The following is a 230,686-nucleotide window of genomic DNA, read 5'->3' as shown; positions in this document are numbered from 1 at the left end:
GGTATCTCTAAACTATAATCTGCTTTAAATTTAGAATTCCCGCAGGCACCTAGCACAGTCACACAGGCTAAAAGCAATACTAGCCCCATTCGTTTATGTTTCATGTTAACACTCTCCCTAACCTACACTATCCTCATCCTAACTTAGGCTGTAAGCGTTGACAAGAACCTCTAGGTGACAGCTTTCGTACATATTTGTGAAATTAATTTCATTTTAAGGAAACAAGTGCCTCATGAATCGCATCTAGCTTTACCTCGACACGGTGTAATAAATAAAAGGACACTAAAATCGGAAAACCAATATCCGATATCATGTTTAACCACTGTTCCATTGCTATGCCCCCTCTCACTAGGTAAAAATGGCCTTTGCAGTTCTCTTAGCAAAGACCATTTTTTCATTATTCTGTTGCTACATCGAATTCTATTACCTTTCGTTCTACAATGCGTGCACCTTTGATAGCTGTCAATGCTCCAGCTTGTCCAGAAAATACATTTTTAGCCATAATAGTTTTCATGACCTGTTGAATGTCAGCTGCTGTTACTGTTGGCTTTGGAGCATCAATCGTAAGCATGGATGTTTTACCATCCGCTGTAACAAATTGTAACTCTAAAACTTGTGTCATTTTGTCATCCCCCCTTAAGATAATTCGCTTGTCTCTTGCTTTTCAATACCGGCTAATGCTTGTGATGAGAGACTGGCCATCGCTTGGGCGACAGCTACTAAATCTTCTACGCTATGTGTCTTAGCGATATTACGATACGATTTAGTAGTGTATGTTGGCTCGTTTTGCTCATTGTAGCCTTCCACATATTTCAGACGCAGTGTAGCTTGTAAAAAATTCACGTTCGCCATCCATCGTCACCTCCCTTCATACACTATATAAAGACGAATTGCTAAAAAAGGGACATTATAGGATGAATTTTTTTTCAGAAGCTTTTATAATAGAGTCAGAGAAGGCAAAGAGGTGAACGATTTGTTACAAGGTTGGTTTTTATGGTTTATTTTATTTTGGGTGGTTGTCCTCATTTCATTGATGGCGATTGGCGGCTTTTTCATGTTCCGCAAGTTTTTAAAAGCACTCCCAAAGCAGGATGGAAAGTCTGATTTAGATTGGCAGGAATTTTATTTAGATAAAACAATCCATTTATGGGGACAAGCTGAAAAAGAGTTACTCTATGAGCTTGTAAGTCCTGTCCCTGAGCTCTTTAGACAAGTAGCAAAGGAGAAGATTGCAGGGAAAATTGGCGAGCTTGCTTTAGAGGAAAAAGCACCTGCCATTAACAATGACCTCATTATTCGTGGCTACATCCAAGCAACACCTAAACGCGATCACAAATTTTTACGCAAAAAATTAGAGCAAATGCAAATTGACATCGCCCCCTACGAACATTTATTTGAATAAAGAAAACTACGCAGCACACAAGCTTGTGCTGCGTTTTTTAGGGGTACTGCTTTGAGCGGACCATCCTCATTTGGCGTTCTATCCACCCTTTTGCAACCTATCCGTCAATTCGAGCGTTCTATCCGTCACTTTGGCGTTCTATCCACCACTTCTGCAACCTATCCGTCAATTCGAGCGTTCTATCCACCTCTTTTGCAATCCTATCCATCAATTCGAGCAGCGTTCTATCCACCTCTTTTGCAGTTCTATCCGTCACTTTGGGCGTTCTATCCGCCACTTTTGCAACCTATCCGTCTATTCGAGCGTTCTATCCACCTCTTTTGCAATCCTATCCGTCAATTCGAGCGTTCTATCCACCATTTCTGCAGTTCTATCCGTCACTTTGGGCGTTCTATCCACCACTTTTGCAACCTATCCGTCAATTCGAGCGTTCTATCCGCCTCTTTTGCAATCCTATCCGTCACTTTGGGCGTTCTATCCACCACTTCTGCAACCTATCCGTCAATTCGAGCGTTCTATCCACCTCTTTTGCAATCCTAGCCGTCTATTCGAGCGTTCTATCCGCCTCTTTTGCAGTTCTATCCGTCACTTTGGGCGTTCTATCCACCTCTTTTGCAGTTCTATCCGTCACTTCGGGCGTTCTATCCACCACTTCTGCAACCTATCCGTCAATTCGAGCGTTCTATCCACCACTTTTGCAATCCTATCCGTCAATTCGAGCGTTCTATCCACCACTTCTGCAACCTATCCGTCAATTCGAGCGTTTCACCCTCCACGATGCATAACAAATTCGCCCCACCTCCCGAATTTAAAGCATAAAAAAACTACACTAGTTTGAGCACTAGTGTAGCTGGGGAATCGTTTTTTTGATTTTTTTAAACTGGATTAACATGGCAATTCGCCAAGGTACTAACATGGCGAAGGCTAGGATCCAGAACATGCCTGCTAATTCACCAACATCGATGGAGCTGCTTAGAACCATTTTAGCCACTACTCGGAATATTAATAAACCAAATAATATAAAAACGAATGCTTTTGAACGTTTTAAATAAATATCTCGACCTTTCACTTCAAATTTGGAAGTGGCAATTAAAATTGTCGAGAACACCATTCCTACAGCGGCTGCTTCTAATATTTGCATCGGTGGTACTCGGAATTGTTCAAATAAAAACATGAGTGCACCAGAAGACATCGCGATGGGCGGAATAATAATTTTCTTCTCATTTGTTGGCATTTTGGAAGCTCTCATACGTATAACCATGACAAAGCTACCCATTAGAATGGCCATAATGGTCGACCCAATAACATAATAGTGAGAAGGGATATTGCTCAACATAAAAGATCCTCCTCTAATGTCAAATTAGCAATTTTGACCAAGTAATTGGTCAGCCACGGCTCTTAATCTTTCTGGCTCAAAGGGCTTGGTAATAAAATCTTTCGCCCCACTTTCAATCGCTTCTACAATTAACTTTTGTTGGCCTAATGCTGTTACCATAATTATTTTTGCATTTGGAAATTCTGGGATAATTTTTTTTACCGCCGCAATACCAGTCATAACGGGCATCGTTACATCCATTGTTACTAAATCTGGTTGTAACTCTCGATACATAGCCACAGCTTCTTTACCATTTGCTGCCTTACCTACTACGTCATAACCCCATTCTGAAAACATATTACTGATTGCAACACGCATAAATAGCGTATCATCCACTACTAAAACTGTAGGCACATGTTCATCTCCCTCCACGTTAAAGTACGGTATGCCTCTTTAGTTTAACAAATTAAAAGCCTGTAAATCCACCGAAAATAGGCTGTAATATACGAGTAATATACGTTAATCCATCAAAGAATAACAAGATACCCACGGCAATCATGATATAACCACCGATTTTCACGATTTTTTGGCTATGTGTGCGAATCCAAGTCATTCGTGAAATAAAGAACGATAACACAAAGAATGGGATTGCGAACCCTAAATAATAGGCGAACATATAGCTAAAGCCCGCGCCTGGGTTTGTACTAGCCAACATTATAATAGAAGCTAAAATTGGTCCTGTACATGGTGTCCATCCTGCCGCAAAGGCAATACCAATTAAAACAGATCCCAAATAGCCAGATGGTCGATTTTTAAATTGAAACTTCCGATCCTTCATGAGGAAATCAATTTGTAGCAATCCAACAATCATTAAACCAAATACTACGATTAAAATGGCACCAACCTGACGTAGTAAAGTTTGATAATTCAGGAAAAACTCTGCCGCATAGGAGGCACTTAGTCCGATAATAATAAAAATAATTGAAAATCCTAGTAAAAAGAATAGTGTGTGGAAAATGGCACGCTTTTGTAGCATCCCTTTTTCTGATTTTAGCTCATCTAATGTCATACCAGTTATGTACGATAAAAATGCTGGATACAATGGGAGGGTACATGGTGAAATAAAACTTAGAAACCCTGCACCAAAAGCTAAAAATACGTTAATATCTGTTCCCATATTTTTCGATCGCTCCTTACAGTTACTGCAACCATCGTACCAAAAAAACTGATAAATTGCGCCCTTCCTGATTGTGAACGTTTCATGGCAAAATGATGAGATTTCTGAAAAGTCCTCCCAAACATATAAAAAGCTTAATAAGCTACTTCTGCATTATGCGCCGCTGTTGATTTTCTGTCAACAAAATTCGCCATTATTCTACATTTTTAAATAAGCTTACCTATCTCATTTTTTTAGCCAATGCACCGTTTTTTATACACTATTCAGGAGTAATTATCTGATCTTCATGTATAATATTCATAACAAACGCGCATTTGATTGAAAAAAGAGGTGTAGCTCCTTGGAATTAAAAAAAATAAAACCTAAAAAAATCTATGAAGAAGTGTCCGAAGTTTTGCATGAAAAAATAAGAGGTGGTGTTTTAAAGCCGGGTGATCGACTGGACTCGGTTGAACAGCTTGCTGAACAATTGCAAGTTAGCCGTTCCGCTGTGCGAGAGGCGCTTTCTGCCTTAAAGGCAATGGGATTGATTGAAATCAAACAAGGCTCAGGGACTTTTGTAAAGAGTGTGCCTCCAAACAGACTCGATTTTCCATTATCTACAGCCATGTTATCGAATAAACTTGATATTGCCCGTTTATTAGAAGTTCGCAAAATCATTGAGGTAGGCGCAGCTGCGAGTGCCGCAAACAACCGTACAGAACAGGATATTCAAGTAATGGTTCAAATCTTAGATAATATGAAGCAAGCCCATGGGGATGGTGAACTTGGTGAAAAAGTGGATTATCAATTTCATGTGGCAATTGCAACTGCCTCCCAAAACCCCCTACTTGCTACCATTCTAGATCAAATTTCTGGGCTGATGATTGATACAATGAAAGAAACACGCCGCATTTGGTTGTACTCTAAAAAAACAACAAGCGAGCAACTATATGAGGAACATATGAAAATCTTCCTTGCTATTCAACAGCAAAATGAAGAATTGGCCAAACAGGCGATGACCTCTCATTTAAGCAATGTTGAAAAGGTTCTATTACAATATTTTGAAACAACGGAATCCAACCTGCTTTAAAACAGCCTAGCTCTCGACTAGGTTGTTTTATTTTTTCTGAAAATTCCATCAAAACATCTTCTTTCTTTGAAAAGTTTGTAGTATGATACATATAACCAAAAGTCATCTGATGACCTGTTGTTTATAAAAAGGAGCGATGCATATGAAAGTAACTCTCTTTGCTACTTGCCTAGTGGATATGTTTCAGGGAGATATAGGGAAATCTGTTGTGGAAGTGTTAGAAAGACTTGGCTGTGAAATTGATTTTCCTGAGCAACAAATTTGCTGTGGACAGCCCGCCTATAATAGTGGCTATGTGAAAGAATCCAAAAATGCGATGAAAAGAATGATTACTGCCTTCGAGCATGCTGATTACGTCGTCTCCCCCTCTGGTTCTTGTGTTTATATGTTTAAGGAATATCCAGAGATTTTTAAGGGAGACCCTCTATGGGCATCAAAAGCAAAGGCATTGGCAGCCAAAACGTATGAGTTTACTGAATTTATTGTCCATGTATTAAAGATAGAGGATGTTGGAGCCCATTTAGAGGGCAAAGCTACATACCATACTTCCTGCCATATGACTCGCCTCCTTGGAGTGAATGAGGCTCCTATAAAGTTATTACAAAATGTCGATGGTTTGCAGTATGTGGAGCTCCCAGGAAAAGATAGGTGCTGTGGGTTTGGTGGCACATTCTCTGTCAAAATGGGCAATATATCTGGCGAAATGGTTCAAGAAAAGGTCCACCATGTAGAAGAGACAGGGGCGGATTATTTAATCGGAGCAGATGCTGGCTGTTTAATCAATATGGGTGGTCGTATTCATCGCCAAGGAAAGCCAATTAAAGTAATGCACATTGCAGAGGTTTTAAATTGCCGATAGAAGGAGGAACATTCATGGCCATGAAAACTAGTAATAATCGCTTTCAGGACCGTGTCACAAAAGAGCTTGAAAATCAATTTATGCGTAGCGCTGTTTCCAGAGCTCAGGACCGCTTTCAAACACGTCGTCTACAACAAACTCAGGAACTTGGAGATTGGGAGGAATGGCGTTCACATGGAGAGGAAATACGGAAACATGTTTTAGAAAATCTTGATTATTATCTATACCAATTAAGTGACAATGTTGCCAAAAGAGGCGGACATGTTTTCTTTGCTCAAACTGCACAAGAAGCAACAGCCTATATTCAAGATATTGCGAAAAAGAAAAATGCTGCTAAAATTGTGAAGTCAAAATCGATGGTAACCGAGGAAATAAACCTTAATGCTGCATTAGAGGAACTAGGCTGTGAAGTGATCGAAACGGACTTAGGTGAATACATTTTGCAAGTTGCTGATCACGAGCCCCCATCCCATATTGTAGCTCCTGCTCTGCATAAAAATAAGGAGCAAATTCGAGATGTGTTTAAAGCAAAACAGGGCTACACTCAATCGGAAAAGCCCGAGGAGCTTGCTCTTTATGTGCGTGAAAAACTACGCGATGAATATTTAACTGCCGATATCGGTATAACAGGCTGTAATTTTGCCATTGCTGAAAGTGGATCGATTACGCTAGTCACCAATGAAGGCAATGCTGATTTAGTTACGGCTCTGCCAAAAACTCAAGTCACTGTAATGGGAATGGAAAGAATTGTTCCTACCTTTGAAGAAATGGAGGTTCTCGTAAGCTTATTAACACGTAGTGCTGTAGGGCAAAAGCTGACAAGCTATATTACTACGCTTACAGGAATTAAAGACGAGGGTGATACAGATGGGCCTGAGGAATTCCATTTAGTCATAGTGGATAATGGTCGCTCAGCCATTCTTGGTGGCGAATTTCAGCCTATCTTACAATGCATTCGCTGTGCCGCCTGTGTCAATGCTTGCCCTGTTTATCGTCATGTCGGTGGGCATACGTATGGCTCTATCTACTCGGGTCCGCTTGGTGTAGTACTCTCTCCGTTATTAGGAGGCTATGATGATTTTAAAGAGCTCCCCTATGCCTCAACGCTATGTGGTGCCTGTACGGATGCTTGCCCTGTAAAAATACCTTTACATCAGCTTATTCATAGACATCGTCAGGTCATTGTTGAAAATGAAGGCAAAGCACCCGTTTCCGAAAAGCTACTAATGAAGGCATTTGGCTTAGGAGCATCCTCCCCTACCTTGTATAAGATGGCTACAAAAATGGCCGCTCCTGCAATGGCTCCCTTCACGAATGACCATACGATTACTAAAGGTCCAGGTCCTTTAAAAGCATGGACTGAAGCACGGGATTTCCCTGCACCGAATAAAAACAGTTTCCGAAATTGGATGAAGCACCGCACAAAAGGAGATGAGGAATCATGACTGGTACCATTCAGCATCGAGAGAATTTTTTAGCAAACATTGCACAGCAGTTAGGGCGTTCCCCTATTACAACGCTTCCACGCCCCACGTGGCAGTATCAACCACAAAATCGTACATTAAAAGATGCCACGAGAGACGAATTACTAGAGATTTTCATGAAACAATGCGCCAATATTCATACGAATATTGTGATTTCCAATTGTGCCAAGCTTTCTCAAGATTTGCAATCTGTTGTGGACCAATATGGCGGACAATCCATCATTAGTTCTAGGGACGAGCGATTTCAAGAATTCGGACTATCTGAATTAATGACAGAAAAATGGCCACAGTCTAATATTCAGTACTATGAATGGAATTCACAGCAACCACAGGAAAATATCCTACATGCAGAAAAAGCCAATATAGGCATTACTATTAGCGAGATGACACTTGCTGAATCTGGGACGGCTGTACTTTTTAGCAGTAGAGATCAAGGAAGAAGTATTAGCTTCTTACCAGAAAAATCGATCATTTTAATCCCAAAAAGTACAATGGTGCCTCGTATGACACAAGCAGCACGGTGGATTCGTGAAAAAATCAACAACGGAGAGAAAATTCCTTCCTGTATTAATTTCATTACAGGTCCTAGTAACTCAGCAGATATCGAAATGATTTTAATCGTTGGTGTACATGGCCCGATTCAAGCTACCTATATCGTCATTGAGGATCGTTAAGCCCATTAATAAAGTAAAGCCTTTGATCTCTACTATGGCAGGTACTTAATAATACTCCTATAGTAAAAAATGACAAAAGGTATCGAGCATTTACGTCACGATACCTTTTGTCTATAGTCAGACATGCATTTATGTTGTTGAATGAGGGACACTTTTTGTTATGCCTTCTTTTTCATAATACTCTGGATGTGCTTCTTTTAAAATGGAAGTGCGTAGCATCACAAGTGAAATGGTAATGATAATGACACTCGTAACAGGTAAAATGATTGTGGCCGGTATTGCATCATATAATACGCCATAAACAACCATACCAATTGGCATCATAGACATTGCCATTGTTTCCATTAGACCGAAAACGCGTCCGCGGAATTCTTCTGAGATGATTTTTTGCATATACACCCCTATTGGCATATTTATCCCCATTTCAAAAATGGCAAAAATAAAGTAAATGATTAGGTAGAAAATTACAATCGCGATATAGGAAAAATTCGTGACTAACGGAATGATTGCTAAGGCGAGACTACCTGCTAACAGTAATAAGCTTATTTTTGAGAAACGTAATGGCGCTTTGACTTCTGGTCTTGTTGCAAAATAAAGAGAGGCTATCAGCATACCTGCTGCTCCTGATGCCTCTATAAAACCAAAATGCGTTGATTTTACTTTCAGCAATTCAATAATAATATATGTTCCTCCAACGGCAATCGCAGAAAAAAATAGATTAATCCATAATGCCACCCACATGATTGTTTTTATAACTTTTCGTTGTTTAATATAATGGAAGCCACCTTTAAGCCCTTCCCACACCTTCTCCTTCTTCACATCTTCCCCTCTAGTACTATAGAGTTTAAAATCCATTGTTGCCTCTAAGCAAAACGCCATGATATACGCTACAATATTTACCATTAAAAATATATCAATATTGAAAAATCCATACATCATGCCGCCAATGACTGGTCCCCCAATGGCAGCCACCGACATTGATAATTGATTAAATGACATCGCGCGCTGTAAACGTTCTGGATTTACAAGTGTAGCAATTGCAGATGAAAACGTGACCCCAGAAAATGCGGAACATATTGTATTAAAGACTGTAGCTATGTAAATAGCATAAACCGACATCCCTACCGTTTCTGTATAAATCAGTAATCCCCCTACGGTCAAAATGGTTCCTGCCTGTGCTAATAAAATCGTTCGTTTTTTTGAAAAATTATCCGCTACATAACCTGCCAAGGGTGCTACAAGAGCACGAGGTAACACAGAACAAATCATATTGGTCGCAAAGCTCATGGCTGACCCTGTCATGGCTAATATATACAGGCTAAAACCAAACGCCATGACATTTGCCCCTAACATGGCAATCATTTTACTCGCTGTAAAAGTCCATAAATGATAGGTCGCCTTTCTTAATTTCTCCGTTTCATTCATCTTAAAAACCCCTCCATTTTTTAGTTGAATTAAAAAGTTTAATTTTATTAAACAAAATATACCATAGCTTCCTCTTTTCACGCAAGAAAAAGTTTAATATAATTAAACAAAAGGAGGCGAGGCAGTGAACTCTCTAGGCGCACGAATTCGCAAATTAAGGAAAGAAAAAAAATTAACATTAGAGGCGCTTGCCGGTGATCGTCTAACAAAAGGAATGCTAAGTCAAATAGAAAATGAAAAGGCCAAGCCCTCTATGGAAAGCCTGGACTATATTGCTGAACGGTTAGGTGTCAAGGCTAGTGAATTACTCGAAGAAGTAGCACCCTCATCCATTCGTTCACTTTTAGAGCAGGTGGAAATTTTATTTGCAGAGGTAAAATGGGGAGACATAGTTCGCTATCAAGAAATTGTTGATTTAATCAAGCCATCAGTCGAGGGACTTCCTCATAGTTATGAAGCAGGCCGTTTATTGTATATATACGCTGTCACACAGTATGAAGCAGGATTAACTTCATGGGAAACATCCCTCCTACAAGCGCGCACTATCTTTAAAGAAATTAATTTACTTAGCCATTGGTTCAAAACATTCATCCTGCAAATGTCCATATTAGCGGGAAAACGTCAATATGACCTGGCCTATGCCTGTATTTTACAGGCACAAGAAATTATCAAACAAGAGGATTATCAGCTTGATTCTCGTGACGCTTTATTAATGGCGTATTATACAAGCATTTTACAGCTTGCCATCGGAGAACATGAAGAAGGGAAAAAATTAATAAACGAGACGATTACGAATGCTCATAAAAATCAGCTGTTTTATAAAATTGATGATATGTATCGTATAGGAGCGTATTGCGCGATGATTGACCATGACTTTGAACAAGCAGAGCATATGTTTATGAAGCTGGAGCAATATCGGGCTTTTGCTGAGCGCGCACTAGTAGATGCTTTCATCTTTATTTTACGAGCACATTATAATAATAATTACATGTTTAATTATGAGCAGGCATTAATCGAAATTGAGAGCTTTAATAAGTTGAAGCATGAGGATTTAGATATTTTGGATTCAAACTATTATTATGCGGAAAAAGGAAAGTCCCTATATTTACTCGGTCGTTATGAGGAGGCTAGAGCTGTATTTGAGCATTTTCAAAAAGCACCTAATTTTGTCAGCCATCCATATGATATTTTAGGCTTAAATGAATGCTTTTCCTATAAGGCCCTTTGCTATGCACATTTCGGGGAACTTACAACCGCCTATGACATTGCGAAAATGGCTTACACTGATTCACTGGATTTAGTTGATTTACCTTATAAACGCAAAATTGAAGAAGTCTATATGACAATTAGGGCACAAATTGATTCTAATTCCTACTAGTAAAGGGATTGCACTACTTCGTGCAATCCCTTGTTCTTACTGCTGATGATCTTCTTTTATTTGCTTATGAATTTTGCGCAATGCTTTTTTGGAACCACGCTCTATATCATGCTGAAGCTTACGTTCTTGATAGTCGACAAATAAAGTCTCAAGATCATATCCTTCAGGGTATAGTTCGGTTGCCGGTAGCTCTAATGCAAGTCGTTTCACATGAACTTCTAGCATCTCACCCTTATAGTACACAGTGACATTATAGAACTGATTCATTTCTTGATAAACAAGCCCGACATCATCATGATCCAATAATTTCACTCGGTCCCCCTTGGCAAATTCAATGATGGCTGCCCTGCCAGCTTTCTCTACTTTCGGCTTTCGAATTTTACTATCCTGCACACGAGTCAGCTGATAATCCTTATGATTCATATAATCTTGCGCTCGTTGTAAAACCTCTGCACGGACATTCATTTTTTTAGAAATCCAAAGTGCATTACTCTCTCCAGACGTGCCAATCATTAACTGATACAAAGGCTCTAATGTTTCACTATTAAATCGCATAGCTGCATTCATAAAGTCTGGGTGCATCTCTGAAAATCGTTTAATTTCTCCGTAATGTGTTGTCGCTACTGTGATACAGCCCATTTGATAGAACTCTTCTAAAATCGCAATAGCCAGTGCTGCACCCTCATTCGGCTCAGTACCACTGCCGATCTCATCCAATATTAATAGTGTATGATTATTGGATGCTCTCATAATGTCGGAGAGATTTTTCATATGGGATGAAAACGTACTTAACGCATTTTCCATACTTTGATTGTCACCTATATCAACAAAGATATGATCGAATATAGCCAATTCAGTGCCCTCATCTGCCACAATATGAAAGCCTGACATTGTCGCCAATGTTAATAAGCCAATTGTTTTCAACACGACCGTCTTGCCACCAGCATTTGGTCCAGTAATAATTAAGCTCCTGTAATCTTTCCCTATCGTAAATTGAAGTGGTACAGCGTTTCCTGGTAATAAAGGATGTCTGCCATTGATTACTTGAATGTAGCCATAATCATTTAAGCGTGGCTCCATGCCACCAATTTGTTTACTAAATTTTGCTTTAGCAAAGACCATATCATATTGGCTAATCAACTCCATATTTATACGGAGGGCGTGAAGATGATCCATTAAAAGCCCTGATAAAGATGCTAATATCTGATACTCCTCCACCGCTTCTTCAGCCTTTAAAGTAGCTAATTCTCCATTTAATTTAGCCACAATACTTGGCTCCATAAAAACGGTTGCCCCTTTTGAGGAGATTTCCACTATCGTCCCCTGTACATGATTTTTATAGGAAGCCTTAATTGGAATCGTATAGCGATCATCCTTTTGACTAATAAAGAACTCCTGTATATACGTTTTGTTGGCACTGTTGTTGAGGAATTTTGTTAAGCGTTCTTTTATTTTTTCCTCTGTCGTTTCGATATGATGACGAATCCGCTTTAATTCTCGACTAGCAGCTGAATCGACACGATTAGCTTTTATAGCAAAGTTTATTTCTTCCTCCACATTTTTAAATTCGGCCATTGAATTCGCGTAAGATGAAAGAACTGGCGCAAAAAATTCTTTATCTAACATGAATTTTTTAATGTTACGACAGCCTCTTAAAAAGTCCGACATGCTGATGAGCTCACTGGGGTCCAAGATCATCCCTTTTGCCAGTTTGGTCATGATATGCTCAATATTGGATACACCTAAAAATGGTACATGACCCTCCGCATCTACGATTACACGGGCCTCAGTTGTTTCATTCAAGCGAGTTTTTACAATTGCTAAGTTTGAGCTGGGCATTAATTTATCTAATAACTGTTTCCCCAACCCACTTACACAATAGGATTTAACGATATCTTTTAATTCTTGGTATTGTAACTTCTCAAGAGTAGTAAAATTCATTTATTTATGCTCCTCATTCTGATTTTTATCATTCATGAAGATACCTACCCAATATTAGATAGCAATGAAGTGTTAAACAAAATAAAAAAAGCTGTGAGGAATCCCCACAGCTCTATCTTCAAAAGGCGAGTGTTCATAGCACTACAAATAAAACCTCATTTTCTGAAGTTTCATCCATATATGCACCGCTTGATAAAGTATTGTAGGTATCTACATAGGTTTTGAAATAAATCCATGACCAAATAAGGGGTCTGTTCATGACATATATCCCCTGTCGCCATATCATTTATTTCATTTAATTTTTACCTAGTTAGAACCTACCGCACTCACAAAAAGCACCTCTCATTTTATATCATTGTTATCTAATTATTGACATCATCTTACTATATGCTGACTAAATTGTAAAGGTGCGGCTCAATATTGTGCAAATAAGAAAAAAGACTTGTAGAAAATTCTACAAGTCTACTGATTTATGATGGGCTTTTCTCGTTTCTATAATCTTGGAACCTGAGAATAGTAATAATGCTGCCCAAATGATGCTAAATGCTAAAAGCTCTGTCTGACTAAATGGCTCTTTGTACAGTACAATACCCAAAATCAAAACAATGGTTGGTGAAACGTATTGGATAAAGCCCAATAAATATAATGGAATATTTTGTGCACCTTTTGCAAATAGGATGAGTGGTACAGCTGTTACTAAACCACTGAAAATCATCAAAATATCTGTTTTTACGTCAACATGTAAAAACGAAGCTTGATGGGTTGAAAATAGATAAACATAATAGCCTAAGGCAAATGGTAGGATCAATAATGTTTCAATAGCTAATCCTCTTGTAGCATCCAGTGTAATTTTCTTCTTCAATACGCCGTATATAGCAAAAGATAGCGCAATTAACAGTGCTACCCATGGCACAGAGCCATAACTAATCGTTAAAATAATAACGGCCAGAAAGGCAATTCCTGTCGCTACCCATTGTGCGCGACTTAGCGATTCTTTAAAGAAAATCACTCCAAAAATAACAGACAAGAGCGGATTTATATAATAGCCTAAGCTTGTTTCAATTAAATGGTTATGGGTAACTGCCCAAATATACAAGTACCAGTTCATTGAAATGACGAAGGAAGCACCCGCAAGCTGCCAGAAATGCTTTTGATGTGACCATAAATATTTTAAGTCCGCTATAAGGTCTTTACGCATTCGAAATACGATGACAGCCAGTACAGTAAAGACAAACGACCAAATCACTCGGGATAATAAAATCTCCATACTTGGTACATGTTCAAGTAGTTTCCAATAGAGAGGAAAGGCACCCCAAAAGGCATAGGCAAAAAATGCCGCCAAAACCCCTTTTTTCTCATTTGACATTGCCACTAACGCTCCTACTCTTAGTGAAATCAATAGCGACCTCACATAATGTTAAACTAGTTAAAGAATAGACTCATTATAGGGCTTTGAGTGGCAACTGTAAATGCCAAATTTCTTAACTACTTCTATCACCGTCCATCCTTCTGCTCTGATTCTAGCTCGGAGATATATTTGCGCACTGTACTATAGCTAATATCTGGATTGATTTGGCGTTTGATGCGTATATGAATTTCCTTTATGCCAACCCCCTGCTCTCGCATATTTTTTATCATTGACTTAAGTGGTCCTGTTAGTGACTCCCTCGACAAAGACGTATATTTACTTAATTCAATTAGTAGCTCCGTATTTTGTTGTCGTAGCACCTGCATTTCCTCTACCACGCAATTATATTCCGTTACTTTTTTTTGAAGGACTATGTTTTGCTGCTTTGATTTTTGCAAGTCCTCTGTAAGTGCTGCATTTTGTTTTTTTAATATTTTGCATTCTTGTTCTATTCCATTTTGCTTTTTATCTAAATCGGTATGTCTAGCACTGTACACTTTTTCTTTTTGCAATAACTCTAAATAACGGCTTTGTGGAATAAGCATTAAAGTTTCAGCTGCGCTAAGAGCAAGCGTTCCATCTTCAAAAGGCTCATACGACAATGTAGAGGAACTTATTTTATTGGTCATCATTTCACTCCTCCACGAATTATTTCATGTAATCGTAAAGCTTTGTATAACATCTGTTCGCTTCCTTTTTTATTTGATAATCATTCTCATTTAATTTTATCATAATCAGTATTTTACTTTTTGTCAAAGAACATATAACACATACAAATAAAAAAGCTTCTTGCAACGTTTTCTACAAGAAGCTTCCATTATTACATTTTTTTCAATTTTTCATATTCTAATTGCAAACGTTCAATACGTTTACGACCCTCTTCACGACTTCTGGCTGTTTCAGCTTGAATTTGCTTTGTTTCTTGAATACCAGTCATAATCGTTTGCCATGTTGTTTCAATTGTTTCAATTTTTATGCTTGGGCTGCCTGCAGCACGTGCAATATTCACGCTGTTTTTACTAATGTTTTCAGCATTACGCACGAGCATTTCATTCGTACGACGATCTAGCTCACTCATAGAATCGGAAATAAGCTTTTGACGCTTTAAAGTAACTGCATGAATTAAACCTTGTTTGAAAATAGGGATTGTCGTCACAAAGGCTGAGTTAATTTTCGCAATTAAATGGTTATTACCTTGTTGCATTAAACGTATTTGAGGTGCGGATTGGAATGATACTTGCTGCGCCATTTCTAAATCATAGCGACGTTGCTCTAATAATTCCACTGCACGTAGCATTGTTTCATATTCCATTGCTGCTAATTGATCGCCAGTTTGAGCCTTTTGCTCAAGGGCTGGTAATGTTGAACGAACATCTTCTATCTTTACTTCAATTGCAGCAACAAATTTACTTAAAGATTGGAAGTAATTTAAATTTTGATCATATAGATTTTCAAGATCAATTGTATTACGCTTCATTTCACCTTCATATTTTTGAATTTCACGGTAAATCACATCTACTTCCTTATTCATGCTGTCATATTTAGATAGGAATCTTTCCAATTGCTCTTTTCCTTTATTAAAGAGCTTGGAGATGAAGCCACCCTTTTTCTCCTCTGAAAAATCTTGAGGATCAAATTTATCCATAATTTTATTCAAATTATTTAATAGGACACTCGATTCTTCTAGTTTGCTGGACTTCATAGTAGCCAGCATTTTATCTGAAAAAGTAGAAATGCCACTTGCTGTTTCCTTACCAAGCTCTAGCATGGCGATTTGATCTTTAACATCAATGCGTTGAGCAAGTGCATGAACCTCTGGATCTTTCTTTAGCATAAGCTGGTTTTGCGCAATTTGTGATAGCTCTTGCTCAGAAACAAGTACCGGCTTTTGTTCAGGCTCTTGTTGCATAAGTGGATTAGGCTGTAATAAAGGATTTTCAGAAGCGAATGGGTCCTTGGATTTTAAAAGATCATTGTTGAATTCAGACATACGTTTTACCCCCTGCAATTTATCTCTACAATTTACTTACGATTACCTTGGAAAAAGGTTTCATTACGATGAAAGACAAAACCAATTTCTGCTCTTTTTTAAATTATAGCTTCTTTCTAAACAAAATTCGACTGATTACGCAAATTCCTTTACATTGTTTTCTATCATTGGTATGGAACGACCAAAAGCAGCTACATCATCGTGTAGCTGCTTAACACTTAAGTTGTTACCTTTAATACTGTTTTTATTTTTTGAATGACACCGCCTGAGCTATATGTCAGTACACTGCGTTTATAGAACGATAAACTAAATAGGTACACGACTATAATCGTTGCGATTAAAATACCTAGAGATAGCAATGGCACTATACCCCCGATATCTGTAGCACCTATCCTCATTGGCATAATCATTCCTGATGTTAACGGGATATAAGAGAATATTTTAATGATGATTGTATCTGGATTACCCATCCCTGTTAGCATGACATAGAAGCCGATAATCGTAATAATCATGGCCGGCATTAATACTTGACCTGCTTCTTCAACTTTCGATACTAATGAGCCGAATAATGCGCCAATGATAAGATATAGGATAACCGTTAGCAATAAGAATACAATGGCATAGATAACGTAACCAACTGACAGCTCTTTGACAATGTTAGCCGCCATATCCCAAACAATTCCGCCTTTTACGAGTTTAGCATAGATGAAGAATACTGCTGCAAGAATACCCATCTGTGTTAAAGCGAGTAATAATACACCTGCAATTTTTGCTTTAAAATGAGTAGTTGGCTTGACACTTACTAAAAGCATTTCCATTGCTCGTGAGCCTTTTTCAGAGGCAATTTCAGTCGTAATCATAGATAGGAATGTAGAAATAAAGAAATAAATTAAAATCCCAACTGCATAGGAAACAACTAAGCCTGATTGCTTTTCTTCTTCACTTTTCCCACCCGTTGATTCCTCATTTAAGTTTTTAGTGGAAATCGTCGTTTGAGCGGCCATAATTTGTGCTGCCTGTTCAGGTGATAGTGATAATTGCTGAACCGCATAGTGCTGACCAGCATATTGCAATAAGGATGACAATGTCGATTGATCGTTTAATTTCAATGGTGTAAACGTAGCAATTTCTGCTTGTAGCTGACCGCCTTGATCCTTAATTGTCACAATGGCATCTAGCTTGCCGTCCTTTACCTTTTTTTCAAGTGCCGGTATATCCTTTTCATCTTGGATAAAAGCCATGTCCCCATTGGAAACAAAGATACCACTTAAATCAGCGGACGTATCATTGATAATGGCAATTTGCTGTGCTTCATCATCACCTGTAAAAAGCTCTTTAATTTCAGACCAGAAAACAGCTACAGACATTACAAGTACATATAAACATGTCATTAAAATAAAGGATTTTGATTTTATTTTTGATTTATATAATTGTTTCATTAATAAATTAAACTTCGACAACATTGCCACCTACCTTATCTTTAAAGATTTCATCTAATGATAAATAATCCAAGCTGAATTTTTCGATATACTTCCCATTGGAAAGCTGCTCAAAAATACTTTGGGCATAGCTTTCATCCACTAATGTAAGAACGGTTTGTTCCTTCTCTACACGTACTTCCTTGACGCCTTCTAACGCCAATAGCTGTGTGGTTGACCAATCTGTTCTTACGGCCAGTTTTGTTTTGCCATATTGCTTCTTTAAATCTAGTAGACTACCAGAGAATAACGAAACACCTCTTTTTAATAGGCATAAGTGATCACAAAGTTCCTCAACATTATCCATTTGGTGACTAGAGAACAAAATGGTTGTACCCTGTTCCTTTAAAAGGAGAATGGCATCCTTTAATAAGTCTTTATTAACCGGGTCCAATCCACTAAACGGTTCATCTAAAATTAAAAATTCAGGTTTATGGATAAAGCTGGCAATAAGCTGTACTTTTTGCTGGTTTCCCTTTGATAGCGTTTCAGCCTTATCTTTACGTTTTTCCTCCAGCTCAAAACGTTGAATCCAAAAATCAATTTCCTTTTTCAGCTCCGCCTTTTTCATCCCACGTAACTCACCAAAAAAGTATAACTGCTCCTCGACTTTCATCGTTGGGAAAATACCTCTTTCCTCTGGTAAGTATCCTAGGACATCTCGGTTAATCGCATTAACTGGCTGACCATTCCATGTAATTGTACCTGCTGTTGTCTCCTGTAAATCTAAGATCATACGGAAAGTGGTTGTTTTCCCCGCACCATTTTGGCCAATTAGACCAAAGATTTCACCTTTTTCAATCGTAAAATCCAATCCATCTACAGCCGTAAAATCCTTATACTTCTTCGTGACATGCTGTAACTGTAAAGTCATGTTGTCATCCTCCTTACCCTTCGAATATATGTAAATTTTCCTTCAATCTTTTTTTACGGTTTGCATTTTTTAAAATAGAGATACACACCATTATGGATACGATAAAATTTAAACACCCTACACTGGTGTTGACTACTTTTAAAGATGGCCCCCACGTTCCTAACGAAAGATTATAAAGACCCGCCACTATATTGACTAGCAACAGTACGATAAAAATACGATTCATCGATTTTATATAGCTAATTTTAGAGGTAGTATCTGAGAATAATTCAAATGGCCCCTCTGCCTTTGGTTTTCGGTAATATGCCCAACCACCGAATTTGTACACACATTCTATATTCATCATCTCTAGAAACTCAAAATAATCCTTCGATTTCCTATTCACAAATTCATTTCGATAAATATATTGTTGTGGTGTTCCTTTTTCAAAAACAAAAAAACCTACAATTGCTTTTTTAAGATTCCACCCCCGATCTGCCATTTCATTGACCCACCGTTCTTCCTTTTCATAATCTACAAAAAAACGGTAAATTCTTTTTTCCATCCTCTCACCCCTTATAGGAAGTTCTTTCACTATTTTCTGATTTCCCAGAAAATAATGGACGTCCACTAATCTGAAAATATATTTAGCTCTTTCTTCAATCGATTGCGTACACGTATAAGCCTATATAATGGGAATGAGAATAATAGGACAAATGCATATGGATTAATCACTAATCGATATGTATGCATATTATTCAGCTCCTCTCGTTATACGGATACCATTGTCAAAAAGTTCCCTTAATCTTAAAATTTCGTATTCAACTACCTTTTCTCCAGTTTCTGTAATTACATATTCTTTCTTTCGACCGTCATCGTCGAGCGCCTCAATCCAGCCTCGTTCTAGCAAAGTTTTAATGGCCCCATAAATGGTACCAGCGCCTAAGCGTACTCGCCCACTGCTCATTTCCTCTACTAATTGCATAATGCCATAACCATGTCTAGGCTCATATAAAGCTAATAAAATATAATATACGCCTTCAGTTAACGGCGGATGCTCCTGTGTCATACAATCCCCCTTTATATCGTCCACCAATATATCGTCAGCCGATACAAATAAAATATATCAGTCGTCGATATAGTTGTCAATATTCTTGTTGACGATTATTTCATTGAAATGGATTATTATGTTGCAGAGAAGCATGCACTGTGTTAGCATGTAAGTGATTACTTGCATGAAAGGAAGTTTATGTTTGACAACAAAGGGAACCGCAGAACGAATCATCGAAGCTGCTCTACAATTGATTAGCGAAAAGGGCTATACTGCCGCAACAACGAAAACGATTGCTGAATTAGCAGGCGTCAATGAAGTTACACTTTTCCGCCATTTTGGCAATAAGCGTGGCCTCTTGAAAGCCATAGTTGAACAATTTTCGTATTATCCTCTTTTACAACAGGAGATCCATCAAAATGTTACGTGGGAATTAGAAAAGGATTTATTAAACTTTTCTTTAAAGCATTTTGAATTCTTAATGTCGATTAAAGATTTGGTGATGATTGGCTTTAAGGAGTCCATTCAGTTTCCTGAAATCAGTGAGGAAATTGCAAATATCCCTCTTTTGATCAAAAAGGAACTCTGCCAGTACTTTCAAGAAATGCAACAGCGAGGGAAGATAAGAGAGGTTGATTTTGAAGCTGCCGCATTATCGCTTATTGCGCTTAACTTTGGCCATTTTATGTCACGTGCACGTCTTGGTACTATGGTGTCTGACATACCAACCGAAGAACTATTACAGACAAGTGTTGCTATTTTTTCTAGGGGACTCGTTTCCTAGAAAAAATTTTTCCTTCCGATGCAAGTAAGTACTTACTTTATAAAGGGGTAGTTTAACAATGAAAGGTTTACAAACTTTATTGAGCGTTCGTGAAACATATATTGGCATTGTTGCTGCGATTGCCTTCCAATTAATTTTCTTTACAATTTGGATGACAGCCTATGACGGTGTCAATGAGCGAGCTGATGAATTATCGATAGGCTTCGTTGTGGAAGATACGGGGATGGGACAACAAATTGTAAAGGATATGGAGGACAACATTCCATTTACGGTAAAAAAATATTCCTCGTTGAAGCAAGCAGAGCATGCCCTAAATGAACGCCAAATTAATATGATTATGCAAATTCCCGCAAATTTTACGAATCAACTTCAGACTGGAGAAAAAGCAGAAATCATCTATTCGATTAATCAGGCCAATGCTAGTATGGCCAAAAACATGATGGATAGTGTCGCTAAGCAATTAACAGAAGAAATGAACCGAATGCTCTACCCATTACAACAAAATCAGGCAATCGAGGTTTTTTCCCAACAATTTGCACAGCTTCCTTTTGAGCAAAATACCTCCCAGCAAATAAACGCATCTGTCCATACAACCATGATGTCAATTAAAGATCACGCCGTCGATGCTACTATTCTTAAAACGAATGATGTGAAGGGGTTTGCTGCAAACTTTATCCCACTTATGGTCATTATATCCTCCTTTGTAGGGGCAATGGTGATGATTATGCAACATCAGCAAGCCGCACAAAAGGTACAAAGTATTCTCTCAAAATGGCAATTGTTCTTTGCACGACAGCTGCTCAATGTTGGAGTAGCTCTTACTTTACCATTCCTTACAATCGGTTTAATGCATCTATTTACTATTTCGAGCAATGAAAGCTTTCTATCCATCTATCTCTTCCAATCTGTGATGTTCCTAGCTTTCCTTTGCCTAGCCCAGGTTTTCGTCATTCTTTTTGGAAATATCGGCATGGTCTTCAATATTTGTGCCCTATCCCTCCAACTAGTAACCTCTGGAGTACTCGTTCCGAAAACCATGCTATCTGAAGGTTACAAGCAAATAGCTGCTATGCTACCCGCTTCTTACGGTGCCGATGGCTATTACACCATTATTTTCGGAGGAAGTGCCGATAATTTGCTACAAAATAGTAGCTCCTTAGGTATCATCATACTTGTCACTCTGACAATCGCTACAGTGACCGTAGCAATAAAACCCGCACTTGCTAAGAGTTCTAGTTAGTTGTATTTTATAGCCCCTAGGCTCTGTTCCTTCGGTGATGGACAGAGTGGGGGGCTATCCCTTTTGAGCATTTTATCCACCTCTTTTCATGCTCGATCCATCACTTTCTGCGTTTTATTCACCTCTTTCTGCTCTACCCACCATTTCGAACATTTTTCAGTATGGCAGCTAGCTGCTGATTTAAGACGGTCACGCTGTCGCTAAAGTCGCCACGGTACCATTGGATAATGAGTCCGATAATCGCATTTGCTTGGTAGGCGCTATAATAATCAATTGAAATCGATGCTGTCATTTGATGTTCGTGATGCAGGGTGATATCTCTCTTTAGCAATGAGTAAATTCCATCAAACAGCATGTAATAATACGTTAATGGAACGTTTTTGGAAAACACAATTCGATAAAACATTTTAAAGCGTTCAATATGGTGAAAAATACGAATTGTGTCTGGATCTAGTTGGTGTGTATCCAATGTTGTCACGGCACGGTAAGGTTCTTCGTAGGACTGGTATAAATCCTCCATAATCTCTTGAAAGTATTCTTCAAAGAGTCCTTCTTTTTGCTCGTAATGCAAATAGAATGTCCCCCTATTCACCTTGGCCTCTCTACATATTTCCGCAATAGAAATCTGCTCCAATGGCTTTTGACTAAGCAGTGTCAATAAAGCTGAGTGTAAGGCTTGCTTTGTTTTAATAACTCGTAAATCTGTTGTAGACATTTTTTTCAGCTCCTAAGTAAACAGTTTTTCCAAAAGTGTTGATTACTCAACACATCCAGATATTTTGCATATTGAAATCGCTTTCATATTTATTATATGATTTTAATGAACAGATGTTCAATATCTATAAAAAAATAGTATGAGGAGGTCTTTGAGATGAGATTAGAAGGTAAAGTAGCCATTGTCACAGGTGCAGCTTCAGGTATGGGGAAAGCTATAGCAGAGGGTTATGCAAAAGAGGGTGCTAAGGTTGTCGTTTCAGATTTAAATATAGAAGGTGCCCAAGCTGTGGTGGAAGGCATTCAAGCGGCTGGGGGTACAGCTTTTGCCATTCAAACAAATGTCGCATCAACAGAAGACTTACAACGTTTATTTGATGAAACAAAAAGGTACTTTGGTCAATTAGATATTTTAGTCAATAACGCCGGTATCATGGATGGTATGGAGCCAGTCGGGGAAATTTCTGATGAACGTTGGGATAAAGTATTTGCGGTTAATACAACAGCCGTGATGCGCTCCATGCGTATGGCAACAGACATTTTCCTCGCCCAAGGACATGGTGTCTTTGTCAATAATATTTCCGCTGGTGGCTTATATGGTGCACGAGCAGGAGCTGCTTACACTGCGTCTAAACATGCCGTTGTTGGATTAACTAAAAATACAGCCTTTATGTATGCGGATAAAAATATTCGCTGTAATGGTATTGCACCAGGGGCAGTTATGACGAATATCGCCTCTTCCATGACAAATATGAGTCAAACAGGTGCAGCACGCCAATCACTTGGTTTATCGATTAATCCTCGTGCTGGTCAACCTGAGGAAATTGCCCAATTAGCTATTTTCCTTGGCTCTGATGAAGCAAGCTTTGTGAACGGGCAAGTTATTGCGGTAGATGGTGGCTGGACAGCTTACTAATATAGTAAAACAGCACGCACAGCTATCATTTTCTGTGCGTGCTTCTTTATTATTATAGTACTTTTTTAGAAGGAATTAGAGCTCCAAGTATTGCTCCAATGATTGCTGGCAATATCCACCCTAACCCAATATCATAAAATGGTAAGATTGATGAATAAGCCTTCTCTACAGCATCCAATACACGTAATTGTGTTTCAGGTATACTTGCCACTAAAGCTTTATAGCCGTCAATTACGCTAATGAAAAATGTGAAAATCATTGCGATGGCATACACCGCTTGCTTATTGTGAAAGTACGATGAGCTAAGAGCCAGTAAAATTAAAACAATCGCAAGTGGATATAGGAACATCAGCACTGGGATGGCGAATTGTATAATATTGTTTAATCCGAAGTTGGCAATGACAAAGGATACGAGACACAATAAAAAGACAAACCATTTATAGCTTACTTTCGGAAACACTTCATGGAAGAATTCACTACATGAAGTGATTAAGCCGATACTTGTCTTTAAACAAGCGAGCACAATGATAACGGCTAATAAAATAGCACCGAACGAACCGAAATAATGATCTGCCACTGCGGAAAAAATTAATCCCCCATTATCAAAGGTACCTACCGCAGAAATACTGGAAGCGCCCATATACGTAATCAGGCCATAAATAAGCATCATTAGGGCCATTGCAAATATACCTGACGTCCATGTCGCCTTCGCTATTTCCTTTCGATCGGAAATGCCTGCACTTTTAATTGCATTAATGACCACAATCCCGAAAGCAAGGGAAGCTAAAGCATCCATCGTATTATAGCCCTCTTTAAAGCCTGTCATAAAGGCAGCATCTATATAATCGCCCATTGGTTGTTGGAAATCCCCCATTGGCTTTACGATACTCGTAATAATTAAAATGAATAATACAATTAAAAAGGCTGGTGTTAAATATTTACCAATGTAATCCATAATTTTCGCTGGATTTAACGAAAAATAATAAACGATGGCGAAAAAAATGAAGCTAAACACGGCCAGCAATAATGTAACATGCTGTGCTTGAATATAAGGCTCAAAGCCCACTACAAATGGTACGGTCGCAGTACGTGGAATGGCAAAAAACGGGCCAATTGTTAAGTAAAGGGCTAGTGAAAAGACAATACCGAAGATGGGGTGAACACGGCTCGCTAGATCGCGCAAACCGTTACTACCTGATAAGCCAATCGCTAAAATTCCTAAAAATGGTAGACCGATAGCCGTGACTAAAAATCCGATTAACCCAAGCCAAAAATTGGTCCCTGCTAGTTGACCTAATTGGATTGGAAAGATAAGGTTCCCTGCTCCAAAATACAGACCGAATAACATAGTGCCGATGACTGCATAGGTTGAGAAAGGTATTTTTTGTTGCATAATTGATGTGCTCCTTAGAAGTTTTTAACTATAGCAAATTATTTTAATCGAATGATTTTTCATTACAATTCAATTATGTTATCAAGCATTTATTATAATTACAATAGTTTTTTTGAATATAGTAAACTTAGTACAAAAAAAGAGCTGTCCTCTGACAGCCCCTCCTTAATTTGCAACTGACCACTCAATATGATCTAAAAATTTATAAACATCTTCATATACTTTATCACGTTCTTTATCCAACGTAATTATATGACCTGAATTTTCATACCAAATGATTTCTTTGTCATCAGTTTCTACAGTATTTAAAATGAAAGGTGCACTTTCCTGATAAAGCTCATCATCCAATGACCCTTGTAGTACTAATGTTGGAGCTTTAATCGTTGATAAATCATCTCGTGTTTCAGTCGTTAAACGTGTTACACCATCTAATGAATCTTTTGGAGAAATACGTAATTCATGTAATTCTGAAATAATTTGATCTTTTGATTTATTTTCGAAATGTTTATATAAACGAGCATAGTGGTACAAACGTGTAAATAAGCCTTTTGAGTTATCTCGTGTAATCGGTGCACACATCGCTACACATGCTTTTACTGGAAATGTCTCTGCAACCTTCAGTGAGAAAACACCACCAAGTGAAATGCCAACAACTGCGATCTCTTCATAGCCTTTACTTTGAAGGAAGTTATATCCTTCTACAACATCGTTCCACCAGTCTTCTGGTTTCGTTTCTAATAGTGCTTCTGGTTCTACTCCGTGCCCACTATAAATCGGTGCATGAACGGTATAACCTCGTTGAGATAAAAATTCTCCTAGCTTTTTCACATCTTTTGTGCTACCTGTGAATCCATGCAATAATAGTACGGCTTTTTTGCCTCCCTCAATTGTTAGAGGTTGTGGCTTTGTTAACTTCATTTTAGGATATCCCCTTCACGGAAATTATTAATTGTGTATTTTATGTGTCTATCTTAACACCCTTTATTCATAATGTACAATTTATAGTTTTTATCAAATCAATGTCTACCATGCATGAATGATGTCAACTTAACACCTGTACTATCACACTTTCTGCTACTTAACTTTTCCATTCTTCTAATTAAAAGCAACGTCTGTTTAAAAAGTTTTTGCCACCTATACTTCCTCTTTGTTTCCCGTTATAATGCAGTTAACTTAAAAATTACGAGAATAGAGGTGAAAAAATGGAGTGGCAACAATTAGAATATTTTGTAACCGTTGCAAAGTTAGAACATATGACACGTGCTGCCGAGGCATTGGCAATTTCACAGCCAGCGTTAAGCCGTTCAATTTCAAAGCTGGAGGAAGAACTAGGTGTCCCGCTTTTTGATAGGCAGGGGCGTTCCATAATGCTCAATCGCTATGGTGAACTTTTCTTATATCGTGTACAACGAATGCGTAAAGAATACGAGAAAGCAGTATTAGAATTACAAGAGCTTAATAATCCGGAGCTTGGGGATGTGTCACTCGGTTTTTTACACACTCTTGGGACTAGTATTGTACCAGACTTAATTCGTGCTTTTCGTCAGAAGCACCCCCATATCCGTTTTCATTTCACACAAAATTACTCACATTCTCAGTTAAAGCAATTGCTTGCTGGCGAATTAGACCTATGCTTACTAGCAGCGATTGATACAGAGCCTCCCGTTAGCTGGAAGGAGCTATGGCGAGATGAGTTATTTATTATGGTTCCGATTGACCATCCTCTTGCCCATCGCAAAAGCATAAAAATGAAAGAATTGGAACATGAGAACTTTGTGCTTATGAAAAAAGGGTATGCCCTCCGCCGCTCAGCTGATCGCTTGTTACATGCTGCGGGCATTAAGCCAAAAATCTCTTATGAAGGTGATGAGGTTTCTACCATTGCAGGTTTTGTGGGTGCAGGACTCGGGGTATCATTGCTTCCTGATGATGAGGATTTGAATCCGAAAAAAATCGTCAAAATCCATGTAGAGGATATGGTTTGTGAACGTATTATTGGCATGGCCTGGATTGACAATCGTTATTTGTCCCCATCTGCACGCCAATTCCAACAATTTGTCTTTGATTTTTATGAAAAGAAAATGTCTCCTCCCTCTCAGGAAAGCTAAAGCGGTAGGTTGCCCAATGCAGCCTACCGCTTTTTATTATACGTCTATATACTTCACCCTACAGGAATGAAAATCCGTTAAATCTCCTTCTATCTGCAAGAAGCCTTGCTCAATCATAGTCATTATTCGTTTCATCATGAATTCATCACTAATATAATCATCCAAGGCAACACTAATAGTACTGATTATAGGCATAAGTAAAAGCCATTCTTCATTATATTGTACATGCAAATCCTTCACACTGGCAATGATGAGCGTATCCAGTGCATCTTCCTCGACATGTACAATACCCTCTTTCCACAATCGGAGTGGACTTGAATGCTCTTTAAGGTCTTCCCATTCCTTGGCAAGCTGTTGACATTCCTGAACTGAAAATCGTTTTGCGTAAGGACGAAGCTTCATAAGCATTTCTGAGGAAAGCTCTCCTGTATGACGAATATCGAGATGAGGTTGAATTTGCTTCAGTCCATCTGTTACGTCAATCCCATAAACCATGCTACATTTATGAATAAACTCACTCATAACATAGCGTAGACCAATCTGTTCATGTGTATTTTGACTATACCAAACCCAAACATCCACATCACATGGCAGTTCGGCCATTTTTTTCTTCCAGCTTTCATACATATCTACGTATAATTGCTGTTCTTCATTATCCTTCAAAATATGAGTGTTTAACCATACTATGCGCTCTTCTAAGCTGTGAAGAGGTCCAAAAGAGAAATCATCATGAACACTTAAAACTGATTCATTACGTTGCAAAAGATGTTGGCGTATAGCAAGCTTCATGGAACCCTGGGTTGCTAAGCTAAAAGTTATATGTAAAATAGCCATGTGAATTCCTCCTACTGTTATGCTAATGGCAATCTGTATCCCGATAAATGTAAAGAGGATACCTTGAACCATATTAATTGCTTAGCCATCACAGGCGTTCCAATCATGACGGATCTAACTTTCCCTGCAATCATACTAAACAATAAAAATATTAATAATGCTTGTACCTAAAAATACTATACCCAAAATCAGCGTTTAAAACCCAATATGTTCAAATGATGAATTGAAGACTGTGGTAACAATGCAAAGAAAAAACTATCCCTTTTCTATATCATATAAAATAAGATTACGAGGTAAATGGGTCTCCTTTATCGAAATGACTCATTGCATCATGGAAATCTCCAATAATGCCCTTCCTTCACTGCTTTCAGCAAACTATTTTCATTATACTACATGCCGTACTTGCCTTTAGCTGTAAGTTTATGACTTTATTAAATTTTTTTCGTGAACATACGTTTCACCATTAATGCTCGCTTAAACAACACTTTTCTTCTTTATTCCATTATAATAGAAGAAACTCATGATACAATAGATGAATTCAATAAGAGGTGATTATTAGTGGCAGTTAGTGATATTGTTTCACTGTATGAAGACGAGCACGGTGAGGTGTACTATAAAATGAAGTCCCATGACATTGAGGTGAAAGCTACACAGAATACAGGCTTAGCTCCTGTAATCACTTATTGGATGAATGACATAGATATTACGGACTCTATTAGAGATTTACGCTTTAGTCCACGTCCACCATCTAGCTATATTCAAGATTACGAGGAATTTCAAGCAATGCTTTATGCGAAAGAACAACGTGCCATTAACAAGCTTTATGAACAAATGAGCATAAAGCCAAAAAACATGTCCTCGGGAAAACAAGTACTATGGAGTTTCTTTGTAATGTTGCTAGCAATGCTCCCTCTTTTCATCGCCATTTGGTGGTTTAAATAAAAAATTCATGCCCTTTCTATCTTTTTTTCTCAATTTATCAAAACTTTCAAGTAATTTCCCTCATCATCTTGACAGGCTTTTGGAAGTAGTGCATTCTTTACTCAATAGTTGAAAAACATTATGATGAGAAAACGAACGAAGATCAGTAATTAGTATCTGCTTGAACAGAGAACGATGTCCATCGGCTGCAAGACATTGTGCAAGAAAAGACTAATGAACCTACTTCGTCTATCGTCCTAGCTAAACTAGGCGCAGTCTCTAGCGTTATGAGGAAAGTGGAATGTCGCACGATATTCAATGTAGGTGGTACCGCGGAAAGCAACCCTTTTCGTCCTAATTTTTTAGGATGAAAAGGGTTTTTTATTTTTGACAATTGGAGGTAGTGTGGTGGAAAAAAAGAGAATTGTCGTCAAGATTGGGAGTAGCTCTTTAACAAATGCAAAAGGCGAAATCGATAAAGTTCGTTTAATGGATCATGTTCAGGCAATCGCGGAGTTGAAAAAACAAGGACATGATGTATTACTTGTGTCATCAGGTGCAGTAGCAGCAGGCTTTAAACAGCTTGGCTACCCGGCTCGTCCTGTTACGGTAAAGGGCAAACAGGCGGCAGCAGCAGTAGGGCAAAGCTTACTTATTCAATCGTATAGTGCATTATTTAGTATTTATGATATATTGCCTGCTCAGATTTTACTGACGCGCACTGATTTTTCTAAAAAAGAATGCTATAAAAATGCCTATGCTACTTTCGAGGAATTGCTTGAGCGCTCGATGCTACCTATCATTAATGAAAATGATACCGTTTCTATAAGTGAGCTAACCTTTGGCGACAATGATATGCTGTCTGCCCTTGTTAGTGGACTTGTTCATGCAGATCAACTCATCATATTAACAGATATTAATGGCTTATATAACGCCAACCCTAGCAAAAACCCTCAGGCAGAGCGAATTGATTATTTAACGTCCATCACGGACGACTTGTTAGACTTTGCAGACAGCACAGGTTCCAAGGTTGGAACAGGCGGCATGGCATCGAAGCTACTGGCTGCCCGTACAGCTTTACAGGCTGGAGTTAAAGTTTTTATCGGAACAGGTTATGGCGCTCAAAAGCTTGTTGATATTTTAGCAGGGCGTGGTGATGGAACTTATGTCGGACATGATGACCTAGCCGTGTTAAAGAATCATAAACAGTGGATTGCACTCGCGGAAATATCTGGTAAAATTTTTATAGATAGAGGTGCTGAACAAGCACTAATGGTCAATGGCAAAAGCTTGTTACCTGCTGGTGTTTTTCAGGTTGAAGGTGATTTTAACAATGGTGATGTAGTTGAAGTGTATTGTGAACAAGGTTTACTAGGACGTGGTGAGGTGCTGTATTCATCACAAGAACTTTTGTCCGCTATGGGCAAACGGACAAATACATTATCGAAATGCCCGATTGAGGTCATTCACAGGGATAAATGGCTGAAAATTCAAACTAAATAAGGAGGTCTGAACATGGTAAGTGAAATTCAAGAAAAGGGAAAATGTGCCAAAGCCGCTAGCTATATGTTAAATATTAAAACTACATGTGAGAAAAATGAAGCGCTGACTAAAATTGCTGAACAGCTATTGATGGACCAACAAGACATCTTAGAAGAAAATGCAAAAGACCTTATCAATGGAGAGCAACAGGGGATGCCCTCTTCTACATTAGATCGCATCATGCTCAATGAAGAACGCATAGTAGCGATGGCTGATGCCATTCATTTACTTGTCTCTCTCAAGGACCCAGTTGGCACAGTTATCGAACGTATAGATAAAGGTAATGGCCTACACATCGAAAAGCGCATGGTCCCACTTGGTGTCATTGGAATGATCTATGAGGCAAGACCAAATGTTACGGTTGATGCCGCGACACTTGCCCTAAAAACAGGAAATGCCGTCATTTTACGAGGGAGCTCATCTGCTAAGTTTTCAAATAATGCTCTCGTAGCAAGTATTCATCGTGCATTGGCGAAGACGTCTCTACCAACAGAAGCTGTCCAATTAATCGAGGATACGAGCCGTGAGACCGCTAAAGAATTATTTCATTTAAACGAGTACTTGGATGTATTAATACCTCGAGGCGGCAAGGCTCTTATTGACTTGGTCGTCCGAGAGGCTTCTGTCCCTGTATTAGAAACAGGTGCAGGCAATTGTCATATATATGTGGACCAAATGGCGGATTACATAAAAGCAGAAAAAATTTGTTTAAATGCCAAAACACAGCGTCCTTCTGTTTGTAATGCTGCGGAAAGCTTACTAATTCACCCTGTATGGTTTAAAACATATGGCACGCAACTTTTATCATCGATCCATAAAGCAGGTGTTACTATTATTGGTGATGAGCGAGTATGCGAGGCATTTTCTGGAGCGCTCCCAGCTACTGAGGAAGACTATGCGACTGAGTTCCTTGATTTAAAAATAAGCGTTAAATTAGTTGAAAATGTTTACGAGGCCATTGAGCATATTCATCATTATGGGACAAATCATTCTGAAGCCATTATAACGGAAGATCTATTGGTGGCGGAAACGTTTTTAACTAATGTTGATGCGGCTGCAGTTTATCATAACGCCTCGACCCGCTTCACGGATGGTTTTGAATTTGGCTATGGCGCAGAAATTGGTATTAGTACACAAAAGCTACATGCGCGGGGCCCTATGGGATTACCTGCTCTCACCTCTACAAAATATTTTATATATGGCAATGGGCAAATTCGCGAATAATGTCATGCTATAGCAAAAAGTATGCTGATAGGGATTATCCCCTTTCCTTTTCGCATTTACTAAAAAACAGAAAGAAGGTTTTGTATGAACATTTCAGCCATCATTAAACTAACCGTATCAATGGCACTTTTTGGCTCCATCGGCTTTTTTACTGTTCATACTGGAGTTCCTGCAACAGAGCTCGTCTTTGTTAGATGTATTTGTGCAACCCTCTTTCTAGGAGGATTGTGGCTCATCACTGGTGGACATAAAACAGAAAAATGGGAGAAGAAAGAAGTAATTCAAACTATTATTTGTGGCGTTTTCTTAGTACTAAATTGGGTATTTTTATTTAAAGCCTTTGAGGAAATGTCTATTTCGATTGCCATTTCTATTTATAATTTAGCCCCTATCTTTGTCTTAATTTTAGGTGCTATCTTTTTAAAAGAAAAAATGACCATCCAAGCACTTGTGGCAACTATTACTTGTTTTATCGGTAGTATTTTTATCATGGGTCTTCAAAACTTTGTATCTTTCTCTGAATTTATGCAATCAGGATTTGTTTGGGCTTTATTGTCAGCGGTGTTTTATGCTCTTACCATGCTGACAAGCAAGACCATTACAAAGCTTAGCTCCTATGCCTTAACGTATATACAAACAACAGTTGGCATTTTGATTCTACTGCCCTTCATCGATTTCTCACTCTTTGAAGGTTTAACTACAACCAATTGGTTCTATATACTAGGCACAGGATTTATTCATACTGGATTTGTATATTATTTATTTTTCGATAGTATTCGCAGTCTTACTACTATTCTAGTTTCCGTTTTAGTATTCGTCGACCCTGTAGTGGCCATTTTACTCGATATGCTGCTGCTTGATTTTATGCCGAACTTTATGCAAACATTGGGCATTTTATTCATCTTCGGCGGGATTTTCTACACGATCTATACCCCGAAGAAAAAACGGCTACCACAGGAGGTATCCTAATGGGCAAACTCTTTACAATTGGTGAATTGCTAATAGATTTTACGCCAACACAGCAGCATGGTGACCTAGTACAAGTCGAGCATTTCACGAAACATGCTGGTGGAGCCCCTGCAAATGTCGCAGCAGTATGTGCCAAGCTTGGTCAACAGGCAGCCCTCCTAACACAAATAGGTCAGGATGCGTTTGGTGATTTTCTGAAGAAGACTTTGCAGCAGGCAGGTGTAGACACACAATATATTCGACAAACTACTGAGGGAGAAACTAGCCTTGCTTTTGTAGCACTCTCTGAAACGGGCGAGCGAGATTTTCAATTTTATCGACGCCATGCTGCAGATTTATTGTACAAACAAGAGTATCTCCCATCACAACTATTAACTAACAAAGATATCATTCATTTTTGTTCAGTTAATCTTGTTGACAGTCCAATGAAATCAGCCCATTTAGCTTTTATCGAGCAGGCACATCAAGCAGGCAGCATCGTTTCCTTTGATCCGAATGTTCGATTGCCTTTATGGCAGGATGAGACGGCTTGTCGAGAAACGATTCTAGCTTTTTTACCAAAAGCCCATATTGTAAAGCTTTCGAATGAAGAACTGTTATTTTTAACAGCCATCGAGGAAGAATTTTCGGCTGTGCACACATTATTTCAGGGGCATCTGGAGACCATTATCATTACTCATGGAGCAGAAGGCGCAACATTATATACAAAGAAATGTCAACGTAAGGTCCATGCTGAGAATGTACAAGCAGTTGATACGACTGGTGCTGGGGACGCTTTTATTGGGGCGATATTAAGTCAATTCCTTCAACATCAATTATCTGCCGATCATTTGGTAGCCTATTGTGAACAGTATGCGATATCCCTGCTTTCTTTTGCCAATCGCTATGCAGGAATCACGACAATGAAGCACGGGGCGATTCCCTCCTATCCTGAACTACCGTTAGAATGAATCTAAAATAATTTGAAACCTTTTATTCTTATTTTCCGTATGTACTGGTGAGAAATCAATGGGAGGAGGACCTGCATGGAATCGATTACAAAAAAACGAGCTGCTGCTTTTTTAATGGATACTGCTATTTCAACGGCTGTCACATTGGGCGTGGAGTATTTTCTACGGAAGAAAGTGAAAAATGAGGTGGTTCATGCACTCGTTACACCGACAGTCATGTTATGGGCATTAGAGTACGCACAGCTTCGTAAAGGTGGACAAACCATTGGCTATAAAGCTACGGGACTAGTACTGGAAAATGCAGATGGTCATGAATTATCAGACTGTCAAATTTTAAAACGTATGGCTTATCGGGATACAATCAGTTCATTTGACTATTTAAAAAATCGCCAGGCATTTGAGCAACAGCATGGACAATGCCTTCCTCATGATAGCTTTGCCGGTACGGTTGTGAAAGAGAAATAAACGAATTGCTAAAATTAGTTGTAGATTTGCAACCCCATGACGTACGGAGCTTTATGGATCATTGAAACACATATCCAAAATTCATAACACTAATATACCTCCTCCCAAGGTCAACAGGAGGAGGTATTATTGTATGACAAAGTATTGATGTATCTGAATCCGTTATCGTTATTTGATTGAACATCATACTCACTTCAATAAAGTGTGGGTGGAAATTCTATCTGTTTTTCAATCCCTAGCACATCTACCAGTATTTCTTCATTAAAATATGGGGAATGCCACAATCCATAAACTCTTCCCCTTCACGCTTATAGCCTAATTTTTCATAAAAACCCTCTGCATATGATTGTGCATTTAATTTAGCTTTTGTGAGGCCATTGTCTCGGGCAATTTGCTCTAAGCCAATAATAATTTCTTTGCCAAGTCCAAATTTACGGAACTCTTCTACTATACAAATGCGCTCCAGTTTACCATAGCCCTCGACTACACGCAGTCTACCCGTTCCCACTGGCTGCTCCTTATAGTACACAAGAATATGATCACATGGTGCTTGCAGTGAATCAAATTCATCAAACTCTTCTACCTCTGGTACTTGTTGCTCTTCAATAAAAACTTTTCGTCTAAAATCAAATGCTAATTGTAAGTCTGCATCAGTTGTTACTTTTTTTATGCTCATGAATACTCCTCCTCGTTTCACTACCATCATCCTCTTCTCCAGGTGCAATTTTCACCCAAAGATGATACTATTAGTATAGAACGATTTTTATTGCAAATACAATAAAAATCTCAGGAGGATCGAAAATGAAAGAAATCTTACGTGAAATAGGTGCTATCGCACGGGCTTTAGACTCGATTAGTAATATAGAATTTAAGGAATTGGATTTAACGAAGGGTCAATATTTATATGTTATCCGAATTTGCGAAAATCCTGGCATTATTCAAGAAAAGGTGGCAGAGCTATTGAAGGTGGATCGCACAACTGCTTCTAGGGCCATCCAAAAATTAGAAACAAAAGGCTTTATTGAAAAACGTAGTGATCAAGGAAATAAAAAAAACAAATTACTTTTTCCAACCAATAGAAGCTTAGACATCTATCCATTTTTAAAGCGGGAAGGCGAGTATTCTAATAAACGAGCACTTGATGGTTTTTCTAGCGATGAAGTCGACAGCATCCACCATTTACTCAAGCGAGTTCTACAAAACATTGAAATTGATTGGGAATCTGTAAAAAAAGGGCAGAAGCGACACTATTAAAGGCGATTCCTGAATTCCCCTGCTCTGGAATCGCCTCGTATTAGACATGGGCGGCAAATACTCTTTTTAAAACAGCTACCATAAATTCAAGATCTTCATCGGTACAGCAAAGCGGTGGACTTAACGTAATGATAGTATTGGAGCCCTCCACTGTACCGCCATTTTTCCCAACAATTAAGCCATTCCCTTTACACTCAGCAATGATGCTTGCCACCCTTTCTTCCTTTGCAGGTCTTTGTGAGGCTTTATCTTCAACAAGCTCTATACCAACGAGCAACCCTAGCCCTTGAATATCTCCAACAAAGGGTAACTCTAATAAGTCTTGTAGGTCATGGAGTAGTTGAATTCCTAAATCTTTTGAACGCTGTACAAGTCCCTCTTCTTCAATGATCTTAATATTTTCTAATGCCACAGCACAGGCTGCCGGGTTACCACCGAACATATTCATATGTCGACAATGACTATAGCCGTCGATCTCTTTAAATTTATCATAAATATCTTTTCTTACTGCTGTAATTGATAGTGGTAAATAGGCGCTAGTAAGTCCTTTAGCCATTGTAATAACATCTGGACGAATACCGAAATGTTGATGGCCAAACAGCTTACCCGTTCGCCCGAAACCACAAATAACTTCATCGATAATAAGTAACACCCCGTACTTTCTACAAATGCGCTCTACTTCTTGAACATATGTTTGTTGTGGAATGAAGACACCCCCACCTGTTATGAATGGCTCCATAATAACAGCGGCAATCGTTTCATTTTGCTCCCCAATAATTTTTTCTTCGATGTCACGCGCTCTTGCTAAATTATATACTTCCATTGATTGACCTTTAGGACGACGATAAGGATCGGGTGGGGCAACGTGCAGGAAGCCTGGTGTTAATGGTTCATATTTATATTTACGTAATGCCTGGCCTGTAGCGGCTAATGCTCCAAGCGAGCTAGCATGATAGGCTCGATAACTAGCAATCATTTTATAGCGTGTCCCTTCCCCGTTTTGTTGATGGAATTGTCGTATTAACTTGAACGCTATTTCATTTGCATCACAACCACTATTCGAATAAAACATCATATAGTCGTCCTCTAGTAAGCTGTTGATTTTTTCAGCTAATCTAATAGCAGGCTCATGGCTCTGTGTTAAAGGGGCATAGCATAGTTTTTTTAATTGCTCGTAAGCGACCTTAGCAAGTCGCTCACGTCCATAACCCACATTGACTGCCCATAAGCCTGACATGCCATCTAAAAATCGATTGCCTAAACTGTCTTTTATCCATGCTCCTTCCCCTTGTTCAATAATGACTGGAGTATGCTCGTTATAAATGGACATATGGTGCCAAATGTTTTCACGATCTTTGTGCTGTAAGGTATGGGTGAACTGATCACTTCGTTCCTTTTCCATCTCATGACCTCCAATCGTGTATCCTAGATGTATTTTTTGCCTTTCGTCAATTTTTACTATATACACTCATTCGTGTTGAAATTTTCTGACTTCTCAAACATAATAAAAATTAGACATTGTACATTCGAAGGGCAGGTGCTAAATTATGTCCAAACATCCTCTACTCGTACGTGATGTCCTTAAGCGCAAACATTTTGAATCAGCGAAGCTTATAGCAGGACACCATGGCCTTGAACGACAAGTTCTGTGGACACATATTTTAGAAATTAAAGATTTTGATACGTTAATTAATGGTGGTGAACTCATTTTAACTACTGGGGTCGGTTTACAGTTAGAGCGTGAAACGCAAATTGCTTACTTACAAAACCTTATTCGGAACGAAGCTGCAGGGCTTTGTATTGAAATTGGAGACTATTTTGATCATGTCCCTGTGGAGCTGATTGCCATGGCGAATGCGCATCATTTTCCAATCATTGTCTTTGAAGAAATAGTTCGCTTTATCGATATTACACAAGATTTACATACGTACATAATTAACCAACACCAACAGGCACTTACACAGCTCGATACCCTTTCTAAAACATTTATGGAATTATCGTTAATGCCCAATGGGATTTTAAAAATCTTACAAGTCCTTCATCAAGATACCGAGGCATTATTTTTATTTGTCTCCGAAGATACAAAAAGCTTTTATTATCCAGTCGAAGCTAAAAAACACTTACGTATGATGGAAGAACATTGTCAGCAGTTAGAACTACAAGAGCCCTTACATCTTTTATCAATTGACAAGGACCATTTTGTCATTATCCCAGTAAATGGTCTTGGACAAGTTTGGGGCTATCTATGTATGCATTCTGAACTGCCGAAACCGAGTGATTACACCTTATTAAACTTAGAACGTGCTACGATGTCCATTGCCCAAATTTTAATGAGAAATCGCATGCTTCAGGAACGTCAGCAAAGCCGTGAGGATGAGTTCATTCTTGCATTAATTCAAGGCCAGCCTGTGGATGTCCCATACTACCAAAGCTATTTACCGATTGAAAGTCGGAATTTATTTTACCGTGTCGTCGTGTTCAATCTACATGACGAAGCCAAAGCAGTGCCAGAGGAAGAGTGGCAGGAAATACAATTACAAAATGCCATGTATGTTCGCTCCATCTTAAAGAAGCTAGGATTCTTCCCTACCGTTTCAGTACGACAGCATGAGATTATTATTTTAGCCTTCTATATAGCTGCAGATTATATGAAGGATAATCGAGATTCCTTCAATCAAGCCATATCACAAATTGTTGCTAGAAAGGCATCTCAATTTTTTGAACAGCTTACCCTTACCTGTGGGATAAGCAATGTTTATCAAACAATAGAAAGTGTCCATCTTGGCTATAAGGAGGCTAAATCGTCTATCCAAATGCAGCATCATCAATTGACTAGCTCCATTTATTATAAGGATTTAGGCGTTTTCCGGTTATTATTACAGCAAGAGCAAACCACCCTATTACAATTTGTGAAAGATTACTTGCTAGAATTATTATTACTGGATCAAAAAAACGGCCATGATTTGTTCCAAACATTAGCTGTTTATTTAGCTTGCAATGGAGCTAAAAATGATACGGCAGAGCAATTATTTATCGTCCGTCAAACGCTCTATAAACGCATTGAACGACTAGAAAGTATATTCGGTGCTGATTTTTTACAAGCGCCACATCGACTAAACATTGAAATTGCCGTCAAGGCCTATGAACTTTTGCAGAAAACAGCACCTGATTTATTACGATTTTGAACGTGGGTCCATAAAATCACGTAAAGCGTTACTAAGCATATATAAGCCAAGAACAAGAATCGTGATGGCTCCTCCAGGCGCATACGTATACCAAGGGGCACCGATTAAATAAGCCTGTGAATCTTTTAACATTCTGCCCCAGCTAGGGTTTGGTGGCTGAACACCAAGCCCTAAATAGCTTAGTGCTGCCTCTGCTAACATTGCAGTAGCAAATGTGACAGTCGCAGCGACAATAATTTGCGACGATATATTAGGTAAAATATGACGAAACATAATGCTATGAGGCTTGACACCAATTAATTTGGCTGCCAATACATACTCTGAATCACGTTGTTGGACAAATCCGCTCCGTGCAATTCTAGCAATAGCAGGGATGGCGATAATGCCTAAGGCTACGGCCGTATTGACAATCCCAGGGCCAAATACCGCTACTAGCATCAATGCTAATATAATGCCAGGAAACGCCATTAAAGCGTCCATTGTTCGCATAAATAGTTCATCAACCCAGCCACCAACATAGCCTGCAATTCCTCCTATGGTAATACCAAACAATGTCCCAATTCCTACAGTTAGTAGCCCAACGGCGAAAGCTGTTTGTGTCCCCTTCATAATCCGGCTAAAAATATCACGCCCGAATTCATCTGTCCCAAAAAGATAAGCACCACCTGGTCCACGCAATTTCTCAGGTATGTTCATGGCGTTGACATCATGTGGTGTATAAAAAAAGCTGACCAGCATGACGAGCAAAAAGCCGACAATGACGAGGAGACCAATGGATAAATTCAGTTTTTTAGTATAACGTTGTAGCGGTTTCATTGTATCCACCTCTTAATGTAATCGGATTCTAGGATCTAATACAGAATATAAAATATCGACAATAAAATTTATCATGACCACAGCGACCGTAATATACATAACGATCCCCTGTACAAGTGGAAAATCACGGTTACTAATAGCCGTTATGAGAAGCTGTCCAATACCAGGCAAAGAAAATACTTGCTCCACAATAATCGTCCCCGCTACAACTTCCGCCATAATTAGGCCAAATACGGTTAAAATCGGAATCATTGAATTTTTCAATACATGCTTATACATGACATTTTGTTCAGACATTCCCTTACTACGAATTGTCCGTACATAGTCGAGCTGAACCTGCTCTAAAATAGCGGTACGCACATAGCGGAAGTTCACAGCAATTTGTGGTATCGCAATGGTTAAGGCTGGGAGAAGGAGCGTACTAAGCGCCCCAGCAACACTTTGTGTCCATGGTATATAACCACTAATTTTAAAGAAGCTAAACTGTAAGCCAACGTAAAGAATAAGCATCATTCCTAGCCAAAAGGATGGTACAGCCATCCCAATTTGTGTCACAGTAGATAACGACACATCACTTATTTTATTTTGTCTTCTTGCCGCAAACATCCCTAAAGGTAAGGAAATGACTAAAACAATGAGTAGGGTAATCCCTGCCAACGACATAGTGACAGGAAGTCGATCAAATAATAAATCTTTTACAGGCATTGAAAAACGAATGGAATCACCTAGCTGACCTGTCAATAAGCCCTTCATCCAATCCACATATTGTTCATAAAGAGGACGATCTAAGCCGAGTTCAGATCGTAAATTTTCAATTTGTGTGGGATCCGCTTCTGTCCCCAGCATTGTTCGAACCGGATCTCCAGGTAATATTTGAAAAACACCAAATGTAATAATGGATACAAGCAGGATGGTTGTTATTAACAGGATGATTCGACGTAGAATATACATCATGGGCACTCATCCTCTCCTAGTTTGAAAATTGAACCTCTGACATATCATGGAACCAGAATGGATAGCTCTTCAGCCCCGTCACTTGTTTGTCAGAACCCCAAACAATTTGGTAATCAGCAATATAAACCGCAGTAGCCTGCTCAGCTAAAATTTCCTGTGCTCGATGGTAGTACTCAATTTGTTTGGTTTGATCTGTTTCCTTTAGCACATCAGTCATAATTTTGTCATACTCGTCATTTTTAAATAGGAAGAAGTTTTCACTATCATTTGTAGAAATATAATCATTTAAAACCTCGTAGGCTGATGCACGACCTGTTAAATCAATCGTTGTCATTTGATAGTCACGACCAAAATAAACACGGTCTAGCCAAATTCCCCACTCCACCACCTCAATTTCCACATCAACACCAATTTCTTGTAAATTCGCAACTGCAATTTGAGCTATATTCGAATACATATCATTGTGTGAAGATACCGTAATTTTTGTTTTGAAGCCATCCGGATAACCAGCCTCTGCCAATAACGCCTTTGCTTTTTCTATATCGCGTTCATACATGCTTTCTAAGCCCTTTTTTTGGAAATCGCCCATCGCTGGACTCATATTTGAACCAAGTGGGACAGCATAGCCCGCAAATACCGAATCAATAATATCGGATTTACTAATCGCGTAGTTCATAGCCTGTCTCACTTTTACGTTATCGAATGGAGCCTTTGTTTCATTAAATGTAATGATTAAGGATGAGTTATTATTTTGATGCGTTAAATGGTAGCTCCCTTCAACCTCACTCACACGATGCCATGGCACACTTGTTAAATCAACCTCATTTGCCATCAAGCTCATAATCGCTGCTTGATCATCCGATTGGAAGGTAAACGTAACTTTATTCAAATAAGGTAAGCCTTCCTGCCAGTAGTTCTCATTTTTCTTAAGTTCTAAATTTGTCCCTGGCGCGTATTTCACAAAGGCAAAAGGACCTGTTCCGATTGGATTCTCATTATGCTTCCCATCATTACTTTTAGGAATAATTGCTGATTGTCTTGCCGTTAATGAATACAGGAAGTTAGAATTAGGATTCTTTAACTTAATCACAAATGTGCTGGCATCTGGTGCCTCAGTTGATGCCACGTTATCAAAGTTATTGGACATTTTTTCACCACCGTTTTTCCCCATTAAACGGTCAAATGAATATTGAATATCTTCTATCGTTAAGTCATCACCATTATGGAATTTCACTCCTTGGCGAATCTTAAATGTATATGTTAAACCGTCCTCTGAAACCTCATAGCTCTCTGCAAGTCCTTCTTTTAAAGAACCATTTGTTTCTGGTGCCATTAATCCTTCAAATAAATTCATAATCATTTGATACGAAATGGATGCGGTTGCCTTATGTGGATCTAAAAAATCCGGATCATCATTTACACGTACTACAATTTCCTGCGGTACATCTGCTGTAGTTTGGCCATCAGAACTATTAGAGCTCGTCGATACTTTCGCTCCATCACTTGAACATGCACTTATAATGAATGCCATCACGAACATGAAGAGTATTACCCCACTATTTTTCAAATTCATTGCCGTTCCCCCTTCTCCTAAGTGCTTATCTTTTGAATGCTTGTATAGCTTTCCACCCCTGCCAATTTATCTGCCGCTTGAATACCAGCAAGAATAGCTTCCTCCATCACCTTAGTTGCTAAATGTCCCAAATAATCTAGCGCAAATGTCTGCTCTCCTGTACCTAGCACAAAAATAGTGTCGCCATCAAGCATCGTATGGACAGGATAAATCGTTCGGGCGAGTGCATTTTGTGTAAGCTGGGCAATCTTTTTTGCTTCTGCCTTTGTTAATTTTGCATTCAACGCTATTACGCCAATGGTTGTATTTGTGCCAGCAAGTGCCTCTGATTGTGCATGCTGTTCGAGATAGGCACAGCAATCCAGCCACTGTCCTGTTTGAGGATTTCTCGCTCCCGCTAAAATTTGCCGTGTATGAGGATGTTTGACATCTCCCACTGCATTAACAGCCACAATAGCCCCAGCAATAAGCCCATCCTTACCCGCAAATGATGCACTGCCAAGTCCACCCTTCATGGCAAAGTCTGGTCCTGCTAATTTACCTACCGTTGCCCCATAGCCCGCGCCAATATTGCCATTTTGAAATGAACCTACTTGCGCAGCTTGAGCCGCTTCATAGCCCATTTGTGCTGTAGGTCGAGCTTGAGGATCACCGATAAATAAATCAAAGAGGACGGCACTTGGTACAATTGGAATTTTGGCAACACCTGCATCAACCCCAATTCCTTGCTCCTCTAAAAATCGCATGACTCCTGTGGCAGCATCTAACCCAAAGGCACTGCCCCCTGACAGACAAATACCATGCACACGATCAATTTCATTAATAGGATCTAAAGCATCCGTTTCACGAGTACCTGGTGCAGACCCTCTAACATCTACCCCACACACTGCCCCGCCTTCCATTAATAGTGCCGTACAGCCTGTAATCCCCTCTTCGTTTTCACGATGCCCTACCTTGATCCCTGGAACATCGGTAATATTACCAAACATACCAACACCTCAATTATAAATAATTTAAATATTCAGATTATTCATCATATAAAAAGCAAGCGACGCGCTGATTTGCATTGTTCTCCAGAAGCTTAGGCCTCTCGTGCTGGCATCTTTCCATAACATATGGACAACGTGTATGAAACACACAGCCAACAGGTGGATTGATTGGACTAGGTAGTTCACCTTGTAAAAGTATTTCTTGTTTTGGCTCATCAAAATGGACGACTGGAATGGCAGATAGCAATGCTTGTGTATAAGGATGCAATGGATGAGCGTATAGCTCCTTCTTCGTCCCAATTTCCACAACCCGCCCTAAGTACAACACCGCCACACGGTCACTTATATGCTTCACAACACTTAAATCGTGGGAAATAAATAAATAAGTTAACTGAAATTCATCCTGTAAATCCATCATTAAGTTTAGGACTTGTGATTGCACAGACACATCTAATGCCGATACTGGCTCATCCGCAATAATGAATTCAGGGCGAATCGCAAGAGCCCTTGCAATCCCAATCCTCTGCCGCTGACCTCCTGAAAATTCATGTGGAAATTTATGCATCGCATCTTCAGGAAGTCCAACCTTTTGTAACAATTCTTTCACGCGCTCTTTGCGCTGTTCCTTCGTCAACGTTAATTGTAATTTCATTGGTTCCTCAATAATTGCTCCAATGCGCATTCTAGGATTTAGAGAGGCAAAGGGATCTTGAAAAATCATTTGCATTTGATTGCGATAAGATTGAAGCTTATTCCCTTTTAAATGCTGGATTGGTTGTCCCTTATACAATACTTCCCCAGCTGTTGGTTCAACGAGCTTTAAAATCGTTCGTCCAAATGTAGATTTTCCTGATCCAGATTCGCCTACAATACCTAGCGTCTCTCCTCGGTAGATTTCAATGGAAATATCATCGACCGCTTTGACCATTTTTTTCTCTTCTTTCATAGACTTGCGCTTCACAGGAAAGTAAGCTTTTAAATGATTAATTTCCAGTAAAACTTCTTTCTCCGTCATGTGCCAGCTCCTCCTTCTCTGTGAATAAATGACAGCGCACTTTATGTGTCTCTTGAATATGGTGTATGGTCGGACTATCCTGATGGCATTGCGCCATGGCATGCGAGCAGCGCGGTGCAAACCGACAACCTTCTGGTAAGGCATATGCTGGGGGCACAGTGCCCGGGATCGATGGCAGCCTTGTGACCTCCGTTTCAAGACTCGGCATTGTTTTTAACAGTGCTATCGTATAAGGGTGCTGGGGATTTAAAAAAAGCTCTCTTACGGGAGCTTCCTCCACTATTTGCCCTGCATACATGACCATGACACGGTCCGCTGTTTCTGCAACAACACTCATATCATGAGTAATAAATAAAATGGCTGATTGATGCTCCTCCTTCATTTTCATCATCAGCTTTAAAATTTGTGCCTGTACGGTTACATCCAATGCTGTAGTCGGTTCATCCGCAATTAATAGCTGAGGATTATTAGACATGGCAATGGCGATCATGACGCGTTGCCGCATCCCCCCCGATAATTGGTGTGGATATTCAGCGATTACCTTCTCCGCATTAGCAATCCCCACTTCCTGTAATAATTGTAGTGCTTTTTGCCAAGCATCTTTTTTTGAAACCTTTTGATGTCTTCGAATGCCCTCTACCATTTGATTACCGATAGTAAATACTGGGTCTAGGGAGGTCATGGGCTCTTGAAAAATCATACTAATTTCATTGCCACGAATATGGCTCATCTCTTTATTTTTATAGGCTAATAAATTTTTGCTGTTTAAGTGGATGCTTCCTGCTGTAATTTCCCCAGGAGGGATTGGCAGTAAACGCATAATGGCTAACGATGTAATACTTTTGCCACTGCCTGATTCTCCCACCAATGCAACCGTTTCTCCTTTATGAATGGTAAAGTTCACATCATCTACCACCTTGGCCTCTTTGCCATTCTTCAAATGGAATCGAATGGATAATTGATTGACCTCTAAGAGCACTTCTTTAACTTTTGCATGTTCCATAGGCGTCCCTCCCTGTTAGCGTTGAATAGGTGGTGCATAGCGTATGGCAATATTTTTCATTTGCGTATAGTTCCGCAGAGCAACAAAGCCCTTCTCTCGACCAATGCCACTTTTTTTATAGCCTCCGAACGGCATTTGTATACCACCAGCTGCCCCATAATTATTGATAAATACTTGTCCTGCCTGCACACGACTTGCCACATAATGAGCTGTATCAATATTCTGTGACCACACACCCGCAACTAAGCCATATTCTGTGCTATTGGCTAGAGTAATGGCTTCCTCCACGCAAGCAAATGTTAAAACCGTCAACACAGGCCCAAAAATTTCTTCCTGTGCTAAAGGATCATTCGGCTGTACTCCATCTAGTATAGTTGGCTGCACATAGAAGCCATTTTCATACCCTTTAATCGTCAATGGCTCCCCGCCAGTGATGACATAGCCGTCTTTTTTAGCTTGCTGTAATAATGTAGTGATTTTTGTATACTGACGTTCATTTAATAATGGCCCCATATCCATGTCCGCCTCACCAGGCCCCACCTGTATCGCTTGAAATTTTTGCACTAATTGTGGGAGAAATGTATCTTTTATACTTTCTTCAATGAGTAGTCGAGCCCCAGCAGAGCATGTTTGCCCTGCATTTTGAATAATAGCCCTTACAACGCCCTCTAATGCTTGCTCCATATTGGCATCCGCAAACACAATATTGGGTGATTTTCCGCCAAGCTCTAATGTTACAGGGACCACATTTTCTGCTGCCGCTCTCATCACTGCAATTCCAGTAGGAACAGAGCCCGTAAAGGTTATATGATTAATATCAGGATGTGAGGTTAAATATGGACCCACATCACGTCCCAGGCCCGTAATATGTTGAAAGATTCCTGTAGGCAGTTTCTCTGCAAGCCATTCCGTAATGGCATGTGTAGTAAGTGGTGTATCTTCTGCACTTTTCACGATAACTGCATTGCCTGTAGCAATCGCCGCAGCGACACTTCGTGCTGTAATTTGAACCGGATAGTTCCATGGCACGATATGTACCGTAATACCAACGGGTTCCAGTACTACTGCATTCAATAGTCCATCCTCAATTGGAATCGTATCCCCCATCACTTTATCAGCCGCTCCACCGTAAAATTCAAAATAACGAGCCGCCGCTTCAATATCTGCCCTTGCTTGTGTTAAAGGTTTTCCTACGTCCCGGCATTCTAGTAAACTCCATTCTTCGGCATGCTGACGAATATAATGAGCGAAGTCAATTAATAACTGACCTCGTTCAAAAGCCTTCCATTGTCGCCATTCATCACTTTCAAAGGCTCTACGTGCTGATCGCACCGCTTCTTCTACATGCGCTTGACTTGCATTACTAATTTGCGCAATGATTTCTCCGGTTGAAGGATTCTCAACATCTAGCAATACTTCTGCATCCCCATAAATCCATTCCCCATTAATCAACATAGGAATATTTTTCATCGTACCCCTCCTATAATCCACGACCACCATCTACATGTAAGGTCGTCCCAGTGACCATGCTAGCTGCATCAGACAATAAATAACTGACAGCTCCTGCTATATCAGAAGGCTTCACCAATCGCCCTAGTGGGACAGATTGCACAAACACACTTTGCTTGGTTTGCTCGACATCTGTCCCTTGTGCAGCAAATTGCCCAAGCATTTGTGTATCAGCAGGTCCAGGATGAATCGTATTAACACGAATTTGGTCTGGTGCTAGCTCAACCGCTAGCCCTCTCGTAAAGCTTTCCGCTGCACCTTTTGACGCAATATAGGCCTGTAAGCCAGGTCTTGGACGTACTGCTGAAATTGAAGCAATCGTCACAATAGAACCCTTTTGCTGTTTTTTCATAAAGGGGACAACTGCTTTTGTTGTTATAAATAAGCTTTTTACATTGACATCCATTAAGCGATTCCAATCATCCATTGTTACTTGCTCAATGGGCGTAGCAGCTTGTGCAATCCCTAGTGCATTGACAAGTCCATCCATTCTCCCATACTTATTAAAAATTTCCTGGAAGATGGCATTCACTCGCTCCTCCTGCAATACATTAACTTCAAAGCATTGCAGGGAGTCATGGGTTAAATTTGACAGCGCCGTTATGGATAAATCAAGTCCTATGACCAGATTACCCTGCTTAAGCTGCTCTTCAATAATGGCTTGTCCCATTCCGCCACCTGCTCCTGTCACAACAATCACCTTTGGCTCAGTTGCCATACTATACACCTCCCGCTGTTACAGACATATGACTGATTTCCTGACAAATCGCATCGCCCATTTGTGCCGTCGTTGCTTGTCCACCAATATCAGCCGTTTTTACGACGCCTTCTTCCAGTACTTTACTAATAGCTTGGACAATCAAATGTTCTAAATCCTTTCTTCCCTGATGTCCAAGAAGTAAGGCAAGCGACCATATTTGAGCTATTGGATTGGCAATACCCTTGCCGGCTATATCTGGCGCGGAACCATGCACAGGCTCAAACATAGACGGAAATTTCTTCTCTGGATTTAAGTTTGCAGACGGCGACAGCCCAAGCCCCCCAACAATGGCAGAGCCTAAATCAGATAAAATATCGCCAAATAAATTGGAAGCCACAACAACTTCAAATTCCTGTGGTCGTTCGACAAAATAAGCGACTAATGCATCGATATAAATGGATTCAAGCTGTAATTCTGGTGCAATTTGTGTCACTGTTTTTCTTGTATGCTCATCCCAAAATTTCATGGAATGTATGATTGCATTAGATTTTGTCGCACTTGTCAGCTTGGTTTTCCCTTGCTGCTGAGCATATTCACAGGCTGCACGAACAATTTTTTCAATTCCAATACGCGTCATAATTGTATTTTGAATCGTCATTTCTTGTGGCTGCTGTAGATACAGTCGACCACCACTATCCGAATATTCGCCCTCAGCATTTTCGCGGAAAATGACAAAGTCAATCTCGTTCTCGCCAGCTAGAGGTGAGGATATCCCAGGCAAAGATTTAATGGGACGGAAATTCACATACTGTTGGAAATTTTTACGAATCGGCATAATGAGCTCCCATACCGTGACATCATCTGGTACGCGAGCATCACCAATTGCTCCAAATAATATCGCATCATATTTTTGTAGTGTATCAAGTGCATCCTCTGGCATCATACAGCCGTGCGCTAAATAGTATTCAGAGCTCCACGGAAAAACCGTCGTTGTCATTTGTAAGGATGAATCCCGTTCTTGCACACATTTTATAACCTTTAATGCTTCCTGCATGACTTCCTTTCCAATGCCATCGCCTGGTATAACTGCCATTTTTATCGTTGTCATTGGACATCACCAGCCAAAAATTTTAATGCCGCTAAACGATAAATGGCAGTTGTTTCTGCCAATTCTTCAATATCTACATATTCATTGATTTGATGAGGAATTTCACGATCTCCTGCACCAACAGTCACTATTGGAATCCCATGGACATGAAGAAACGTACCATCTGTAGCACCAGGAACACCATTATATTTTGGCTCCTTCTCTGTCACCTCTGCTACTGCCTCGTAAATGGCCTGTACAACAGCATCTTCCTTAGCAGTTGCTGTAGCAGGTCGATTATCAAGAATCGTTAGTTCCACGTTAAAATCCGGATCATCTGCTTGTAATCGTTCAATAATGGATTCGATTCTTCCTAGTAGTTCATCATGGTCTTGGGCAGGAACCGTACGAATATCAAGTGTCGTCATGCAGTGATCAGGAATGACATTGATTTGTGCATCTCCTTTAACAGGCGCACGTAAAATCGTTGGTGTTATAGATGGCCAATTCAGCATTGGGTCACGTCCTAACCGAGCCTGCTCCTCTTTTTCTAGTTTCTCCAGCTCTACAATCAATCGTGCCATACGCCAGTTCGGATTAATGCCACTCCACGAGATTGCTCCATGTGCCATCTTACCGAAAATATCAACCTGTAAACGAATTGCCCCACGCTGTGCAATGCATACATTGTTTTCCTGTGGCTCACAAATAATAGCCCCATCTACTCCGTCTGCCCAGCCGTTTTTAATAAAATGTTTAATGCCCAGCATGAGCCCCTCTTCATCACAAGGAATACATAAAATAATCTTGCCTGTAAACTCTTCCTGATCTAGTAGTAGTGATTGACAGGCAGTAATCATACATGCGAGATTCCCCTTCGTATCATTTGTTCCCCTGCCATACATACGCCCCTCAACAATCTCTGCTCCAAACGGATCATATGCCCATGCATCTCGATTTCCTTCCGTTACAACATCTGTATGACCCTCGAAAAGTAATGTTTTCCCAGGCTTGCCCGAATCAATAATACCAATAACATTCGGCCGGCCAGGCACAACCTCCTCTACATGCGTCTCAATGCCAATATCCCGTAAATATGCCGCAACTACGTGTGCCACCTCCTCTTCATTACCCTTTGGATCATTCTCGCGGTAAACGCTTTCAATTCGTACTAGCTTTTGTGTTAACGCGATGACCGCCTGCCGATCTCGCACATACGATTTGGTTGTTTTTAAACTAGTTACTGTCATGCAAAGGACCTCCTATTTTATAGAATATTCTGAATTTATATTATTTTAACATTGACCCTTCTCTATGAAACTAGACAATATGTTAATAATTCATAGCATGACCTTAACTTTTTGTTTAGCAATAAATCGCTAAAAAACAACATTTTTTTCTACTTAATGTTATTTTTTATAATTTAAAAAGTAAACACCTTTGAAAATCAAGGATATTGAGCAACTTCATTTCTTTGGCATAAAGCTCTCACACCAAAATAAAAAAACCAGCAATTGCTGGTTTTTTTCTTCCATAATTATTGTTGGCGGGATTCGGTCATTTGCTTCCAAACCGAGCCTTTTGCTTCTTCACCTTGCTCGATACGGGCAATGGCCATTTTCACTTGTAGCTTTACTTCGAATTCTTTATCATCTTCAGCCGCTTTTAATACGGGTAATGATTGTTCTGTACCCACCTCATATAAATACATCGCTGCACGCCAACGTACCAATTTGTTCTTATCTTGTAGGGCTTGCTGCATAGCTCCTTCAAATTCTACAAAGCCAAGGTCGCTCATACAGTCACCTGCTGTACGTCGCACGGCGGCACTTTTATCTTGAAGGGCTCTCTCTAAATATGGAACTACCGTAACATCTTCGACCATCCCTAAATATACAGTTGCTAGACGACGAATAGACATTTGCTCATCCTGTAAAGCTAAATCTAACAATGGTAAATCATCCAGCTCCGGATCAGCCATTTGGTCTAACAACTGGAAGCGTTTCTCCCATTCTGGTTGTTGGAACTGTTCCACTGTTATTTTCAGCTTATTGGATGGAACGATTGCTTTTTCATCATCATTATTAATCGCAGCTACAATTTCTGCTAATCGTTCTGCAGAATATGTGACATCAATTTCCCTTTTGACCGCTTCTGCGATTTCTTCTAGTTCACCATACCGCACACCATAATCAATCCATTTACGCTGGAAAATATAGTTTTCATCTACTGCTGATTCAATAATTTGGTTAAAAGCCTCGACAAAACGATCACCACAGCTCATACGATGTTCACGTTGGTTATCAAACACTTTTACTTGTAGGGGTACTTGCTTATAGAACTGTACATGGACATAAACTTCCCCGTAAAACTCGTTAGCTACCATTGGTTCATCTTGCGTTTCAACGTCTTCACCTAATACTTGACGGATACTTGCTAAAATACCCTCCCAAGCATATTTTGCATTACGCTCCACCGCAAAGAAATCAGCTACATGATAAACGCCCTTTATCCCCTCAATAGCTAAAATAGCTGCTGCTTCGCCAGTCGCTTCATCTTTATTATCCTTTGTAAAATTATAGCTTTTCCCGAACGGTAGCTCTGTATCAACAACAATCTTCATAGAATTTGGACTTGGTGTCGGTTCAATTGTAATAATCTTCATGTCTATCGCTCCTTATCCGTTAGCAATTTCATCTAAATATGACCATCTTTCAATCAGATGCTCATACTGTGCATTTAGCTCATCAAGCTTAGCTGTTAATTCTTGTAGTTTTGTAAAATCTGAACCAGCATTAGCGATTCCCTCTTCGGTCTCCATAATAGCTGCTTCTGCTTTCTCAATATCATCTGCAATCGTTTCCCATTCTTTTTGCTCTTTAAATGATAGCTTTTTCTTGTCTGATTTTGGTTTTTCAGACTTCGGCTTTTCAGCTTTCGGTGCATCAACTTTAGCAGTTGCAGTATGCTCACGCTTCTCCAAATACTCACTATAAAGATCCAGTGTTTCCTCAACCTGCCCTTTTCCATCTAAGATCCATAGCTTTTTCGCAATACGGTCTAGGAAAAAACGGTCATGGGAAATCGTGATGACTACGCCAGGGAAATGCTCAATGAAATCCTCAAGCACACCTAATGTTTCAATATCTAAATCATTGGTTGGCTCGTCCAATAATAAAACATTAGGCTGCTCCATTAATAAACGTAATAAATGAAGGCGCTTGCGCTCACCACCTGATAATTTACCAATTGGTGTACCGTGTGCATGTAGTGGGAATAAAAATCGCTCTAGCATTTGAGCCGCGGAATAGCGTACACCCTCTGCATCTGTAATATCATTCGAAGCCTCACGTATATATTCAATCATACGCTCATTTTCATTCATTTTCGGTAAAGTTTGCTTGAAATGGGCGAGCTTCACTGTTGATCCAACAAGAATTTCACCTTGGTCTGGTGTAAGCTCTCCTGCTAGCATCTTTAATAAGGTAGATTTCCCTACGCCATTCGCACCAATTATGCCAATACGGTCACCTTGCTGGAGTAAAAATGAAAAGTTATCCAGAATCTTTTGCTGTCCAAATGCTTTCGAAATATTTTCAGCCTCGAGTACTTTGCGCCCAAGACGGGTTGTAGCGAGTCCCATTTCCAATGAAACATCCTCTGATTTACGCTCTAAATTCTCCTCCAACTTTTCAAAGCGTTGGATACGCGCTTTTTGTTTAGTAGAACGCGCCTTTGCACCGCGACGAATCCATTTCAACTCTGAACGATAACGGTTGCGATCCTTCTGAGCAGATGCCGCCTTCATTTCCTCACGGATGGCACGGGCCTCTAAAAAATCACCATAATTTCCGGTGTGTCTATACAGAGTTTGATCGGCTAGCTCGTAAATATGTGTTGATAATTCATCTAAGAAATAACGATCATGGGTAATAAAAATAACTGCACCCTTTAAGCGTAGCACCATCTCTTGAAGCCACTCCGTTGCCTCCACATCTAAATGGTTGGTCGGCTCATCTAATAAGTAGAGATCTGCTGGTTCAATTAATACTTTAGCCAATGCCACTCGTTTTTGCTGTCCGCCAGAAAGCGTTAGCACTTCTTTATCAAATGTTTCAATGCCTAGCTTTGTTAAGGCTGTTTTCGCAAGCGCATTGACATCCCATGCCTGCTCTTCATCCATACGCTGTTGCAAACCAAATAAAGTCTTTTGTAAACTTTCAGATGTTGGATTTACTGCCAGTGCAGCCACCGTTTCCTCATACTGACGATTCAGTTGTAAAACCGGTGAATCGCCAGCAAAGACTGCTTGCAAAACTGTTTCTCCTGATTGAAATGACGGTTCCTGTGGTAAATAGGCGATACGGTATTTGTTGGGGCGATCCATAGTGAGAGTATCCGCTTCGATATCCTCTGCTAAAATCGACAGCAGGGTCGATTTACCTGTACCATTAATACCGATTAAGCCAGCTCGCTCACCCTCATAAATGGTAAATTCAATATTTTCAAAAAGCGTTTTATCGCCCACAGTTTTTGTTAAATTTTGTACGATTAAATGACTCATTCCACTATTCCATCTCTTTCATGTTAGGTATTGTTCATGCCCACACTACTTTTATGTAGACGATTATTGATATCCAATATTCATCATAACATCAATTGACAGGTAAACAAAGAACAACAAACTATCAACAATTTGTCCTAATGACGTTCCCATTCTCCTGTAAATACACGGAAATTTGATGATCTTTTGTTCTAGTTCTGCTCGTTCAGCAGCTTTCCCCTTTTGATGAATTTGTTGTACAAAAGCGGTAGTATATTAGTATAAATTACCATTTGAGAAGTCTAAAACAGTAGTGTAACATACTATTCCAAGTTAATATAAAGGAGTAACATGATGAAAATTTCCAAGTTTATTGTTATGATTCCTAATTATAGAAGAGAGTTCGGACGATTCATTACGATTTACTGACTATGAAATCGCCCAATATGCAAGTATTGCAGATTTCATCGAAAAAACTTTCCATCACAATAAAATGGTTATGTCAACCACCCCACTATCATCAACTAAATGGAATTTGCTGTCGTAATTAATTTGTTTCTATATATCGAAAATTTGTATTCATTAAAGAAAAAAATATGAACAAACGCAGTGGATTGAAGGGGAAACTGTTTTTTAATTTTTATAGGGCTGAACATTCTCTTCCTATTTTTAATACTACGAAAGAAATACCCGAACATCACATAAAAGCACCTCCCTTCCATTGAGGGCGGTGCTTTATGCTATTGACCTATTTCATGTTGCAATTGCTGTAAAAAGCTTTCCATAAATTGATGACGTTCAAGTGCCATTTGCTTGCCCTTTTCCGTTACCATTAAATCCTTTAGCAGCAATAGCTTTTCGTAAAAGTGAGTGACAGATGACGTATTTTTTTGACGATATTCGGATTCTGACATATGTGTGCGTGCTTCTTCATCCTTATCATAAAGCTTGCGGTCTTTCGCACCACCATAGGCAAATGTTCGTGCGATGCCAATTGCTCCAATCGCATCTAAACGGTCTGCATCGCGAACGATTTTTGCTTCCAAAGATGTAGCCACTAGCTCATTTCCACCATTAAACGATACTTGTGCAATACAATCTCGAATATGTTGCTTTTTTTCTTCGCTAACAGGGAGCTCTGCAATGAGCTGTTCCTCCTGTTCCTTACTATCGGTATACTTTTTGTCGCTCACATCATGTAACAGCACCGCAATTTTAACAACCTCGGCATCGGCTGCTGGTTCTGTATGTAAGATCGCTAGCGCATTTTGATAGACACGCTCAATATGCTGAAAATCATGGCTGGCGTCAAACTGTTCATAAATTTCTCGTACTTTACTCATTAAATGATCCATAGTTCAAACTCATTCCCTTCCTACACGATTATACTGTATTTATAGCACTCACGAAAAATAAAAAATCAATAGCTTTTTAATTGACTAATTTTTCAGAATATTATAAGATAAACGTGCAGAACAAACAATTTGTTCTGTACCTCATATTTTTCAGCTTTGTACAAACAGCTATGTGTTTGACAGTATGAATATCAACTTCAGCGGGCTTACAATTGAATAGTATGTTTGCAAGATGACATAAGTAAAGAAAACCAATCATCAAACAAATAAAAGTGAACACTTTCCCTTAGAAATTCTTTGTTTAACCCGCATAGCACTATGTACAGCAGAAAATTGTGAACAACAAGTTAGTTGTTTTTACGACCAAAAGGTTATCATTAAATGGACGCCATGTGTAATTGTTTTTCGTTATTGGTTGTTACCTTCTTCAAGTTGTATGAACGTAGCTCCTCCCTTTAATGAAAATCGTACACGATGATGACTGCCAGTTTATGAAACCACATACATGAGTCGTACAAACACAATGAAGATTCTGTAAACCCAAATTGTAAGAAGCTATAAAGGAAGTAGGAACGATTGTGATAACATGTAATACCTTCCCGCTGAAGGACAAATAAAAGCTGCCCATCTTACAGTCATGTAGATGATGGCAGCTTTTATTATTTATTTTACTATTTAAAAGTAACTCTTACATCACACCCTTGATGACCTCATCAATTTCTTTTAACAGCTCTTGATTTTCCATCGTTGAACTTAATTTTAAATGAGATTGATCCACATGGATGACCGCTACTTGCATTCCTTCTTTTATACTCGCACTTGGAACTGGCAACATCTTTTCCGTATCGAATGTCATCATAAGATCTGGAAATTTTGATTGTAACTGCCCTTCTTTCGATAACGTCATATATTCATTCCAGAAAGTCAAATGGTAATCCCCAACGGATAATTTCCCTACATCAAAGCCATTTTCCTTCGTTAATACATAATTTTTTACCTCGCCCGAAACAATATGCTCCCCATTCAACAGTTGTAAAATATTGGACATTTTTTCATCAAAGGTTTGTCCCTTGAGGAAATGATAGCCAAGCTCAATAGCCATTGTAATAGCATTCGGTGCACCATGTTTCTGTAAATACTCTATGGTCACGGGATTCCTCGTTACGCCTACTAATCCTCCAGCTAAAATAGACGCTTGTCGGGCTGTTTTAGCCGTATTTTGTAGATGCCCCTCCACAAACCCTTGAACCGCAAAATCATCTTTGCCACCTGCGTAAAATTGTACAGATTGATAGTCTTGTTGTTCATGGAGATTTAGAGATCCCATAATACCTGTTGGATGTGCCCGCCCATTACATGGAGCATCCACGACGGGCACATGTAATAACACAGACTGCAACCAACCATTAATCGTTGTGATGGCACCATTTTCATTTGTGATGATGCCTTTTAGACGATGATTGGTATGTGCATTCATCTGGCGATAACTCCAGCAAAGCTGTTCGTTCGAAATATATTGTTCGGCTGCTGAAGGTGCGCCTACCATTGCCACACACGCTACTAAATCCTCATCATCTAATTCTGTTATATCGATTATTTGAGGTTCTCCGGCTGCAAAGATTTCCTTCACCAGTTTAAGTCCTTCCTCTAAGAGGCCACCTCCGCCTCCGCCAAGGATTGCTCCTCCATACACAGCAGCAATCCCATCCTCATACGTTAATACTTTTGTCATCGAGCATGACCCTTTCTATTTCCCTATTTTTAGAATAGAAGAGAAGAAGCTATATAAAGCATCCCCAGCAATAACACCTGCTGCAAAGACAGTCATTTCAGATTCTCTCTTACCTTTCGTTACATACGTGAAAATTACACGAAGTAAGATACCTGCTAATACTGCCCATCCAGCAATCGGATTGATCAGTAATAAACCTGTAGCAAAAAGAATACCCATTTGTCGTTTCGAGCCACCAATCAATTGGATCAATGCCCCTGGAATTGCCCAAATCATTAGTTGTTTCGCCACATCCCCTGTAACCCCAGATTGAATAGTTGCCGCATAAACATGGTTAACAGGAGCTACTAAATCTTGTGCAAAATATGATTTGTAGGATAGTAAAACAACAATAGCAGAAATGGAGAACGCCAACATACCAGCGATCATTTGCTGTTTGCGCCCTTCTTTTTCTAGTGCCGGATCACTACCATTTCCACGCAGAATAAAACCAGTTTTTAAATCATAGCCCATATCCGCAAATGCAACCCCTGTAGCTGCACTATAACCTGCTAACAAAGCAAGAGCTGGTGCAGGGAAGCCTATTAAAATACCAACAATCAATGTAATAAATGCCACTGCAAACGCTGGGAACCAACCCGCATGCATGGCCGCAATACCAACGATAAGCTCATGGACAAATGCTGCGATTGTGGCAAAGAGGATGAATCCTATTAGCATCCCAAATGACATATGTGTGATAATACCGCCTAAAACAGCGATTAATAAGGCAATGGCTAAATAAGCAATAAACCCAATACCAAAGGCTTGGCGAATTTCTTTTGCACCCTTTGAATAGATTAACTCTTCTGACTTTTTAATCGATTTTTTATTTAGTAAAGCAAAGGCTACTTGGAAAAGTGCCACAATCCCAGCACCAATCATAACCCCATGCGGAATATAATAAGCATTTAAGTCGACATTAAATAATTGAACAGAATAGCCTCTTAGTAGAAGCCCAACCCCAAACATTGTTAGTGCCCAAATATTGCCAATAAACGCTACCCCAAAAGCTGACATTGGAATTTTAAGAACAGACCCCACAATACCAATTAACACACCACCGATTAATACTTTGGCATTTTTACCACCTTTATCGCCCGCTTTAATAGCTTCAGCAGTTGCAATCCCTGGTGGCCAAGTACCTGTTGCTGGGAAAATCTTTGTATCAAAAAATTTATATAATAATAAAGCATCCACAAACATCGCTAAAATAACACCGATAAACAAAGGTAATACTAAATTTTCATAGCCCAAAACATAGGGAATACCAATTGGCAGCATTAAGCTACTCGCTGCACTAAATGTTGCGGCTGAAATGGCCGTTTGGATTATATTTTGTCTATGCACAGATTTAAATGCAATGAGCTTGCCAATTGGGATTCTTCCTAGAATCATCGCAAATATTGCCCCTACGATAGACGTATTAGCAGAAATCCCTAAAGTTGTAATCAGCTGTATCCCGATAATAGCCCCAACTACAGATGTAAAGACAATCATGAGTAGAGTCATAGGCTCCAAAGCCCGTGGGTGTAATACTTTATTATTCATACTGTCAGCTCCCCTATTGCTGTTATAGTTTTGAAATATGCGATTGTATCTGTTGAACTACTTTTACTAACTGGTCAAGCATATATTTCTCCCTTTGATCATCTATATCATATACTAATCCAGAAATTGTAAGAGATGCGATAATTTCTTTTTTATAGTTGAATAACGGTACACTGATGCCAAAAGCGTGTTCATTGTATTCACCAACGGTTATACACCATTTTTGTTGGCGTATACTTTGTAGCTCTTCCCTTAATGTCTCAAAAAATTCCATATGCTCCTCTTTCGATTGCTTGTTTTGAAAAAAAGCTATTAATTCAAGCTGTCTATCCTCTTCTAAAAAGGCGAACATGACTTTACAGGAAGCACCGATGTAAAGGGGTGTCTTAGTTCCTAAAGACACCGCATACTTTACATTTTTATTACTTTCGGCAATTTTTGTTGTGACACCATATTCATTGTCCATGTAAGTGAGAAATACCGATTCGTTTATTTCACTTGCAAGATTTTGCATTAATTCATAAATAGTCGAGTGTGGGTCCATTGTATGTGAGAGCACATCATAAAAAAGGAACATTTTGTAGCCTAATTTATACTTTTTTGTACCTTCATCCTGTAATAAATAACCCGTTTCTGTAAATGTATTAATGGCTCTTTGTACGACACTTGTCGGCATTTTCATCATGCGCGAAATTTCACGAACACCTAATGCATTTTCTGTCGTCGCAAAACACTCTAGTATATCTAATGAGTTTTTTAATGTCTTGACAGTCATATATTTCTCCCTTTAAGCGTTTTGATAACCGTAATGCTTTTTCGCTACTTCTACCGAAATATATTCATTTAACACATCACGCTCAATAGCCTCTTTACTTCTTTCAAGTGGGTTTCCATAGCCACCACCTGTTGCTGTAACAAGCTCAATACGATCGCCTTTTTGCAATTCATAATTGGCTAGTACGCCAACTGGTCCAATCGTAGAGCCATCCTTTTTATGAACGATTAAATAGTTATGAGAGCCTTCGCCTCCTCCACTTAAACCGAATGGAGCGAATTGGTGTCTCCCTAAGTTGACTGAAACCTTTTGACCATCATTATTAATTGTATAGACACGGCGTACACCAAAGCCACCTCTAAATTGGCCTGTACCTGCACCGTCACAGTTTAAGCTATATTCATCAATTTGAATGCCATATTTCGTTTCTGCAATTTCAACAGGTAAATTATAGGTTTCACCGTCTCCCATACAATATTGCCCGCTTTGACCATCTTCATCATTTGATGCTCCCCAACCACCAACAGATGGTTCAACGATAAGGAAGGACTCATCATTTTCAGGATTTTTACCTGTTAGAATAAATGTACAAACGGATTGTAAATGTCCAGCAGATAATCTTTCTGGTAAATGTGGCGCAAGTGCTTTCCAAATTAAATCAGCTGCCCCAATACGTGCCTCAAAGTTCATGGATACAGGATGTGGGCGCTTAGCCGAGACAATGGAATTTTCATCCGTTAAAATAGTTAAGCGTTTAAAGACTCCCTCATTAATGACATCTATATCACCTAGTAATGCTAGGAACATCACACGCACACTTGCCATTAAACCAAATTTGGAGCAGTTTACTGGCACATTTACCGCTGGGTGGGAGCCTCTAAAATCACAAATAAATTCTTCATCACTAATCGTTACTTTCACTTTAATCGGGTATGGTCCACCCTTTAATGGATCTCCCTCAATAAAGTCCTCTGCATAAAACTTACCTTTAGGCAAATGCTGCAGCTCTAGCTCTACAATTTTTTCTCCTTTGTCCAATAATTTTTGAATCGACAATTTCACCGATTCAGCACCAAACTTTTGACAAAGCTCTGTGATTCGCTTTTCGCCTGTTTTTAAGGCGGCCACTTGTGCAAACATATCGCCGATAGATAGCTCTGGTAAACGAACATTTGTAGAAATAATCTCATAAATGGCTTCGTTCAATTCGCCTTTATGATAAAGTTTGACACCAGGCAGTTGTAGACCTTCCTGATAAATTTCATTAGAATTACTTGTAAATGAACCAGGGTCCATGCCCCCTACCTCTGTCCAGTGTGCTTTATTGGCAGAGTAAGCAATAATTTCACCTTGATAAAAGATGGGAAGCACTAAGCCAACATCTGATAAATGCGAGCCTCCCCCTACATACGGGTCATTAATAATAATGACATCGCCCTCATGCAACCTTTGACCATTATCGAATTTTTCAATTACTCTCTGCACCATTGGACTTAGCATACCAATAAAGCTTGTAACACCATTTCCTTGGCTAATTAAGTTCCCCTGTGCATCTGTTAAACCACAAGCATAGTCTAATACTTCATAGATTACGGGACTCATAGAAGAGCGCGCTAGAGCGACAAACATTTCATCCCCTATGGCTAGCAATGAATCCTGAATAATCTCTACAGCAAAAACGTCTTTTTTCATGATTTATTTTCCCTCCATCTCTACAATCAAATTTCCATATTTATCAATTTCTATGGATTGCTTTTCATTGATCACGACTGTAGATGTTGGATTTTCAACGATAGCAGGGCCTGTAATGACATAACCCGGAGCAAGCTTTTGTTGATCATAAACATTGACCTCAACCCACCCCTTTTCTTTTACATATAAGTTGCGTTTTGTTTTAATACAAGTTGACACATCAATATGAGAGAAATCTAATTCTTTAAATTGAACAGCCTCATCTTTTCCATAGATGGTAAGATGTAGATTCACTAATTCTATTGGAGTAGTTGGTAAATCGAATGAAAATTCTTGTTTATGTTTTACATGGAACGCTTCAGCCAATTGGAGAAGCCCTTTATCATCAATTGTGATATTCGATGCGTTCAATTTAACTGCATGCTCTTGGCCTTTATAACGTAAGTCATAATTAATTTCGAAATAATAATGCTCTTTCGATAAAGGTGCGTCTGCATAGGCACTTTCAATAGCTTGATTAATATTCGCTTGAATGTCAGCAAGATGCACGTGATCAAAGTCCATTAAACTTGTTTGAATATAGTCTTGGCGATATTCTGTCATCATCATTCCTAATGCAGAAAAGACAGAAGAGCCATAAGGGATAATGACCTTTTTCATGCCTAATTCCTCTGCTAAATTAATAGCATGTAGTGGACCACCACCACCAAAGGCAACCATTGTAAAATCTTCTGGGTCATAGCCTTTACGAATGGAAATGAGCTTCAACGCATTTAACATATTAGAATTCGCAATATCTAAAATACCTTGCGCTGCTTCCTCGGCTGAGACATGAAACGGTTTCGCAATCGCTTCAATAAGTGCCTCCTCCACTTTGTCAATAGAAACTGGATTATCGAAGTTTGCTAATGATAATCTTCCCAAATAAACATTAGCATCTGTAATTGTTGGCTGTGTATTACCTAACCCATAGGCTACTGGACCTGGGTTTGCCCCAGCAGAATCTGGACCAACCTTTAAGGAACCGAACTGGTCCACACGAGCGATAGAGCCCCCACCATTGCCGATTTCCACTATATCTACAACTGGTGTTTTAATGGGATAGCCAGCAAATTTTTCATTTCTTTCAATATAGTAATCTGTCGTAACATTTACTTTGCCATCTGTAATAAGTGAGCATTTCGCTGTCGTCCCCCCCACATCAAAGGCGATAATATTGGATTCATTTAGAAGCTCACCTAATTTTGCAGCTCCAAACATTCCGGCTACAGGGCCAGATTCTACTAGATTGATTGGCAGCTCCATCGCTTTATCAAAGCTTGTTGTACCACCATTTGATTGCATAATTTTCAAATGGTCGGTAATACCAATTGTACTTAATTTTTCTTTTAAGCTTTTTAAATAAGCATGAGCAATTGGCTTTACATATGAATTTAAAACAGTTGTATTGGTTCTTTCATATTCACGATATTCTTTAATGGTTTCGCTTGAAAGCGTAATATACACCTCAGGCCAAATGTTCAATATTTCTTCTTTTAATTGCTGCTCGTGAATGGGATTTTTATAGCCATGAATTAAGGAAATGGCAATTGCCTCTACACCTAACTCCTTAAATTGACGGACAATCTTACCAACTTCATCCCTATTAAGCGCTTTCATAATATTTCCTTTAAAATCAATGCGTTCATCAATTTCTTGTCGTAAATAACGCTCTACAAAAGGTGCTGGCTTTGTATATTTAAAATTATATAAGTCTGGTCGGTTACCACGTGCAATTTCTAATACATCACGGAAGCCTTTTGTTGTAATTAATCCAACTACGCCCCCTTTTCTCTCTGTTAATGTATTGATAATAACAGTAGAACCATGAATAAATGATTCAATGAGAGAATCCTCTGTTACATGTCGTCCTAATACGTTTAATATACCATCCTCAAAATGCCCTGGCGTCGTATGCCCCTTGTCAAAATGAAGATTTCCTTTCTCATCTGTATAAACTAGGTCGGTAAAAGTACCGCCAATATCTGTTGCGATTTTCAAGACTCCATCCCTCCGCGTTCCTATAATCGGTACAGTGTTCCGAATTAGAATTAAGTAAATTATATTTAAAATAAAAAGAAAATTCAATGTATTTTTTAAATAAAAATTCATTTGACAATTGCACAGCGTTGTAAAATTCCGCTTTTCCTTTCCAATATTAGATAATTATAAATAAAAATTACCAAACACATTTATATAAGGAAGCTTCTCGAGTTTGTAATGGCATGAAAAGAAATCCTAGTTTTTAAACTAGAAACTTAAATTTTCTAAAAAAGTGATGATGAATGTTTAGACAATTTTCAACTATAAGGGGAGATGCCTATTTTAGTGGCACTGGTGGGAGAAATAGTAGTGAAATAAAAAATGTTTAGGCTCCTATCAGCCAACCAATAAAAAAAGCTGCCCCTATTTTAAAGGGCAGCCTTTCAACATTTTATTAGAACAATCCTACCGCATGTCCGTCATTGTCGACATTCATGCGTAACGCAGCAGGAGCTTTTGGTAAGCCCGGCATTGTCATAATATCGCCTGTCAGGCAAACTAGGAAACCTGCACCTAGCTTCGGTATCACCTCACGAATTGTCACTGTAAAGCCTTCAGGACGTCCAAGTAAACTTGGTTGATCGGATAAAGAGTATTGCGTTTTCGCCATGCAAATCGGCAAAGAATCCCAGCCAAATTTTTCGATTTGAGCCATTTGTTTTTTAGCTTGGTCAGTGAATTGGACATCTTTCCCACCATATACCTTTTGTACAATAGTGCGTACTTTTTCTTCAATGGATTCTGTTACATCATATAATGGTGAGAAGTTGTTTTCTTCTTCCAACACAGCTAGTACTTGTTCAGCTAAGGCTACTCCACCTTTACCGCCCTCTTCCCAGACATTTGTTCGGGCAATACGTACATGGTTTTCTTGGCACCAGTTTAGAACTGCTTCCAGCTCTGCCTCTGTGTCTGTAATGAAACGATTTAATGCAATAATCGGTTCAACACCAAATGTACGTACCGTGTCGACGTGTTTAGCTAAATTTTCAATCCCTTGGAGCAGTGCTTCCACATTTTCACCGACAAGTGATGTTTTTGGAACACCACCGTGCATTTTTAATGCACGAATCGTTGCTACAATCACAACGGCACTTGGCTTAAAGCCTGCTTTACGTGCTTTAATATTCATGAACTTTTCAGCACCTAAATCAGAGCCGAAGCCCGCTTCCGTCACCACAATATCCGCTAGTTTACGAGCAGTTTGTGTCGCCATAATGGAGTTACAGCCGTGGGCAATATTTGCAAATGGACCACCGTGTATAATTGCTGGTGTCCCTTCCAATGTTTGTACTAAGTTTGGCTTAAAGGCATCCTTTAATAATAATGTTAAGGCACCCTCTACCTGTAAATCACGCACAAAGACAGGCTCACGCTCAAAGGTATAGCCAATCACGATGCTAGCGATGCGTTCGCGCAAATCCTCAATACTTGTTGCTAAACAGAACACTGCCATAATTTCCGAGGCAACCGTAATATCAAAGCCATCTTCACGCGGCATGCCCTGAACAGGTCCACCTAATCCCACAATCACTTTACGTAATGAGCGATCATTCAAATCCATCACACGTTTCCAAATAATACGTCGTGGATCAATGTTTAAGACATTCCCTTGGTGGATATGATTATCAATAAATGCAGATAAAGCATTGTTGGCTGTTGTTATCGCATGAAGATCACCAGTGAAGTGTAAGTTAATATCCTCCATTGGTACAACCTGTGCGTAGCCCCCACCAGTTGCGCCACCTTTTACGCCCATTACTGGACCAAGCGAAGGTTCACGTAACGCTACCATCACTTTCTTATTTAATTGATGAAGGGCATCAGCTAGTCCTACAGTCACAGTTGACTTTCCTTCACCTGCTGGGGTTGGACTAATAGCTGACACTAACACAACCTTTGCGTCCTCACCTTGAGCTGTAATTTTTAATGGGTCAATCTTTGCTTTGTAGCGGCCATACTGCTCAAGTGCATCCTCTGGAATACCTGCAGCATGGGCAATTTCCGTAATAGGTTTGATTACTGCTTGACTCGCGATTTCTAAATCTGTTAATGGTTGATTTTTCGTTGTCATTTGGCATCCTACTTTCTATGTTGTTCATTTCCATTATAGTCTTAATTGTGAAAAAAAAGAAAGCCAGATATGCTCGCATTCCGACAATCAATTGACATTTTTGTTCAATTCATGTATGTTCTAAGAGAAAATGCTATTTTTTCACATTTTCTCATTGATAGCACGATTTCTTTAACTTTATTTTACTTTCAAGCGCATTGGAGGCGAATGCTTATGCAACAGGGGATCGTAAAGTGGTTCAATAATGAAAAGGGCTATGGCTTTATTGAATGTGATGATGGAGAAGATGTATTTGTACATTTTACGGGCATCCAGGAGGAAGGCTTCCGTACACTTGAAGAAGGTCAAAAGGTTTCATTTGATGTTGTGGAAGGCAATCGCGGCCCGCAAGCATCAAATGTTGTAAAATTATAAGCTAGGAAACTGAAGGTGGATGAAATATTTAAAAATAGTTCAATCCGCTTTTTGACATGTTTACACATAAAAATCCACTTCAACGATTGAAGTGGATTTTTAATTTATCTATTAATCCAATAAAAAGCACCTGGACAAACTAATGTTTCCTTGGTTCTGTGTGGATCGTTCAATGTTACACCGATAGGCCCTTCTTTTAAATGCCCGAGCGTCATGCTAGATGCTGCCGCTTCCTCATAAAAATCCAAGCGCATATTCGGTAGCTGTAGAGACACAAACTGCTCATGCTGCACAAACTTGGGTAGCTGTAATACCTTCTGCCAAAGCTGCACCGTCTTCTCCACATCCCTGACATAAAACTGAATCGATTCCATGGTAATAGCTTGCGTTTCATCAATCGCGCCACTAGCTTTTAATTGAGCAAGACGTTTCTCATCTTCATCTGCCCATTCAATTAAGAATGGGAAATCCAATGCAAGGTCAGCCCTGCCAAAATGCAATAGCTTCCATTCGATTATCGTGCCATCTGGTCTTGTTCGACTACAAGCATCGGGACCATATACATCAAAGCCCAATGCACGCAATCGTTGACCCTCTTCTTCAATATTTTGGGTGCGCAAGGCAATTCGTGAAAATCCTTGGCGCTCATGATTACGTTTAAACGTATAATGTAGGGAATATGGGTACTGGGCCGCTTGCTCAAATAAATCACGATCATAAATAGCGATTTGTTCAATATAGCTTAAGCCAAAGTAGCTTAGCGTATTGTAAGTCCCCCACATCGTGTGTTGACCACCGTTCACTGTATGGACATTTCGTTTATTGAAGAAAACCTTTATATTTTCCGGAGATTCTACTTGATGTACCAGATGATCAAAATATAAAGTCATGGCAATTCCCCTTTCTTTCCCCCATTAGCTTTACCTAGATGTGTAATTGATTTAATATTTACTTAAGAAAAGGAGTTACTAGCTGGTATGAAAAAAAGTGCAATTTCCCTACTAACTCCGTTAACTAATTTATTACTCACTATAAAGAGGTGATTTGAATGACAGATCATGTAGCTGCTTTTAAATTGGCATTAGGTAACTATCCTACAGGTGTAACGGTTGTTACAGCATGTCATGAAACGAATCCAATTGGCTTAACCGTCAATTCTTTTGCATCTGTTTCCATTGACCCACTACTTATTTTATGGTCACTGGATAAAAAATCTCAGCTCCATCCTTATTTTATGGGTGCTGGAAAATTCGCTGTTAATATTTTAGCGAGTGATCAAGAGCATTTATGTACATTATTTGCAAGTAAAGTCCCAGATCGCTTTGCTCAGGCAAAATGGTCTACTTCATCATTTGGGCTACCGATTTTACATGATACAGCAGCTATTTTACAATGTAAATCATTTCAACAGATAGATGCTGGCGATCATACTATTTTTATTGGGCAAGTACTAGATATTACAAATTCTCAAAAGGAACCGCTTCTCTACCATCGCCGTCATATCGGTCAGATTCCAAAAAGCTTTTATAGCTAATTCTCATAAAAAAAGGGCCACTTGTAAGCAACGGAAACCATGCTTATTGGTGGCCTTTTCACATCGTTCATCTGAAATGATCTTTATTTCTTTTGTGGAAATCTCTGCTTTTCAAGCCTATTAATTTGAACAATTACACCATCCTGAATCGTAATATGCACTTCACCAAATTCAAGATTTTGAATGGCCTTTGCAATAGCCTCTAATTTCTTATCTTCTACCTTTGTCGACTGAGCCATACGATACACCCCTTCTTTCTGATTCTTGTTGTACAAAAGAGGCCAATGCATCAAGCTAATTGATAGCCCCTCCTATCTCTCAGATACATCTGTTGGATTTGGCACCTATTTTTTCGGTTGCCGAGGCTTCATTGGGCCAGGTCCCTCCACCTCTCTCGATAAGAGTACTGCGTTTCTTGAAAATAATTCTATAATTCTGTTATACGATTGTCAATATAAAATATTAGAAAACCTAGCTGAATACTTTGTAATGTGTATTTTAGATTAGAAAACTGCCTATACCTAAAGTATTTTATGCCTAATCAGTAAGAAATAGATGGCTATCTACTAATTTATTTCGAACTCCATTTCCTCATCAAGGATTCAAGTGGACCGCGATGATGTTTAGCTCTCCACCAAACAGAAGTAAACACACATCCTAAAAAGTAACAGCAGGCATACAGCATGGAAAAAGCAAGCGTTTGATTCTCCAGCTTTTGGCAAACAATTAGTATCCCAATCCCTATAAAAACATGGCCAACATAATGGGTTAAAGACATTTGCCCGGTTAAGATGAAAGCTTCAATGACTTTATTTTTACATGTCTCTACAAGATAGATGGAGCCTACAATGAGGACTATAGCCGAAGCCGAATTAGATAGGACATACATCATATTTGGTGGAATCGGTCCCGTATCAAATAAATACAATGCACTCTCTACATCTAATAAATGGATGGTTGTTGTTATCTTAATAAATAATGTTGAAAAAGTCTCAGTCATTATGACTAGCAATAAACCTGTCACTAGTAAGATTTTTCTTATAGTACGATTTGTTAAATCTAATGTGCCGATTAACATCCCCATCAGAAAGAAGCAAATCCAGGGGAATAGTGGGTGATAGCCATTAAACATCAAATTTCTTATAAATCCTGCTGGTGTCCAAAAATCAAGATACTCTAGTAAGACATATGTTGGATGCCAACCAGCAAGGTAATTAAATTGAATTTGAAGCCATTGTGAAAGGATGAGGATAGCACCTATGATGAAGATCATCATTTTCTTGGATTGCGCAATCAGACATGCGGCCACAAACATATACACGCCATAATAATGTAATATATCTCCTGTCCAGCCGATCACATATAATATTAGCCCAATCGTAAATAACAAAAACGACCTTTTCCATAAAGTAAGTCGATTCTGACGAAGAAGCAGTGGGTCCTTAGTCTCTCTAGCCTGACGAGTCATTAAAGCTATCCCTATTCCTGCTAACATGACAAATACAGCGGAAGCACGCCCCTCGAAAAGATTTTGTAAGGTAATCATCCATGCTGAACCATTCGTTGTAGAACCTGTTATGACTCCAAAATTTACAATGAACATCCCTAGCATGGCGAGAGCTCTTGCAAAATCAAGACCTTCAATGCGCCGATTGTTATTGATCATTTTTGTCCCCTTGGATAACGCTATGTACTGCCTCCTTCCAAATAGCTCTATAGTTCAATTGGTTGCCTGTTAACATGAAATTACCGATATTATCATAAACCAGGGCTAGCATCTGTGCCTTTGCTTCTATATGGGGAGTATCCTCTAGCACCCCTAGCTTCACGCCATATCGTAGGACTTCAACAAAGCTTGTTAAAAAGCTAGTTTCTAGCTCCACTAATTGTTTCTTATAGTTTTCATCGCGAGCTGCTAATAGTACATATTGATTAAATATTTTATTAAAATAAGGATCCTTCCCCTGCGCTTCAATAGACTTATAGCCTAGCTCGAGTAATTTCTCCTTGAAATTCGTATGAGAAAGCTCCTTATAATTCACAGCGATATCCTGTTGAATTTCTTTATACAGTGCATCAAATAAGTAAGAAATTAATTGATCCTTTGATTGAAAATAATAGTAAATGGCTGGTTTTGATATACCGACCTCTGCAGCAATCATTGCTAAACTTGTTTTTTCAAACCCTTTAGTTGCAAACATCACATAAGCCACATCTATGATTTTTTGAAAAGTTTGTTCTTTATTCCCCATTATAATCCTCCTTTTTTACCGACCGTTAAGTAAATAATAAATGATACTCCGCTTTTAAACAAGAAAAAACTGTGTAGAAATATTTCTCTACACAGTTCATATTTATTGATTTTGCAAATACAGCATTAAAGCTTCGGCTGTTTTTTGCTTGCCCATTACTTTAGTTGGCTGTCCATCAGCAGGTACAATCCAATGGGGCTCGTCCCCGCCATATAAAGACTGAGAGCTATTGGCTACCATTAATTGAGCATGGGCTGTTTCCATTCGCAGTCGTGCACGTGCTAACAAAAACTCCTCGTCATTGGTTGCTTCTAGCTTAAACCCTACTAACGTCACATTTGGTTGCCAGCCCTTGATTTGTCCTAAGACTTTCGGCGCCTTTTTAAAATGAATAATAGGTGGCTCATCGGAAGGCATTTTCCCTGCTTCCTCCATCAAGTTGCCCGATTGATCATACACTTTATCAATGACCCAATCGGAGCCAGCAGCAGCCATAATCACAATATCAACATGTTCTTGTTGGACAGCATGACGAACTTTTTCTCCTAAATCGTCAATGCCCTCAAATTTAATCAATTTCATTTGATCGTGATTCACTGGAAGCTGTGCAAAATAGCCATGCATATATACTACATTAGCACCAGCAGCGAGTGCCGCCTCCGCTAAATAACAGCCCATTGTCCCTTTTGATAAATTCGTGTGCCCTCGTACACGATCCCATTTTTCAAGTGTTCCCCCACTTGTAATGAGTACGGTTTTACCTTGTAATGTCCCCATCCACTCACCTATTTTCTAAAATATATACACCTACTATTTTACCGTAATGCACGGATAGGCTTCAATAGATTCCATCAGACTGCACTTTTTTGTTCCATCAGCCATGCACTTAAAATCTCCGCAAATTTCTTTGTTACAGGTGATGCATTATGCTTCATGGCAATTCCGATTGTACGGTAGGCACCTTGCTTTAGTGGAATTGCTTTTAATGTAGGCGGCAAATTTTGAATGACCAATTGTGGTAAAATACTGATTCCTAGTTGATGAGAAATCATAGAAACAATACCTACCTCCTCTGAAAGTTCAAAGCGAATATTTGGCTTCACATGATATTGTTCCAACAACACTTTGACATCATTGGTCCCTTTATAGGAAGTCATAATAAAAGGCATATCTTCCAAATCAACAATATCTATCTCTGACTTATTAAATAGTGGGCTTTTATCTGAAACGATACATAATAAGGGATCCTGCTGTAATTCTGTATATTGATATTGCTCAGATTTTTGACCATTTAAAAATCCTGCCTCAATTTCCCCACTAAGTAACCATTGTTCAATTTCGTAATAATCTCCCTCGCGTAATTCCACCTGTATTCCAGGAAACTGATTGTCCATAATCCTAATAATTTCTGGCATCCAATTAGAAGATATACTTGAAATAACGCCAATACGGACGTTTCCTCTTGTCACTCCATGAATATGAGCTGCCTCTTGTTGCAATAATTCCTGTGCGTCTAAAACCTGACGCATTGCCCTTAGCATTGTTTGCCCCTCACTCGTTAGGGTGACACCGGCTCTACTTCGATGTATTAAGGCAAACCCAAATTCTTTTTCTAAACTTGATACGGCATGACTGACAGCAGACTGAGTTAATCCTAGTGCATCTGCTGCTTTTGTAAAGCTTGCGACTTCTGCTACCTTTGTTAAAATCTCATATTTTACTAAGCTCATCGGCATTCCCTCTACATACATGAATTTTTTTAATCCTAATCATTATAAACATTCGTTTTACTAATCTCAATACAACATATATAGTAATTTTTAGTATACAAACTGTTTTAGTACACAGATGGTAGGTGAACATATTGAGTATCCAAGGAAAAGCAAATGTATTGATGGTTATTGTCACAATGTTTTGGGGACTATCTTATACCTTTATGGTCATGGGGCTTGAAACATTGGCTGTTTATAATGTGGTGGCTTTACGTTGTATCATCGCATTTATAGTAGCTGGGCTTATTTTTTATAAACGGATGATAAAAGTAGATGGTAAGACTTTAAAATATGCAGCTATCCAAGGATTTTTATTATTCATTGTGTTCGCATTAAGCTTATTTGGATTACAATCCACTTCCGTTTCAAATGCAGGCTTTATTTTAAGCCTAACTGTTGTACTAGTGCCGATTTTCAGTAGCTTCATTGATAAAAAATTACCTTCCAGAGCCGTGAGCTTTGCGATTATTTGTACCATGATAGGTATTACAGTGTTAACGGCGCAAGGCTCTTTCTCCTTCCATAAAGGAGATTTGTTAGTCGCAATCGCTGCGCTATGTTATTCTATTTATTTACTTTTAAACAGTTCATTTACACGGAATGTGGAGTCCATTTCGTACGGCATTTACCAATTAGGCTTTGCGGGTATTTATGCCCTGATCTTAACCTTATTATTTGAAACACCAGCTTTACCGAATAATACGACATCCTGGATGGCTATTTTAGGACTTGGCATCATTTGTAGTGCGTTTTGTTTCGTTGGCCAAACTGTTGCACAACAGTATACTTCTGCTACACATACAGGTCTTATTTTTTCCTTAGAACCTATATTTGCAGCAATGTTTGCGATGATGTTCATCGGTGAAGGATTGACAATGAAACTAGTTATTGGTGGTAGCTTTATTTTAATTGGTAATTTATTTGCCCAATTAGAGCATTTCCATGTATTACGCTTTATTAAAAAGGATGCTCCAGAAAAAGTCATTCATTAAAAAGCAGAGTGATCCACAATGATCACTCTTCTCAGACTGTAGACAAACTCAAAAAATTTGAGAGTTTGCCTACAGTCTTTTTTCTTTTACAATGAAATAAAGTAAAGCCGTTGATTTTCACTACGGGCGGACGCTTTCCGCGGGCGGGGTCGAGCTGCTTCCCTCGCTTCGCTCAGTCCAGGATTCTCGACTTTCCCGCTTTTCCCGCAGGAGTCGCCCCCCTTCGTTCCCATCAACTTCTACATAAAGTACTCCATCTACATAGGGTGTTGAAAAGTAAATTTTTGTAACTGATATTTACTTCTAACATGCTTGGACAATACTCAAACCAATAAAATTATTCTCCTTCATCGAGAACGTACGTTCTTTTTTCTTCTTTAATATTTTTCTTAGTAATTGTAAATAAGAGTTAATAAAAATAAAAAGCACATCACTAAAATTTGTTTTTAGTAATGTGCTTTTTTATTTAATGTGTAACATTATAAATAAAATACTATTAAATAAGAATTAATGTACAATTACATGTACTTAATCTTACAGAGTAGATCACTCTGTTTTCCCTTTATAAAAATCTTCTAAGTTGCTCAGCCTCATTCATGCGCTCTTGTCTTAAACGTTCTTCCTGCTCAGCAGCTGTTTCCGGGTGTTGTGATTGTAGCGTATCATAATCATCATCACGTTCTGCAAATAATACGATACTCCCCTGCTCTACAAGATGAGCATAGTAAGCTATTTGCCCTTCGGAAAGATTAAAGCGTTTTAAGCCTTCTGTTACAGCTGAATCACCTGTAAACCAAGATTTAAATTGGTCCACCCAGTTACCAGCCTCATGTGTGTGGACATCATCATCCCATTTCACATCCTCCAACTGCTGGGAATCTTTCGCAATAATATGGATATCCTCTTTATGGAAACCTTCCGTTCGCATAGTTTCTAAAATATGAAGCATTTCATCCCTTGTATGGGCCACCTCAATTTTTGGATTTTGTTCATTCATCATATTCATGTTCATGTTCAATTCCTCCTATTTGTATGGCTTACTAAATAATTACCCTGATGATTAGGAAACAAACTCCTTTTGTCGCTTCGTTACCAAACTGTAATAATTGTTACTCTGCTTTTATACAAGTTCTCTTTTTGTCATATAGGGAAAGAAACCCTACAAAAAAAGCATCCCCACCTAGTATGGGAATGCTATTAATCCGTTTATTTGTCTAAGAAGGCTTTTAACATCCATGTATGCTTTTCAAGAGATTGGTACATCGCATTCAGTAAATCCTCTGTACGATCGTCCCCTTCCTCTGCTGCCAGTGCCATAGTAGAATTTAGAGCTTTCATGAGCTTTTGGAAATCCGAAATTGTCGTTGCTACCATTTCCTCCGTCGTCTCATTTCCTGTTGCTTCCTCTACATAGGAAAGCTCTAGATGCTCTTTTAATGTCGCCACAGGCTTGCCATCCTTTGAAAGAATACGTTCTGCAATTTCATCTAAATTTAACGTTGTTTCATTATACAATTCTTCAAATTTTGCATGTAGTGTAAAGAATGCATGCCCTGTGACATACCAATGATAATTGTGCAGCTTTGTATAAAGCACAGACCATGTTGCTACTAGCTTATTTAATTGTTTGTTTAAGTTTTGTGTCATAATAAGTTCTCCTCCAATGTATCAATTGTTCTAGCCTTTAATATGTGTTGCAAATAATGTTGGCTATACACACATTGTTCCCGACTAACAGTATTTCAAACATACCCCATACAATTGAATGAAAAAACCAAATACTTTTCTTTAAGAATATTTCTACTATTCTATTAAATTATTTCACTTTCCGAAATAGTTTCGTTATAATGAAATCACTTACATGTAAAGGGGTGTTTATAAATGGAAGTTTTACCATTAAGAAAAGATGTTGCAGTAGAAGAAACATGGGATTTAACTGATTTATTAAAAAATGATGCAGATTTTGAACCTACTTTAGCACAGCTTGTTGAAGAAGCAATTAGCTTCGAACAAACGTATAAAGGTACCATTACAGATGCGCAAAAGGTGATTGATGTATTAACAGCTTTCGAAAACTTGCAAAAAAGTATCGTTCCAATTGGTACGTATGCGAGCTTAAACCTACAAGCAGATCGCACGGATGATGTAGCCCAAATGCGTGCTGCAAAATTTAGTACAGCTATCGGTAAAATAAGTAGCGCCCTATCATTCGTAAGAAGTGAATTACTTGCTTTGGATGAAGCAGTATTACAAGAAGCGGCAACATTAAGCCCTCTTTACAAACATTATTTAGAGGAATTATTAAAACGAAAACCTCACCAGTTACATCCAGAAGTTGAAAAAGCGCTTGCTGCCTTTAGTTCTACTTTTGATGCACCTTACGAAACGTATAATACGACAAAATTAGTGGATATGAATTTTGGCGAATTTGAAGCAAATGGTGAAAAGCATCCATTAAGCTTTGTCCTTTATGAAAATGATTGGGAGTTTGAAGCCAATACAGAAGTTCGCCGTGCTGCCTTTAAAGCTTTTTCCAGCAAGTTGAGCGATTATCAACATACAACTGCACAAGTTTACAACACTCATATTCAACAAGAAAAAACCATGGCTGATCTTCGAGGATTTGATTCCATCTTTGATTATTTACTATTCGATCAAGATGTCGATCGCTCCCTTTATAATCGCCAAATCGATTTGATTTCTAAAGAACTTGCCCCCCATATGCGTCGATATGCAAAATTAATTCAAAAAGCGAATGGTATTGAGCACATGACATTTGCAGATTTAAAAATTGCTTTAGATGCTGCCTATGATCCAAAATTATCGATGGACGAGGCGAAGGAATATGTCGATAAAGCATTGGCGATTATGGGTGAAGACTACAATCACCTAATGGACAGAGCCTTCAAGGAACGCTGGATTGACTATGCACCTAATAAAGGTAAATCGACAGGGGCATTCTGTTCAAGTCCTTACGGTAGTCACCCTTATATTTTAATGTCATGGAATGAACGTATGAATGAAGTCTTCACCCTCATTCATGAGCTTGGTCATGCAGGTCATTTTGCGAATACGCATGCTCATCAATCCTATTTTAATAGTCGTCCTTCCCTATACTTTATTGAAGCACCATCTACGATGAATGAAATGCTGCTAGCAAATTATTTATTAACGCATAATGAAGATGTGCGCTTTAAACGATGGGTCATTTCAAATATTGTCTCTAAAACGTATTATCATAACTTCGTCACGCACTTACTTGAAGCCGCATACCAACGTAAAGTATATGAATTGGTGGACGCTGGTGAATCTGTCAACGCGAATATTTTAAACCAGTTAAAACGTTCTGTACTAGAAGATTTTTGGGGCGATGCAGTGGATATTACGGAAGGTGCTGAACTGACGTGGATGCGTCAGCCTCATTACTATATGGGCCTTTACCCATACACCTATAGTGCGGGCTTAACGATTTCAACACAAGTATCTCAGCGCATTTTAAAAGAAGGTGATGCAGCCGTTGAAGAATGGTTAGCAGTCCTGCAGGCTGGTGGAACAAAATCCCCAGTGGAATTGGCACAAATGGCAGGTGTAGATATTACAACGGATCAACCACTTCGAGATACGATTGCCTACATCGGTCATTTAGTAGACGAGCTAGAACGTCTCACACTCGAGATTGAGGCTGTCCAACAATCATAAATGCTCTAGAAAACGGTTCTGTTCTTGCAACGTACAGATCGTTTTCTTTTTTTAGTTCTAAGTGAAAACGTGCATACATATACTTGAATTAGGGCGTCCCTCCACACTTTTTAGATATTTCAAAATAGACAATCATTTTTCTTCATACAAAAGTACCGTTATTATTAAGAGTACGCAAATTATTTAGCAATATACGATTAACAATTGTCAAAGGAAGTGTTCTAATTATGGTAAAACGTAATGATCCATGCCCATGCGGTAGCGGCAAAAAATATAAAAAATGTTGTGAAGGTAAACAGCAAGTAACAGTGGAAACAGTACAAATCGAAGAATTAGAGCGTGTGCTACAAACATTTTATTTAGAATACCCTGAGCGTAAAGATGTTCGTGCTTATATCGAGCATGTGGGCACATGGCAACCTAAATTAGAGAGCGTGCTACAGCGTGAGCTGATTGAAGCCATCGCTTTAGACGACTTTTTCTTCCATCAAGAGCCATCGATTTGGAAAAGTTATTTAAAGAAAACGAAGAAAAAAGCAGTAAGACCTTCTACAGTAAAAGTACTTGATGACTGGTCTCACCCTGCATTATTTATTGGTACGGTATCTGTTGTTGAGGAAAATTATTTTAAAGCAAGTCATTTACTTACAAATGAAGAGCTTTATATTCGTCGTGAAAATGATAAACCAATTCCGGAAGGCATGCATGTCTTTGCCTTTATTTTACCGGATGGAACGAAGAAATTGTCACATTATTTAGCTGTGTCTACATTGATTTTCTTCCCTGAGGATCATCTAAAAGTATTTGAAGAGTTTAAGAAAAACTTTGAAGCATCTGAGAAAAAAGTTGGAGCATTCTTAAAAGAAGAACATCTTGCATTCTGGGAGCTACTGGTCTCCAACGGCTACAAAGGGGAAGAATTCACTAATTTTGAAAGCACAGTCCTATCACAAGTAAAAGAATTCTTGGAGCAAAATGATCGTGAAACAGCTCCAATGCTTGAGCTATTAGAGGACTATTTAATAGAAGGACAACCTACTGCACGCAAAGAAGCGGCCATTGTTGCTGGTGCAATCCGTTACGGGCAGGAAAAAGAGCTCTTTGAATCTCTTTCTATGACGGTAAAAGAAATTGCCGCAACTTTTGATATTTCTGCTTCTTCACTTACAAAGTATTACCAAGATTTAAATAGCTATGTCGAAACAAAATAATCCTATAAAAGAAGCTACATTTATCAGCAATTGCTAATAAATGTAGCTTTTTTCCAAACGATTCCTTATTTACTGTAAACTTTTAAAAGCTCTTCACCTAAAAACTGTAGCTTTTCTCCAATTGAACAGGCTTCAATACAGAAGCGATGAGCTCCTGGTTTACCACGTTCTTTACGTAATTGCTGAATGACTAAGCAATCTGCGCAATACGTATCATGCAGTTCGTCTATATCCTTCATAACCGTCACTTTATCCATGTGAACTCTCGCTCCTTTCACGTCCAAAATTCACTTCCTACTATTATGAAGCGTTCATTTTGAACAAGCAACTATTTTGTTTATCCACTTCAGCAATTTTTTCAAGTCCATCACTACTAGCACATAGATGTTTTACAGCGTATCCTTGTTGTACAATTATATGGAAGTCAAATAGTAAAGTAGGGATGTTATGTTAGAGGTTTATATAGATGCTGCTAGTGCAGGTAACCCTGGCCCAAGCGGTATCGGTATATTTATTAAAGGTGAAGGCCAACATATACAAATTAGTGAGTATATCGGGGAAACAAATAATCATATTGCTGAATTTACTGCTTTAGTCCGTGGCCTTGAGGAAGCACAAAAGCTTAGCTCTACGCTTGTTTCCGTTCGCTCTGATTCTAAAATCGTTGTCGCCTCTATGGAAAAAGAATATGTGAAAAACGAGGAATTTAAACCTTTTCTGGAAAAAGCATTATCGCTCTCCAACACCTTCGATTTATTTTTTATTAAATGGGTGCCTGATTCTCAAAACAAAGCTGCTGATGCCTTGGCACGAAAAGCTATCCAAAACAATAATCATTAAACAATGCATGCCAAGGGACTGTTATGGACAGTCCCTTTTCTCCCCTTCTATTCAGATACTTAATATCCCCTAATCCATTGTTTTTATGAAGTCAATTTTCTTACAAAGATCATACAAAATTAGCTCTAATACGCATAAAATTTTCTGATTAATCCAAAACGATATTGACATACATTAGACGCGGTGATATCCTTTAACACATTAGTAGTTTAGCAAACGAAAGTGATAGTTTTATATAGGGGGAAATAAGGATGAAACGTATAATAACTTTAGTGATGATGCTAACAGCTGTCATTGTTTTAGCAGCATGTGGCACATCAAAAGAAAAATCAACAGAGAAAGACCCATCTTCAGCTGATCAGGAAAAAATCATTATTGGCATTGACGATAAATTTGCACCGATGGGCTTTCGCGATGATAAAAATGAAATCGTGGGATTTGATATTGATTTAGCACGCGCGGCAGCTGAGCATATGGGCGTAGAAGCTGAATTCCAACCAATCGACTGGAAAACGAAAGAGGCTGAATTACTCAGCGGACGTATTGATTTAATTTGGAACGGTTATACCATTACAGATGAGCGCAAGGAAAAAGTATTATTTACAAAGCCTTATCTCGAAAACTCTCAAGTGGTTATGACTAAAGCAGATTCTAAGATTGTAAAATTAACTGATTTAGCAGGCACAGAAGTAGGCATTCAATCTCTTTCTTCTGCTGCAGACGCATTAAATGGTAACCCAATCCACAAAGAGATAAAAACAATTACAGAATTCTCGGATAACGTTTTAGCTTTATCAGACTTAAAGACAGGACGTGTTGATGCCGTAGTAATTGATGCTGTTGTAGCAGAATATTACATGACACAAGAGCCTGATACATTTAAATTATTAGAGGAAACACTTGCTCCAGAACAGTACGGTATTGGTGTAAAACCAGGGAATGAAGCATTATTGGAAAAATTGCAAGCTGCATTAGACAAAATGAATGAAGACGGTACAGCAGCTGATATTTCTACAAAATGGTTCGGTGAGGATAAAGTATTAAAATAAAGACAGGATATTTTTTGTAAGAGTTTCCTCTGCGAAACTCTTACTCTCTTTGGAGGGACATCACTATGACAGATTACTGGCAAACTATGATATGGCCGATGCTAGAGGGCGCGAAAATGACCGTTATCCTGTTTTTCATCGCCATTCTTATATCGATTCCATTTGGCTTTTTATTGACACTTGCAGTGAAAAGTCGCATTAAACCACTTTCTTGGCTTGCACATACGTATATTTATATCATGCGTGGTACACCACTATTGCTACAATTATTATTAATTTGCTTTGGTCTACCTATGCTGCCAGTAATCGGTGAATATTTAGTATTGGATCGTTTTGTAGCCGCGTGCCTTGGCTTTATTTTAAATTATGCTGCCTACTTTGCTGAAATTTTTCGTGGTGGACTACTCGCCATCGATAAAGGACAATATGAGGCAGCACAAGTACTCGGTTTATCAAAATGGCAAACCACAACACGTGTCATTTTGCCACAAATGTTCCGCGTAGCCTTACCAGCTTTATCGAATGAATCTGTTACGCTAATTAAGGACACAGCCCTACTCTATGCTGTAGCAGTTCCAGAATTACTACATTTTGCGCAAACAGCCGTCAATCGTGACTTTACGATTGTACCTTTCTTTATTGCTGGTGCTATTTATTTAATCATGACGCTGATCTTGACCGTATTCTTTAAATGGCTAGAAAAACGTTTTAAATTTGAATAGAGGTGATCTATATGGCATTGATGGCAGTAACCAACTTAAAAAAATCTTTTAATCAAGTCGAGGTTCTTAAACAAATTTCATTTTCTGTAGAGAAGAACGATGTCATTGCGGTAATCGGTCCCTCTGGGTCTGGTAAAAGTACCATGCTCCGAAGCTTAATTCATTTAGAGGAAATTGATGGTGGTAGCATTTTAGTAGATGGTGATTATCTTGTGCAGGACGGCGTGTATGCCAAGCCACAGGAAATCAAAAACCTGACAGCTAAAATGGGGATGGTCTTTCAACATTTTAACCTATTCCCCCACTTAACAGTGCAGCAAAACCTTGAAATGGCCCCTCGCTTATTAAAACAAGAATCAGCTGAAGCCATTTCGAGCCGTTGTCTAGATTTATTGAAAAAAATTGGGCTTTCCGAGAAGGCAAATGCCTATCCAGCTAATTTATCCGGTGGTCAAAAGCAACGAGTGGCAATTGCCCGTGCTTTAATGATGAACCCTCAAATTTTATTATTTGACGAGCCAACATCTGCCTTAGATCCTGAGCTGACAGGAGAAGTATTAAAGGTCATGAAAAGCTTAGCTGAAGACCAAATGACTATGATTGTCGTTACACATGAAATGGGCTTTGCGCGTGAAGTAGCCAATAAGGTTGTCTTTATGGATGATGGACAAATTATCGAATCTGACCACCCCGATAACTTCTTTACAAACCCACAAAACGACCGAACTAAGGCATTTTTACAAAAGAACCTAAAATAAAAAGGAGGGCGGACATATTTGCTCTCCTTTCATTTCTTTATCAAGCTAAAGTTTCTCTCTTTAGGAACAACATGCTATTGAATAAATAATCTATCTTTTAGTTTTATTTAATGGGAAATATTATTGCATAAAAGAGAGTCATTTAAGACTCTCTCAATAGTTGTGAACATTTAGTTTTGAAAAATCAATATTCTTTCATTAAAGCATTTGTTCTTCATAAAGTTCTTCATTAAAAATATATTGATTTTTAATTTCACTATCTTTGTCCTTTAAGTTATTTATTTGCTAGTATTTCAAGTAATTCTTTTGATTCTTCTTTTGATAATTTAGTATATTTCATATCATTTTCTACCAGAGTTACTTGTTCTTTTGAATTGACATAGATTAAATAATAAGAAGACTTCAACTCCTTATCAGGGTCTATAAAATCAAAAGACATTCTAAACTTTAATAGTCCAAATGACTCTTCACTTTTTTCTTTCCATTTAACTTTAGTAAGAATTTTATTTATTATTGAGACTTGATCTTTATCTAGGATTTCTAAACTTTCTTTAAAATCTCCATTTTCATCAGCCATCTCTAAAATAATTTTCTTTGTATCATTAGAACATCCCACACATAGAAAAATCAATGCAAATGAAATAATAATTATTTTTCTTAACACATAAATACCACCCTTTACTTAATTTCGTATTTTAAAGCTCATTAACTTCTAAATTAAACCCTTTAAATGAAACGAATCTTAAAGACCTTGTGTTTGTTTATCTTACAGAATAATCTTGGTTCTAGCCACATTACATCTCGTTCCACGGTGGTTACTATTTGATTAGCTATTTCTCTAAATGCTGTTTTCAGGTTTAAATCCAAACTCTACACTTGATACAGGTCTATATTTACTATTTGATTGAACACCTACAATCATTGTAAACGGATTATCTTTATAACCTAATGTATTGATAAAGAAAATATTGATTGTGAAAATTGAGAGAGTCATTGTTAAATTGTTTATTGTGATTAAACTTCAAGCAAAGTCTCGTGCCAAGTTTAAAAAAGCTTGGATGGCAGGCGAAATCCACTTTTCTTCATGCCAAAACATTTGGGTGGCAAACGATGTGGCCGACATATCCCACGGTAACGAGACTAGTTCCCCCCTACTCAATTCTGCTGTCACAGCCATTTCAGGCAAGATGGCGATGCCCATCCCTATTTTCGCACATTGTTTAATCGCCTCCGCACTGTTAAATTCCAATTCCGTAATTCCCCCCATGCCCTTTTGAGAAAGACTTCGCTCAAAAAATGTGCGATAGGAACACCCTTTCTCCGTCAGTAAAAAGGTCTCCCCATTAAAATCTTCAATGTCCAATTCAGTACGTGAAGCTAATGGATGATCAGGCGCTACCAAAATATAAAAGGACTCATCCTGCATTTTTTCTCCGCAAAACCCAATCTCGTGCTTGTCCTCATCTAGCATAAAAATAATGTCCGCGTCCCCTTCTCGCAAACTTTGTTTCAAGTTCGCATGTGACAGCGGCTTAAAAATAAGCCGAATTCCTGGATATCGTAAGCGAAACAGACGCAGTATAGCAGGCAGGCGGTACGTACACAACGTTTCATCTGCACTAATGACCAACGTCCCCGTCATTTCGCCAGATTGCTTAACCGCATGCTCCGCTTCTTCAAGTTCACTCAATATACGGACTACATAATCTAGAAAACGTCTACCCGCATCAGTCAAGATTACTTTTTTTCCTAATCTGTCCACCAGCTTTACACCTAGTTCCTCTTCCAATGCCTTCATTTGCATCGTAACCGTTGATGGAACATAGTTTTGCACCTCTGCAGCGCGGCTAAAGTTGAGTGTTGAAGCGAGTGTATAAAAGGTCTTTAATTGACGCAATTCCATTGTATAGTTCACCCCATGATTCAAAAAAAATGAATGTTTTATTCAAAAACGTTTCTTTGACTTCACAATAGCATTCTCGTAGAGTAATGACAAGAAAGACCATCTATCCCATCTTTAATGACAAAAAGGAGTTTTTCACATGAAAGATTATAAACTTTATGAACTGGGAGACATTCAGCTACAATCAGGTGACATACTGCCAAATGCTGTTCTTGCCTATCAAACATACGGGACACTAAATGCGGAAAAGAATAATGCCATTGTTTATCCTACATGGTTTGCAGGCTTGCATACTGATAATGAATGGTTAATCGGAACTGGTAAGGCACTGGACCCAGAAAAGTATTTTATCATCATACCGAATATGCTTGGCAATGGATTATCCTCTTCTCCAAGCAATACACCAGCGCCCTATCATCAAGCAAATTTCCCACTCATTTCAATTTATGATAATGTGCGACTACAGCATCAATTGGTTACTCAAAAGTTTGGTATTAGTAAAATAGCACTCGTAGTTGGCTGGTCGTTAGGGGCTGTACAAACCTTTCAATGGGGAGCAAGTTACCCTGAGATGGTCGAACGAATCGCTCCATTCGGAGGGACTGCCATGACCAGACCCCATGCCAAGGTTGTATTTGAAGGAATGATTGCTGCCCTTCAAGCTGATTCTAACTGGAAAAATGGTTTTTACACCGAGCAACCTAAAGAGGGATTGGCTGCCATGGGACGCGTCTATGCAGCTTGGGGATTCTCACAGGCTTATTATTTAGAACAGCTCTATCAGCAAGAAGGCTATGAAACGCTGGAGGAATACCTCGTGGATTACTGGGATCAAGTGTTTTTAAGCTTTGACGCCAATGATTTAATCTCCATGCTACGTACCGGCATTACTGGAAATATTAGTGCCAATTCGACGTATGATGGTGATTTCGAGCTTGCATTAAGCAAGATTACAGCTCGTGCATTGGTCATGCCAGGAAGTACTGATCTTTTTTTTCCTCCAGAGGACAATAATTATGATGCACTACATATGCCAAATGCGCGCTTCCTCCCTATTGAATCGAAGTGGGGACATTGTGCAGGGATTGGACAGCATGAGCCAGATTCTGAATTTATTGATAAAAACCTGAAAATGCTCCTGCTTGAATAAAAACCACTTTACTCTTGACTTTCCCCTGCACGGGAAACTATATACTTCCATTATGATAGAGATTGGAGGTGATATTTTGTTTAAAATTAGTGTGTTTTCTAGGCTAAGCAAAGTATCCTTAAAAACATTGCGCTACTATGATCAAATCGGCCTATTAAAGCCAAGAAAGGTGGATCACGAAACTGGCTATCGTTACTATTCGGCAGACCAGCTCCTTGAAATCAACCGAATTTTTATTTATAAGGAATTAGGATTCACTTTGCCACAAATCATTCATTTGGTCCATGAAGATATTACATTAAAGGATATTCAAGGAATGTTTAAGCTGAAAAAAAATGAAATTCAAGGCATTATCGATATGGAACAAGCCAAGCTTGCTCGAATTGAGGAACGTATGCAGCTTTTAGAAAGTGAGGGGCAAGTGGAAACCATACAAGAAATCAGAATCAAAGCTGAAAATGCCCAGCAGTTCCTTTCTTTGAAGGCGCATGGGAAAGAAGAAGACATTCCAGACCTATTTCGTACATTTAATCGAATATTATCAAAAGAAATTCGCCAATTGGCTCAAAGTCCTCAGGTCGTTTTATGGAAAGAAATAGAGGATAAAGAAGATGAATTCGAATTTGAAGTCGGTTATTTTTTAAGCCAGGAGCTTCCATTGTTTCCAGATACATTTCAATTACGAACTCTTCAACCTGAGCCAATGATGGCCACCATGACGTTTCGCTCGGATGCTAATTTTGCTAGTACAGCCTGTGTAGATTTAGCAAAATGGATTGTAAAAAATAACTATCAGATTAAGGAACTGATTAATGCTAGTAATGAAGGCGTTTCTATTGCTAATATTAAGAACACCTATTGGTAAAAATATTTCGTTGGCTATGGCCGCATATAAAAGTAAAAAACAGTTGGGGTCATCCCAACTGTTTTACTATATATTCACTACTTTTTTCGGCTTCATCTTGGCAAGACGTAGGAGATAAATAATAAAGACCACTCCTAGTAAACCGGCCCCTGATAAGTAGACAGAAGCATATCCTGCCTGTACGGCCACCATTCCTAAAATATAAGAGCCTAGAGCAATCCCAAGGTCAAACATCGTGAAATAGGTTGCTGTTGCGTAGCCGCTTCGTTGGATGGCTGTTGATTGAACCGCTAATGCTTGTAAGCTCGTTGTCACTGCTCCGTAGCCAAAGCCTACAAAAATAGCTGCACTTAAAAATAACATGGGTCCTTCAACGAAGGCTAGCATGATAAGTCCGATAGCAAAAGAGATAATACCTGGAATAATAACAAATTGAGGCCCCTTTGTATCATAAAGTTTTCCTGTATATGGACGTGTAATTAACATAGCTGCTGCAAACACGGCATAAAAAAGACTGGCAACCGCCATTAAACCTTTTTGCTGTGCATAGACCGATAAAAATGATAAAACACTAGCATACGAAAAAGCTACTAAACTAGCAATTGCTGCAACGGGCAATGCCTTTCGCTCAAATAAATCATGGAAGGTGAACGTTAATTTCCCTTTATGTGCTGGCTGCGGTAAATCGTCAGTATGAACCGTTAATGCTAAAATGCCTCCAGCTAGTATACAAAAACTCATGACAATAAATAACACGTTAAAAGTGCTATATTGAATTAATAATAGACCAATAAATGGCCCAATGACAACCGCTAGATTTGTAGACATCGTGAAATAACCTAAACCTGCCCCTTTTCGCTTGGCTGGTACAATATCTGCAGCTAATGATCCTGCGGCTGTTGTAATGATACTAAAGAAGATCCCCTGAATAAAACGAAGACCCAGTAAAAGTCCAAATGGATGAATAAATAAATATAAGACAGTACAAGCAAAATAGCCGGCTATGGATAGCACTAGCAATTTTTTCTTCCCAAACACATCTAATAATTTCCCTGAAAACGGACGTACAATTATCGCTGATAGTAAAAAACCTGACAATAACAAGCCGGCTTCCTTATCTGTTTGGTGTAGTTCACCGATGGCATAAAGCGGCAAAGTCGTTACTAGCCCATAAAAAACAAAAAAGACAGATATATTTGTTAAAAAGAGACTAATAAATCGCTTTGTCCATATTTGTGTATTCTCCCCTTGCTGCAAGTTAATCAACCTTTCATTTTTTCCAGTAATATCATAAACTGCTGCTGCTCCTCAGCAGTAAGTGATCCTACCATTTCTTCCTCAAAAGCTAAAATTGTTTCTGTAATGGCTGGTAAGCGGTCATTGGCTTGTGCAGTTAAGGTTACAATTTTTTCACGCTTATCTTCCCCGTCTAATCGTTCGACCCAGCCCAATGTCTCTAATCGTGTGATAGCTCTTGTAATGCTTGGTGCCTCTACATTTAAATATTTCCATATTTGCGTTAAGGTCATAGGCCCATTTTTATGTAAGCAATATAAAATGGTCCATTGGGAGCTATATAATTGATGCTGCTTCAACACTTCATTTAAGCAGTTCGTTAAGTACCGACTTTTTTGAAATAAAGCATGGAATATCGGATTCATATGGTCTTCCTCCTAAAAATTATTTACCTAGCTAAATAAACTATACGCTTCATTTTTTCCTTTGTAAAGCAACTAATTTGGCAAAGGTCATTCTATCTTTGCAGGGAATTTTTTGCATATGTCGAATTAAGCAAGGAGATCACAAGGAAAAGGAGATGGAATCATGGGGAAAAGGGTTTTAATACTTGCAGGAGATGCAGTAGAAGCTTTAGAAATTTTTTATCCTTATTATCGTTGTCTTGAGGCAGGTTTTGATGTCACAATCGCAGCACCATCCGCAAAGAAATTACAGACAGTATTACATGATTTTGTAGAGGGCGTCGACACATATATTGAGCGTCCTGCCTATGGCTTAGAGGCACATGCTTCTTTTGCAGATATTGATCCATCACAATTTGATGGTTTAATGATTCCAGGGGGAAGGGCGCCAGAATATATCCGTTTAAATGAATATGTACCGACCATTGTGAGTCATTTTTTTGAAACCAATAAACCGATTGCCGCTGTTTGTCATGCAGCACAAATATTCGCAACCATCCCCGAAGTACTAAAAGGACGCGAACTTACAGCCTACATTGCTTGCAAACCAGAAGTTCAAGTAGCTGGGGCCACCTATATAGATGCCAATCTTCACACAGATGGCAACTTAGTAAGCGGTCATGCTTGGCCAGATTTACCAGGGCTAATGCGTGAATTTATTAAAAAACTAGAGGGATGAGCATTAAGGATGCCTAAGCATAGGCATCCTCTTTTTTATGACTGGCTTTCCTGTAATTCAATTTTCTCTACTTCTTGCGTCGATGTAAGGTAGCTAATTCGTACATGAACTCCAAATTCTTTGTCAGGTTGCTTCACCCAAAGCTTAAATTTTTCAATGGTTGACGCTCCATGTACTTCCTTTCCCTCATGTAAATAGTCCACAATCTTTGCATGGGGATACTTCCCCTTCACTTCTTCTACCGCTAGCTTTCCCCACTTCGCATAGGCAGGTGTTTCTTGCTGTGCCAAAACTATCTCTGGAATATGTAATGGCACGGCAAACAGAAGTCCAAGCATTACATACACATTTTTCACAGAAAACCCTCCTAATTAACGGTATAAAATGATGAACGAAGTAAAAAATAAGAGCTCCAAAAGTAATTACTAATGGAGCAGTGTTGTTTATTGTTTGGGCTGTTGAGGATTATTATGAATGACTTGGTTAAACTCAGCTGAGTATTCTTCTCGATCATTCTTTTTATGTGTATCCTCTTTCTTTTTCTTTTTAAAGCTTGTTTTCCTTTTCTTCGCCATTGCTTACACCTCCAAAAAATAATTAGTTCTTTTTATTGGATTGTTGATTTTTATCATGATTGGTTTTATTGTTTTTATTTTTGGCCTTCGCATCAAACTCTGCCGCGAACTCCTCATTCAAGTTGTCATTCGGGTTGTTATTATTACTATTACTTCTATCGAGGTCTTTGCTTTTGTAGGTGCCAAAAGGATTATGCGTTCTGGCATTCATGGTTTTTTTGCTGTTTTTATTATTTCGATTGCCCACAGATATCACCTCCTACATATAATTTGCTCAGGTACTCGCGTTTATATGAGGTATTTTTTTCGGGCATTTTTGTAAAAAAAAAATGAACATCCCTAACCCAAGTTAGTCATGTTCATTCTAATCTGTCTCTAGACAATGGTATATTCCGTTATATTTAACAATGCTCCCACAGCTCCAGAAAAGCCATGATCATTAATAAAGACAGGTGTATGCTTTTTCGTGCGTGTATAATTGGCAATTACGCGGGCAAGATGTTCATTATTGCTGAGAGTCGATCCAATATAAACGATATGCTGTGTATTTTTTTCCTCAGCATATTGAATACTTAATGTTGTAATCACTTCACCAACAAGTCCCTGTACAGTTGCAATAATATCCTCAGCAGGATGCTTCATGGATTGTGTAATGCCCACTTTACCAAAATTACTCGCAGTTAAATGCCCATCAATGGGTGTATCCATTCCTTGATAAATGTCTTTGACTAATAAATCTATACCTTCTCGATGACCATTAGCAGCCATTTCACGAATTTCATTATAATCTGTAATGCCTGTTGTAAGCGCTGACAATCCTATTAATGTTCCGCCACCAACGCCTGTCCCACCAACACGTATATGTGTATTATCTTCCATATAATGTATAGAAGTACCCGTTCCGATATTAGTAATCATACTACGTTCAAACAAGTAGCCTTCCTTATTTAACAAAAAACGAACACCTTTTAATGTAGCTTCAAATTCTACTATATAATGAATCGATTTCATTGTTTTAATGACATCAAGTAATTGTTCTGTACGTCCCCCCGTAACACCAATATCCTCAATATCTGGATGATCAATAATCCAATTTTTCACAGATAGCAAATCATTTGACGGGAAGGTTGTTAGAATAAGTTCATTGTCTTCATCTAAATAAGCAACCTTTGTCAATGTGCCACCTGCATCAATACCTATAGCCTTTGGCATACAATTCTCCTTTGTGTTTATTACGTAACCTCATCTATTACGAATGATCATTACGCTAGTAGTCAGGCAACTAAATAAGTTCCATGCCTTCATTGGTGTCAAGGATTTTGCAAGGAGTTTTGGTGTGCCAAAATCCTGACTAACTAGTCATTGTCCGAAACGATAACGCCTCGTCCAGTCCCCCAAATCTTGTAATGACATTTTCGCCCTTTCTAAACTTTAACGCTGTTGAAATAATTGTGCAATAACTTCATAAACATTCATAAAAAAATCACGAAAAATATCAATTTATTTCTCATCTACAAGTGAATCTTGACGAATTATAATACTTTAACATCATTCTACTAAAAAAACAAAAAAAGTGAAAATGCACTGCTTGCAAACAGGCATTTCCACTTTCTTTTACGATGCAATTAATTAACGTGCTGAATAACCACCATCAATAACTAACTCAGCACCTGTAATATAAGAAGCTTCATCGGATGCTAAAAATAAGATTGCATTCGCTACTTCTTCTGGTTGACCAAGACGACCCATTGGCGTAGTTTTTACTAACATATCCATAGCTTCTTTTGCTTCCGATAATTTTGCTGTCATCGGTGTTTCAATAACACCTGGGAATACGGTATTGACACGAACATTGAAAGCACCAAGCTCGGAAGCCGCTGCACGAGCGATCGCACGTAAAGAGCCTTTAGATGCTGTATATGCATTGAATCCTGCACCAATAATGGCTGTGTAAGATGATGTATTAACGATTGAGCCCTTCCCTGCTTCCTTCATATATTTAGACGCATGTTTAATGCCAAGGAATGGACCAAAAGCATTGATATTGTGCATGATGGACCAGTCCGCTTGTGTAATTTGATCTGGACCTTTTTCTGAAGAAATACCAGCATTGTTAATTAAAATATCGATACGACCATATTTTTCGACAATCGCTTTTGTCACTTCTGCCCAGTTTTCGTCAGAAGAAACATCTAATTTCATGCCCTCTACATTTTCGAGCTCTGAGATTTTCGCTAGGTTCTCCTCGTTAATATCTGCTGCAATGACTGTCGCACCTTCTTGTGCAAACAACTTTGCCATCGCTGCCCCCATTCCAGATGCTCCACCTGTAATCATTGCAATTTTATTATTTAAACGTCCCATTACTTTATACTTCCTCTCACTTGAAATTTGTCTGTCGTACTAGTATAAACCGTCCCTTTTAGACCACAATAAAAGTATAGGTTTAAATAGTTTACTATTAAACTATATCATTTTTAGTAACCATTTTCAAAGAATATCTCCATATTCATGAACAATCTGTTTTATCTTTCCCCATTTTTACGATACGATATACTATAGATGTGGAACCATTTGAACGGAGGAATACAAGTGAAAGATCAAAAAAGACTTTATAAAGAAGCGATGCAGGTTTTAAAAGATACAAGTCGCACTTTTTATATACCCATCACTTTCTTAAAAAATGATTTAAAGGTATCGGTAGCAGCTGCCTATTTAGCGATGCGTGCCATTGATGAAATAGAGGATCATGAACAGCTTTCCAATGATGTAAAGTTTGATTTATTATCGGCAACTAGTGACCTTTTAAAGGACACATTTAATAATGAGGCATATCAAGAATTGGTAGCGCCTTATGCGGCACAGTTACCTGAGGTAACCCTTCGCTTAGCAGATTGGCTAGCATTCTGCCCTGAGGAATCTCGAAAAATTGTCCAAGCTTCTACAAGTGAAATGGCCTTTGGTATGGCGAAGTGGGCTAAAGCTAATTGGCAGGTGCATACACGCGAGGATTTAGATGATTATACATACTACGTAGCAGGGCTTGTTGGGACAATGCTGTCTGAGCTTTGGGCGTGGGGTGCAGACATTCAAACAGATCGCGATTTAGCAATTGGCTATGGTCGAGGTCTCCAGGCTGTCAATATTTTACGCAATCAGCATGAGGATATGGATGAGCGTGGCGTAAGTTTCGTTCCTGACGGCTGGACACGCGAGGATTTATTTACTTATGCAGAGGAAAATCTCGCGAAAGCTGATCTTTATATGAAAGATATTAATAAACGCACAGTATTATTATTCTGTCGATTACCACTTGCATTAGCGCATAAAACATTAAAAGCCATGCAAGACGGTCGTGAAAAAATAACACGTACAGAGGTTGAGCAAACCGTTGAAGAGGTACAGGCAGACTGATGGGCGGCTCTCATTTCTAGAATGACCCATTAATATGTAATACCAATAAAACCCCTGCATGAGAATTTTCTCGTTCAGGGGTTCCTTTTTGAGCAGCACTTTATAAAGGTTTGCGTTACGCAAAGGTCAATCGCTAGTTTCAGATATTTTTTAAAGCTCCATAAAAATTACGGACAATCTCCCATTGGTACGCATACTTTCTGCTTGCACAAAGCTTCAACTCAAACAAAGCTTACAAACATTACTCCCCTTAAATAAACTGCTACCTACCGGGGGGTCTTACACTTTAGTGGGTTTCTTTCCTTAATTTGTAGCAAGAAGCTGCACAATGATTTCATAGCTAAAAAAGACTGACAGCATTGTTAACAATGTAAACACTATTTTTTCCACTTTACTACCTGTTTTTGTAGTAAGCGGTAGACGCACCGAAATGGAGACTGGGAAAAATAGCTTTACACCCTTTTTGGTCCCCATATCTAATAAAACATGGCTTGCCATCCCTAATAAAATACCTATTGTAACGGACTTATAAGGTATAAATGTATGTAGTAGCATCCCAATCAAAAATAAAAACAGCAAACTATGTGTAAAGGAACGATGCCCAAACAGCGAATTAACTATTTTTGAAATGATAGGAAGCTTCCTTCCGATTTTGCTACCACCATGGCAAATATCTGGAAGTAATGCACCGATAACGCCTGCCCCTACCAAAACAAGCGGATTATCATTTGAAATTTGTGCAAAGGCTAGACTTGCTGTAATGCCCCCAACCATATGGGTATTCCCTTGCATAAAGTACTTCCACCCTTCTTACGCATTTTGCGAACCATCTTAATGTAACATAAATACGCCCAAAAGGGAACATACATTCCGAACGTACGATCTGAAATATTTTCATCCAATAATTGTATAGCCATAAAGTATATGGTTAAAAATAGGGATGGAGGTTATTTATGAAAGCTTATAGAGGACTACTTTTTATTATATTGGTAATGGGCAGTAGTGCGTGCCTTTGGTATTTTGCTATCCCCCTGGCCCCCATTCATCCACTGAACAAGCTTGCTCATATTATTGGAGGCTTAGCGATTACAGGACTCTTCCTTGTGTTTCTTTTCTCAACAAGAATGAAACTACTAGAGCGTTGGTTTAATGGGCTAGGGCGCTTAAATTTTTATCATAAAGTATTGGCCATGTTTTCACTTGGTTCTATCATGATCCATGGGCAATTGCAAAAGATGGTTCCTGATCAAGAACTCCCGCAAACATCTTTTCGTGAATGGGCGAAAGAGCTTGGAGAGCTCGGGCAATATGGATTTATCATCCTAATCGCCCTTGCATTCCTAGCAAAATTTTTAAAATATGAGCATTGGCGCTGGTTACACCGCTTTTTGCTTCTTCCTTATACATTGGGTATTTACCATACTTATTTTTCGAGCGAATATGATTTATTACAGCCCTCAGCATTGGGTATTTTCACTGCTCTTACAACAACTATTGGTTTTATGTCTGCCCTGTATATGATGACAATGTATCAAGATATGTTTTTCCGGTATAACGGTTCCATTTCCAACATTCAAAAACTAAATATCCATGTCATCGAATTAGAACTGACCCTTACGAAAAAGCTTCATTACCGACCTGGACAATTTATCTTTCTAAAAATCTTTCAGGAAGGCATTGAAAAAGCACCCCACCCTTTCACTATTTCTGGTGGGGATGGAGAAAAAATTAGGGTGACGATCAAAGCAGTCGGCGATTTTACAAAGCAGGTCTACAAACAAATACAATTGAACACCCCTGTTGCCATAGATGGTCCTTTTGGCCATTTTGACTTTGCCAAAGGAGCCAATCAACAACTTTGGGTTGCTGGTGGCATTGGCATTACGCCGTTCATAGCCTATTTACAAACAAAACCTACTAAGAAAATTGATTTATATTATTCCTTTCATGGTGTGGATAATATGGTATATAAAGATTTTTTACTGAACTATGCGCAATCCAATGATAAATTTACGGTCACCTTTATTGATACAACAGAGGAGGACAGGCTTTCCTTTGACCGGATGACCATACCAGCTCATACAAGTATTTATCTATGTGGACCCGAAAAAATGATAAAGCACTTCAAATCGTCCGCGCCTACTAGCCATATAGAATGGGAAGCATTTAAACTAAGATAGCAAGTGTTCCCCTTCGGACTATAGACAACCTCAAAAACATTTGAGTGGAACTATAGTCTTTTTTCTTTTAACCATTTAATGAAGAAAGGACGCTGTTTTCCACTATAGGAGATTGAGGAGCTGCTTTGCTTCGCACAGAAAACACCCACTCCGTTCAATCAACTTCTCCATAAAGCACTCCTCTACATTTTTTCTAAAAGATAAATTCTATCTAAAGCATGAAAAAATTCAGTTGTTTCTCCTTGCAAATTTCGAGTTTGGTGCGTCATGACATTCAGGCAATCATCCTCTCATCAGAAATCCTTCATTCAAGACTCTCTAATTCGAGCAATTTACTTGGAATTTGAGTTCATTTATCGTATAGTAAACACGCAACTTATAATGAAGGAGTCAAAATGATGACAGTGACAAAAAGCAATATAAATAAAGTTATGCATGACCGTAAATCTGTTCGTAAATACGACGAAAATTATAAAATCCCTCAAGAACAACTAGAAGAATTACTAACAGAAGCCACTTCTGCGCCATCTTCAAGTAACTTACAGCCATGGCGCTTTATCGTCATTCAAGATGAAGTAATAAAAAAAGAGTTACGTGCCATTGCTAACAATCAAGAACAAGTGGAAACTTCCTCAGCTGTTATTGCTGTGCTAGGCGATACAAAAATGTACGAAAATGCGGAGTCAATCTTTACAAAAAATTACGATCTTGGTTATATTAATGAAGCAACTAAGGATTTAATGATAACTAATTCTATGAACTTGTATTCTCAGCTTCCTCAGGAGATTTTAAAAAATATCGTTACATTTGATGCTGGTCTAATTTCCATGCAAATCATGCTTTTAGCAAAAGACATGGGCTATGATACAGTACCAATGGGTGGTTTTAACAAAGAAGCCTTCGCCAAACATTTTGAATTAGCTGACCATATCGTACCCGTTATTTTAATTGCGATTGGTAAAGCAGCAGCCCCTGCCTATAATTCTTCACGTATTGAGCTCGAGCATATCGCCAAATTCATGTAATACATGTAAAATGGTCACCTTTCTATATAGGAAGGTGACTTTTTTGTGAATAGGCTGGCATGTCAGGTACCACTACAAACATAGGATAGTAATGTTTGCGAATAGTAAACGGTGAAAAATTAAAAAAATGATTCTCCAACACTAGCACAATAATTTTCCCAGGGATATTTTTTGCATTTCTTTCCTTCATTACTCAAAAAATCATCATAAAAGAAATAATGGACATTTTCTTTCTAGTACATTTGTGTGATTGCTACTAAAAATTACATATAAATGCTTGTAGATTAAACATAATAGGATTGGTATCATTAGGAGGTATTTTCTTAAGAAGGGAGGTTTTTCTGATGGACTATAATTATTATAACTCTGATTTAGATGCAGCCATGGGAGGCTTATTTCTTATCCTAATTTTAGCATCTCTAGTTCTTGGGCTAATCGCCTACATTATTAGTGCACTAATTTATTTTATGACATCTAAAACAAATGGTTTTGGAGATGTAGCCTATATTGCTTGGATTCCTATCATTAATGTATACAGTCTTTTCCTACTGACTGCTGGTGGAGATAATCGAGAAACGATTCGTGCAACGGCTCTAAAAAATACGCTTATTTATGCAGGCTTGTTTATCGTTTCGTTTATACCAGTTATCGGTATACTCGCATCACTAGGTATGGTGGGCTTTACATTGTATTTCACATATCGCCTATTCTATCGCTGGTGTGGTGAAACTGGTAAGGCTGTACTTTTCACAATTCTAATGGTTATTACAGGCGGGCTGTTCTTTGCTATTTACGGTTTAATGCGCATGAACAAACCATTCGTAGCCTAGTTCACCATCTTAAAACCTCTTTAAGTCTTCAGACTAAAGAGGTTTTTTGGCGTAGTTTCACATAATAATGCCGCATAGATTTAGGAATTCCTTTTAATACTAGAGTGCCATTATAAACTAAATATCGGATTCTATATTCTAAATAAAAGATGTTTGGCTGTTTCTCCATGCTAGCAAGTAGCTCTAAAAGAAATGTTCCAGTTTGAATAAAATCCACATGTCCCTGCTCCTGATGCATTTCTTTTAGCTTCTTCACGATGAAAGAGTCATAAAAATTTTCAGGCACCTCTTGAATATGCTGATGCTCCCATTGACGAAGTACTGCTGTTGATTCTGCCAAACCTTCCCATTGCTGTAGAAATTTTTGACGTCCCTTTACTGATAATCTCTTTATATCATACAGATTTGGATTCCACTGACGTTCGATCACTTGCTGTCCATTTGAATGTATAAGAAATATTTCATTGTGCTGATCACGCAATACATAGAGGAAAAACCGAAGCCCACATTGTTCTTCTATATGGTCCCCACACCAAATATAGATAGGTAGGTGACTAGGGATATCACGTATCTCTCGAATGGCATCTCTTATTTTAGTAGGACCAACAAAGTCATCCATCTCATCGTTAATATTTTCCATTAACCACTTTTGGCGGAATGCTTGTCCTCTTTCTTCATCAAGCTTCCACAGCGGTCCTATAGACAAATCCTCAGGAAAGCCAATGACATATTTAGGCGGAGCAAGTTCCACTCGTAAGGAGCCAGCTGCAGATTCTGAGCAAACAATATGTGCAACTCGGGCAGTTGTCGTCATCCTGTTTCTTTGAAGCTGAATGTAATCATTAATGGTGTCTACCAAATAGCTAAGGTGTTCCGCCGCAGCCCAAAAAGACCATCCCTCTTTAGGATCACTTTGTTCATGCCGAAATGTTGTAAATGGCTCTGATGGCGGAAGCTCATACCTCTCCCATTCTCCATTTTCCACGACATTTGCTAATGTAATGGAATCGAGCGTTTGAATTGTATATACAAGCACCTGATTGTGGTCGTACAAAAAATAGATAAATGGGTAGTGCATCACTGTTTCCATATCCTTGGTCTCCTTTTCAAATGATAGCTTTATACTAACCTCTTCCATTATTTATTCAAAAAGCAGCTAGTCCCTACAAAAAGTATGTTATTATTATAGTTAGAAAATTTTGAATTTCTGTCAAGTAAAGGGGATTGATAATATGTATGAAAATATTTTAAGACATCCGGGGCCGACACCGATTCCAAAGAGAGTTCAGCTAGCGATGAGTCGGGATATTTTTAGTCATCGGAGTCAAGAATTTGTAGAATTATACCGAAAAACGATTGAGGCGGTAAAGCCTGTCTTTGGCACGACACAGGACATTTTACTCTTGCCATCGGGCGGGACAGCTGCACTAGAGGCTGCGGCAGTCAATACGGTTGCCGCTGGTGAGGAAGTTGTGGTCATTACGGTCGGGGCATTCGGTGACTATTTCGTTTCCATTTGCGAGCAATACGGCTTCCATGTACATAAGCTTGAAAAAGAGTGGGGACAAGCTTGCACACCTGAGGAGCTACGGGCATTTTTACAGCCATTACAAAATATCAAAGCGGTTTTTATCACATATAACGAAACTTCTACAGGCATTTTAAACCCTGTTGCTGAATTAGCACAAGTGATTCAAGACGAAACAGATGCACTCGTTATCGTGGATGGCGTAAGCTGCATCGGTGGCGCGCCGGCTGAAATGGATGCTTGGGGTATTGATATTCTCGTGACAGGCTCTCAAAAAGCGATGATGCTACCGCCTGGACTCTCTCTTGTCAGTGTGAGCGAAAGAGCTTGGCAAGTCATTGAAGACAATCAAACGACAGCCTATTATTTAAATCTATTAAGTTATCGTAGTTGGGCTGAAAAGGGGATGACGCCAAATACTCCTGCTATCACGCTTATTGATGGCCTGCATGAGGTTTGTCAGTTAATTGAACAGGAAGGTGGCTTCCAGCAAACAATTGCCCGTCATGAACTCATGAAAAACATGGTACGTAGCGCTATGAAAGCATTACACATCGAGCTCTTAACTGAAGATCAATATGCCTCCCCTACCATTACAGCTATTATGGCACCAAAGGGAATTGAGCTTGGTGAATTCTTAACACACCTTAAGCAGCAATATCACCTAGATTTTGCAGGTGGCCTTGGTCACCTACAAGGTAAAATTTTCAGATTTGGCCATATGGGCTACTGCTTCCCAAGTGATATCCTACAAGCTGTATCCTTATTGGAGGCCGCGCTTCAAGACTTCGCTTATGACTTCCAGCCAGGCGCAGGTGTCCTTGCCGCTCAAGAGGTATATTTAGCAGCTCAACGTAAAGCATTGCAACGTTAATAAGAAAACAGGTGAAGCATTTTTCTTCACCTGTTTTTGTGCTTTGAATAGCTTGATTTGGGTAATACCTTCTCTTTTTTAAACAAAAAGTATGGTCATTGTTAAACTAAATCTCTGCTCTTAGCTAAATACGTGGCACGCATGCTATCAGGGACCATACTCCCTCCTGTTGCCCAAATCAGATGTGTTGCCTGTTCCATTTTGTCCGCTAAGTTATGCTTTTCCAAATAGCTTTGCCCGTTTTTCATTAATCGAATCGGTCCAAACATTCCCGCATGTGCGGATGGCTCTAAAAATAATTTTTCGCTATCCATTGCTAAACCTAATGAGGTAAACAATTCTTCATCCGTCACTGTATAGCAGCCGCTTATATACGTCTCCATTACTTTTCCTACAAACTTGGAGGCGCGGCCCACTGCCAGACCATCTGCTTCGGTTTTATTGTCTAATTCAATATCCTCTACGCTAATAGCATCATGAAGTCCAGTCATTAAGCCTAGCGTCATGCAAGGAGATGCCACGGGCTCCGCAAAGAAAATATGCACATGTTCACCAAATAGTTCTCGTAATCCGTAGGCAACTCCACCTGGTCCTCCTCCTACCCCACATGGTAAATAAACAAACAATGGGTTTGTAGCACTGACTGGCACATTCATATGTTCTAATTGCCCTTTTAAACGCATTGCTGCGACTGCATAGCCAGCAAACAAATCCTTAGAGTTTTCATCATCAATGAAATGGCACATCGGATCTAATTCTGCTTCTTGGCGTCCCTGTTCAACGGCAGCACTGTAATCACCCTCATATTCAACAACCGTGGCACCTTTTTCTCTGAGTAAAGCTTTTTTCCATTCCTTGGCATCACTCGACATATGTACAACGACATTAAAGCCGAGCTTCTTGCCCATAATGCCGATACTTAAGCCTAAATTTCCTGTAGAGCCAACTGCGATGGTGTATTGCTGAAAGAAGGATTGAAACTCCGCAGATGCTAAACGCCCATAATCATCTATTTTTTGGAGCTTTCCACTCGCCAGCGCCAGCCTTTCAGCATGCTTTAAGACCTCATAAATGCCTCCACGCGCCTTGATGGAACCTGAGATAGGTAAAGCATGATCGGATTTTAAAAGTAACTGACCTTCTATAAGCACACCATATTTATTCTCAATCGCACCTTTCATAGCAGGGATTTCTTGAATACCTGATTCGATTAATCCATTACTTGCCACAAGCTCAGGGAACGCCAGCTTTAAATATGCGGAAAAGCGTTGTAACGTTTCCTCTGCCTCCTCCACTTCTTCCATAGTAAAAAGCGATGTTGCCGGATTCTTCACTCTATTTGTATTTTCCCAAAGTACAGTATCTTTTGCCGCCATCAATTTCAACTGTGGAAACTGCTCTAAAAAATCATGTTTAAGTTCATTTTTCACCTGTAGAATCCTCCATTTTTTGTGCAGAAATCGCTCGTTCACAAATTTGTCGAAATTTCATTTCAAACGAAATATTGTTTTCTTGTGTCCTTTTTTTAGGGCCCTTGGTACGTCCACCTGCCCTTCGAATTTTTTGACCGACATGACGCATATCGAGCAAACGTTCGATATTTTCATTAGACATTTCTCGTCCATTTTGATCAATAGGATACCCTCCTCTTGCTAAAACCATTGCCGCAAGCCCGTAATCCTGTGTAATGACAATATCATGTTTTGAAAGCGCGTTCACTAGCGTAAAATCAACCGAATCAGGACCTTTCGGTACAATAATTGTTATTACATTATCACGTTCCACACGGTGGGATGTATCGCAAAATAAGATAGTTTCAATCTCAAACTCAGATGATACAGATAGCGCCAAATCCACTACTGGACAGGCATCAGCATCTATAAGAACCTTCACAATAAGGCATCATTCCTTTCTCATAATTAGATGAATACTAATACAATAAATTATTTTAAAATAATATTTACATGACCCCTCTTGCTCAATTTTTCACAAACTCAAAAAGTATTTTATTGAATAGTTTGAAAAATAAATATACGATACACCTATCAACTAAATGGGGGTTTTACTATGACAATCACAACTGTTAGCAATGAACAATTAGCTAAAGAATACGTAGATGGCGTATTCGAGCAACTTAAACAACAGAACTGTCATCAAGCGGAGTTTCTACAAGCAGCTGAAGAAATTTTTATTTCATTAGTACCTGTATTCGTCCAACATCCTGAATATATTAAGGCCAATATTTTATCACGTATTGTTGAGCCTGATCGCATCATTTCCTTCCGTGTCGCTTGGCAAGATGATCATAATCAAGTCCAAGTAAATCGTGGATATCGTGTACAATATAGCAATGTCATGGGGCCTTATAAAGGCGGTCTACGCTTCCACCCTTCGGTAAATGAATCCATCATTAAATTCCTTGGCTTTGAACAAATCTTTAAAAATGCTTTAACAGGCCAACCAATCGGTGGTGGTAAAGGTGGCTCAAACTTTGATCCGAAAGGTAAATCAGATTCTGAAATCATGCGATTCTGCCAAGCGTTCATGACTGAATTATACCGTCATATTGGTCCAGATGTCGATGTTCCTGCTGGTGATATTGGTGTAGGCGCTCGTGAAGTAGGTTATTTATGGGGGCAATATAAACGTTTAACGAAAGCTAGTGAATCAGGTGTATTAACTGGGAAAACTCCTGGGTATGGTGGCTCTTTAGCACGTAAAGAGGCAACGGGTTACGGTACAGTTTATTTCGTTAATGAGATGTTAAAAGATGTGAATGATTCATTTGAAGGAAAAACTGTGGTCGTTTCTGGTTCTGGAAACGTTTCGACGTATGCAATTGAGAAAGCACAGCAATACGGCGCAAAAGTAGTTGCTTGCTCTGATTCCTCAGGCTATATTTATGACCCAGAAGGCTTAGATTTAGATGTCATTAAAGAAATCAAAGAAGTAAAAGGTGATCGTATTTCAACTTACGTAAGTTACCGACCAAACGCTACTTTTACTAATGGCTGCACTGGCATTTGGACAATTCCTTGTGACATTGCTCTACCATGTGCAACTCAAAACGAAATTAATGGTGAATCAGCTCGTACATTAATTTCTAATGGGGTCAAAGCGATTGGTGAAGGTGCCAACATGCCTTCTGATCTTGAAGCAATTAATGAATTCTTAAATGCAGGTGTATTATTCGGACCAGCAAAAGCAGCGAATGCTGGAGGAGTTGCTGTATCTGCTCTTGAAATGGCACAAGATTCAAGCCGCGTATTTTGGTCATTTGAAGAAGTAGATGCGAAACTTCATCAAATTATGAAAGATATTTATTCAGATAGTAAAGCTGCTGCTGAAAAATACGGCTTCCCTGGCAACTTAGTTATGGGTGCAAACATCGCTGGCTTTATTAAGGTGGCAGATGGAATGCTTACTGAAGGAATTTATTAATTACTGACCTAGCAATCTAGCATAAATCCACCACCCAGTTACGAAGCATTTCAAACACACAAGGTGATGACGATTATTCGTTATCACCTTGTTTTTTATTGCAAATCAGCAATAAATGATATAAATAAACACACAAAACGAACATTTTTCATATTAAATATTTAAAATATTCGTGTTATAATTTTAGAGTACTATGAATATTGGAGGGTTTTTTGTGGAATTATTGTATACAGGGAAAACGAAGAATGTGTTCAGATTAGAAGACGGTCATTATTTATTAAAATTTAAAGACGATGTAACAGGTGAAAACGGCGTGTTCGACCCAGGCGCTAATACGGTTGGCTTAACAATGGATGGTGCTGGCTTAGCGGGTTTACGCTTAACTTCTTATTTCTATTCTAAATTAAATGAACAAGGTGTTCCTACTCACTATGTAGATGCAAACTTTGATGATGCAACAATGACTGTAAAACCTGCAACAGTGTTCGGGAACGGTTTAGAAGTAATTTGCCGCTTTAAGGCAGTTGGCTCATTCCTACGACGCTACGGCGCCTATGCGCAGGAAGGCCAAGATCTTGATGCCTTTGTGGAAGTTACCATTAAAGATGATGATCGCCAAGATCCTCCAATCTCTGAAGATGCATTAGCTATGTTAAACCTGTTAACACACGAAGAATATGCCATTTTAAAACAACGTACAATTGAAATTTCTAAATTTGTAGGAACTGAGCTTGCTAAAAAGGGCTTAACGCTTTATGACATTAAATTGGAATTCGGCCGTGATGCCCAAACTAATGAAATTTTATTAATCGATGAAATTTCTGGTGGTAATATGCGTGCTTACAAAGGTGAGCAATATATTAAACCATTAGAGCTTGAAAAAATTATACTAAGTAACTAAGAAGAGTCGCCGTTATGCGGCTCTTTTGTCATGAAAATAACTTATTTTTACTTTCTACGAAACTTTTCACTGTGTCGCTCGTATACTAACTATGCGTAACATGCAATTATTCTATTATTTTGGAGGTAGTTTAATGGAAAATTTTAATGACACACAAAATGAAGAAAGGCCAAAGATGAATCCGTTTATATCCGTTTGGTTACATCCAAAGCAAACCGCTCGCTATATGATTAACGAAAAATCAATCGGCTTTGCTATTTTGATTATGTCCATCGGTTATATCGGCTCTATCATGTCAGGGCTGACGGATTCGGAGTTTTTCACTGAACTTTCCCCTTGGTTATTGGCTTTACTGTGTGTAATTTTTGCTCCAATCGCTGGTATTATTGGGACAGCTATATCCGCTCTCATCACATGGCTATTTGGTAAGCTATTTAAGGGTACTGGTACGTATTCAGACTTATTTAAAGGGCTGAGCCTTACAGCTGTACCATTTATAGTGCTTATTCCATTTTATTTAATCTGGTTAATCACTTCTCCGGAATCCTTATTAGATCCAAACTTTATGGGCTCACTGCCATGGATTTTTTGGCCAGCCATTTTAGCTTCTATTGTTGTCACTATTTGGTCTTTCGTCATTTCTGTCGGTGTGGTAGCAGAAGCACACCAAATCACTAATTGGATGGCCTTTTTCACGATCTTTATTCCAGGAATTATTTTATTCATCTTGTTCTTCGTTCTATTCTTCATTATCCTAGTTGGGGCTATCGGAGTAGGCATGATGTAAAAAATCTCCCCTCTCATTTAAGAGAGTGGGAGATTTTTTTACAGTTTAAATTGGGCAACCAATGTCTTTAATTCTATAGCCAATGTTGATAATTGGGCTGATTTCCCCGCCATAACCTCCATTGAGCTACTTGTCTGTTCTGTTGTCGCTGTCGTTTGCTCCACACCTGCTGCAGATTCTTCTGCGACCGCAGCTATTTCTTGAATAGCACTATTCATTTTTTGACCATCTTCCGTTACTTTTGATAAATTTTTGGAAATCAATTGAACACTTTCTACAACATCATTAATAGAATCACTAATCGTCGTAAACGTTTCACTCGTAGCTTTAATTTGAGTTGTCCCTTCTTTTACCTCCTGATAGCCATCCTCTAATGAGCTCGTAACAACATCAAAATCTTGCTGAATATTTGCTACAATTGTTGTAATATCATTGACTGAATAGCCTACTTGTTCAGCAAGCTTGCGTACTTCATCCGCAACCACCGCAAATCCCTTGCCATGTTCACCTGCCCTAGCAGCTTCAATCGCGGCATTTAAAGCTAATAAATTGGTTTGATTGGCAATATCTTTAATGACCACCACCAATTTAGAAATTTCCTGTGCTTGGGCATCTAAATTTTTTACTTTCTCTACTGCATTTTGTACAATACTATCAATCTTTTTCATTTGAGAATTCGAAGATGTCATGAGCTGACTTCCTTCATTGGTTAAGCCTAACACTTCAAAAGAAGATTGATGAATATGCTCACCATACTGATTTGTTTCACGCAAATCCGCAGTAAAACGTTCCATCAGGGAAGTTAATTCGTTCGAATGATGTGCTTGTCCTTCTGCCCCAGATGCTAATTCATTCATTGTTATCGCCACTTGCTCTGCACCCATATTTACTTCATTGGCCGATTGTGAAAGCTCCTTACTAGAAGTAGTAATTAAATCAGATGCTTGAGCAATATTGTGTATCATGTCCTTCAATTTAGATTGCATTTGATTCATAGCGTTTGCCAGTTTGCCAATTTCGTCTTTTGAGCGAATAGACATACTTTCTTGCGTCAAATCACCCTCTGCAAATCGCTCCATCGCTTGGACCACTCGGTTGATAGGTTTAGCCATACTACTTGCATACTGCCAAATAACTAATATCCCAATAATAATAGCGACACCAATTACAATCATCGTTAATTTCAAAATACTCTCCGCTGGTTTATTAAAGTCTGCTAAATAGGTACTGGCACCAATAACCCATCCCCAATACGGATCAGTTTCTGCATAGACCCCTTTATCCTCTAGTTGATCTGAATTTGGTAATGGCCACGAATAGGAGACAAATCCACCACCTTCATTCCCCTTGGCAATGATTTCTTGCATATACTTAACTCCATTATCATCCTGTTCATCCCAGACATTATTTCCCTCGATGTTCGGATGTGCAATAGAGGTCCCCTTTTGGTCTACAACAAAGATATAACCATTCTCACCTAGTTTAATATTTTTATTAATAGGTCGCTTTCCTTCATTATCCTTTTTCCCTAAAATAGCGACCTTCACTTTCTCTTGTGCTTCTTCTAAAGTTAAATTACCTGCCTCTACCTCTTGATTAAACTGTTCAATCATGGCAATGGTCATTTCCACACTGTTTCTTAAGTTTTCTTTTCCCACCGACTCTAAATTTGATTTACTTTGTTGATAGCTTAGATAGCCTAAAATAATCAAGGGAATCATTAAAAGCAATAAAGAGAAAGCAATCAGTTTGCCTTTAATAGATCTAAATGGAACGAATGTATTCATGTATTTTTTCTCCTCTTTAAATAGACTTAAGACCTATTTCGTTTCAAAAACATTGCAAAATTATGTATTTATACTTTTCAATCCATTGCACAAGTCATTACCTTATACTCACCAATTTTATTACATAAAAAACCAAACAACAACATTTTTCGAGCAAATTCGATAAAAAAATGTAGAAAAGCATTTCTTTACTTTTCTACATTTGCCATATTTCGATATCTGTAATTTGTTAAACTGTTAGCGCTGTAGTTTGTTGGAACAGTTCCGAGACTCCAGATTCGACCGCTGCACCGCTAACTGCACGAGAGACAATGGCAACAACACGTTCATCTAATGACTTAGGAACAATATATTCCTCCGTAAGCTCTTCATCACTAACAAGTGAAGCTATTGCTTCCACAGCAGCTAGTTTCATGGTTTCATTGATATCCGTAGCACGTACATCTAATGCGCCACGGAAAATGCCAGGGAACGCCAGGACATTGTTAATTTGATTCGGATAATCCGAACGACCCGTACCCATTACACGAACTCCCCACGCCTTGGCATTTTCATACGTAATTTCTGGATTTGGGTTAGCTAATGCAAAGACCACCGGGTTTTCATTCATAGACGCAATATGCCCCTCTGTTAATAGATTGGCAACCGAAACACCAATAAAAACATCCGCACCAACGAGCGCCTCACTCAACGTACCATGTATTTTCTCTGGATTTGTCAAATGAGCAACCGCCTCTTTAATTGGATTCATCCCCTCTTTACGTCCCTCATAAATAATACCTTTTGTATCACACATAAAAATATTTTTATAGCCCATTTGCACAAGGATTCGTAAAATAGCAATCCCTGCTGCCCCAGCGCCATTGATGACGACCTTCATTGTCGCAATATCCTTTTGCACAATACGATTCGCATTAATCATAGCGGCACCTACTACAATAGCTGTACCGTGCTGATCATCATGGAATACTGGTATATCACATTCCTGACGCAGTCGATCCTCAATTTCAAAACATCTAGGTGCTGAAATATCCTCTAAATTCACCGCCCCAAACGTCGGAGCAAGCGCCTTCACAATGCTGACGATTTCATCCGTACTTTTTGTATCTAAACATATTGGAAAAGCATCAACATTGGCAAAACGCTTTAATAAAATCGCTTTCCCTTCCATAACTGGTAATGCAGCTTTAGGACCAATATCCCCTAATCCTAAAACTGCCGTACCATCTGACACAACTGCCACCATATTCCCCTTCATTGTATAGTCATAAACCAGCGATGGGTTTCTTTCAATTTCCACACATGGTGCAGCCACTCCAGGTGAATAAGCAAGACTTAAATCATAAGAATCCTGTACTGGAACTTTTGAAATCACCTCTAATTTACCGCTATAATGTGCATGCATTTCTAAAGCTTTCTTCATGACGTCCATTCCATCCCATCCTTTTCCCTTTGTTTTTCATTATATTTTAGAATCATATTACTTTGTGAAAATATAGTCAACGAATTTTCTGTCAATTTATTTTTCATTTCGAAAACACAGCATTACAAGACTTCATACACGCCTTTCTGTCAAATTAAACTTTTCACAATCAATTATTTTAAAATAGTTAATATCATAAGGATGAATATTGGGAAATGTACAACTATCGCCTTTCAAGCTGTTCAATATTTCACATAGTATTTTTCTTGTGTAAAAGAGAATTTTTTCACAAACTTTTGTAAGCGTATCCATTGAGCCAAGTGAGTTTGTCACAATTTATTCACATTTTTTCACAAAGTTTTTTACTATTGCTGTTACCGCATTTAAGCCCAACAAAAAAAGAGCCCTATTGCAAGGACTCTTCAGTAAAATGACGAATAAATGCTCTGATTATATGCTTAGAAGACCATTGATCGCCAGACACTTTAATAATGGGATACTCTCGAGGGAAAATATTGGACGTCATCTCCTCTACTGAATAACCTTGTACAAACAAGTGACGAACCTTCTCTTCCATTTCTTCAATATACGCTATTTTTTCTAGTATTCTATTTCTGCCATCTGTTAAATAGCCTGCATGACAACAATAAACTTCGTTAAAATCATAGGTTAATAATTTTTTTAACGATGCTAAGGTATGTACAATATTTTCTTCATCGAGTACTACCTTCGTTTTCGTTTGAATGTATAAATCTCCCGTGAACACAGCACCTGATTGACGATTATAGAAGGCCAGATGATCTGTCGTATGTCCAGGTGTTTCAATAACGTCCCAGACAGCTGTTTTTGTTTGCAATGTAGTGCCTATTGGCTGCGCTAGAAAAGCTGGCCGCTCCCCCCATAATGCTTGACGGTACAAAGGATAATCACCCTTCTTCGTACAAGCCTGAAGAGATTCACGGTGAAGATAAATAGGAATATCCATTTGCTGTTGAAGCCAGGCGGCATTGCCCGCATGATCCTCATGCGAATGAGTAAGGGCAATTTGCTCCATTGGTAGCTCCTTAAAAAATGATTGAAACTCCTGTGCCAGCGAATTTGAGCCTGTATCGATTAATAAGCCATCAACAAAAAAGCTATACACACTCATACCAAACCCCTGAACAGCTACCTTTCCAAGTGCACATTGTACATCACCATGGCGTTGAACTCCTATGCTCGTCTCACGTTTAAACATCCACTTTCCCCCTTTTAAAAGAGTGTAGCATAAAATGAATGGTGAGTCATTTTGAATTCGATCGGCTTTTTTAAGGGTTGGCTATCCGTTTGTTTTGGCATTTGAGCCATAGATTCAGTAACTCTATCTATTTGTTTCGAGCGAGCTAGACGGGAGACGCTTTTTTGGCTCTATCCGTCGGTTTTGGCTTTCTATCCCCCAGTTTCAGCTTCCTATCCGCCACTTTTGGCATCCTATCCGTCACTTTCTCCTTTCTATCCGTCCGTTCCAGGATTCAGCCCTACCTACGTATATCAAGCAAGCTAGACAGCTCTTTTTCCGCTCTATCCGTCACTTTTGTTATTCTATCCCCCAGTTTCAGCTTCCTATCCGCCACTTTTGGCATCCTATCCGTCACTTTCTCCTTTCTATCCGTCCCGTCCGTTCCAGGATTCAGCTCTACCTACGTATATCAAGCAAGCTAGACAGCTCTTTTTCCGCTCTATCCGTCACTTTTGTTATCCTATCCGTCACTTTCTCCTTCCTATCCGTCACTTTCCCACTTCTATCCATCACTTTCCCCCGCACCCGATCCACCACCAAAAAAACGCCCACCAAAGTGAGCGTTTTTGCTTTAACCCTTATTCATTTGTACCTTTTTCAACCTCATATTGTGTAATCCAATCACTAAAGCTACCTACGTATAACTGAATGTTTTCATAGCCTTCATCTGCTAATACGGCATAAAGCGGGGATGCGGTTACACCACTGCCACAGTAGACAACCACATGTTCATCTTGTGCAACTTTTTGACGCAATGCATCGTTAGCCTGCAATTGTCCATCTTTCTTTAATTGCTCCCAGTCAAAGTTTTTTGCTGTTGGTATATGACCTGCTACTTTATCTAATGGCTCGAATTCCCCACGATAACGCTCAGCCGCACGAGCATCGAGTAAAGTTGCTTTCACTTCTCCGTCCACAATCGCCTTTACTGCTTGGCGTGGTGCATACAGCTCATCCTTCCAATCAAAATCAATGATTGTTGGTGGGTATTTTACGACGTCTTTTGTAAATGGCACTTTCGTTTCCAATGCCGATGCTCCCCCGTTAACAATGACAACATTTGGGAAACCAGCATACGTCAGCATCCACCAAGCACGTGGAGCGAAAGGTGCTGCTCCTTGATCATAGATAACGATTTGATCTTCATAACGTAAGCCTAATTCTTGAAATACAGATGTCAATTTTTCTTTGTTCGGCATTGGGTGACGACCGTCTTGACTGTCCATATCAGATAGCTGCTGCTCTAAATCCATATGGATTGCTCCTGTTGCATGACCTTCTTCAAATGCTTTTTTTCCAGCTTCTTTGTCTTGTAAATCAAAACGAGCATCGATAAAACGGACACCATCAAACTGAATTTCATCTACTGATTTGAATACTTTTCCCATAGGAATCACCTCATGCGTTTTGTAATTGTGCGTAAATCGCTTTCCAAGAAGCTAAACGGCTTTCTTCTTGAAGCGCCAATCGCTCTGTTTCAATTTGCTCAAGCGCTTGATGATAAATATATAAACGTAATTTTTCTGCTTCCTCTGCAATAAACGTAATGGCCCAAGTCATGAGAGAAACTTTCTGTGCATCTAAATAATCCTGGGCATCCGGCTTTGTTAATGCTTCTAACGCATCGCTCAGCTTCACTTTTTCATTCTTCTCAAAGAAAGCTTTTTGATTACGGAAGTGAGATTTTACGCTAGTATATTTCGAAATATCACCAAATGGGCCTTCAAAATCAAGTAAATTTGGCTCAGAAGATTCAAATGCTAAGAACGAGAAGCTACGGTTAAGCTCTTTTAGCTCCCGTACTTCATCCTTAAATCGGTGCTGCATTTTTTTGCTTATAAACTGTGATAAACGGAAGTTTGTCACACGCATTTCCTGTGTAAAGTCAAAACGTAAGCTTTGCATCACTTCCTTCAACGCATGCTCCAATGCCTGCTGTGCTGGCATGGCCGCAAATGTTGAAGGATTGTATCCTTCCTTAAAGAATTCAGGGTAACGATAGTAGACACGTTGTAGAACATAATAGAGAAGCTCATCAAGCTCTTGCTTTGTCTCACTTTCCAGCATACTTGTATTCAGCACACTAAACTTGGATTGCACATGCTTTTCAAGTACGGTTAATTCCTCTAAGCGCTCGTCTTTACGTTTGAGGTTTTCCTCCGTTTGTGCAATTAAATCCGCTAAGCGTTGCTCTGTTTTGTCAACTTCCTCCGCAAGAGCCTGCACTGCTAATGCACTCAATTCATCATTTAAAAATGTATGGAAGTCGTTTTCAAACGGTGGCATGCCTGATGTTAAATCTGAACCTTCCACCTTCTCCTTTAACGCTAAAAGACTCGATACACCATACAGTCTCGGGAAACGAATACCAAATCGCTGTAATTCTGAACGTACATAGCCTTTTACATCTTCCTGCTCTTCATCCGTTGTTGCTAAATCAATAGCATTCACAATAAAGAACATTTTATCAAGCTCAAAGGCATCTTTTACACGACCAAGCTGAATTAAAAACTCACGGTCAGCTTTGGCAAAAGCATGATTATAATACGTAATAAATAGGATGGCATCGGCATTCCGAATATATTCAAAGGCTACACCTGTATGACGAGCATTTATAGAGTCTGCTCCTGGAGTATCCACAAGTGTAACGCCCATGCGCGTTAATGGACTATCATAATAGAAATCGATATTGTCCACAAAGCATGATTTATTTTCTTGCGCGACAAATTTTTCAAATTCAACGCGATCCACACGAATAATAGTACCAAGCTCAGACTTAAACGTTGGATACCCTTCCTTATAAGCACGAATAAATGATTTGTGCACATTTAAACGCTCATCTGTCAACTGTACTGCAAGCCCTTCGTCAGCACGATTATACGCTTCCTCTAATGACTGGACAGATAAACCAATCGCTGCATAGGACCCTTGAATATCCTCTAACATTTGCTCAGCTGTTTTAAGCTGTACATCGGCTGTTTCATGTGGATGCTCAGGCGATACAGGACGAATTTTATTGATAGCTGCAGTTGTTGGGTTTGGGGATACAGGTAATACCTTCGCCCCCATTAATGCATTAGAAAAGGATGACTTCCCAGCACTAAAAGCCCCAAACAAAGCGATGGTAAAATCTTTTTTCTGTAATCGTTCCACTTTATTTTCAAGATATTGAGCAACTTCAGCAAAGCCTTGTACTTCTTTTACAGCATTGGCGGTATGCAGGGCACGATTAATAACGCCATCGATTGGCAAACTCGTTGCACTAACTGCTTGCTGCACTGCTTCTTCCTGAATGACTTGTTCTTTTGGTTGTAGCATGGATTCATCAAACAAACGAATCTCTGCTAAATCCTGTTTAAAGGAATTTTCCCAATTTGTTAACTGATCATTCGCTACGTTCCGGATTTCATTGCTCGCTTGATGCATAATGCTCGCACTATATTGTTGGTAACCCTCGATTTCAAGTACAGCCTTAATAGCATCCACTTTATCCTGCATGCCTGCCATTTTTAATTTCGAAGGAGCAGCTGTTTCTGTTGCCACTGCTTCTAATGTTGTCGCTTGTGCTTTTTTCCAGCTATCTGTTTCCTGAATAAAATAACGCTTTGTTGCCTCTGCCACACGATTGGCGAAGTTTAATACCGCATCACCTGTTAACAGTGCACCTGCTTGAACTTGCTGCTCAATCAATGCAAATGGTAAGTCAAACGGATAAGCATCAATAGCTGAGGCACGTTCCTCATTTAAAGCACCCACGTCCTTTAATGCTTTTTTCATAAGGCCCTTTAAATGCCCTGTAATTTGCGCATGGACGACATTTTGATAAGCACTATAAGCATCTTCTTTACGACGGTTCCGCTCTTCCTCTGTTTTTTTCTTCGCAGTAAAGAGCCCCCCTACCTTAAAGCCCTCCTGCATACTTTCTAAATAAAGACGTAAGCGATCACGCAAGTCGGCTGGCATAATCGCAGCATTGGCAAGCAATTCTTTACGTTGCTCCTCAAATGTTTCGTTCCACGCCTCAACAGAGAATAATTCAACCTGACGATTTAATTTATTGTATTGCTCTAAAATATCTTGATGGTGTGCCCAGTCATCCGCACTTAAAATTTCTTCATCAATCGCTAAACGATCCTGTCTTTCTTCTATTAAATAGTTATCATGCTCACTTTGCAATAAACGCAATGTATTTGTTGCTGTTTGGACAAGCTGGTCCTGCCAATCGTTCATACTATCCATAACAATTTTCTTTACGGCTTCAAAATCGTTATGTGGGTGCTCAGGCTCTCTCAAAGATGTGAAAAATACACCTTTCGGCACAACGCCCCATGCCGCAAAGGAATTATGAACCGTTGCTTTAAACTCTTCAAAGCTCAATTCATTTTCTTTATGCTTGTCAATCATATTAACAATCAAATAAACATTTGGATTATATTTCATTAATTGCTTCGTAAATTGGAAATTTAACTCCGATTGCACATGGTTGTAGTCCATTGTATAGAATACGATATCGGCAATATGGAGTGCAGATTCCGTCGACATGCGGTGAGCATCATCTGTTGAGTCTACTCCAGGTGTATCCATCACTGTAACACCAAACGGTAATGTTGATGCGCTATGGCCAATTTCTATTTGAGATACCAAATCCCCATTTTTACTAAGCTCTTTTACCGTTTTAAAATCATAGCCTGCCTCAAATTTAACAGGCTTTTCCTTGTGCATATAAACAACTGCAAAGTCTTCCTCTGATTTATGCACTTTAACGATATTTGCACTTGTTGGAATCGGACTTGATGCTAATAAATTCTCGCCAGACAACGCATTAATCATACTCGACTTCCCGGCGGAGAAATGGCCTGCAAAACCAATCACATACTCTTTTTGCTGAATTTTTCGAGCAAAAAGTGATGTTTTATCCATGCGCTCCGTATCACCATTATGCTGATATATTATGTATTGCAAAGCGGCTTGCTTTAGTAGCCCCTCCAATTGTTGATCAAAATCTTTCATGAAACCAGTAACCCCTTTTTCGTTAATTATTCATAATTAGTATTCTACCTTATTCAACTAGCAAAGTATAACACTAATTTACGGTAAAAGGCATGTATGCCAACGCTTCAATTTGACTAGTATTGTTAAAAAAACATGGTTATCTGAAAGAAACCTTATGGAATGATAGATGCTCAACTAGCTTGAATTTTATTTTCTTCATATTTTATAGTAAACGAATTGGGGGCAAAGGTTAATTTTACAAGAATGGAGTGTGATAACACATGGTCAACCCTAAACATGGTCGAATAAACAATGGAAGCTGTGATTGTAGCAATGAGGAGCAATTTATTTGGCCCCGTATAAAAGCCACTAACGGTCCAATCGTTCCTCCCATCGAAATTGTCCCAGAAGGTATAATAATTCCAACGATTAATAGATATTTTTACATTTTAACAAGCGATCTTGATTTAACAAACGGAGCAACCTTGCCTGCAACTCTCTTTTGGAATGATCATACAGATCCCATTACTGAATTTGTGATTTTTTCACCAAATGGCTACGTCAATCTGTATATTAATGCTGTCATGCAAGAAGGCGGTATTTATACAATATCAGCTACTGCCTTAACCATTACTCCTTACAATGGTACTCTATTTAGAGGAACACCTATCATAATTGAATCATTAGGCTTCACCATGAAATAAAGTGTGTGAATAGTTAGGTTAAAGTAATAAGTAGTTTTAACAAAAATAGATAGCTGTTCAAAGAACCGTTCAATTGATAGAATAGCAGGTTATACTGAAAACTACGACCTTTTGTCGATTAGCTTGGGCATGAAGCTTTTTTAGGGTGACTAGAAATCACAAACGGTAATAAAGCAAAAATTAGATAATCGAGAAATACGTAACTGTTGAAGGAAATCTGAAAACAGTTCGTTTTCTTTCGTTAAAGCAATGTGCTTTTCATCATCATCTATAAGATGAGAAATCATATTTTTCTCAATTTAAAAAGCACCAATACAAGTGAAAACTACAAATGTATTGGTGCTTCTATACTGTCACTTTTACTTTTATTCCCTAAATGTCAGATTGCCTGTTGGCTAACAATGGATAGTTTCTCTGTTTTTAAGGTTTATTGAAAGCTACTTTACAGGTTTACTCGCTGGACCACTCACTTTATTTTTATCTTCCTTAATGCCTAGCGCTGCATCAAGCTGCTTCATGCCTTCTTCTTTCGTTAGTGTGCCTGCCTCTACTTGGTCAAAAATAGCCTGCACCTTTTCTTTTGAGATTTCATCAAAGTTCGCTGGTTTAGTTACAGCTTTTTTATCTCCTTTTTTGCCTAGCGCTGCATCAAGTTGCTTCATGCCTTCTTCTTTCGTTAGTGTGCCTGCCTCTACTTGGTCAAAAATAGCCTGCACCTTTTCTTTTGAAATTTCATCAAAGTTCGCTGGTTTAGTTACAGCTTTTTTATCTCCTTTTATGCCTAGCGCTGCATCAAGTTGCTTCATGCCTTCTTCTTTCGTTAGTGTGCCTGCCTCTACTTGGTCAAAAATAGCCTGCACCTTTTCTTTTGAAATTTCATCAAAGTTCGCTGGTTTAGTTACAGCTTTTTTATCTCCTTTTATACCTAACGCTGCATCAAGCTGCTTCATGCCTTCTTCTTTCGTTAGTGTGCCTGCCTTTACTTGGTCAAAAATGGCTTGCACCTTTTCTTTTGAGATTTTATCAGCATTCGCTGGTTTAGTTACAGCTTTTTTATCTCCTTTTATGCCTAGCGCTGCATCAAGTTGCTTCATGCCTTCTTCTTTCGTTAGTGTGCCTGCCTCTACTTGGTCAAAAATGGCTTGCACCTTTTCTTTTGAAATTTCATCAGCATTCGCTGGTTTAGTTACAGCTTTTTTATCTCCTTTTATGCCTAGCGCTGCATCAAGCTGCTTCATGCCTTCTTCTTTCGTTAGTGTGCCTGCCTCTACTTGGTCAAAAATGGCTTGCACCTTTTCTTTTGAAATTTCATCAAAGTTCGCTGGTTTAGTTACAGCTTTTTTATCTCCTTTTATGCCTAGCGCTGCATCAAGTTGCTTCATGCCTTCTTCTTTCGTTAGTGTGCCTGCCTCTACTTGGTCAAAAATAGCCTGCACCTTTTCTTTTGAAATTTCATCAAAGTTCGCTGGTTTAGTTGCTTGCCCTACCACATATTCACTACTCACACTCACTTGAGTCGGAACTTCTGCTGCGAATGCAGACCCCAAAGTGGATAGTGCAAATACAGCACCTAAAGTAGTAGCAGCCAATCTCTTTTTCTTTTTCATGTTTTTATTCTCCTTTTAAAATGTATTTTGTCTTACAGGTTTTATAATAAAGGCATTATCTGTAGTTCATATGGGAACAGTATAGAGATTTTCTAGAGATTTCCTGAAGATAATCTGGAGTTCCCTTCTTTCTTATTCATACCTTCACCTTTTCTTGGTTTTATGAAGCAAAAAACGCAACCCCTTTCTAACATTAAGGGTATTGCGTTTTTTTATGGTATTTTTTATGTAAAAATCCCTTTTATTCTATAGAGGTTGCTTTACTTTCCTTACACTAAAAATGATCTCAATAGCCTAACTATTCTCACATATAAATTTTGTCAATTCATTTATTGTTAGAGGTTTCGATATGTAATAGCCTTGTATGGAATCATATTGGGCTTTCGATAAGGAATTAAGCTGTTCAACATTGTCGACGCCTTTTATGATTACTTCTAGACCCATAGCTTTGATAAATTTTGTCAGTAGCTCCATTACTTTTTTATTTGATTTCCCACTTATAAATAGCCTATCTAGTTTCACCCCATTCAGGGGGAACAAGGTCATATATTGAAAATTCGAGTTTCCAGTACCAAAATCATCAATAAATATACTATGACCTCGATCATGAATAATTTTTAGATTGGCTCTTGCTTCTATTCCCATTATAGTTTCTTCGGTTATTTCAAAAGCAATTCGATGATTGTTATTAAAACTAATTTCATCTAAATGTTGAATTAGCCAAGTAATATCCTTGATTAAGGGCGCTGATAAATGAATCGAAACATAAATAATTTCATTATATCTAATCAATAATTCAACAGCCTTATTTATAATGTTCTTGGTTAATTCTATCAAATTCTCTATATGTAAAATTGGAATACATATACCCGTAGACATAGAGCCCATATCTTCCGACTGCCATCTACTTAGTGCTTCAAAGGATATTTGTCTATTATTGTGTAATATCGGTTGGAAAACTATTTCAAACTCTTCCGTTGCTAAATCTTTCTGTGACATGCACTCTTTTATCTCACTACTTTTCGTGTTTTGCGAATAGACTTGTCTAACGTAATTTAACGCTGGAAGTTTTCTATCTTGGACATAAAGATACTGTATCTTCAAAAATTCAATATTCGATAATTCTTGCATAATCAACTGTGCTTGTGACTGAGCATGGCAGATTAAAATATATTCCTTATCAAATACTCTATACCATTCCACTTCTTGTTGATACAAAGTTAGCTTCCTTTCAACCACGTCTATGTGTTTAGAAGTATTCAAGTCATGCCAACTTATAATCGTAATATATACTAATGCAAAAGTTTTTTTACGTTCAATACTTTTTAATACAGATTTACGATTTGATTCAAATATCCCCGTCTCCATCCTAATTCCTCCAATAGGGTCGTTTCAACCTCCATCTTTTATTAAAAAATTACTATTTTATTGTTTTATAAAGCATATCTGTAGTTAGTATAGATGCTGTATGAAGTTTATATGAAGCATCAACAAAAGATACCATTCCGAAGCTATAAAAAAGCTAACAAATTTATGTGTTCATCATTTTGCTAGCTCTATATTCTTCGTAGCTTCGATGAGAGTATGTTTCTATTTTATAATTCTAATCAAACGCAATTATTCATTCGTTGGTTTTAAAGTTTGATACTAGATTTTGAAGCTCCTGCGACATCTCTGCTAAAGAACGAGAAGCAAATGTCATCTCAGTCATCGTAGCAGACTGTTCTTCCGCTGCTGCAACAACTTGTTGTGTGTACCTCGATGACTGATCGGTAACTTCTTTGGTTTTCAGTATTTCATTTACTAGAATCTCTGTATTCGTATTAATTTCTTGAATTTCAGTTGAGACAGATGAAAGTTTATGGTTAATCATGTCTACATCGGCTGCTATTTCTTCAAAAGTTTTTCCAGCGTTTGCCACATAACCTATACCCGTTTCAACGACACTTTTCCCTTCATTGACCATTTGTGCTGTATGCTGTGTATTAAGTTGAATTTCACCTATGAGTGAAGAAATATTGTTTGCTGCATTACCCGATTCCTCCGCTAGTTTTCTAACCTCATCCGCTACAACAGCAAAACCTTTACCTTGTTCTCCTGCACGCGCTGCTTCAATCGCTGCATTTAAAGCAAGTAAATTTGTTTGTGCTGCAATGTTAGTAATGACCGTAATAATCTCACCAATCTCTTGTGATTTACTTTCAAGCAATCGCATTGCTTCAGTTGTCACTATGTTTTGGTTATTAATGTGATTCATTTGTTCAACAGACTGATTAATAACTTCATTACCATAAAGAGAGACTTTAGAGGTTTCAACGGAAAGGTCATTTAATTCTTTAATATTTTTAGTAATGGCAGTAATGCTCGATGATATCTGCAAAACAGAATGATTTGCTTCTTCCATTCCAACTAGTTGCTTTTCTTGTCCTATAGAAATTTCCTGAATAGCCCTCGTAATTTCATCTGAAGCGGTGCTTGTCTGTTCACTACTCGCAGTGAGTTGTTCGGATGTAGCAGCAACATGTTCGGCTGAGTTCGAAACGGATTCAATAATACCTCGTAAATTTGTCGTCATCGTATTTATGCCTGTCGCTAAAATGCCTAACTCATCCTTATTTTTAACGTTTAAATATGTAAAGGTTAAATTTTGATTAGCAATGTTTTCAACACTTTCAGTAACCATTTGAACAGGAACGGCTAAGTGTCTGGAAAATAAAAATATAACGATTAAACCTATTAAAATACTAATGCCCAAGGTAATCATAATCGTATATTGGATTAAATGAATTCCATGATTAAATGATGTCATTAAGCTACTAGCGCTTACTACCCAACCCCAGTTCGGATCTAAAGCAGAGTAGGCTATTTTGTCTTCTTCGGCATCAGGGTCTTGAGGCATGGCTCTAGCATAATAGGTAAAATCCCCGCCATTTTGTGCTGCGGTTATCATATTTTGCACCATATAAACGCCATGGCTATCTACATTTTCCCAAGCATTTTCTCCTTCCGAGAAAGGATGAGCTACCCTATCTCCACTCGTTCCATAAATAGCAAAATAGCCATCTTCACCTAAATCAACGTGTGTCGTTATTTTACGGGTGCCATCACTTTGTAAATCCCCAATTAATTTTTGTTTTACTTTTTCTTGGGCTTCCTCCAAAGATATTTCTCCAGTTTGAACCGCATAATTCATTGAATCAATTAATTGCAGTGCCATTTCAACATTATTTTTTAACATCTTCTCTCCCAAATCATCCAAGTGCTCTTTAGCAGAGTGATAACTGCTAACCCCTATAATCAAACCTGGAATTAATAATAGGCTCAAAGAAATAATAATTAACTTTGTTCTTATCTTCATTTTCAGTCAATCTCCTATCTAATATAAGACTCAATAAATCTAAATTGATTATTGAGTCGTCTGTGTATTCGGTTGTAGCCTTCAAAAAACTCAATCTTTAAAGCATTTATTTACTTTTAGGAAATGTAACTAAAAATTGAATGCCATTCTCAACATTATTCACAGAATAATGAATAGAGAGTGATATAAATATTTGCTTAACGATATATAAGCCTAATCCACTCCCACCAGTATTTCTATTCCTTGATTTTTCGATTCTATAAAAAGGTTGGAATAATTGTTGTAGTTCCTCTGCTTTAATTTGTACACCCGTATTCATGACTTGAATTTGAATCTGATTTTCTTTTGAATCCTTCGTCAACCCTAAATATACTGTTTCTCCTTGTGGTGAATACATAATTGCATTATGGATAATATTTTTAAATGCTTTTTCTAGTAAAACATTTTCTGTAAATACGTACAGATTTGGGGGAATTTTATTAATAATCGTAATATCCTTTTGAGATGCAAAAAAAACGAGGTCTTTCGTTATAGTCTCAATTAAATCTGAGAGATTTGTTTCTTTCATTTGGATTTTGAATATATGTTGCTCTAGTTGGGACATACTCAAAATTTCACGAACAAGTTGTTCCATTCTTTCTATAATTTTATGGTTTTTTTCTAAATAGAAGTCACGATTTTCATAAGGTCCAATATTATAAATCATTCCTTCTATATACCCTTTCATTACAGTGAGTGGCGTTTTTAATTCATGTGCAACTGTAGCAAAAAATTCCCTCCGTTTTGTTTCGACTTTTCTTTCTCTTTCAATATCATCTTTTAATTGTTCATTTGCTATTCGTAAATCATTCATTGTCTTTTGCAAATTATTCGACATCTCATTTAAACTATTCGATAATTCCTCTAACTCATCATTAGAACGAACGATTATATTTTCTGAAAAATCGAGGTTAGCCATCTTTTGCGCTCGCTCATTTATATAAAGGAGTGGTTTTGTAATAAACCTTGAATATAAATAGGCACTTCCTAGGCTAATACATACAACAATGATGCTAATATAAGGAAGAAAACGTACTAAGACCTGTGAAGCTTCATCGATTGGTTGAAATGTCGCAAATACAGTAACTATTAAATGGTGTCCATTCAGAAATTGTATGGGCAAAGATTGATTAAACGCATTAACAGTGTCTTCATTTTGTGTTGGTGATGATGCTTTTCCAGTAATCGTCGGTGATTGTGTATTTCCCTGAAAATTAAAAGAAGGAGAGTATAAAATATGTCCGTTCTTTTCTTGTAGATAAATGATTGCATTATTTTCTAAGGAGTACTCATCCAAAAGCTCTTTCGCTTCTTTTAATGTTAAATTCTTAGATTTATCAATTATTTCCGTTATGCCAGATTGGAGCTGATTTGTTTTATATTGCTCGTAGAATGTTGGAAGGAAGAAGTATAAAGTTAAATAAATTAATACCGCAAACGATAGCAATATAAGAGAAGTAATCATAAAGAGCTTATAGGTTATTTTTTTCATCTTTAAGATGTTGACAATCCTATTCATCGATTTTGTATCCGATACCCTTTACTGTTTTAATATAGGGTAAATTTAATTTTTTTCGTAAGTTTTTTATATGAGTATCAATCATCCGTGTTTCTCCCGAATAATCATATCCCCAAACCTTTTCTACAATGATCTCTCTAGTAAGCACTTTTTTTTCATTATGGAGTAGTAGTTGTAGAATTTCGAATTCCTTTGTAGTTAATGGTATTTCTTCCTTATTTACATATGCTTTATATCCGTCGCAGTCGACATTCAGTTCATTAAAATTCAAATGATTTCCCCAACTTTTATGATTACTTCTTCTAAGAACCGCTTGCACTCGTCTGATCAACACATGAAATGAAAACGGCTTAGTTATATAATCATCAATACCAAGATCAAAGCCTTTCATTTGATCTTGTTCTTCTTCTAACGCAGTTAAAAAGATAATGGGTATATTAGAATGATTTCGTAGCATTTTGGCCACTTCAAATCCATTGAGATTGGGCATCATAACATCAAGGAGAATTAAATCAAATGATTGCGTGTTTAATCTCTTTATTCCCTCTACTCCATCAGATGCCACCTCTATATTATAATTTTGTGTCATCAAAAACTGCTTAATTAATTCTTGAATTTCTAAATCGTCTTCTACTACTAAAATATTATAGTTCATTAAGATATCCCCCCTAGTTAGCCATTATAACCACGCAATCTGTAGTTTATGTGAAGATACCTACATTATTCCTAAAAAATTTTATATGACCCTTACGCTCAAAGTCTTACATTCATTTCATAAGAAAAGGGTAATCTTCAAGTAAAAAACCCTCAAAGATCCATAGTTAGATTTACAGATCTTTGGGGGTGTTATAGTATTTTTCACTATAGTTATGAAAGAAAATTAATATGGAGATGTTGAACCCTGAATACTTTCTTCTGAATTAGATGTGGACGAATCCCATTGCTCAGGCATTTGTCCACCAGTGAATTCCTCCCATTGTTCTGGGGTCAGCTCACCTCTCGGATTTGGAGATTCCCAATCACGTTGAGCCGGATTCCTTTCATCTAAATACGAATTATAATCCTGATACATATTGCCTTCAGTGTCACCTAAGTCTCGATTGAAATCCACTAAGTTAGTAAACATACCTATTGCTATTCCAAGAGAGACTAAACCTAATGAGGTCGCTATTTTTGTCCACATTATATACCACTCCCATTTTTTTATTCCATCACATTGCACATACATTGTCAGTTAAAATAGCCTCGTTTATTTACTCAGATTTTCACAAACTAAATGGCGTTTTTTAAGATAAACTATCTGATCAGATTGTTTGGCTACTTCTTGTGAATGCGTCACAACAATGATACATTTATTTTCTTGATGAGCTAATTCCTGAAATAGTTCAACGATTTCAGCTGAGGTTTTCTCATCTAGATTACCCGTCGGCTCATCCGCAATTAATAAATCGACATTACTAGATAATGCACGAGCAATAGCGACACGTTGTTGTTGGCCACCACTAAGCTGTAAAACCTTTCTTTTTGCTTCTATTTCTGTCAAACCTACCATTCCTAATAATTCAAGCGCTCGTTTCTTTTTATCTTTTGCTTTAACTCCTGTAATTTCCATAGCCGTTACTACATTTTGTAGGGCTGTCATATAAGTAATCAGATTATAGGATTGAAAAATAATTGAAACAAATTTATTTCTATATTTATCCAATCCAATTTTTTTTATATCTTTTCCTTTATAGAGCACATGTCCTTCTTTGGGGTTATCTAAGCCACTTGCCAAACTCAGTGCTGTTGTTTTTCCTGAACCTGAAGGACCTAAAATGCTATAGAAACAGCCTTTCTCAAAGGTAAAATTAACATTCTCTAGTAAAGTATTCTTCCTGTTATTATTTACATAATAATAATATAGGTTTTTAAATTGTAATATAGTGTCCATGTATGACTCCCCCTACTCATCTTTTAAAAGTATTTCTTTTGGATTTAAGCGAAGAATTGATAGTGCTGGAAGAAGTGTCGATAAAATGGCAATTAACAGTCCTAATCCACCTAATTTCAACACATCTTGTGAAGTTATACTTACATCAATATCATCAATAGGCTTCACGTCATGATCTTGCTTATTCATCATTCCAAATGAGAATCCTAAATTATTTGATTCTTCTTGATTTTCTTGAGAGGCTATAACTTCTTGCTGTAATAAGCTATCTCCCATTTTTTGAGACACTGTTTCACCCGTAATTGTAGAAATACCAAATGCTAGTACCGCTATACACAATACTTCTACTAATAATTGACCAATTAATTTTCTCTTTTTCTCACCGATTGCTAAGAGTATGCCTAACTCTTTACGTCGCTCTTTTATTGTTAACATAATAATAAGAGCTAAAATAATTGATCCTGTAATGGATACTAAATAGACCATCCATTTTGAAGTAGCAGCAATATTCTCAATGGGACCAACCATTTTCTGATATAAAGCATCATGTGCATCTAACTTGAACAGATCAAAATCAATATTGCTTTTCTTTGCCTCCGTTTTGAAGTTTTCAATATTTTCTGGGTCGTCTAAGTAGTATATAGCTTCATTAATGACTGAACCCTCTTCATCACTATCTTTCGTCGCGTCATAATTTGTGTATAGCTTGTTAGATGGATGCATCATAGCTGGTAAATTTCCCTCGAAGTCAGAAATACTTGAGTTTTTATATATCCCTATGATTTCTAACTCTACTTCAGATGTCCCTTCCATTGATTGAACCTTTAACATATCACCAACTTGAAGCTCGTTTTGCTCTGCTAATCGTTTTTCAACTAGCGCTACTTTCTTATTTTTATCCTCAGGTGTTATTGAACGACCTTCCATTATTTCATGCGTTCCATCGGTAAATTCCTGCAATAATTCAGAACTTCTCACGCCTTGAAGAAACGTATTAGGCATTTTCATATTTCCAGAATTACTACTGCCTACCGCACCGCTTACTCCATCATCACCTTCAGCATCGTTAATAGGTGTGTAATCATCTGCTACAACCATGTCACTTTTAAGATAGTTGTAGTCTATTACATAAGGTGATTTAGCTAACAAATCTGCATCTTCTGTAAAAAGTTCAGGGTGTTGTATTTCCCCATTTGGATTTTCTTGTCTCTGCTTTGCCACGTTTTCCATAAGCTTTTCTTCGTCCATTCGAAGACTTACGTCTACACCCAATGTTTGTCTAGCATGATCATTTGCCTTTTGTGACACATTTTGTATGGCAAATCCGGCTAATACAAGATTAGAAACTACTAAAAATACAGTAAATAATATAATCGATTTCCCTTTCCTCGCTTTCACACTTAAAAATGCACGTTTGATAAAATTCATTTCCTTACCTCCTTCGTAGTTCAAATATATTTGACCTATCTGGAGTTAATATGAAGTGAGTGAAAACTTTATCTAGAGATATAAGGGAGTTTACGTGAGTCATATTCTAAAATTTCCAACATGAGCTACCACAAACGCAGTTGAAACAAAAGAAGGTCGACATAAATTTGGATTTATGACTAGGAGGATTTTCAAAAATGTTATTCCATTTTTTTCAGCATCAAACCTGTTGGAAGTAGTGAACTGACGAACATCAAGAAATATGTAAAGTGAAGACCTAAGCCATTTTTAACAAAGCAAATGTTGAGACACTTAAAGTGAAATATAAAGGAGTACTCACCTAAGACATGAACGGCTAAATACGATTTGGCCAATATGTAGAGAAATATGGTACCTTCTCTTCCAATAAAGTAATTCCAGTGAATGCAAAAAGGAATGTAGCAGATGATTTATACACATATATCGGAAGCCCAACGGTTGAAAAAGAGGATTAAGTTTAATTCTTGCCTATAGAAAATATGATTCTAGTAGTATAAAAAAAGCACCTTTACGTTGATGGGCTATGGTTCATCAACGTAAGGTGTTTTTTATGTTAACGAATGCTAAACATTGCGATAAAGCTTATGCTAAATTTTCATTTTCATTAAAGTAATTCTTCATTTTTTCGCGATCGAAACGGCCTTCCCATTTTGCCATCACTAATGACGCTAATGAGTTACCAATTACGTTAACAACTGTACGTCCCATGTCAAGGATACGGTCAATACCAGCAATAAATGCTAGTCCTTCTAATGGAATGCCAACAGTACCTAAAGTGGCTAGCAGTACGACGAAGGATACCCCCGGAACACCTGCAATCCCTTTCGAAGTAACCATCAATACAAGCATTAACGTAATTTGTTCACCAATGCTAAGGTGAATACCGTACATTTGCGCAATAAATAATGCTGCAATCGCTTGATATAGCGTTGATCCGTCTAAGTTAAAGGAGTAACCGGTAGGTATAACAAAGGATACAATATCCTTCGGAGCCCCTAATTTCTCCATTTTTAACATAATACGCGGTAATACAGCTTCAGAACTTGCTGTTGAGAATGCTAAAATAAGCTCATCTTTTAATACTTTAATTAAGAACAATATATTAACACCCGCGAATTTTGCAACAAGTGCAAGTATGACAAATATAAAGAATAGCATGGTTGCGTAAACAAGGATAGCCAATTTAGCTAATGGTATGAGAGAGGCAAAACCATATTTGGAAACGGTTACACCAATTAAACCAAATACCCCAAGTGGTGCAAATTTCATCACAAGGTTAGTTACCCAGAACATCGCATCGGCAACTCCTTGGAAGAAGTCTAAGACTGGTTTACCTCGATCACCAATAGCCGCAACACCTAAACCAAAAATAACAGCGAAGAATATGATTGCAAGCATGTCGCCTTCACCCATTGACTGAATGATATTGGTTGGTACTATGCCTACAATAATATCAAACGGTCCTTCATGCTGTACTTCTTCTGTAGTTGTCACGTATTTCGAAATATCCCCTTGAGATAATTCGTTCATGTTTATTCCAGCACCAGGCTGGAAAATATTCGCGGAAAGTAATCCAACTACGATAGCTACTGTTGTAATAATTTCAAAATAAATAATGGATTTCCCGCCTAATCGCCCAAGCTGCTTCATGTCTCCAGTACCAGCAACACCAACGATTAATGTCGAAATAATAATGGGAACAACAATCATCTTAATTAGATGCAGGAAAATATCACCTAAAGGTTGTAAATAGGTTTCAATTTTGGGGTTTCCGTAAAAAATACCCCCAACAATAATCCCTAAAATCAAACCAATTAAAATTTGACTGGCTAAACTAATTTTAAACTTCTTTTTCAATCCTTCGTACCTCCTACTATTATTTTTTGGGACTTGCCTAATAATAAGAGATACTTATAAAATCCGACAAAATCCGATGAAAAAAACTTTTTATTTTTCGAAAAGTCTGAATACAAGACCTATCCGCTTCTTACTATTAATTGCATTCTACCTAGATATATCAGCCTATCACCACCATTGAAGACACGCCAATGCGCTAATAAATCTTTTAACTAATCACATAAGGCTGCTGGTGTGATTACTTCCATATGGCCACATGATAATGGCCAAGTGTTGACAATTTGTCAACAACATTATACACTTCTGTTCAACAGTTATTTTAATGAAGAAGGGAGAATCGAATATGACGGAAAGAAAAGAAAATGTGACTCTCGGTTTATTGTTGAAAGAGCTATTGAAAGAGCGTTCGTTATCCATGCGGAAGTTTAGTGAACTGACAGGAATTGATACGGCTACGATTTCACGGATAATTAATAATAAACGAAAAGCTACACCACAACATGTAGAAAAATTTGCTGACTGCCTTGGTGTTCCATTCATTCAGCTATTTGAAGCAGCGGGATATCCAATGGAACAAAGACAGGAAGATTTACAATCTGATATTCATACCTCTGTTGATGCCATACAAACCTTTCTTAAGGCATCTAATGTGTACAACAACCAGTTTTCAGTGCAGGATGTTGAAAAGAAATTAGACGATTATGGTTTATTTTCTCAAACGGAAGAAGGCAAACATACCATTCATAAGAGTTTTAACGAAAAGATTCAAAAAGTAGGTAGTGTCGGACCATTTATCAATAAGTTAAAAGAGTTATATGAAAAATTTACTTCAGATAAAGGTACATTATTTGAATTAACAATAATTGGAAGCGCATTATTATATTTTATTATTCCTGTAGATGTAATTCCGGACTATGTATTCCCTATTGGTTATTTAGATGATGCAATAGCAGTACAACTTACCGGAAAATCTTTGTTGAAAAATAACGGATAGGTGGATTTATTAATTTATGGAAAGTAGTAAAACAAGCCGTAGATGGCTAAAAAATTCATGTTTCATATTCGCATTGATGATTGTATTGGGGATTGTTTATTGGTTTTATCAGTACAATAGTGGATTGGCCATGGCAGAAGACGACAGTAACAATGAAGCTGAAGCTGAGGAAACTTTTGAGCCATTCCAAGGCGCAGACCTACAATTTGGTGAGATTAATGTCCTATTGATAGGTAGTGATACTAGAGGTGATGAAGGTAGATCGGATGCGTTAATGATTGGTCACTATAATCAAACGACGAACCAAGTAAAAATTGTTTCCATTATGAGAGATACGTATGTGGATATCCCCGATTACGGAAAGAATAAAATAAACGCTGCGTTTGCTTTTGGAGGTCCCGAACTTGTTAGAAAAACGATTAAGCAAAACTTTAATATTGATGTTAATTACTATGCGATCGTTGATTTTGAAGGATTCCCTAAAATTGTAGATCTTTTAGCTCCCAATGGAATTGATGTGGACATCCCATATGAAATGTCCTATGGCATTGGCATGACATTATTTCCTGGAGAACAAACGTTACATGGTGACCAGTTACTAGCATATGCTCGATTCCGTCACGATCGTTTAAGCGATTTCGGACGAGTGGCACGACAGCAGGAAATTCTGACAAAGGTTAAAGAACAAATTAGTTTTCACAGCTTAATGAATTTACCAAAAATATTAGGTGTTGCAGAGGCATACATCGATACTAATGTTGACAAAAAAACAATTCTGGCGATTGGGAAAGGTTTAATGGATGGACACTCTAATGGGGTAGATACTTTACGGATTCCTGTTGCCAGTTCTTTTGAAAACAAACATGTAAATGTAGGCGCAGTTCTAGATATTGATTTGGAAAAAAATAAAAGTGAATTAGAAAAGTTTTTATCCACCGAGGATGATATACAAATGTCTAAACTAGAAGGAGTTTCCTCTTAAAGAAAACATGACAATAGACTATCAACTTTTTAAACTACTCAACCAATTTGCTGGACAATACTCTACTTTAGATCAAGTTGTCCTCTTGTTTTCAAAATATGGCCCTATCCTATTTGGATTAATATTGATATGGCTATGGTTTTCAAACGCTCAAAATCAGCATGAAAATAGAAAAATAGTCATATATGCCGTAACGATCGCTTTTCTTACACTTGGTATCGATAAAATGATAGAAATGATATATTTTCGACCACGGCCATTCGTCAATCATAGCGTCATATTATTACTTGAAAAATCAAATTTAGACCCATCTTTTCCAAGTAATCATGCGGCAGGGGCATTTGCTTTAGCATTTGCTTTGCTTTGGAAGCGAAAAAAAATCGGAGCTGTACTCCTAGTAATGGCCTGCCTCATGGCACTTTCGAGAATTTTTATCGGTGTACACTACCCTCTAGATGTGTTAGCAGGTGCTTGTATCGGATTAGGGGTAACCTACATAGTGATGTGGCTAATTCATCTTGTTGAAAACTCTAGGCATCACAGGAAAATGTATGTAAAATAATAAAGCTCTTCCAATCAAAAAAGTTCACCATTTATGCGAACTTTTTTGATGTTTCAATTGGGTATGCATGAAATCATCTACTTTATTGTTAATGTAGTTGCTGTCTAAGCGCAGCAATCTTTTTAGCAAAGTCCAAGGCATGTGGACCATCTCCATGAATACATAAGGTGTGTGCTACTATTTTTATTTTTTGAGACTGTACAGACAATACTTCTTTTACCGTTAAAATACCTTTTACATGCTTAAGCATTTCTTCTTCAGTTTGAATTAAAGCATTCGGTTCCTGTCTGCTCACTAATGTGCCATCAGAATGATAACGGCGATCTGAAAAAACCTCCTCATATACTTGAAGACCCTTATCCCTTGCGATTTCCGCCATTTGGCTTCCTGCTAAACAATATAAAATAAGCTGAGGATGGAGATCATACACCGCCTGAACAATGGCTGAAGCCTTTTCCTGATCATTCGCGCTTTGATTATAGAGTGCTCCGTGTGGCTTGACATGATGTAGGGTCCCCTTTTCGACACTGACAAATGCTTGCAGTGCCCCTACCTGATAGACCATCATATCGTAAATTTCTGCTGGACTAAACACCATATTTTTTCGTCCGAATCCTTCACGATCAGGATACCCAGGGTGTGCACCAATATGAACATGTTTACGAATCGCATTACGTACCGTTTGGTGCATAATGGAATGATCGCCCGCATGGTAGCCACACGCAATATTGATTGATGTCACATAATCTAGTATCTCTTCGTCTCTTCCCGTCAAAAAAGCTTCATAGCTTTCTCCTAGATCACAATTAATATCCATTCGTATCACATTTCCTCCAGTGTAAAATGTATTGTGTTAAACATACGCATTTGGGCTACTTTATGTAAATCATCTTCATGTACAGTTGCCATAATAGGATAGCCTCCTACTGTTTGAGCATCGGCCATTAAGATAATTGGATTCCCATTCTGAGGTACTTGAATGGAGCCAAACTGGGTTGCTTCAGATAGAATCTCCTTCATTTCTTTTAGCTGTAACACAGAGCCTTTTAAATAATAGCCCATTCGATTTCCACCGCTAAACTGGAAAGGATTTTGCATAAATTGTTGCTGACTCTCTTCCGTAAATAAATGAAAATGAGGGCCCTTGAAAATTCTAACAGTAATAGCACTGTCAAAAGTCGGACGATACGGAGCATAAAGACCTCTATTAGCTTGTAACGGAGAGGCTGTCTGTCCATATAAAATACTTCCTTTTGTCATCTCCGTACCTAGATTCCCCTGTGAGAGGTATGAGCTACTGCCCAGCTCCAATTTTGAAGTAAACCCTCCAAGCGGTGTTAAGTAAATGATAGAGCCTTGACTCACGCTCTTAATCGTCAACCTATCTCCCTTTGTTAGGTGGAATGTTTTCCACATTTCAATGGCTGCATGATTAACCATGCATACACCATGCCCCCCTGTTAAAACATAGACCCCATCAGCCAATGCCTCAAATTCAAAGCCACCCATGAACATTTCGAAAGACGTTTGATTAGGATGATTTTGTAAAATCAGTTGGGCTGCTTGAAACGATACTTGATCCATTGGTCCAGATAACGGAATACCAAATGCCCGATAGCCAAACCTGCCTTTATCTTGTAAGCTACCATAAACCCCTAGTTTTGTTATGAGCAGAAGTGGCTTCAATCGCTACACTCCTTTGCTTTTCATTTCCCAATATTGTTGCTTAGTTATTTCATAAAACTGAACTTCATCACCCAGTTCAAATAGAAAGGGCTCTTTACCATTGACATTAAATAGTTTTAATGGCGTCTTTCCAATAATATTCCAGCCACCAGGTGAATCGACAGGATAGATTCCTGTTTGTCCGCCTCCAACCCCAACAGAACTCGCAGACACAGATGCCCTCGGCTTCTCTAAACGTGGCATAAATAACTTAGAATCAAGTTCCCCAAGATAAGGAAAGCCTGGCAAAAAGCCAATTAAATAAACATAATAGCTTTTTGACATATGTAGCATTTTAATGTCCTCAAATGATAGACCCGTATAGTCCATCACTCGTTGCCTATCTAAGGCGAATTCTTCATCATAGCAAACCGGGATTTTTAATCGTCTATTTGTTCTGTCATCAACGGCTGCTGATGCTTGAATAGCAAGCCATTGCATTCTTAAAAGATCGACATCTATTCGTTGTTTCACATAGGCTGTAACTGTATGATAGCTTGCAACACTTTCGACAAGATGGTGTCGTAGCTGTTTTTTCAGAAATCGAGTAAATGTTTGTACTGCATAAAAGTTTGTGTCGGATATTTCTTCCTTAAAGGAAAAGCGAATAGTATGTTTGCTAATCCACATTGAATGAGGAAATTCAATGATTACCTGCACGTACTGTCTCCTCAATGCAAAGCTTTACAGCAGCAATTAAATCACGAATATGCCAACCTGGAATTTTGCCATGTTGAATGGCTAATTCAAAAGAAGCAGGTATATGAATAAAACCAGCACGTACCCCTTCATGTTGCTGTGCATATACAAGCCCTTCATACATTATGTTATTACACAAATAAGTACCTGCTGTGTTAGAGATTTCAGCCGGATAGCCCTCTTCTTGCAAGCGATTAATCATATGGCGAATGGGTAAATTCGTCAGATAAGCATCTGCCCCCTCCTCTTGAATGCTCTCATCAACGGGTGAGTAGCCGTTATTATCAGGCTCCCCATCTTTAATATTAATAGCAATTCGCTCAGGTGTTATTTTAAAACGCCCTCCTGCCAGTCCTAAGGAAATAATGATTTGCGGTTCTATTTCTTCTATATGTCGCTTTAGCTGCTCGGCAGATTGTTGAAAGTCGACAGATAAAATTCTTCCAATAATATGATAGTTTTCTATCTTTTCACCATCTAAATTTTCTACAATTTGCATAGTTGGATTGAGCTTGTAATCAAGAAATGGCTCAAATCCCGTTAATAAAATTTTTGTCATGTGTTCGTCACCTAATTTCTATCGGACGTTTTTTTATGTAACGTCCAGATTGTTTATATTTATTTACTGGAGTAGCTATTGCAGCTTCTAAAATTGCCCGATTAAATAATTTATGTGCTGCCATACACGAAATTAATTCTTCACCATAAACAATTTCATCTGCAACTTCGGAAATTATATCTAAAGCGATCCACTGTGGATAACGTAAAATACTAACTGATGAATACGATGGAGTTACTTCCATACTTCGATAAAAGTTAATATTCCCCATCTCCTCAATGGGGTATTTATCTGGATCCCACTTTGTTCCATATTTATAATATCGATCGCGCCAATAGTCATTTTCTTGAGCAAACGTCGATCCTTCAAACAGCCTATTAACTCTTTCGGCTACTAGCTCCAAGTTTCGGGCTTGAATTTCTTTCGTAGCATCATCATCTGCATATCGACCAATCCCATAAATCTTGGCACTCGGAAGCGTATAAGAAACTGGGAAAATCGGTGGGCAGGCGTAACCTGCGAACGGTTGAACCCATTCACGAGCAGGTATTCCATGGTCATCTACAACAATATCTGGGGCCCATTTCTTTAAGATAAGTGGTAATACATTTGCCTCACCGAACGCACTTTTCAAGAATTTCACATGCGCAAATTCTAATCCCACCGCATTAAATCGTGCCGCATGATGCTTCCACTTCGGATGTTCCTTTGTCAAATATTCCATTATTTCATAACCATCAGGGTTGGCTAAAGGGATTATAATAACATTCATTTTTTGTAATATTTCTGGATGATGACCAATAATATCCTCTATTAGCTCCAATATAGCAGGCGTGCTAGACACTTCATTTGGATGATGACCAGCTTCAAAAACAATCGTATGTTTTTCATCTGTTTTTTTTAGCCCTGAATAATATTCACTCGTAATCGGTTCAGTCACTTCAATAAAGGGAATGACATGACCCTTATAAGATATATCTCCATAATTTAATTTGACCTCTGAATATTGTTTAAAACGCTCTAACAATGGAAAAATATTTTTCATGTTGTGCTTTAAATAGATTTTTGCCTCAGTTACCTTCAGTCCATTACCTATAGACATCTCTACAGTGTCAAACTGCCCTTCTTGATTAAACAAGATTCGCTTTGTAATGGGATCAGTCATTCGTTTGTCATTCCACTGGTAAACCTTGATGACACCTTTGATAGGCTTATACAGATCTTGTTCTATATGAATATAAGGAATAACGCCACCCGGAGCTTTGTATGGCTGATTTACTAACTGACGGCCAAGCTCATGAAAATAGTCTAATGTATTAAAATATAAATCCTCGTATAGCGCCTCAAACGATGAATTCGCTTCTTGCTGAACACCGATTTCTTCTTCAATTCCAGAAGAAGTAAAATCAATTTCTATTCGATCAAACAATGGAAATAGCTGACCTTGATTAACATTATGGGTATCTATTTTTAACAATTTCACCATTTGTGGCAAAAATTCTTTCACATAAAATTTATAGAACCGTTCACGATCTGAAAATATGATATTCTCTTGCACTCTCTCCGTCTTGTTCAATAATCGATATCCAGCGGTAGTCGGATAAGCTTTTTTCTGACCGTCCACATAATCCACTTCACTCATAAGGGGATTGAGCTCAGCAATTAGTTGATCATTAACAAATACTCTATACACATGTTGTTGCGTGCTTGAAAGCTCAAATTGCACATGCTCTTTAGGTAAGCCATATTGCATTTCGATCATCTCATCTACTGGGTATAGCTCCATAATCCAGCGATTATGTTGCTCTAAACCGTCTTCACTTACCCCATCCTTACAAACTATTTTGATATTTTCAAAGCCCCCCTCGACAGATGGGAGTACTTCCTCTAATATCCAGTATAACCCTGTTTTAAAGGCAGAGCGAACTTTAATGGTTGTTAAATTAGAAAATTTTTCATATACATCTAACCTGAATTGGTCACGATTTTTTTTATCGGCTGTCATATAAATTTCAGCCTCTAACGCTGTATCTGGTTCTTCTTCCAGTGCTTTTATGATGTAAGAAGCTTCCGATTCATCAGTCCACTTTTCTTCCATTAAAATAGCCGCTTCATTCACTTGTTTTTCGTTTAACTCCCAAACTCCAAGCAGTCCACCCTCTGACACATGCTTTGCTGTTACAATCGAATGGACAACGGCTGGTAGGCTTTCTTTCGTACCACAAATTTGAATGGTGTTTTTGGCGGTCAACTCCATATAACTTTCGAGTTCTTGCTTGAAGGAAATAGATACATGTCGCTCTTCTGTTGTTATAGCTGGTAATGAAATAGATGTCGCATATAAACCTAAACGCAATGCAAAATAGCAAGCCTCTTTTAACAGAGCACTTGTCTTCAATTCTTCTTGTATATCCATTTTCACACTTACATGTTGTTGGGGATGGGCCTCATCCTTTTCACCCGTGCCATAGGCTGTCCAAAGATGACTTAAATTCTCATAATACGTGAATGAGCTGACTGTTTGGGTTTCGACTATGCCATCACTGGCTATAGTACTTAACAATGTAGAAAGTGCTGATTCACTCTCATAATAAATAATCCATGTTGACTTATTTTCTGAAATAAATGTGCTAGTATGTGGTAAAAACTTCATTGTATAGGACTGATTGGCTGGCTGAAATAAATCAAAGTCTATTTCATTTGATTCAAAGCCTAAGCGTAAACAAAAATCAATTAATCCTAATGGAATTAAATCTTTAGGTAAATCGATAAATAAAGAAGGTTTTTTTTTCGTTTCGTTCTTTTGAAATAAACTAGAAAAAATTATAGAGTTCATCATATCACCTAAACTTTCATATTTGGATCTAAGCGATCTCGCAACCAATCTCCTAATAAATTAAAGCCTAAAACCGTTAACATAATGGCAACGCCTGGGAAAACAGATATCCACCAAGCAGAGGTCATATAATTTCGACTATCCGCTAACATTCCTCCCCACGAAGGTACTGTAGGCTCCACGCCTAGCCCTAAAAATGTTAAAGAGGCCTCCAATAAAATAAACTCTGCAATACACATCGTTGCTAACACTAGAATAGAGGAAGCAACATTAGGAAGTATATGCTTCATGATTATTTTGAAATGTGTCCCACCAATTGCCTTTGCTGCTTGGATATACTCTTGTTCCTTTAAAGCTAAAATCTCTCCTCGAATTAATCGCGCAAAACTAACCCAATATGTAAGTCCAAGGATAATAATAATTTTTTCAATACCTGTTCCAAAAACACTCATAATTACGATGGCTAGTAAAATAAACGGTAACCCCATTTGAACTTCGGCTAGCCGCATAATTAAATCATCCATCCATTTCCCAAAGTAACCTGAAATAATGCCTAGAAATGTACCAAGCACTAATGAAATGATGACGCCACAAATCCCGACTAATAGAGATATACGTGCTCCGTAAATAATTCTACTTAGCAAATCACGCCCAACCTGATCTCCTCCGAGAACGTATTGAGATTTACCTGTATCATCTAGCCATTTGGGTAGGTCAAGTCGATGTCCTAAGCTAGCCGCCCCCGGATCATAGGGAGCAATATAAGGCGCGAATATAGCACACAGTATCGTAGTGACAACCAATAATAAGCCTATTATGCCCGTTGGATTATTCTTCATGAATTTCAGAACGGTTACGATTTTATTGGCTTTTTTTATTTCGATTGCTTCTGTTTCCATTATTTGAGTCATTATTGCTCACCTCTTCCAGTTCTAATTTTTGGGTTAATCAAGGAGTAGCATAAATCAACAATTAGATTTACTAAAATCATCATAAGTGCTAAAAGGATGATTCCTCCCTGGACTACTGGATAGTCTCGTTGATTAATAGAATCAACAATTAACCTTCCAATTCCAGGCCAAGAAAAGACTTGCTCGACAATAACTGCACCTCCTAATAGCCCTCCAAACTGTAAACCAACAAATGTTACAGTTGGCAATAAGGCATTGCGGAAAGCATGTCGAATGATAACTAGCCATTCTCTTATGCCTTTCGCCCGTGCAGTTGTGACATATTGCATTTTAAGTACTTCCAGCATAGACGTACGAATTAATCGAACTAAAATACCAGATAGGATGAGCCCTAAGGCAACGGATGGCAAAATTAATGAGCTAAACCCATCAAATCCGGATACTGGCAGCCACTTTAGTTGAACAGCAAAAATTAAAATTAGCATAAACGCCAACCAAAAATTAGGGAAAGAAATGCCTAACAAAGAAAAAATACGACTAAACACATCAATGGATTTTCCTTTATAAATAGCTGATAGAATACCTAGCGGAACAGCTATAAACAATGCCACTGCCATTCCACCTAAAGCAAGTGCAATTGTCGGCCACGCTCGTTCGAGTAACATCTCTAAAACTGGGCTATTGGAACGATAGGAAGTACCAAAATCAAGTGTTACTAAATCCTTCATAAATATGAAGTATTGCTCCCAAACAGGCTTATCCAAACCGAGTTTGGCTGTCAGTTCTTCTATTGCCTGCTGTGAAGGTTCACCAGCCCCAAACATGATACTTACGGGGTCACCTGTTAAACGAATGGAGAAAAATATAATTAATGAAACCGCAATAATCACGAGCACGGTATGCGACAAACGTCGTAGAATATAGGAAAGCATAATTCCATCCTCCTAATGTGAAATGAAAGAGATAGTATGCTAGCATACTATCTCATAATTTTTTACTTACTCGACAGTGACACCTGCAAAATTAAAGCGGCCATCATGTGGTGGTTGGAAACCTTTTATTCGTTTATTCACTGCGTATATTTCAACTTCCGAATATAAGTTGACTTCAGTTGCATCTTCATATAATACTTCTGTAAGCTCTTTAAAAACCTTTTGTCTTTCGTCATTATCAATAGTGGCACGCTCTGCTGCTAATAATTGTTCCACTTTTTCATTTTTATAGGATGGGTTCCAGAATTCTCCCTCGTGATACATTAAATAAGCTGTATTATCAAAGTCCAGCGTCCATCCGCCCCAGCCATTTTTATACATATGTCCCGCTTTTCCTTGAGGGATTAACTCTGATTGGAATGTCGTATTTTCCACACTATTAATAGATACTTTTAAGCCAACTTCCTCTAAGTAAAACGCTACTGCTTGAGCAATCTCTTTAAATGTTCCGTCAGTACCTGGAATATAGAAATCTAATGTAGTACCTTCTGGAACATTCGCTTCAGCCAGTAATTCTTTTGCCTTTTCAGGATCATATGGATATGGCTCTAAATCGTTATTATAGCCAAATGATAAATCACTTTGGAATGAGCTTATAAGATTCCCATAGCCACCTAAAATTTCTTTGACAATCGTTTCTTTATCGATAGCATAGTTAATAGCTTGACGAACACGTACATCATCAACTGGCTTTTGCGCCGTGTCAAAACGAATTGAATAAGCTGTAGGTGTAGATACTTCCATTAATTCAATAAAGTCAGTTCCTTCTGCTGTTGCAGCTTGGGAAACTTCCAAACGTGTCATAATATCAATATTGCCAGTTTGTAACTCTGCAAGTGCTGTTGCTGTTTCTGGGATTACTTTAAATGTAACTTTATCTAGTTTAATAGCATCTTTATTCCAATAATCTGCATAACGTTCAATCACAACTTGTTTATCTCGTTGATAATCTGTCATTTTAAACGGACCTGTACCAACAGGTTTCATATCAAAATTCTCTGCACCCTGTTCTTGAATATATTTAGGTGGCACGATTACAGCACCATACCCTGATAGTTTTGTGAGTAATACCGGATCAATAGAATTTAAGTGCATAGTTACTTCATATTCACCCGTTACTTCCACATGATCAATAGAAGTGTAATTGGAATATTGAGGACCTTTTTGACCTTCATCTCCTAGCAAACGATCAAAAGTAAATTTCACCGCTTCCGCATTAAATGGTTCACCATTATGGAAGGTAACGCCTTGGCGTAATTGAAAGACAATTGTTTTGTCATCTTTATATTCCCAAGATTCCGCTAATCCAGGTTGAATTTCTAAATCTAAAGAACGACTAACTAATCCTTCAAAGACCGATGTTGCTACCGTACTCCAAGACAGTAAAAACGTATCAATGGGATCCCAGTTTTGAGGATCTCCTGCCACACGGATAACTAATTCATTTCCTCTTGTGAGTGCTGCGTTTTCACCAGAAGATTTGCTACTATTTTTACTGTCTTCTTTTGTTGAAGTACCGCCACTACATGCTGACAAAATAATCATCATGCACACTAGTAATAGTGCTAGCCATTTTTGTTTCTTCATTATTGTTCATCCCCTTTTATATTTGTGCTATTTATATGCCATAAGGATATGGCATCGAATAACCTAGTTCAGCCGAAATTAACGCAGCAGTTTCCCACAGTCCCTCTAAAAACGTATTTATTTTTTCCTGTGGTAGTAGTGATTCTATACCAGCAATACTAATGGAGTACTCTACTTTTCGATCACTATTAAAAATCGGCACCGCTATTGATACAGTTCCTTCTTCCAATTCTGATACGCTGTAGGCATAGCCATTTTTCTTACCAAATTCAATTAATTCATCAATCTCTTTATCCGTATGAGGGGTTCCACTCGCATATTTTTTTCGAGGCTTCTGGAGGACCTCGTTAATTTTCTCTTCACATTGAAAAGATAAAAGAATACGTGAGCAGGCACCTGCGTATAGTGGTGCTCTTCTTCCAACTCTTGTATATAATAGAACCGGTTTTAGACTTTCTATTTTTTCTATATAAAGGCCATCCGTTTCATCCAATACTACTAATTGAACAGCCAAATCAAATTTCTGTTGTAACATTTTCATATACGGAATGGCTAACGAACGAATCTCTATGGAATTAGCAGCTATTGCCCCTAATTCAATTAGTTTATTCCCTAGTAAATAATGATCACTTAAAACCACCTGTCCTCCACTTTGTACATATGGTCGTTTTAATACGCCTAAATCCGTAAATGTTTTTAGAAATCTATGTAAGGTCGGTTTAGGAATATCAGTTTCTATAGCTAGTTCATCTAACCGCCAAGAAGGTTTTTCTTCTGTAAATAGCGTTAAAATATTAATTCCTTTTTCCAATGTTTTACTCATGTTAATCGCTCCATTTGTTCTTCATAAAGTAAACAAGAAACTTCATGTTGATCACTAATTTTTTTTAATTTCGGAGGTGTCACTTTACAAATCTCCATACAGCTTGGACACCGTGTATGGAAGGTACATCCTGAAGGGGGATTTGCTGGATTTGGCACATCTCCGCTAAGGACAACTCGTTCTTTAACCTTTGAAGGATGAGACTTAGGTAATGCAGATAGCAATGCTTTCGTGTAAGGGTGTTTCGGATTGTTAAACAACTCATGTTTGTCAGCCAATTCCACTAGCTTCCCTAAGTACATCACCCCTATACGATCACAGAAATGATGCACGACACTTAAATCATGGGATATAAAAATATAGGTAAGGTTCATGTCCCTTTTTAAATCTTTCATAATATTAAGCACTTGAGACTGAATGGATACATCGAGTGCAGATACAGGTTCATCTGCCACAATCAATTTCGGATTGGATACTAATGCTCTTGCAATTCCAATGCGCTGTCTTTGGCCGCCTGAAAATTCATGTGGAAAACGATCGAGCTGCTTTTCTGTAAGCCCCACCTGTTTAGCGACCTCATAAACACGTTGTTTCCGTTCTTCCTTAGTACCGATTCCAAAATTCACTAAAGGTTCTTCAATGATTTTAAAAACCTTCATACGCGGATTAAGGGACGAAAAAGGGTCCTGAAAAATGATTTGCATATCACGACGTTTTTGACGGACCTCTTTGGCGCTAAGTGTGGCTATATTTTCTCCGTTCAGCAAAATTTCGCCCTCAGTAGGTGTTAGCAGTTGAATAAGTGTTTTACCCATTGTGGATTTTCCACAACCAGATTCCCCTACAATTCCTAAAACTTCACCCTCGTTTACAAAAAATGAAACATCATCTACTGCTTTTAAATTTCCCGAACGTGATCCTTTCACTGGAAAATATTTTTTTAAGTGTTTAACTTCTAACAATGGACTGCTCATTGACATTTCCTCCTCCCACATCATCCTTTTCATATAACCAGCATCTAACCGTGCTACCAATGGACGTAGTAAATAGTTCTGGTTTACTTTTACATTTTTCAGTTGCAAATTCACATCGATCGAAAAATCTACAGCCTGCTGGCATATCGGATGGTGATGGTACCACCCCCTCAATAGACGGAAGATATTCTTGTTCTGTCTCCATATCCGGCAATGAGTTTAGTAACCCTTTCGTATAGGGATGGAGTGGATGATCAAATAATTCCAACACATTCGCTTCTTCAACTATTTCACCCGCATACATCACAATCACTTTCTCGCAGATTTCAGCCACAACGCCAAGATCATGAGTAATTAAAATAATGGACATGTCCAGTTTTTCTTGTATATCTTTCATTAACTCTAGAATTTGTGCCTGAATAGTTACATCTAATGCCGTAGTAGGCTCGTCTGCGATTAATATTTCTGGTCCACAAGCCAATGCCATGGCAATCATCACCCGTTGTCTCATCCCGCCAGATAATTGGTGTGGATATTCATTAACCACTTTATCGGGTCGAGGAATACCAACAAGGCGAAGCATATCAACCGCTCGCTCATGCGCCTCTTTTTTTGAAATATTTTCATGGCTATGAATCATTTCAATGATTTGGGAGCCTACCTTATACACTGGATTAAGGGAGCTCATTGGCTCCTGAAATATCATTGAAACTTTTTTCCCACGAATCTTGCGCCATTCCTTCTTTAATTTTTTATGAATTTGTTTTTGATCTATGTAAATCTCGCCGCTTTGCCATTCAACCCCAGATGGCAACAGCCCCATAAGAGATAATGACGTCATACTCTTTCCACAACCAGATTCCCCTACAATCCCCAATGTTTTTCCTTTTTCAAGTTGAAATGACACCCCATTCACAATGGAAATATCCTTTTTATTGTGCTGAATACCTATTTTCAAATCCTTTACTTCTAAAATATTCAATCCCATTTTCCCCCTCCGTTCCATATTATGAAACGCGATTCCATTTTTTAAAATCTTATCAGAGATTAATAGGATATTTCAATAGTTTTCAGAAAAAAATAAAAATTCTATTTACTGTAATTATTCTGAAAAAACAATTAATTTTTATTTGTAATTCCCCAAGAAATCTTCCTATCTTTCGAGAAATACAAAAAAAGCATGGCTCCGAGTGCTCGGACCATACTTATCTTTTTTTTCGTATAGTTTCTTATTTCAAATGTGCAGTCGCCTGTTTCATGACGTATTTTCCTACTCCAATATAGATCGCTACAGCTGTTCCAATCAATACGAATGTCATTGCTGACCGCTCCTTTTCATATAAATTAAGTGTTTTTCTATTGTTTTTCAGACCCATACATTGAATTTGAAAATCATTCTCACTAATATATTATAAATTTCCTGTTAATTCGTCAAGACATACTTTCATCTTACCCTTTTTACATGGTAAGATGTAGAAAAGTCGGAAAAAGGATGCGGTAATGATGAGTAATTCGAAGTACTTTCAAACTATTTTAAACGGGACTATTCACGCTTTAAAATCAATTCTTCCTATGGATATTGAAGTAAAGTCGCCTAGTATTATTTCTGAACCCTTTCAACAACAGCAAATGGGTGTATTGATTGGCTTAATAGGAGATTTAAAGGGTCGCGTTATCATTGACTCCACTCCCGAAGTATTCAGCGGAATCGGTAGTACCATGTTCGGTATGCCGCTTGAAGGAGAAATGCTAGAATCCTTTACAGGGGAATTTGGTAACATGATTGCAGGAAATTTATGTACGGCTGTTGGGCAAGAAAGCTTAGAAATTGATATCACTCCGCCAACTGTGATGGTGGGCAATACAAAATTATATGGCTTTGAAAAGGCCTTCGCTCTCCCTGTTTCCATCCCGAGCGTCGGAGCTCTAACAGTTCTATTAACCATTGAAGAAGAAGCAGAATAGAAAGCTAGGTTTAAAGTCTATGTCCAATAAGACATTATATGCAAGAGTAAATACCATATATGTTTTAATTTTGCCTTGCTCCTAGAAAAATTGGTAGGACTTCTTTAAAATCTATTTTTTTATTAAAAAAAAGCTAAATATAATAATGAAACAAGCTATCTCGATGACTTTTGAGATGGCTTGTTTTTTTCTCCCTTGAATTCTTCACACTTTCTTCACATATTTTCTATAGAAGTGTGATTTTTTTCACATCAAATTGCATCGGATTTATATATGATGTCTGTAAGAAACACCAACTATAAAAAGCGTAGGAGGAGCAAAAAATGGCAAACAAAAAGAAGTCAGATGAGAATTTAAAAGGTTCACTCTATGCAGTTTTTGGAGTAGGTATCATCATTATTTTACTTTGGGTGTACTGCTTTGATTTGTTCATTGGAAGGTTTTAATCTACGAAGAAGGGACAGAAACATATGCACATACATAAGTATGAGAAGTATTGGCTTGTGTTCGGAGTTACTACTTTAGTCGCATTCCTCATTATTCTCGGTATCGGAGCATTTCATCAAGGCTCCCACCCGAATAATGGTAAAAAAACACTAGATTACGAGAAAGTGAAAGAGACAGCACCTTTCGATAATCCAGGAGTCCATAAGGTAGAGGGCAAAGATTGGGATTACGAGGTGGTTGTCATCGCTTCTGCATTCAATTATAATCCTCCACAAATTGAGGTTCCACTGGGTGCAAAGGTCAAATTCATCGCGACAAGCGAGGATGTCATGCACGGTTTTGAGGTTGCAGGTACGAATATTAACATGATGCTTGAGCCTGGTTATATTTCAGAATATGTAACAGAAGTCAACAAAGTAGGCGAGTTTTTAATCGTTTGTAATGAATATTGTGGTACAGGACATACGATGATGCACTCTATGCTAAAGGTGGTGGATTCAAATGAGTCACACTAATTCAATGACAAAAGTAGATCGTCGCGATGCAAAGCTAGCTATGGCGCATATATATGTAGCATTTATCGCATTGTTATTAGGTGGTCTTGCAGGTTTATTACAAGTATTTGTACGTTCTGGTCAATTTACATTACCAGCGGGCATTGGCTATTATCAAGTATTAACCGTACACGGAGTATTACTCGGTCTTATTTTAACTACTTTCTTTATTTACGGTTTCCAAATTGCTAGTGTAAGTCGTACATCAGGTACATTTACGAATGGTCAACGTAGACTTGGCTGGGTCGGCTTTTGGTTAATGACAATCGGTACAGCTGCTGCGGCAACGATGGTTTTATTAAATAAAGCAACTGTTCTTTATACGTTCTATGCACCACTAAAGGCACACTGGATTTTCTATCTAGGCCTTACATTAGTCGTAGTCGGTTCTTGGGTTGGCGGCGCAGGTCAAATTTTACGCTATGCTCAATGGCGTAAAGAAAATAAAGGTAGCGGTGAACGTAGCCCATTATTATCGTTTATGGTAGTTGTCAATAATTTAATGTGGTTCGTTGCAACACTTGGTGTAGCAGCATCAGTATTAATTCAACTATTACCATGGTCATTAGGTTTAATTGAACGTGTCGATGTTGCATTATCCCGTACCCTTTTCTGGTATTTCGGTCATGCACTTGTATACTTCTGGCTATTACCTGCTTATATGGTTTGGTATGTAATTATTCCAAAAGTAATTGGTGGAAAAATTTTCTCCGATTCTTTAGCAAGACTTTCGTTTATGCTATTCTTACTGTTCTCTATTCCTGTTGGAATTCACCATCAGTTAACAGAGCCTGGTATTGATGGTACATGGAAGTTCATTCAAGTTGTTTTAACATTTGCTGTAATCGTTCCTTCTCTAATGACAGCCTTCTCGATGTTTGCCATGTTCGAATTACGTGGTCGAGAATTAGGTGGAAAAGGACTGTTCGGATGGTTCAAAAAATTACCTTGGAAGGATTCTCGTTTCTTCGTTCCATTTATCGGTATGGTGGCATTCATTCCTGGTGGTGCTGGCGGTATTGTCAATGCCTCCTATCAAATGAACCAATTAATCCATAACACTATTTGGGTGACTGGGCATTTCCATTTAACGATTGCAACTGCTGTTGTTTTAACATACTTTGGTGCGGCCTTCTGGTTAATACCACATTTAACAGGACGGACTTTAACAAAGGCTTTAAATAATCTTAGTAATTTCGCTGGTATCTTATGGGCAGTCGGTATGACTATTATGTCTTCTGCTATGCATATTGCTGGTCTTATCGGTGCACCTCGTCGTTCAGATTACTCAGAATATGGTGGTGCTTCACAGGCATATGATTGGATTCCTTATCAAATTGCACAAGCTGTGGGCGGAACGATTCTCTTTATCGCCATCCTAATCATTATTTATATCGTCGTGAAATTAGCTTGGTTTGCTCCTAAGGGTGAAGAGGAGTTCCCTATTGGGGATGTACATGAGCTTAGTGGTCCAACACCCGCTATTTTAGAAAACTTTAAAGTATGGCTTGTCATTTTAGTAGCCTTAATCTTATTCGCTTACACCGTGCCAATTTTCGATATTATTTCGAATTCACCGGCTGGCTCCAAAGGCTATCAATTGTGGTAAACATAAAAAAAGAGATTTCTCATTTCCGAGAAATCTCTTTTTTCACGTTATAATTGATACAGTTTCGTATATTTTTCTTGTAAATAATCTGCAAGATACTTGGCATTTAAGCCTTCCCCTGTTGCTTCTTTTAGCAATTCAAATGGTTTTTTCAATGCTCCATATTGATGAACTTTCTCAGTTAACCACTCTCGAATTGGCAGTAGCTCTCCCTTTTCTAGTAAGTCATCAAAATGAGGGATATCCTTGTCCATCGCATGCTTCCATTGCGCTGCATAAATCATTCCTAATGCATAGGACGGGAAGTAACCAAACATACCACCTGACCAGTGCATGTCTTGTAATACTCCCATTGCATCTGTTTCAGGACGAATGCCTAAATATTCCTCATACTTATCATTCCATACTTGCGGAAGATCCTTCGCTTGTAAATCCCCGTTGAACAAGTCACGTTCAATTTCATAGCGAATCATGATATGTAGTGGATACGTTAGTTCATCTGCTTCAATACGAATGAAGGATGGTTCTACCATATTAATGGCACGTAAAAAATCACCTAATGCAACATCGCCAAATTGAGCTGGTGAGAAGTGTTGAAGTCGCTCATAGTTATGCTCCCAGAACTTTTCATTTCTGCCGACAAAGTTTTCATAAAATAATGATTGTGATTCATGAATACCCATCGATGTACCAGTAGCTAGCGGCAAGCCTGCAAGCTTTGCATCAATGTTTTGCTCATACATGGCATGACCGCATTCATGAATGGTACCAAAAATAGCTGAACGGAAATCATTTTCATCATATTTTGTTGTAATACGAGCATCTCCGTAATTTAAACCTATCATAAATGGATGCACACTTTCATCCAAACGGCCAGCATCAAAGTCGTAACCAAGTTGAGCTAGCATCTCTAGTGATAGTTCACGCTGAGCTTCACGTGGAAAATGCTTAAATAACATGCTTGTATCTGGTTTATTCGATGAATCAGCAATTTTTTGTACAAGCGTTACAATAGATTCTCGTAAATCACCAAATACTTGGTCTAATACATCTGTCGTCATGTCAGGTTCATATAAATCGAGCAATGTATTATATGGAGATCCATTTTTAATACCCCAATATTGAATGAATTTTTTTTGCCATTGAATGATTTCCTCTAAATATGGTAGGAATAGTTCAAAATTATTGCTTTCCTTTGCTTCTTCCCAAGCCGTTTCCGCCTTCGATTGTAGAATAACAAATTCTTTATACTCTTCAGCAGGAATTTTTTTATTTTGATCGTAATTCTTTCTTACTTCTTCTACTAAACGAAGTGTCACATAATCAAGATCTGATTTTTTTGCCTCTAATGCTAATAGAAGCTCACCTAATTCTTCACTCGTTTGCATATCAAATAAGGAGGCTGATAATGTACCTATTACCTCTGAACGTTGTGCTAATCCTTTTTTAGGTGCTCCCGTTCGCATATCCCAATAAATCACATTGAGTGCTTCCTCATAATGCTGCATCTTCTTAACATAGTCAGTAAATTGTTGAATAGTCATGCTTTCATCCTCCTTGTGCTATAAGTTTATCATATTTTCGAAAATTTTGTATATTGTGGACCATTTAGTAGTTTTACTCAGATTTTTCATTTTTCACTTTATCTATTATTTTTAAATACTGAGTATCTCCAAGCCCATATTGAGGAAAGAGGCGAAATAATTGTGTTAACAATTCCTGTGGGGACTGATCAACATGTTTCTTAATATAAGAAGAAATATCATTTTCTTCTTTTAAATAGTCAAAATATAATTGAATCCCCTGATACATTACTGGTAAAAGCGTTGCCTCCGGGATACGATGGCGGATCAAAACGTCTTGATAAATCTTTAAATAGTCTCCAAGCACAATTTCCATTTCATCCACATCATAGGTCGCTTCCTGTACCATATGGAAATAAACTTTGCCTTCGTATTTTTGCTGCTCCAGAAAAGCAAGTACAGTTAGCAAGTTCATTTGACAAAACATATCATCCCCAAACCATAAAACGATACATTGGTAGTTTTTGGTCCACAATAACTTCAAAGGATTTACTGTTATATGCTCATAGTCCTGTACTGTTACTTGGTGTCCAGCGGCACGAATTTTGTTAAATTCTTCGCCCAAAATCGGGCTTGCTGTTTGATTGCTACACATGGCTTCATTGAAAGGTACATAATCACTGTTCCCCATTAATTGCTGTTTCGAAAACTCCTCGTACATCATTTGACCATTTAAAACATTCAATATCGCTTGATCATATTGCGCATGTATTTTCTCTTGCAATGCTTCAATTTTTAATTTTGAAGAAATATCCATCGTAAACCATCCTCTTTCATCCTTTAAATTCTTTTTTACAAATGTTTGCAAAGGTTGTGGGGACTTTCGGAATTCATGAGGGCTTATACCAAAGGCCTTTTTAAAGGCTCTAGAAAAGGATTCCTGTGTTGAAAAACCATAATGTAAGGCAATATCGATTATTTTTTCTTCCGACTTTTTTAACGCTTCAGAGGCCAAATATATCTTTCGTAATGAAACATATTTTTTAATGGTGATTCCCGTTATTTGGTGGAATTTAAACGAACAATAATACGGGGAATAGCCCATATGCTTCCCTAAATGTTCTAATGAAAAGCCTTCTAAGAGATGATCTTCAATCCAATCAATCATCTCCTGTATGATGTTATTCATCCTCATCCCTCCTCCTTTGATTATAGTAGAGGTGATATGGTTTGTTATGATATAGGTTGTGTTATTATCGCATTAATGTTGGAATAATATGTTCTTTGATAAACAGCCCTCTATCTGGTGCATTGACCATAAAGAGTGATGAGATAGCAACTGCTGTGTTCAGCGTTGGAATACAACAAATCACATTGCCGCCATCGCCAACTGCAGCATAAGAAACTAAATCTTCCTCCTCTTCGTTGATACACCACAATTGATCTCACACCAGTCCTTCTCCCTTTTATCTATGGCTTATATCCGTTATACACTTTCCCTTTTGGGCAAAGTCAACTTCCTTTAGCTTATTTTTAGGAAATAAAAAAACTGTAGCAAACCATGCGCTTGCTACAGTTCGTCCTCTCTTACTCAAAGTGAGGTATATATTTAGGAGAATTTTCACTAGCTTTCGAGTAATGTTCGGTTTCCAATCAAACATTTGTAGGAGCTGCCATTCATTTTCAATTTAAAGAAAGATGGGGATTCTTTCTATTCATCGTAAGTAGAGTCTGATCACTCTATGTTTTGGCAAATGGCAATTACTTGTTTAACAGCCTCGGCAGAATGCTGAAGCGCTGCTTGTTCTTCATTTGTTAGGTGCAATTCGATGACAGATTCAATGCCATTGCCTCCTAAAATTGTTGGTACCCCTAGATACAGGTTTTGGTACCCATATTCACCTTCTAATAGGGCAATAGAAGGGACTATTTTCCGTTGATCTTTGATAATGATTTCAACCATTTGCGCGCATGCAGCAGCTGGTGCATAATACGCACTACCATTTCCTAATAAACCGACAATTTCACCGCCACCTTTGCGTGTACGTTCGACGATTTGCTGGAGTCTATCCTGGGGGATGAGTTTTTCTAGCGGAATACCTCCTGCATAGGAATAACGGATTAATGGTACCATTTCATCACCATGTCCACCTAGCACAAAGCCAGAGACATCTTCAGGTGCAATTTGTAGCTCCTGTGCAACAAACGTGTTGAAGCGAGCTGTATCTAACACACCAGACTGACCAATAATACGATTTTTAGCAAAGCCTGTTTCCTTGTGACAGACATACGTCATAGCATCAACCGGATTACTTAAAACTAAGACAATACTATTTGGAGCATAGTGTTTAATTTGTCTTGAAACCTGTTGAATAATCTTCGCATTCGTTGTCACTAAATCATCACGGCTCATGCCTGGCTTACGAGGGATTCCTGCTGTTATGACTACGATGTCTGCACCAGCAATATCCTCATAATTGCTTGTTCCTTTAATAGATACATTAAACTTTTCTATTGGGCCTGTTTGTAGTAAATCCAATGCCTTCCCTTTTGTTGGGTTCTCTGCTTCGGGAATATCGACAAGAACGACATCGCCTAGTTCCTTTTGTGCTAAAAATAAACTCAATGTAGAACCGGTATGACCTGCACCAATCACAGCGATTTTATTTTTACGAAATGCCATTATGCTTCACCTCGATTATCTGTCGCTGGTGTGGCTTCGGTTGTTTTTTTAGCACGTGTTGATGTAGATGTAGAAACCGGCTTTTTCTTCGGTGCCTCTGGTCCTTTAATCATTTGGAATACCTCTTCATCAGGTCTTGGAATTACGTGAGCGCCTAATAATTCTCCAACACGCATAGCAGCCGCTTTTCCGGCTTCTACTGCTGCTTGTACAGAACCTACGTCACCTTTCACGACCACTGTCACAATGCCACCATCTACGAATTCCTGCTTGACGATTGTAACATCAGATGCTTTAATCATCGCATCAGCCGCTTCATAAGAACCTACCAATCCTTTTGTTTCAATCATGCCAATTGCACTACTCATTGTCCTCACCTCTCATCACTTCAGTAGAATCAATAATACCAATGACAACTGCATCGATTGGTAACGGATTTTCTTTCATAATATAGCGTGATGAACCACCGCTTGTTATTAGGACATCATCACCAATCCCTGCGCCGATACGATCAGCTGCTATAATTTCAGTGCGAATCGGCTGTTGATTGGAGTCAATTGGTTGAATGATTAGTAGTTTTAAACCATTCAGCCCTTCCTCTTTGCGTGTTGCCCATACACTACCTATCACTCTTCCCATTTGCATGAACTTCACCCTCTTTATGCTACACAGATTAATTTGCTACTCAGAACAGATCGTTAAAGTTTTATTTAACTCTCGCAGCTTATCATAAGCTAACGCCGTTACAATGGTTTTCTTTGGCACGACAATTTCTTGCGCATCTATTTCTAACACTTCCAATTGTGAAAGTAGCTTTTTGTCATAATGATAGATAGCTGGTTTTTCTACCTTTGCTACGACTGGAGACTGCTCTTTCACTGGGATCGGTTGCTCATTCACTTGATGCTGAACGATTTCTGCTAATGTTCCTTGCTGAATTAAACCTGCATTGGCTTCATCTGTATCAATATGCATCTCTAAACGATAACGCTCTGATACACGGATCACCACATTCGATAAAATAATTGGGCGAATACCATCTACCCTGATTTGTACAGACTGTCCATCTACTACATTGAATTTCGCACTGTCTTCAGGGGACATATGAATGTGTGCTTGTGCAATAATGAGTCCTTCATTTAGCACGACACTCCCCTTTGGACCAATCAATGTAACAGGGCTAGAGCCTTGTATATCACCTGAAATTCTTAATGGTGGTTTTATCCCTAGTTTCATGGCATCTGTCCAACTGACTTCCACTTGAGACAATGAACGAGCTGGACCCAGTATACGTACACGCTCAATCGATCCTTTTGGACCAGCAATGACCACGGTTTCCTCCGCAGCAAATTGCCCAGGTTGTGAAAGCTCAAACTTTGGTGTAAGCTGATAATTCTCACCAAAGAGCTGTTCCACTTCTGCTTGTGCAAGGTGGACATGGCGGGCAGATACACCAATTGGAATTTTACCGTCATGTGGAGGGGAAGATTGATTTTTTAAAACTTGCTGCAGAACTTCTTCTACAATTTTTTGCACTAAATTTTCTTGCATCTTGCCTCCTCCTTACGATGTTACTTTTACTATTGTTCCTTGTGCTTGTTGTTCAATAAAACCAGCGTTTGCTTCATCCGTATCTATATGCATTTCCAAACTAAAATCATTGGAAACTCGTACCACTACACCGCGAAATGTAACTGGACGGTCACTGATTACTTCTACAGAAACCAATTCATTGTTTTGAACTTCTAATGCTTTCGCATCTTCCTCAGTCATATGAATGTGTGCTTGTGCAATAATGACCCCTTGCTCGATGGCCAATTCATGATCTTGGTTAATAATTTTAATGCCTGCTGAGTTGTCAATATCTCCTGACTGTCTCAGCGGAGGAGTTACCCCAAGTTTCATCGCATCTGTTCGACTGACTTCCACTTGAGTAGCTGCTCTTACTGGACCAAGTATTCGGACATTATGAATAATGCCTTTCGGTCCCTCAATGGAGACACGCTCCTTTGCAGCAAATTGTCCTGGCTGCGATAAGTCAAAATCCTTTGTTAACGTTGCATGTGGACCAAAAAGCGCTTGTAAATCCGCTTCACTTAGATGGATATGACGAGCCGAAATGGCCACTGGAAATGTTTTTGTCGCTGTTGTCACGTTAGCCACCTCTATATTAAATGGATTGTTGTTTCTTGATGACAAGATGAGAGCTGTCCTTTAGTTGGATCAGCTCTCATTGCTGATTTATTAAGCTTCTGCTTTTGGTAAAATCATTTCTAATTCATGGTGTGGACGTGGAATTACATGAACAGATAAAAGTTCTCCTACACGTTGTGCTGCTGCTGCGCCTGCATCTGTTGCTGCTTTTACGGCACCTACATCTCCACGAACAAGAACTGTTACGATACCGCCACCAACATGTACTTTACCTACTAAATTAACGCTTGCCGCTTTTACCATTGCATCTCCTGCTTCAATTGCTCCTACTAAACCTTTTGTTTCTACCATTCCTAATGCTGTACTCATTTGTCATTCCTCCAAATTATTTATTTTGTAATGTGATTTGTTTTAATACTTGATCAACGATTTGTTGAACCATTGTTGTGTCTAAAGAAGGCTCTTGTGATACAACCGACTCAACAACAGACTGCACTTCAAACTCTGGCTTTGGCACCTCTACATCTTTAATGCCATAAGCCATACGTTTAATGTTTAAAAGATGTCTTGCAGTAATGTTATCCGACGTGATATTGCCGCCAAATGTACCACAGCCTAATGTAAAGGATGGTGCTAATCCAGTTGTGCCACCTACTGCCCCAATTGAGGATAGTGTATTTACTACAATACGAGATACTGGTAATTCAACGGAGAATTGCTCTGCTAAAGCTGCATTTTCAGTATGAATCGAGCATGTATGTCCGCGTCCGCCAATATTTAAAAGGTCAATCATCACTTGCTTAGCTTCTGTACTGTTTTCGACAATATAGAGAGCAAAAATAGGTGATAACTTTTCCAGAGAAAACGGAATATTTTTACCAATCATCGTTTCCAAGCCAACAAGTACTTTGGTTTCATCTGGGACAGTGATGCCAACAGAATCTGCTAAGCAGGATGCTGATTTGCCAACGATTTGTGGATTCACCTTTCCAGGAACTGGTGAAATTAATTTCTCCATTTTAGCTTTTTCTTCAGCATTTAATAGATAAGCACCGTTTTTCTTTAATTCTGTTTGTACCTGCTCTGCAATGGCTTTATCTACAATAATAGCCTGCTCAGTAGCACAAATTGTCCCATTATCAAACGATTTACTGTGCACCAATTGACGTACAGACTTTTGAATATTTGCTGATTTTTCGATGTAGGCTGGGACATTTCCTGGTCCTACCCCATAAGCAGGCTTTCCTGAGCTATACGCCGCCTTCACTAATGCGCCGCCACCTGTTGCTAAAATCAAATGAATATCAGGATGCTTCATTAGCTGCTGTGTTGCCTCCATTGAAGACATTGTTAAACATTGCAGTAAACCTTCTGGTGCACCTGCTTGTTCTGCAGCTACTCGGCAAACGTCTAACGCCTCTTTTGTACACTTCACAGCATATGGGTGAGGACTTAGCACTAGGGCATTCCTTGTTTTTAAAGAAATTAATGTTTTAAAAATGGCGGTAGATGTTGGATTCGTCGTTGGCACAATTCCTGCAATGACCCCAAAAGGACTTGCAATTTCCGCCACTTTTTTCATTCGATCATAGCCTACGATACCGACCGTTTTTAATTCTTTAATATCTTCATAGACATCTCGTGAAGCAACTTCATTTTTCATTTTTTTATGATTAGGGATACCCATCCCTGTTTCTTGCACAGCCATTTTTGCTAAGCGATCAGCTTCCTTAAAGGCAGCATCCGCAACAGCTTTCACGATGCTGTCTACTTGTTGCTGTGAAAATTGCATATAGGCAGCTTGTGCTGTATTAGCATGTCTAACGGCATCTCTCATTTCTTGAATAGCTAATAAGTCTTTGTCTAATGTGGCCATAAAGCCGCCTCCTTTCTAAATCACTGGGTTTCTTGCTAAATTTTCGATGGCTTCTCTAAAAGCTTGTGCCGCAGCCTCGCAGGATGATTGGCTGCCACTTAATAAAGCGCCACCAAAATTGGTTTCCGAGGGAGGGCCAAAGAAAACCTTTAGCTCTACATCTGCTGCCTTTAATGCTGCGTCTAAACCAACAACAGCCTCCAATGGCGGTGCGATTAAATACGCAAGGGGTGTGCCCACCTTTACATCTGCCAGCTCAGCAAGATACGTCCCACAGCTTGCCACGGTATGGGCAAATAAGGCATGGTTGTCATTGTTATTAATAGCTTCAAAGTACGTGTCAAACTCTATTTTTTGCTGAATGGCATCTAGAGCACTACGGATTTCATCAGGCGAGGTCCCAGCAATAATGCCAATGACCTCCCCTGACAAGGGACCAGATGCATGTGCCGCCCCCGCATAGAAACTTTTCGCATAGACAACTTCAACATCTGCCTTCTTTGTTGCTTCATCTAGTGCAACATATCCTACATCATCAATTGTGAGGGTCACGAGCCCAATACTATGATGATGCGGCTTCAAATCTAGCTGCTCTGCTAATTCACTGTTGACTCTAGGAATAGTTTGCATCGCTAAAATTTGGGCCATTATTTTTTGAGGATTCATATTACAGCCTCCTAACCTTCTTTTGCGACAAGCTCTACCCCACTTGCCTGATAATGCAAGATTTTTTGTACGATGGTTCCAAGGTACGCACCCGCCTCTAATGGAGGGATGCCGCCTTTATGGATATTAGATATGACCATGCGCTCTGCTTCTACTGTGCCGATTCTAGGTTTATAGCATAAATAAGCACTCATCGATTCAGCCGATACTAGTCCAGGTCGCTCACCAATTAAATAAACAATAACCTCTGCCTGTAACAACTCCCCGATTTCATCCATGAGAGCCACTCGGCCTTTATCAATATAGAAGGTTGTGCCTAAATCAATATTTAAATTGCTAAGACTTTGCTGAAGCGCTAAATAAACATCTTGTACATTTTCCTCAATCGCACTCGCACTTAAGCCATTGGAAATAATGACCTGTACTTTCGGCTGTTGCTTGCACTTTTGTTGAATTAATGACTTGGCTTCATCTGATAAACGACGACCTAAGTCCGGTCTTGTAATGTATTCCTCTTTATCTGTTACTTTCGTTGTCACTTGAAAGACATCAAGTTTTTGTAAAAGGTCTTCTGTCACTTCACCATACACAGCGTCCACTGCAGCCGCATGATCGAGACGGAACTTTAACCATGTTTTTGTTTTTGGTCTTGTTCCCGCTCTACCTACGCCAATCCGAGCTGGTGTATGTTTTTTAGCCGCCTGTATACTTTCTGTTAATGTGTCAGCCTCAAACTGAAAAGGCTTAATCGGGACAGCTACATTTAACGGTTGTTCAAAAGCTACAGGAGCTATATGTGCCTGCTGAGGCGTTCCGTGCTGATACAGTTGAATTAATGGTTCACTTTTTGTAGACGTAGACATAGGTTCTGCTATTTCTGTAGCTCCACTAGTAGCTGTTGTATCATAGAACTTAATAAGCGGCTCTGTTGGTGTTGTGGTTACCTCAGAAGCTTGCCCCTCCGTAGTTTTCTCCATCTTTTCCATGACAAGTTGTGTAATCATAGAGACTAATTGATCATTCACTCGACTCACCTACCTTTCAAAAATGGATAAATCGCCAGCCCTAGCTGAAAGTCGACCATTTTCATAAATGCCCATTTTCTCAAGCCACGCTAAATATTCTGGTGCTGGTTTTTTTCCAAATGTTTGTAGTAATGTAGCTACATCATGGAAGCTCATTGATTGATAATTGAGCATGACATCATCACCCATTGGCGCCGCAATAATAAAATTAACGCCAGCCGCTGTCAGTAACACACTTAAATCTTCCACATCATTTTGATCTGCCTTAATATGGTTGGTATAACAAATATCTACCCCCATAGGGATACCATGCATTTTGCCCATGAAGTGATCCTCAAGACCTGCACGTATTACTTGTTTATTGTTATATAAATACTCAGGGCCGATAAAACCAACTACCGTGTTCACGATATAAGGATTGAAATGTCTAGCAAATCCATAATTGCGAGATTCAAGTGTTACTTGGTCGATGCCCATATGAGCTTCTGCTGATAGTTCCGAGCCTTGCCCTGTTTCAAAGTAGAATAGGTTCGGACCCGTACCCGTCCCCTGCTTTTTAATGAGCTCTTCTGCTTCTCGTATTAAATCTGCTGAAATCCCAAATGAACGGTTGGCAATTTCAGTGCCAGCAATACTTTGGAAAATCATATCAGCGGGTGCGCCCTGTTTAATGGCCTTCATCTGTGTCGTAATATGGGCTAATACACAATTCTGCGTAGGAATTGACCAATCATTAATAAATTCTTTTGTGGCAGTTAATACCTTTTTGACACTTTCAACTGAATCATCCACAGGATTAATGCCAATGACAGCATCACCAATACCATAGGACAAACCTTCCTTTAGGGAAGCAATAATACCGTCTATATTGTCTGTGGGATGATTTGGCTGTAGTCGTGAAGACAGCGTACCTTTTTGACCGATAGTAATATTACATGTGGATAAAATCTCTACTTTATTGGCTGCATGAACCAAATCTAGATTTGACATTAGCTTCGTGACTGCCGCAATCACTTCAGAATTCATCCCTTTGCTTAAACGCTTTAGCTCGCGATCACCAGTATCATTCGACAAAATGTACTCGCGTAGCTGCTCAATGCTCCAGTTTTTGATTTCTCCATATATTTGCTCATTAATGTCGCCCTCAATAATGCGTGAAACCTCATCATTTTCTTGCGGCACTAATGGATTTTCTCGAATATCTTTGACTAGAAGCTCACTTAGTACAGCCTTTGCTGCTATACGCTGTTGAACGGTTTCAGCTGCAATTCCCGCTAGCTGATCACCTGATTTTTCTTCATTGGCCTTAGCCATGACATCTTTTAATGATTTAAAGTTATATTTCTCTCCACCAAATATCACCGATAAATTCACATTCATCCTCCTTACTTTGAGTGGAAGGCAAGAGTTTTCACAACAACTGGAACAACGCCTGATGGCAGAACCTCTCCAATGTCGATGTAATCCCCCGTCTCCACTTTAATTTGATCGATGCAAATAATTGGGACTGCCGGATTGATTGCTTGTATGGTTTGTCCAATAATCTTTGCATAATCTGATTGAATGACTATGATAATTGGTATGTCCTTGGAGCATCTAGTTGCCAAGTGTCGCAATACAGCCTCACACAATGCATGTACATCCTGAAAGCTTAAATACGGCAATTCACTAAAATAGAGTGCAAATGGTGCACGATTTTCCTGTATCGCAAATAAATCATCTGCTCGCTGCACCGCTGTTTTCACCGTACTATTAAAGTCGATTGCTGTTGCATCCATATGGCAGTTAAAAACAGGAACATTTTTAAGCGGTAACACCTCGGCATCCACCTGGATGGTTGCCCCACTAATTTCAGTAGTTTGTGTCCCTGCCCCAGTGACTGTCGCACGAGCAGTTTCTTTAGGCTGTAGCCATAAAAATGATTGCAGTTGCTCGTGCTGTACTAGCATTTTCGCTAATCGCTCACCAATATCATCATATTGACGAAGTGTACATTCATTTTCATAAATACAGGAGGCTACCCCTCCAGAAAAGACGATGGCATCTACTGGTTTATGCCAGTTTGGCAAGTGCCCAAGTAATAATGGATGCCTGTCATCCGTAAATTGCCCCTGCAAGATTAAAGCAAGTGTGGCGACCATTTCTTCTATACATAGCGTTACTCGAGGATCTTCTGCCGCATCACCTACGGATAATGGATTAGTCCATTTTTTCATTAGTTCCATGAGTGGCGGAGAAATTGATTGAATCCTCCCATTGTTAAATTCAATCAATCTACCACCAACATGTAAGGTACATGTACCAATGACCTCTCCAAATTGCATAACAGCAATATTGGCAGTTCCTCCACCAATATCAATATTGGCGATCACTTTAGAAGAATTTTTAGATTGCTGTAATGTACCTGACCCTTTAGCCGCAATAATGCCCTCTAAATCAGGACCCGCAGTAGCAACTAAAAAATGACCAGCGCCGTCTGCAATGGTATGGACAACCTCTCTTGCATTTTCCTTCGTGGCAGATTCACCAGTAATAATAATGGCGCCTGTTGAAATATCAGTTGGTGCGATTTGAGCCAATTGATACTGCTGAAAAATGAATTCTTCAATTTTTTTCATATCGATGATGTCTTTATTGATAAAAGGTGTCTTGATGATGGGACTTTGATGTAACACCGTCTTCTCAATAATTTCAATCCTTGGCACATGGGTTACGCCAGCCACATTCTTTAACAAAAAGCTACTAACTACCATTTTTGTCGTGCTTGTCCCAATATCAATACCAGCACTATAAATTTTTTCAGTCTTCACCCTACACCACCCTCTCGCTACTGTGAGCAATACATGAGATATGGACTATCGCAATCCTTCACGAATTGTTGAATTTCTTCGTTTGTATGAAGCTGAATAAGTGGAGCAATCCATTCAACGCCAAGCTTTTTCCACGAAGAAGTTTTCACGATAGGGCCCTGTGTCATCACATTTTTTAATAAACCTGTAGCTCTTTCAACATCTGCATCAGGTGCATCAATTTTTGTAATGACACCGATTTGTATTTTCGGAATCCCTAGACTAAATTGCGGAGGAAACACACTTCTTGAAGATGTGGCATCCTGCAAATAAATGACATGTGTTACTTCCAACGAAGTGGCCATAATGTTTCTGTAATACATGGGATTTTCAATATATTCACCAGGTGTATCGACAATCCAGTCTTCATAAACGAGTGCTTGTGTTTTATTAGCACTGCTTTCTCTGCCCAACAAAGTATTCATCAATGTTGACTTTCCTGCTTGCACACCGCCTATTATCATTACTCGATTTTTCATACGACACATCCTATGATTTTGTTATTCTTGATGGTGTATAGCCTAGTACTTCGGATAAAAAACGATTAATTTCTAACATCGCCATTTCCACCTCTGATACACTACCGACAATAACAAGACTGCCTGTAAAACGGTCTAAAAATCCTAATTTTACATTCGCAGCCTTGGTCGCTAAATCCCCTGCGATGATGACCGTTTCACTTGGAGTACACGTCATAATACCTAGCGCACCCGATTCTTGAATACCCAGCTTTTGAAACATCTCTGGGTCAGGGTTCGCAATAAGGTGACTCAATGTTAGCTGTTTACCCGGCACAAACTCCTGAATAAATCGTTTCTTTTCTTCACTCACACATCATCACCTCACTTTTTAATCCATTAAGATTTTTGATCTAAATATTCGCCTTCTTTTATAATGCCAGCCTTGCGGTCTTCTATTTCTAGCCTTAATGCCGTCGGTACAGAAAGCTTATACGCTAAAATAATCGCAATCACACCCGCTAAAAACTTACCAGCAATAACAGGTAAAATAATAGTTGGCTGGAAATTAGCTGTGAATGATAAGTGATCGCCTAATAAAAATGCTGAACAAACACCAAATGCAATATTAATCACTTTATCTTTTGGTGGCATATGACGAACAAGCGTGAACATCGCCAAGATATTAGCAATTGTTGCTAAAATTCCCGCACTACCAACAGATGATAGTCCTAATTTTTTACCAGCCGCTTCAAGTGGTTTCGAAGCATATTTTCGAATTAAATAAACCATTGGGAATGCACCAGCTAGCATAATACCTATATAACCAGCCGTTTCTAATGCTCGGAATTGATCGATCTCATCAGCCATAATCGGATCGAAGCCCCATGCACCAAATATTTTTGTAAAAATACCTGTAAAAATTTCAACAATCGAGAACACCAATACCAATTTGATTCCTGCATCCATCACACGGCCGAATAGCATGAAGCCTGCAATCATGCCGTTTGGAATAAGCTTTAAGCCTAACGCAATTAACACAACAAAGATGAACAAAGGCAGTAAATTGATTAAAATTTGTAAAACAGAAATGGCAAATACATATGTAGGCGCCTCTGTTGTACTAATCACTTCACGCACTTCTGTGTTAAATAGTACAATCATAATCGATGAAATAAATGCACCAATCGGAATTGTTAATACGCCAGCCATAATACCAAGCGCCATATATTTATGGTCACGTTTATCTAACATCGCAAGACCCATTGGAATCGAGAATACAATAGTAGCACCTGACATAAATCCAACGACTAGAGCCATTACCCATCCCTCATAAGACTCTTTTAACGCATTGGCTAATTGGTAGCCACCCATGTCCGAAGCTAAAATAGTGGTCGCTGCAATCGCAGGATCTGCACCAATTAACTCAAAAATCGGACTAATAAAATGACTAATAAACCATGTTAAGTAAGGTATAGCTGCCATGATCCCTGCTGCTGGGACGAAAATATGACCAACTGTATGGATACCATTCATAAATTCTTTACCAATTCCATACTCAGCATCTCGAATTGCTCCGATTGCCCCTAAAACAGCACAAATCATAATAATATAAACGATAATCGTTCCTATCATTGCCATCTTACTCATCACCCCTTTATGATTAATAAATTTTTTATATAAAAAAAGGCACTTTAAAGAAGAAATCTCTTTAAAGCGCCTTTGCTTCAACTATTGACTTGTAAGTTTATAATAATTTGCTCCGCAATATGCACCATTTCTTGTTGTGTTTGCATGCTTTCATTGCGAATTTTGCGATAAGCCTCGTCCTCGCTTATATTTTCAGCCTGCATCAGCAATCCTTTAGCTCGTTCAATGATTTTTCGCTTATCCAATTGTGTTTGCTTATGTAAAATCTCCCCATTGAGACGATTGAACTTATCAATTTGATGAAAAGCAACCTCTAACACAGGCAACACATTCTTTTCGGAAAACGGTTTCATAACATATCCTAATATATTATCCTGCTTCATGTATAGTAATAATTCTTTTTCACTATATGCCGAGATGAAGAGAACAGGTATGCCAAGCTGTTGTTCAATAATCTTACTTGCCTTTAAACCATCTAGTTTAGGCATTTTAATATCCATTAAAATTAATTGTGGTTTATGCAAAAAGGCTAGCTCAATGGCGGTTTCTCCATTATTAGCTTGAGCTACGACTTCGTAACCATTATCCTCTAGCATAAACTTCAAATCAATCGCAATCAATGATTCATCTTCGACAATCATAACTTTCCTAGTCATTTACGATAAATACCTCCTCACTTACAGGAAACTGAATTTGAGTATGTGTACCTTCTTCACTAGGGATAATTGAAAATGAGCCAGCTAAATCATATTCCACAAGCCTTGTGATAATTTCCATGCCAAATGATGCCTTCACCTCTTGCATTCCAACGCCGTTGTCAGAAATATGAAGTGATATACTTGAAGCCTCCTGCATGAAATGAATATCAATGGCTCCTTCATCGCGACCAACAAAAGCATACTTTAATGCATTTTGTAGTAGCTCACAAATAATGAGTGCAAGGGATACTGCCTTTTTCGAATGGCAAAATAATTGCAAATGATCGTGATGAAATGCTAGTTGAATAGTTGCTGTATTGGACGTGCCAATCATTTTATGTCCAATTTTTTTAGCCAATGCAATAACGTCTACTTTTTCTTCAGCGTTATCCTCATTTTCTAAAATAAGCTCATATACAGATGAAATGCTATATATTCGATTTAACGCCTCCTGAAAAGCACTTGCATTGACAGCAGACAATTCATTGCGCATTTGCAAACGCAACAGACTTGTCACTGTTTGAAGATTATTTTTCACACGGTGGTGAATTTCTCGTATCGCAAATGTTTTCATCATAAGTTCATTTTCTTTCAGCTTTAACTCTGTTAGATCATGAATAATGAGAAGTGTGACCTTGTCACTATGACTGCGAATTGGAATTTTCTTCACGATAAAGGATTTACGTTCAATTGTAATTTCTAGGAAAAAGACATCATCGCCTTTATCATAGACCTCCTGTAAAAACGGTAAGATTTTATCCAATGCAACATTGTCAAAGTTTTCTAATCCCGAAAGTTCCGAAATAAAATGATAGCCAGCGGGATTACTGTAGATTACTTTGTTCTCGTGATTGGTAAGAATAATTGACTCTACAAGTAAATCAGAAACAACTGGTATCGGTTGAGAATTAGGTTCTACAATATGTTCAATTAATGCAAAAGGCATATTTTGAAAGTCATCTTTTGGTGTCGTTTGCATCTTCACCATCTTTTCCTGAATCAATACAGCAATTACTCGCTGTTGTTCATTGAAGATCGGAATCACATTTTGTTCGACTGTAATGCCTTCTTGTGTAACGGCTCTGGAAATCGATGATTTTTCTTTTTGCTTAAACGCAGTGAATACAGCTGGTTCAAAACTTTCAAAAACAAATTTTCCAATTACCGATTTTTCATATAAACCTTTTTCCTTTTTAGGGAACGCTTCTGCCACGACAATTGCATGTGATAAATTATCCATCATACAATCTATGAACATATAACAATCAGTAAGCTCTGCATAATACTTTAGCGTCGCTTCTATTTCTATTAACTTGTCAATATCCGTTGCCGATAGATTGGTATAGTTTCTACACAATGATTGAATGTTCGACAGGTTAAAGCCCCCTATCACTGAATAATCAACAATCAGTTTGACTATTCTTAAAAATTCTTGTCATTATTATAAACCTTTTGTGAAATTATTTTCAATACAAAAAATATTTTCTTTCATCAAAATTCGTTGCATTACAAAGAACTATATAGCTTAAAAGAGAAATATTCAACAGTTTTTTATTATTACATTATACAGCAACAGAAAAATAATTATTTTAATATATCAAAAAAGAGAGCTTGCTGATTCAGCAAACTCTCTTTTTTCTACTTTATTTCAGGTGCAACAGCTAATATATTTTCAAAGGCTGCGCGTTGTTTTTGTTCTTCCTCATTCAACAAAATATGAATATCACCATGATCGTTTGACGTCCTAATTAAACGACCCATTCCTTGCTGCAAGCGTAATTGCATAAACGGTAACTCCACTTCTTCAAATGGATTTTCAGCAAACGTACGCTTCGCATCAAATAACGGATCCTTTGGAGGAAACGGTAAATCATAAATAATAACACGTGTTAATGCTTCTTCAGGTAAATCTAAGCCTTCCCATAAATGATATGAGCATAATGTTTTAACGGTTCCCTGCTGGAAATCTCGAACAATGGCTGATAGCTCTCGATCACCTTCGAATGCGACATGCATACGCTCCATTAATGGCAATTCTGCTTTAAATTTTAACATGGCTTGCTTGGATTTAAATAGAATTAATGTTTGCTCACCATCTCGCAGTAATTGCTGTACACGTGCGGTTTTATCGTGTTGATGAAGCTCATGTAAATAGATTTTCATTACTTCCTCATAATCAAATGGCGAAGGGACTGAAAATGATTGGGACTCTCGAATACCTAAACTATACGCGATATAAGAAAAGTCTTTATTGACGGATAAAGTGGCAGACGAAAAAACGATTGGAAGCTTTTTAGAGAATAGTTTTTCTGCTAAAACTTCTGTTATCAATCGAGGCATTATCACCAACGTTTCCTCACCGTCTGTTTCCTCAAGCCAATCCACTGCATCTCCTTGTGCTATGAAAATACGTAAAGAAGCCTCATATTGTTCTAAATATTCTTCTGCCATATTTAACTCATATTCAGGAATCATATACATTTCAGATTCAAAAACAAATTCCTCCATCAATACTTCCACATCATTTATTAATTGTTTGCCATAAGCAAGCAATGTTTTGGATTTATTGATACGTTTACGATCCTCATCAGAAGCAACGATATCATCACGAAGTTGATCAAAAAATAGCTCGTGATCATCTTGTAATTTTTCCATGGCATACAATGTCCGTTCTCGTACACCATCCACCATTAATCGCTCTAAAAGTTGGACAATTGTTGTTGCCTGTACTTTATAAGTCATAGCCTTTTGCGCAGCGTATTCTAACAGATGTCCTTCATCTAAAACCATCATAGATACTTCTGGCAGTAAGGCAAGCTGTCCTTCACGCTCACGAGATTCCTTGGTAGCTAAATGTTCCATTAAAAAGTCTTGGGAACAAATAACTAGATCCGTTGATTTGCGGTAATGGGAACGATGCAAAGTTTGCCCACAACGATTACGGAGATCACAAACAGAACATTGCATAATCGAGTTGTAATTAACTTTTTGCCAATCCTCATCACTGACAGTTGGATAATTACTACGTTCTCCATATGGATGAATAGCAATCATGGAACCTTGGGCATACACACCATCCGGAATGGAGAACGAAATATCATCGATCCATTCATCTGATTCAACTTTTTCAGCTTCCTCAAAGCGTTTTAAGCATAAATATTGGTCCCGTGATTTGGCTAAGCGAACATCAATTTCCAGACCAAGCGTTTTTTGTAGCTTATAGATGTCTCCGCCCTCTTTAACGAGCTGATCGATTAATGTTTCATCAGCACATGCAATAAGTGCCGGTTTCCCTGTATAGCGTGCATAAGAAATAGCCGGAAGTAAATAGGCTATTGTTTTCCCAGTTCCAACACCCGCTTCTGCAAAGAGTACGTTTTTTTCTTTTAGCGCCTGTTCTATTTGATAAGCCATAAAGATTTGCTCATCACGACATTCAAAGCCTTTTTCAGGCAATTCATCATAAAGGACGTCACCCATCCAGTCACCTAGTGAATCGAAAAATGATCGGTCCTTTGATAATGCAAATGGTAAAGATTTACGCAATTGATGTTCCCCCTCTTACTATCTGGTGCTATTATACGCGACGAAACGGAAGATAAGAAAAAATCTTATCTTCCGTTACTATTCGTTAATCTCTTTTAGACTTTTGTCCCCAGAACTGATAATAATTTGTTTCGATAAACCCATTAAATAATTTCCGTTTTTTCGTCGCTTGGCGTCCATATAATTCTTCAAAATTTTTCATGGAGGATAGCATATATACAGACCAGGTTGGATAGTTTTTCATAACTTTTCCTAAATCACGGATAACCTGTTCTACAACGTCCACATCACCAATACGTTCTCCGTATGGTGGGTTACCGATCATGACACCATCTGTTAACTGAGTCGTGAAATCACGTGCTTGCATTTGCTTAAATGTAATCAGCTCTCCAAATCCTGCTTCTGTAGCATTTTCTTGTGCAATGCTTACCATGCGATGGTCAATATCAGAACCTACTATTTCTAACGGTTGGTCATAATTGGCCAAACTTTCTGCCTCATCTCGGACTGCATCCCAGATTTGCGCTTTCATCCATGGCCAGTCTTCAGAAATAAACTCACGATTATAGCCTGGTGCTATATTTTGTCCAAACATGGCTGCCTCTAAAGCAATTGTCCCCGAACCACAGAATGGATCAACAAACGGACGATTTGGATTCCACTTTGAAATTTGTATAAGTGCAGCCGCTAATGTTTCTTTTAACGGCGCCTCCCCTTGTGCTTGACGATAGCCACGTTTATGAAGACCAGCGCCTGATGTATCAATCGTTAGTGTCGCCACATCTTTTAAAATCGAAACCTCAATTTTGTAAGTGGCACCTGATTCATCTAAAAAGCCAAGTCGCTTATAATGCTGCTTCATTCGTTCAACAATCGCTTTTTTAGTAATAGCTTGGCAATCCGGCACACTAAATAATTTCGATTTAACCGATTTCCCTGAAACAGGAAAGGCAGCATCCACAGGTAAATATTTTTCCCAAGGTAAAGCTTTTACACTTTCAAATAATTGTTCAAATGATTTTGCAGGGAATTGTCCAACGACAATTTTGACACGATCGGCTACTCGTAGCCACAGATTAGCACGCGCAATCGCTGTTTCATCACCCTGAAAATATACTTTACCATTGTCAACTGTTGTTTCATAACCAAGTGCTTTTACTTCTTGGGCTACAATTGCCTCTAAACCCATTGCTGAAGTTGCTACTAATTGATAATTTGCCATAGATTATTTCCTTCCTTGATGCTCAATTTCCCAATATTCCATAAACTCCATGAGGTCGTTTAATGGTAATGGTTTGCTGTAATAATAGCCCTGAATAATATCACAGTTCATTTTACGTAGTATATCCACTTGTTGTGCCTGTTCTACACCTTCTGCCACAACTTTCATTTTTAGGCGATGGGACATTTGAATAATAGCATCTACAACTGCCTGTTTTTCATCGAGCGAGCCAATATGTTGAATAAAGCTTCGATCAATTTTTAAACAATCGAGTGGAAAGCGCACTAAATAGCTCAAGGACGAATAACCTGTCCCAAAATCATCTATGGAGATTTTAAAGCCTAATTGTTTCAAACGAACTAACTTACTAACAGTTTCGTTAGCACTATTCATCACTGTTCGTTCCGTCACTTCTATTTCAAAATTGTTTGCTGGCATATTATAGCGTTCTAATATTGTTTGTATCGAATCTAAAAAATTATGCTGTTTAAAGTGAATGCTTGATATGTTAATGGCCACTGGTATTTTCCACCCATATTTTTGCATTTGAATAACTGCCTCGCACGCCTTTTCCAGAATGACTTCACTTAAAGGTATTATTAACCCTGTTTCCTCTGCATAAGGAATAAACTCTCCAGGTGAGACAAAGCCAAGTCTTTCATTATTCCAGCGGACCAATGCCTCTAACCCCTGAATTTGTTCATTGTCCATACAAATTTTCGGTTGGAAATGCAGTTCAAACTCACGATTATCAATGGCTCTTCTTAACTCTGAATCTAGCAATAAGACACGCTGTGCATCTGTTTGCAGCTCATCAAAATAAAAAGAATAGCCGTTCAATCCATTCTTCTTAGAGTAAGTCATGGCTCTATCAGCACAATTAATCAGTTCTTCTGTATTTCTTCCATCTACTGGATAGACACTAACGCCAATACTTGTAGAAATAAAAACTTCCTGACCGTTTATCATCATTGGCTTTTCTATATTACTTATTATTTGTTCAGCAAATTTTGCAGCTTCTTTTACATTTTTTACATTCGTTAATGTAATGACGAATTCATCTCCGCCATATCTTGCAATAATATCTTTGTTTTTCAGTAACTGTTTTAGTCGTTTGGCAACTTCTATTAAAATTGAATCTCCAACAGCATGACCCAATGTATCATTAATTTGCTTAAATCTATCCAAATCTAAAAAATAGACCGCATGCTGTACTGAATGAGAAATAGCAGAAGTTGATTCTAAAAGATTATCCATTCTCTCGATATAAGCAAAACGATTAGATACTTCTGTTAAGGAATCAGTCAGTAAACGTTTTTCTAATTCGTTTTCTACTATTTTTCTTTCAGACAAATCTGTGAAAATACCACAATAATTTGTAACCTTCCCCTCATCGTTGGTTACACAAACAATTGTTAACCATTCAGGATATACGTCTCCAGTTTTACGACGATTCCATATTTCTCCTTGCCAAATTCCTTCTTGTCGTATCTGTTCCCACATTTCTAAATAGAACGGTAATTCATGTACACCTGATTGTAAAACGGCAGGTGTTTTTCCAACCACATCATCACGTTTATAACCCGTGACAAATTCAAAGGCAGGATTAACCATCACTATTTTTTTGTATTCATCAGTAATCATGATACCTTCAGATACATTTTCGAAGATTTTAAGTATTAAGGCAGTAGGATATTGAGAAATCAACTTCAATTTATCCATACCTTCCCAATTATTTACTCCGTTCATGTTCCGCCCCATCCTATCTCTCTATACTCCCCTTTAAAGGGCACTTACGCCAGGCCAACTCGTATGTAAATCAATGACACCCCAAAAAGATGGTGTACAGTTTTTCGAGTAACTCGTAAACTCGTCTTAAAAACCTGTGACATCCTTAGAGGTTTGAACTTGATTCAGCAGTCGTCCTATCACCACCTGAATGGAAAAGAAAATGTGCAAACTCTCGCTACTATAGAGTAGAGTCAAGTGTATCTAACATTTTGCTAGGTACCAAAACTTTTGCTGAATCAAGATAAATACACATTGATGCAATCACCGTTTTCAGATATTGTGACTTAGAAGCGGTAGCGATAGAGGCTAGGCTAGCAAGTAGCCATTCTCAAACGTATCGCGCATACCAAGACTTGATTAACTAGGTTACTTTTTCCTCATAAACTCAAAAGAAAAGCTCTCCACCGAGTTGGAGAGCGCTTGTTATTTCATAAATAAGCATCAAAAAAATTCCATAAGCCATGTTTTGTTCCTGAGTACTCAAACAGCTTGCGCCTCGTACAACCAGGTAGTAATCATCTATCTACAGAGCTAGCTCTGTCCCTCTATCCGTTCAATTCCTTCTAGAGAGTGCCCCTACCATAATTTGGGTTTCTCACTCGTGGGGTTTACCTCGTTCCACCTTGCAAGTTTCCAAGCAAGCTTCGTCACTGTGGCACTTTCAGGAAGTGTCAACCATATCCAAGAACTTAGGTTTTCCTTCCGCCGTCAGCTTTAACAGCTGCCTTACCTTATTTTTTCAGTAAGCACGAACACTACGGACATCTCAGTACCGTGTGAGCATGGACTTTCCTCTACGACGTCTAGCGCCGCAGCGATTACCAGAATTTCATGATGATACGAAAGATTATACTAGAGTTTTATGTTAAATACAATATAATTGACTAAAATTATTCGTATAGCTTGCTACCAAATACATGTTTTTCTAAATTTGAAAGACGTTTTAAAATATCAAAATTTGTTGTACCAGCTGCTGCAGAAGCAACCGGTTGTCTCTTTGGTGTACTATCAATTTCTTCTTTTAACTGTCTATTTTCTTCACGTAGTTGGGCCATCACTTTTTCAAACGTTTCATAGTCTTGAATTATTTCATCAAGGAATGAATCTACTTCTTCCACATTATAGCCTTTAAAGTTCTTTTTAAATTCCTTTTCAAGGATCATTTTTGACGTTAATTTAATGTCCATTCACATCGCCCTTCCTCACACTACATACACGAATACATTATAGCATACTTCATCACATTATATCGTCTGAAAACTCCAATTGTAAGCTAAACTTGTCGTTTTATGCGATTACCTGGGAAATTATTTCTTATTTCCTAATCTGAGCAACCTCTTTTCCCAAGAAATTACCCATTTTTGTTTTTGTTCTGCTCTCCATTGCTCATTCCTTTGAATGAGATGTATGCCTTGTTGCGTATAATAAAGGGCCTGCTTATAATCTTTCATTTGGTGCTCATAAAGTATGGCTAGCTGCTCAAGGACATGCAACTTTGTTCTTGCTTCAACAAAATGGAGAGAGGCTACAAACGCATCTATAGCTTTACTGTAGCGTTTACTCTTTTTGTGCTGTAGTGCTAAATAATAGTGCGCATTACCCGCTTCCAGCGCATCAAATTGCGTAGTCACCCTTTCTAACACCTTAACACTTTGTGTGCTTTCTTTTAAATCACCATACCATTTCCCAATGTTGGTAAAGGTTTTTGCAGATTCTTCATGCCCCTCTTCAAACAAGAGCTGAGTGGAGTGACTATAAAGCGTGATAAGCGACAGTAAATCCCACTCATTGTGAAGCAAAACCTTCATAAGAGCATCTGGTCCGCCACTTTTCACAGCATCTAAATAAATAATTGGCGCAAGATGACCAGGAATATCTCCCTTCCGAGAGAAACCAAGCTTCTCTTCCTCCACAGATTTTAATTTTAAGCGCTCCATATCATTTTTCCATAAACGCTTCGAACTATGCAATAAATCAATTTGTCGTTGTGATCGTAATTTTGGTAATGTTTTTTGATGCAGTGTCCAGCGAGTTTCAAGCTGCGGCCAATCAAAACTTTTACCATTATATGTGATGACTGTTGCAGATTTTTGCCACAGTTTCGATTCAAACAAAAATGCCGCCTCATGTGCAGGGTCTGCTAGAATATATTGTGTCAAACTAAAACATTCTTCGTCTACCTCTAAAAAACCAAGTAAAAAAATATGTGTGCCCACACCTTTTAAGCCTGTCGTTTCCGTATCAAAAAATAATACAGGCTCATGTAAGTCCAGTGCATATGGATGATCAAATGAAGCATCCTGCCATTTTTTCAAAGCATCAAAAAATGACTGTAGCCGATAATGACCATGCTGAAAAGAAAATGGATACTGTACATGGCGCTTAAATACAATACCAAAGTCATTTTCCACAACCTTAAGCCCAGCCTCTTCCCATCGCTTGGTATAGCTTGGTTTGACTGGTTTCTGAAAAGCTGGTTCCTCTACCTTTTGTTGAGCTACCGCTGGTTTTTTACTAAGCATTTTTTTCATTTGTAGTATTTTATTCTCGTAAGACATGTAGTTCACTCATTTTCTGCTTATAATATAAGACTCTCTTGCAAGATTACCACGATTGCTTGACTCATTCAAAATTTTCTTCACAGGAAATTCTTACTTAATATTTCTTTAATGGCATCTGAACAAATTCAATACGCTGTGCAGTAATTATTATAATGTCTTACCAATAGTTTCTCTCTTCTATCTGAAATTAAGGGTGATGACGAGTTCCAGTTTGTCCGTGCAATTTTTCATATACAAAAAAACAGACCAAGGCTCTCTCTCCCTAGTCTGCTTTTGCTATTTGTTATTTTGAAAGTTTTTCATTACCATCTTGATCGATAACATACGTATGAGTTTTGGCCGCTTCTTCAATTTCTTCAAACGCCCAGTGTGTTTCTTTAACATCCTGGAAACTTGGTGATGTTACACCTTGTAGTGGACCACGCTCTAACATGCGATTCATCATCACTATTGCTTGAGCACGGGTTACAGGTTCGTTTGGCGCAAAACTACCGTCTGATTGACCATTGATGATACCTGCTGTACGTATCGCCTCTATAATCCACTGTGCCCAATGACCTTTTGTATCCTTGAATGTAATATTTTGATTCTCTTCAATGTGAAGTTGCTTAAAGTTTGCCACTACAGTTGCCATTTCCGCACGTGTAATGTTATCACTTGCACGGAAATTACCATAGATATCCCCATTCATAATGCCCCGCTCTTTGATAAAGGCAATGGGACCCGCTGCATAATAATCACTTGGAATATCCCGGAATAATGGTGTTGTGTCCACTGTACCATCTGTATAGCCTAGTATACGGGCAATCATCGTTGCCACTTGCCCCCGCGTTACATTTTTTTCAGGACCAAATGTACCATCAAGGAATCCATTAATATAGGCTTCATGTTTATTTACTTCTAAAGGTGGTTTTGTCCTATTCACCTGAATGATGGTAAACGTACTGAACTTCTCAACGGTAAAACGAAGACCTAGCTCCCCCTTCACCATTGTTACAACTTCAGGAAGAACCACTTTTTTCTCTCCATCAGAGTGTTCAATAAACATAGCTAATTGCTTAAGAAACGCCTTACGCTCTACTATATTTACTGGGATTTTCACGCCTTTTAATGGCAAAGTTACGTGCACAGGACGATTTGGCATATTAGTCTCAATGGTCATTGGACGCGCCACTACATGCACATTATTGCTTTCAAGAGCTTCATGTACTACGCGCTCTACACGGGCACGTTCTTCAATGGCTTGACGCTCACTATTCTTTTTAACTGGTACTAAGCGGAAATAGAAATTATCTTCTATCCCCTTCATTGAGCTATGTGGAATTGTAACAAGTCCATTCTCTGTAGCAATTTCCAGCGATAATCCGTTTTCACGTAGTAATTGTAGAGATTGCTTTGGAACTTCTACTGTTACTTTATCTATTTCATCATTAACATCAGGGAGAACAATACGAACAATGTTATTGTCAATTTGCTTCGCTTTTTCAATGGCTGCCTTGGCACTCGATTCAGTTAAAGCTACGAAATCTGTAATTTCACCATTGGCATGTTTTGTGCGTTCAATCTCAATCGTAGTTTTTTCCAGTGGGTTATCACCATCTATTTCTAGACCAACTTGAATTTTCGTTGATGTTGTTGGTGAACTTGGTGAGCTTGGTGTTGGCACCGGTATGGTTGGCTGACCTGGGGCAGTAGGAGCTACTGGTGTCACCACATTTGATGCCATAGATTCTCCACTATTTCCAGCAATGTTAGTTGCTAACACTTTAAATGTATAGGCTGTCCCGTTGGTTAATCCCGTTACTATGATTGGACTTAACGTCCCTATTTTCGCTAACATCGGCTGCTCCACTCCGCCTACATAAACTTTAACTGTATATCCAGTAATCGTACTACCTCCATTATTGGTCGGGACATCAAAGCTTACCCTTACATAACTATCACCTGGCGTTGCCAATACATTCGTTGGCACATCTGGAGCTGTTACTGAATTTGCTTGGACTTCTTGCGTAACTGTAAACGTCACTGGTGTTAGGTTTGTCGCGCTTACCGTTACCGTTGCTGTATAGGTTCCTACCGCCAAGCCATCCTTTGCCCTCACGGTAAATATTGTATTACCCGCACTTGGTAAGCTCGTCGCTGATGGTTGCGTAATATCAAAATCATCCGCATTAGCACCACTTATCGCTACCGATACATTCGCTAAACTACCTGTTCCTGTATTTGCGATTGTTAACGTTTTTGTTTCTTGAGTGCCGCTTGTGTATCCAGCTGTTAGTGCTGGGAACATTTGATTACTGATTGTATCAATTGTATATGTTGGTGCTGCTCTAGTAACTGTAATCGTATAAATTTTTGTTGTTTGATTTTGTGCAGTTACAATAATAGTAATGGTGTTTAATCCGACATTTAAGGCAATATCCTTACCAATTCCACTTGTGACAGCTGCCCCATTCAGCGTTAGCGTTGCATAACTATCAGCTAATGTCGGTGTAACCTGAATATTTCCTACATTACTAGCTACATTTGCAGTGTAATCTGTCGTACCTGAAGCAAAGGCTGGACTTAACGTTCCTGTTGAAAGGGTTAAGTTGCTTAAGTCTGCATTATTGCTTAATGACCCTGTTGTAAAGGTTTGATCACTTCCATAGCTTGTACCTATAGAGTTTGTCGCATATGCTCTGTAATGGTACGTCTTATTTGGATTTAACCCACTTAGGTCAGCAGTAAAAGTACCTGTTGTCCCTGTTATCGTTATTTTACTATTACTGGTCGTCGGATTGGCAGTCGTTGCATAAACAATTCCTCTTTCTGTAACTATCGCTCCACCATCAGCTGTAACATCCCCACCAACCGTTGCACCTGTTGTTGTCACATTAGATGGGATAGTATTTGTAGTTACAGTTGGAGCATTAGCAGGAATAGAGGTCGTCACCGACTTCATTGTATAAGCACTTTTATTGCCTGCAGCATCTTTTACAATGACATTAAAATAATATGTCGTACTTGGTAATAACCCCGTCACATTAAATACTTCTAAATCTTTTGAAAATCCAGTTCCTAATGCTAAACCATTTACTTCGATATCACTAACAGTATCCATATTATTACTGCTAGATTGATAGACTCGATACTCTAAATCGCCCTGTAGTGTCACATCGTCTGTTGCCTTTTCCCACCCAAGCGTTACACCTGTTGTACTGACATTTGAAGATGTAATTGTTTTGTTTGATATTGTAGGAGTTTGAGTATCAGAAAAACTGTCGCTCACATTGGCAATTGTTATATTATCAAAGTTTAAGTTTGATGGCTCTGTATTTGGATCATTAGTAGGGAAATCAAATTGCCACGTAATTTCTAAGGATTCAGCACCATTGTAATCAAATTCATTACCATTATTTAAGAGAGTACTTAATTGATGGATCATTCCATTCCCAGAGATCTCCTTATTAGCAATTGAGTGAGAGCCTAACGTAGCTCCATTCGTATCTTTTACAACTAAGGAAAGCTTACTAAATGTGAGTTTAGGAAGATCTGGAACAATACTTATCCCTAAGTCTTTAAACGTGAATGTTTTACATATATTCCCTCCCTCTGCTTTAATAATCAGAGTTTCCTGAGCCTTAGGTGTATAATTTTGTGTATACAATTGTGATGTTGCTGGATCAACTGCAAAACCGTTGCTTATTATAAACTTATCCGAAAAGGTTGAAAATCCTGCACCCGCACTGTTATCACCACTGACAGATCCACCGAAATCATATGTACCATCAGCAGTTCCATTCACCGCAGCCTCTACCTCTATGGCAGGGATATAGCCAATCGATGCCATCATTAAAATTAAGACTATTAAAATACGGACATAAAATCTCATTTTTTTACGGACCATTTTAATCCCATTCCTGCCATTTTTGAAAGCCTGCGATCGATTCATAGTTCCACCCCTTTAAATTTCCTGTTACCCTCTAGATGGAAACTCACCCTGTAAGCAAATAATATAATTCATCACCAAGAAGGGCTGCATATTATTATGTGGCTGACTCCCACCTGTCAAACCTAAAGCTTGCGTGTTCATTTGAACATCCAAATTGGTATCATACAAATGTGGTTGTTTGGGTGGTCTCCCGGCCCCTACACCCTCTGCCCAAAATAAACCAATCGGATTACCTGACGTTCCAACACTTTGTATAGCTACTGGAGTATGAGAGTGAGCAGGTATTTGGGACTCCAAAAGCGTCACTGTTTGTGTTCCTACCGCTTCACCAACTTTTCGCGGTGTTAATCCCATTCCTGATCCTTGATTCATAGGTGCTGACGCCATTAAATTCGGTAATGCAAAGGTTGTCTTCCCATCGCCACCATACTGAACACCTAATATAGAATAAAGTGCTGTATTTTGCTGAATGTTCATCAATTGACCGTTACATAACGCCCACCCCTTTGGCGCAAAGTTTCCTGAAAAAATTCGGATTTCACCGATATACGCATCTGCCATTCATACCAACTCCTTTTACTTAATTTCTTGTTGGAAAAATACCTTGAGTAGCGATACAAAAATGTACGGCTAAATAAGGCTGCATATTATTATGGGCCTGTCCTCCTCCAGCAGAAGATAATGCAGCTGAATTCATCGTTACAGTCGGACCATCTGCATATAAGTTATCCTTTTGTGCCCATACATTTCCTTTAGGGGAGGGTACACTTGCAAGGTTTGATGAGCCGTACACTTGATGAGTATGTTGAGGTATTTCATTAACTGTTAAAGAATGTGTCACTTCACCCGCCTTTGTTCCTAAAGGTAATGAAGGACCTACATGGATTGGGACACGTCCTCGCAAATCCGGTAAGGCAAATGTTTTTACCCCATCCCCTCCATAAACCGTTCCTAGCAGCGCGTATAAAGCTTGATACTGATTAATAGGAAGCAATTGCCCTTCACAAGATAACCAGTATCTTGGCGCATAATTCATCGCAAATAATCGAACTTCACCTAAATATGGTTCTGCCATTTTCATCCTCCTTTGTACATATGTTTTATGGCTGGGTAGGAAATACTCCATATAACGAAATAATGAAGGAAATTGCTACTGTTGGCATCATGTTGTCATGTGACTGATTGCCACCAACAACCGAGCTAGCATTAGCGTTCATTGTAACTGGCGTTAACGGATTGCCAGCTCCATCTTTATCATTTGAGTAATTAGAATATCCACTTGTCGTTGCCCACAGCTTATTAGTCGGTGTTGAGGTATTCCCAACAGCTGTAGCCGCTTGAACAGTATGTGTATGATTTGGCAGTTGATTGGCAGTTAACGTAATCAATTCTGTACCACCAGCAACACCTATACCGTACTGTGGACTAACATGAATAGGAACACGTCCCATTAAATCTGGCAACTTAAAAGTAGTTTGACCATCCCCTCCATATGTTGTTCCAAGTAAAGCAAAAAGTGCCTCATTTTCTGAAATACTAAGAAGTTGTCCATTGCATAAAGCCCATCCCTGAGGAGCAAAGTTTCCTGCAAACATACGAATCTCTCCTAAATAAGACTCACTCATTGACTCTCACCTCCTTTCGAATAAATTGAAAATTCAGTCTTTTAACCGAGTGACTCAAACCTCATGGCAATATACGGAGAAATGTCTTCGGTAACGTAAAATCCGCATCTTTCATATAGGCGCCTTGCAGGATTTCCATGCCATACATGGAGTGTAACAGACAAATTCTGACTAACCGCACTGTTTTGTAATTGCTTTAATAACTTGGTTCCATAGCCCTTACCTCTAAAATCAGGCAATAAAGAAATATCAATTAAATGAATATTCCCACTTTTACATTCAGTCATCATCCTACCAATTTCCAAACCTTCATGAAAAATAATTTCATGCTTTGCTTGCGGAAAATTTTGTTGATAAAATCTCTTTTGCGCTTCGTATTGAATTAGTAAAAGCGCGTGTAATTGTTGTTCATCTAGGGCAAGCATCGAAAACTCGTTCTTTCGTGTAGAAATATATAACTCGTAAAGAAACGCATCATCTTGAGATACAACATTTCGAGTCTGTACCATATTCCACCACCATTTCATCAAATAGTCATTAAACCTATAAAATTATGTCCCATTTCAGATTAACTAGGAGAGAATAATTGTCCTCCTAGTTAAAAACCATATATTCCTATTTATTTATATATTACTTAAAGTTAACATTCAACAAATATTTGTATATTTAAAATTTTCTTTACCTTACTTTTCTAATTGTTGGTGTAAGTCACACAAACGAGACAAAGCCCCGAATTAATCAACACGAACATGTTTGAATAAAGTTTATTTAGCCTTAACTCCTTTTTAATTCTAATTATTGTGTAATCATACATTGAATTATTATTTAAAAAGTCCATTCTCCATAAAGTTACGGCATCCTTGTTGGTTGACCATTTAAATAATTTTATTTCTAGAAAACTAACACTTTTATCTAATTCGCTTGTACTATTGCAAGTATTTTCTATAAAATGAAATTACATATATAAGGTGCGTTAGATGAATGCCACCTTACTTTGAAATGAAGTAAAAATATTTATGTAATCATTAATAACTTTTCTTGGAGGAAACGCATTGTTTAAAAATTTTCGTGAAGAACTAAAAAAAGAATGGAAAAACACAACAGAGGATTTAGAAAAAGAAGTATTTAAAGTATGGCAGTTAGAATATAAGGGGCATATTATTCGCATTGTAAATGCTGTGACGGAAGAGGTTCTTTATATTAATAATGAAGTAGTAGATAAAAAGAGTAGAGACAGTATGTTCAAACAAGTTTATCCCTTTGTAAAATTGAAAGGTGAAATTACAGAAACTAATGGAACAGTATCAACAGTAAAAGTAAAAATAGGTGGATTACTCAGTTTAAATATCGTCGTTAAAGTAAATGGTACAATACTACTTCATGAGAAACACAAAATTTCTATCGACTAATTTTTGACTATTCTACTACACCAAATGTTCAGCACTCGAATCAGAACAGTATTGTCTTCACAAATTTATTAATATACCTCTTGCATTGCCAATAAACGTAGAGGAAAAAGTGTAAAAGGACTTAGTTCCATACTAAAAAAAGAAATGAATCCTTCTAAAAAAATTGTCAGGTATATACATTAATAGATAAATAAAGAGAGCTTGAGGAAATCATTCAGATATACCACAAGCCCTCTTTTCTTTTTTAATTAATTTGATTTAATCTCTGAAGAAGTATAATGACCCTCTTTTTTCCTTCCTGCAAACTGTCCTGCGCTCCAATACATGATGGACATCCAGATTCACAAGGACATTTTGAAACATGCTCTAAGGTTTTCATTAATAGATCTTCCCATAAGTCATAGACCTTTTCACTTAAACCAATCCCACCAGGATATTTATCGTAAACAAAAAATGTGGGCAACTCATTATGGGATGCTTTAACTTGTGGGACAACTGCTACATCACTGCTATCACATTGAATAAACAAAGGAATAAACGCATTCATGGCATAGGCTACTCCAATCATTACCTCTGTCAATTCCGCCTCTGACCATTGCTCTGTTAGATGAAGTGAAAGCCATGATGCACTTGTATGCATTTCATCTGGAGGTAAATGAATGGGCCCCGATCCGATATTATCATGCGTACCAAAGCGAATTTTTTTGAAAATAGTTGCCTGTGCGACTAATCCAACATCCCCGAAGCTAATCGTACCACCATTATATCCTCGGCTTCGATCTTCCTCTAATACCTTCATTTCAACGGCAAGATTGGCATCTGTATAATAATCGACGTCGACTTCACGGACATAGGCTTTCTTTTCTTCCCAGTCGAGCTTCTCTACTTGGAATTGAATCCCTTGATGTAAATAAATCGCTTCCTCATGTAATAATGTCATGGCACTATGACGATCCATTTCTCCAATTACCTTTGTTTGGGCAGGAATAGACAGATTAATAATTACCACATTTTCCTGCGAAGCAGACCGTAAGCTAATATCATGTGCTGGGAAACGATCACTCATCCAATGCCACTTATCACTCGTCTTAAAGACAACGCCTTCTTCGGCTAAATACTCTAACAACTCTTGTATGTCATATTCACCATAAGTATCTTCTATAGAAAAAGGTAATTCAAAAGCGGCACATTTTAAATGATCCATTAGAATTAACATATTTTCTGGATAAATACGTGCCTCCTCTGGTGCACTACCAAGTAAAAATAAAGGATGATTAACCACATACTGATCAAGAGCAGTCGATTGTGCAACATAGATAATTAAAGCCTCATCTTGCCGCCTTCCTGCACGTCCTGCTTGTTGCCAGGCACTTGCGATATTACCTGGATAACCTGTCATAATACATGCTTGTAACTGGCCAATATCGACCCCTAATTCTAACGCATTTGTACTGACAACGGTTTGAATAGTTCCATCACGCAAGCCTTTTTCAATGACCCGACGTTCAGATGGCAAATAACCACCTCGGTAGCCACGCACGGATTCATCAAGCAGCTTATTGCGTGTGAGTTCCTTTAAATAAGTGACAATCATTTCAACCCGTACCCTGCTTTTAGCGAAAATGATGGATTGAATACCAGCTATATAAAGCCTCTTTGCTAAATCACTTACCTCTAATACGGCACTTCTACGCACCCCAAAAGTTTTGTGAATAATGGGCGGATTATAGAAAAGAAATGTTTTCTTACCGACAGGTGCTCCAGAGTTTGCGATGAGCGCATGTGATTCATTTGTTAGCAGCTCTGCCAGCTCCTTAGGATTTTTTATCGTGGCTGAAGTACAGATAAACACAGGGTTACTACCATAAAATTCACATATGCGTTTTAATCTACGAATAACATGAGCAACATGAGAACCAAATACCCCTTTATATGTATGCAATTCATCAATAACGATATACTGCAAATTTTCAAATAGCGATACCCATTTCGTATGGTGTGGCAAAATTCCTGAATGAAGCATATCAGGATTCGTCATAACGATATGTCCTGCTTTACGAACCTTCTGACGAATGCCTGGAGCCGTATCACCATCATAAGTATAACTTAAAATTTCTTCACCACTTTGTTCAATAAGTTCATTCAAGTCATTTTTTTGATCCTGTGCTAAAGCCTTTGTTGGAAATAAATAAATGGCACGTGCGTTGTTATCCTCTACTATTTTTTGCAACACCGGTAAATGATAGCAATACGATTTACCTGATGCGGTTGGTGTAACAGCCGTAAAAGATGTACCACTCTGTGCCAAATCAAAGGCCTCTCGCTGATGCGTATAAAGTTGCTCGATCCCTCTTGCCTTTAAAGCCTTCACTAAAGAAGGATGTAAATTTTCTGGGAAAGAAGCATAACTAGCAGGACGGGCTTCAAGTGTTTGCCAATGAAGAATGCGTTCTTTTAATTCTTCATCATATCTCCATTCATGTAAAAGCTCGCTAATCGTTCGTTTCTTCGATAGCATTTACTGCCTCCTCCTTTACCAGTCGTTCGAAGTTTTTCATTGTAAAGGAGGTAGAATGAATAGCATCTAAAAAACGTTTTTTACTTGTTTCCTTATAAAAAGATTGCACAACAAATTGCTCCATCGATTCTACCGTTGAAGCAATTTGTTGTGTATGCATATATTTCGGTCGATTCTCTTGAATCCATTTATTGGCCTCTTGCTGCCATTCCTTCAACAGTTGGTGAATTTTATCAGCATGTGGTTTCACCTCTTGAAAAAAATCAGGTGTACGGTCCTCCTCACGCATTTGCCAAAAACGTGAAACACATCGATCACATTCATCTAATAATTTGGATGTTTGCTGAATAACTAACAATTTTGCACCTCATCTCTCATCAATTACACGTAAGCAAATATTTTTCGTAGCAAGTACATATATATGATGAGTATGTCTTGTCCATCATTTCAACTACGAAAATATGGCATCTCTTGATACCCTTACCTTTACCTACTTGTTTTGTGGTAAATACTGTATCAATTTTAATGCTACTGAGTTAGTTCAATTGCTTATGAGATAAGTGTACCAAAGTCTATCATTTTTCACTACTAATAGGCGAACAAGCATTCTTTACTTGCCAGTTCTTTTCTGCTAAGCTTACTTTCTGGCTAACTGCTTTGAGCTGCAAAAAAAAGTGCATATTCTGAGCATTGTTCTCCAGAGACACTCTCGTGAAAAGTAATTGATTGACCAGATCTAACTGCGCAACTAATTGTTCTAACTTGTTCAAAATAACGCCCCCTTTGCTTTACTTAAGTATTCCTCGCATGTATAAAATTACCTTCATGCGTGACAAAATAAGCGTAAGTTAGCTGAAAGAAGAAGATTTTCGATAAATTTTTAAAAATGAACCTTCCAACTAAAAAGGCGTCCTGAATGAAAGGTGTAGATATTTCACCACTCTTCAAACGTTTTTATGTTTAAATTTATCAGTTATTTTGACGATTCGAGGAAGACAATCATGAGCTTTTTTTCGACGCAATTTGTTTATTCATTGCATCCACTGTCTACTAGTCTTGTAACAAAGACAACACGGATGTAGGTAGAGAAGAGCCATCAAATCATGGTAAACTACTATATAGGAAAGCAGTTTGATAAAGGGTGAGCTAAATGACAATTCGCTATCCAAATGGGAAATTGTATACCCCCAATACTTCTGTACAGAAAACAGAAAAAAAGAGTAAAAGTAAAGATTTGTCTTTTAGTAATCGTGGAAAGACGCTAGAAGATGAAATTAATGAAGCAAACGACTATTATATAAAAAGACGACTTGCTATTATTCACAAGAAACCTGTCCCTGTACAAATCGTCAAAGTAGAGTACCCTTCACGAAGTGCTGCTGTCATTCGTGAAGCATATTTTCGAACACCCTCTACAACCGACTACAATGGTGTTTGGAATGGGCATTATATTGATTTTGATGCAAAGGAAACTGCTTCCAAAACCAGTTTCCCCTTAAAAAACATTCATGAGCATCAAATGACCCATATGCAGCAAGTGACTGAACAAAATGGTGTGGCTTTTATTATCGTTCGCTTTTCAGCTTTTGAACGATATTTTATTGTGCCATATGAAGTTTTACAAAAGGCCTGGAAAGCAATGGAAAGTGGCAATCGTAAATCCATACCCTTTTCAACAATTGTAGAAGAGGCGTATGAAATTCCTACTAGCTATTATCCACGTATCGATTATTTACCCATCATCCAACAACTGATCGATGCAAAATGCTACAGGTTTGAAAGTGAGGAGAAATAGAATGACTGAACGTCGTCGAACACGCGGAGAGCATCAAAAGGCTCTCGCTGAAAAAAATAAAAAAGGTAAGAAAACAACAACAAAATCGTCAACACCCGCTAAAATGTGGATAAAACGTATTTTCTTAACTCTATTAGTCATCGGTGTTGTAGGCTTCATTGGAGGAGCAGGTTTATTTGCTTACTATGCGAGCACCGCTCCTAAGCTTGATGAGGAATTATTGAAAGACCCTGTGTCTTCAGAGTTCTACGATAAAAACGGTGAAATATTTGCAACAATTGGTGCTGAAAACCGCAAATATATAAAATATGAAGATATACCCGAAGACATGGTGAACGCTATTCTTGCAACGGAAGATGTACGCTTTTTTAAACATCACGGCATGGACTTCTACCGTCTAGGTGGTGCCATACTTGCTAACTTCCGTGATGGCTTTGGTGCACAAGGTGCCTCTACCCTAACACAGCAAGTGGTCAAAAACTCATTTTTACAAAATGAAAAGAAATTAAAGCGTAAAGCACAGGAAGCTTGGCTAGCATTTCAATTAGAACGTAAATATTCAAAAGAAGAAATTTTTGAAATGTATTTCAATAAAATGCTAATGTCAGGCCGTATTTATGGATTTGGTACAGCAGCCCAATATTTCTATGGAAAAGAATTAAAAGATTTAACATTAGATGAAGAAGCATTATTAGCAGGATTAGTACAACGGCCAAATGCTTATAATCCATTGAAAAACCCTGATCTTGCCAAGCAACGTCGAAATACGGTTTTAGGATTAATGTATCAACACGGAAAAATTTCGAAAACAGAAATGGAAGAAGCTAAAAACGTTGATGTCCAAGCAGGTCTTGCAGACGATGCAACGCGTCAATCCTTTGCTGGTTCGAAATACGATGCCTTCCTAGATGTCGTTATTAATGAATTGGAAAATAACGGTGATGGTTCAGCCATGGCAGAAGGTATTAAAGTGTATACAACACTTGATCCAAATGCCCAAAAAGTTGTTGAAAATGTCATGAACGATGACAGCAATTTCCCGACAGAAGATATTCAGTCAGGTGTAGCGGTCATTGATACGAAAACAGGTGCTATTCAAGCTGTTGGTGGCGGTCGACATTATGGTGCTGAACGTGGCTGGAACTATGCAGATGATTTAACAAAAAATCAACCTGGTTCTACCATGAAACCATTAGTGGACTACGGTCCAGCCATTGAATATTTAAAATGGTCTACAGGCCATACACTTGTAGATGAACCTATGAACTATTCCAATTCAAAACAAACTATTACAAACTGGGATGGCAGATATATGGGTGCCATGACCGCTCGTAAGGCATTATATGCTTCACGTAACGTACCCGCTGTCAAAGCATTACAAGAAGTAGGTACTGAAAATGCGAAGGAGTTTGTTGGACGTTTAGGGATTGAAACAGAAAACCTTTACGAATCAGACGCAATTGGTGGTGGAGCGATTACTATCTCCCCAATTCAAATGGCGGCTTCCTATGCAGCATTCGGAAATAACGGCGTTTACACGGACCCACACTCTATTACAAAAATTGTTTACCGTGATGGGAAAACATCTAAAAATTATACACCTGAGCCTAATGTAGCGATGAGTGAAGCTACAGCTTATATGGTAACAGATATGCTACGTGATGTAGTTGGCAACAAACCTGACGCATCAGGTACTGCAGCTAACGTCCCTGGACTAGATATCGCAGGTAAAACAGGTACAACCAACTATTCAGCTGAAGATTTTAATAAATATAATTTACCGAACACAAGCGTTCCAGATTCATGGTTTGCTGGTTATACGACAAACTATTCCATTGCTATATGGAGTGGCTATGAAAAACATTTTGATCCAATTACAACGTGGGAAGAACGACGTTTACCACAAAATCTATTTAAATCGATTATGCAAGATATTTCAGCAAACGTTGAAACAGAAAGCTTTAAAAAGCCAAGTACAGTTGTAGAAGCAACGATTGAAGTAGGGTCTAAGCCATTGAAATTGGCAAGTGACTTTACACCAAATGAATTACGTCAAACAGAGCTATTCGTTCGTGGTACTGAGCCAACAGAAGTGTCGAGTGTTTATGAGGCACCAGAATTGGCTACGCCATACAACGTATCTGCAAGCTTAGATTTAGGTGCACAGTCCATCAACATTTCTTGGGAACATGATGCTAGCTTGAATCCAGAGACAGACGAACCATTACCGACTTCCTTTGAAGTAACTGCAACCCGTGATGACGGTAAAAAGTTTGACCTTGGTAAAACAGAGAGTAAAGGTTTAACAGTGGCCAACACGCTGGAAGATGGCAATTACACGATTTCAGTCGTAGCCATTGTGGATGGTACACGAAGTGAACCTGGTACCACTACTTTCCAAATTACTAGTACAACGGAAGAAGAGGATGTAGAAACAGAAAATCCGGAAGAGCCAAACATTGATTTACCAACAGATCCTGGTGAAGGAGATCAAGATAATGGTAATAATAATGGCAACGGCAACGGAAATGGCAACAACGGTGGCAATAATAATAATGGCAATGGGCATGGGAATAACGGCAACAACGGTGGCAATAATAATAATGGCAATGGGCATGGGAATAACGGCAACAACGGTGGCAATAATGGTGGTTCAGATGGAAGTCAGCAACCAACGCCGCCTACTGATCCTGTAGACCCAAATGATGAAGAACAAAGCTCAGAATAAACGAAAAACCGAGAAGCACAGGATGCTTCTCGGTTTTTTCATTCTATAAAGAGCTTAAACTATCCTACCCACTCTATTTTTTACTAGCTTGAATTCGCAAACGTGCTGTCCGTTTTTTCGTTTCCTTAAACAATTCATCAAGCTGACGATAACAAGCGTATTGTCCTGGCTTAGCTTTGATAAAGGCAAGCCGTTCAACTCCATTAATCGGCAGCACCTCGTCTCCTGCCGCCTGTACAAGTTGTTCAAACAACTTAATTGCTTCTTCCATTAAGCCTTTTGCTGTACCGTTTCGAGCATCATGGGCTTCGTGGATGTTCGCTTGAAGGGTTGTCCATTGGGCAAACCAAGCATCTACCTGATCTTTTGCAATAGCTTCACTATTCATGCTTCCTTCACCAAACCTTTCTTCAAACGCTTTTGACCTTCACGACAATCGCTGAGTAAAGGACAGGCATGGCAGCCAGGATTTTGAGCCTTACAATGATAACGGCCAAAGAAGATTAACTGATGATGCGTTTTCGACCACTTATCCATAGGTGTTTTTTTCATAATCGTTTCTTCGACTTCAAGCACGGAATCTTTCCATCGGCAAAGACCTAGACGTTTAGAAACACGCTCTACATGGGTATCGACTGCCAGTGCAGGAATATCAAAGGCTACTGATAGCACTACATTGGCTGTTTTCCGCCCCACACCTGGCAATGTTACAAGTGCTTCTCGGGTTGAGGGTATTTCGCCATTATATTCATCTAGTAAACGTTGACATAAAGCCTGGATGTTCTTCGCCTTATTGCGATATAAGCCAATAGAGCGAATATCCTGTTGTAATTCTTCCAATGGGACAGCCAAATAATCTTCAGGCGTTTTATATTTCTGAAATAATGTTTTTGTTACTTTATTAACAAGTACATCCGTACATTGTGCAGATAATAATGTCGCAATTGTGAGCTCAAAGGCGTTGTCATGCACAAGCTCACAATGCGCATTAGGAAACATTCGATCCATTTCTTCTAGGCAATGCTCCCACTGTTTTTTTGTTAACAAACCGGACGCCCCCTATTCTCTCTCTTCTAACCAATTATAAAATGGTACTTTATTGGTTGGTTGTGCATCTTGCTGAACTGTGCGTGCTGGATTTCTACTAAAGGTTTGCTTCTCACGAAACTGCTCACTTTGCTTTTGTGCAGCCTGTGGTGTCGTAATATTTTTCTTCTTCCACTCTAACAAAATCCGATCAATATAACGAATACTCAGTTTCCCAGCAAACACAGCTTCTTTTAATGCCTCTTTAATGAGTGTTGGACTATGGTTGTCCTCATCAAGCCAACATCCTATTTTTTCAAGCTCTAAAGGAGATAAAAGACGTCCCATTTCTTCTTCAAAGAGTCGAAAAATCTCTCCTTCTTCTTGTTGAAGTGTTGTGGTAGATTTTTGTTGCTCTTTCATCTCGATCATCTGCACAATTCGCTCCCAGAGTGGATAAACCGAATATTTTTCATAGAGCTTGCCACCTGTATCCACATCACGAGTAATTTCAAGGAAGCCCTTTTGCATTAATCGTTGTAAACGGGATGTTAGTTCATTTTCTGGCATTGTGAGACGATTCTTTAGATCATTCGGTGTAGGGAAGTCATACCCTTCCATATGAAAGGCTAATAAGTGCATGACAATTAGCGCCTCTTCATCCTCTATATTTAACTCCTTATAAAACTGAAAAAAAAGCTGAGGGATGGGAATCATTCTCTGCTCAGTCCATGTACGGAGTCGATGATTATTTGCATTCATATTTCTCTTGACTCCTTCTTTAAGTAAGTAGAAAAGCCGCGTAGATATTTCACTACGCGACTTTGAAATTGATTTGCTTATGGATATAAGCGGTTCAGTAAACGTGGGAATGGAATGGTTTCACGAATATGTTCTGTACCAGAAATCCATGCCACAGTTCGTTCTAATCCAAGTCCAAAGCCTGAATGTGGAACAGAACCATGTTTACGAAGGTCTAAATACCATGCATATGCATCTAAAGATAGGTTATGTTCTTCAAGACGAGATTTTAATAAATCATAGTCATGGATACGCTCAGAACCACCAATAATTTCACCATAGCCTTCAGGTGCAATTAAATCAGCACATAATACAACATCATCGCGATCTGGATGTGGTTGCATATAGAATGGTTTAATGCCTACTGGATAGCATGTAATGAATACGGGCTTGTCGAATGAATTAGCAATGGCTGTTTCATGAGGTGCACCAAAATCGTCACCCCACTCAATATCGTCAAAACCTTGTTCATGTAAAAGCTTGATCGCATCATCATATGAAATACGAGGGAATGGTGCTTTAATATTTTCAAGTTTCGATGTATCACGGTCAAGTCGCTCTAATTCTAATTTGCAGTTAGCCAGAACCGATTGTACAATATGCGTTACATATTGCTCCTGTACCTCTAGATTTTCTTCAAATTCTACAAAGGCCATCTCAGGCTCAATCATCCAGAACTCGATTAAGTGACGACGTGTTTTAGATTTTTCAGCACGGAAAGTTGGACCGAATGAAAATACTTTCCCTAGTGCCATAGCTGCCGCTTCCATATAAAGCTGTCCTGATTGAGAAAGGAAAGCATCCTCATCAAAGTATTTCGTATGGAAGAGCTCAGATGTACCTTCCGGTGAAGACCCTGTTAAAATTGGTGGGTCCATCTTTGTAAAACCATTATTGTTGAAAAATTCGTAAGTAGCACGAATGATTTCATTACGGATTTTCATAATGGCATGTTGTTTACGAGAACGTAACCATAAATGACGGTTATCCATTAAAAATTCAGGACCGTGTTCCTTTGGTGTAATTGGGAAATCTGTCGCTGTATGTAGAACTTCAATTCCTGTTACAGCTAGCTCACAGCCAAAGCTTGAACGTTCGTCAGCTTTCACTTCTCCTGTAATATACATAGAAGTTTCTTGCGTTAGTCCCTTAGCTGTTGCAAAAATTTCTTCCCCCACCTCTTCTTTCACGACAACACCCTGAACAAAGCCAGAACCATCACGAAGTTGTAAGAAGGCGATTTTACCACTTGAACGTTTGTTAGCTAGCCAAGCGCCAATTTTGACTGTTTCACCGATATGCTGTGGCATATCTTTAATCATAATTTTTTTCATAGAAATCCTCCAAAGTTGTCTAGAGGGATTAGTCTTGCCATTTTGATTTTACAAATGTATCAATACGACGGACTGCCTCTTCTAGTAAGTCTAAAGATGTAGCATAAGATAATCGCATAGTAGTTGGTGCACCAAAGCCAGAGCCTGGAATCACAGCCACGTTTGCTTCTGTTAAAATATCCGCAGCGAATGCGTCTACTGAATCATAGCCAGTGTGAGCCATAGCTTCTGCTACATCTGGTAATAAGTAGAATGCACCCTGTGGTTTTAAGACATGGAAGCCAGGAATTGCACTTACCTGTGGGTAAATTTTCTCAAGACGAGATTCGAATGCTTGGCGCATTTCCTCTACAGCGTCCTGTGGGCCATTATACGCTTCAACAGTTGCATATTGTGCAGTTGTTGTCGCATTAGATGTTGAGTGTGATGCAAGGTCAGTCATTGCTTTAACGATGTCCGCATCACCTGCAGCATAACCAATACGCCAGCCTGTCATAGAGTGAGATTTTGCCACACCATTCACAACAATTGTACGTGCTTTCACTGCATCAGAAAGTTGTGCAATTGAAAAATGCTCAATACCATTGTATACAAGCTTCTCATAAATTTCATCTGACACGATTAAAATATCCTTTTCTTCTGCAACTGCAGCAAGTTCTGCAAGCTCTTCACGTGAATATATCATACCAGACGGGTTGCTAGGTGAGTTGATAATGACAGCTTTTGTTTTATCAGTTACAGCAGCTCTTAATTGATCGGCAGTAATTTTATAGCTTTGTTCACGTGTACCTTCAACGTATACAGGTACTCCGCCCGCTAATTTCACTTGCTCAGGATAAGACACCCAATAAGGGATTGGAATAATAACTTCATCGCCCTCGTTTAAAATGACTTGGAATAACGTGTATAAAATATGCTTTGCACCTACACCCACAATCACTTCATTAGGCTGATAAGAAAGGTTATTATCGCGCTGTAGTTTATCGATAATGGCTTTTTTTAGAACTGGAAGTCCACCAGCAGGTGTATATTTTGTATAGCCCTTTTCCATTGAATCAATGGCAGCATTTAAAATGTTTTGAGGTGTATTAAAGTCTGGTTCACCAGCACCAAGGCCAATGACATCAATACCTTGCTCTTTTAGTGCTTTTGCTTTCGCAGTAATAGCTAATGTTGAAGATGGTGTTAAAGTTTTTACACGTGTTGCTAATAAGTTTTTCATCCGGGATCTACTCCTCTTATAAATTCGTAATGCGCTTCCACCAGTCGCCATCCTTAAACATAATATAGACATAGTTGAGTTTGTCGTGGTCGTTTAGGTATGTAATCTCCCAAACAACGCCTGGCTCCTCATAGCCCAATTTCATGTGGAGGACCTTCTGTACATTTCCTTCATTTTTAAAAACCGATAATGCTTGCTTTTCCGTAATACCATCTTCTAATAACACTTCCTGCATGGAATCCTTGTCTAGATTCGTCGGAACAAAGACAGCCTTTTTATCACCGTATTCGTCTACCCCGAACACAGTAACATACGAATGTTTGCCATTATATGTGTAGGACTCCGATACAATTGCGAGGGCTTTGGCATCGAGTGCCAACTGTTCAGCCTGCTCTTCAATTGAACGGAACGGAGCCTCGGCTTTCCAGAGTACTAAAATGCTAATGACAAGTGACAACGAAACAATAAAGACAGAAATGAAAATTAACCAGTTTTTCATCTATTCACCTGTTGTTTCACATCGTGCTTTTTTGGCACAACACATAGCGGATGTTTGTGTGTGTATTTAACTACATTACAATTCATTTTGCTTTCCATTTTGTCAACCTGCTTTCTTTCCTCATACCACAACATTATACAACAATTTTATGCTGTCGTGTTTCTTAATTTCATATATTGTACGTTGCTAGAATAACGTTTTCAAATGATTGGTACAGTAAATTTTATTCTGTAACATTCTGCCTCGTTGTAAATTGTGATGGCACTTCAATTTCTGTAAAGAATATTTACTGAAACAATAGAAAAATTCCTATTCAACACAGTAAATAGGAATCATTCAAATGATGATAGTTCGTATAAAATATGGGTGGCACGGCCATTATCTTTTGCCTCATATAAACAACGATCAGCTTGCTCAAATAAATCATTATAATAATAATTTTTTTGATTGTTTATACAAGCCCCCATACTTACTTTTAGTGGATAGCTTTTCTGGTCTTTTTCTAATGTTAACGTTAGCAAATGGGCGTGTGTATTTTGGACAAGTGCCTTGATGTATGCCTTTTTGGGGTGACGAATACAGACAATGAATTCATCTCCACCATAACGGATAATTTTGACGTCTTCATCTCGCAAAAATTCCTTTAAGCCATTAGCTAAAAGTTGTAAGACCCTATCGCCAAACAAATGACCATGCCTGTCGTTAAATAGTTTAAAATTATCAATATCCAAAACTGTAATACATACATAGGATTCTGCTATTTTGGCAGCATGTAACCATTCATGTAGCTCTTGATCTAAGAAGTGGCGATTCAAGACACCTGTTAAAGGATCATAATGTGCTTTTCTTTCTAATCTCTCTTTTTGACGCTTAAACTCCAAATTCAACACTTGCTGTAGTAAATTATCAACGCTCATCTGTTCCGAAAGGTCAATATACTCTTTTTGGACATCAAAAATTTCATCTCGCCAATTCAATTGGTACAGGACATTCAACAATAAGCGCATCACTTTTTTCATAATGGGCTTATCACCATAGGATTTGGCTAGATCTATTGCTTGTTGATAATATTGCACTGCTTCCTCAAGCTTCTGCTGCTTTTCATATAAAAAGCCATAGCCAAACAAGGCTGCTACTTTTTCAGGTTTATGCTGAGAAATTATGCTAGACGTTAATGAGTCATCAAGCAATGCCTTTCCTGCTAAAAAATCCCCTTCCAAAATATATACATCTGCTAAATTATTATTGATGCGAATATCTAATAATCTTGCTAAATCTGGTTGTGTCTCATATAGCGTTTTATTATACTCTCTTGCTAACAACCCCGCTTGAAGGGCTTCCTTCGTACAGCCCTTCTCTACCTCTATATAGCACAAATTATTATGACAACGAACAAGCATCATAAAATCTTGTAATTCTTGAGCAAAAGCAATTGACTGTTTCGTCATCTCTGCTGTTTTTTCACGGATTCCTACCATATCGTATATTAACGACATGGCCAAATAATAATGCATCAAATCTTTGCTAGTACCATATTTTTCACAAATAGCCTCATACTCGAAAATAAGGCTGACAATGGCTAGCGTATCGCCCAAAGAATGATGTACTAAAATTTTCTGATAGTACAAGTCCAATACAATTTCATAGTTTTTTCCCTCTAAAGCTACTAAAAGACCTTGATCTGCCAGTTTCAACGCCTCTGTTAAAAACCCCTTTATGCGCATTTCCATGATTGTCTTATTTAATTCCTCTAATGTTAACTCCACTGTCTCACCACTTTTCCAAGCCCCTATTTAATCCTTCACTTTGTTCTGTAACAATTATAAGACATATTCATTCACTTCGTTCGACTTTTTAGCAATATCCCAACTATTACCTCGATTTCAAAAAAACTTTTATAAGACAGCTATTGAATGTCCTTTTGTTTTCCCCTTCCATTAAATTTTTATACCATTACACATTTTTCTCCATTTTTGTCCCAGTCAACTGTTGTTTTTACCCATATGATGTGATAACTAGGCATTTAAAGACATTGAAAAGGGATGTGATGTTTTGAGTTTACCAATTAACCCTTCTGACCCAGCTACCATTCCAAAATTTGTAGATGCTCTACAGAAGCCGGTGACCGCAAAACCAAAATACTGTAGAGGACAAAAGAAACATGATTATTACGAGCTAGTCATGATGGAGGGCGAGCACCGCTTTCACAAGCATTTTCCTAATACATTAATATGGGGGTACAACGGCCTTTATCCAGGACCCACTATAGAAGCGACGAAAGATAAAACCATTTATGTCAAATATAAAAATCAATTACCACTACAGCATTTTTTACCAGTGGATTTTACACTTCATGCCGCCAACGATTCCCAAGAGGTAAGAACTGTCACTCACTTACATGGTGCCAATGTGGATTGGGAGAGCGACGGTCATCCTGAGGCATGGTACACAAGAGATTATCGACATACCGGTCCAAAGTTCAATAAAGAAATTCATGAATATACGAACCACCAGCCTGGTACTACAATGTGGTACCATGACCATGCTATGGCTTTAACACGCCTTAATGTCTATGCTGGCTTGGCAGGTTTTTATTTACTTAGAGATGCTCTTGAGGAACGTTCTAATTTGCCATGTGGTGAATACGAATATCCTATTTTAATTCAAGATAAATCATTTAATGAGGATGGCTCCCTTTTTTATCCTGATGAGCCACCATTTCCAGTTACTGTACATCCGTCCATTACTCCAGGTTTCGTAGGTAATACGATTGTTGTCAACGGCAAGCTATGGCCCTATTTAGACGTCGAGCCACGTAAATATAGATTCCGGTTCCTCAATGGCTCCAATCGAAGAGGCTATGTCATCAGCTTGTCAAATGAGCAGTCTATGATACAAATAGGGACAGATGGCGGTTTTTTATCAACCCCACAAGCGATTCAATCTGTAGAGTTACTACCTGCTGAACGCACAGATGTCATCATCGATTTTTCAGCTTGTGAGGGTCAGGAAATCACCTTACTTAACACCGATACAGATTTTATCGATGAGCATACGAACGTCATTATGCAATTTAGAGTATCACTTCCCTTAAAATATGAAGATACGAGTGAAGTTCCAGAGAGGCTGGCAGTCACAATGGATTTACACCCACATCATGCACATATTGAAAGACAATTACCATTGACGGCAACAACTGATGAATTCGGAAGACCTATGTTGTTGTTGAACAATCGAATGTACCATGACCCAGCGACAGAAAAACCTTCTTTAGATAGTATTGAAATTTGGAGTTTTATTAATACAACGCCTTTTATTCATCCTATTCATTTGCATCTCATTCAATTTAAAATTCTTGAACGTCGCCCATTTGATTTAGACCTCTATCAAAATGAGGGAATAGTATCATTTACAGGCCCCCCTGAGGAACCACGGGACTATGAGCGTGGTTGGAAAGATACAGTGAAAGTAGATGCGGGCAAAATTACGAAAATTATTATGCATTGGAAGGATTATGTGGGGAATTACATGTGGCATTGTCACTTCCTTGAGCACGAAGACCATGATATGATGCGACCTATTCTTGTGATGAAAGATGTCCATGCTGTTCAACAGCCTCATGCTGAAATAGAGCCGTCACCCCATCATGAGGTTACTACTACTACCACTTCTACACCTACAACAAATACTAGTACGACACATCATAATGAGTCACCCGTACCATTATTAAATACTTCTCAAATTCCTTCCACAGAGGAAGAGGAAATAAAGGAATCATTAGTAGAGGAGTCTGTGCATATCGGAAATAATGTTCAACACAGGCCCATTTTGCTTTTCCCAACTAAGTCCACACCTGCGGGTACGAGTAGGCCAAGACGACGTGGACATAGAAGATTTTAGTCACTAACCATTGAAAAGTAGAGGTTTTCTACAAAAGGATAGATATATGTAGGAATAAGGAGTTTTTATGTAGAGGTTGATGGGAACGAAGGGTGGCGACTCTTGCAGGAAAAGCTAGAAAGTCGAGATGCTGGATGGAGTGGATGTGTTCTGTACGAAAGTGAAGCGGCAGCAACGAAGCTTGGGAAGCAGCTCGCCCCCGGCCGTAAAGGAAATCAACGGTTTTACTTTATTTTACTGTAAAGAAAAAAGACTGTAAGCAAACTCGAAATTCATTGAGTTTGTCCACAGTCTGAAACTACCGTGTAAGCGGTAGTTTTTTTGTTTTCAAGTGTGTACACGCCATAATCTATTCGTGAGGAGCGCTAATAGCAGCATCATCATACAAATCATTAGAATCGGTATAAAGATGTTGACGCGAAAGGTCTCAAACAATAGGCCATATCCCATTTGCCCAATGGGGGCCATACATTGTGAAACAGCCATCATAATAGCCATAACCTTACCTAAATTTTCATTGGGTGTTTCCTTTTGCACAAGGGTCATTACGTAAATTGAAATAATAGTCATCATCATTGCCATGACAAGTGCAGAGCCAATAAATAATAAGTATGAAGCATAATAGCCTATTTGAAGCATTGGTGGAATAACGGCTATAGCCATAGGAATGACCAAAATAGCAGTTAGCAATACCCAAACATATAGCCTACTAATTTTTAGCTTTTTAGCAAAATAGCCCATCGTTAATGCTCCAAATATGGTTGCTAAATCAATCATACCCATCCCTATTCCGTATAATGAATCACTAACATTTAATGTGACACGAAGGATGATGGGGACTCCTACGATAAAGAGCGGTGTAAATAATAAATTTAAGAAAGCCGCCAGTATCGTGCATTTTAAAATAAAGGATTGCTTCACAACATATTTAAATCCCTCTTTTATATCCTTGAATAAAGTCAAAACTAATTGTCCATCGTCATCCCGTTTCTCAAAAGGGATGGTCAAAAACATTTCTACAATTGCTGTAAAGAAAAATAATAGCCCACTTACTAGGACAAAAATTTTGATGCCAAGCATTCCATAAAGTATTCCTCCTAGGACAGGTGCAGCCACACCAGCTAAAGCTTGCACCCCATTCACAATCCCATTTGCCTGCTCAAGGTGCTGTTCTTTTACTAATAATGGAATACTAGCTATTACCGCTGGTGAATACATAGCGCTACTGATGGACAGGAGCACCATAACTACCCCTATCCCTAGAACTGAATGATATTCTGTCCACAATGTAATATAGAAAATCAATACAACGACACAACTAATGGCATCAAATAACACCATTAAATGACGTCGATTAAAACGATCGGCAAGGGCACCTCCGAATGGCGTGAGAAGTATAGGTATGCTTGAAATAGCAAAAAGGACGGCAAAAAGGTCTGCCCTACCCGTCACATCTAAAACAAAAAGGGATAGTGCAAATCTTAATAAGGCAGAACCTAAAATAGAGATAATCTGCCCAAATACAAGGATTTTAAAATCTTTTGAAAATCCTTTACCTTTTACGTATGTTTCCATGTAATGACTCCCCCCTAATTAGACCGACTGTCTGTCATTGTTTTTGTATAAAAAAAGTGTAGTGATAAGTTTAGATTTTGGTTGTGACTAAAACTTATACCACACTTTTAGACCGACTGTCGGTTTATGATTAGTATATGGGAACTCTCCAAAAAAAGGAACTTATTTTAATAATTTTTCAAAATTCCTCTGTTGACTAAATGTTTATTTGGTCAATAAAAGCTGTCATGGCATGACTTACATAGCGGTTCACTCGGTAAATAATGAAACGCACTTAGACTAGGAGTAGCATCTATCATACGAATGATACGCAATTACGAATCATTCATTTGCTGAATTAATAGATACGGCTGCCCGTAGCCCTATATTCGCACGAACTAGAAAACATTCGTCCCTATTCATCTGCTTCATGATATCAATAGAAGCAAGGATTTTATGATTTACCCGTGGAAATTTTTGATGAAAAGAACGGTCCTTGTTTCTACTATATAACCAAATATTTAAATATGTTGAGTTTTCTTTATTAGTGAAATTAATGCTAGCCCTACTACACAAACTACCCCAATAAATAACAATAAAAATCCAATAGGAATTAAAAAGAATGGCTCCTCTAGTGTGCCATCTGATGCTACACTACTTCCTTTTATCATAAAGATCAAAAAACTAAGTAACCCTAAAATAAATGGGGTTGAAGCTAAAATGTATTTTTTCATTATTATAACTCTCCTTAAATTACTAATATTCCTGTACAAAACTTTTTTTAACCTTTACCGCAATCATCCTATGATTTCGTTAATAGGATACATCACGGATATATTTTAAGTCAATCATTTTTTATCGAAAAACAATAAATTTTTATTCTTATGCACTTTGTTTTTTAATTGACATTATAAAACCCTATCGATAGAATGGCCATAAAGCTCTATTGTAAATTTGGAAGGGTGATTTTATGAGCTATGAAGATTTAATGCAATGGAAAGGTTATTTGTTTTTAGATAATTTAGTAGAGCCAGGGACAAACTCTTTGAGAATATCTATTAAACGAGCTGCCATTAGTTCTAAAAGTGATGATGTAAGCTTTGATGAATTTACATTTAACGATGTCTATCCTATTGAAATTGATACGACCCTCCCAGTCATAGATATAGAATTCGATTCTTATGTATCCTATTCTATTTATGATGAGTCATTTCATTTTGTAAGTCAGGAGGATGAATTCATAGGTAATTCCGTACGTTTATTTACAAAATCAGCTTATTTAGATTTTATAAGCAAAGGGACTATAGCTTTAGATATATACTCCTATAAAGAGCTATTCCATTATCAGATTGTTTGTTTAGACCATATAATTGATATTGTTTCATTCGATAAACCTACTCTATATAAGCAAGTGAATAATTTCTAAAACAGGAAACGTTATTTTGTTGCCTGTTTCATTCCGATAAATATAACCCGCAAACTTGGCCCGTTGCCGATCATATATTAAATTGAAAACATTGTAAAAGTTGCCAAATTACTATTGTTTTTATATATTCAGATAAAAAAGAAAGGAGCATTGGATGAAAAAGATATTAATAACCTTACTTATTTTTACTTTTTTTTCTATTATAACCATATATATGTATTTTAGTAAAGTAACTGGTAAAATAGAGGAAGCAGAAAGTGCATTTGAAAATTATATAGAGGCTCAAGGGGTTAATGAAGATAATATTAAAACTAAAGATATGTATAAAAATTATAAATTTGGAGGGTATGACATTACTGTGACATATAAAGATGAACCGTCTTCATATGTATACGAGTATTTTTATAATGCAAAAACCAAAAAGATTAATTTGATTGTATTAGATGACGGAAGAAGTATCGAAGAAGGTATGAAATACCCTCCAATCAAAGAATAAAATTATACGTCAAAAAAACAAAGAGGAGTAGACATAGCTACTCCTCTACTCTTTCTTTAAGTTGTTAAGCAGAAAAACATATAGAGGACGCAACTCCTCTCTTCCCTATTTATGTACAGGAGTATATACGAAAAAAGAAATCCAAATATTCACCACTCACATTGAGCGGTTATTTATATAATATTGAAAAATTCTTAAATTGGCTACTTGAAGAAGGTATTGTAGATGCTAAAAATATACGTGATATTCACTATGAATCATTATCTACGTTAGCAAAATTAGATGTGGAGTTATTCGTTGATAAAATGGCTTCTGAGATACTTTCAGGAGAGGATGATAATGAACCAAAGCGGCGCAGTAAGACCAGTGTAGCGAGGGCTGTACAGGCTTTAAAATCGCTCTTTCGTTATTTGACAGTTGAAACAGAAGATAAAGTTACTCAAGAGCCCTATTTTAATCGAAATGTGATGTTAAAAATTTCAGTTGATTTAGAGCTGGAATCTAAATCTCGAAGAAGTAAACGTATTGAAAAGAAAACTTATAAATCAGATGAAATTGATGAGTTATTACATTTTATCGATGAAGAGTATGCAGCCACTTTGTCATCAAGAGAACTGCCCTATTTTGAAATGAATAAGATTAGGGATCTCGCTATACTAGCTGTACTTTTTGGGAGCGGTATACGCGGGAATGAATTAGTCGGACTTAAAATAAAGGATGTCTACATGAAAGATTGTTACTTAGATGTGATTCGTAAAGGTGATATTGCCGATTCAGTTGCAATTCGTCCTTCTGCCCTAACCTACCTAGAAGAATACTTGAAGCAACGTTCTAAATTATATAGTGTGAAAACAAATTATCCATTTGTTTTTGTTGCTAAGTCTCCAAATGGCACCGTAAAGCAAATGTCTAACCAAACATTAATTAGATTAGTTAAGAAGTACACAAATGCTTATGGAAAAGAAATCACACCTCACAAAGCAAGATATACGTTTTCAAAGCAGTATCAATTGGAAGGTGGAACTCTTATAGGGTTACGTTATCAGCTTGGACATCAAAATATAGAAACAACTTCTTTGTACACTACTGAATCTATGAAAGAACAAAAGGATGTAGTTACTCGAATGGACAAACCAAAGCACAATAAATAACTATAGAGTGTAGTTACTAATGCTAATTTAGGAGCCATTATATATGAAATGAGATGGATAAATGGAAAATAAACTAATCAAAGAAGAAATTAGTGAACAATTTTATTTATATAAAAATAAGTTAGGTATACATGAGGAAATCACTCTTTCTTTTAAGGGCATCGGTGATAGTGGAATGTATACAATGTTTAACAGTATTATTATAGACAATATAACTGTAAAACAGTGGACAACAAATCCTCACCGTACAAAATTTGTTATTATCCATGAGCTTGTTCATGGGAAGTTTAAAGAGTTAAAAAATCCTTTTTATATTGCTTTCCCATTTTTAATTCCCCCTGCAGTCTCATTAAAATATGCTATGCGGGAATTAAGAGCTAACACAATAGCTCATGAAAAATTAGATCGTAATCATGAGGTACTTGAAGACTATTTCACAAATTATTGTAAGATAAAAGATACTAGTACTAATTTGGCTTTGGGGTATGTTAGTGGAATAACTTATATAAATTTAATTAAAAGTAATCCTATTTGGAACAAACAAGCAATAGAAGATGCTATAGAGCATTTCACCTCAGAATACCCTAATTTTAGGAAAATATCTCTACATAAACTTGAGAAAATTAAGAGTGCGTTTATTCTACAGTTATAGTTTCCTCACTTTCCTTTTCAAATTGTGTTTTATTTACATTTAAATCAAAATAGAGCACCCCTAACAGTAGGATGGAAATCCATGTGTTAGGGGTGTTCCCTTTTATAATTAAATATTTTTTATTACAATTATATCATTTTCAGTTTCAAGTAAAAGAATGTCTTAAACTTAACTATTATTCAAGAACAATTTGGTACTATAATATAGTTTTTAAATTCCTATAATTTTTTTACTTCGTCATTAAGTCTTTCAATATATCTGTATTTATCTCATTCTTTGATTCGAAATATTGACTATCTATTTTCAAATAATCCCCTACTAAAATAATAGTATTTACTGTTTCGTTTTCATTTATTAAGTCTATTTTATAGCTATATCCTTTTAAATCCTTATTATTTGTAGGAATTACATTAATGCTGTCTAAGTACTGAACTATTTCATTAACCTCACTTACATTAGTGATAACAACTTGTTCTCCATTTTCACCGTTAACAATATTTACTTTTTCGACATCCTGATTAATATGCTTACTTACGCTCCCTTCATCCTCTGAACTACATGCTGATAATAAAAATAATGAAATAACAATGATTATCTTTGAAATATTTCTCATCTTTTTTCTCCTTTGATTAATAGTTTAGTTGAAAAGATAAAACAATAGGTAACAAATTATCCAATTATTTCTTTTTTTGCTATTTTTTAAAAAAAGAGTATGGTAATGTATATAATATAACAAAGGAGGGGAAAAAATGAAAAAATTACTTACTTTTTTATTTTGTTTAGCTTTTGCATTTCTGCATTTTTCATCTGCACAAGCTGCCGAGCAAGAATATACTTCTATAACTCAGGCAGAAGACAGTGCTCAAGAGTACTTACATATTGTTTCAGAGAACTCTTTTGATGAATGGAAACAGGCAAAATTACACGATGGTGTAGAACTATTTGATTTTGATGGTAATTTAACTTCATATGTATTTGAAGTTACTAATGAAAACGGTAATGATCAAGGTTATATTATTGTAAGTGCATTCCCTGAATTCCCTGGAGTAGTTGAATCTACAAGAGAAGGTTCAAGTCCTTATAAAAATGTAAATAATGGTGATGGTATTTACGTTGGACCATTGCTTTCATACGCTAAAATTGGAGATAGCATTCAAGATTTACAGAGTAATGAAGTCTTAGAAGAAAGTGAATTGAGAAGTCTAGGGACATTAAATAATCAAAATATAGAGGAATTAGTTGAAGAAACTAATCGGACTATCGGCCAAGATATGATTGCACCCTTTGCTGCTACTGACTATTCTTATAAACTAATCTCTGGAGTTCCCGATTATAGTTGGTATAGAGGCTGTGCCCCTACATCTGGAGCAAACATTATTAAGTATTGGAGAGATAATGGATACAGTGGTTTAGTACAAAGTACTACTACAGTCTCACATTTAATTGATGTTTTAGCAGATTCGTATATGTCTACTAATAGTTCAGGTGGAACTTCGGTAAGTAATATGAAATCTGGTATGAAAAAATATATGAATGATAGAGGCTATTCACCTACGATTGGCGATTCCGCTACTTTTGCTTATCACAAAGCGGAAATAAATGCAGGAAGACCAAGTTGGATTACGACTGCTAGTCACCCTGTTTGGGGTGATCATGCAGTAACTGGGGTAGGATTTGAAGAATATTATGATACGTCTTCACTATCATGGAAACGACAAATAATTGTTCATGACACATGGGATAGTACAGTAAAAGATTATTGGATATCATGGAGTTCTTATTTTGACCATGTAATTAGTATAAAAATGTAACTTTGAACCATGAGGAAACCCCTCATGGTTTTTTGTGTAAAGATTTGAAGAGAGTATCTTTATCAAGAATAGGAGCATATTTGCTTTTGCAATCCTGACAAGAATAAACGTTATTTATCTATAGAATGGGAAAAGAACCGACAGGAACAATTAGTCACTGCCGGTTCTTTTTATATAGTTTTCCCACTCTTCTATGGTCATGTCGATGACAAAATGATTATCACGTTTGATGAGTGGTAAGACCTTTTCTTCACTTTGGCCATCTTTATAATTAATACGTATATAATGCTCGTCTCGCCATGAATAATAGTCAAATCTTTTAATATTGGAATATTTTTTTGTAAGTAGGATGATAAGAATGCTTCAGGGGAGTTTTTTACGTCCTGGCGACTATACCATTCTTGAAAAACATCCTGTTTAAATAATTGTGTCCAGGAATCAATATCTCCTTGTTTAAGGATCCTGTTCAATTCCGCTACCCACTCCGCGTATGGATTAACAAATATGCTTTCATAAGGCGCAGTTACATCAATATTTTCAATAGGCTCCAACGCATGGCTATAGATATACTTTTTTGCTAAAGATGCTATTCTTTTAGCTTCTTCTTGGTTTGTAAATTGGATATCTAAATTGTTTTCAAAGATTATCAATTCTTCTTCTTTTAATCTCCTTGATCGGATACTCAAGAGAAAACACCTTTAATTACTAGGCATAGCCACTATTATTCCACCAATAATTTTTATATCAGGCTTCCCCTATTGCAAAACACTCTTTTATATTTTAAACTTCCTGATAAAACTTAGTCCCGTATAATGCTAGTTGTTTAAAGCTGATCTTAAAACCGCTTCTTCTAAAACATCTATGCCTCGCTCACTAGCCCTATGTTGAAGGTGATGATGATTTGAACATCACCTTTTATTTCATTTCACATTCAGTTCATAAACGCGTGCTATAGTAAAAGCCATAGGAACGATTTACGTTGTTTGAAGACATTGAAGGAGGCTTATTGCTTTGCAAGAAACATCAAAAGAAACTACAAAAAAACCAGATTGGCGACGATTTATACAATTAGTAAAACGAGCTGAACCACCTATTTGGCTCCTAGTTATCGCTTTAATTATGAGTTTAGCGACTACGGGCGTAGGTTTTATCGTCCCATTATTTACAAAACAATTAGTGGACGGCTTTTCATTAGAATCGCTTAATTATTGGCAAATCATTTTGCTTGGTATTGCTTTTATCGCTCAAGCCATTGCAAGTGGATTATCGATCTATTATTTGAATCGTGTAGGTCATCATGTAGTGGCAAAATTACGTGATCAACTTTGGCGCAAGCTGCTGCATTTACCTATCCCCTATTATGACGAAAACGATACAGGTGAAACATTAAGTCGTGTAACAAATGATACAGCAGTCGTTAAAGAGCTCATTACAGAGCATCTAGCAAACTGTTTATCGGGTGTTATTTCCATCATCGGCTCCATTATCATTCTTTTATTTTTAGATTGGAAAATGACATTAGTGATGTTAATCGCTGTGCCCCTAGCGATGGTTATTTTAATGCTACTAGGAAAACGCATGTTTGTGATTTCGAAAGGGATGCAAGACGAAACTGCTAAGTTTACTTCGGTATTAAATCAAGTTTTACCTGAAACACGCTTAGTTAAAGCTTCTAATGCGGAGCAAGTAGAATATGAGCGTGGGAAAAAGGGCATTACGAATCTCTTTAACTTTGGTTTAAAAGAAGCTAAAATCCATGCACTTATTTCACCATTAATTTCATTCGTTCTGATGTCGGTTCTAGTTGCTATTATTGGCTATGGAGGCGTTCGTGTTTCCTCTGGTGAACTGACTGCTGGTGATATGGTGGCTTTTATTTTATATTTAATCCAAATCATCATGCCCATGACACAATTGACCATGTTCTTTACTCAACTTCAAAAAGCAATGGGTGCCACTGAACGTATTAGTGCTTTATTGGAGCATGAAGAGGAGCATATCGAAGAAGGCATCACAGTTAATAAAATAGATCAGCCTATTTTTGTTAACAATGTTGACTTTTCATACGGTGAGGATCCGATTTTATCCAATATAACCTTCACAATAGAGCCTGGCAAAGTAACGGCCATTGTAGGTCCAAGTGGTGGGGGTAAAACAACTACATTCTCTCTATTAGAACGGTATTACCAACCAACTAGCGGTACTATTACGCTAGGAAAAACGCCCATCGAGACATTTTCACTTCACTCCTGGCGTAGTCAAATTGGCTATGTAGCTCAAGAAAGTGCCCTGTTGTCTGGAACGATTCGAGAAAATATTTGTTATGGTGTTGACCGTGAAGTACAGGATGATGAGCTAGAAAGAGTGGCCAAAATGGCTTATGCTGATCAATTTATTAACGATCTTCCCGATAAGTTTGATACAGAAGTAGGCGAAAGAGGCATCAAGCTTTCAGGAGGGCAACGTCAGCGCATTTCTATTGCGAGAGCGCTATTACGGAACCCGCAAATTTTAATGCTGGATGAAGCTACATCAAGTTTAGATAGTAAATCTGAAATATATGTACAAAAAGCGTTAGATAATTTAATGCAAGGTCGCACAACATTAGTCATTGCTCACCGCCTATCAACGGTAGTAGATGCCGATCAAATACTATTTGTAGAAAAAGGACAGATTACAGGGTGTGGCACACATGAAACACTCTTTGAGACGCATGCCATGTATCGTGAGTTTGCCATGCAGCAATTACGAATTAAAGAGAACTAACGAAGGGAATTATTTAAATGACCAAACTATTAATGGTAGATGATGATGCCCATATTCGAGAATTAGTAAGAGTATTTCTTCAAAATGAAGGTCTCGAGGTGATTGAAGCAACGGACGGTGTCGATGCACTGTCCAAGCTAGCCTCTGAAAAGGTTGATATGGTTATCATGGACATTATGATGCCAAATATGGATGGTTGGGCTTTATGTGAGGAAATTCGTTCATATCATACAGACCTCCCTATTCTCATGCTCACTGCAAAAGGAGAAACCGCCCAAAAGGTCAAGGGTTTCCATTTAGGGACAGATGACTATTTAGTAAAACCCTTTGAGCCTGCCGAGCTAATTGTACGTGTAAAATCGATATTAAAACGCTATCGTATTGCGCTCTCTCAAGTAGTAGAAGTTGGCAACGTTAAACTCAATCGTCATACACATGAAGTGGATCTGAATGGAGAAATCATTGTCCTTCGTTTAAAGGAATTCGAACTACTATTTACATTAGCGAGCTATGTGGGCAAAACATTTTCACGCGAACAATTGATTGAAGAAATTTGGGGCTATGATTATGAAGGAGACGAACGCACAATAGATGTCCATATAAAAAGAATACGTGAGCGTTTTCCTCAGGAGATCAGCGGCTTTGTCATCCGCACTCTTCGCGGTCTTGGCTATCGCTTGGAACTAGCCTCATGAGAAAACGAAAATTTCTTGTCAGAGTTCTATTTGTTCTATTCCTCTTTCTCATTACCAATACTCTATTTGCTTTTATTTCTTATCATGTAATGGAATGGCTGTATGGTCAGTTAGGTACAGAACCCCATGATTTTTGGCAGCAATTAGGCACCGTCCTCGGTGTTTTCGTACTCTTTGCCTGTTCGGCCGCTATTATCTTCCTAATAATTGGGCTCAATCGACAACGGAACTACTGGGACGCTATTGTGGAAGCATTAAGACAGATGGCGAAAGGAGATTTTAATATCCAATTAGATGTAAAAGGCAATGAGGAAGACCAATTCGGTCAATTAATCCATGGCATCAATCATATGGCTATTGAATTAGGAGAGCTTGAAAGAATGCGACAAGAATTTATTTCAAACGTCTCCCACGAAATCCAATCACCTTTAACGTCTATTAATGGCTTTGCGAAGGCTCGTAAGAACATACATCTACCGGAAGAAAAGCGGCTACATTACTTAGACATTATAGAATTGGAAAGTAATCGGTTGTCCAAGATTAGTGATAATTTACTGAAGCTGACTTCGTTAGAATCACAGCATCATCCATTTGAAACAACAACCTATCGACTGGATAAACAATTGCGAAATGTCATTCTGGCTCTTGAACCTAATTGGGTAGCTAAACAACTGGACTTTGATCTCCAGCTAGACAATATAACTATTACCGCAGATGAGGATTTAATGAATCAGGTTTGGATGAATTTGCTAACGAATAGTATTAAATTCACACCCGACAATGGAATAATCACTTTGTCTATGACGCAGCATGACAATACCATTACCATCATTGTCCAAGATACTGGCATAGGCCTATCCGAAGAACAGCAAATGCATATATTTGAACGATTTTATAAGGCCGACCAATCACGGACAGCTACAAATGGTGGGAGTGGGCTTGGTTTAGCCATCGTTAAAAAAATTATTGATATGCATCACGGGACCATCACCGTTGAAAGCAAGCTTGGTGAATTTACAGCCTTTTTGATTACATTGCCCATTGATACTACAAAAACTCGTGCAAACGACTAGAGATGTCTGCACGAGTTTTTTTATTAGTAAGCCACCTTTCTAAAATATTGATACACTTTGTTCAGCTTTTGCTGGTGCTTCCCTTTTTTACTTTCCATGTTACCAAACTCAAAAAACTTCACTTTCTTCATTCCCACAAAACTAAATAGCGCTCTTTTCATCAAAATTTTATGCGCATTATTCAGCCATAGCAGCGGATAATTGGTTGGTCCCTTCATCGTGGACACACATACAACCGACTTCCCTTTCAAGAGTCCTTCTGGGAATAATCCTTTAGTATCTCGATACGCAAAATTCGATGCAAACAATTGATCGAAATAGCCTAACAGCATAGCAGGTGGTCTCCCCCACCATATTGGATAGACAAATACAATCTGATCTGCCCAAATCAGCTGTTGACGATACTTTTCCAATTGCGGATCACGATACATATCCCGACGTCGTTTATGCTCATGGAAAATTAAACGCGGATCGAATTCTTCTTTATATAAATCTAGTAGCTGTATCTCATCAATGGCAGGATTCTCTTGACAACCCTTCATCACTTCCTGTAAAAATGCATAATTTAAGCTCTTGTGGTTTGGATATGTATAGACAATTAATGTTTTCATACTACGCCTCCATTACTTATCATTTGATAACTAAATAATAATCGATTCATTTTTTATTGTCAAATGATAATTGTTTTAAGATAAGTTATTTGTTATCTTGACAATAAGAGGTGATCCAAATGGATAAAAGCAGTTTATTTCATCAATTCGTAACGTTTACAGCAAGTGTCCATCAAGTGACACACGAGCTGTCACAAAACGTGACCGTTGCCAATATAACACCGCTTCAATATAAAATTCTTGAATATATTAAAGTAAGCCAGCCCGTAACGCCTACCGAAATAAGCGAATGTCAGCATATGTCTTTACCCAACACAAGTCGTGAATTGCGAAAATTACAAGACCAAAACCTCATTGAAAAATACAACGACACGGAGGACCGAAGAAAGCAGTACATTCGCTTGTCCATTGAGGGAGATAAAATGATGGAGGAGGCCTTTGCATGCATTGAGGAGCGCTTTTTACAGCTTATTCAACATGCTTCACAGGAGGATATAAAGGATATTCAACATGCCCTAACTATCCTGGAACAAAAGGTCTTTCAACGAAAAGAATAATATGTGCAGCTTCAATGTTCTTATCAGTCAGCCATTGAAGCTGCACTATTTTTCAAAACAAATATCTTTAGTTTATATGCCGCTCCTCCCATGCTCAAAACAATCTAAATTAAGCAAGACTCTACTCTTCATGCCATCCATTGAGTAATTTATAATTGATCCATATGTCCTTACATATTCATCATAATTTCGTAACCTATTGGCTTTTTCATTAATAGAATAAAGGTGTATAGAAGGAGGAGACTCAAGTGGACGTAGGAATATTTGACAGGAAGTGGATTGAGGAAAATTTGGATACACTTCCAATTTGGCAACAGTCTGCCTACATGGATTTTGCCAACACGATTGCTGATGAAGAAAATACCTTTCCGTGTGTACCTGCCAGAATGGGGTTTTTATCGAATCATCTGCGCTATAGTTTTATTGGAGATCCACGGAAGGAGCAATCCATTCATGAGCTAGCACACTGTTTAAAGGAATTCACAAAATCCTCGCAAACTTTTGGTAAATATACAACACTCACTGTATTCTTTCATACCCCTCAAGATATGCTCGGTAATTATAAAGTCGAGGATTATCAGCAATTGTTTTGGACCATACTTAACCAATTAACTAACATCGACGATCTCGATTGGCCTGAACAAATACCAACCGACCCCGCACACAATGAATGGGAGTTTTGTTTTAACGGTGAGCCCTATTTTATCTCCTGCGCAACACCCGCACATAAAATGCGCAGGAGTCGCCATTTCTCTACTTTGCTCATGGCCATTCAGCCACGCTGGATTTTTGAAGAAATAAACGACTCTACTGCATTTGGGCGAAAATTAAAGAAGCTCATCCGTCAACGCATAGCCCATTATGATGCACTCCCTGGACATCCCGATTTAAAATGGTACGGTCAAGAAGATAGTTATGAATGGAAGCAATATTTTTTAAGTGATGATCATCAAAGTCCGTCCAAATGTCCGTTCTTACGAAGGTCGCAAAAATAACGTCCAAACCATTAGGCTTCCTTATGACTTTGCCTTTTCACAACAATCCAGGTTGCTATCCCTATAAGGACAAGAAAGAGCAGGCTCACGAAAAAGCCGAGTCTGCTTGTTTTTTCTCCTAGCGTACCCGATACTGTAACCGCTATGAGCAGCATCCCCAACCCATTTTTCACATGCTCCCACTTAGATAACTCCATAAGCTTCATATAGGTTATTAAAATAAAGAGCCAGTTATAAATCAACATTAAACCTGCTGCTGTCATCAAATATTCAAAGATTTTTTCAGGCATGAGAAAGCCAATAACGATTGTTATGACTAAGCCACCAGTTAAAAATATAAAGGCAGGCATAGGAACTTTTCTTTTCCCTTTCTTCGCTAGTATTTTGGGTGCATCATGATCCTCTGCCAGTGTAATAAGAATCGTAATCACCGCATAGAGAGAAGCTACCATTGTTGAAAATCCAGCAATGATTAAAACACCATTAAAAATATCTGCCACAAAGGGAATGTGATAACCTTGAAGGGCTGTAATAAAGGGACTCTCATCAATCGTAAAGTCCTTCCAAGAGACAAGCGCTAACGCAAGTGCAATGGCCATTAAAAAAATGATCGTAATAACTACTAACATTATTCTGCCTGCTTTTGGTGCTTCTTTTGGATTTTTTAAATCAATGACCATTAACCCCATTACTTCAATGCCTCCATAGGCGTAAAAGGCATACAATAGCCCGAGCCAAATTCCTTTTATACCTTGTGAGAAAAATTCTTCATAATTCGCATAGAGTGAATCCAATGTAGAGGCTTGTGACCCTTTCGTGATGATGACAATGGCTACGATAATAAACATCACAATCGCTGCCGCCTTTAAAGCTCCAAATATGTTTTGGAAGTTTTCAAAACCCTTCATCCCTGTGAGAATCACAACTAACCCTATAGCAGCATAGATAGAGGCTGCAACCCATAATGGCAATGCGGGAAACCAAAACTTTGTAAAAATTCCGAGCGCCATAAGCTGGCTCCCCATAATAAGAATTTCAGAGATTAAATAGACCCAACCATTACTAAATCCAGCCCACCTGCCAAATGCTTGTTTAGCATAAGTACGAAATGAACCTTTATCAGGATTCTCAACAGACATTTTAACAAGTGCATCATAAACAATATACGTACAAATAGCCGCTAATAAAAAAGGAATTAAAACAGCCGGACCACTTTTATGAATGGCCATACTTGTTCCAAGAAAAAAACCTGTTCCTAGCGTACAGCCTATACCGATAAGCGAAAGCTGCCACCAGGACAACCTGCCCTTACTTGTATTTGATGTCATGTAATCAACCCTTCACTACTTTCTTACTAAAGGCAATGTCATACATCGAATGCCTCCACCACCTTTTTCAAGCTCTGTGATGTCCACTTCCAGTAATTTCTTTTTACTTAATATTGGATGCTTCAATAACTGCTGCTTAGATGCCTGCTTACTGATTACTAACGTTTCTGGATCAAGATTAATTAAGTTAATGTCCGGAATGGTTTTATAGGTTTCCAGCCAGTAAATATCAAAACCATGACGCTGTAAAAATGGTGCGGGCATATCAAAATAACTTCCCTGGGCTGTAAACACCTGTACAGGAAAATAACGCACAAAGCTTTTAGCAATCATTAAGTTATGATTCACAACATTACAATTCATATCTAAATGAAGCGTATCATTGCCTTTCGGTAAATCAATAACCGCAATTTCTGAAAATCCTTGTTGAAAGAAGCGCTCCTTCAAGCTTTCAACAGCCTCTAATGAAGTTCTCATCCCTAGATTCATGAGGATTGCATCCTTATTTAATAGCATGACATCCCCACATTCAAGGGATTGAGAAGGCTGTGCATTGCTTATAAATTGTTCGGGAAACCACTTGGCTAAAATAGCATGAGCATATGGATACTCAGGGCGTCTTAACGAGCTTCCAGCGTTACCAGGTAAAAGCTGCTGCCCCACAACACAGGCTAAATCGCGCACAAAATAACGATTAATGAGCTGTTCACTTAACAGCTGCTGTTCTTTTGTTAATTCTTTGGCATAATCGATTACTCTTACCCCAGCGTTTTCAAGCGTTGTCTTCAATGCCAGGAAATTTTCCATAGCTTTATGATGGTTGACAGGCTCACTCCACCCAACCTGCTCAGCTATTTTTGAATCAGTTACATCTACTATCGAAGGTGCACAAAGCATGACCACCTTTAGTTCCTCATGCTCCGACCAACAATTTACTTGAAATGAGTCCATCTTTGTTCTCCTCTTCTGCTTGTCGTTCTCTGTTAGCGTTACCATTGAAGGGGGGATTATACAATAGGAACAGTCACAAACAATGTCATGAACTATATGTAGCATAAATAAAAATTTAGAGAGAACGACAAAGGCTCTCTCTCATTACGTAAAATATTCTAATTTCGCTTGCGGGAAGAACTTTTTCATATAGCCATATAAATGTTCTTTAATATCTTCTTCCTCATCTTTTTGATAAATGTATTTACCTATTCCATATTTCCCCCATTTATATCGTCTCACGGTTTCGTCAAGTTCTAGCTTTGTCATCGGATAATTTTTTTCAATCACACGTTTAGCTGGCTTCGTAAAGCGATGCTGGATAAACTCAAACGTAATATCCTCACGCACATCTTTTGGTAATTCAGCATCTAACCGCTCAAACATCTGATAATACCCCTCCTGCCATCCATCATGTAGATAAATGGGGGCAACGATGAAACCGAGCGGATAGCCAGCCCTTGCCACTTTCCCAGCCGCCTCAATTCTTTTTGCTAATGGAGAAGTTCCAGGCTCAAAATGCTTAATCACATAATCCGCATTGACGCTAAAACGGAATCTTGTTTTACCATTATGTTTAGCATCCAATAGGTGATCCACATGATGGAACTTCGTCACAAATCGTAATTGACCTAATTCACTTTGTCCAAAATGCTCAATAGCACGTTTCAATGTATGTGTGAGATGGTCAATCCCTACAATATCGGACGTACAGGATGCCTCAAAACGTGTAATGTCAGGAGCACGTTCAGCCATATAATGATCAGCCTGCTCCAATATTTCATCCACATTAACATACGTACGAATATAAGGCTTGCTACCCATCGTTGTTTGTAAATAACAATAATGGCAATGACCCATACAGCCAGTGGCAAATGGAATGGCATATTCAGCGGAAGGCTTGGATGTATCAAACTTTAACGTTTTCCGGATGCCCACTACCAAAGTAGATTTGGCTACTCGATACTTTTGAAAATCATTGTCTCCAGGGAGATTTCTTACTTGGTTATGCGAAGTTGTATAGCGTATTTCGATTCCCATCTGCTCAAACTTTTCTTTTAACTCCTGACCTAACGGATAGTGGAGCGCATCAGGCTCAAAATAGACGAGCTGAGGGATAAATGGTTTATTCATCGTTATCCTCCCTCAATGAAAATACTGGTGGTAGGCTTGCTCAGCCGCCATTTCACTTGAAAAAATTAACATATCATTCGTTATCGGATAATAGGTTTCAAATAGGAATACGGCTAGCTCCTCTGGTTGCTCTGGATGATTAACCACCGCGGCTTCCTGTATATTCGCTACATCCTGAATATGAGGATTCCGATAAAAAATATAAACGATATCACCGACATTATATGGTTGTTGCATCTTTTCACCTTCCTCTGTCTTTCTGTTAGTGTGGTGAAATGGTTAGAGAAATATGTCATAAAAAAATTTTTTACGTAATATACATAAATTTATGTGAAGCTATCTTCAAATCTAGGAAAATAGAATAATGCAGAATTTTTTAATTATTTGGTATAATCAAGAAAAGGAGGAAGATATATGATCAAACAATCCATTATTGAAAATGTCCTTGAAGCAGCGCTAGCAACTGGTGGGGATTTTTCAGAAATTTTTATTGAAGATAAATATGTCAATGACTTTGTCTTACAAAGCGGCAAAATTGAACAAAGTATTACTGGGCGTGATTTTGGAATTGGTATCCGCATTTTTTCAGGACTTCAAAGCATCTATACTTACACCAATGATTTTTCTGAGGCAGGTTTATTAGCAGCGGCAGAGCGTGCAGCCCTGGCCATCAAAGGCGGTAAATCGGGTACCATTCACCCTTTGCATAAAGAAATCATCACTCCTATTCATCAAATTCTCCGCATGCCTCATACAGTGGAACACGCAAGAAAAACAGCTATTATGCGACAAGCAGACTCTATTGCCAGACATTATGATCCCCGAATTCATCAGGTAAAAGTTCGATATTTTGATGAACAACAAAACGTACTGATTGCAAATTCAGAGGGTAAGCTTGTTGAGGATACACGCGTTCACAGTAGACTTAGTATGCAAGCGACAGCTACAGAGGGTACTGAGGTACAAACGGGCTTCTATGGCCCAGGTGCACATGCAGGCTTTGAATTTATTGAAAAGCTAGACCTAAACCATTATGCAGGAGAAGCTGCACGTATCGCAGTCACAATGCTTCATGCAGATGAATGTCCAAGCGGTAAATTCCCTGTCATTATTGATAATGAATTTGGTGGTGTCATTTTCCATGAGGCTTGTGGACATGGCTTAGAGGCAACTGCTGTTGCTAAAAATAATTCAGTATTTGCCAATCGTATCGGTGAACAAGTCGCTCCTGAAATTGTTACATATATTGATGATGGTACACTTCCGAACGAGTGGGGATCATTAAATATTGATGACGAGGGAGAAAAAACTAGAAAGAACATTTTAATTGAAAATGGGATTTTAAAGGGCTATTTAATTGATAAATTTAATGCTCGCCGTATGGATGCACAGCCAACTGGCTCTTCTCGTCGACAATCCTATCGATTTAACCCCACATCACGTATGACAAATACGTATATTGCCCCAGGCACATCTACGCCAGCCGATATTATTGCATCGACCGAGTATGGTATTTACGCAAAGTATATGGGAGGTGGACAAGTTTCCCCTTCTACTGGCGATTATAATTTTGCCGTAATGGAGGCCTATATCGTTAAAAATGGAAAAATTGACCGCCCTGTACGGGGCGCAACACTCATTGGCAATGGCGCAAAAACATTGCAGCTCGTTGATCGAGTAGGTAATAATCTCGCTCATGGAGCAGGTATGTGTGGTTCTCTAAGCGGAAGTCTTCCTGTCAATGTTGGTCAGCCAATGATTCGGGTAAGCGAAATAACAGTTGGTGGAACGAAGGGGGAATGATGAATGAACATTGCTAAATACCAGGAAAGACTATTAGACAAGGCACAAGAAGCGGGATTTATAGAAGCGGAGGTTTATTATGAACAAAATAAATCAATTCGATGCATGCTCTACAAGGGCGAGATAGATAGCTACGAAACCTCTGAGGACGGAGGGCTAAGTCTACGAGGGCTTTACAACGGAAAAATGGGCTATTCCTATACAGAAAAACTAGACGATGATTCGATTTCCTTTTTAATTAATAGCGCAAAAGCAAATGCAAACATACTTGATGAAGATGAGGGCGTAGCCATTTTTCATGGCAGCGCTAAATACCCATCCTATGAATATTACAATGAAGAATTAGAGACTATCGGAATTCCAGAAAAAATAGAGCTCCTTCGTTCCATCGAAGAAAAAATTCGCGCATACGATTCACGTATCATTGCTCTTGATTATTGTTTCCTGCAAGAATATACGACTGAACGCTCATTAGTGAATAGTAAAAATCTTGCCTTATCACATAAGGAGAACGGCCTCGTGATTTTCCTCTCCACCGTTGTAAAAGAGGGTGAAGAGATGAAAACAGGACGTTATTTGAAAATGACACGTGATTTTCTTTCTCTGCATGCTGATGATATTGCCAAGGAAGCAGCTGAGGAAGCTCTTGCGAATTTAGGTGAAAAATCGATTCCTAGTGGAAAGTATCCAATCATACTTCGCTCTGATGCATCAGCATCATTATTAGAAACATTTATGCCGATACTGTCAGCTGAAAATGCTCAAAAAGATCAATCTCTATTAAAGGGAAAGGTGGGACAAAAGGTGGCATCAGGGGCAGTTTCCCTACTAAGTACTCCATTCCATCCTGCCGCATTGTCTGGAGCAAGCTTTGATGGTGAGGGTGTTGCAACAAAAGAGCAGGAAATTATTTTAGAGGGGACACTCCAAACACTTCTGCATAATAGAAAAACGGCCAAAAAAGATAACTGTGAAACAACAGGGCATGCCCATAAAGATTCCTATAAAGGAGCCTTAACGATTGCGCCCCAAATTTTATATATTTCAACTGGTGAGAAATCTCTAGATGAATTAATTCAGTCGGTTGGTAACGGTGTATTAATTACTGAATTATCTGGGCTTCATTCTGGTACGAATACGGTTTCAGGTGATTTTTCAGTCGCTGCTAAAGGATTTCAAATTCAAAATGGTAAAATTTCCTCCCCTGTTAAGCAAATGACGATAGCAGGTAATTTTTTCGAGTTTTTACAGGATATTAAAGAAACTAGCTCTGAGCTTTACTTCCTACCAGGAGGATATGGCTCCTCATCGCTACTTGTAAAGGAACTATCTGTAACAGTGGAATAACACCAAAAAGTAAGCCATTCTAATTTCTCGGCAATTCTTTTATCTATAGTCACCAACCTCTCATTCAGTGGAAGCGACTATGGGTGAGAGAGTTGCCTTCTTTATTGTATAAAGCCAGTGTCATCCACTATTTTTGCTAATCCTCCTACCACCTTCCCTCTTAAAATTCTCTTACAGCTTCTACAATATGTAGACAAGGAAATACTGCGACATAGCAACTAATGGTTAAATTTTCTTTTAGAGGTAAAATGGTGAAACTTTTAGGCCTTTGATACGTTAAATAAGTTGTCATGCTGCGTCAGTTATATGGCATGAAGAAGGGTGGAATATATGAAAAAAATATGGACTTTATTTTTTGCAGCAATGCTTATTGTACCGCTATTGCTGCAACCGGCAACCGCACAAGCGGCAAAAGCCATCACAATTACTGTTGACGGGGTTCAATTGAAGACCGATCAGCCGCCAGCGATGATTCAAGGGCGTGTTATGCTGCCACTTAGAGCAATCTTTGAGGCATTGGGTGCCAATGTAAATTGGGATTCAAGGAGTCAAACTGTAACAGGGTATAAAGGAGATACTACAGTAGTTCTCAAAATGAAATCGAAGGTAGCTACTATTGATGGCCAGTCAGTTACGCTTGATGTACCAGCACAAATTTTAAGAGGCAGAACTATGGTACCAGTTCGCTTCGTTAGTGAAGCGCTTGGTCAGGAGGTTGACTGGAACTCAAAAAATCAGACTGTCACTATTATATCTGACACTCCAAGCTATATCAGTATTTCTCCTGCGAGCAATGTATCTGTACGCGATGTTAATGATCAGGGAGATGGGCGTGACATGGAGATTAGCTTTTCCAGATCGTCTACAGAATCATACGTCGATCATTATCGGGTAATGGTTTTGAAGGCATCCAAAAGCTTCAATTTGGCATCTGCCTTGAAGGTCTCCCCTTCTAATTATACAGTAGTATCTACATCAAATTCGAATCGTGCTGTTACTTTATCGCAGAATTCAAGGGATGTGGATGGAGACTTCATTAGAAATGATCAGCCTTATGTAGTTCGTATACTTGCGGTTGGGAAAGGTTCTTATTCTAGCGTTTTATCGAGTTCTTCCGCAAAGATTACCTTAACGAATTTGTCGTCTGTTACAGAGGTAACAAATGTGAGAATGAATGATATTAACGATTTTGGCGATGGACGCGATATCTCAGTTAGCTTCACTCGTCCGCAAAATGATAACAATATTTCCAATTATCGTATGTATATCGTAAAGTCTAGGGATGCTAGCAATTTTAGTCTTACTACTGCCAATAATTTATCAAGCAGCTACTATACAACCGTGAATAAATCGGGAAATAACGGCAGTATTTTGACAGGAACTTTATCTTCCACAGCACGTGATACTGCCGGTGATCTCATTAAGAATAACGTACCTTATACAGCGTTCGTTATGTCTGTAAGTAACACGAATTCATTAGGAAATAAGCTGTCATCGGGCTCATCATCCGTAACACTTAGTCAAAATACAATGTCTACTCCGATTATTACACAAGTGAGTGATATCAATGACTTTGGGGATGGGCGTGATTTAAGAGTTGGCTTCAATAAAGTGTCCGATGAATCTACTCTTAGCGCTTACAGAATTTTTGTAGTAAGAGCTAACAACTATTCAAATTTTACATTGACAAAGGCAAACAGCTTATCTAGCACTTATTACACACAAGTAAACAAAACAGGCTACAATATTACTCAGGTACTCTCTTCAGGAGCAAGAGATACTGACGGATATCCCATTCAGAATGGCGTTAGCTATCGTGTGTTCGTTATGGCTGTAACAAATAACTCAGCGAATAATACGCTATCTTCAGCCTCGAATACGATTACGCTATATAGCAGCAATGCGGGTGCAGTATCGAATCTATATGCTAACGATGTAAGTGATTATGGCAACGGACGTGACCTCTTTGTCTCTTTCAATAAAGCTGTAGACGAGTCCATTATTAGTCACTATCGGATTCTAGTTGTACCAACAGCTTATTACAATAGCTTAAGTCTGACGGAAGCAAATAATATATCCAGCAGCAATTATACAACTGTATACAAATCTGGAAAATCCGTATACGAGCAAACGTTATCTGAAAATACTCGAGATGTGCGCGGTAATACAATCAAAGAAGGTACTAGCTACCGCATTTATGTTTTAACTGTAGCGAATGGAATAGGAAGCAATGCACTATCTGCGCCGACATCTACGATTACGCTAAATAAGAACTTTAATGTGCAAGCTGTATCCAATCTAAATGTGGCAGATATAGACGATAATGGAGATGGCCGTGATGTGCAAGTAACGTTTACAAAGCCTTCGAATGAATCAAATGTCAATCATTATCGAATTCTAATTGTACCGACAGCTTATTACAGTAGCTTTAATCTTTCACAAGCCAATAGTAGTAATTATTACATCACTGAAAGCAAAGGTGGGAATATAACTACAACGAGAACGTTGGATGGGATTAGGGATGTACGTGGTAATTTTATTACGGAAGGAACTAGCTACCGCGTCTATGTACTGACTGTATCCAATGGAAATTCTCCAAATACCTATGCTCTATCCTCTGCTTCGCCTGTCATTACACTTAGTAAAAGTAAAGCTGTTCAGGCGGTAAGTAATATTAATGTAAGCGATGTTGGTGATTATGGAGATGGTCGAGATTTACAAATATCGTTCTCGAAGCCTTCTGATGAATCCAATATTGGTAGCTACCGTATACTTGTCGTACCCGCATCAAAAGCAAATGGATTTGATGTGAACGCAGCTATTAAAGCCACTAATTTTATGGATATAAATAAAGGTCAATCTAGTATAAGTTTGGGAACTGGTAGTAAAGATACAGAAGGAAGACTGATAACGAATGGCGAAGAATATCGCATCTATATATTGTCCGTAGGTAATGGCACGTCAAAGGCAATGTATAACTTATCCTACCCATCTTCTTCTATTACTTTAGTGGATCATTCAGCACCTGTAGCGGTAGAGAATGTACAACTGAGTATTCAAGGTCAACAAAATAGATATTCCGATATTACCATTAGCTTCGATGTCAAAAACGGACAAAACGTAACGGAATATAGAGTGTTTATGCTACCTAAAGATGCCGCAGATGGTTTCAAAGATAGTGATGCCATTAACAATAATTATAGTACTAGAATTTATCAGAATGGTCTCCCCAATGTAAGTCAAAGTCTAAATATAGATTTAGATGCATTTGGAAAACCACTCACAGCATCCATAGAATATGTGGCTAAGGTTTTAGCTGTGGGCAAAGGAAATTATCTATCAACTACGTCCAATTCAGTGCTGCTTCTGGAAAAGCCTGATAATACTAGTGGTGCGGCGTCCCAAGACGCTCAAATTAACCCATAAGACAAATAGTTTATAAAGAAGGGACTCCCAATGGTCTTCATCGACCGATGGGAGTCCCTTCTTGCTGTATGGATCATGCTATAATCATTCAATTATTTAGACAAATCTATTTTTTTATTTAATAAGTAAATTGTCAGTCCACCAACTGTCATAGACAATAATTCTCCAACCCCCACTGTGAACCATGTAGCCCAAAAAGGAAGGTCATAAAGAATGGTTAATTGCCCTGCAACCGTAAACATGGATACAGCAAAAATCAATGCTGTCACTACCATTTTTACGATATCATTGGCGATATGCTTTGTAATGCTTCTACAAAGTACTAGTACTAGGAAGGTGGCAATCCCGCCAATTGGCACATCTACTATCCATGTGGGCGACATAAAATTTGCTAGTATGACGCCTAATGTCACTGCGTATACATAACGCTTATTGTACAAGGCCAGATAATTAAACATTTCTGACAATCGTAGTTGAACAGCGCCAAAGCTAATGACTGACAATAAAACCGTTACAGCAACATATAGTGCTGCAACAAGAGCCGTCTTTGTCAGTTCACTCACTGACATACGGCTTGAATCTTTTACAATCGATGTATGCAATTTTATTCTCCTTTGTAAAATAGCTAATCGCTATTTTAGTAATAACTACGGCCAAAGGAAGAGAGCTTAGCGCCCTATCTGAAGTGCCGTAGTGCAAGCAATTTTGCTTACTTGCGTATTATAGCAGAAGAATAACTTGATGAACAATCCTACTTAGTCAACCAGCCACCATCGATTGGTAATACAGTACCATGCATATAATCTGCTGCTGAGCTTGCTAAAAATAAGGTTAAATTTGCAACCTCCTGAGGCTGTGCCCAGCGACCAGCCGGCGTTTCCTGTGCTACCCATTTCGCCATTTCTCCGTCACCTTCAAAATCTGCCTGATTCATCGGAGTTTGAATGGCTCCAGGTGCAATTGCATTTGCTCGTATTCCCGCTCTACAATAATCTAAATCTAACTGCTTTGTATAGCCAACAATGGCATGCTTAGAGGCTGTGTAGGCCGCTCCACCACCACCAGCAACAAGTCCAGCAATAGAAGCCATATTGACAATCGTACCAGCTCCTCTTGCAACCATATGAGGCAAGATTTTATTCGTCACAAAAAACGTTCCTTTGACATTGGTGTTCATAATTTTATCCCATAATGCTTCGTCCGTATCCAACGTCTTTGCAAAGCCATCTAAAATACCTGCTGTATTACATAAAATGTCAATTTGTGTAAATGAAGAAATAGCAGCTTCATACGACTGTTCCACATCTTGTTGGCTACAAACACTACCAACCATATAGGCAAAATGCTCTGGATATTGCTGCTGTAATTGGACTAACCCTTGCGCTTCTATATCAAAACCAAATACATTCGCGCCATTTTCTAAAAAAGCAAGTGCTTGAGCATATCCAATTCCTGATGCAGCCCCCGTAATAAAAATCGTTTTATTTGTATATTCTTCGAATCTCATAACATGTCTCCTTACAACAAGAAGCCACCTCAAAATTGAGATGACTTCTCCTATTATTATTCAACTACTATCCAATCTTCCGCTAATAAATCACATACTGTAGGCGTGAACATTGTGTAGCCTTCTCCACGTACATTAATCAAAAAATAAGGATTCAAAGTCTCTCCATCGTGTTTACTTTGGCCGACTAGCTTCACATATAGTTCAGCCCCGCCCCAGCCTTTACGAATTACTTTTTCTCCTGCTTTTAAGCGTGGTAATATTTCTTCAAACGTCATGTCTTCATCCTCTATTCCCATTCATTATCGCATTAGTATACTGGATTTTCATTAGGTTGACAACAATGGGTAGCATTGCTTTTTCATCTGTACCTGCTCTGTCGTCACCTTTAGTCCATTTGCCACTAAATAGCTTGTTGCTGGATTACTTGCTAAGAAATTAACAGCTGATATATTCACCTTCTGAGCTGTCAAACTGGCTAAAAAATGCGGCAGTAATTTGACATTACTCACGTCTAATACTTCTAATTGATAAAGAATAACCCGCTCCAACTCACCCTGTTTACCCCAAACTGTTTTATATAACATATAGCCCAGCACATCATTTGCTTCGTTATAGAAAACCCGAGCTTCTCCTTGCTTAACGCTATGCCAGCTACATTGCCAAGGGACATCTTCCTGATAAAATGGCACATGAGGTAATTGCTCTGGACGAATTATTTCTGCTCGAATAGCTGATGTTTGTTCTACTCTCGCTGCATATTCCCCACTTAAAAATTGAAGTTGATCGGTTATAGCATAGCCATATTTCTCATACAAAGCAATCGCTACTGAATTTTCCTTTATTGCTTCCAGTACAGCAATTTCAACATTTTCACGTTCATAGATTGCTAGTGTTTCCTCCATTAGTAATCGTGAAACGCCTTTCCCACGATAAAAGGGTGAAATGCCTGTGCCGCCATTCCAAGCCACTTTCTTACCATTAATAATGCGAAAGCCGTTCATAACAATACCAATCGGTTCATCATGGTCAAAAACGACAATGGAGTGCTCAGCTGACAGTCCCTCCCCAACAAGTCGCTGCAAAAACATTTCTGTCGACATGTCAATTGGCACAAAGTATCCTTCAAAGCCTTTGTTCCACGCCCGCAATACTTCCTCAAATGTACATTGAGAAACTGTTTTGATATTCATCATTTCCCTCATCTCAAATTGTATCTAATTTTGCTAAATCTTCTAATGTCAGTTTTCCCAAAATTTCATACCCATGACCTAAGCCCTTAGGTTTTACAATAACGGTGCCCATACTCGAAATATCCCCTAGCCCCATATCTTTCGGAAAACTATGGCCAATCATGACTCTATTGATTCCCTTCGGTGGTTGCATTTCCATCATAGATTGAAAAGCCATTAAAATTGTATTTTGTTGAACAGTCGACAAATTTCCACCTAACATAAAGATCTCAAACAAAAAAGGGTCAATCTGTACCTGAACATTTGGAAAAGCCAACTGAGCTGTTTCAATCGTTCGACAGAAAGGACTAGCTGTGATAGGCGCAAGGATGGGGATTTGCCAATAACGTAGCATCTGGCCATAATATACAGCCTCATGACGACCTTGTTCTGATAAATTTCTTTGATACTGACAACTTTGAAATAGAGCATTCGCTTGATCTACACCTACTGTTGCAGTCCCATGCCTTGCATATAAAATAAGTCCTCCTTCTTTTAATAATTGCAGGAGATCCTTTTCCAATTCTTTCATCCCCTTCATTTTATCACTTTATTCTTTGTAATGTATGTCTTACAAATAGAAAAAAGCTCCCTATTTTTTAGGAAACTTCTTTCTTTTACAGGGAAATAAAGTAACGCTGTCGATCTCCACTTCTGGCAGACGCTCTCAGCAGGAGTCGCATTCCCTCGTTCCAATTAATTTTTCGATAAAGTACTTTATCTACCAAAAATATGGAACAGATGATGTATGACAGGCAAGGGATTTTTTTATGCGACCTTTGTTTCAGGAATTTTATGAACTTTCCTTGAGTATAGGAACTGAGACATAAAATGTGCTATTTCACCTTTTTAGTTTACTTTCTTGTAAAGGATTATTAAACTAGTGTTTACGGTGTGTAATTTTAAAGTCATATTGATTTTGTGTTTTATTTTATGTAGGATAAACAAGCATTGTTTGGTTTACAAACAAAAAATAGAGTTAATTAATATTCTAGAATATTAATAGATGAGGAAGTCCCGAGTTATATGAAAAATCCAAAAATAAAGCTTATATTAATTCTATCAACAATTTTATTATGTTTGTTTACAAGTTTAAACATCATTACATCCTATGTAAAAATTAAAAAGACCGTTGAAGAATCAATTGCTAATCAAAGTCTAGAGGCTGCCACTACCATTGCATCTTCCATCGATACCATTGCCTATCAGCAATTTTTAGATAATCCGCACAAGAATGATTATTATTGGGAAGTAAGAAGTTACTTAAATGATGCAAGGGTAAAGCTAGGTGCATTATTTGTTTATACATTACAGGTGGATAACCCAAAAGTATCAAAAGCAATGGTAATGGGTATGCCGAGTGAACTAAAAAAAGGATTTGAAATAGGTGAGGTTTGTACTGTTCCTGCTCAACAAGTAGAAAAAGCCTATCATGGTGAAACCTATGTTACAGAGGTAATCCATGATTCAGTCCACGGTTCTTATTTATCTGTTGGTGCGCCCATTAAAGATGATACAGGCAAAATAATTGGTTATCTAGGTATTGATATAAGCGCAGATACTTTAAATGGTATTAAAGGAAAAGTCATTGAAGATAACCTATTTATTTTTATTTTCAATGGTGTCTTTATTTTAATTGTTGCTGGTTCTTTTTTATTTTTACAAAGATGGTACCAAAAAGAGGTAGCGAAGGAAGTAGGCGCTACAGAAGATACTTACCAAGCAGAAATCAAAACGTTGATTACCTCGGTGTCTTCGTTACGTCATGATTTCACGAACCATATTCAAGTTTTACATGGCCTTTTACAATTAGAAAAAACAGATCAAGCAAAACAATATTTAGCATCACTGTCTAAAGAAGTACAAGCGATTAAATCTTTAAAATTAAATATTGATCATCCAGGTTTATCCATATTATTACAAACAAAAAAGCTAACTGCACAGAATCATAATATTGATATGGATTTTACCATCTCTCAGGGCGACTTTAATAAAATTAAAACGACAGATTTAATCAAGATTCTATCGAACTTAATTGACAATGCGATTGATGCTGCCAATGAATTGCCTGAGGGGCAACGTAAAATTATGATTTGTTGTCAAGCAAATGAAACACAATATGAATTTAAAATTACGAATACAGGACCGAATATTGTAGATGAGAATCAAATCTTTAAACAAGGATTCTCTACGAAAAAGCATGAAAATGGTAAAATCCGAGGGCAAGGTTTATTTATCGTGAAAGAAATTGTCCATAAATATCATGGAGATATTTCAATTGAATCATCGAAACATCTTGAAACGACTGCCATCGTCCATATTCCGTTCAAATAGCTACAAAATGTAGAGACCATTAGACAAAGGCCATTGAGAAAATGATTCTCAATGGCCTTTGTTTTTTCTCATCCTCGTACGCATAGTAATAGAAGTACAGCACGGCATAACAACTTTTTCGGAAAGAGCAAGAGATGCGGCTAGACCCCTTCCGTAATGAAAACCAACGGCCTCATGTTATTTCCATGAAAAAGAAAGAAAAAAACCTTTTGAGCTTGTCTACAGCCAAATATTAGTCAACGGTCAGACACCCTGATTTTTTTTTGCCTTTTTAGTAGCTGTTCGTGTCCGATCTTGTGGTTTTAAGAATGGTGGTCGTAGACTATAGCTCTTTGGCGATAGACGTAGCAAGGACTTGCCGATATCCCCCTTATCGTAATCAGCACTAAAATTTATATAGGGCACACCTAAAACACGCATATTTGCTGCATAAAGGATAATAAAAAAGACTGAAATAAAAAATCCAAACAGACCCAAAAAAGCTGAAAATAAAATGATGATTAATCGGAAAATACTCATTGCTGTCACAAAGGCTTGATTGACTAGTGTAAATGCAGCAATACTTGAAATCGCAATGATAACAATCATCGAAGGGCTTGTCACACCAGCTTTAATCGCAGCATCTCCAATGATTAATCCTCCCACCACACTGATTGAACCACTAATCGCACTAGGCAAACGCAAATTGGCCTCGCGAAACATTTCAAACATAAAAAGCATCATCATTATTTCAAGTATTGTCGGAAATGGTAATCCGGTTCTTGACTCGACCACTGTCGCAAGAAGAAGATATGGAAGCTGTTCTTGATGATAGGTGGTTACGGCAAGCCAAAAACCAGGAAGTAACATACTGATCAGTATTCCAAATATTCGGAGCACCCGTTCCATTGAACTAACGATGATGGGATATTCATTGTCCTCAGATGTTTTAAAGAGCAGCATAATATTGGCCGGAATAATCATGGCATACGAAACGCCATCGATCATTATTAGTATTCGTCCTCTCATTAATGCCTGAAGAGCAAAATCTGGTCTTCCCGTATAATCATGTCTAGGGAGAACTTTAGCCGTTTGTTCAATTGCCTCCATCAGCAAATCGCCATTAACGACAATATCTGTATCAATTTTTTGTAATTGTAAACGGATTTGTTCTAGCATATTCAAATTCACAATGTCTTCCATATATAACACAGCTACCGTTGTTTTAGAGCGTTGACCAATCTCTAATGTTTCTACACTAAATGAATTTGTAGGTAAACGTTTTCGTAGTAAAGCTATATTAATAAATACATCTTCAATAAAATCATCTCTTGGCCCTTTCACAACTAATTCAAGCGTTGTTTCCCCAGGCTCACGATTAGGTCTATTTGAAATATCACTGGAATAAATCAAGTGATCTTCCTCAAAATATAATAAGACGTGGCCTTTATAGACTCTTGTAATAATATCCTCTTTCTTCATGACCTTTTGTAAATAAGGAACATGAAGATGCTGTTCAATTAGTTCTTCTAACGTTTCATCAGAACCACTATTAAATAAGGATTGGACACGTTCGACTACAACGGTTTGAAGAAGTTCTTCGTCTATCATGGCGTCACAGGTTATCATATGGACGGTATGTTGCTGAAATTTATACTGTTGGAATATCACATCAGCAGAGCGTTGAAATAGTGATTTCAACATTTTCAAATTCATCATTTGTTCCATTGAAATACTTCTCATCTCCTACTGAGCCTGCTCAAATTTAGTACATTTATGAAAACTTGGACGTTTAATAAATATACTTAGGCATATTTTTCCCATGGATATAAAAATTATTCAAGCAACCAGTACGGTGATAACCTATTCAGTATGTTCTTAGCCAATCATTTTTTGTAGATTCGCCATCTCAATTGCCGATATTGCCGAATCATACCCTTTATTACCTGATTTTGTCCCCGCACGTTCAATCGCCTGTTCAATATTTTCTGTTGTAACAATACCGAAAATAACTGGCACATTGGTCGTTAACGATACATTTGCTATACCTTTTGCCGACTCATTACATACATAATCATAATGTGTTGTAGAACCGCGAATAACCGTTCCTAAACCAATAATCGCATCATATTTTTTTGTCTCTGCTAATTGTTTCGCAATAAAAGGCACCTCAAAAGCTCCAGGCACCCATGCAACATCAATAGATGCTTCATCAACACCATGTCGCTTTAACCCATCCATTGCTCCATCTAATAATTTGCTTGTAATAAACTCATTGAATCGACCTACAACTACTGCAATTTTTAAATCCGTTCCTATTAATTGTGCTTCAAATGTTTGACCCATTTTTTATAACTCCTTTGTTAGTAGTTTGTTGTTAATGTTTGGCTACGATAAGCGGCTAACGCCTCAATGGAAATCATTTTTAAACCATGATGTGCTGCATACTTTGTCAGTTCTTCAAAGCGCATCATGTGACCATCGTCTCCCATGATTTCACAAATCACCCCAGCAGGAATACTATGACAAAGCTTAGCTAAATCAATGGTCGCCTCCGTATGGCCTCTTCGCTCTAAGACACCGTTATCCTTTGCGATTAATGGAAAAATATGTCCTGGCCGACGAAAATCAGTGTTTTTTGCTTGAGACTTCAGCATCTTTTGTATAGTGAAAGCCCGGTCAAAGGCACTAATCCCTGTTGTTGTGTCTATATGGTCGATACTTACGGTAAATGCTGTTTGATGGTTATCCGTATTATGCTGAACCATTGGGTGCAGTTCTAGCTTATGTGCTAGCTCCTGCGAAATCGGCGTACAAATTAAACCTCTCCCATAAGTCGCCATAAAGTTAATCGTTTCAGGAGTGATATATTCAGCAAGTGCAAGAAGATCCCCCTCATTTTCCCGATCTTCATCATCCACCACGACAATCACTTTCCCTTGTTTTAAATCCTCTATGGCATCTTCAATTGCATGTAGCACTCTTGTCATCTCCTTATTATGTGATCTTAAAAACCATGCCGTGCCAAATAATCTCTTGTTATCATAGACTTGTCTTGCCCGTTCTTCAATTGGTTTACAATATACTTACCTACTAAATCTGTTTCAATATTGACGAATGCGCCAATTTTTTTCATGCCTAAAATTGTTTCCTTGTAAGTATGAGGAATCAGTGAAATAGTGACATAATTCGATTCAACATGAAAGATTGTTAAGCTTGTGCCATCAATCGTTATGGAGCCCTTTGGAATACAGAAACTTGTTAGTTCCTCAGACAATTCGATATCAATATAGACCGCGTTAGCGACTGGACGCTTTCGTAAAATTTTCCCAACTGCATCAACATGGCCAGCAACAAAATGACCACCAAATCGCCCGTTCGCAGGCATAGCACGCTCCAAATTAACCGGATCGCCTACTGCAAGCTGATGTAAATTTGTAGCTTTGACGGTTTCAGGCATGACATCCATCGTCAGCTCTTGATTCGTAAAATGGGTCACCGTTAAACAAACTCCATTGACGGCTATACTGTCCCCTAGCCTTACATCTTCTGTAACTTTTGAAGAGTGAACAGTGATTTTCATACTGTTCTTATTGCTTTGCAAGGCTTTAATAGTGCCAATATCCTCTACAATACCTGTAAACATTTCTTCACCTGCTTTCACTCATTTACGTAGCTTTTATCCGTCACTCTTTCTTTTCTATCCGTCTCCCTTCTGAAGCTTCTATAAAAAGAAAAACCCCTTTCACAAAGGGGTTTTGGGAGTATAAGACATCAATAAATAAGCCTACTTGGATATACATTTTTTCCATAGACTAGTATCTTATTTGTTCTTCTCCCATCCAGACTATCACTGTCGGTTTTGGATTTGCACCAAATCAGCTTGCGCTCACGGACTTTGAATAACTTCATCACCGCCGATTGGGAATTTCACCCTACCCCGAAGAACATCTTCTATTCAATTGATTGGCTAAATAAAAAACTTCCCTACAAGTTTGCGGGAAGTAGTGTAATAAATGCATAATCAAATAGACCTTTTAAATTACATTGAATTTAAAAAGCTCGCACTTATACCCTTCTCCCATCCAGACTGTTACTGTCGGTTTTGGATTTGCACCAAATCAGCTTGCGCTCACGGACTTTGAATGACTTCATCACCGCCGATTGGGAATTTCACCCTACCCCGAAGGATCATTTTATTTAGCTAGTTCTTACGATAACACTATTTAATTATATTATCTATACTTCTGTCTGTATTTTTTAAAAAAGGTGCCACCCCTTACTATAGCTCCACATACGACGCCCAAATATGACGTTGAATGAGTTTTTGATGATGCTTACTTTCTGTACATTAGGAAAGGCTTGGACACTTCGCACAAATCAAAGGATTCGATTTATATTGGCGATATCCTTCCTTCGTCGTTGTCGCATACTTCAATATCTGCCCTTGTTTCAAAGGTAACAATAATAATGCCCGTCATATATACTCATGCTTTCGGAAGAATCCATCTTTCATTTTAGGACGTGTATATGGAAGAACAGGCAACATTTGATTCTCTAACAAATAAATATATAGTCTACATGGAGAATTTACTTTTCAATACCCTATGTAGAAGTTGATGGGAACGAAGGGCGGCGACTCCTGCGGGAAAAGCGGGAAAGTCGAGATCCTGGACTGAGCGAAGCGAGGGAAGCAGCTCGACCCCGCCCGCGGAAAGCGTCCGCCTGTAGTGAAAATCAACGGCTTTACTTTATTTTATTGTAAAAGAAAAAAGACTGTAGTCAAACTCTCAAATTTTTTGAGTTTGTCTACAGTCTGAGCCACCTCTTACTATAGAGGTGGCTTCTTAGTCCTTTAATGACTTAACTTTTGAACATAATCATTATAATTTCCTGAAAAGGCGGTCACACCAGTTGGAGATAATGCTAGTAATTTATTTGCTAGCTTATTAAGAAAATAACGATCATGAGAAATGCATAATAATGTGCCATCAAATTGCAAAAGCGCCTTCTCCAATACTTCCTTGCTAAATAAATCAAGATGATTGGTCGGTTCGTCCATTATAAGTACATTTGCTTTTTGCAAAATTAGCTTTGCTAAGGCTACACGCGCTTTTTCTCCACCGCTAAGGGAGGCTATCTTTTTAAAGACATCTTCTCCCGTAAATAAAAAATTACCAAGCACTGTCCGTATTCTTGCCTCTTCCATCGAAGGGAAGGTACCCCATACCTCTTGTAATATTGTATGATTAGGATGTAATGACTCTTGCTCCTGATCATAATAACCTATTGTCACACCATTTCCCCATGCAATAACGCCACGATCCGGAGTTAATTCATGTAACAATGCCTTCAATAACGTTGATTTTCCAACACCATTTGGGCCTATTAATGCGACCCGTTCGCCTCTATATAATGAAAATTCAATATCTTCCATTAATATTTTTCTGCCCGCATGTAACTGATAGGAGAGTGCTAGGTCCTTTACCTTCAGTACTTCTTTATGTGAATTCTTATCAGTAGCAAATGTCATTTGTGCATGTTTTTGATTCTTGTGCGGCTTTTCAAGACGTTCTATCCGTTCAAGCTGTTTCCTTTTGTTCTTGGCACTTTTTGAGGAAGTAGCCATAGCAATATTCCGTTGAATATAATCCTCCATTTTTGTGATTTGCTGCTGCTGCATCGTATATTTCTTCTCCAGCAGTTCACGATCTTTAGTCTTGCTTTCCACATACTTAGAATAGTTACCGCTGTATTTTGTTCCATGAGTACGTTCAATCTCATAAATCTCATGGACAAGGGCATCTAAAAAGTAACGATCATGTGAAATAACAAGAATGGCCCCTTGATAGCCACGTAAATAACTTTCCAGCCAATTTAAAGTCGCAAAATCCAAATGGTTGGTCGGTTCATCTAACAGTAACAAATCCGGCTGCGTTAATAAAATTTTAGCAAGTGCCAGTCTAGTTTTCTGACCACCACTTAATGATTCGATAAGTGTGTCTGTCGGTGTACTACTAAAGCCCATCCCATTTAACATACTATTTATTTTTGCCTCGATGTCATAGCCTCCCTGTTGTGAAAACCAATCGGATTTGCTAGCATATCTCTGCATCACTTGTTCCAGCTTTTCAGGGGCATTTAGATAAGAAGACTCACTCATCTGCATTTCCAACTCTCGAAGTTCCTTTTCAACCTCTAGAAGCTCCGTAAATGCCCCAAGCATTTCAGTCCAAATCGTATGGTCTGGCTGCAATCCACTATCCTGTTGCAAATAACCTAGTTTAATTCCTTTCCCCCTATAAATATCGCCTTCATCATAAGGAATATCCCCTACAATCATCTTTAGTAGCGTGGATTTTCCAGCTCCATTTACACCTATAAGTCCAATCCGATCGCCACGTTCCATTTTCATCGTTATGTTAGAAAGAATGGGCTCTCCCAAGTAGCTCTTACTAATTCCATTTAATTGAAGTATCATTTTTTCCATCTCCTTATTTATTTTATCCATTACTAATAAGCTAATCGCTCAAGAAATAAATGGACATATAAGGTTACACATCACTTTTCACTCCTTTCAAACACAAAAAAGGTGCCGTCATAAAACGGCACCTTCCACCCCTCCTATGAACAAGAGGGCATGTTAAATTTTACTATTAAACAAAAAAACGCCGTTAAGAACCGGCGTTTTTGTATCTATACATCTCATTTGATTGGATACTATCAGTTTTAAAGAAGGCTAGAAGCAACCGGAACCTGCATCGATATGAAATTTGCTTAAAAAAGGGCATACTTCTCCCTTTGCCAGCAAACCTCCACAAAGATTGTAAGATTTCACCACTATTTCAGTTAAACCTTTTGCACAAACAGTTCCCATTACTTCGTCCTCCCTTCGATTTTATAGTATCCACTAATCTACCATAAATCTTTCTAGATTACAAATGTCCTCTCACGTTCTTATTCTTATATGCCTTGGAATATGGCACGCCTATCGTTACACTTAATAATATATCGGAACTTACTATTGTTAAAATCGTTCCTGTACAAGTGACTATTCAGTCCACTAGGAGGTCATTCCCTTGCAATTTTTAAGAAACTTAACAATTAAACAACGTATTTTCTCTGCCCTATTAATACTCGGCTGCGGAATATCGATCTTTTTCGTTCATCATAATGAACAGTTTTATGATCGACCGATTGCTGAAATATTGAATGTCAAAGTGGTAGAATCAAAGCCTCTAACAGACATGTACGACAATGACGATACTTTGTATACGCAGCAAATTAAGGCTGTACTTAAAAATGGGCAGCACAAAGGACAAATAATTGATTTGATGAATGACTACTCTTCGTCTGGAGCCTTTGATCAAGAATACTTTGAAGGCAATGAAATTTTTGTCGCAATAGATGCACATTCGACACAGTCAGATTTAACGGGGACCATTCTCGATTTGAAACGAGATCAAACAATCATGATTATCACTTGGACTTTTATCTTTGCGCTACTCATCATCGGAAAAAGACAAGGTTTATTTGCCATTATTAGCTTAGTCGTAAATGCCAGTATTTTAACATTTGCATTAGACCTTTACGTAAAGCATGGCAGCCTCAATTTATTATTCATCAGTGGTGTGTGTGTCCTATTATTTACTGTTATTTCATTGTTACTGATTAGTGGATTGAATACGAAAACATATGCAGCCATTGTAGCTACTCTTTTAGGGACAATCATAGCCCTTAGTATTAGCTCTGCTGTGATGTGGTTGACGGGAGAAAGCGGCCTACGCTATGAGGAAATGCAATTTTTAACACGTCCCTACCGAACTGTTTTTATGGCTGGTTTATTCATTGGTTCACTTGGGGCTGTTATGGATGTCGCGATTACTATGTCCTCTTCTATTTACGCCCTATATGAACAAGACTCTCGTATTTCTTTACAAGCTTTAAAGGCATCTGGTCAGGAGATTGGAAAAGACATTATGGGTACCATTACAAGCATTCTATTCTTCGCGTATATTTGTGGCTCCATACCAATGGTCATCCTCTATTTGAAAAATTCATCTACATTAGGACTCACTCTATCCTTGAATCTTTCATTAGAGCTAGCTCGTGCCCTTGCAGGGGGTATTGGAGTAGTCCTGACAATACCTATCAGTCAATATACAGCTATTTTTTTTATTAATCGAAAGAGGGTTAAAGAATGAATGTTATCGTTGTTTTGGCAATTATTTTATGTTTATTGATGGTGGTAGTTGGAGGTAAGCAAGGCCTACGCTCGTTTCTTTCTTTATTTTTAAATTTTGCTGTTCTCTTCGTGACCATTTTCCTCATGACAAACCCTAAAAACAGCCCTATTATTCTAACGTTTATTGCTTGTACTGTCATCAGTTGCATTAGTTTGTTTTATATTAATAAAACAAATAGTAAAACCATTACTGCATTTATTTCGACAATGGTAACGATTGTTGTTTTATTGCTTTTTATTACGTTTATAACGAAAAAGGCCATGATTCAAGGATTTGGCGAAGAATCAACAGAAGAAATAAGTATCTTTTCTCTCTATATCGGTGTTAATTTCGTGCAGATTGGTGCATCGGTCATTATTATGAGTACGATAGGTGCCATTATGGATGTTGCCATTTCCATTGCTACCTCTATGCATGAGATTTTTTATCGCAATCCTTCAATCAGTAGAAAGACACTTTTTACATCTGGAATAAGTATTGGGAGAGACATTTTAGGAACCGATACAAATACTTTATTTTTTGCTTTCTTTGGTGGCTATTTAAGTTTATTGATATGGTTTAAGGATCTCTCTTATTCGATTGGCGAAATCGTCAATTCCAAAGTCTTTAGTGCGGAAATGATGACAATTTTTTGCGCAGGCATCGGCATTGCACTAATTATTCCTATTGCCTCCTCCGTCAATGCTTATTATTTAGTAAAAACACGACAAAAAAAGAATAGCTCTCTCCCATAAAAACAGAACTATCACTTTGTCGTGATAAGTACTGGAGATAAAGTGAGTACCTCTTTGCCTTTATGGTTTGAAACGTACAACACACCTAAAATGGTATGCAAATTTGTATTAGCCCTAACATAAAACACAAAAAGAATTAGGTAGCTATAGAGGGTGTCTCATAAGAGTTTTGAGACACCCTCCTTTGTTGCATCTTTTCCATTGCAAACCCAGCATTTTCTGATAATATTTACCATAAGATGATTACGTAGCTTTTAAAATGACTGTTGTCCATGTTTCATGACCTAACAATTGGTCGCCCATTCCATGTAACATTTTTAAGCATAAAACGTCAATACAACTAGATAATAAAGGAGAAAGTTTGCAATGAAAACTATAATTTTTGATTTTGATGGAACGTTGGCAGATTCAACTGCTGTGTTTGCATCAGCATGGAATACATTAGCACAAAAATATAAATTTAAAGGAATTGAATTGAAGGAAATTGATACATTAAAAAAATTATCGATTTCAGAACGTAGTAAGTTATTTGACTTTCCAATGTATAAATTACCTATGATTTTACCGCAATTTTACAAGCTATATCGCCAATCATTAAACGATGTTCATCTTTTTGCAGGGATGAAGGAAGTATTACTCGAACTCGATAATAGAGGATATAAGATTTTGATTATCTCTTCTAATTCAAAGGACAATATTGTAGAATTTCTCAAAATAAATGGCATTCACTGTGTTACAGATGTCCTTTGCTCCAATCGTATTTTTAGCAAAGATAAAGTCATGAAAAAGTTTTTGAAGGAATCAAATGTTTCATCATCTGAAGTGGTATATATAGGTGATGAACAGAGGGATATTGTCGCGTGTAAAAAAGCAGGCATACCTATTATATGGGTAGAATGGGGCTATGACGCAATTGAAGTCATACAAAACGAAGAGCCAGAATACAAAGTAGCGACACCCGATGAAATTTTAGAGATTATTTTATAGCAGGATAATAGCCCTTCACTCGGCTATTATCCTTTAAATTTCATGTCTTTGATTTCGCCTAATCTGCATTAACTTGTCAGCAGAATTATTTACCCCTTTATAAGGATCGCTTAATTCATGCATACTCGTCGCAAATTGCTGTGTAAAGGCAGCAATTTGATTAGCAGAAGCAGTCACCTGATCAATGGATTGTTTAATGCTTTCTAATTGTTTCGTAATACTATTCGCACTTTCTGTATTGCTCTGGAACATTTTTTGTATTTCAGATGCGACAACTACAAAACCACGTCCATGCTCACCCGAACGAGCTGCTTCTATCGACGCATCCAAACCAAGATTTTTGGATTTCATCGCTAAATCTTTTACCAATTGAACAATCACATTTATTTGTTCAATATCGCCTGCCAATCAATACTTTCCTCTGCACTTTGTTCAGCTATGTCATTGACCTCACTATCGATTTATTGGATTATCAGGATTCGGTCTATGTAATTGCCATGATTCAGATAACGTTATAATGGGATACAATATTTAATCCAAATGGGAGGATTACAAGAGCACAAATAGCAGGTGTAGTGGCAGTATTGAAACTGTATGTACACAAAGACACAACAAAATTTTCAGGCATCAGGCAACGGCAAAACATTTACAGATGTTTAAACTTTCAATTGAAAACGTAACTGCTATAGGAATTATGGGAACAAGTACCAATACGTTTAATCTGAATGATACGTTAACACGTGAACAGGCAGAAAAGTGCTCAACCAACTATTCGAAAGACCAGCTCTAGATAGAATTACAGCACCTTCATTTAAAGACTCACCTTCAACACATTGGGCAATCGGAGAAATTGAAGCAGCTGTAACAGCACAAAGGATAAAAAATAAACAAGAAAATATAATTCGGGGGAACATTGAAGCTATGTAGGTTTTGAGGTGAATACAGTGTCAATAAAGCCCATCGCTTCTATAACAGCCAGTAGTTTTGATGCATTGTCTATTTCTCTCCCTAATGTTTACTATATATCCAATTTTAACTATATCATGCCAGTTAAAAAAGACACCAACGTCCTATGGTGTCTTTTCACAGCATTATTCCTTTGTCAATATTTCTACATATTTTTCAGCTGTTCGTATGTCAATCGTCAAAAAATTTTCTCCATAGGTTGTTTGAATTAAAAAAGGAACATCACTCGTGTTCTGAAACCTAAAATCCAAGCTCCCATAGGAAACAGTCGCATCCCTTCCCTTTGGCACATATCCTATATCCAAGGAATGATGGTGACGTTCTACATATTTAACTCGTAGTTGATCCACTGCATTAAACAGGGTTGAAGAAGTTTGACAAACGCCCCCACCAATGCCCATAACCACTTTTTTATTAATAATTTCTGGTGCAGGCTGATAGCCATTTGCTTCATCTCGAGGTCCGACCATCGTATTAAATGAAAAATGGTCCCCACTACCAACGATGACATTATTAATAGCCTCCGCAGAAAGCTCAATATTTTTATTTCTTCCTACGTCAGCGCTATTAAAATACGTCGTATAGGATGCCACAGCGACCTCTTCTAAAAAAGGAATGTCCTCTAATGAATAGCCACTTTGAGTCAAATAAAGAGGTACCTCCACTTGACCACCAGTAGCAGAGGCTTCTAGAATTTTCTCCACTAATTCACTTTCCTTTAAAATCATTTGCGGCCTTCCCTTAATAACCTTTCCTGCTTCATCCAATCGATCGAGCATCATGCGCTGGTCATAGCCTTCCTTCTCACTAGTCCCTCTTGCTAGTTCCTTTGCTAACTGCTCAATATTCCGCTGATAGGCTTGCAGCTCTGTCTCATAGCCACTATCCTTCGGTGAAATAGTTTCAATAATCTTCTTTGTCTTAGGATCTACAATCTCTATAAGAGCCGATTCCTTTTGTGGCACTTGCTCATAGGTAACTGTTTTTTTCAATTCTTCGATTTGCTGTTTTACTTGTTGATTTTCTTCCTCTATCCTTGCGTCATTGTTCGAATTTTTTTGGCAACCTACAAGTCCAACTATACATAAAACACAGAACGCGGAAACCCACTTTTTTTTCAACACAAACACCTACCTCTATGGTCATACTACAGAGACATCTTATTCATATATTGCCTATAGTGTGTGGCTTTTGTAGATATTTATTTGTTCTGTTCAAATAAAACTTCACTCACAATCAGGATTTGTTTACGATTGAGGATTACAGTTGATAAGTTATGTAACACTAGGGTAGCATGGCACCAATAGTTAGAAGTAAACGACCGCTACCCCCATTTTACGCTCTTCGATTATGTGTAAATTTTTCATAACGTATTCTTTCCAGTTCTTAACCCAATTTGGTTCAACTGGCACGTCCTGCCAAGGAATGAAGCGCTACGAGTATAAAAAGTTACAGTTTTTTGAAACAATTAAGTCACAAGCACATAATCGTGAATGAAAATAACTTGCTTTTTCCATCCTATAGACAAATTACCCCTGTATCTATACCAGTCGGTCCATTAAACCCTGGGATTGTATCCACTACCATATTGGTAGCTATATCTATGACAGACACTGTATTGTCAGTTTGATTTGTGACATATGCAAAAGTACCATTCGGCAGGATCGTTACTTGGTCAGGTGAAGATCCAACAGGGATTGTAGCTATCACCATATTGGTCACTGTACTGATGACAGATACAGTATTACTACCTTTATTGACGACGTACAAAAATGTACCATCAGGTGTAATGGCTGCTCCTACAGGTCCGGTTCCTACAGGGATTGTACCCACTACTGTATTGATTGCAACATTAATGATAGATACATTATTGCTATTTTCATTTGTCACATACGCAAATTGCCCACTCGGTGTGAAAACAATGGATCTTGGGCGGATTCCAACAGGGATAGTAGCAACTACCATATTGGTTGCTGTATTTATAACAGATACATTCCCTGAATTTTCATTTGCCACATAAGCAAATGCACTATTCGGCGTAAAAGCAATACCTTGAGGTTGGAGCCCTACTGGAATAGTGGCAGTTACAGTATTAGTTGCTGTATCTATAACGGATACAGAATTAGCTGCTGGACCATGGTTTGAAACATAGGCAAGTGCTCCATTTGGTGAAATCGCTACACCAAGAGGCTCATCTCCTACCGGAATCGTAGTGACTACCGTATTGGTTGCTGTATTAAACACAGTTACATTATCGGAGAAAAGCGCTGGCACATACCCAAACGCACCATTTGGTGTAATCGCTACTTCTAGTGGAGCAGTCCCTACTGGAATGGTGGCAACTATCATATTGGTTGCTGTATCTATTACTGAGACTCTGTTATCAGGAGTTTCTAATTGTCCAGCGTCTGTTACATAGACAAGATAGTTACAGCTTGGTGGTACCGGTAAAAAAGGGTGATTACAACGACAAGGGCAACAAAAACCGCAGCAATGGCAATGACAACCTGGATTTGATTTCAACTTGATTCTCAAAAATTTCGGTTCTTTTCTCACACTGAACTACCTCCCTGACATATATGGCTACTATATGCCCACAGAAATAGGTTTCTTGTACAT

The 230,686-nt window shown here is 38.2% G+C and carries 215 protein-coding genes, 1 other RNA gene, 3 pseudogenes and 3 riboswitches (1 of these 222 cut by a window edge); of the genes and pseudogenes, 67 read left to right on the top strand and 152 right to left on the bottom strand.

Annotated features, from left to right (window positions below; all coding sequences use genetic code 11):
* The 4 genes from ACE1MS_RS08155 to ACE1MS_RS08140 all read right to left on the bottom strand — a co-directional run.
* Positions 1 to 104 carry the 5' portion of an SCO family protein gene (locus ACE1MS_RS08155; RefSeq protein WP_012293921.1) on the bottom strand. 505 nt of this gene lie to the left of the window's left edge, so only the first 104 of its 609 coding nucleotides appear in the window; it begins with the start codon at positions 102 to 104; its stop codon lies beyond the left edge, outside the window.
* 104 nt (positions 105 to 208) lie between these two features.
* Positions 209 to 331, bottom strand: a complete 123-nt coding sequence (locus ACE1MS_RS08150; protein ID WP_012293920.1) for a YvrJ family protein — start codon at positions 329 to 331, stop codon at positions 209 to 211.
* A 66-nt stretch (positions 332 to 397) separates the two neighbouring features.
* Positions 398 to 622, bottom strand: coding sequence for a DUF2922 domain-containing protein (locus ACE1MS_RS08145; RefSeq protein WP_012293919.1), 225 nt, complete (start codon positions 620 to 622; stop codon positions 398 to 400).
* 14 nt (positions 623 to 636) lie between these two features.
* Positions 637 to 852, bottom strand: a complete 216-nt coding sequence (locus ACE1MS_RS08140; RefSeq protein WP_031419598.1) for a DUF1659 domain-containing protein — start codon at positions 850 to 852, stop codon at positions 637 to 639.
* 121 nt (positions 853 to 973) lie between these two features.
* Between ACE1MS_RS08140 and ACE1MS_RS08135 the strand changes: the two genes are divergently transcribed.
* A complete protein-coding gene (locus ACE1MS_RS08135; protein WP_008175629.1) occupies positions 974 to 1,402 on the top strand; it encodes a DUF2621 domain-containing protein in 429 nt (142 codons plus the stop codon).
* 841 nt (positions 1,403 to 2,243) lie between these two features.
* Here ACE1MS_RS08135 and ACE1MS_RS08130 read toward each other — a convergent pair.
* The 3 genes from ACE1MS_RS08130 to ACE1MS_RS08120 are packed head-to-tail and all read right to left on the bottom strand — an operon-like array spanning position 2,244 to position 3,894.
* The gene (locus ACE1MS_RS08130; RefSeq protein ID WP_031419595.1) at positions 2,244 to 2,738 is read right to left on the bottom strand and encodes a CcdC family protein; all 495 of its coding nucleotides are present in this window, start codon (positions 2,736 to 2,738) and stop codon (positions 2,244 to 2,246) included.
* A gap of 24 nt (positions 2,739 to 2,762) precedes the next feature.
* Positions 2,763 to 3,149 carry a response regulator gene (locus ACE1MS_RS08125; protein ID WP_031419594.1) on the bottom strand — a complete coding sequence of 129 codons (387 nt, stop codon included), beginning with the start codon at positions 3,147 to 3,149 and terminating at the stop codon, positions 2,763 to 2,765.
* A 34-nt stretch (positions 3,150 to 3,183) separates the two neighbouring features.
* Positions 3,184 to 3,894: a cytochrome c biogenesis CcdA family protein gene (locus tag ACE1MS_RS08120; protein WP_031419593.1), complete on the bottom strand. Its 711-nt coding sequence runs from the start codon at positions 3,892 to 3,894 to the stop codon at positions 3,184 to 3,186.
* Between the two features lie 340 nt (positions 3,895 to 4,234).
* On the opposite strand from ACE1MS_RS08120, the gene ACE1MS_RS08115 reads away from it, so the two are divergent.
* The 4 genes from ACE1MS_RS08115 (at position 4,235) to ACE1MS_RS08100 (ending at position 7,983) form a co-directional block, all read left to right on the top strand.
* On the top strand, positions 4,235 to 4,966 hold the full coding sequence (locus ACE1MS_RS08115) for a FadR/GntR family transcriptional regulator (protein ID WP_036161291.1): 732 nt from the start codon (positions 4,235 to 4,237) through the stop codon (positions 4,964 to 4,966).
* A 142-nt stretch (positions 4,967 to 5,108) separates the two neighbouring features.
* Complete coding sequence (locus ACE1MS_RS08110) at positions 5,109 to 5,825, top strand: (Fe-S)-binding protein (protein WP_036161289.1); 717 nt, start codon at positions 5,109 to 5,111, stop codon at positions 5,823 to 5,825.
* Positions 5,826 to 5,839: 14 nt separating this feature from the next.
* Positions 5,840 to 7,270: a LutB/LldF family L-lactate oxidation iron-sulfur protein gene (locus ACE1MS_RS08105; RefSeq protein WP_012293911.1), complete on the top strand. Its 1,431-nt coding sequence runs from the start codon at positions 5,840 to 5,842 to the stop codon at positions 7,268 to 7,270.
* Positions 7,267 to 7,983: a LutC/YkgG family protein gene (locus ACE1MS_RS08100; protein ID WP_031419589.1), complete on the top strand. Its 717-nt coding sequence runs from the start codon at positions 7,267 to 7,269 to the stop codon at positions 7,981 to 7,983. The genes ACE1MS_RS08105 and ACE1MS_RS08100 overlap by 4 nt, the downstream gene beginning before the upstream one ends.
* Before the next feature lie 129 nt (positions 7,984 to 8,112).
* Here the strand turns inward: ACE1MS_RS08100 and ACE1MS_RS08095 are convergent, their stop codons facing one another.
* On the bottom strand, positions 8,113 to 9,408 hold the full coding sequence (locus ACE1MS_RS08095) for an MFS transporter (protein ID WP_036167908.1): 1,296 nt from the start codon (positions 9,406 to 9,408) through the stop codon (positions 8,113 to 8,115).
* Between the two features lie 124 nt (positions 9,409 to 9,532).
* Here ACE1MS_RS08095 and ACE1MS_RS08090 point away from each other — a divergent pair, with 124 nt between their 5' ends.
* Positions 9,533 to 10,786 (top strand): helix-turn-helix domain-containing protein, encoded by a 1,254-nt coding sequence (locus tag ACE1MS_RS08090; protein ID WP_012293907.1) that lies wholly within the window; start codon positions 9,533 to 9,535, stop codon positions 10,784 to 10,786.
* 36 nt (positions 10,787 to 10,822) lie between these two features.
* Here the strand turns inward: ACE1MS_RS08090 and ACE1MS_RS08085 are convergent, their stop codons facing one another.
* From ACE1MS_RS08085 to ACE1MS_RS08045, 9 genes are all read right to left on the bottom strand, one after another.
* Complete coding sequence (locus ACE1MS_RS08085) at positions 10,823 to 12,727, bottom strand: endonuclease MutS2 (protein ID WP_447402821.1); 1,905 nt, start codon at positions 12,725 to 12,727, stop codon at positions 10,823 to 10,825.
* A 454-nt stretch (positions 12,728 to 13,181) separates the two neighbouring features.
* Positions 13,182 to 14,093 carry an EamA family transporter RarD gene (rarD, locus tag ACE1MS_RS08080; RefSeq protein ID WP_447402820.1) on the bottom strand — a complete coding sequence of 304 codons (912 nt, stop codon included), beginning with the start codon at positions 14,091 to 14,093 and terminating at the stop codon, positions 13,182 to 13,184.
* A gap of 128 nt (positions 14,094 to 14,221) precedes the next feature.
* Positions 14,222 to 14,767 carry a hypothetical protein gene (locus ACE1MS_RS08075; RefSeq protein ID WP_012293903.1) on the bottom strand — a complete coding sequence of 182 codons (546 nt, stop codon included), beginning with the start codon at positions 14,765 to 14,767 and terminating at the stop codon, positions 14,222 to 14,224.
* 188 nt (positions 14,768 to 14,955) lie between these two features.
* The gene (locus tag ACE1MS_RS08070; RefSeq protein ID WP_036161284.1) at positions 14,956 to 16,125 is read right to left on the bottom strand and encodes a toxic anion resistance protein; all 1,170 of its coding nucleotides are present in this window, start codon (positions 16,123 to 16,125) and stop codon (positions 14,956 to 14,958) included.
* Between the two features lie 218 nt (positions 16,126 to 16,343).
* The gene (locus ACE1MS_RS08065) at positions 16,344 to 17,588 is read right to left on the bottom strand and encodes an ABC transporter permease (RefSeq protein WP_447402819.1); all 1,245 of its coding nucleotides are present in this window, start codon (positions 17,586 to 17,588) and stop codon (positions 16,344 to 16,346) included.
* Entirely contained in the window at positions 17,572 to 18,477 is a 906-nt protein-coding gene (locus tag ACE1MS_RS08060; RefSeq protein WP_036161280.1) for an ABC transporter ATP-binding protein, read from the bottom strand. Before ACE1MS_RS08060 ends, ACE1MS_RS08065 begins: the two co-directional genes overlap by 17 nt.
* 13 nt (positions 18,478 to 18,490) lie before the next feature.
* On the bottom strand, positions 18,491 to 19,021 hold the full coding sequence (locus ACE1MS_RS08055) for a DUF2812 domain-containing protein (RefSeq protein ID WP_099805968.1): 531 nt from the start codon (positions 19,019 to 19,021) through the stop codon (positions 18,491 to 18,493).
* A 65-nt stretch (positions 19,022 to 19,086) separates the two neighbouring features.
* Positions 19,087 to 19,209 (bottom strand): hypothetical protein, encoded by a 123-nt coding sequence (locus tag ACE1MS_RS08050; RefSeq protein WP_268988039.1) that lies wholly within the window; start codon positions 19,207 to 19,209, stop codon positions 19,087 to 19,089.
* 1 nt (position 19,210) lies between these two features.
* On the bottom strand, positions 19,211 to 19,525 hold the full coding sequence (locus ACE1MS_RS08045) for a PadR family transcriptional regulator (RefSeq protein ID WP_031419577.1): 315 nt from the start codon (positions 19,523 to 19,525) through the stop codon (positions 19,211 to 19,213).
* A 166-nt stretch (positions 19,526 to 19,691) separates the two neighbouring features.
* On the opposite strand from ACE1MS_RS08045, the gene ACE1MS_RS08040 reads away from it, so the two are divergent.
* Positions 19,692 to 20,291, top strand: a complete 600-nt coding sequence (locus ACE1MS_RS08040; RefSeq protein ID WP_012293895.1) for a TetR/AcrR family transcriptional regulator — start codon at positions 19,692 to 19,694, stop codon at positions 20,289 to 20,291.
* Between the two features lie 58 nt (positions 20,292 to 20,349).
* A complete protein-coding gene (locus tag ACE1MS_RS08035) occupies positions 20,350 to 21,531 on the top strand; it encodes a YhgE/Pip domain-containing protein (RefSeq protein WP_099805969.1) in 1,182 nt (393 codons plus the stop codon).
* Between the two features lie 133 nt (positions 21,532 to 21,664).
* Here the strand turns inward: ACE1MS_RS08035 and ACE1MS_RS08030 are convergent, their stop codons facing one another.
* Positions 21,665 to 22,246 (bottom strand): TetR/AcrR family transcriptional regulator, encoded by a 582-nt coding sequence (locus ACE1MS_RS08030; RefSeq protein ID WP_012293893.1) that lies wholly within the window; start codon positions 22,244 to 22,246, stop codon positions 21,665 to 21,667.
* A gap of 156 nt (positions 22,247 to 22,402) precedes the next feature.
* Here ACE1MS_RS08030 and ACE1MS_RS08025 point away from each other — a divergent pair, with 156 nt between their 5' ends.
* Complete coding sequence (locus tag ACE1MS_RS08025) at positions 22,403 to 23,161, top strand: SDR family oxidoreductase (protein WP_031419571.1); 759 nt, start codon at positions 22,403 to 22,405, stop codon at positions 23,159 to 23,161.
* Between the two features lie 52 nt (positions 23,162 to 23,213).
* On the opposite strand, the gene brnQ is transcribed toward ACE1MS_RS08025, so the two are convergent.
* Together brnQ and ACE1MS_RS08015 are read right to left on the bottom strand one after the other, a co-directional pair.
* Positions 23,214 to 24,554 carry a branched-chain amino acid transport system II carrier protein gene (gene brnQ / locus ACE1MS_RS08020; protein WP_447402818.1) on the bottom strand — a complete coding sequence of 447 codons (1,341 nt, stop codon included), beginning with the start codon at positions 24,552 to 24,554 and terminating at the stop codon, positions 23,214 to 23,216.
* A 165-nt stretch (positions 24,555 to 24,719) separates the two neighbouring features.
* Positions 24,720 to 25,472 carry an alpha/beta hydrolase gene (locus ACE1MS_RS08015; protein WP_031419567.1) on the bottom strand — a complete coding sequence of 251 codons (753 nt, stop codon included), beginning with the start codon at positions 25,470 to 25,472 and terminating at the stop codon, positions 24,720 to 24,722.
* 284 nt (positions 25,473 to 25,756) lie between these two features.
* On the opposite strand from ACE1MS_RS08015, the gene ACE1MS_RS08010 reads away from it, so the two are divergent.
* A complete protein-coding gene (locus ACE1MS_RS08010) occupies positions 25,757 to 26,662 on the top strand; it encodes a LysR family transcriptional regulator (protein WP_099805972.1) in 906 nt (301 codons plus the stop codon).
* A 36-nt stretch (positions 26,663 to 26,698) separates the two neighbouring features.
* On the opposite strand, the gene ACE1MS_RS08005 is transcribed toward ACE1MS_RS08010, so the two are convergent.
* On the bottom strand, positions 26,699 to 27,496 hold the full coding sequence (locus tag ACE1MS_RS08005) for a DUF1835 domain-containing protein (RefSeq protein ID WP_197224951.1): 798 nt from the start codon (positions 27,494 to 27,496) through the stop codon (positions 26,699 to 26,701).
* A 558-nt stretch (positions 27,497 to 28,054) separates the two neighbouring features.
* Between ACE1MS_RS08005 and ACE1MS_RS08000 the strand changes: the two genes are divergently transcribed.
* The 6 genes from ACE1MS_RS08000 (at position 28,055) to ACE1MS_RS07975 (ending at position 33,567) form a co-directional block, all read left to right on the top strand.
* Entirely contained in the window at positions 28,055 to 28,438 is a 384-nt protein-coding gene (locus tag ACE1MS_RS08000) for a hypothetical protein (RefSeq protein WP_012293886.1), read from the top strand.
* 387 nt (positions 28,439 to 28,825) lie between these two features.
* The gene (proB, locus tag ACE1MS_RS07995; RefSeq protein WP_031419564.1) at positions 28,826 to 29,920 is read left to right on the top strand and encodes a glutamate 5-kinase; all 1,095 of its coding nucleotides are present in this window, start codon (positions 28,826 to 28,828) and stop codon (positions 29,918 to 29,920) included.
* Positions 29,921 to 29,932: 12 nt separating this feature from the next.
* Positions 29,933 to 31,183 (top strand): glutamate-5-semialdehyde dehydrogenase, encoded by a 1,251-nt coding sequence (locus ACE1MS_RS07990; protein WP_447402817.1) that lies wholly within the window; start codon positions 29,933 to 29,935, stop codon positions 31,181 to 31,183.
* A gap of 84 nt (positions 31,184 to 31,267) precedes the next feature.
* Positions 31,268 to 32,152 carry a DMT family transporter gene (locus tag ACE1MS_RS07985; protein ID WP_036215533.1) on the top strand — a complete coding sequence of 295 codons (885 nt, stop codon included), beginning with the start codon at positions 31,268 to 31,270 and terminating at the stop codon, positions 32,150 to 32,152.
* Positions 32,152 to 33,102: a carbohydrate kinase family protein gene (locus ACE1MS_RS07980; RefSeq protein ID WP_031419560.1), complete on the top strand. Its 951-nt coding sequence runs from the start codon at positions 32,152 to 32,154 to the stop codon at positions 33,100 to 33,102. Before ACE1MS_RS07985 ends, ACE1MS_RS07980 begins: the two co-directional genes overlap by 1 nt.
* Before the next feature lie 75 nt (positions 33,103 to 33,177).
* A complete protein-coding gene (locus tag ACE1MS_RS07975; RefSeq protein WP_012293881.1) occupies positions 33,178 to 33,567 on the top strand; it encodes an RDD family protein in 390 nt (129 codons plus the stop codon).
* 244 nt (positions 33,568 to 33,811) lie between these two features.
* On the opposite strand, the gene ACE1MS_RS07970 is transcribed toward ACE1MS_RS07975, so the two are convergent.
* Positions 33,812 to 34,243, bottom strand: coding sequence for a GNAT family N-acetyltransferase (locus ACE1MS_RS07970; RefSeq protein ID WP_031419559.1), 432 nt, complete (start codon positions 34,241 to 34,243; stop codon positions 33,812 to 33,814).
* A 125-nt stretch (positions 34,244 to 34,368) separates the two neighbouring features.
* Between ACE1MS_RS07970 and ACE1MS_RS07965 the strand changes: the two genes are divergently transcribed.
* Positions 34,369 to 34,821: a MarR family winged helix-turn-helix transcriptional regulator gene (locus ACE1MS_RS07965; protein WP_012293879.1), complete on the top strand. Its 453-nt coding sequence runs from the start codon at positions 34,369 to 34,371 to the stop codon at positions 34,819 to 34,821.
* A gap of 40 nt (positions 34,822 to 34,861) precedes the next feature.
* Here the strand turns inward: ACE1MS_RS07965 and ACE1MS_RS07960 are convergent, their stop codons facing one another.
* Positions 34,862 to 36,223 (bottom strand): aspartate aminotransferase family protein, encoded by a 1,362-nt coding sequence (locus ACE1MS_RS07960; RefSeq protein ID WP_200991113.1) that lies wholly within the window; start codon positions 36,221 to 36,223, stop codon positions 34,862 to 34,864.
* Between the two features lie 145 nt (positions 36,224 to 36,368).
* On the opposite strand from ACE1MS_RS07960, the gene ACE1MS_RS07955 reads away from it, so the two are divergent.
* Entirely contained in the window at positions 36,369 to 38,006 is a 1,638-nt protein-coding gene (locus tag ACE1MS_RS07955) for a PucR family transcriptional regulator (protein ID WP_031419557.1), read from the top strand.
* Here the strand turns inward: ACE1MS_RS07955 and ACE1MS_RS07950 are convergent.
* From ACE1MS_RS07950 to ACE1MS_RS07860, 19 genes are all read right to left on the bottom strand, one after another.
* On the bottom strand, positions 37,995 to 38,822 hold the full coding sequence (locus tag ACE1MS_RS07950) for an ABC transporter permease (protein WP_036161274.1): 828 nt from the start codon (positions 38,820 to 38,822) through the stop codon (positions 37,995 to 37,997). The two genes, ACE1MS_RS07955 and ACE1MS_RS07950, sit on opposite strands and share 12 nt — an antisense overlap.
* A gap of 12 nt (positions 38,823 to 38,834) precedes the next feature.
* A complete protein-coding gene (locus ACE1MS_RS07945; RefSeq protein ID WP_012293875.1) occupies positions 38,835 to 39,776 on the bottom strand; it encodes an ABC transporter permease in 942 nt (313 codons plus the stop codon).
* Positions 39,777 to 39,792: 16 nt separating this feature from the next.
* Entirely contained in the window at positions 39,793 to 41,349 is a 1,557-nt protein-coding gene (locus ACE1MS_RS07940; protein ID WP_036161273.1) for an ABC transporter substrate-binding protein, read from the bottom strand.
* Positions 41,350 to 41,366: 17 nt separating this feature from the next.
* Positions 41,367 to 42,338 (bottom strand): P1 family peptidase, encoded by a 972-nt coding sequence (locus ACE1MS_RS07935; RefSeq protein WP_012293873.1) that lies wholly within the window; start codon positions 42,336 to 42,338, stop codon positions 41,367 to 41,369.
* Positions 42,339 to 42,375: 37 nt separating this feature from the next.
* Positions 42,376 to 43,353 carry an ABC transporter ATP-binding protein gene (locus ACE1MS_RS07930; RefSeq protein WP_447402816.1) on the bottom strand — a complete coding sequence of 326 codons (978 nt, stop codon included), beginning with the start codon at positions 43,351 to 43,353 and terminating at the stop codon, positions 42,376 to 42,378.
* Positions 43,322 to 44,356, bottom strand: a complete 1,035-nt coding sequence (locus tag ACE1MS_RS07925) for an ABC transporter ATP-binding protein (protein WP_012293871.1) — start codon at positions 44,354 to 44,356, stop codon at positions 43,322 to 43,324. Before ACE1MS_RS07925 ends, ACE1MS_RS07930 begins: the two co-directional genes overlap by 32 nt.
* A gap of 15 nt (positions 44,357 to 44,371) precedes the next feature.
* Positions 44,372 to 45,826 (bottom strand): aldehyde dehydrogenase family protein, encoded by a 1,455-nt coding sequence (locus ACE1MS_RS07920; protein ID WP_036215521.1) that lies wholly within the window; start codon positions 45,824 to 45,826, stop codon positions 44,372 to 44,374.
* Between the two features lie 10 nt (positions 45,827 to 45,836).
* Positions 45,837 to 46,583 (bottom strand): SDR family NAD(P)-dependent oxidoreductase, encoded by a 747-nt coding sequence (locus ACE1MS_RS07915; RefSeq protein ID WP_332292666.1) that lies wholly within the window; start codon positions 46,581 to 46,583, stop codon positions 45,837 to 45,839.
* A gap of 1 nt (position 46,584) precedes the next feature.
* Positions 46,585 to 47,673, bottom strand: a complete 1,089-nt coding sequence (locus ACE1MS_RS07910; RefSeq protein WP_036215517.1) for a tartrate dehydrogenase — start codon at positions 47,671 to 47,673, stop codon at positions 46,585 to 46,587.
* Positions 47,670 to 48,902: a M20 family metallopeptidase gene (locus ACE1MS_RS07905; RefSeq protein WP_332292667.1), complete on the bottom strand. Its 1,233-nt coding sequence runs from the start codon at positions 48,900 to 48,902 to the stop codon at positions 47,670 to 47,672. The genes ACE1MS_RS07910 and ACE1MS_RS07905 overlap by 4 nt, the downstream gene beginning before the upstream one ends.
* A 287-nt stretch (positions 48,903 to 49,189) precedes the next feature.
* Complete coding sequence (locus tag ACE1MS_RS07900) at positions 49,190 to 50,317, bottom strand: conserved virulence factor C family protein (protein ID WP_012293866.1); 1,128 nt, start codon at positions 50,315 to 50,317, stop codon at positions 49,190 to 49,192.
* A gap of 12 nt (positions 50,318 to 50,329) precedes the next feature.
* Positions 50,330 to 52,216, bottom strand: a complete 1,887-nt coding sequence (locus ACE1MS_RS07895; RefSeq protein ID WP_012293865.1) for an ABC-F family ATP-binding cassette domain-containing protein — start codon at positions 52,214 to 52,216, stop codon at positions 50,330 to 50,332.
* A 719-nt stretch (positions 52,217 to 52,935) separates the two neighbouring features.
* Entirely contained in the window at positions 52,936 to 53,550 is a 615-nt protein-coding gene (locus ACE1MS_RS07890) for an HD domain-containing protein (RefSeq protein ID WP_031419547.1), read from the bottom strand.
* Positions 53,551 to 54,238: 688 nt separating this feature from the next.
* Positions 54,239 to 55,282 carry an S-methyl thiohydantoin desulfurase domain-containing protein gene (locus tag ACE1MS_RS07885; protein WP_036167876.1) on the bottom strand — a complete coding sequence of 348 codons (1,044 nt, stop codon included), beginning with the start codon at positions 55,280 to 55,282 and terminating at the stop codon, positions 54,239 to 54,241.
* 15 nt (positions 55,283 to 55,297) lie between these two features.
* On the bottom strand, positions 55,298 to 56,872 hold the full coding sequence (locus ACE1MS_RS07880) for an OPT/YSL family transporter (protein WP_036161268.1): 1,575 nt from the start codon (positions 56,870 to 56,872) through the stop codon (positions 55,298 to 55,300).
* A gap of 22 nt (positions 56,873 to 56,894) precedes the next feature.
* Entirely contained in the window at positions 56,895 to 57,647 is a 753-nt protein-coding gene (locus ACE1MS_RS07875) for an IclR family transcriptional regulator (RefSeq protein ID WP_012293861.1), read from the bottom strand.
* Between the two features lie 12 nt (positions 57,648 to 57,659).
* Positions 57,660 to 59,339, bottom strand: coding sequence for a hydantoinase B/oxoprolinase family protein (locus ACE1MS_RS07870; protein WP_036167867.1), 1,680 nt, complete (start codon positions 59,337 to 59,339; stop codon positions 57,660 to 57,662).
* Between the two features lie 3 nt (positions 59,340 to 59,342).
* Positions 59,343 to 61,379 carry a hydantoinase/oxoprolinase family protein gene (locus tag ACE1MS_RS07865; RefSeq protein ID WP_036167864.1) on the bottom strand — a complete coding sequence of 679 codons (2,037 nt, stop codon included), beginning with the start codon at positions 61,377 to 61,379 and terminating at the stop codon, positions 59,343 to 59,345.
* A gap of 436 nt (positions 61,380 to 61,815) precedes the next feature.
* Positions 61,816 to 63,495 carry a formate--tetrahydrofolate ligase gene (locus ACE1MS_RS07860; RefSeq protein ID WP_031419539.1) on the bottom strand — a complete coding sequence of 560 codons (1,680 nt, stop codon included), beginning with the start codon at positions 63,493 to 63,495 and terminating at the stop codon, positions 61,816 to 61,818.
* Positions 63,496 to 63,708: 213 nt separating this feature from the next.
* Here ACE1MS_RS07860 and ACE1MS_RS07855 point away from each other — a divergent pair, with 213 nt between their 5' ends.
* A complete protein-coding gene (locus ACE1MS_RS07855) occupies positions 63,709 to 63,909 on the top strand; it encodes a cold-shock protein (protein ID WP_004269397.1) in 201 nt (66 codons plus the stop codon).
* Positions 63,910 to 64,013: 104 nt separating this feature from the next.
* Here the strand turns inward: ACE1MS_RS07855 and ACE1MS_RS07850 are convergent, their stop codons facing one another.
* A complete protein-coding gene (locus ACE1MS_RS07850) occupies positions 64,014 to 64,799 on the bottom strand; it encodes a VOC family protein (protein WP_031419536.1) in 786 nt (261 codons plus the stop codon).
* Between the two features lie 158 nt (positions 64,800 to 64,957).
* Between ACE1MS_RS07850 and ACE1MS_RS07845 the strand changes: the two genes are divergently transcribed.
* A complete protein-coding gene (locus ACE1MS_RS07845; RefSeq protein ID WP_012293854.1) occupies positions 64,958 to 65,443 on the top strand; it encodes a flavin reductase family protein in 486 nt (161 codons plus the stop codon).
* 83 nt (positions 65,444 to 65,526) lie between these two features.
* Here ACE1MS_RS07845 and ACE1MS_RS07840 read toward each other — a convergent pair whose 3' ends face one another.
* From ACE1MS_RS07840 to ACE1MS_RS07820, 5 genes are all read right to left on the bottom strand, one after another.
* Positions 65,527 to 65,682, bottom strand: a complete 156-nt coding sequence (locus tag ACE1MS_RS07840) for a YezD family protein (RefSeq protein WP_012293853.1) — start codon at positions 65,680 to 65,682, stop codon at positions 65,527 to 65,529.
* A gap of 69 nt (positions 65,683 to 65,751) precedes the next feature.
* A riboswitch (SAM riboswitch) is annotated at positions 65,752 to 65,847 on the bottom strand.
* 167 nt (positions 65,848 to 66,014) lie between these two features.
* A complete protein-coding gene (locus ACE1MS_RS07835; RefSeq protein WP_036170277.1) occupies positions 66,015 to 67,109 on the bottom strand; it encodes a DUF418 domain-containing protein in 1,095 nt (364 codons plus the stop codon).
* Entirely contained in the window at positions 67,099 to 67,695 is a 597-nt protein-coding gene (locus ACE1MS_RS07830) for a TetR/AcrR family transcriptional regulator (RefSeq protein ID WP_031419533.1), read from the bottom strand. Before ACE1MS_RS07830 ends, ACE1MS_RS07835 begins: the two co-directional genes overlap by 11 nt.
* Positions 67,696 to 67,797: 102 nt before the next feature.
* The gene (locus ACE1MS_RS07825) at positions 67,798 to 68,472 is read right to left on the bottom strand and encodes a phosphopantothenoylcysteine decarboxylase domain-containing protein (protein ID WP_031419532.1); all 675 of its coding nucleotides are present in this window, start codon (positions 68,470 to 68,472) and stop codon (positions 67,798 to 67,800) included.
* A 74-nt stretch (positions 68,473 to 68,546) separates the two neighbouring features.
* Positions 68,547 to 69,425: a LysR family transcriptional regulator gene (locus ACE1MS_RS07820; protein WP_031419531.1), complete on the bottom strand. Its 879-nt coding sequence runs from the start codon at positions 69,423 to 69,425 to the stop codon at positions 68,547 to 68,549.
* A 134-nt stretch (positions 69,426 to 69,559) separates the two neighbouring features.
* On the opposite strand from ACE1MS_RS07820, the gene ACE1MS_RS07815 reads away from it, so the two are divergent.
* Positions 69,560 to 70,459: a DMT family transporter gene (locus ACE1MS_RS07815; protein ID WP_012293849.1), complete on the top strand. Its 900-nt coding sequence runs from the start codon at positions 69,560 to 69,562 to the stop codon at positions 70,457 to 70,459.
* 562 nt (positions 70,460 to 71,021) lie between these two features.
* On the opposite strand, the gene ACE1MS_RS07810 is transcribed toward ACE1MS_RS07815, so the two are convergent.
* Both ACE1MS_RS07810 and ACE1MS_RS07805 read right to left on the bottom strand, forming a co-directional pair.
* Positions 71,022 to 71,471, bottom strand: coding sequence for a general stress protein (locus ACE1MS_RS07810; RefSeq protein WP_012293847.1), 450 nt, complete (start codon positions 71,469 to 71,471; stop codon positions 71,022 to 71,024).
* A gap of 194 nt (positions 71,472 to 71,665) precedes the next feature.
* Positions 71,666 to 72,106: a Dps family protein gene (locus ACE1MS_RS07805; RefSeq protein ID WP_012293846.1), complete on the bottom strand. Its 441-nt coding sequence runs from the start codon at positions 72,104 to 72,106 to the stop codon at positions 71,666 to 71,668.
* A 234-nt stretch (positions 72,107 to 72,340) separates the two neighbouring features.
* Here ACE1MS_RS07805 and pepF point away from each other — a divergent pair, with 234 nt between their 5' ends.
* Both pepF and ACE1MS_RS07795 read left to right on the top strand, forming a co-directional pair.
* The gene (gene pepF / locus ACE1MS_RS07800) at positions 72,341 to 74,158 is read left to right on the top strand and encodes an oligoendopeptidase F (protein WP_036167845.1); all 1,818 of its coding nucleotides are present in this window, start codon (positions 72,341 to 72,343) and stop codon (positions 74,156 to 74,158) included.
* A gap of 227 nt (positions 74,159 to 74,385) precedes the next feature.
* Positions 74,386 to 75,369 (top strand): SEC-C domain-containing protein, encoded by a 984-nt coding sequence (locus ACE1MS_RS07795; protein WP_036167843.1) that lies wholly within the window; start codon positions 74,386 to 74,388, stop codon positions 75,367 to 75,369.
* A gap of 65 nt (positions 75,370 to 75,434) precedes the next feature.
* On the opposite strand, the gene ACE1MS_RS07790 is transcribed toward ACE1MS_RS07795, so the two are convergent.
* A complete protein-coding gene (locus ACE1MS_RS07790; protein ID WP_012293843.1) occupies positions 75,435 to 75,626 on the bottom strand; it encodes a zinc-finger domain-containing protein in 192 nt (63 codons plus the stop codon).
* Between the two features lie 190 nt (positions 75,627 to 75,816).
* On the opposite strand from ACE1MS_RS07790, the gene ACE1MS_RS07785 reads away from it, so the two are divergent.
* The 4 genes from ACE1MS_RS07785 (at position 75,817) to ACE1MS_RS07770 (ending at position 78,738) form a co-directional block, all read left to right on the top strand.
* The gene (locus tag ACE1MS_RS07785) at positions 75,817 to 76,209 is read left to right on the top strand and encodes a ribonuclease HI family protein (RefSeq protein ID WP_031419527.1); all 393 of its coding nucleotides are present in this window, start codon (positions 75,817 to 75,819) and stop codon (positions 76,207 to 76,209) included.
* Positions 76,210 to 76,460: 251 nt separating this feature from the next.
* On the top strand, positions 76,461 to 77,258 hold the full coding sequence (locus ACE1MS_RS07780; RefSeq protein WP_036167840.1) for an amino acid ABC transporter substrate-binding protein: 798 nt from the start codon (positions 76,461 to 76,463) through the stop codon (positions 77,256 to 77,258).
* A 65-nt stretch (positions 77,259 to 77,323) separates the two neighbouring features.
* Complete coding sequence (locus ACE1MS_RS07775; protein WP_031419525.1) at positions 77,324 to 77,980, top strand: amino acid ABC transporter permease; 657 nt, start codon at positions 77,324 to 77,326, stop codon at positions 77,978 to 77,980.
* 11 nt (positions 77,981 to 77,991) lie between these two features.
* Positions 77,992 to 78,738: an amino acid ABC transporter ATP-binding protein gene (locus ACE1MS_RS07770; protein WP_012293839.1), complete on the top strand. Its 747-nt coding sequence runs from the start codon at positions 77,992 to 77,994 to the stop codon at positions 78,736 to 78,738.
* A 274-nt stretch (positions 78,739 to 79,012) separates the two neighbouring features.
* On the opposite strand, the gene ACE1MS_RS07765 is transcribed toward ACE1MS_RS07770, so the two are convergent.
* Together ACE1MS_RS07765 and ACE1MS_RS07760 are read right to left on the bottom strand one after the other, a co-directional pair.
* Positions 79,013 to 79,402, bottom strand: a complete 390-nt coding sequence (locus tag ACE1MS_RS07765) for a hypothetical protein (protein ID WP_036167837.1) — start codon at positions 79,400 to 79,402, stop codon at positions 79,013 to 79,015.
* 357 nt (positions 79,403 to 79,759) lie between these two features.
* A complete protein-coding gene (locus ACE1MS_RS07760) occupies positions 79,760 to 80,641 on the bottom strand; it encodes a LysR family transcriptional regulator (protein ID WP_031419520.1) in 882 nt (293 codons plus the stop codon).
* Between the two features lie 139 nt (positions 80,642 to 80,780).
* Between ACE1MS_RS07760 and ACE1MS_RS07755 the strand changes: the two genes are divergently transcribed.
* Both ACE1MS_RS07755 and ACE1MS_RS07750 read left to right on the top strand, forming a co-directional pair.
* A complete protein-coding gene (locus ACE1MS_RS07755; RefSeq protein ID WP_012293832.1) occupies positions 80,781 to 81,791 on the top strand; it encodes an alpha/beta fold hydrolase in 1,011 nt (336 codons plus the stop codon).
* 76 nt (positions 81,792 to 81,867) lie between these two features.
* Complete coding sequence (locus ACE1MS_RS07750; RefSeq protein WP_447402815.1) at positions 81,868 to 82,656, top strand: MerR family transcriptional regulator; 789 nt, start codon at positions 81,868 to 81,870, stop codon at positions 82,654 to 82,656.
* Between the two features lie 66 nt (positions 82,657 to 82,722).
* Here ACE1MS_RS07750 and ACE1MS_RS07745 read toward each other — a convergent pair whose 3' ends face one another.
* Positions 82,723 to 83,913, bottom strand: a complete 1,191-nt coding sequence (locus ACE1MS_RS07745) for an MFS transporter (protein ID WP_373561634.1) — start codon at positions 83,911 to 83,913, stop codon at positions 82,723 to 82,725.
* A gap of 5 nt (positions 83,914 to 83,918) precedes the next feature.
* Positions 83,919 to 84,317 (bottom strand): MarR family winged helix-turn-helix transcriptional regulator, encoded by a 399-nt coding sequence (locus ACE1MS_RS07740; protein WP_012293828.1) that lies wholly within the window; start codon positions 84,315 to 84,317, stop codon positions 83,919 to 83,921.
* 163 nt (positions 84,318 to 84,480) lie between these two features.
* On the opposite strand from ACE1MS_RS07740, the gene ACE1MS_RS07735 reads away from it, so the two are divergent.
* Positions 84,481 to 85,035, top strand: coding sequence for a DJ-1/PfpI family protein (locus tag ACE1MS_RS07735; RefSeq protein ID WP_031419513.1), 555 nt, complete (start codon positions 84,481 to 84,483; stop codon positions 85,033 to 85,035).
* 35 nt (positions 85,036 to 85,070) lie between these two features.
* On the opposite strand, the gene ACE1MS_RS07730 is transcribed toward ACE1MS_RS07735, so the two are convergent.
* From ACE1MS_RS07730 to ACE1MS_RS07710, 5 genes are all read right to left on the bottom strand, one after another.
* Positions 85,071 to 85,391: a DUF3889 domain-containing protein gene (locus tag ACE1MS_RS07730; protein ID WP_447402814.1), complete on the bottom strand. Its 321-nt coding sequence runs from the start codon at positions 85,389 to 85,391 to the stop codon at positions 85,071 to 85,073.
* Between the two features lie 87 nt (positions 85,392 to 85,478).
* Complete coding sequence (locus ACE1MS_RS07725) at positions 85,479 to 85,610, bottom strand: hypothetical protein (protein ID WP_004269370.1); 132 nt, start codon at positions 85,608 to 85,610, stop codon at positions 85,479 to 85,481.
* Between the two features lie 22 nt (positions 85,611 to 85,632).
* A complete protein-coding gene (locus tag ACE1MS_RS07720) occupies positions 85,633 to 85,857 on the bottom strand; it encodes a hypothetical protein (protein WP_031419509.1) in 225 nt (74 codons plus the stop codon).
* Between the two features lie 128 nt (positions 85,858 to 85,985).
* On the bottom strand, positions 85,986 to 86,822 hold the full coding sequence (coaW, locus tag ACE1MS_RS07715) for a type II pantothenate kinase (protein WP_012293825.1): 837 nt from the start codon (positions 86,820 to 86,822) through the stop codon (positions 85,986 to 85,988).
* A gap of 417 nt (positions 86,823 to 87,239) precedes the next feature.
* Positions 87,240 to 87,974, bottom strand: coding sequence for an SDR family NAD(P)-dependent oxidoreductase (locus ACE1MS_RS07710; protein WP_031419505.1), 735 nt, complete (start codon positions 87,972 to 87,974; stop codon positions 87,240 to 87,242).
* A gap of 228 nt (positions 87,975 to 88,202) precedes the next feature.
* Here ACE1MS_RS07710 and ACE1MS_RS07705 point away from each other — a divergent pair, with 228 nt between their 5' ends.
* On the top strand, positions 88,203 to 89,024 hold the full coding sequence (locus tag ACE1MS_RS07705; protein WP_080695181.1) for a squalene/phytoene synthase family protein: 822 nt from the start codon (positions 88,203 to 88,205) through the stop codon (positions 89,022 to 89,024).
* Between the two features lie 303 nt (positions 89,025 to 89,327).
* Here the strand turns inward: ACE1MS_RS07705 and ACE1MS_RS07700 are convergent, their stop codons facing one another.
* A complete protein-coding gene (locus tag ACE1MS_RS07700; RefSeq protein WP_012293821.1) occupies positions 89,328 to 89,816 on the bottom strand; it encodes a metal-dependent hydrolase in 489 nt (162 codons plus the stop codon).
* Positions 89,817 to 89,977: 161 nt separating this feature from the next.
* On the opposite strand from ACE1MS_RS07700, the gene ACE1MS_RS07695 reads away from it, so the two are divergent.
* The 3 genes from ACE1MS_RS07695 (at position 89,978) to ACE1MS_RS07685 (ending at position 93,059) form a co-directional block, all read left to right on the top strand.
* A complete protein-coding gene (locus ACE1MS_RS07695) occupies positions 89,978 to 91,204 on the top strand; it encodes a ferredoxin reductase family protein (RefSeq protein WP_036215484.1) in 1,227 nt (408 codons plus the stop codon).
* A 398-nt stretch (positions 91,205 to 91,602) separates the two neighbouring features.
* Entirely contained in the window at positions 91,603 to 92,229 is a 627-nt protein-coding gene (locus ACE1MS_RS07690) for a nitroreductase family protein (RefSeq protein ID WP_031419498.1), read from the top strand.
* Between the two features lie 344 nt (positions 92,230 to 92,573).
* Positions 92,574 to 93,059 carry a hypothetical protein gene (locus ACE1MS_RS07685; RefSeq protein WP_012293817.1) on the top strand — a complete coding sequence of 162 codons (486 nt, stop codon included), beginning with the start codon at positions 92,574 to 92,576 and terminating at the stop codon, positions 93,057 to 93,059.
* 28 nt (positions 93,060 to 93,087) lie between these two features.
* On the opposite strand, the gene ACE1MS_RS07680 is transcribed toward ACE1MS_RS07685, so the two are convergent.
* Positions 93,088 to 94,149 (bottom strand): DUF1835 domain-containing protein, encoded by a 1,062-nt coding sequence (locus ACE1MS_RS07680; RefSeq protein WP_036215481.1) that lies wholly within the window; start codon positions 94,147 to 94,149, stop codon positions 93,088 to 93,090.
* Positions 94,150 to 94,291: 142 nt separating this feature from the next.
* Between ACE1MS_RS07680 and ACE1MS_RS07675 the strand changes: the two genes are divergently transcribed.
* The gene (locus ACE1MS_RS07675) at positions 94,292 to 95,461 is read left to right on the top strand and encodes a pyridoxal-phosphate-dependent aminotransferase family protein (protein WP_447402813.1); all 1,170 of its coding nucleotides are present in this window, start codon (positions 94,292 to 94,294) and stop codon (positions 95,459 to 95,461) included.
* A gap of 101 nt (positions 95,462 to 95,562) precedes the next feature.
* Here ACE1MS_RS07675 and ACE1MS_RS07670 read toward each other — a convergent pair whose 3' ends face one another.
* Complete coding sequence (locus tag ACE1MS_RS07670) at positions 95,563 to 96,891, bottom strand: D-serine ammonia-lyase (RefSeq protein WP_012293814.1); 1,329 nt, start codon at positions 96,889 to 96,891, stop codon at positions 95,563 to 95,565.
* Positions 96,881 to 97,354, bottom strand: coding sequence for a YaiI/YqxD family protein (locus ACE1MS_RS07665; protein WP_031419490.1), 474 nt, complete (start codon positions 97,352 to 97,354; stop codon positions 96,881 to 96,883). Before ACE1MS_RS07665 ends, ACE1MS_RS07670 begins: the two co-directional genes overlap by 11 nt.
* A 174-nt stretch (positions 97,355 to 97,528) precedes the next feature.
* Between ACE1MS_RS07665 and gdhA the strand changes: the two genes are divergently transcribed.
* The 3 genes from gdhA (at position 97,529) to ACE1MS_RS07650 (ending at position 100,590) form a co-directional block, all read left to right on the top strand.
* Entirely contained in the window at positions 97,529 to 98,902 is a 1,374-nt protein-coding gene (gene gdhA / locus ACE1MS_RS07660) for an NADP-specific glutamate dehydrogenase (protein ID WP_012293812.1), read from the top strand.
* Between the two features lie 214 nt (positions 98,903 to 99,116).
* Positions 99,117 to 99,803: a phosphoribosylaminoimidazolesuccinocarboxamide synthase gene (locus ACE1MS_RS07655; RefSeq protein ID WP_031419487.1), complete on the top strand. Its 687-nt coding sequence runs from the start codon at positions 99,117 to 99,119 to the stop codon at positions 99,801 to 99,803.
* A gap of 133 nt (positions 99,804 to 99,936) precedes the next feature.
* Positions 99,937 to 100,590: a Yip1 family protein gene (locus ACE1MS_RS07650; RefSeq protein ID WP_031419485.1), complete on the top strand. Its 654-nt coding sequence runs from the start codon at positions 99,937 to 99,939 to the stop codon at positions 100,588 to 100,590.
* Between the two features lie 38 nt (positions 100,591 to 100,628).
* Here ACE1MS_RS07650 and ACE1MS_RS07645 read toward each other — a convergent pair whose 3' ends face one another.
* The 5 genes from ACE1MS_RS07645 to ACE1MS_RS07625 all read right to left on the bottom strand — a co-directional run bounded on the left by ACE1MS_RS07645 (position 100,629) and on the right by ACE1MS_RS07625 (position 110,089).
* Positions 100,629 to 102,377 carry a methyl-accepting chemotaxis protein gene (locus ACE1MS_RS07645; RefSeq protein WP_447402812.1) on the bottom strand — a complete coding sequence of 583 codons (1,749 nt, stop codon included), beginning with the start codon at positions 102,375 to 102,377 and terminating at the stop codon, positions 100,629 to 100,631.
* 229 nt (positions 102,378 to 102,606) lie between these two features.
* Entirely contained in the window at positions 102,607 to 103,809 is a 1,203-nt protein-coding gene (locus tag ACE1MS_RS07640) for an NAD(P)-dependent malic enzyme (RefSeq protein WP_031419482.1), read from the bottom strand.
* 397 nt (positions 103,810 to 104,206) lie between these two features.
* On the bottom strand, positions 104,207 to 105,037 hold the full coding sequence (locus tag ACE1MS_RS07635; protein ID WP_447402811.1) for an MBL fold metallo-hydrolase: 831 nt from the start codon (positions 105,035 to 105,037) through the stop codon (positions 104,207 to 104,209).
* 620 nt (positions 105,038 to 105,657) lie between these two features.
* Entirely contained in the window at positions 105,658 to 106,467 is an 810-nt protein-coding gene (locus ACE1MS_RS07630) for a sulfurtransferase (RefSeq protein WP_031419476.1), read from the bottom strand.
* Between the two features lie 10 nt (positions 106,468 to 106,477).
* Positions 106,478 to 110,089 (bottom strand): dynamin family protein, encoded by a 3,612-nt coding sequence (locus tag ACE1MS_RS07625; protein WP_012293805.1) that lies wholly within the window; start codon positions 110,087 to 110,089, stop codon positions 106,478 to 106,480.
* 263 nt (positions 110,090 to 110,352) lie between these two features.
* Between ACE1MS_RS07625 and ACE1MS_RS07620 the strand changes: the two genes are divergently transcribed.
* Positions 110,353 to 110,775 carry a DUF4183 domain-containing protein gene (locus tag ACE1MS_RS07620; protein ID WP_447402810.1) on the top strand — a complete coding sequence of 141 codons (423 nt, stop codon included), beginning with the start codon at positions 110,353 to 110,355 and terminating at the stop codon, positions 110,773 to 110,775.
* A 437-nt stretch (positions 110,776 to 111,212) separates the two neighbouring features.
* Here the strand turns inward: ACE1MS_RS07620 and ACE1MS_RS07615 are convergent, their stop codons facing one another.
* From ACE1MS_RS07615 to ACE1MS_RS07575, 9 genes are all read right to left on the bottom strand, one after another.
* Positions 111,213 to 112,382: a hypothetical protein gene (locus ACE1MS_RS07615; protein WP_447402809.1), complete on the bottom strand. Its 1,170-nt coding sequence runs from the start codon at positions 112,380 to 112,382 to the stop codon at positions 111,213 to 111,215.
* A 294-nt stretch (positions 112,383 to 112,676) separates the two neighbouring features.
* Positions 112,677 to 113,750, bottom strand: a complete 1,074-nt coding sequence (locus tag ACE1MS_RS07610) for an EAL domain-containing protein (protein WP_447402808.1) — start codon at positions 113,748 to 113,750, stop codon at positions 112,677 to 112,679.
* A 253-nt stretch (positions 113,751 to 114,003) separates the two neighbouring features.
* Positions 114,004 to 115,740: a methyl-accepting chemotaxis protein gene (locus tag ACE1MS_RS07605; RefSeq protein WP_031419456.1), complete on the bottom strand. Its 1,737-nt coding sequence runs from the start codon at positions 115,738 to 115,740 to the stop codon at positions 114,004 to 114,006.
* Between the two features lie 106 nt (positions 115,741 to 115,846).
* Positions 115,847 to 117,298, bottom strand: a complete 1,452-nt coding sequence (locus ACE1MS_RS07600) for a HAMP domain-containing sensor histidine kinase (protein ID WP_036161251.1) — start codon at positions 117,296 to 117,298, stop codon at positions 115,847 to 115,849.
* Positions 117,291 to 117,953, bottom strand: coding sequence for a response regulator transcription factor (locus tag ACE1MS_RS07595; RefSeq protein ID WP_012293798.1), 663 nt, complete (start codon positions 117,951 to 117,953; stop codon positions 117,291 to 117,293). Before ACE1MS_RS07595 ends, ACE1MS_RS07600 begins: the two co-directional genes overlap by 8 nt.
* Before the next feature lie 225 nt (positions 117,954 to 118,178).
* Positions 118,179 to 118,481 (bottom strand): hypothetical protein, encoded by a 303-nt coding sequence (locus ACE1MS_RS07590; protein WP_036167802.1) that lies wholly within the window; start codon positions 118,479 to 118,481, stop codon positions 118,179 to 118,181.
* 66 nt (positions 118,482 to 118,547) lie between these two features.
* Positions 118,548 to 119,231 (bottom strand): ABC transporter ATP-binding protein, encoded by a 684-nt coding sequence (locus tag ACE1MS_RS07585; RefSeq protein ID WP_012293796.1) that lies wholly within the window; start codon positions 119,229 to 119,231, stop codon positions 118,548 to 118,550.
* Between the two features lie 12 nt (positions 119,232 to 119,243).
* The gene (locus ACE1MS_RS07580; RefSeq protein WP_036215460.1) at positions 119,244 to 120,659 is read right to left on the bottom strand and encodes an ABC transporter permease; all 1,416 of its coding nucleotides are present in this window, start codon (positions 120,657 to 120,659) and stop codon (positions 119,244 to 119,246) included.
* 621 nt (positions 120,660 to 121,280) lie between these two features.
* Positions 121,281 to 122,555, bottom strand: coding sequence for a cation:dicarboxylate symporter family transporter (locus tag ACE1MS_RS07575; RefSeq protein WP_012293794.1), 1,275 nt, complete (start codon positions 122,553 to 122,555; stop codon positions 121,281 to 121,283).
* A 343-nt stretch (positions 122,556 to 122,898) separates the two neighbouring features.
* On the opposite strand from ACE1MS_RS07575, the gene ACE1MS_RS07570 reads away from it, so the two are divergent.
* Genes ACE1MS_RS07570 through ACE1MS_RS07560 form a run of 3 tightly spaced genes read left to right on the top strand, consistent with a single transcriptional unit; the run spans position 122,899 to position 125,093 of the window.
* Entirely contained in the window at positions 122,899 to 123,549 is a 651-nt protein-coding gene (locus tag ACE1MS_RS07570; protein ID WP_241740720.1) for a helix-turn-helix domain-containing protein, read from the top strand.
* Between the two features lie 16 nt (positions 123,550 to 123,565).
* Positions 123,566 to 124,531 carry an LCP family protein gene (locus ACE1MS_RS07565; RefSeq protein WP_447402807.1) on the top strand — a complete coding sequence of 322 codons (966 nt, stop codon included), beginning with the start codon at positions 123,566 to 123,568 and terminating at the stop codon, positions 124,529 to 124,531.
* 7 nt (positions 124,532 to 124,538) lie between these two features.
* Positions 124,539 to 125,093 (top strand): phosphatase PAP2 family protein, encoded by a 555-nt coding sequence (locus ACE1MS_RS07560; protein WP_012293791.1) that lies wholly within the window; start codon positions 124,539 to 124,541, stop codon positions 125,091 to 125,093.
* 88 nt (positions 125,094 to 125,181) lie between these two features.
* Here ACE1MS_RS07560 and ACE1MS_RS07555 read toward each other — a convergent pair whose 3' ends face one another.
* The 11 genes from ACE1MS_RS07555 to ACE1MS_RS07505 form a co-directional block, all read right to left on the bottom strand.
* Positions 125,182 to 125,910, bottom strand: a complete 729-nt coding sequence (locus ACE1MS_RS07555) for a 5-oxoprolinase subunit PxpA (protein WP_447402806.1) — start codon at positions 125,908 to 125,910, stop codon at positions 125,182 to 125,184.
* A gap of 5 nt (positions 125,911 to 125,915) precedes the next feature.
* Entirely contained in the window at positions 125,916 to 126,779 is an 864-nt protein-coding gene (locus ACE1MS_RS07550) for a 5-oxoprolinase subunit C family protein (RefSeq protein ID WP_012293789.1), read from the bottom strand.
* Between the two features lie 3 nt (positions 126,780 to 126,782).
* Positions 126,783 to 127,478: a 5-oxoprolinase subunit PxpB gene (pxpB, locus tag ACE1MS_RS07545; protein ID WP_036161247.1), complete on the bottom strand. Its 696-nt coding sequence runs from the start codon at positions 127,476 to 127,478 to the stop codon at positions 126,783 to 126,785.
* Positions 127,462 to 128,076 carry a pyroglutamyl-peptidase I gene (gene pcp, locus ACE1MS_RS07540; RefSeq protein ID WP_012293787.1) on the bottom strand — a complete coding sequence of 205 codons (615 nt, stop codon included), beginning with the start codon at positions 128,074 to 128,076 and terminating at the stop codon, positions 127,462 to 127,464. The genes pxpB and pcp overlap by 17 nt, the downstream gene beginning before the upstream one ends.
* Positions 128,077 to 128,083: 7 nt before the next feature.
* Positions 128,084 to 130,912 (bottom strand): M14 family metallopeptidase, encoded by a 2,829-nt coding sequence (locus tag ACE1MS_RS07535; protein WP_447402805.1) that lies wholly within the window; start codon positions 130,910 to 130,912, stop codon positions 128,084 to 128,086.
* A gap of 8 nt (positions 130,913 to 130,920) precedes the next feature.
* Entirely contained in the window at positions 130,921 to 131,823 is a 903-nt protein-coding gene (locus ACE1MS_RS07530) for an ABC transporter permease (protein WP_080720003.1), read from the bottom strand.
* A complete protein-coding gene (gene nikB, locus ACE1MS_RS07525; RefSeq protein ID WP_031419433.1) occupies positions 131,823 to 132,755 on the bottom strand; it encodes a nickel ABC transporter permease in 933 nt (310 codons plus the stop codon). Before nikB ends, ACE1MS_RS07530 begins: the two co-directional genes overlap by 1 nt.
* Positions 132,756 to 132,821: 66 nt before the next feature.
* Positions 132,822 to 134,402 (bottom strand): ABC transporter substrate-binding protein, encoded by a 1,581-nt coding sequence (locus ACE1MS_RS07520; protein ID WP_447402804.1) that lies wholly within the window; start codon positions 134,400 to 134,402, stop codon positions 132,822 to 132,824.
* Positions 134,403 to 134,433: 31 nt separating this feature from the next.
* Positions 134,434 to 135,225 carry an IclR family transcriptional regulator gene (locus ACE1MS_RS07515; protein WP_447402803.1) on the bottom strand — a complete coding sequence of 264 codons (792 nt, stop codon included), beginning with the start codon at positions 135,223 to 135,225 and terminating at the stop codon, positions 134,434 to 134,436.
* The gene (locus ACE1MS_RS07510) at positions 135,222 to 136,199 is read right to left on the bottom strand and encodes an ABC transporter ATP-binding protein (protein WP_036167742.1); all 978 of its coding nucleotides are present in this window, start codon (positions 136,197 to 136,199) and stop codon (positions 135,222 to 135,224) included. The genes ACE1MS_RS07515 and ACE1MS_RS07510 overlap by 4 nt, the downstream gene beginning before the upstream one ends.
* Entirely contained in the window at positions 136,174 to 137,187 is a 1,014-nt protein-coding gene (locus ACE1MS_RS07505; RefSeq protein ID WP_031419429.1) for an ABC transporter ATP-binding protein, read from the bottom strand. The genes ACE1MS_RS07510 and ACE1MS_RS07505 overlap by 26 nt, the downstream gene beginning before the upstream one ends.
* A gap of 515 nt (positions 137,188 to 137,702) precedes the next feature.
* Here ACE1MS_RS07505 and ACE1MS_RS07500 point away from each other — a divergent pair.
* The 4 genes from ACE1MS_RS07500 to ACE1MS_RS07485 all read left to right on the top strand — a co-directional run bounded on the left by ACE1MS_RS07500 (position 137,703) and on the right by ACE1MS_RS07485 (position 140,774).
* Positions 137,703 to 138,164 carry a chemotaxis protein CheX gene (locus tag ACE1MS_RS07500; protein ID WP_031419428.1) on the top strand — a complete coding sequence of 154 codons (462 nt, stop codon included), beginning with the start codon at positions 137,703 to 137,705 and terminating at the stop codon, positions 138,162 to 138,164.
* 323 nt (positions 138,165 to 138,487) lie between these two features.
* The gene (locus ACE1MS_RS07495; protein ID WP_009370491.1) at positions 138,488 to 138,610 is read left to right on the top strand and encodes a hypothetical protein; all 123 of its coding nucleotides are present in this window, start codon (positions 138,488 to 138,490) and stop codon (positions 138,608 to 138,610) included.
* Positions 138,611 to 138,634: 24 nt separating this feature from the next.
* The gene (locus ACE1MS_RS07490; RefSeq protein WP_016991924.1) at positions 138,635 to 139,126 is read left to right on the top strand and encodes a cytochrome b5; all 492 of its coding nucleotides are present in this window, start codon (positions 138,635 to 138,637) and stop codon (positions 139,124 to 139,126) included.
* Positions 139,113 to 140,774 (top strand): b(o/a)3-type cytochrome-c oxidase subunit 1, encoded by a 1,662-nt coding sequence (locus ACE1MS_RS07485; protein WP_031419427.1) that lies wholly within the window; start codon positions 139,113 to 139,115, stop codon positions 140,772 to 140,774. The genes ACE1MS_RS07490 and ACE1MS_RS07485 overlap by 14 nt, the downstream gene beginning before the upstream one ends.
* Before the next feature lie 47 nt (positions 140,775 to 140,821).
* On the opposite strand, the gene ACE1MS_RS07480 is transcribed toward ACE1MS_RS07485, so the two are convergent.
* The 30 genes from ACE1MS_RS07480 to ACE1MS_RS07335 form a co-directional block, all read right to left on the bottom strand.
* Complete coding sequence (locus ACE1MS_RS07480) at positions 140,822 to 142,318, bottom strand: carboxypeptidase M32 (protein ID WP_031419426.1); 1,497 nt, start codon at positions 142,316 to 142,318, stop codon at positions 140,822 to 140,824.
* A gap of 73 nt (positions 142,319 to 142,391) precedes the next feature.
* Complete coding sequence (locus ACE1MS_RS07475) at positions 142,392 to 143,486, bottom strand: helix-turn-helix transcriptional regulator (protein WP_143815516.1); 1,095 nt, start codon at positions 143,484 to 143,486, stop codon at positions 142,392 to 142,394.
* Between the two features lie 64 nt (positions 143,487 to 143,550).
* Complete coding sequence (locus tag ACE1MS_RS07470; protein ID WP_447402802.1) at positions 143,551 to 143,736, bottom strand: hypothetical protein; 186 nt, start codon at positions 143,734 to 143,736, stop codon at positions 143,551 to 143,553.
* Positions 143,737 to 144,032: 296 nt separating this feature from the next.
* On the bottom strand, positions 144,033 to 144,980 hold the full coding sequence (mdh, locus tag ACE1MS_RS07465; protein WP_012293774.1) for a malate dehydrogenase: 948 nt from the start codon (positions 144,978 to 144,980) through the stop codon (positions 144,033 to 144,035).
* Positions 144,980 to 145,348, bottom strand: coding sequence for a BMC domain-containing protein (locus ACE1MS_RS07460; protein ID WP_012293773.1), 369 nt, complete (start codon positions 145,346 to 145,348; stop codon positions 144,980 to 144,982). Before ACE1MS_RS07460 ends, mdh begins: the two co-directional genes overlap by 1 nt.
* Positions 145,341 to 145,625 carry a EutN/CcmL family microcompartment protein gene (locus ACE1MS_RS07455; RefSeq protein ID WP_036215427.1) on the bottom strand — a complete coding sequence of 95 codons (285 nt, stop codon included), beginning with the start codon at positions 145,623 to 145,625 and terminating at the stop codon, positions 145,341 to 145,343. The genes ACE1MS_RS07460 and ACE1MS_RS07455 overlap by 8 nt, the downstream gene beginning before the upstream one ends.
* A gap of 36 nt (positions 145,626 to 145,661) precedes the next feature.
* Positions 145,662 to 146,531 (bottom strand): phosphate propanoyltransferase, encoded by an 870-nt coding sequence (locus ACE1MS_RS07450; protein WP_012293771.1) that lies wholly within the window; start codon positions 146,529 to 146,531, stop codon positions 145,662 to 145,664.
* A 12-nt stretch (positions 146,532 to 146,543) separates the two neighbouring features.
* Positions 146,544 to 147,134 (bottom strand): phosphate propanoyltransferase, encoded by a 591-nt coding sequence (locus ACE1MS_RS07445; RefSeq protein WP_031419421.1) that lies wholly within the window; start codon positions 147,132 to 147,134, stop codon positions 146,544 to 146,546.
* A gap of 90 nt (positions 147,135 to 147,224) precedes the next feature.
* Positions 147,225 to 147,503, bottom strand: coding sequence for a BMC domain-containing protein (locus ACE1MS_RS07440; protein ID WP_008176438.1), 279 nt, complete (start codon positions 147,501 to 147,503; stop codon positions 147,225 to 147,227).
* A 16-nt stretch (positions 147,504 to 147,519) separates the two neighbouring features.
* Entirely contained in the window at positions 147,520 to 149,010 is a 1,491-nt protein-coding gene (locus ACE1MS_RS07435; RefSeq protein ID WP_051800233.1) for an aldehyde dehydrogenase family protein, read from the bottom strand.
* A 15-nt stretch (positions 149,011 to 149,025) separates the two neighbouring features.
* A complete protein-coding gene (gene eutL / locus ACE1MS_RS07430) occupies positions 149,026 to 149,676 on the bottom strand; it encodes an ethanolamine utilization microcompartment protein EutL (RefSeq protein WP_012293768.1) in 651 nt (216 codons plus the stop codon).
* Positions 149,677 to 149,687: 11 nt separating this feature from the next.
* Positions 149,688 to 150,701 (bottom strand): ethanolamine ammonia-lyase subunit EutC, encoded by a 1,014-nt coding sequence (gene eutC, locus ACE1MS_RS07425; RefSeq protein WP_036215424.1) that lies wholly within the window; start codon positions 150,699 to 150,701, stop codon positions 149,688 to 149,690.
* A gap of 9 nt (positions 150,702 to 150,710) precedes the next feature.
* Positions 150,711 to 152,081: an ethanolamine ammonia-lyase subunit EutB gene (locus ACE1MS_RS07420; protein ID WP_012293766.1), complete on the bottom strand. Its 1,371-nt coding sequence runs from the start codon at positions 152,079 to 152,081 to the stop codon at positions 150,711 to 150,713.
* A 5-nt stretch (positions 152,082 to 152,086) separates the two neighbouring features.
* Positions 152,087 to 153,511, bottom strand: a complete 1,425-nt coding sequence (locus tag ACE1MS_RS07415) for an ethanolamine ammonia-lyase reactivating factor EutA (protein ID WP_012293765.1) — start codon at positions 153,509 to 153,511, stop codon at positions 152,087 to 152,089.
* A gap of 17 nt (positions 153,512 to 153,528) precedes the next feature.
* Entirely contained in the window at positions 153,529 to 154,029 is a 501-nt protein-coding gene (locus ACE1MS_RS07410; RefSeq protein ID WP_012293764.1) for a EutP/PduV family microcompartment system protein, read from the bottom strand.
* A 10-nt stretch (positions 154,030 to 154,039) separates the two neighbouring features.
* Positions 154,040 to 154,381, bottom strand: coding sequence for an ethanolamine utilization microcompartment protein EutS (eutS, locus tag ACE1MS_RS07405; protein WP_012293763.1), 342 nt, complete (start codon positions 154,379 to 154,381; stop codon positions 154,040 to 154,042).
* Positions 154,382 to 154,407: 26 nt separating this feature from the next.
* Positions 154,408 to 155,649, bottom strand: a complete 1,242-nt coding sequence (gene eutH, locus ACE1MS_RS07400) for an ethanolamine utilization protein EutH (RefSeq protein WP_012293762.1) — start codon at positions 155,647 to 155,649, stop codon at positions 154,408 to 154,410.
* 86 nt (positions 155,650 to 155,735) lie between these two features.
* Positions 155,736 to 156,314: an ANTAR domain-containing response regulator gene (locus ACE1MS_RS07395; RefSeq protein ID WP_031419416.1), complete on the bottom strand. Its 579-nt coding sequence runs from the start codon at positions 156,312 to 156,314 to the stop codon at positions 155,736 to 155,738.
* A complete protein-coding gene (locus ACE1MS_RS07390; RefSeq protein ID WP_230584368.1) occupies positions 156,307 to 157,713 on the bottom strand; it encodes a sensor histidine kinase in 1,407 nt (468 codons plus the stop codon). Before ACE1MS_RS07390 ends, ACE1MS_RS07395 begins: the two co-directional genes overlap by 8 nt.
* A gap of 281 nt (positions 157,714 to 157,994) precedes the next feature.
* A complete protein-coding gene (locus tag ACE1MS_RS07385; RefSeq protein WP_012293759.1) occupies positions 157,995 to 159,902 on the bottom strand; it encodes an ATP-dependent DNA helicase in 1,908 nt (635 codons plus the stop codon).
* 85 nt (positions 159,903 to 159,987) lie between these two features.
* The gene (locus ACE1MS_RS07380; RefSeq protein WP_012293758.1) at positions 159,988 to 161,124 is read right to left on the bottom strand and encodes a THUMP domain-containing class I SAM-dependent RNA methyltransferase; all 1,137 of its coding nucleotides are present in this window, start codon (positions 161,122 to 161,124) and stop codon (positions 159,988 to 159,990) included.
* A gap of 3 nt (positions 161,125 to 161,127) precedes the next feature.
* Positions 161,128 to 162,873 (bottom strand): putative bifunctional diguanylate cyclase/phosphodiesterase, encoded by a 1,746-nt coding sequence (locus ACE1MS_RS07375; protein WP_012293757.1) that lies wholly within the window; start codon positions 162,871 to 162,873, stop codon positions 161,128 to 161,130.
* A gap of 492 nt (positions 162,874 to 163,365) precedes the next feature.
* An RNA gene (gene rnpB, locus ACE1MS_RS07370) (RNase P RNA component class B) lies at positions 163,366 to 163,745 on the bottom strand.
* Between the two features lie 60 nt (positions 163,746 to 163,805).
* Positions 163,806 to 164,102, bottom strand: a complete 297-nt coding sequence (gpsB, locus tag ACE1MS_RS07365) for a cell division regulator GpsB (RefSeq protein ID WP_031419413.1) — start codon at positions 164,100 to 164,102, stop codon at positions 163,806 to 163,808.
* Between the two features lie 120 nt (positions 164,103 to 164,222).
* On the bottom strand, positions 164,223 to 165,473 hold the full coding sequence (locus ACE1MS_RS07360) for a ribonuclease H-like domain-containing protein (RefSeq protein WP_447402801.1): 1,251 nt from the start codon (positions 165,471 to 165,473) through the stop codon (positions 164,223 to 164,225).
* A 286-nt stretch (positions 165,474 to 165,759) separates the two neighbouring features.
* Entirely contained in the window at positions 165,760 to 169,410 is a 3,651-nt protein-coding gene (locus ACE1MS_RS07355; protein ID WP_447402800.1) for an S-layer homology domain-containing protein, read from the bottom strand.
* Positions 169,411 to 169,434: 24 nt separating this feature from the next.
* A complete protein-coding gene (locus tag ACE1MS_RS07350) occupies positions 169,435 to 169,971 on the bottom strand; it encodes a phage tail protein (RefSeq protein ID WP_012293753.1) in 537 nt (178 codons plus the stop codon).
* Between the two features lie 19 nt (positions 169,972 to 169,990).
* Positions 169,991 to 170,485 (bottom strand): phage tail protein, encoded by a 495-nt coding sequence (locus ACE1MS_RS07345; protein ID WP_031419402.1) that lies wholly within the window; start codon positions 170,483 to 170,485, stop codon positions 169,991 to 169,993.
* Positions 170,486 to 170,510: 25 nt separating this feature from the next.
* The gene (locus tag ACE1MS_RS07340; protein ID WP_012293751.1) at positions 170,511 to 171,035 is read right to left on the bottom strand and encodes a phage tail protein; all 525 of its coding nucleotides are present in this window, start codon (positions 171,033 to 171,035) and stop codon (positions 170,511 to 170,513) included.
* A gap of 41 nt (positions 171,036 to 171,076) precedes the next feature.
* Entirely contained in the window at positions 171,077 to 171,544 is a 468-nt protein-coding gene (locus ACE1MS_RS07335; protein ID WP_036166069.1) for a GNAT family N-acetyltransferase, read from the bottom strand.
* Positions 171,545 to 172,087: 543 nt separating this feature from the next.
* Here ACE1MS_RS07335 and ACE1MS_RS07330 point away from each other — a divergent pair.
* Positions 172,088 to 172,444, top strand: coding sequence for a hypothetical protein (locus ACE1MS_RS07330; RefSeq protein WP_012293749.1), 357 nt, complete (start codon positions 172,088 to 172,090; stop codon positions 172,442 to 172,444).
* Positions 172,445 to 172,688: 244 nt separating this feature from the next.
* On the opposite strand, the gene ACE1MS_RS07325 is transcribed toward ACE1MS_RS07330, so the two are convergent.
* The 3 genes from ACE1MS_RS07325 to ACE1MS_RS07315 all read right to left on the bottom strand — a co-directional run bounded on the left by ACE1MS_RS07325 (position 172,689) and on the right by ACE1MS_RS07315 (position 175,732).
* Complete coding sequence (locus tag ACE1MS_RS07325; RefSeq protein WP_332291550.1) at positions 172,689 to 174,962, bottom strand: DEAD/DEAH box helicase; 2,274 nt, start codon at positions 174,960 to 174,962, stop codon at positions 172,689 to 172,691.
* Entirely contained in the window at positions 174,937 to 175,320 is a 384-nt protein-coding gene (locus ACE1MS_RS07320; RefSeq protein ID WP_031419398.1) for a YppE family protein, read from the bottom strand. Before ACE1MS_RS07320 ends, ACE1MS_RS07325 begins: the two co-directional genes overlap by 26 nt.
* A gap of 217 nt (positions 175,321 to 175,537) precedes the next feature.
* Complete coding sequence (locus ACE1MS_RS07315; protein WP_008176489.1) at positions 175,538 to 175,732, bottom strand: hypothetical protein; 195 nt, start codon at positions 175,730 to 175,732, stop codon at positions 175,538 to 175,540.
* A 380-nt stretch (positions 175,733 to 176,112) separates the two neighbouring features.
* On the opposite strand from ACE1MS_RS07315, the gene recU reads away from it, so the two are divergent.
* A complete protein-coding gene (gene recU, locus ACE1MS_RS07310; protein WP_012293746.1) occupies positions 176,113 to 176,757 on the top strand; it encodes a Holliday junction resolvase RecU in 645 nt (214 codons plus the stop codon).
* Position 176,758: 1 nt separating this feature from the next.
* Positions 176,759 to 179,485: a PBP1A family penicillin-binding protein gene (locus ACE1MS_RS07305; protein ID WP_447402799.1), complete on the top strand. Its 2,727-nt coding sequence runs from the start codon at positions 176,759 to 176,761 to the stop codon at positions 179,483 to 179,485.
* Between the two features lie 73 nt (positions 179,486 to 179,558).
* On the opposite strand, the gene ACE1MS_RS07300 is transcribed toward ACE1MS_RS07305, so the two are convergent.
* The 7 genes from ACE1MS_RS07300 to ACE1MS_RS07270 all read right to left on the bottom strand — a co-directional run bounded on the left by ACE1MS_RS07300 (position 179,559) and on the right by ACE1MS_RS07270 (position 186,133).
* Positions 179,559 to 179,873 carry a YpoC family protein gene (locus ACE1MS_RS07300; RefSeq protein WP_012293744.1) on the bottom strand — a complete coding sequence of 105 codons (315 nt, stop codon included), beginning with the start codon at positions 179,871 to 179,873 and terminating at the stop codon, positions 179,559 to 179,561.
* Positions 179,870 to 180,532, bottom strand: a complete 663-nt coding sequence (nth, locus tag ACE1MS_RS07295) for an endonuclease III (RefSeq protein ID WP_447402798.1) — start codon at positions 180,530 to 180,532, stop codon at positions 179,870 to 179,872. The genes ACE1MS_RS07300 and nth overlap by 4 nt, the downstream gene beginning before the upstream one ends.
* Before the next feature lie 12 nt (positions 180,533 to 180,544).
* Positions 180,545 to 181,273, bottom strand: coding sequence for a DnaD domain-containing protein (locus ACE1MS_RS07290; protein WP_031419397.1), 729 nt, complete (start codon positions 181,271 to 181,273; stop codon positions 180,545 to 180,547).
* 77 nt (positions 181,274 to 181,350) lie between these two features.
* Complete coding sequence (asnS, locus tag ACE1MS_RS07285; RefSeq protein ID WP_031419396.1) at positions 181,351 to 182,646, bottom strand: asparagine--tRNA ligase; 1,296 nt, start codon at positions 182,644 to 182,646, stop codon at positions 181,351 to 181,353.
* Between the two features lie 28 nt (positions 182,647 to 182,674).
* Positions 182,675 to 183,868 (bottom strand): pyridoxal phosphate-dependent aminotransferase, encoded by a 1,194-nt coding sequence (locus tag ACE1MS_RS07280; RefSeq protein WP_012293741.1) that lies wholly within the window; start codon positions 183,866 to 183,868, stop codon positions 182,675 to 182,677.
* A 16-nt stretch (positions 183,869 to 183,884) separates the two neighbouring features.
* Positions 183,885 to 184,367, bottom strand: coding sequence for a cell wall elongation regulator TseB-like domain-containing protein (locus ACE1MS_RS07275; RefSeq protein WP_012293740.1), 483 nt, complete (start codon positions 184,365 to 184,367; stop codon positions 183,885 to 183,887).
* 332 nt (positions 184,368 to 184,699) lie between these two features.
* Complete coding sequence (locus ACE1MS_RS07270) at positions 184,700 to 186,133, bottom strand: tetratricopeptide repeat-containing diguanylate cyclase (protein WP_207889780.1); 1,434 nt, start codon at positions 186,131 to 186,133, stop codon at positions 184,700 to 184,702.
* Positions 186,134 to 186,419: 286 nt separating this feature from the next.
* On the opposite strand from ACE1MS_RS07270, the gene ACE1MS_RS07265 reads away from it, so the two are divergent.
* Complete coding sequence (locus tag ACE1MS_RS07265) at positions 186,420 to 188,267, top strand: multicopper oxidase family protein (RefSeq protein ID WP_099806313.1); 1,848 nt, start codon at positions 186,420 to 186,422, stop codon at positions 188,265 to 188,267.
* Between the two features lie 327 nt (positions 188,268 to 188,594).
* Here ACE1MS_RS07265 and ACE1MS_RS07260 read toward each other — a convergent pair whose 3' ends face one another.
* Both ACE1MS_RS07260 and ACE1MS_RS07255 read right to left on the bottom strand, forming a co-directional pair.
* Entirely contained in the window at positions 188,595 to 189,842 is a 1,248-nt protein-coding gene (locus ACE1MS_RS07260; protein ID WP_447402797.1) for an MFS transporter, read from the bottom strand.
* 500 nt (positions 189,843 to 190,342) lie between these two features.
* Positions 190,343 to 190,555, bottom strand: coding sequence for a DUF3955 domain-containing protein (locus ACE1MS_RS07255; protein WP_012293735.1), 213 nt, complete (start codon positions 190,553 to 190,555; stop codon positions 190,343 to 190,345).
* A 236-nt stretch (positions 190,556 to 190,791) separates the two neighbouring features.
* On the opposite strand from ACE1MS_RS07255, the gene ACE1MS_RS07250 reads away from it, so the two are divergent.
* The 4 genes from ACE1MS_RS07250 to ACE1MS_RS07235 all read left to right on the top strand — a co-directional run bounded on the left by ACE1MS_RS07250 (position 190,792) and on the right by ACE1MS_RS07235 (position 193,546).
* Positions 190,792 to 191,247 carry a hypothetical protein gene (locus ACE1MS_RS07250; protein WP_036161218.1) on the top strand — a complete coding sequence of 152 codons (456 nt, stop codon included), beginning with the start codon at positions 190,792 to 190,794 and terminating at the stop codon, positions 191,245 to 191,247.
* Between the two features lie 154 nt (positions 191,248 to 191,401).
* On the top strand, positions 191,402 to 191,743 hold the full coding sequence (locus ACE1MS_RS07245; protein WP_447402796.1) for a DUF3139 domain-containing protein: 342 nt from the start codon (positions 191,402 to 191,404) through the stop codon (positions 191,741 to 191,743).
* A gap of 80 nt (positions 191,744 to 191,823) precedes the next feature.
* Positions 191,824 to 192,894, top strand: a complete 1,071-nt coding sequence (gene xerS / locus ACE1MS_RS07240; protein ID WP_080717401.1) for a tyrosine recombinase XerS — start codon at positions 191,824 to 191,826, stop codon at positions 192,892 to 192,894.
* Positions 192,895 to 192,955: 61 nt separating this feature from the next.
* A complete protein-coding gene (locus tag ACE1MS_RS07235; protein WP_036166044.1) occupies positions 192,956 to 193,546 on the top strand; it encodes a hypothetical protein in 591 nt (196 codons plus the stop codon).
* A gap of 229 nt (positions 193,547 to 193,775) precedes the next feature.
* Here ACE1MS_RS07235 and ACE1MS_RS07230 read toward each other — a convergent pair whose 3' ends face one another.
* Positions 193,776 to 194,159 carry a hypothetical protein gene (locus tag ACE1MS_RS07230; protein WP_036166042.1) on the bottom strand — a complete coding sequence of 128 codons (384 nt, stop codon included), beginning with the start codon at positions 194,157 to 194,159 and terminating at the stop codon, positions 193,776 to 193,778.
* Between the two features lie 136 nt (positions 194,160 to 194,295).
* Between ACE1MS_RS07230 and ACE1MS_RS07225 the strand changes: the two genes are divergently transcribed.
* Positions 194,296 to 195,357: a C39 family peptidase gene (locus ACE1MS_RS07225; RefSeq protein WP_036166039.1), complete on the top strand. Its 1,062-nt coding sequence runs from the start codon at positions 194,296 to 194,298 to the stop codon at positions 195,355 to 195,357.
* A gap of 197 nt (positions 195,358 to 195,554) precedes the next feature.
* Here the strand turns inward: ACE1MS_RS07225 and ACE1MS_RS07220 are convergent, their stop codons facing one another.
* On the bottom strand, positions 195,555 to 196,043 hold the full coding sequence (locus tag ACE1MS_RS07220) for a hypothetical protein (protein WP_036166036.1): 489 nt from the start codon (positions 196,041 to 196,043) through the stop codon (positions 195,555 to 195,557).
* 325 nt (positions 196,044 to 196,368) lie between these two features.
* Between ACE1MS_RS07220 and ACE1MS_RS07215 the strand changes: the two genes are divergently transcribed.
* From ACE1MS_RS07215 to ACE1MS_RS07205, 3 genes are read left to right on the top strand one after another with little or no spacing between them, the layout of a single operon-like run.
* The gene (locus tag ACE1MS_RS07215; RefSeq protein WP_447402795.1) at positions 196,369 to 198,123 is read left to right on the top strand and encodes an ABC transporter ATP-binding protein; all 1,755 of its coding nucleotides are present in this window, start codon (positions 196,369 to 196,371) and stop codon (positions 198,121 to 198,123) included.
* A gap of 17 nt (positions 198,124 to 198,140) precedes the next feature.
* Positions 198,141 to 198,818, top strand: a complete 678-nt coding sequence (locus ACE1MS_RS07210; RefSeq protein ID WP_036161216.1) for a response regulator transcription factor — start codon at positions 198,141 to 198,143, stop codon at positions 198,816 to 198,818.
* A complete protein-coding gene (locus ACE1MS_RS07205; protein WP_447402794.1) occupies positions 198,815 to 199,891 on the top strand; it encodes a sensor histidine kinase in 1,077 nt (358 codons plus the stop codon). Before ACE1MS_RS07210 ends, ACE1MS_RS07205 begins: the two co-directional genes overlap by 4 nt.
* Before the next feature lie 23 nt (positions 199,892 to 199,914).
* Here ACE1MS_RS07205 and ACE1MS_RS07200 read toward each other — a convergent pair whose 3' ends face one another.
* The gene (locus ACE1MS_RS07200) at positions 199,915 to 200,502 is read right to left on the bottom strand and encodes an NAD(P)H-dependent oxidoreductase (RefSeq protein WP_012293730.1); all 588 of its coding nucleotides are present in this window, start codon (positions 200,500 to 200,502) and stop codon (positions 199,915 to 199,917) included.
* 119 nt (positions 200,503 to 200,621) lie between these two features.
* On the opposite strand from ACE1MS_RS07200, the gene ACE1MS_RS07195 reads away from it, so the two are divergent.
* Both ACE1MS_RS07195 and ACE1MS_RS07190 read left to right on the top strand, forming a co-directional pair.
* Complete coding sequence (locus tag ACE1MS_RS07195) at positions 200,622 to 201,059, top strand: MarR family winged helix-turn-helix transcriptional regulator (RefSeq protein ID WP_036166027.1); 438 nt, start codon at positions 200,622 to 200,624, stop codon at positions 201,057 to 201,059.
* Between the two features lie 248 nt (positions 201,060 to 201,307).
* Positions 201,308 to 202,054, top strand: a complete 747-nt coding sequence (locus ACE1MS_RS07190; RefSeq protein ID WP_031417189.1) for a YqcI/YcgG family protein — start codon at positions 201,308 to 201,310, stop codon at positions 202,052 to 202,054.
* An 11-nt stretch (positions 202,055 to 202,065) separates the two neighbouring features.
* On the opposite strand, the gene ACE1MS_RS07185 is transcribed toward ACE1MS_RS07190, so the two are convergent.
* The 4 genes from ACE1MS_RS07185 to ACE1MS_RS07170 form a co-directional block, all read right to left on the bottom strand.
* On the bottom strand, positions 202,066 to 203,382 hold the full coding sequence (locus ACE1MS_RS07185; protein WP_012293727.1) for an amino acid permease: 1,317 nt from the start codon (positions 203,380 to 203,382) through the stop codon (positions 202,066 to 202,068).
* Positions 203,383 to 203,397: 15 nt separating this feature from the next.
* On the bottom strand, positions 203,398 to 204,333 hold the full coding sequence (locus ACE1MS_RS07180) for an arginine deiminase family protein (protein ID WP_447402793.1): 936 nt from the start codon (positions 204,331 to 204,333) through the stop codon (positions 203,398 to 203,400).
* 144 nt (positions 204,334 to 204,477) lie between these two features.
* Entirely contained in the window at positions 204,478 to 205,506 is a 1,029-nt protein-coding gene (gene splB, locus ACE1MS_RS07175; protein ID WP_012293725.1) for a spore photoproduct lyase, read from the bottom strand.
* A gap of 12 nt (positions 205,507 to 205,518) precedes the next feature.
* Positions 205,519 to 205,743 carry a transcriptional regulator SplA domain-containing protein gene (locus ACE1MS_RS07170; RefSeq protein ID WP_012293724.1) on the bottom strand — a complete coding sequence of 75 codons (225 nt, stop codon included), beginning with the start codon at positions 205,741 to 205,743 and terminating at the stop codon, positions 205,519 to 205,521.
* Positions 205,744 to 205,920: 177 nt separating this feature from the next.
* Between ACE1MS_RS07170 and ACE1MS_RS07165 the strand changes: the two genes are divergently transcribed.
* The 3 genes from ACE1MS_RS07165 to ACE1MS_RS07155 all read left to right on the top strand — a co-directional run bounded on the left by ACE1MS_RS07165 (position 205,921) and on the right by ACE1MS_RS07155 (position 212,082).
* Positions 205,921 to 207,309, top strand: a complete 1,389-nt coding sequence (locus ACE1MS_RS07165; protein WP_012293723.1) for a TldD/PmbA family protein — start codon at positions 205,921 to 205,923, stop codon at positions 207,307 to 207,309.
* Between the two features lie 3 nt (positions 207,310 to 207,312).
* Positions 207,313 to 208,656, top strand: a complete 1,344-nt coding sequence (locus tag ACE1MS_RS07160; protein WP_281486616.1) for a TldD/PmbA family protein — start codon at positions 207,313 to 207,315, stop codon at positions 208,654 to 208,656.
* Positions 208,657 to 208,986: 330 nt separating this feature from the next.
* Complete coding sequence (locus tag ACE1MS_RS07155) at positions 208,987 to 212,082, top strand: copper amine oxidase N-terminal domain-containing protein (protein ID WP_447402792.1); 3,096 nt, start codon at positions 208,987 to 208,989, stop codon at positions 212,080 to 212,082.
* Between the two features lie 92 nt (positions 212,083 to 212,174).
* On the opposite strand, the gene ACE1MS_RS07150 is transcribed toward ACE1MS_RS07155, so the two are convergent.
* The 5 genes from ACE1MS_RS07150 to ACE1MS_RS07130 all read right to left on the bottom strand — a co-directional run bounded on the left by ACE1MS_RS07150 (position 212,175) and on the right by ACE1MS_RS07130 (position 215,362).
* Positions 212,175 to 212,684 (bottom strand): QueT transporter family protein, encoded by a 510-nt coding sequence (locus tag ACE1MS_RS07150; protein ID WP_306552592.1) that lies wholly within the window; start codon positions 212,682 to 212,684, stop codon positions 212,175 to 212,177.
* A 149-nt stretch (positions 212,685 to 212,833) separates the two neighbouring features.
* A complete protein-coding gene (locus ACE1MS_RS07145; RefSeq protein WP_031417195.1) occupies positions 212,834 to 213,589 on the bottom strand; it encodes a 3-oxoacyl-ACP reductase in 756 nt (251 codons plus the stop codon).
* A 56-nt stretch (positions 213,590 to 213,645) separates the two neighbouring features.
* A complete protein-coding gene (locus ACE1MS_RS07140; RefSeq protein ID WP_447402791.1) occupies positions 213,646 to 213,867 on the bottom strand; it encodes a DUF2829 domain-containing protein in 222 nt (73 codons plus the stop codon).
* 51 nt (positions 213,868 to 213,918) lie between these two features.
* On the bottom strand, positions 213,919 to 214,782 hold the full coding sequence (locus ACE1MS_RS07135) for a GNAT family N-acetyltransferase (protein ID WP_036161207.1): 864 nt from the start codon (positions 214,780 to 214,782) through the stop codon (positions 213,919 to 213,921).
* Positions 214,783 to 214,795: 13 nt separating this feature from the next.
* Positions 214,796 to 215,362 (bottom strand): histidine phosphatase family protein, encoded by a 567-nt coding sequence (locus tag ACE1MS_RS07130; protein ID WP_012293716.1) that lies wholly within the window; start codon positions 215,360 to 215,362, stop codon positions 214,796 to 214,798.
* A gap of 485 nt (positions 215,363 to 215,847) precedes the next feature.
* On the opposite strand from ACE1MS_RS07130, the gene ACE1MS_RS07125 reads away from it, so the two are divergent.
* Entirely contained in the window at positions 215,848 to 217,155 is a 1,308-nt protein-coding gene (locus ACE1MS_RS07125; RefSeq protein WP_012293715.1) for a GHKL domain-containing protein, read from the top strand.
* Positions 217,156 to 217,398: 243 nt separating this feature from the next.
* Here the strand turns inward: ACE1MS_RS07125 and ACE1MS_RS07120 are convergent, their stop codons facing one another.
* The 6 genes and pseudogenes from ACE1MS_RS07120 to ACE1MS_RS07095 all read right to left on the bottom strand — a co-directional run bounded on the left by ACE1MS_RS07120 (position 217,399) and on the right by ACE1MS_RS07095 (position 223,615).
* Positions 217,399 to 218,862, bottom strand: a complete 1,464-nt coding sequence (locus ACE1MS_RS07120; protein ID WP_200991075.1) for a spore germination protein — start codon at positions 218,860 to 218,862, stop codon at positions 217,399 to 217,401.
* A 150-nt stretch (positions 218,863 to 219,012) separates the two neighbouring features.
* On the bottom strand, positions 219,013 to 219,480 hold the full coding sequence (gene ribH, locus ACE1MS_RS07115) for a 6,7-dimethyl-8-ribityllumazine synthase (protein ID WP_008176574.1): 468 nt from the start codon (positions 219,478 to 219,480) through the stop codon (positions 219,013 to 219,015).
* Between the two features lie 26 nt (positions 219,481 to 219,506).
* Positions 219,507 to 220,115: pseudogene (ribB, locus tag ACE1MS_RS07110) on the bottom strand (3,4-dihydroxy-2-butanone-4-phosphate synthase); the annotation flags it as partial.
* Positions 220,116 to 220,141: 26 nt separating this feature from the next.
* Complete coding sequence (gene ribE, locus ACE1MS_RS07105; RefSeq protein ID WP_281486619.1) at positions 220,142 to 220,780, bottom strand: riboflavin synthase; 639 nt, start codon at positions 220,778 to 220,780, stop codon at positions 220,142 to 220,144.
* A gap of 180 nt (positions 220,781 to 220,960) precedes the next feature.
* Positions 220,961 to 221,086, bottom strand: a riboswitch (FMN riboswitch).
* A 117-nt stretch (positions 221,087 to 221,203) separates the two neighbouring features.
* Positions 221,204 to 221,329, bottom strand: a riboswitch (FMN riboswitch).
* A 93-nt stretch (positions 221,330 to 221,422) separates the two neighbouring features.
* Positions 221,423 to 221,701, bottom strand: a pseudogene (locus tag ACE1MS_RS07100) (IS5/IS1182 family transposase); the annotation flags it as partial.
* A gap of 288 nt (positions 221,702 to 221,989) precedes the next feature.
* On the bottom strand, positions 221,990 to 223,615 hold the full coding sequence (locus ACE1MS_RS07095; protein WP_036215370.1) for an ABC-F family ATP-binding cassette domain-containing protein: 1,626 nt from the start codon (positions 223,613 to 223,615) through the stop codon (positions 221,990 to 221,992).
* Positions 223,616 to 224,213: 598 nt separating this feature from the next.
* Between ACE1MS_RS07095 and ACE1MS_RS07090 the strand changes: the two genes are divergently transcribed.
* The 3 genes from ACE1MS_RS07090 to ACE1MS_RS07080 all read left to right on the top strand — a co-directional run bounded on the left by ACE1MS_RS07090 (position 224,214) and on the right by ACE1MS_RS07080 (position 227,101).
* Entirely contained in the window at positions 224,214 to 225,338 is a 1,125-nt protein-coding gene (locus ACE1MS_RS07090) for a YibE/F family protein (RefSeq protein WP_036215367.1), read from the top strand.
* Positions 225,335 to 226,114 carry a YibE/F family protein gene (locus ACE1MS_RS07085; protein WP_036166016.1) on the top strand — a complete coding sequence of 260 codons (780 nt, stop codon included), beginning with the start codon at positions 225,335 to 225,337 and terminating at the stop codon, positions 226,112 to 226,114. The genes ACE1MS_RS07090 and ACE1MS_RS07085 overlap by 4 nt, the downstream gene beginning before the upstream one ends.
* Positions 226,115 to 226,480: 366 nt before the next feature.
* A complete protein-coding gene (locus ACE1MS_RS07080) occupies positions 226,481 to 227,101 on the top strand; it encodes an HAD-IA family hydrolase (RefSeq protein WP_012293705.1) in 621 nt (206 codons plus the stop codon).
* A gap of 33 nt (positions 227,102 to 227,134) precedes the next feature.
* Here the strand turns inward: ACE1MS_RS07080 and ACE1MS_RS07075 are convergent, their stop codons facing one another.
* The 3 genes and pseudogenes from ACE1MS_RS07075 to ACE1MS_RS07065 form a co-directional block, all read right to left on the bottom strand.
* The gene (locus tag ACE1MS_RS07075) at positions 227,135 to 227,509 is read right to left on the bottom strand and encodes a methyl-accepting chemotaxis protein (RefSeq protein ID WP_243432671.1); all 375 of its coding nucleotides are present in this window, start codon (positions 227,507 to 227,509) and stop codon (positions 227,135 to 227,137) included.
* A 683-nt stretch (positions 227,510 to 228,192) separates the two neighbouring features.
* Positions 228,193 to 229,188, bottom strand: a complete 996-nt coding sequence (locus ACE1MS_RS07070; protein WP_416277424.1) for a VanW family protein — start codon at positions 229,186 to 229,188, stop codon at positions 228,193 to 228,195.
* Between the two features lie 397 nt (positions 229,189 to 229,585).
* Positions 229,586 to 230,524, bottom strand: a pseudogene (locus tag ACE1MS_RS07065) (beta-propeller fold lactonase family protein); the annotation flags it as partial.
* Positions 230,525 to 230,686: the final 162 nt, after the last annotated feature.

Source organism: Lysinibacillus sp. fkY74-1, from assembly GCF_053165895.1.
This window is presented reverse-complemented; position numbering and strand designations above follow the sequence as displayed.

Excerpts from the sequence above, each read along its gene's own strand:
- splB (WP_012293725.1), bottom strand. The coding sequence starts at position 205,506 with ATGAATAAACCATTTATCCCTCAGCTCGTCTATTTTGAGCCTGATGCG.
- ACE1MS_RS07965 (WP_012293879.1), top strand. The coding sequence starts at position 34,369 with ATGAAAGAAATCTTACGTGAAATAGGTGCTATCGCACGGGCTTTAGAC.
- ACE1MS_RS07085 (WP_036166016.1), top strand. The coding sequence starts at position 225,335 with ATGAATGTTATCGTTGTTTTGGCAATTATTTTATGTTTATTGATGGTG.
- ACE1MS_RS07760 (WP_031419520.1), bottom strand. The coding sequence starts at position 80,641 with ATGGAATTGCGTCAATTAAAGACCTTTTATACACTCGCTTCAACACTC.
- ACE1MS_RS08030 (WP_012293893.1), bottom strand. The coding sequence starts at position 22,246 with ATGTCTACAACAGATTTACGAGTTATTAAAACAAAGCAAGCCTTACAC.
- ACE1MS_RS07595 (WP_012293798.1), bottom strand. The coding sequence starts at position 117,953 with ATGAACTATAATATTTTAGTAGTAGAAGACGATTTAGAAATTCAAGAA.
- ACE1MS_RS07975 (WP_012293881.1), top strand. The coding sequence starts at position 33,178 with ATGGAATCGATTACAAAAAAACGAGCTGCTGCTTTTTTAATGGATACT.
- ACE1MS_RS07990 (WP_447402817.1), top strand. The coding sequence starts at position 29,933 with ATGGTAAGTGAAATTCAAGAAAAGGGAAAATGTGCCAAAGCCGCTAGC.
- ACE1MS_RS07145 (WP_031417195.1), bottom strand. The coding sequence starts at position 213,589 with ATGAGATTCGAAGAATATACAAATAAAACGATTTTTATTACGGGGGCT.
- gdhA (WP_012293812.1), top strand. The coding sequence starts at position 97,529 with ATGACAATCACAACTGTTAGCAATGAACAATTAGCTAAAGAATACGTA.
- ACE1MS_RS07885 (WP_036167876.1), bottom strand. The coding sequence starts at position 55,282 with ATGACAAAAGTATTAACGTATGAGGATGGGATTGCTGCTGTGTATGGA.
- ACE1MS_RS07980 (WP_031419560.1), top strand. The coding sequence starts at position 32,152 with ATGGGCAAACTCTTTACAATTGGTGAATTGCTAATAGATTTTACGCCA.
- ACE1MS_RS07630 (WP_031419476.1), bottom strand. The coding sequence starts at position 106,467 with ATGGGAAAAGTATTCAAATCAGTAGATGAAATTCAGTTTGATGGTGTC.
- ACE1MS_RS07725 (WP_004269370.1), bottom strand. The coding sequence starts at position 85,610 with ATGGCGAAGAAAAGGAAAACAAGCTTTAAAAAGAAAAAGAAAGAGGAT.
- ACE1MS_RS07120 (WP_200991075.1), bottom strand. The coding sequence starts at position 218,862 with ATGGAACAAATGATGAATTTGAAAATGTTGAAATCACTATTTCAACGC.
- ACE1MS_RS07920 (WP_036215521.1), bottom strand. The coding sequence starts at position 45,826 with ATGAAAAATATTCCTATGTTGATTAATGGGGAATGGATTTATGGGGAT.
- asnS (WP_031419396.1), bottom strand. The coding sequence starts at position 182,646 with ATGAAAAAAATTATGATTAAAGATATGCCACAGCATATCGGTGAAACA.
- ACE1MS_RS07810 (WP_012293847.1), bottom strand. The coding sequence starts at position 71,471 with ATGAACATGAATATGATGAATGAACAAAATCCAAAAATTGAGGTGGCC.
- ACE1MS_RS07565 (WP_447402807.1), top strand. The coding sequence starts at position 123,566 with ATGGAAAGTAGTAAAACAAGCCGTAGATGGCTAAAAAATTCATGTTTC.
- mdh (WP_012293774.1), bottom strand. The coding sequence starts at position 144,980 with ATGGCATTTCGTAAAAATAAAATCGCTGTGATTGGTGCAGGTCATACC.
- ACE1MS_RS07755 (WP_012293832.1), top strand. The coding sequence starts at position 80,781 with ATGAAAGATTATAAACTTTATGAACTGGGAGACATTCAGCTACAATCA.
- ACE1MS_RS08060 (WP_036161280.1), bottom strand. The coding sequence starts at position 18,477 with ATGACTTTACAGTTACAGCATGTCACGAAGAAGTATAAGGATTTTACG.
- ACE1MS_RS07080 (WP_012293705.1), top strand. The coding sequence starts at position 226,481 with ATGAAAACTATAATTTTTGATTTTGATGGAACGTTGGCAGATTCAACT.
- ACE1MS_RS07095 (WP_036215370.1), bottom strand. The coding sequence starts at position 223,615 with ATGATACTTCAATTAAATGGAATTAGTAAGAGCTACTTGGGAGAGCCC.
- ACE1MS_RS07380 (WP_012293758.1), bottom strand. The coding sequence starts at position 161,124 with ATGGCAAATTATCAATTAGTAGCAACTTCAGCAATGGGTTTAGAGGCA.
- gpsB (WP_031419413.1), bottom strand. The coding sequence starts at position 164,102 with ATGGACATTAAATTAACGTCAAAAATGATCCTTGAAAAGGAATTTAAA.
- ACE1MS_RS07620 (WP_447402810.1), top strand. The coding sequence starts at position 110,353 with ATGGTCAACCCTAAACATGGTCGAATAAACAATGGAAGCTGTGATTGT.
- ACE1MS_RS07140 (WP_447402791.1), bottom strand. The coding sequence starts at position 213,867 with ATGACGTTTGAAGAAATATTACCACGCTTAAAAGCAGGAGAAAAAGTA.
- ACE1MS_RS07895 (WP_012293865.1), bottom strand. The coding sequence starts at position 52,216 with ATGAGTCATTTAATCGTACAAAATTTAACAAAAACTGTGGGCGATAAA.
- ACE1MS_RS07935 (WP_012293873.1), bottom strand. The coding sequence starts at position 42,338 with ATGTTTGGTAATATTACCGATGTTCCAGGGATCAAGGTAGGGCATCGT.
- ACE1MS_RS07235 (WP_036166044.1), top strand. The coding sequence starts at position 192,956 with ATGGAAAATAAACTAATCAAAGAAGAAATTAGTGAACAATTTTATTTA.
- ACE1MS_RS07500 (WP_031419428.1), top strand. The coding sequence starts at position 137,703 with ATGAGTAATTCGAAGTACTTTCAAACTATTTTAAACGGGACTATTCAC.
- ACE1MS_RS07495 (WP_009370491.1), top strand. The coding sequence starts at position 138,488 with ATGGCAAACAAAAAGAAGTCAGATGAGAATTTAAAAGGTTCACTCTAT.
- ACE1MS_RS07640 (WP_031419482.1), bottom strand. The coding sequence starts at position 103,809 with ATGGACGTCATGAAGAAAGCTTTAGAAATGCATGCACATTATAGCGGT.
- ACE1MS_RS08035 (WP_099805969.1), top strand. The coding sequence starts at position 20,350 with ATGAAAGGTTTACAAACTTTATTGAGCGTTCGTGAAACATATATTGGC.
- ACE1MS_RS07585 (WP_012293796.1), bottom strand. The coding sequence starts at position 119,231 with ATGGACACTATATTACAATTTAAAAACCTATATTATTATTATGTAAAT.
- ACE1MS_RS07735 (WP_031419513.1), top strand. The coding sequence starts at position 84,481 with ATGGGGAAAAGGGTTTTAATACTTGCAGGAGATGCAGTAGAAGCTTTA.
- ACE1MS_RS08145 (WP_012293919.1), bottom strand. The coding sequence starts at position 622 with ATGACACAAGTTTTAGAGTTACAATTTGTTACAGCGGATGGTAAAACA.
- ACE1MS_RS07345 (WP_031419402.1), bottom strand. The coding sequence starts at position 170,485 with ATGGCAGAACCATATTTAGGTGAAGTTCGATTATTTGCGATGAATTAT.
- ACE1MS_RS07820 (WP_031419531.1), bottom strand. The coding sequence starts at position 69,425 with ATGAGCTTAGTAAAATATGAGATTTTAACAAAGGTAGCAGAAGTCGCA.
- pepF (WP_036167845.1), top strand. The coding sequence starts at position 72,341 with ATGGAAGTTTTACCATTAAGAAAAGATGTTGCAGTAGAAGAAACATGG.
- ACE1MS_RS07625 (WP_012293805.1), bottom strand. The coding sequence starts at position 110,089 with ATGAAAGATTTTGATCAACAATTGGAGGGGCTACTAAAGCAAGCCGCT.
- ACE1MS_RS07480 (WP_031419426.1), bottom strand. The coding sequence starts at position 142,318 with ATGACTATTCAACAATTTACTGACTATGTTAAGAAGATGCAGCATTAT.
- ACE1MS_RS07300 (WP_012293744.1), bottom strand. The coding sequence starts at position 179,873 with ATGAATAGTGAAGCTATTGCAAAAGATCAGGTAGATGCTTGGTTTGCC.
- ACE1MS_RS07440 (WP_008176438.1), bottom strand. The coding sequence starts at position 147,503 with ATGAGTACAGCATTAGGAATGGTAGAAACAAAAGGTTTAGTAGGAGCA.
- ACE1MS_RS07740 (WP_012293828.1), bottom strand. The coding sequence starts at position 84,317 with ATGAATCCGATATTCCATGCTTTATTTCAAAAAAGTCGGTACTTAACG.
- ACE1MS_RS07135 (WP_036161207.1), bottom strand. The coding sequence starts at position 214,782 with ATGAATATCAAAACAGTTTCTCAATGTACATTTGAGGAAGTATTGCGG.
- ACE1MS_RS08095 (WP_036167908.1), bottom strand. The coding sequence starts at position 9,408 with ATGAATGAAACGGAGAAATTAAGAAAGGCGACCTATCATTTATGGACT.
- ACE1MS_RS07200 (WP_012293730.1), bottom strand. The coding sequence starts at position 200,502 with ATGAAAACATTAATTGTCTATACATATCCAAACCACAAGAGCTTAAAT.
- ACE1MS_RS07355 (WP_447402800.1), bottom strand. The coding sequence starts at position 169,410 with ATGAATCGATCGCAGGCTTTCAAAAATGGCAGGAATGGGATTAAAATG.
- ACE1MS_RS07555 (WP_447402806.1), bottom strand. The coding sequence starts at position 125,910 with ATGGATATTAATTGTGATCTAGGAGAAAGCTATGAAGCTTTTTTGACG.
- ACE1MS_RS07790 (WP_012293843.1), bottom strand. The coding sequence starts at position 75,626 with ATGGATAAAGTGACGGTTATGAAGGATATAGACGAACTGCATGATACG.
- ACE1MS_RS07590 (WP_036167802.1), bottom strand. The coding sequence starts at position 118,481 with ATGTGGACAAAAATAGCGACCTCATTAGGTTTAGTCTCTCTTGGAATA.
- ACE1MS_RS07485 (WP_031419427.1), top strand. The coding sequence starts at position 139,113 with ATGAGTCACACTAATTCAATGACAAAAGTAGATCGTCGCGATGCAAAG.
- eutL (WP_012293768.1), bottom strand. The coding sequence starts at position 149,676 with ATGAATCCTCAAAAAATAATGGCCCAAATTTTAGCGATGCAAACTATT.
- ACE1MS_RS07325 (WP_332291550.1), bottom strand. The coding sequence starts at position 174,962 with ATGCTATCGAAGAAACGAACGATTAGCGAGCTTTTACATGAATGGAGA.
- ACE1MS_RS07690 (WP_031419498.1), top strand. The coding sequence starts at position 91,603 with ATGACAGTGACAAAAAGCAATATAAATAAAGTTATGCATGACCGTAAA.
- ACE1MS_RS07350 (WP_012293753.1), bottom strand. The coding sequence starts at position 169,971 with ATGGCAGATGCGTATATCGGTGAAATCCGAATTTTTTCAGGAAACTTT.
- recU (WP_012293746.1), top strand. The coding sequence starts at position 176,113 with ATGACAATTCGCTATCCAAATGGGAAATTGTATACCCCCAATACTTCT.
- ACE1MS_RS07930 (WP_447402816.1), bottom strand. The coding sequence starts at position 43,353 with ATGACGGAGAAAGAAGTTTTACTGGAAATTAATCATTTAAAAGCTTAC.
- ACE1MS_RS08075 (WP_012293903.1), bottom strand. The coding sequence starts at position 14,767 with ATGATGACCAATAAAATAAGTTCCTCTACATTGTCGTATGAGCCTTTT.
- ACE1MS_RS07305 (WP_447402799.1), top strand. The coding sequence starts at position 176,759 with ATGACTGAACGTCGTCGAACACGCGGAGAGCATCAAAAGGCTCTCGCT.
- ACE1MS_RS07835 (WP_036170277.1), bottom strand. The coding sequence starts at position 67,109 with ATGATCAATAACAATCGGCGCATTGAAGGTCTTGATTTTGCAAGAGCT.
- ACE1MS_RS07360 (WP_447402801.1), bottom strand. The coding sequence starts at position 165,473 with ATGTCTTACGAGAATAAAATACTACAAATGAAAAAAATGCTTAGTAAA.
- ACE1MS_RS08010 (WP_099805972.1), top strand. The coding sequence starts at position 25,757 with ATGGAGTGGCAACAATTAGAATATTTTGTAACCGTTGCAAAGTTAGAA.
- ACE1MS_RS07845 (WP_012293854.1), top strand. The coding sequence starts at position 64,958 with ATGACAGATCATGTAGCTGCTTTTAAATTGGCATTAGGTAACTATCCT.
- ACE1MS_RS07915 (WP_332292666.1), bottom strand. The coding sequence starts at position 46,583 with ATGGCAACTGAGCCAAAGGTGATTGTTGTGACAGGAGCAGGTGGCGGA.
- ACE1MS_RS07210 (WP_036161216.1), top strand. The coding sequence starts at position 198,141 with ATGACCAAACTATTAATGGTAGATGATGATGCCCATATTCGAGAATTA.
- ACE1MS_RS07780 (WP_036167840.1), top strand. The coding sequence starts at position 76,461 with ATGAAACGTATAATAACTTTAGTGATGATGCTAACAGCTGTCATTGTT.
- ACE1MS_RS07610 (WP_447402808.1), bottom strand. The coding sequence starts at position 113,750 with ATGGAGACGGGGATATTTGAATCAAATCGTAAATCTGTATTAAAAAGT.
- ACE1MS_RS07475 (WP_143815516.1), bottom strand. The coding sequence starts at position 143,486 with ATGAATAACATCATACAGGAGATGATTGATTGGATTGAAGATCATCTC.
- ACE1MS_RS07710 (WP_031419505.1), bottom strand. The coding sequence starts at position 87,974 with ATGGGACGTTTAAATAATAAAATTGCAATGATTACAGGTGGAGCATCT.
- ACE1MS_RS07950 (WP_036161274.1), bottom strand. The coding sequence starts at position 38,822 with ATGAAACCGCTACAACGTTATACTAAAAAACTGAATTTATCCATTGGT.
- ACE1MS_RS08105 (WP_012293911.1), top strand. The coding sequence starts at position 5,840 with ATGGCCATGAAAACTAGTAATAATCGCTTTCAGGACCGTGTCACAAAA.
- pcp (WP_012293787.1), bottom strand. The coding sequence starts at position 128,076 with ATGACAAAAATTTTATTAACGGGATTTGAGCCATTTCTTGATTACAAG.
- ACE1MS_RS07880 (WP_036161268.1), bottom strand. The coding sequence starts at position 56,872 with ATGAATAATAAAGTATTACACCCACGGGCTTTGGAGCCTATGACTCTA.
- ACE1MS_RS07925 (WP_012293871.1), bottom strand. The coding sequence starts at position 44,356 with ATGGAACATGCAAAAGTTAAAGAAGTGCTCTTAGAGGTCAATCAATTA.
- ACE1MS_RS08120 (WP_031419593.1), bottom strand. The coding sequence starts at position 3,894 with ATGGGAACAGATATTAACGTATTTTTAGCTTTTGGTGCAGGGTTTCTA.
- ACE1MS_RS07245 (WP_447402796.1), top strand. The coding sequence starts at position 191,402 with ATGAAAAAGATATTAATAACCTTACTTATTTTTACTTTTTTTTCTATT.
- ACE1MS_RS07910 (WP_036215517.1), bottom strand. The coding sequence starts at position 47,673 with ATGACAACGATAAAAATGGCAGTTATACCAGGCGATGGCATTGGAAAG.
- ACE1MS_RS07700 (WP_012293821.1), bottom strand. The coding sequence starts at position 89,816 with ATGCAAGGGAATACCCATATGGTTGGGGGCATTACAGCAAGTCTAGCC.
- ACE1MS_RS07165 (WP_012293723.1), top strand. The coding sequence starts at position 205,921 with ATGATCAAACAATCCATTATTGAAAATGTCCTTGAAGCAGCGCTAGCA.
- ACE1MS_RS07960 (WP_200991113.1), bottom strand. The coding sequence starts at position 36,223 with ATGGAAAAGGAACGAAGTGATCAGTTCACCCATACCTTACAGCACAAA.
- ACE1MS_RS07290 (WP_031419397.1), bottom strand. The coding sequence starts at position 181,273 with ATGAATGCAAATAATCATCGACTCCGTACATGGACTGAGCAGAGAATG.
- ACE1MS_RS07560 (WP_012293791.1), top strand. The coding sequence starts at position 124,539 with ATGACAATAGACTATCAACTTTTTAAACTACTCAACCAATTTGCTGGA.
- ACE1MS_RS07205 (WP_447402794.1), top strand. The coding sequence starts at position 198,815 with ATGAGAAAACGAAAATTTCTTGTCAGAGTTCTATTTGTTCTATTCCTC.
- ACE1MS_RS07695 (WP_036215484.1), top strand. The coding sequence starts at position 89,978 with ATGAAAGCTTATAGAGGACTACTTTTTATTATATTGGTAATGGGCAGT.
- ACE1MS_RS07945 (WP_012293875.1), bottom strand. The coding sequence starts at position 39,776 with ATGATGTATATTCTACGTCGAATCATCCTGTTAATAACAACCATCCTG.
- ACE1MS_RS07435 (WP_051800233.1), bottom strand. The coding sequence starts at position 149,010 with ATGGCCACATTAGACAAAGACTTATTAGCTATTCAAGAAATGAGAGAT.
- ACE1MS_RS07125 (WP_012293715.1), top strand. The coding sequence starts at position 215,848 with ATGAAAAATCCAAAAATAAAGCTTATATTAATTCTATCAACAATTTTA.
- ACE1MS_RS07160 (WP_281486616.1), top strand. The coding sequence starts at position 207,313 with ATGAACATTGCTAAATACCAGGAAAGACTATTAGACAAGGCACAAGAA.
- ACE1MS_RS07255 (WP_012293735.1), bottom strand. The coding sequence starts at position 190,555 with ATGAAAAAATACATTTTAGCTTCAACCCCATTTATTTTAGGGTTACTT.
- ribH (WP_008176574.1), bottom strand. The coding sequence starts at position 219,480 with ATGGGTCAAACATTTGAAGCACAATTAATAGGAACGGATTTAAAAATT.
- ACE1MS_RS07530 (WP_080720003.1), bottom strand. The coding sequence starts at position 131,823 with ATGACTCAAATAATGGAAACAGAAGCAATCGAAATAAAAAAAGCCAAT.
- ACE1MS_RS08025 (WP_031419571.1), top strand. The coding sequence starts at position 22,403 with ATGAGATTAGAAGGTAAAGTAGCCATTGTCACAGGTGCAGCTTCAGGT.
- ACE1MS_RS07580 (WP_036215460.1), bottom strand. The coding sequence starts at position 120,659 with ATGAATTTTATCAAACGTGCATTTTTAAGTGTGAAAGCGAGGAAAGGG.
- ACE1MS_RS07645 (WP_447402812.1), bottom strand. The coding sequence starts at position 102,377 with ATGAATACATTCGTTCCATTTAGATCTATTAAAGGCAAACTGATTGCT.
- ACE1MS_RS07855 (WP_004269397.1), top strand. The coding sequence starts at position 63,709 with ATGCAACAGGGGATCGTAAAGTGGTTCAATAATGAAAAGGGCTATGGC.
- ACE1MS_RS07375 (WP_012293757.1), bottom strand. The coding sequence starts at position 162,873 with ATGAACGGAGTAAATAATTGGGAAGGTATGGATAAATTGAAGTTGATT.
- ACE1MS_RS07870 (WP_036167867.1), bottom strand. The coding sequence starts at position 59,339 with ATGAAAAAAGACGTTTTTGCTGTAGAGATTATTCAGGATTCATTGCTA.
- ACE1MS_RS07860 (WP_031419539.1), bottom strand. The coding sequence starts at position 63,495 with ATGACAACGAAAAATCAACCATTAACAGATTTAGAAATCGCGAGTCAA.
- rarD (WP_447402820.1), bottom strand. The coding sequence starts at position 14,093 with ATGTCAAATGAGAAAAAAGGGGTTTTGGCGGCATTTTTTGCCTATGCC.
- ACE1MS_RS07510 (WP_036167742.1), bottom strand. The coding sequence starts at position 136,199 with ATGAGCAGTCCATTGTTAGAAGTTAAACACTTAAAAAAATATTTTCCA.
- ACE1MS_RS08110 (WP_036161289.1), top strand. The coding sequence starts at position 5,109 with ATGAAAGTAACTCTCTTTGCTACTTGCCTAGTGGATATGTTTCAGGGA.
- ACE1MS_RS07195 (WP_036166027.1), top strand. The coding sequence starts at position 200,622 with ATGGATAAAAGCAGTTTATTTCATCAATTCGTAACGTTTACAGCAAGT.
- ribE (WP_281486619.1), bottom strand. The coding sequence starts at position 220,780 with ATGTTTACAGGTATTGTAGAGGATATTGGCACTATTAAAGCCTTGCAA.
- ACE1MS_RS07850 (WP_031419536.1), bottom strand. The coding sequence starts at position 64,799 with ATGACTTTATATTTTGATCATCTGGTACATCAAGTAGAATCTCCGGAA.
- ACE1MS_RS08085 (WP_447402821.1), bottom strand. The coding sequence starts at position 12,727 with ATGAATTTTACTACTCTTGAGAAGTTACAATACCAAGAATTAAAAGAT.
- ACE1MS_RS07985 (WP_036215533.1), top strand. The coding sequence starts at position 31,268 with ATGAACATTTCAGCCATCATTAAACTAACCGTATCAATGGCACTTTTT.
- ACE1MS_RS07155 (WP_447402792.1), top strand. The coding sequence starts at position 208,987 with ATGAAAAAAATATGGACTTTATTTTTTGCAGCAATGCTTATTGTACCG.
- ACE1MS_RS07180 (WP_447402793.1), bottom strand. The coding sequence starts at position 204,333 with ATGGACTCATTTCAAGTAAATTGTTGGTCGGAGCATGAGGAACTAAAG.
- coaW (WP_012293825.1), bottom strand. The coding sequence starts at position 86,822 with ATGCCAAAGGCTATAGGTATTGATGCAGGTGGCACATTGACAAAGGTT.
- ACE1MS_RS08140 (WP_031419598.1), bottom strand. The coding sequence starts at position 852 with ATGGCGAACGTGAATTTTTTACAAGCTACACTGCGTCTGAAATATGTG.
- ACE1MS_RS07600 (WP_036161251.1), bottom strand. The coding sequence starts at position 117,298 with ATGAATAGGATTGTCAACATCTTAAAGATGAAAAAAATAACCTATAAG.
- ACE1MS_RS07250 (WP_036161218.1), top strand. The coding sequence starts at position 190,792 with ATGAGCTATGAAGATTTAATGCAATGGAAAGGTTATTTGTTTTTAGAT.
- ACE1MS_RS07450 (WP_012293771.1), bottom strand. The coding sequence starts at position 146,531 with ATGCAAGAAAATTTAGTGCAAAAAATTGTAGAAGAAGTTCTGCAGCAA.
- ACE1MS_RS08045 (WP_031419577.1), bottom strand. The coding sequence starts at position 19,525 with ATGACACAGGAGCATCCGCCGTTAACTGAAGGCGTATATTATATTTTA.
- ACE1MS_RS07455 (WP_036215427.1), bottom strand. The coding sequence starts at position 145,625 with ATGCAAATGGGAAGAGTGATAGGTAGTGTATGGGCAACACGCAAAGAG.
- ACE1MS_RS07395 (WP_031419416.1), bottom strand. The coding sequence starts at position 156,314 with ATGACTAGGAAAGTTATGATTGTCGAAGATGAATCATTGATTGCGATT.
- ACE1MS_RS08055 (WP_099805968.1), bottom strand. The coding sequence starts at position 19,021 with ATGGAAAAAAGAATTTACCGTTTTTTTGTAGATTATGAAAAGGAAGAA.
- ACE1MS_RS07680 (WP_036215481.1), bottom strand. The coding sequence starts at position 94,149 with ATGGAAACAGTGATGCACTACCCATTTATCTATTTTTTGTACGACCAC.
- eutH (WP_012293762.1), bottom strand. The coding sequence starts at position 155,649 with ATGGCAATGATAGGAACGATTATCGTTTATATTATTATGATTTGTGCT.
- ACE1MS_RS07490 (WP_016991924.1), top strand. The coding sequence starts at position 138,635 with ATGCACATACATAAGTATGAGAAGTATTGGCTTGTGTTCGGAGTTACT.
- ACE1MS_RS08150 (WP_012293920.1), bottom strand. The coding sequence starts at position 331 with ATGGAACAGTGGTTAAACATGATATCGGATATTGGTTTTCCGATTTTA.
- ACE1MS_RS07955 (WP_031419557.1), top strand. The coding sequence starts at position 36,369 with ATGTCCAAACATCCTCTACTCGTACGTGATGTCCTTAAGCGCAAACAT.
- ACE1MS_RS07840 (WP_012293853.1), bottom strand. The coding sequence starts at position 65,682 with ATGGCTCAGTCGACAAAGGTAGAAGATAAGAAATTAGAGGCTATTGCA.
- ACE1MS_RS07535 (WP_447402805.1), bottom strand. The coding sequence starts at position 130,912 with ATGAACTCTATAATTTTTTCTAGTTTATTTCAAAAGAACGAAACGAAA.
- ACE1MS_RS07825 (WP_031419532.1), bottom strand. The coding sequence starts at position 68,472 with ATGGGGACATTACAAGGTAAAACCGTACTCATTACAAGTGGGGGAACA.
- ACE1MS_RS07460 (WP_012293773.1), bottom strand. The coding sequence starts at position 145,348 with ATGAGTAGTGCAATTGGCATGATTGAAACAAAAGGATTGGTAGGTTCT.
- ACE1MS_RS07275 (WP_012293740.1), bottom strand. The coding sequence starts at position 184,367 with ATGAAAAACTGGTTAATTTTCATTTCTGTCTTTATTGTTTCGTTGTCA.
- ACE1MS_RS07520 (WP_447402804.1), bottom strand. The coding sequence starts at position 134,402 with ATGAAGAAACAAAAATGGCTAGCACTATTACTAGTGTGCATGATGATT.
- ACE1MS_RS07225 (WP_036166039.1), top strand. The coding sequence starts at position 194,296 with ATGAAAAAATTACTTACTTTTTTATTTTGTTTAGCTTTTGCATTTCTG.
- ACE1MS_RS07280 (WP_012293741.1), bottom strand. The coding sequence starts at position 183,868 with ATGAAAAACTTATTAGCAACACGTGTAAAAACTTTAACACCATCTTCA.
- ACE1MS_RS07770 (WP_012293839.1), top strand. The coding sequence starts at position 77,992 with ATGGCATTGATGGCAGTAACCAACTTAAAAAAATCTTTTAATCAAGTC.
- ACE1MS_RS07340 (WP_012293751.1), bottom strand. The coding sequence starts at position 171,035 with ATGAGTGAGTCTTATTTAGGAGAGATTCGTATGTTTGCAGGAAACTTT.
- ACE1MS_RS07675 (WP_447402813.1), top strand. The coding sequence starts at position 94,292 with ATGTATGAAAATATTTTAAGACATCCGGGGCCGACACCGATTCCAAAG.
- ACE1MS_RS07420 (WP_012293766.1), bottom strand. The coding sequence starts at position 152,081 with ATGAATGTGAATTTATCGGTGATATTTGGTGGAGAGAAATATAACTTT.
- ACE1MS_RS07605 (WP_031419456.1), bottom strand. The coding sequence starts at position 115,740 with ATGAAGATAAGAACAAAGTTAATTATTATTTCTTTGAGCCTATTATTA.
- ACE1MS_RS08040 (WP_012293895.1), top strand. The coding sequence starts at position 19,692 with ATGAAAGGAAGTTTATGTTTGACAACAAAGGGAACCGCAGAACGAATC.
- ACE1MS_RS07805 (WP_012293846.1), bottom strand. The coding sequence starts at position 72,106 with ATGACACAAAACTTAAACAAACAATTAAATAAGCTAGTAGCAACATGG.
- ACE1MS_RS07230 (WP_036166042.1), bottom strand. The coding sequence starts at position 194,159 with ATGAGAAATATTTCAAAGATAATCATTGTTATTTCATTATTTTTATTA.
- ACE1MS_RS07890 (WP_031419547.1), bottom strand. The coding sequence starts at position 53,550 with ATGGATCATTTAATGAGTAAAGTACGAGAAATTTATGAACAGTTTGAC.
- ACE1MS_RS07170 (WP_012293724.1), bottom strand. The coding sequence starts at position 205,743 with ATGCAACAACCATATAATGTCGGTGATATCGTTTATATTTTTTATCGG.
- ACE1MS_RS07335 (WP_036166069.1), bottom strand. The coding sequence starts at position 171,544 with ATGGTACAGACTCGAAATGTTGTATCTCAAGATGATGCGTTTCTTTAC.
- ACE1MS_RS07260 (WP_447402797.1), bottom strand. The coding sequence starts at position 189,842 with ATGGAAACATACGTAAAAGGTAAAGGATTTTCAAAAGATTTTAAAATC.
- ACE1MS_RS07650 (WP_031419485.1), top strand. The coding sequence starts at position 99,937 with ATGGAAAATTTTAATGACACACAAAATGAAGAAAGGCCAAAGATGAAT.
- ACE1MS_RS07505 (WP_031419429.1), bottom strand. The coding sequence starts at position 137,187 with ATGGGATTGAATATTTTAGAAGTAAAGGATTTGAAAATAGGTATTCAG.
- ACE1MS_RS08100 (WP_031419589.1), top strand. The coding sequence starts at position 7,267 with ATGACTGGTACCATTCAGCATCGAGAGAATTTTTTAGCAAACATTGCA.
- ACE1MS_RS07615 (WP_447402809.1), bottom strand. The coding sequence starts at position 112,382 with ATGAAAAAGAAAAAGAGATTGGCTGCTACTACTTTAGGTGCTGTATTT.
- ACE1MS_RS08065 (WP_447402819.1), bottom strand. The coding sequence starts at position 17,588 with ATGTTGTCGAAGTTTAATTTATTAATGAAACAATTATATAAATCAAAA.
- ACE1MS_RS07570 (WP_241740720.1), top strand. The coding sequence starts at position 122,899 with ATGACGGAAAGAAAAGAAAATGTGACTCTCGGTTTATTGTTGAAAGAG.
- ACE1MS_RS07830 (WP_031419533.1), bottom strand. The coding sequence starts at position 67,695 with ATGGGGAATAAAGAACAAACTTTTCAAAAAATCATAGATGTGGCTTAT.
- brnQ (WP_447402818.1), bottom strand. The coding sequence starts at position 24,554 with ATGCAACAAAAAATACCTTTCTCAACCTATGCAGTCATCGGCACTATG.
- ACE1MS_RS07775 (WP_031419525.1), top strand. The coding sequence starts at position 77,324 with ATGACAGATTACTGGCAAACTATGATATGGCCGATGCTAGAGGGCGCG.
- ACE1MS_RS07130 (WP_012293716.1), bottom strand. The coding sequence starts at position 215,362 with ATGAAGGGGATGAAAGAATTGGAAAAGGATCTCCTGCAATTATTAAAA.
- ACE1MS_RS07900 (WP_012293866.1), bottom strand. The coding sequence starts at position 50,317 with ATGAAGATTATTACAATTGAACCGACACCAAGTCCAAATTCTATGAAG.
- ACE1MS_RS07185 (WP_012293727.1), bottom strand. The coding sequence starts at position 203,382 with ATGACATCAAATACAAGTAAGGGCAGGTTGTCCTGGTGGCAGCTTTCG.
- ACE1MS_RS07685 (WP_012293817.1), top strand. The coding sequence starts at position 92,574 with ATGGACTATAATTATTATAACTCTGATTTAGATGCAGCCATGGGAGGC.
- ACE1MS_RS08070 (WP_036161284.1), bottom strand. The coding sequence starts at position 16,125 with ATGTCTGAATTCAACAATGATCTTTTAAAATCCAAGGACCCATTCGCT.
- ACE1MS_RS08130 (WP_031419595.1), bottom strand. The coding sequence starts at position 2,738 with ATGTTGAGCAATATCCCTTCTCACTATTATGTTATTGGGTCGACCATT.
- ACE1MS_RS08050 (WP_268988039.1), bottom strand. The coding sequence starts at position 19,209 with ATGCATACATATCGATTAGTGATTAATCCATATGCATTTGTCCTATTA.
- ACE1MS_RS07785 (WP_031419527.1), top strand. The coding sequence starts at position 75,817 with ATGTTAGAGGTTTATATAGATGCTGCTAGTGCAGGTAACCCTGGCCCA.
- ACE1MS_RS07795 (WP_036167843.1), top strand. The coding sequence starts at position 74,386 with ATGGTAAAACGTAATGATCCATGCCCATGCGGTAGCGGCAAAAAATAT.
- ACE1MS_RS07970 (WP_031419559.1), bottom strand. The coding sequence starts at position 34,243 with ATGAGCATAAAAAAAGTAACAACTGATGCAGACTTACAATTAGCATTT.
- ACE1MS_RS07875 (WP_012293861.1), bottom strand. The coding sequence starts at position 57,647 with ATGACTGTCAAGACATTAAAAAACTCATTAGATATACTAGAGTGTTTT.
- ACE1MS_RS08015 (WP_031419567.1), bottom strand. The coding sequence starts at position 25,472 with ATGAAGTTAACAAAGCCACAACCTCTAACAATTGAGGGAGGCAAAAAA.
- ACE1MS_RS07905 (WP_332292667.1), bottom strand. The coding sequence starts at position 48,902 with ATGACAGTAACTAGTTTAAAAACAACCAAATCGTATGTGCGAGATCGG.
- nikB (WP_031419433.1), bottom strand. The coding sequence starts at position 132,755 with ATGCTTTCCTATATTCTACGACGTTTGTCGCATACCGTGCTCGTGATT.
- ACE1MS_RS07515 (WP_447402803.1), bottom strand. The coding sequence starts at position 135,225 with ATGAGTAAAACATTGGAAAAAGGAATTAATATTTTAACGCTATTTACA.
- ACE1MS_RS07635 (WP_447402811.1), bottom strand. The coding sequence starts at position 105,037 with ATGTTTAAACGTGAGACGAGCATAGGAGTTCAACGCCATGGTGATGTA.
- ACE1MS_RS07940 (WP_036161273.1), bottom strand. The coding sequence starts at position 41,349 with ATGAATTTGAAAAATAGTGGGGTAATACTCTTCATGTTCGTGATGGCA.
- ACE1MS_RS08005 (WP_197224951.1), bottom strand. The coding sequence starts at position 27,496 with ATGGCTATTTTACATATAACTTTTAGCTTAGCAACCCAGGGTTCCATG.
- ACE1MS_RS07410 (WP_012293764.1), bottom strand. The coding sequence starts at position 154,029 with ATGAAAAATCGAGTAATGATAATAGGCGGTGTGCAAGCAGGAAAGTCA.